Origin of the sequence: Phenylobacterium sp. LH3H17 (assembly GCF_024298925.1) — a bacterium.
Classification (GTDB): domain Bacteria; phylum Pseudomonadota; class Alphaproteobacteria; order Caulobacterales; family Caulobacteraceae; genus Phenylobacterium.
Genome location: NZ_CP101283.1, coordinates 1,717,604 through 1,937,221, shown reverse-complemented (window position 1 = coordinate 1,937,221; position 219,618 = coordinate 1,717,604). Strand labels below are relative to the sequence as shown.

The window sequence follows — 219,618 nt, the reverse complement described above, 5'->3', positions numbered from 1 at the left end:
TTTCTCCGCCCGGCCAGTCAAACCGCCGAACCTGGCCGACCTCGGCGTCGATCCCGCGAAGCCGTTGTTGCTGGTGGACGTCGACGAGGTGCTGGGCCTGTTCATGGAAGGCTTTGGCCGATTCCTGGAAGGACGCGGCCTGGAGTTCAGGGTCGATCGCTTCGCCCTGTTCCAGAACATCTTCCGACCTGGAGAGGCCGAGCATCTGCCCATCGCCGACGGCCGGAACCACTTCGACGATTTCTTTCGCTATGGCTGCGGCGACATGGAGCCCGCGCCCGGCGCGGTCGGCGCGCTGGAGGCGCTATCGCGCCAGGCGAGCGTGGTGATCTTCACCAACGCCCCCGGGCCCGCCCGGCTGGCTAGGGCCCGCTGGCTGGGCCGCCACCGGATGGACTATCCGCTGGTGCTCAACACCGGGCCCAAGGGCCCGCTGGCGGCGGGCATGGCCAACCAGGTTCGCGCGCCGGCCGTCTTTGTCGATGACCTGATGTCCAACCTCGACTCGGTGGCCGAGAGCGCGCCGCACGTCATCCGTTTCCAGATGGTGGCTGACAGGCGGCTGCAGCCGCTCGCCCCCTCCGCGCCGGATCGCCACACCCGGATCGACGACTGGGACGAACTGCGCGCGGCCATTGAGGCGGCGATCGGCTGAAGCGTCAGGTCTCGGGCGCTGGCGCTGGGGCCGCCGGAGCGGCGCCGGCGGTCGCCAGCAGGGCGCAGGCCCACAATGCATGTCTCATGGAAGCTAACCTTCGGGGGAGCCAGGACGGTGGGTTCGAGCAACACCTCAGGGTGGCGCTGCAAAGATGCCGGGCCACGCGCCATTGAACTTCCCGTCGAAACGGAACAAACCATGACCCTATGATCCGCATCGGGGTGGATTTCGGCGGCACCAAGATCGAGGCTGCGGCGCTCGACGCCGACGGCCGTTTCCTGGCGCGCGTACGCGGGGCATCGCCAAGAACCTATGAGGCCGGACTGGAGGCAGTGCGCGACCTGGTGACCGAGGCGGAACGCCAAGCGGGCGCGACCGCCTCCCGGATCGGGGTCTGTGGGCCGGGCTCGCCCTCCCCGGCCACCGGCCTGATGCGCAACGCCAACTCCACCGAGTTGAACGGCCACCCTTTCCCACAGGACCTGGCGCGGACGCTCGGGCGGCCGGTGCGCTACGCCAACGACGCCAACTGCCTGGCCCTCTCCGAGGCCGCTGACGGCGCCGGCGCGGGGGAGCGCACAGTGTTCGCCGCCATCCTCGGCACCGGCTGCGGCGCGGGCATCACCGTGGACGGTCAAGTCCTGGAGGGTCGCAACGCCTTCGCCGGCGAGTGGGGCCACATGCCCCTGCCCTGGCCCAACGACGACGAACATCCGGGCCCCGCCTGCTGGTGCGGACGGCGAAACTGCATGGAGCTCTGGGTTTCCGGGACCGGTTTCGCCCGGGACGCCGGGGCGGCCAGCAGCGAGGCCGTGGTGGCCGCCGCCCGCGCAGGGGACGCCCAGGCCGCCGCGGCCCTGGACCGCTATGTGGACCGGCTGGCCCGCGGCCTGGCGGTGGTCTGTGACGTGATCGACCCGGACGTGATCGTCCTGGGGGGCGGCATGTCGAACCTGGCAGAACTCTATGCCCGCCTGCCCGGCGCCATCGCGCCCAGGGTCTTCTCCGACGTCTTCACCACCCCGGTGCGCGCCGCGCTGCACGGCGATTCCTCAGGCGTGCGCGGAGCGGCCTGGCTGTGGCCCGCGCCATGAGCGCGCTTTGCCGCGACTGCTTCACCAAGGGCGACTTCCTCCGCCGCTGTCCCGCCTGCGGTTCGCCGCGCGTCGCCGCCCATCCCGAACTCGACCGCCTCTCCATCGCCCACATGGACTGCGACGCCTTCTACGCCTCGGTGGAGAAGCGCGACGACCCGTCCCTGCGCGACAAGCCCCTGATCGTCGGCGGGGGAAAGCGCGGGGTGGTCACCACCTGCTGCTACATCGCCCGCATCTCCGGCGTCCGTTCCGCCATGCCGATGTTCAAGGCCCGGCAGCTCTGCCCCCAGGCGGTGATCCTGAGCCCCGACTTCACCAAGTACCGCACCGAGAGCCGGCGGATCATGGAGATGGTCCGCGCGCTCACACCCCTGGTCCAGCCGCTTTCGCTGGACGAGGCCTGGATGGACCTCTCGGGCACCGAGCGCCTGCACAAGGCCACGCCCGCCGAGACCCTGGCGCGGCTGCAGGCCCGGATCGAGGCCGAGATCGGCATCACGGTCTCCATTGGCCTGGCGCCCAACAAGTTCCTGGCCAAGATCGCCTCGGACCTCGACAAGCCGCGCGGCTTCTCGGTGATCGGCGGGGCCGACGCGGAGAGCTTCCTCGCCCCGAGGCCCGTGGGGATCATGCCCGGCGTCGGCCCGGCCATGGTCAAGTCCATGGAAGCCGCGGGCTATCGCACCGTCGGCGACCTGGCCCGGGCCGACATCAGGGACCTGGCCGAACGGTTCGGCGCCTATGGTTTGAGGCTGGCCGACCTCTCCCGCGGTCGCGACAACCGGGCGGTAAATCCCAACGAGGAGCGCAAAAGCATCAGCGCCGAGACCACCTTCAACGACGATCTCCGCACGGTGGAGGATCTGGAGGCCATGCTGGCACCGCTGTGCGAGAAGGTCGGCCGCCACGCCCGCGCCTCCGGCCTGGCCGGCAGGGTGGTGACGCTGAAGCTGCGGAGCACCGACTTCAAGATCCTCACTCGGCGGCGCGCCATACCGGTGCCGACCCAGACCGCCAGGACCCTGTTCGCCGTCGGGCGCGAACTGCTGGCCAAGGAGGCCAGGGGCCAGGCCTGGCGGCTGATCGGCATCGGCATCGCCGAACTGACCCCGGCGCAGACGCTGGAGCACGATCTGTTCGCCGGCGACGAGCGCCGCGCCCTGCTCACCGAAACCACGATCGACACGCTGCGAGCCCGATTCGGACCCGGAGCGCTCGCCTCGGGGCGTGCGTTTCGCTCGAAATCCTCACCCGAGGATTGAGCCCGCCTCTCGCAGGCGCCTTTCGGCGCGGCAAAAAGGCGCTGTTGGCGCATTCGGTACGGTCCGTAACGATTTCAACCCTTCCATACGGCCATCTTTTCCATATCTAATCCGTAGATAGAGCGACCCCGTGGTCGCCAGGAGACCTGTTCCGATGGCCGGGCGAAAGCAAGGTGATCAAGAGACGGGCGTCAAGTCGGCGGTCATCACCCAGACCAAGCCGAAGACGCAGAAGCCGTCGATGTACCGGGTGCTGATCTTGAACGACGACTATACTCCAATGGAGTTCGTCGTTTACGTACTTGAGCAGTACTTCAACAAGTCGCGCGAAGATGCGACGCGTATCATGCTGCATGTCCACCAACACGGGGTGGGGGTTTGCGGCGTGTTCACCTACGAAGTGGCGGAAACAAAGGTGGCCCAGGTCGTTGATACCGCGCGGCGGCATCAACATCCGCTTCAGTGCACCATGGAAAAGGATTGAGGCCCAGATTGCCGTCATTCTCGCGCCATCTCGAAGAATCCCTCCACCGCGCCGTGGCGTTCGCCAATCAGCGAAAGCACGAGTATGCGACCCTCGAGCACTTGCTGCTCTCCCTCATCGACGATGAGGACGCCGCTGGCGTGATGCGCGCCTGCGACGTCGAACTCGGCGCTCTGAAGACAACTCTCACCAACTACGTGGACAACGAGCTCCGCTCCCTGGTGGTCGACGACGGGGAGGACGCCAAGCCGACCTCCTCCTTCCAGCGGGTGATCCAGCGGGCCGTGATCCACGTCCAGTCCTCGGGCCGCGAGGAGGTGACCGGCGCCAATGTGCTGGTGGCGATCTTCTCCGAGCGCGAGAGCCACGCCGCGTACTTCCTGCAAGAGCAGGACATGACCCGCTACGACGCCGTGAACTACATCGCCCACGGCATCGCCAAGAAGGCCGGCGCGGAAGCCGCCAAGCCGGTCAAGGGGTCCGAGGACGAGGACAAGCCCGCGGTCAAGACCGGCGGCGAGGCGCTCGAGGCCTATTGCGTCAATCTCAACGAGAAGGCCAAGCAGGGTAAGGTCGATCCGCTGATCGGCCGGGCCAACGAGGTCGAGCGCTGCATCCAGATCCTGTGCCGGCGCACCAAGAACAACCCGCTGCTGGTGGGCGACCCAGGCGTCGGCAAGACCGCCATCGCCGAGGGCCTGGCGCGCAAGATCATCAACAACCAGGTCCCCGAGGTCCTGGCCGGCGCGACCATCTTCTCGCTCGACATGGGCTCGCTGCTGGCTGGCACCCGCTATCGGGGCGACTTCGAAGAGCGCGTGAAGCAGGTGGTCAAGGAGCTGGAGAACCACCCCGACGCCATCCTGTTCATCGACGAGATCCACACGGTGATCGGCGCGGGCGCGACCAGCGGCGGGGCCATGGACGCCTCCAACCTGCTGAAGCCGGCGCTCGCTTCCGGCACCCTGCGGTGCATGGGCTCGACGACCTACAAGGAGTTCCGCCAGCACTTCGAGAAGGACCGGGCCCTGGTCCGCCGGTTCCAGAAGATCGACGTCAACGAGCCGACGATCGAGGACACCATCAAGATCCTCAAGGGCCTGAAGACCTACTACGAGGATTTCCACAAGCTCCGCTACACCAACGACGCCATCAAGGCGGCCGTGGAGCTGTCGGCCAAGTACATCACCGACCGCAAGCTGCCCGACAAGGCCATCGACATCATCGATGAGGCCGGGGCCGGCCAGATGCTGCTGCCCGAAGCCAAGCGGAAGAAGATCATCGGCCTGAAGGAAGTGGAGGCGGTGGTCGCCAAGATCGCCCGCATCCCGCCGAAGTCGGTGTCCAAGACCGACACTGAGGCGCTGAAGCAGCTCAACGACGATCTGAAACGCGCGGTCTACGGCCAGGACGAGGCCATCGCCCAGCTGTCGGCAGCCATGAAGATGGCGCGCGCCGGCCTGCGCGACGCCAACAAGCCGATCGGCTGCTACCTCTTCTCGGGTCCCACCGGCACCGGCAAGACGGAGACCGCCCGTCAGCTCGCCTCGACCATGGGCATCGAGCTTCTGCGCTTCGACATGAGCGAGTACATGGAGCGCCACACGGTCAGTCGCCTGATCGGCGCGCCTCCCGGCTATGTCGGGTTCGACCAGGGCGGCCTGCTCACCGACGCCGTCGACCAGCACCCGCACTCGGTGGTGTTGCTCGATGAAATTGAGAAGGCCCACCCGGACGTCTTCAACATCCTGCTGCAGGTCATGGACCACGGCGTCCTCACCGACGCCAACGGCAAGAAGGTCGACTTCCGAAACGTGGTCCTGATCATGACCACGAACGCCGGCGCCTCCGACGCGCAGCGCAACTCCATCGGCTTCGGCCGCGGCAAGCAGGACGACGAGGTCGACGAGGCCCTGAAGCGCCTGTTCACCCCGGAGTTCCGCAACCGCCTGGACGCCGTGGTGCCCTTCAAGTCGCTCACCCAGGACATCATCCGCCAAGTGGTGCAGAAGTTCGTCATGCAGCTCGAGGCCCAACTGGCCGACCGCCACGTGACGATCGAGACCACCGAGGAAGCGGCCGACTGGCTGGCCAAGAACGGTTTCGACGAGCTGTACGGCGCCCGGCCCCTGGCCCGGGTCATCCAGGAGCACATCAAGAAGCCCCTGGCCGACGAGATTCTGTTCGGCAAGCTGGTCAAGGGCGGCCACGTCAAGGTGGTGCTCAAGGACGCCAAGCTGGCCTTCGAGATCGAGGGCGACGACCGCGTCCCCGGGGCCCCTATCATCGAGGGCCCGGCCGAGGAGACCGCCGAGGCGCTGGCCGACTAAGGCTTCACCTCAAGTTCCGACGAGAACCCCAGGCATCGCCTGGGGTTTTTCGTTTGGGGGCCTAGGCGATCTGGGCCGCGATCTGCTCGGCCAGGGCCTTGAGTGCGGCGGGGTCGGCCATGCCGCCCTCCCCGTGGCGGCCCAGCGCCACGCCTTCCCAGCGCGGGATGATGTGGAAGTGCAGGTGGAAGATGGTCTGGCCGGCCGGGGCGCCGTTGAACTGGCTGACCATGATCCCATCCGGATTGAGCGCGGCGCGCACCGCGCGCGTCACCCGCTGAACGCCCAGGATCAGGGGCTGCAGCACCTGCGGCTCCTCGTCCATCAGGTTGCGCGCCACGGAGTGCTTGGGGATCACCAGGGTGTGGCCCCGGCTCTGTGGGAAAACGTCCATGAAGGCGAAGACCTCGCCGTCCTCGAACACCTTGGCGCAGGGCGCCTCCCCGCGCAGGATCTTCGCGAAGATGTTGCCGTCGTCGTAGGTCCCGTCCAGGCTCATGGTCCGCGCTCCGTGGTGCTTAGGCGAGCGTGGTAGCAAATTGCGCCGGGAGGCGGAACGATGGGAACGAGCGGAAAAGGAGCGGGAGCCACGACAACCGGCCTCACCGCACGGCAGCAGAAGTGGTTCGACTCCGTCCAGTCCAGCCTGGAACGTGACACCGGCAAGACCCTCGACGAGTGGGTGGCCATCGCCCGGACCTGTCCGGAGAGCAAACCAAGGGCCCGAGCCGACTGGCTGCGGATGCACCATGGGCTGGGGATCAACCGGGCGTTTCACGTGCTGGGCGTGGCCTTCCCGTCCGGCGAGGGCTGGGATCAGCCGGACAAGCTGCGCGCCGCGCTGTGGACCGATCCGGCCTCGCTGAGGCTCCTTGAGGCGGTGGAGACGGCGGTGAGCGCCCTGCCCGAGGTGGTCACCGGCCAGCGCAAGGGCTTCACGGCCTTCTCGCGCAAGGTGCAGTTCGCCGCCGTGCGGCCGCTGAAGGACGGACTGGCGGTTTTGGGCCTGGCGCTGACGCCGGACGCCGATCCGCGCCTGGACACTCCGAGAAACGAGAGCTGGTCCGAGCGGCTGAAGGCCAAGCTCGTGCTGGATCTTCCGGAGCAGGTGGACGGGCGGGTTCGGGCGCTGCTGAGACAGGCCTGGGAGCGGTCATGATATTCCGCCCATCCCGGCGTCACCCCTGCCGGAACGGCGAAAACTCCTCCGCCAGCCATTCCATCTCCCCGCCCACGGCCTCGCGCTCGCGGCGCACGAAGTCCTCCACCGGCCCGCGCAGCATGGGGTCGGCGATGTAGTGGGCGGAATAGACGGGGCTGGGCAGGTAGCCGCGGGCGATCTTGTGCTGGCCCTGGGCGCCGGCCTCGACGCGGGCGAGGCCGTGGTCGATGGCCCACTCGATGGCCTGGTAGTAGCAGAGCTCGAAATGCAGGAACGGCACGTCCTCGATGCAGCCCCAGTTGCGGCCATAGAGGCAGTCGCCGCCGATCAGGTTGAGCGCCCCGGCGATCCAGCGGCCGTTGCGCCTCGCCATCACCAGGAGCACCCGGTCGGCCATCCGCTCACCCAGCAGTGAGAAGAACAGCCGGTTGAGATAGGGCCGGCCCCATTTGCGCGAGCCAGTGTCCATATAGAAGGCGAAGAAGGCGTCCCAGTGATCCTCGGTGATCTCCGCGCCGGTGAGCGCCAGGATTTCCACCTCCGCCTGGGCGTCGCGCCGCTCGCGGCGGATGGTCTTGCGTCGGCCGGACGACAGGGCGCCCAGGAAGCCGTCGAAGTCCGCGTATCCGCGATTCTCCCAATGGTACTGCTGGCCCTGGCGCAGGGAGAGCCCCTGCCCCGCCAGCCACTCGCCCTCGGCCTTGGTGGGGAAGTTCACGTGCAGGGACGAGGCGTCATAGCGCTCGCACAGCGCCAGCGCGCCGCCCAGCAGGATCGGCCAGGCCAGCAGTGGATCCACGTCCGGCCGCACCAGCAGCCTGGGTCCGGTGGCCGGGGTGAACGGCGCGGCCGACACCAGCTTGGGATAGTAGCGCCCGCCGGCGCGCTCGTAGGCGTCGGCCCAGGCGTGGTCGAAGACGTATTCGCCCTGGCTGTGGGACTTCAGATAAAGCGGCATGACCGCGGCGACCTCGCCCGCCTCGTCCTCCACCGAAAGATGGTGCGGCCCCCAGCCGGCGCGCTCCAGGGCGCAGCCGGACTCCTCGGCGATGTCGAGGAAGTCGAAGGCCATGAAGGGATTGGCGGCGTAGGCCGGGTTCGCGGCGCAGGCCTGCCACGACTCGCGGCCGATCTCGGCGATCCGGCGGCTGACCTTCACCGCCGCCTTCAGGCTCACGCGGCGAAACCCTCGAAGATCAGGTTGTCGCAATGGGGCTTGAGGGCCTCCCATTGGACCGGATCGCGCACCGTCCAGGCCACGACCGGCATCCCCTTGTCGCGAAAGGCCTTGGCGCGGGGATCGCCGACCATGTCCACGCTGAGCGCCAGGAAGTGCGGCCGGGCGATGGCAACGTGCTCAAGCCGGGCGAAGGCCTCGCGTTGTTCCTCGGCCAGGTGCGGCGCACGCTTGTAGTTGTAGCTGTCCAGACCCCGCAGAACGCCCGGGAACCGGTCGGCGAACCAGGCGTGGGAATAGGGATTGAACCCGATCACGCAGACCGGGCCCGCATGGTCGATCAGGATGTCGTGCACCCGTTGCTCCAGCGGACCGACCTCGCCGAACGGGGTCTTCAGCTCCACATGCACCATGGCCCGTTGGCCGACGATGGCCAGGGTGTCCATCAGGGTCGGGATCGGCTCGTCGGTTTCCTTCAGCCGCAGCTCGGCCAGGTCGGCGGCGGTGCGATCACGCAGACGCCCGGTGGCCCCGGTCATCCGCTCCAGATCTTCATCGTGGAACACCATGGCCTCGCCGTCGGCCGAGAGCTGGACGTCCAGCTCGATGCCGTAGCCGGCCTTGCAGGCGGCCTGGAAGGCGCCCAGCGAGTTCTCCGGCGCGCCGTCCTTGGCCCAGAGGCCGCGATGGGCCACCGGCGGGTGGAACAGGAGGTCCCAGGCCTCGCCGAACTGGGTGTTCACGTGACCTCCACCACCGCGTCGACTTCGACGGCGAAGTTCATCGGCAGGCGATAGACCCCGACGGCCGAGCGGGCATGCTTGCCCGCGTCGCCGAACGCCGCGACCATCACGTCGGAACAGCCGTTCACCACCTGGGGGATTTCGAAGAAGCTCGGGCCGGCCTGGACGAAGCCGCCCAGCTTGACCACCCGCACCACCCGGTCGAGGTCGCCTTCGCAGGCGGCCTTCATCTGGGCCAGAAGGTTGATTCCGCAGAGCCGCGCGGCCGCCTTGGCGGTCTCGGCGTCCACGTCCTCGCCGACGATCCCGCGCACGCCGCCCGAAGCGTCGAACGAGACCTGGCCCGAGATGTGGACGATCGAACCGGTCCTCACGAACGGGACGTAGTTGGCGACCGGAGGATTGGGCTGCGGCAGGACGATGCCGGCGACGGCTAGGCGTGCTTCGACTTGAGACATGGATGCAGGTCTAGCGCCCGCCCCCGCCCCGGAAAAGTAAAAAGGCCCACGCCGTTTCCGGTGTGGGCCTCTTCAGGGTCAGCCGCGCAGGTACGCAGCGCGGCTGAGGGAGACTTTGGGTCTTAGCGGGCGGCCTGCAGGCGCTCGACGGCGGCGGTGACGCGCTCGTTCAGCGGCTTCATGCTGTCCTTCACCGAGGCCGAGACGATCTCGGACATCTTGCCCACTTCGGCCATGTAGGCTTCGAGGGCGGTCTTGGCGAAGGAGGTCTGCAGCTCGACCACTTCCTGGATCGACTTGGCGCCCGAAAGCGACTTGGCGGCGGCGACTTGGTCTTCCACGGCCTTCTTGGAGTAGGCCATGGCCTGGGCGCCCAGGGCTTCAGCGCCCTTGGTCGAAGCGGTCACCGAGGCGATGACGGCTTCCAGGTTCTTCTTGGAATGGGCGTTGACTTCGTTCAGCGAAGCCAGGGACTTCTCGACGGCGTCCTTGAAGGCGACGTTGCCGGCGGCGGTGAACTGCTCGACGGTGTTCTTGACGGTTTCGGCGGCGGCCATGGGATGTTCTCCTGAGGTCGGTTGTAGGGGCGGCGGACGCCGCAATGCAAACTGGGCAGGGCGGAACTGCTTTGAACTCGCAGCCTATTTCTCATGTTGCAGTGCAGCAGTCAAGGGCCTTTTGTGCAGTGCAACATCGCCTCCTACGCGAGCGATCACGGCAGTGTTGATCGGCGAAACCGCGACAAATGGGCTCGTTCAAGCCTTGTTTACCCTCGCGCAAGGTTAGTCCTGGCATGGTAGGGTTCTTGTAAGGCGGCCGGGGGGTCGCCCAACCCTTTGATTCGACGGACGAACCGCCCATGTTCGAGCGCGCCCGCCACCTGTTTGTCGCCCTTGGTCTCGCGGTCGCCACCGCGTTCGCGCCCTTGGCCACGACCGCTCAGGCTCAAATCCCCTATCTGTCGCTGTCCAGCCAGCCGAAGTACGCGGCGGTGGTCGTCGACGCCAAGACCGGGGAGGTATTGTACGCCAAACGCGCGGACAGCCCGCGCTATCCCGCCTCGATCACAAAGGTGATGACGCTCTATCTGGCCTTCGAGGCGCTCGCCTCGGGCCGGCTGAAGCTGGACGATCCCGTCATGATCTCGCCGCGCGCCGCGGCGCAGGCGCCGACCAAGCTCGGCCTCGCCGCCGGCCAGACCCTGACCGTCGAAGAAGCCATGTCGGCCATGGCCACCAAGTCGGCTAACGACATCGCCGTCGCCCTGGCCGAGAAGCTGGGCGGATCAGAAGCCCGCTTTGCCGCCATGATGACCCTGCGGGCCCAGGAGCTGGGCATGCAGAACACCCGCTTCGTCAACGCATCGGGCCTGCCCGACAGTCGCCAGATCTCCACCGCCCGCGACATCGCCATCCTGTCGCGCGCCGTGATGCGCGACTATCCGCAGTATTATGGGCTGTTCGGCACCCGGTCGTTCAGCTTCCGCGGCGTCTCGATGCGCAACCACAATGGCATGCTCAACACCATGCCCGGCGTGGACGGGATCAAGACCGGCTACACCAACGCCTCGGGCTTCAACATCGCGGTCTCGGCGGTGCGCAACAACCGCCGCCTGATCACCGTGGTCCTGGGCGCCCCCTCCACCGCCTGGCGGAACAACAACGCCACCCAACTGCTGACCACCGGCTTCGAGGTCATGGCCCGCCGCGACCGCGGCGAGAACATCACCGTGGCCCAGAACTATTTCGAGCCGCCGCCGCAGGGCCAGACCATGCAGCGCAGCATCGAACAGGGCGACAACGACACCGAGGGCGCGAAGATCATGCTCGCCTCGGCCGCGTCCGGCGCGTCGGCCTCCAAGGTCAAGATCGTCGAGCCGTCCAAGAGCTCCCTGCGCGACGGCAGGAAGGACGACGACAAGAAATCGTCGAAGAAGCCGGGCAAGTGGGCCGTCCAGGTCGGCGCCTTCAAGTCCAAGTCCGACGCCAAGGAACAGCTGACCTTCGTCAACAAGCGCTTCGGAAAGATCTTCGGTGACGCCGACGGCTCGGTGGACAAGGGCGGCGGCAAGTATCAGGCCCGCTTCACCGGCTTCAACGAATCGGCCGCCAAGGGCGCCTGCCAGGCCCTGAAGGCCAAGCGCCTGGCCTGCATGGTCGTCCGTCCGGCCTAGAGACTGTCTGCTCTAAGTGCTCCCCCTCTGGGGGAGCTGTCCGCCGAATGGCGGACTGAGGGGGACTTTGATTTTTGCTTTTAGGGCTTCAGCCCCCTCGGACACGTCGCCGAAGAGGGCGACGCGCCACCTCCCCCAGAAGGGGAGGATCTAGTAGATCTCACCTCTTCAGAAGCTTGTCCCGCGCGGCGTTGAGCTGCGCGGCAAGGCCGCTGGTGCCGCCCTTGTCCGGGTGGGCCATGCGCATCAGCCGCGTATAGGCCGCCTGGATCTGCTCGGCTGAGGCGTCCGGCGACACGCCCAGGATCGAGCGCGCCTCCGAATCGCTGAGCTTGCCCGAGAGCGACGGGACGCCAAGGCCCGTCCGGCGGGTGGAGACCGCGAGCCAAAGGCCCATGACCACCAGGACGATCGACTTGCCCCAGCCGCCGCGCACGCCGACATAGGCGGCCGCGGCGAAACAGGCGAGCGCCAGCACCCCGGCCAGGAACCGCCACTCACGCCGTTTCAGGATAGGTTTCCCCCGGCTGGCCCAGATGAACAGCGCCAGGGCCGCGCAGCCGATGGCGACATAGGTCATCCTATTGCGCGGCCAGAAGCTCGTCGCCCGAGGTCAGCCCCAGGCAGCCCATCAGCGCCCGCAGTTCCTGGCGCGCGGCCACATGCTGCAGCGACATGGCCACCGGACGGATGGTCGGCGACAGGTCGGCGACGGTCAGGCCGAATGGAAACAGCTCGCGATAGATCACCCGGTCGCGAAGGCCTGGGCCGACGCGGAATCCCACGCGGCGCGACAGGGCCTGGACCCGCTCGTCCAGCCGCTTGCGGTTGCGCGCCTCGGTGGGCGCCAGGCGGTTGCGCAGCACCACCCAGTCGATGGACTTGCCGCTGGCGGCGGCCTTGACCTTGCGGCTGTTCCACACGGTCTCGGAATAAAGGCTGGGGCGCTTCAGATCGAGGGTGACCGGATCGACGATGCCCAGCATGTCGAAGTCCACGAAGCTGTCGTTCATGGGCGTGACGATCAGATCCGCCAGGCCGTGGGCGGCGCGGCTGATCGCCGTGTCGCCGCCGGGCGTGTCGATCAGCACATAGTCGACCTGGTCCGACACCTTCTCGAAGGCGTCCTCGAAATGGGCCATGGCCTCGGCGTCGGGGGCGCGGGCGAGTTCCGCGGCCAGATGGTGTTCGACGGGCATCGGCGCGCTGACGCCGTTGGCCGCCAGCCAGGCGGCGCGGTGGGCGAAGAAGTGGCCCATGGACTGCTGGCGCAGGTCCAGGTCCAGGATCGCGACGCGGCCCCCGCCATGCAGCAGCCCCGTCGCGAGATGGATGGCGATGGTGGACTTGCCCGCCCCGCCCTTCTCGTTGCCGACGATGATCACCTTGGCCTGCGCCATCGAACCCCAGCTCCAGTTGATTCTAGAGGTTAACAGGAGCCTCAGGCCCGACGCGGCGTCAACGCGCTGTTGGTCGCGGGCTGTGGATGGAATGGACGTTCGCGGCCCGGCGCGCCATAAGCCGCCTCGCCCATCGCCCCTGGAGCCCCTCGCATGACCGCCATCGCCATCGTCCGCACCGTAGCCGACCTGCGCGCCGCCGTGGCCGCCTGGAAGAAGGCGGGTGAGCGGGTGGCCATGGTCCCCACCATGGGCGCCCTGCACGAGGGCCACCTGTCGCTGGTGGCCCTGGCCAGGACCAAGGCCGAGCGGGTGGTGGCCTCGATCTTCGTCAATCCCACGCAGTTCGGGCCCAACGAGGACTTCGACGCCTATCCGCGCGGCGAGGCGCGGGACGCCGAGCTGCTGGCCGGCGCCGGCTGCGACCTGTTGTTCGCCCCGACGGTGGCGCAGATGTACGCCCCGGGATTCTCCACCAGGATCGACGTGACCGGCGTCTCCGAGCCCCTGGACGGCGCGGCCCGGCCCGGCCATTTCGGGGGCGTCGCCCTCATCGTCGCCAAGCTGCTGATCCAGTGCGGCCCGGACGTGGCGGTGTTCGGCGAGAAGGACTACCAGCAGCTCCAGGTCATCAAGCGCCTGGTCGAAGACCTGGACATCCCTGTCGAGATAATCGGGGCCCCCACGGCCCGGGCCCCCGACGGCCTGGCCCTCTCCTCCCGCAACGCCTACCTGACCCCGGCCGAGCGCGAAATCGCCCCGGCCCTGGCCGCGGCGCTCACCGAGGCCGGCCGTCGCCTCCGCGCCGGCGAGAGCGTCGAACGGGTCGAGGCCACCGGCCTGGCCGCCCTGGAACGCGCCGGCTTCCAGAAGATCGACTATTTCGAGGTCCGTCACCCCGCCGACCTGTCGCGCCTGGGTCCCGGCCCCATCGAGGGCGAGGCCCGCATCCTGGCGGCCGCCCACCTGGGCAAGACCCGGTTGATCGACAACATGGCCGTCGGCTGACGGGAGTCGTTTTTCTCAGCACGGCCAAAAAGACGCGCTAACGTGGATATCTCACGGGAGCGACCGTCATGTCCGCCACGCCCTCCTCCGCCACCACGGTCGACGCCGTCGTCGTCGGCGCCGGCTTCTCCGGCCTCTATATGCTGCACCGACTGCGCGAACTGGGCCTGACGGCGCGGCTGTTCGAGGCGGCCAGCGGGGTCGGCGGCACCTGGTGGTGGAACCGCTATCCCGGCGCCCGGGTCGATATCGAGAGCATGGAATATTCCTACTCCTTCTCCGAGGAGCTGGAGGCCGCCTGGGAGTGGAGCGAGCGCTACGCCACACAGCCCGAGCTGCTGGCCTATCTCGACCACGTGGCCGAACGCTTCGACCTGAAGCGCGACATCCAGTTCGACACCCGCGTGACCGCCGCCACCTTCGACGAGACCGCCAACCGCTGGACGGTCGAGACCGATCGCGGCGACCGGGTCTCGGCCCGCTATTGCATCATGGCCACCGGCTGCCTGTCGGTGGCCAATGCCCCGGACTTCCCGGGCCTCGAGAGCTTCAAGGGCAAGACCTATCAGACCGGCCACTGGCCCCACGAAGGGGTCGATTTCACCGGCCAGCGAGTCGGCGTGATCGGCACCGGGTCCTCGGCCATCCAGTCGATCCCGCGGATCGCCGAGCAGGCGGCGCACCTGAACGTCTTCCAGCGGACGCCGAACTTCAGCGTGCCCGCCCACAACGGCCCCCTCGATCCCGCCTTCCTCGCCGACTGGAAGGCCAACCGCGCCCAGTATCGCCGGGAGGGCCGCGAGAACGGCTTCGGCATCCGGGCCCTGGACTCCTCCGAGCAACTGGCCGTCGAGACTCCGCCCGAGGAACGCAGGCGAATCTACGAGGAACGCTGGGCGAAGGGCGGCTTCAGCCTGGTGGGAGCCTTCGCCGACCTGATCTTCGATCCGGCCGCCAACGCCTCGGCCGCCGAGTTCGTGGGATCCAAGATTCGCGAGATCGTCGAGGATCCCCAGGTGGCCGAGACCCTCTTCCCGCGGTCCTATCCCATCGCCACCAAGCGCCTCTGCGTCGATACGGACTACTACGCCACCTTCAACCGCGACAACGTCACCCTGGTGGACGTCGCCACCGCGCCGATCGAGACCATCACGCCCAACGGCCTGCGGACCACCGAGGCCGAGTACGAACTCGACGCCATCGTGTTCGCCATCGGTTTCGACGCCATGACCGGGGCGCTCAACAGCATCGATATCCGCGGGCGCGGGGGCTTGGCGCTGAAGGACCGCTGGGCCGAAGGCCCCCGCACCTATCTGGGCCTGATGGTCGCCGGGTTCCCGAACCTGTTCATCGTCACGGGCCCCGGCAGCCCCTCGGTGCTGTGCAACATGGCCGTGGCCATCGAACAGCATGTCGGCTGGATCGCCGACTGCATCGGCCACCTGAGCGAACGCCAGCTCGCCGCCATCGAAGCCACGGCTGGCGCCCAGGACGCCTGGGTCGACCACGTCAACGAGGTGGCCGACATGACCCTCTATCCCCAGGCCAACTCCTGGTACATCGGGGCCAACGTCCCAGGAAAACCCCGGGTGTTCATGCCCTATATCGGCGGCTTCCCGGCCTATCGCGAGAAGTGCGAGCAGGTCGCCGCCGCGGGCTATGAGGGGTTCGCCCTGTCGTCGGCGGCTAGTACTTTAGGGTGAAGGCCGCGCCGAAGGTCCGGGTGGCGCCCGGGAAGCGGACCACCACATTGGCGTTGCTGCTGACCGCGCTCCAGTAATACTCGTCGGTCAGGTTGCGGCCCCAGAGCGAGACCTCCCAGCGGTCGTCCAGCCTGTGGAGGCCGATACTGGCGTTCAGCGTGCCGTAGTCGGGCACGGCGAACAGCGGATTGCCCTCCAGGTCCGAGCGGGACTTGGACTGGTAGCGGCCGTTGATCGCCGCCTGCAGACCCAGGCCCGCGGTAAGGTCGCGCTTGTAGATAAGAGTCAGGCTGCCCTGGAACTTGGGGCTGTAGAGGAAGGGCGCGCCGTCAAAGTCCTGCGGCTTGCCGGCTGAGTTGATCCCCACATAGTCCTGCACCTCGGTGTGCAGCCAGGTTCCAGAGGCCATGGCCGTCAGCTCCGGCGTCACCCGCCAGGTCACGTCGCCATCCAGGCCGTAGGCCTTGGACTTCGGCACGTTGGCGAGCCTGGCCAGGGCCGTGTAGATCGGATCGGCGAAATAGACGCTGAGCTGCTTGTCCTCGTAGTCGTAGTAGAAGACCGAGGCGTTGGCCTGGACGCGCCGCTCGAACAGCGCCGCCTTGACGCCGGCCTCGTAGGCCAACAGCAGTTCCTGCCGGGCCGGGGCGTTCTGGGTCGAGATGTTGGCGGCGTTGACCGGGGTCGCGCCGGCCTTGGCCCCGCGCGAGACCGAGACATAGGTCAGGACTTCAGGCGTCGGCTTCCAGTCCAGCCCCACCCGCCAGGCCAGGTTGTCCTCATCCAGCACCGAGGTCACCAGGCCGAAGCTGTGCGTGGTGGGATTGAAGGTGTTGCACTGGCCTTGCGAGATCGGCGCGACCAGGCCGTGGACCGCCGAGAACAGGAATCGGTTGGTGATGTTCACATTGGGCAGCATGTTGCCGTTGAAGTCGCGCGAGCAGCCTGCGTAGTCCTGCTTGTCCTTGGTGTAGCGCAGGCCGGTCGTCAGCTTCAGGGCCTCGGTCAGCCGCCAGTCGGCATTGGCGAAGACGCTCTTAGTGGTGGTTTCGATGTCGCCCTGGTCGCGATAGGTGCGGAAGGCCTGACTGGCTTGCAGGGCGGTGTAGCCGCCGCTGTTGAACGGAGTGGCCAAGAGCTGGTTCGTGTAGAACCGGATCGTCCCGACATTGGCGTTCTGACCCAGCAGCGTGCGGTTGGAATCGAGGATCTCGTCGCGGCCGTAATAGACGCCGACCAGCCAGTTCGCGCGCTCGGTCTCACCCTCGAAGTGCAGCTCCTCGGCGAAGGATTCGATCTCTCCCACCGCGTGCTGCACCAGGACCTCGTAGGGCGCGCCGCTCCAGTCGAACACCGCGTCGCGCTCGAGCTTGTTGAAGCTGGTCAGCGACACCAGGCGCACGCCGTTGGCGAAGTCGTAGTCCACCCGCAGCTTACCGGCGTGGAAGGTGTTGCCCTCCCGCAGCGGCCCGCTGATCCCCAGGCCCGTGCCCACGTCGGTGGCGCGCGTCGCGTAGGGCGCCCAGTCGCCCTGGCTGGCCTGGGTCGGCGGGTTGGCGGCGATATAGTTCACCAATCCCGGCGCGTTGAAGGGGCTGGCCGCTGTCGCCGGCGTGAAGCCAATTCCTTGGGCCGCCACCGTGTCGGAGCGGTTGAGCCACCCGGAATAGGAAACGTCGATGCTCAGCGCTTCTGTCGGCTGGAAAGCCAGGGCCGCGCGGATGCCCCGGCGATGCACCTCCCCCTGCCGCTCGCCCCGGGTGTTGGAGATCTGCCATCCCTTGTCGCTGTCGTCGGTCCGGAAGGAGATGCGTCCCTGGACTTTCTCGCCCAGCGGGCCGCTCACATAGCCTTCGAGATTATGCGTGCCGTAGTTGCCGAATTCGGCGGTGAACGAGGTCTGGAAATCCTCGGTCGGCTTGTTGGTGACGAAGTCGATCAGGCCCGCGGTGGTGTTGCGACCGTAGAGCGTGCCCTGTGGCCCTTTCAGCACTTCCACCCGCTCCAGGTCGAAGATCGGGCCGGTGTTCATCATCGGGTAGGCGTAGGCGACCTCGTCCACATAGGTCCCGACCGTGGAGGTCGCCGACATGTTGATCGTGTTGAAGCCGATGCCCCGCAGCGTATAGGTCGGCACGCCCTGATAGCTCTGCGAGACCGAGAAGCTCGGCACGATGCTGGCCAGGTCCTTGACGTTGGTCACGTGCAGGTCGGCGAGCTGTTCGCCGCGGAACGCCTGGATGGCCATTCCCACCGTATTGGCGCTCTCTTCTCGCCGTTGGGCCGTGACCACGATGGTCTCGACCATGGTGTCGGAGCTCTCCGCCGGAGCGGTCTGGGCCCAGGCCGTGTCCAGGCTCAGCAGGGCCATGGTCGAGACGCCAAGCGCCAGTATGGCGCGCCGCGTGTGCGTCATGTTCATTCGATTCCGCTCCCCAACTAGGTTCGGCCGCCTTCATCGGGCGGCCGCAATCTTGGGATCCAGGCTCGCCAAGTCGGGGGTCGGGCACAAGCTATCGAAGCTGATAGGTATCCCTACGGCGCCCGCTCTCAGAGCCCCAGGACGAGGCGCGCCATGATGTCCCGCTGGATCTCGTTGGAGCCCCCATAGATCGAGGCGGCGCGGTCATTGAGGTATCTGGCCGTGACCACCAGGCCGTGCTCAGGCCCGACAATTGGGAGGTTGGAGCCCGGCTCGCGGGCGGCCTTCTGATCGACCGCCGCGTAGCAACCCAGTCCTTCCAGCGCGATCTCGTCCAGTTGCTGCATGGCCTCCGTCGATTGGGTCTTGAGCATCGACGCGGCAGGGCCCGGGGACTTGCCGGCGGCGAGCGCGGCCAGGACGCGATGCTCGGTCATCTCGATGGCCTCGATCGCGACGCCCAGCCCCGCGATCTTGGCCCTGAACGCCGGTTCGTCGATCAGCCGAGCGCCCGTATCGGAGGCTTCCTCGCGGGCGAGGTGCGTCAGGCGCTCGAGCCCGACCTTCAGTCCCGCCGCCCCGCCGCCGCCGCGCTCGAACTCCAGCAGGTACTTGGCGACCGTCCAGCCGCTGTTCTCGTCTCCCACCCGACCGGCGACCGGGACCCGGACATTGTCGAAGAAAACCTCGTTCACCTCATGCTCGCCCGCCAAAGTCACGATCGGCCGCACGGATATGCCTGGGGTGTCCATGTCGAGCAGGAGGAACGTGATCCCCGCCTGGGGCTTACCCTCGGCCAGGGTGCGCACGAGGCAGAACATGCGGTTGGCCCAGTGGGCGTGGGTCGTCCACAGCTTCGAGCCGGAGAGTACATAGTGGTCGCCGTCGCGCCGGGCGGCCAGCTTGAGGGCCGCCAGATCGGACCCGGCCCCAGGCTCGGAATAGCCCTGGCACCAGTAGTCCTCGCCCGAGAGGATGCGCGGTAGGTAGTGGGCCTTCTGTTCGGCCGTGCCGTAGCCCATGATCACGGGCCCCACCATTCGGAGGCCCATGGGCGCCAGGCTGGGCGCGCCGGCCCGCGCGCATTCGGCCGCGAAGATGGACTTCTGCATCTCGTTCCAACCCGGCCCGCCGAATTGCACCGGCCAGCTCGGGGCCGCCCAGCCGCGGGCGTGCAGGATCCTCTGCCAGGCCAGGCTGTAGTCTCGGTGCATGAAGACGCTGGTGGCTCGCCGGCCGGCCTTGCGCAGCTCCGGGGTTAGAGAGGCCGCCAGGAAAGCCCGCACCTCGTCGCGGAACGCGGCCTCCTCGGGCGTAAGGTCCAGGTCCATCTGCGAGATCCTCTTCGGACGCTGAAACGGCGCCGACCCTCGCTTGTGACCAAGGCGGGCTCGCAATCAAGCTATCGGGAATGATAGCTTCCGACATCCGCCAGGCGCCGACAGGGAGGGCCCAATGGACGACAAGGAGCCTGACCTCCCGGACCTCGTCAGCGTATATGCCGCCGAGATCGCCGACCTGGGCCGCGAAATGGGCCTTCCCTTCATCGCCGTCAGCGGAGACCTGTCGAGTCCCGAACCGATGGTGGATCGCGGCGGACGGCCCTTCGCCGAGACGGTCTTCCGTTGGCTCGATCCCGAGCTGGAATACTGGAAGGATCGGGGTTTCGCCCTGAAGTCACCGTTCGTCCAGGCGGCGCGCTACATGGCCGAACCCTTCTACTATGCCGACGGCAAGCTCGCGACCTGGCGACCGACCCGGGGACTGGACGCCATCGCCGCCGACCGCGCCAGCCGCGACCATGGCGTGGCCCGCGCCATTATCGCCCCGGCCTATCTGCCTGGCGGGGTGATCGCCGCAGTGGTCTGGGCCAGTCCCGACCCGGCCGTGGAGGTCGCGGAGATCTTCGCCGCCCAGGCGCCGCGGCTCCACGCCGCGGCCCTGCGGTTCATGGGCGCCTATCACGACTCCCGGGGCAAATTGCCCTCGGCCCGCGGCGCCATGCTGACCCGCCGAGAGATCCAGTGCCTGAAGTGGGCGGCGGCCGGCAAGACCGACGCCGTGATCGGCGAGCTGGTGCGCATCTCCGCCCCGACCGTCCGCTTCCACCTGAAGAACGCCGCCGAGAAGCTGCATGTGGTGGGCCGCTCGCAGGCGGTCCGCGAGGCCGCGGCGCTCGGCTACATAGGACTCAACTTCAACCCGGCCCGCCAGGTCCCGGCCGAATAGCCACTATCGGTTCCGATAGCTTGCCTGGCGCGGCGTCAGGTGGCGCAATCCTTCGCAAACCCGGAAGCAATCCGGGACGCGTGGAGGGCCCCCGGATGATCGCTGAACAGGACCGCGAGGAGGCTGTCGACTTCGACGCCATGCCGACCCTCGGCGACGTGGCCCGCTATCACGCCCTCCACCGGCCGGAGGCGACGGCCCTGGTCTTCGAGGGGCGGGAAACCAGCTACTCGGCGTTCAACGCCCACGTGAACCAGGTCGCCCAGGCCCTGCTGGCGGCCGGCCTGAGCCGCGGCGACCGGATCGCCTATCTGGGCAAGAACAGCGACCACTATTTCGAACTGCTGTTCGGGGCGCTGAAGGTCGGGGTGGTCATGGCCCCGATTGGCTGGCGCCTCGCCGCGCCCGAGATCGCCTATGTGCTGGAGGACGCCGGCGCCAGGATGCTGTTCTTCGGTCCCGAGGTCGCCGAGCTGGCGCGCCAGGCCGCCGCGGACCTGGCCGACCTGACCCTCGTACCGATGGAGCCGGGCTTCGAGGCCTGGCGCGACGCCCAGCCCCCCACCGACCCGCAGATGCCGATCGACGAGACCGAGGTCGCCGTCCAGCTCTACACCTCCGGAACAACCGGTCGGCCCAAGGGTGCGATGCTGAGCCACCGCAACATCCTGGGCGGCCGGCGCAAGGCCGCCGAGGCCCAGCTGGCCTGGAACCGCTGGAGCGCCAGCGACATCAGCCTGGTGGCCATGCCCGTCGGCCATATAGGCGGCACCGGCTGGGGGATCGTGGGGCTCGTGAATGGCGCCAAGGGCGTAGTGGCCCGGGAATTCGACCCGTTCAAGGTGCTGGACTACATCGAGAACGACCACATCTCGAAGATGTTCATGGTCCCGGCGGCCTTGCAGATCGTGGTTCGCCAGCCCCGTGCGCGGGAGGTCGACTACAGCCGCCTCAAGTACATCCTCTACGGCGCTTCACCGATCCCGCTGGACCTGCTCCGCGAGTGCATGGAGGTGTTCGGCTGCGGCTTCGTCCAGCAGTACGGCATGACCGAGACCTGTGGCACCATCGTCTATCTGCCGCCCGAGGACCACGATCCGGCCGGAACGCCGCGGATGCGCGCCGCGGGCCTGCCCATGCCGGGGGTGGAGCTGAAGATCGTCGACGAGGCCGGCGCCAGCCTGCCGGTCCATACGGTCGGCGAGGTCGCGGTGCGGTCGATCTCCAACATGGCGGGTTACTGGGGGCTGCCTGAAGCGACGGCGTCCACGGTCGGGGCGGATGGCTGGCTGCGGACCGGCGACGCCGGCTATCTCGACGAGGACGGCTATCTCTTCATCCACGACCGCGTGAAGGACATGATCATCTCCGGGGCGGAGAACATCTATCCGGCCGAGGTGGAGAGCGCCGTCTACGGTCATCCGGACGTGCTCGAGGTCGCGGTGATCGGAGTCCCCGACGACCAGTGGGGCGAGGCGGTGAAGGCCATCGTCGTCCCCAAGCCGGGGACCGCGCCGACGCCGGACGACATCATCGCCTTCGCTCGCGGCCGGATCGCCGGCTTCAAGGCGCCGAAGAGCGTGGACTTCATCGCCGCCCTGCCCCGCAACGCGTCGGGCAAGATCCTGCGCCGGGAGCTACGCGAGCCCTATTGGGCCGGACGGTCGCGTAGGGTGAACTGACGCGCGCCTACCAGGCGCCGGCCTCGCGCAGACGACGGGCCAGGTCGGTGGGGATGTCGCCGTCAGCGGCGTTGGCCAGGTCAGGCGGGGCGTCCTTGGGTTCCAGATAGCGCCAGCCCTGGAAGGCGCGGCGCGGGGTCGGCGCCACGCGGACCAGGTTCGGATCGACCGTCACCTCGCAGCGGGCCGTGACCCCCTCGCCCACCGTGGTCACCGCCAGGATCGGCTGGCGGCAGAGGATCACGCCTCGGAACACCCGATAGAGCGAGCCGCCGTCCAGCAGGTCGGCGGCCCGCTTGGGCGTCTGGCGCGTGCGCATGATCCAGGGCTCGCTCGGGTCCTTATGCCAGTCGAGCAGGTCCTGGATCGTGTCGCAGCCGACCACCAGCTTGATCAGATGCAGGCTCACCGGGTCTCAGACCGCCCAGTTGGGCTTGCGCTTGGCCAGGAACGCCCGGACGCCCTCCTGCCCCTCCTCGCCCACCCGGGCGCGGGCGATGCGCTTGGCGGTCTCCTCCATCACGTCTTCGACGGGACGATGGGCGACATCATCCACCAGTTTCTTCGAGGCTTCGACCGCGCCGGGGGCGCAGGCCATCATCTCGGCCGCGATACGGTCGCGCGCGGCGTCGAGCGCGGCGGTGTCGGCCACCACCTCGGTGACCAGGCCGATCTTGTCGGCATAGGCGGCGTCGAACACCCGGCCGGTGGCGAACAGGCCCCGGGCCTGCCGCGGGCCGATGGCCTCCACCACATAGGGGCTGATGGTCGCCGCGATCAGGCCCAGGCGGACCTCCGAAAAGCTGAACTTGGCGTCGGCCGTGCTGACCGCGAGGTCGCAGGCCGCCGCCAGGCCGGCCCCGCCCCCGAACGCGCCGCCCTCGACCAGGGCCACCGTCAGGGCCGGCATGTCGCGCAGGCTCTTCAGCATCACGGCCATGGCGAGCGCGTCCTCGCGGTTATCGGCCTCGGACCGCTCGATGGCGTCGCGCATCCATTCCAGGTCGGCGCCGGCGCTGAACGTGCCGCCGGCTCCGCGCAGAAACACCACCCGCACGCCCTCGGCGCCCTGCAGGGTCTCGAAGGCCTCGTGCAGGGCGGCGATCAGGTGGTCGTCGAAGGCGTTGCGGCGCGCGGCGCGGTTCAGGGTCACGGTGGCGACGCCCTCCGGGGTGGCCTCGATCAGGACCAGCCCGGAAGCTGCGTCGGTGTCGGGGACCTCGACCAGGGGGTCGGCGATGGGGTTGGTCATGCGGCGCACTCCTATGGCGCTGTTAGAACGCCGAACTGGGCGTGGAGATCAGGCCAAGCCATAGCGGGCGACGGCGACGCAAGCTAGGCTCCCCGCGTGGCCACCCTGCCCGACATCCCGTCCGACTCGGCGCTGGCGCGCCTCTTCAACGAAGAGCGCGCCCAGGGCGACGCCACGTGGTTTTCCCTGCCGGGCGGGGCGACCCTCTACAAGGCCGGGGAACCGGCCGATCACCTCTATCTGGTGCGCGCCGGGCGTCTGGGCGCCTTCCGGCGCGAGGAGGGTGGCGAGACCCAGTTCCTCGGCGTGATCCGGCCCGGCGAGCCGGCCGGGGAGATGTCGCTGATCGCCGGAGCGCCGCACTCGGCCCAGGTGGTGGCCCTGCGCGACTCCGAGATATACGCCTTGCCCCGGGACGTCTTCTTCGAGGCCTGCGACACCGACGGCTCGGTGATGATCGAGTTGGCCAAGCTGATGATCCTGCGGTCGCGCCAGGCCGCCACCAAGGCCTCGGTGGGCGTACCCTCGGTGTTCGGCTTCGTCTGCCTCGGCGAGCCCACGCCGCTGCGGGCCGTCGTGGACAAGATCGCCCGCGAAATTGGCCGGCTCGGCTATACGGTCACCGTGGTCGGCGCCGAGGCCCAGAACGCACCCACCGAATGGTTCTCGGGGGTGGAGCGCGACTATGAGGTGGTGCTCTATGTGGCGGAGGCCGGTGACCAGGGCTGGCGGCAGGTGGTGGGCCGCCAGGTCGATCGGTTGTTCCGGGTCGGCAAGGGCGACACCGCGCCGCCGAAGGACGGCGTCGCCACCGAGCCCCTGCAGGCTCAGCACCTGGTCGACCTGATCCTGATCCAGAAGAAGACCACCCAGACGCCCAGGGGCTCCGAGGCCTGGGTCGCCGCGGCAAAGCCCGCCCGCCTGTTCCACCTGCGGCGCGACAATAGCGAGGACATCAAGCGCATCGCCCGGGTGCTCACCGGCCAATCGGTGGGCCTGGTGCTCTCGGGCGGCGGCGCGCGGGCTTACGCCCACGTGGGTGCGATCAACGCCCTGCGCGAGCGTGGGGTGCCGATCGACTTCGTCGGCGGCTCGTCCATGGGGGCGATCATCGGGGCGGGCCTCGCGCTCGGCTGGCAGAGCGAGGAGATGGACCTCCGCATCCGCGACGCCTTCGTCAACACAAGTCCCCTCGACGACATCGCCCTGCCCCTGTTGGCCATGACCCATGGTGGCAAGGTCAAGGAGCGCCTAGCCCAGCATTTCGGCGACACCCATATCGCCGACCTGTGGCTGCCGTTCTTCTGCGTCTCCTCGGACCTCACCACCGGCACCTATCACCTCCACAAGAGCGGGCTGCTGCGCGACGCCTTGCGCGCCTCGATCGCCCTGCCGGGGGTGATGCCGCCGGCCACGACCGAGGACGACCACGTCCTGGTCGACGGCGCGGTGATGAAGAATTTCCCGGCCGACGTCATGCGCATCTCCCAGATCGGCCCAATCGTCGGCGTCGATGTGAGCCGCGGCCGCTCTATCATGGCCGACGACGTGGCCCGCCCGGCCTCGGTCTGGCGCTGGCTCTGGTCGGGCGACTGGCGAAAGGGGCCGCCGATCGTTTCCTTGCTGATGCGCGCCGCGACGGTTTCCACCGGACGCGACCTGGCCGCGGCGCGGGAGGCCACCGACGTTCTGATCACCCCGGACGTGACCGGGGTCGAGATCCGCGACTGGTCCGCCTACGATCCCGCCGTCGCCGCTGGCTACAAGGCGACCCTGGAAGCGCTGGACAAGCTGACCCTTCCCGTCACGGAGCTGCGTCAACGCGCAAGTGATCGTAACTTTCGCAAGTGACGCAGCCAGGGTTTGCGACTCGGGAATTCCACCCCCATATTAGGGGTCCTGTTCAATCAGCTGAAAGGAGGTGACCAGTGTCTCATTGTCTTCATCCGCAAGTGGAAACCGCGACCTGGGCTTCCGCTTACGAGGTCTCCAAGTAAGCGACTGGGTTTCGGGACCGCGACGCGGTCCGACAATGGAAGGGCCGGCCCCGACAATGGGCCGGCCCTTCGCATGTCTGGAGCCTATTTCCAGCCGGCCTTGCGGGCGGCGACTTCCTGGGGCCGGTCCAGGGGCTCGCCGGCGATCATGGCGTCAACGGTTTCCAGCACTGCCGGCGGGGTCGCCGGGGCGGCCATCCGATAGTCGCCGCTCCCGCCGGCGGGCGCGGCGGGCGCGCCGGTCGCCATCCGCACGCTCCAGCCTCTCTCGCGCCGGCAGGCGACGCCGGCCGTCCGGTCGATCTGGAAGGTCCTGCAGACCTGGCCGCCGCCGTCACGGAAGCTGAGGCCGACCTGCACCAGGCCCGCCTCGCCCGAGAGCTTGCGGTCCAAGGCCACGGTCAGGGCCGCGGACGCGGGCTGGCCCGCCCGGGGCGCGGTTTCGAAGGGCTTGGTCGTGATCATGCCGAAGGCCTGGGCCACAAGCATCCCCACCACCAGGCACGCCGCCGCCGCGGCCCAGGCCGGCAATCGCGAGGGCTTGGGGGCCGCGGGCGCGACGGGTCCGCCTCGCGGCTTCTTGAAGTCGAGCTTGATGATCTCGGCGCTGCGGGCGCTGGCTTCCACGGCCTGGCGCATCCGCTCGGGAACCGGCTCGGTGAGCACGTCGCCCAGGGCCCGGGCCGCGACGGCGCGCAGGTGGCTCTCGCGCACGATCCTGGCGCCCAGGGCTGGGTCGGCCGCCACGGCCGCGTCAACGGCGGCCACGCCTACCGCGTCCAGTTCGCCATCCACATAGCGGGCGATCATCTCGTCGGTGATCCGGCTCATGCCGCGCTCCCCTCGCCGCCCAGGCGGGCCAATATCGCATTACGTTCCCAGACCCGGCAGCTGGTCAGGGCGCCTTTCGGCGTCCCCAACACCGAAGCGGCCTCTCGATAGGATAGTCCCTCGATCAGCACCAGGGCCACAGCGAGGCGTTGGTCTTCCGTCAAGCACATCAGTCGCCGACCGATCGCTGAGGATTGCGGAGCCCTGGAGAGGCTCGCAAGTGCGCGCGACACGGCCCTACTGTGGAGAGGCCGCCGGGGGGGGCGCCCTCGGCGGCCTCTCGCTTGCCCATTACCTGCGAGGTCATGGAGCCTGGAAGCCGGCCTCGGTATGGTCCCGGCATGAGCATGTCATCTGCAGCCGCGGTGGGCGACCACCTCCGGGAGTGGCGCCAGCGCCGCCGGTTGAGCCAACTCGACCTGGCCCTCGACGCCGAGATCTCCACGCGCCACCTGAGCTTCCTCGAGACCGGCCGGGCCCAGCCGAGCCGCGACATGGTCCTGCGCCTGGCCGACCAGCTCGAAATCCCGCTCCGGGAGCGCAATGTGATCCTGGTCGCCGCCGGTTTCGCGCCGGTCTTCCCGCAGCGGGCCCTGGACGACCCGGCGCTGGCCGCCGCTCGCCGGGCTGTGGACATTATCCTGAAGGGCCACGAACCCTTCCCGGCCCTCGCTGTCGACCGCGGCTGGAACCTGGTCAGCGCCAACCGTATGATTCCGATGCTGCTGGACGGGGTCGATCCCGAGTTGCTGGCCGCGCCGACCAACGTCCTGCGCCTGACACTGCACCCCAGGGGCCTCGCGGCGCGGGTGGCCAACCTTCATGAGTGGCGCGCCCATCTGCTGGACCGCCTGCGCCGGGAGGTCGAGCTGACCGCCGATGCGCGCCTGGGCCAGCTGCTGACCGAGCTCCGGGCCTATCCCATCCCCGGCGGCCAGCCGCCGCGCAAGGCCTCGGACGAGTATGGCGGGGTGGCGATCCCCTTCCAGCTCAACACTCCGGCCGGGGTGTTGTCGTTCTTCAGCACCACCACGGTGTTCGGCACGCCTGTGGACGTGACCCTGCAGGAACTGACGCTGGAGACCTTCTTCCCGGCCGACACCGCCACGGCCGAGGCCCTGCGGACCATGGCCGGAGGGTTGGACTAGAACGCCACGCAGGCCGGCTGGGTGACCAGCATCACCGAGTCCTGGTGGAACTTGCGGACATAGGCCCGGCGCGCGGCGTCCAGCTTGTCGCCGGAATCACCCCGCAGGGGCAGGACCAGGACGACCACCTTCGACGCCTCGCGGATCATCTTGTTCTCGTCGCCCTTCCATTGGCCGCCGCCGTCCAGGACGGTGAGGCCTTCCGGGAAGCGCGGGGTCAGCTCCTGGTCGACGAACGCGCGGAAGTCGGCCTCCGACACCCCGGGCTTGTGGCCGATGTTGCGGCCGAAGAAGAGCTGGGCGGTGCGCATGGGCTCCTGGCCCACGGGACAGGCCGGACCGCTCAGGCTCGCGCAGCCGCCGAGCGCCAGCAGGGCCAAACAGCAGGACAGAGGGAGGACTCGCGCCATGGGCGAAGCCCTAGCATGATGCGGCGCCGGTGCGGAACCGGCCCGCTGCTATTGGTCGCGGTCGTCTTCCGCAGCGTCAATTTCGTCGTCGGTTTCGTACGCGAAGGCCTCGTCGGGCTCCACCTGTCCGAGACGGTCCAGCAGCTGATAGACCGCCACGGCGAAGAGGCCGATGCCGATCACGCCGGCGATCCAGGCCAGGGTGTTCATGTTGTTGACGCCGCTCAGGACGCCGCCGCTGAAGATGCCGATCCCGGCCACCGCCAGGACGGCGGGGACCAGCAGCGAAGGCTTGGCCCGCGCCGGCTCCCGCAGCAGAACCATGGGCTCGTCGGCCGCGGTCTCGGCGGTGGGAGCTTCCACCGCGGCCTCCGGCCCGGTGACGGGTTCAGGCTCGGGTTCCGATGCGGCAGGCGCCTCGACGAGATCGTTGGCGACCGTCAGCGGGGGATCGAACAGGCTCGGCTCGGGCTCGTTTGCCGGCTCGGGCGTCTCCGGCGCGACGCGGTTCAACGCCTCGCGGCTGAAGTCCTCCTCGGGCGGGGTGAGCACAAGGGCGTCTTGCGCCTCGGGCCCGGGCGGCTCGGCGGCCTGTGGCTCGGCGAAGATGGTCGACAGTCGCGAGGTGACCGCCTCAGCCGCGCTGAGCGCGGGGCTGGCCTCGCCCTCGTCCGGCTCGACCGGGGGCGGCAGGACTTCGTCGCGCTCGATGAAGGTATGCTCGCCGTCCAGGGGCACGGTCAGGGCGGTGGGAACCTGGCGGGGCACGACCCCTTGCGAATCCATGTCCACATTGGGCGGCAGGATCGGCGTCGGCGCGGGTACGAAGCCGCCCGGCGGGGTCAGGAACAGGGTCTTCTCGACAGACCTGCGACGCACCAGGGCGTCGACCACGATCCGCTCGCCGTCGAAATCAGCCTTGCGCCACAGCTCCATGGCGCAGGCGGCCTGCAGAAGTTGGCCTTCGTTCAGGCGGCGCAGGACCGAGGAACGCTGGAAGTTCTCGACGCCGATATTGAACGCGAAGGCGACCAGGGCATCGAACTGGTTCTGGGTCAGTGGGGCGAAGACGTGCTCATTCACCGCGTGGGCGACGGCGATCAGGTCGTAGAGCAGCAGGGCCTCGGCGTCGCTCTCCGAGACCTCGACGCCTTCGCGGGCCGTCAGGGTGTGGCCATAGCCGATCGTCCAGCCGCCGCCCGGAAGCTGGGCCGACTTGCGGCGGTATCCCTCGAACCGCTTGATCAGATCGATCGCGGCGCGGGATATCCGATGACGCGGTTTCATGGTCGACATGACCCATCCTGACACAGGCGCCGGGGCGCTACCCCCTCGGCCCGCAAGATAGGGGCCGATCAGATCAGGATCAGCGCCGCCAGGCCCAGGAAGGCGAAGAAACCTGTGAAGTCTGTCGCGAAGGTGACGAAGACCGACGACGAGACCGCCGGATCGCGCCCCATCTTCTCCAGGGCGAGCGGCGCCAGGACCCCGGCCAGGGAAGCCACGAACAGGTTGATGACCAGGGCCAGGCCGAAGGTGACGCTGAGCAGGACATTGCCGAACAGGGCGTAGACGACGCCGCCCGTGACCACCGCCAGGGCCGCGCCATTGGCCAGGCCGACCACCATCTCGCGAACGACGACGCGGTAGGCGTTGACGTCCGACAGCTCCTTGCTGGCGAGCGCGCGCACCGCGACCGCCAGGGCCTGGGTCCCGGCGTTGCCGCCCAGCGACGCCACGATGGGCATCAGCACCGCCAGGGTCACCAGCTTGCCGATTTCGCCCTCGAAGGCGCGGATCACGCCGGCGGCCAGGGCGGCGGTGACGGTGTTGACCATCAGCCAGGGCAGCCGGGCGCGGATGATGTCGAGGATGTCGGCGTTGCGGCCGGCGTCGGACACGCCGGCCAGGGCCAGGATGTCCTCTTCGCTCTCGTCCTGGATGACGCCGACGATGTCGTCGACGGTGATCTGGCCCACCAGCCGCCCGCCGGGCTCCACCACGGGGGCCGAGATCAGGTGGTACTTGTCGAAGATGTAGGCCACCTCCTCCTGGTCCATGCCGACCGGGATCTCGGTGACGGGCTCCATGATGCTGGCCAGCGGCGTGTCGCGGCGGGCGCGCAGCAGATGGCTGACCGGACAGGCGCCCACGGGCCGGTAGCTGGGATCGACCACATATACGTCGAAGAACAGCTCCGGCAGGTCGTCGGCCTCCTTGCGGAAGTGGTCGATGGTCTGGCCGACCGTCCAGAACTGCGGGGCCGCCACCACCTCGCGCTGCATCAGGCGCCCAGCGGTCTCGTCCTCGTAGCTGAGCGAGCTCTCGATGGCCGTCCGCTCGTTCTCGGGCATGGCCGCCAGGACCTGGGCGCGCTTGTCGTCCTCCAGGTCGTCGACCACGTCGGCCGCGTCGTCGGAATCGAGCTCCTCCAGCGCCTTGGCCAGCACCCCGGGCGAGACGGTCTCCAGGACCTCCTCGCGGATGTCTGTGTCGAGCTCGGAAAGGATCTCGGCCAGGGCTTCCGGCGCCAGGTGCGCCAAGATCTCCTCGCGGTAGTCGGCCGACAGGAAACCCATCAGATCGGCCACGTCGGCCGGGTGCAGGGCGCCCAGCAGCTCGCGCAGGCGCTCGGCGTCGCCGCGATCGGCGGCGTCCACCACCATCGCGACGAAGTCCGGATTTAGGGCGTAGTCCTCGCCTAACGCGAGGTCTTCCAGGTCTTCTTCCAGATCAGGAGCGATGTCGTCACGGGCTTCGGACAGGTCGGCCGTTTCGCGGCTCATGCGGACCTCCCTGGGCTTTCGGACTGACGGTTTGCTCTATGGCTGTTGAAGACCTTGATTCACTGGTGCGGTCGAGAAGACTCGAACTTCCACGGGTTGCCCCACAGCGACCTCAACGCTGCGCGTCTACCAATTCCGCCACGACCGCTCGTGGTGAGGCGCGGCAGGTAGCAAACCTCCAGCGCTTTGGAAAGCCCTACTGCCCGCCGGCCATGAAGTCGTACACATTGGCCGCACGGGTGACGGCGATCGAGATGCGATCGTCATTGATCTGGATCTCCCCGCGGGCGACGGGATGGTTGTTGGCCAGAATCCAGACTTCCTCGTTCACCCCGGCGTCGAGCGGGATCACCGCGCCGCGGCCCATGCGCAGGAGCTGCTGCATGGGAAGAGTCGAGCGGCCGAGCAGGACCGAGATCTCGACATTGACGGCGTTGACCTGACTCAAGACGGAAAACCTTTGAAACCCTAAGATACAGGGCAGGCTTTGAGTTGGGCCCACCTGCCCCCACATTGAGCCGACATGCTTGACCACGTGTTAAACCCCGCCCCGATTTTCGGACGCCCGGACGGGCTGGCCGCCGGCTGGGCGATCTCGCGCGGGCCGGTCGGCTATCTCGAGGCCGTGGCGGCCATGGAGGCTCGCGCCGCGGCCATCGCGGCCGGGGAAGCGCCGGAACTGATCTGGCTGCTGGAACACCCCCCGCTTTACACCGCCGGGGTCTCGTCGAAGGCCGGCGACCTGCTGGCGCCCGACCGTTTTCCGGTGTTCGAGAGCGGCCGCGGCGGCCAGTACACCTATCATGGGCCGGGCCAGCGGGTGGCCTATGTGATGCTGGACCTGACCAAGCGTGGCCGTGACGTGCGCGCCTTCGTCGCGAGCCTGGAGGCCTGGATCGTCGGCGCCCTCGGCCATTTCAACGTCGAGGGCGAGATTCGCGAGGGCCGGGTCGGGGTCTGGGTGGAGCGCCGGGCCCCCGGCCTTCCGACCCGAGAGGATAAGATCGCCGCCATCGGAGTGAAGCTGCGCCGCTGGGTCTCGTTCCACGGGATTTCGCTGAACGTCGAACCTGATCTCGGCCATTTCGACGGCATCGTGCCCTGTGGCCAGACCCAATACGGGGTGACCAGCCTGGTCGATCTGGGCCTGCCGGTGACCATGGATGAGGCCGACGCGGCCCTGAAGGCGAGTTTTATCGAGGTTTTCGGGCCGGTTACGCCCGCCGAGGCGCCGCTCTAGGCAGTCTTCTAACCCAAGATGCTCCCCTCCTGGGGGAGCTGTCGGCGAAGCCGACTGAGGGGGACTTTGACTCGCTCAATGCGCTTCAACCCCCTCCGTCTCTCCGCTTCGCTCCGAGCCACCTCCCCCAAACCGCGCTGCGCGCTGGGGGAGGATCTGGAAGGCGGTTACGCCCGCCGAGGCGCCGCTCTAGCCGCGGGTTTCGCTGCGGGGGCCGGACGCCGCGGGTTGGGGCCGTAGCGATTCGCCTCTGGATCGCCGGGGAAGACGCAGAGCGCGGCGAACAGCAGCGGCGCTCCGACTCCCGGCAGGAACACCAGCAGGGTCCACATGCCGCTCTGACCCATGTCGTGGAGGCGGCGACTCGAAAGCGCCAGGAAGGACGCGGTGGAACCGGCGAACAGCATCACCGCGGCGAAGCCCAGGATCGACCAGTGCAGGGCCCCGAGCGCCAGGCCTATCGTGGCCTGCGGCTCATGGATCATTCCGCTGAGGCTGCGCATCCACCATCCCGCGCCCATGGCGTAGGTCGACCAGACATAGGCGCCCAGGAACAGGTTCAGGATGCCGAAATAGACCAGGCCCGTCAGGCCATAGATCGCCCGCCGCAGACGGCCGTTCGGGTTAAACAAGAATCTGAACATGTCGTCCCCACGACGAGATCAGGCCAACGCGGCCCTCAACGGATTTGGCCCATAGCGGTTGGTTCCCGCCTCCCCAGCCATCACCCCGAGCTCCACAGCGGCCCAAACCAGCACGAGACCGAACAAAAAGTCAAAGAATCCCACCGGCTGCGGCCAGATGGCCACCGTGCCGAACAGGATCACCGCCGCCCACCAGCCCGAGCGGCCGCGGTCGTGCAGGCGTTTGGAGAGCACGCAGGCGCCGCAATAGAACAGGGCCGGATAGACGAACCAGCCGGTCACCCAGTGCAGGGTTACGGTTACCCCGATCACCGACTCATACAGCGCCGCCAGGCCCAGCAAGACGGCGGCGGCCACCAGGAACGGGGTGCGCGCGACGCGCCCCTGGGCATTGAAGAACAAGGCGCCCCAGTCGGTCTGGCCGTTCATGCCGCAAGGTTCCGTACGTCGAGGCGGTGAATATAGACCGGGCTCACGCGAACTCCACGAGGACTTCGTCGGCCGCCACGCTGGCTCCCGCCACAGCCCCGACAGTCTTGACGGTTCCGTCGCGCTCGGCGCGGATGATGTTCTGCATCTTCATGGCCTCGACGATGGCGACCTGCTCGCCGGTCTTGACCTCCTGGCCGACGGCGACGTCGAGGGAGACCACCAGGCCCGGCATGGGCGACAGGATCATCTTCGACGTGTCGGCGGCCTGTTTCGGCGGCAGCTTCTCGTGCAGCTCGGCCGAGCGGGGGGTGAGCACCAGGACATGGGCTGAGGCGGCGCGATGGCGGACGGCGAAGCCCTCGGCCAGCGGCTTGACCTGGGCGGTGAAGGCGGTTCCATCCAGCCGGCCGCGGAACACCGGCTGGCCGGGCGTCCAGGCGATCTCAGTCAGGGAGAGCCTGCGGTCCTCGCCCAGGAACTCGATCCGGAAGGCGTCGCCGCCATTGGCCAGCCGCACCAGGCGGCGCTCGCCGTTCTCGATCACCACCCACTCGTCGCGCACCAGCTGCGGGGCCGAGCGGGCGGTGAGCGTGGTGTGCATGGCGCAGGCGACGGCGGCCATCAGGTCACGCTGGAAGTCGGTGGGCGAGGTTCCGTGGAAACCCTGCGGGAACTCGTCCTTGATGTAGTTGGTCGACAGCCGGCCCGAGCGGAAGCGGTCCTGGTCCATCACCGCGGCCAGGAACGGGATGTTCTGGCCCGGGCCCTCGATGTGGAAGTCCTCCAGCGCCCGGCCCATGGCGTCGATGGCCGCCAGCCGGGTCGGCGCCCAGGTCGAGAGCTTGGAGATCATCGGGTCGTAGAACATCGAGATCTCGTCGCCCTCGCGCACCCCGGCGTCGTTGCGCACCACGATCTCGCCGAGCTTGCCCTCCTGGGGCGGGGCGTAGCGGACCAGCCGCCCGATCGAGGGCAGGAAGCCGCGATAGGGATCCTCGGCATAGATCCGGCTCTCGATCGCCCAGCCGTTGATCTTCAGGTCCGACTGCTGGAAGGCCAGCTTCTCGCCGTAGGCTACGCGGATCATCTGCTCGACCAGGTCCAGGCCCGTGATCAGCTCGGTGACCGGATGCTCCACCTGCAGCCGGGTGTTCATCTCCAGGAAGTAGAAGCTCTTGTCCTGACCGGCCACGAACTCCACCGTGCCGGCGCTGTCGTAGGCGACCGCCTTGGCCAGGGCCACGGCCTGGGCGCCCATGGCCGCCCGGGTCGCCTCGTCCAGCAGCGGGCTCGGCGCCTCCTCGATGACCTTCTGGTTGCGGCGCTGGATCGAGCACTCGCGCTCGAACAGGTGGACCACGTTCCCGTGCTTGTCGCCCAGCACCTGGATCTCGATGTGCCGGGGACTCTGGATGAACTTCTCGATGAAGATGCGGTCGTCGCCGAAGCTGGACTTGGCCTCCGAGCGCACCGCCGGAAAGCCCTCCTCGACATCCTGGCGGCTCCAGGCCACCCGGATGCCCTTGCCCCCGCCCCCGGCCGAGGCCTTGATCATCACCGGATAGCCGATCTCCTCGGCGATCCTGACCGCATGGTCCGTGTCGTCGATCTCGCCCACATGGCCCGGCACCACCGAGATCCCGGCCTTCACCGCAAACAGCTTGCTCTGGATCTTGTCGCCCATCGCCTCGATGGCGCCCGGGTTGGGACCGATGAACACGATCGCCTCATCGGCCAGCCGCCTGGCGAAGCCCGCGTTCTCGCTCAGGAACCCGAAGCCCGGATGCACCGCCTCGGCCCCGGTCTCGCGGCACGCCGCCACGATCTTGTCGGCCACCAGATAGCTCTCGCTGGCCGCCGCCCCGCCGATGAACACCGCCTCGTCGGCCAGCTCCACCGCCAGCGAATCCGCATCGGCCTCCGAATAGACCACCACCGTCGCGATCCCCAGCCGACGGCACGTCCCAATGATCCGAACCGCGATCTCGCCACGGTTGGCGATCAAAATCTTTGAAAACATAAGATCCTAGCGCAGCTTCACGGCGGTGCCGGCGGCGGTCACCATCAGCATGCCGTTGTCGACGCCGAGGGTCTCATAGTCCAGGTCCACGCCCACCACGGCGTCGGCGCCCAGGCGCTGGGCCTCCTCGCACATCTCTCGGATCGAGATGTCGCGGGCCTCGCGCAGGGCCTTCTCATAGCCCCCGGCCCGGCCGCCGATGATGTTGGTGATGCCGGCGAACAGGTCGCGAAAGATATGGGCGCCGATGATGGCCTCTCCACTGACCACGCCGAGCGTCTCGGCGACCTCGCGGTTGGCGATGGTGGGGGTCGTGCTGGTGATCATGGCTGCATCCTCCGGCGGCGCACTTTCGTATCGAAGCCGGGCAACTTAGATTGGGACCCATGAGCACACCAGCCGCCTCCTCACCCACCGGATTCGACCTCACCGCCCCCGATGCGGCGGAACGCCAGGCCCTCGAGGCCGGCCTCAGCCGCGAGGAGGCCGAGGTGCTGCTGCACCACGGCACGGAGGCCGCCTTCTGCGGCGGCCTGCTCGATAACAAGGAGAACGGGGTCTATTGCTGCCGGCTCTGCGGCCTGCCGCTATTCCAGGCCAAGACCAAGTTCGAGAGCGGCACCGGCTGGCCCAGCTTCTTCGCCCCCTATGACGAAGCCCACGTGGTGGGCGTGCGCGACGTCAGCTACGGCATGGTCCGCATCGAGACCCGCTGCGCCCGCTGCGACAGCCACCAGGGCCACGTGTTCCCGGACGGGCCGCCGCCGACCCGTCTGCGCTACTGCATCAACTCGGTGTCGCTGGAGTTCGTGCAGAACGGCAAGCCCCTGCGCGATCCGCTGGAGCGGGGCGACAACGCCCACCTGACCCCGGCCTGATCCCCCTTGGCGGACTGCGGGGAAACCGCGCTAGACTCCCGGAAAACAACGCCAGGGAGGCGACGCCGTGAAGGACTTTGCAGGTAAGACCGCCGTGATCACCGGCGGCGGCACGGGGATGGGCCGCGAACTGGCCCGCCAGCTGGTCGCCGAGGGCTGCAATGTCGCCATGTGCGACGTCTCGGCCAAGGCCATGGCCGAAACCGTGCGGCTGATCGAGGCTGACGGCCCGCCCCAGGGCACCAAGGTCACGACCCATATCGCCGACGTCTCGCTGGAGGCCGCCCTCATCGCCTTCCGCGAGGAGCTGAAGGAACAGCAGCAGACTGACCGCATCCACCTGCTGTTCAATAATGCGGGCATCGCCGGCGGCGGCAGCATGGTCACCGACAGCCGCGCCGCCTGGGAGAAGACCTTCAATGTCTGCTGGGGCGGGGTCTATCTGGGAGTCCGCACCTTCCTGCCGATGCTGATGGCCGCCGACGAGGGGCACATCATCAACACGTCCAGCGTCAACGGCTTCTGGGCCACCATCGGCCCCAACACATCCCACACCTCCTACGCGGCGGCGAAGTTCGCGGTGAAGGGCTTCACCGAGGCCCTGATCACCGACCTGCGGCTGACCGCCCCGCACATCAAGTGTTCGGTGGTGATGCCGGGCCACATCGGCACCTCCATCGTCGCCAATTCCCGCAAGGTGCAGGCGGGAGTCGATTCCGACGAGATGTCGGCCGAGGACATCGCGGCGGCCCGCGCTCGGGCCGCGGCGGCCGGCATGGACATGACCGAGGTCAGCGACGACGCCATCCGCGCCCTCAGCGTGGAGGCCGCCCGCCGCTTCCTGGAGGACGCTCCCATGACCGCCGCCGCCGCCGCCAAGGTGATCCTGGACGGCGTCAAGGCTGAGCGCTGGCGCATCCTGGTGGGCGACGACGCCCACAAGCTGGATGAATGGGTGCGGCGCGATCCCGAGGCCGCCTACGAACCGAAGTTCTACCAGGACTTCGCCGCGGAGGTCGGCTGGCGGCTGGGCGGCTAGAGGCCGAGCTCGGCGGCGGCGATCTCGGCGATGGACAGCGCGGCCATCGCCTCGTCGCGGCCCTTAGCGGCTTCCAGGGTCCAACTCGCCGACAGGCCGGCATAGGCCAGGATCCACTGCAGCAGCCGGCAGGGTTCCTGGCCGGTGGTTTCGACAACCACTTCCGCCTGTCGGCGCAGCCGCTCCGGCGCCGCGGCGACCAGGGGATCGGGGTTGCAGAAGATGTTGGCGTAGTCGAAGCCGCGCTCGCCGATCAAGCCCTTCGGATCGATGGCAAGCCAGCCCTTCGGCCCGAAATCGAGCACGTTCTCATGGTGGATATCGCCGTGCAGGACCGTAACGTCGCACGGCGCATCCAGCAGGGCCTGCGCCGTCGCGTGGGCCAGGGCGAGTACTCCGCCGTGCCGGTCCGTCCCTGGTCCGAGCGCCGCGAACCATCGGCGCAGAGGGACCAGGCTCGCCGGAGGACTGGCGGCGCGCGGCGCGTGAAGCGCCATGGCCGCGCGACACAGAATCCTGGTGGCGGCGCCATCGTCAGACTTGGCCATCTCGACCAGGGACGCCCGCCCGTGGCCCGCTCCAACAGCAGGGCCTCGCCCTGGCGGGCGAGCACCGGCGCCGCGCCCTGCCCGTCCCACCATTCCATGAGCGCGCCGCCGGCCAGCTCCTCGGGCGCCGTGGCGAGCTTCAGCATCGCCGGCGCGCCCTCGCGGCGCACCGGCAGCAGCCGGCTCCCCGTGTAGGGGGTCGAGAAGGCCTCGCCGTCGGGAACCAGTTCCCAGCGGTCGAGCCAGGGCTGGAAGGCGAACCCCGTCACGCCGCCAATCTAGGAGCGAAACGCGAAGGGGAAAGCGGTCAGTTCGTGCGCTTGGTCGACGCCTCGCCCATCTGGGCGGCGCTGGCGCTGTCGCCGAACCCGCGGCCCGCGTCGGTCAGGGGATTGGCCTTCTGGACCCGCAGATTGTTCTGCACATGGGTCACGCCGGCCAGGTTCTCCACGACCCGCTCGGCCCGGTGCTTGGCCTCGCGTTCCACGACCGTGCCCGACAGCGTCACCTCGCCGGCCGAAACACTGATCACGATGCCGCTGGCGTCGACCCAGGGGTCATCGGTCAGCAGGTCGTGGACCTCCTCGCTGATCCGCTCGTCGGAGCGCTTGTAGCCGGTGGGTCCGCGGCCGCGATGGGCGGCCCGATGGGCCTCCCGCTCGGAGGGCCGGCGATCGTCATCCATTTCGCCGAACCACGAGGCCACCCGCTCGGACGCCCGCTCCCAGAAATTGCGGTCCCTGCCATCGTCGCGCCGGTCGTCGCGGCGGCTGTCATAGCGACCCTCGTCGTCGGGATGACGATCGCCATAGGCGACGCGATAGGCATGTTCATCGTCGCGCGATGGCCGCCGCTCGACCCGTGCCTGGCCGTATCCGTAGAAGCCACCGTAGGGGTTTGCGCCAACGCGGGCTTCAGGGCGATAGACCCGCTCACGCCCATCGTCGCCGTGGACCCGCCCGCCGCGCTCGCGATCGTCCTGCCCGCTATAGCCGGAATAGCCACCGGCGCCGTAGCGGGGTCCGGTGTAGTCCGCCCCGGTCTGGCGCTCGCCGAACACCGGGCCGCGCGTCTGGTCATCGCGCGTGTAACCGGACGGTGTCTGCGAGCCCTCCCGGCCGTAGCCGGACTGCGGCTGGAAGCTGCGATCGCCATAGTCCTGGGATCCATAGTCCTGGGCCCCGTACTCCCCGCGCCGGTATCGTTGCGCTCGTTCCTGCCGTTCGCGCCAGTCCAACGGTTCACGTTCGTCCGTCCAACGGTCCGCCATGGATCATTCTCCCTGTTCTGAAGGCTTGGTGAACCGACAACACCGGGCGCAACGGCCTGTTCCATAACGTTTTCGCGACGCTCGGCGTCTGAGCGCACAAGAAAAACCCCTCCGGAGGGACCGGAGGGGTGACGTGTGCGTGGTTGTCGGCCTGCCTAGCAGGCGTACTCGCGGCGAACGGTCATCCGGCGACCGGAATACGGGTCGTAGACCCGCTCGCGGGTGGTGCAGACGCGATAGCGCGGCTGGGCGTAGGCGTAGGGCTGTGCGTAGCCGTAAGGCTGGGCGTAGCCGTAGGAACTGCCGTACGAGTTGCCGTACCCATAGCCGTACTGGTTGCTGTAGCGGTTGTCATAGCGGTCGTAGCGCGACCTGTCGTTTCGGCTGGAGCTGCCCAGGGCGGCGCCCAGGGCAAGGCCGACGATGCCGGCGACGATGGCGGTCTCGGTCTTGTTGTTGTCGTTGTGACGGCGGTCGTATCGGTTGTCGTAGCGATAGGACTGCGCCTGGGCCGGAACCGCGGCGCCGGCGACAGCGCCGGCGACGGTGAGGGCCGCGACCGCGGCGGTAAGAGTCTTGTTCATCGTGACCTCCTTCCGGCGCGATCCAAAGGCGGGGGGCCGGGTTCAGGAGGCAGACTGGGCCCTGGCGGCTGAATGCAGCCTGAATGGGTTAACGGGCCTTGCGGTCATCCACCTCGCCGCTCAGAGCGGGATATTGTCGTGTTTTTTCCAGGGATTGGAGAGCTGCTTGCCGCGCAGGTTCTTGAGCGCGCGGGCGATGCGGCGTCGGGTGGCGTGGGGCATGATGACGTCGTCGATATAGCCGCGGGAGGCGGCGACGAAGGGGTTGGCGAAGCGGGCCTTGTAGTCGGCCTCGCGCAGCGCGATGGCCTCGGGGCTCTCGTTGCGGAAGATGATCTCCACGGCCCCCTTGGCCCCCATCACCGCGATCTCGGCGGTGGGCCAGGCATAGTTGACGTCGCCGCGGATGTGCTTGGAGCTCATCACGTCATAGGCCCCGCCATAAGCCTTGCGGGTGATCAGCGTGATCTTCGGCACCGTGGCCTCGGCATAGGCGAACAGCAGCTTGGCCCCATGGCGGATCAGCCCGCCCTGCTCCTGCCTGGTGCCCGGCATGAAGCCCGGCACGTCGACGAAGGTCACCAGCGGGACCTCGAAGGCGTCGCAGAACCGCACGAAGCGCGCGGCCTTGCGCGATGAATCGATGTCCAGCACCCCGGCCAGCACCTGCGGCTGGTTGGCGACCACGCCGACCGGCTGGCCGTCGATGCGCCCGAAGCCGCAGATGATGTTCTTGGCGAAGCCGTCGGCGATCTCGAAGAAGTCGGCCTCGTCCACCACCTTCAGGATCAGCTCCTTCATGTCGTAGGGCTTGTTGGGGTTGGCCGGGATCAGGGTGTCGAGGCTGGGCTCCTCGCGCAGCGGATCGTCGTAGCTCTGCCGCACCGGCGGCTTCTCACGGTTGGAGAGCGGCAGGAAGTCCACCAGCCGACGCACCTGGGTCAGGGCTTCCAGGTCGTTCTCGAAGGCCCCGTCGGCCACGCCGGACTTGATGGCGTGCACCCGGTAGCCGCCCAGCTCCTCGTGGGTCACCTCCTCGTGGGTCACGGTCCGGACCACGTCGGGGCCGGTGACGTACATGTAGCTGGTGTCCTTCACCATGAAGATGAAGTCGGTGATCGCCGGGGAATAGACGTCGCCGCCGGCGCAGGGACCCATGATCACGCTGATCTGCGGGATCACCCCTGAGGCCAGGGTGTTCTGCAGGAAGATGTCGGCATAGCCGGCCAGCCCGTCCACCCCTTCCTGGATCCGCGCCCCGCCAGCGTCGAACAGCCCGATGATCGGGGCGCCCACCTTCAGGGCCTGCTCCTGCACCTTGACGATCTTCTGGGCGTGGGCGTTCGACAACGACCCCCCGAACACCGTGAAGTCCTTGGAGAACACGAACACCAGCCGGCCGTTGATGTTGCCCCAGCCGGTCACCACCCCGTCGCCGGCCACCTTCTGCTCGGCCATCCCGAAGTCGCTCGCCCGGTGCTCGACGAACATGTCGAACTCCTCGAACGACCCTTCGTCCAGCAACAGGTCCAGCCGCTCGCGCGCCGTCAGCTTGCCCTTGGCGTGCTGCGACGCAATCCGACGCTCGCCGCCACCAAGACGCGCCTCGGCACGGCGGCGTTCGAGTTCTTCGAGGATCTGCTTCACGCCCGGCCTCCCGCAGTGGAGGCCAAGGGGTAGTCGGACGAATTGGCCGGCGCAACCATGTCGCGCGATCAGGGGCCAGGCCGGATCACCGCCAGGCCGCTCAAGGCCTCCACCGCATGATCCAGGAAGGCGCGGACCTTCCTCGAGACGTGGCGGCTGGGCGCCACCAGCTGCACCGGCAGGGGATCGGGCTCGAACCGCGGCAAGAGGCGCACCAAGGCCCCGGAGGCCAGATCCTCGGCCACCTGGTACGACAGCGGCCGGCCGATGCCGTGGCCGGCGCGCAGGGCGATCAGGGCGGCGTCGACCTCGTTGACGCTCAGCCGGGGCGTCAGCCGCACCGCCTGGTCACGGAACCGCCATTCCGTGCCGCCGGTCAGGACACCGGACAAGACGATCTCGTGATCGGTCAGATCGCTCGGCCTGGCCGGCGTCCCGCGCCGCGCCAGATAGGCCGGCGAGGCCACCAGGATGCGCCGCACCTCCCCCACCCTTCGCGCCACCAAGCCGGAATCTGCCAGGGCGCCGATCCGCAGGGCCAGGTCGATCTGGCCCTCGATCAGGTCGAGATTGCGGTCGTGCAGAACCAGGTCGACGCTGACCTGGGGGTGGAGGTCGAGGAAGCTCGCCACCACCGGCGTCAGGTGCCGGCGGCCGAACACCAGGGGCGCGGTGAGGGTGATCAGCCCCCGCAGCGGGCCGTCGTCCTCCGGGGCCAGCGCCTCCTCATAGGCCGCCAGCAGTCCGCGCGCCTTCTCCGCCAAGATGCGGCCTGCCTCGGTGGGGTTGAGCTTGCGGGTTGTGCGCTCGATCAGCCGCGCCCCGGCGCGGGCCTCCAGACCGGCTACGATCCGGGTCACGGCCGGGGGCGAGCGCCGCAGCTTGCGGGCGGCCGCAGCGAATCCGCCTGTTTCCAGCACGGCCACGAACACCGCGAGTTCATCCAGGCGATCCATCGCATCATTCCGAAAATTGGAATAGTCAATTGCCAATTAGCACCATTCACCCGGAATTCCGCAATGCCTAACCTGTCCGTCGCCATCCCACGGAGACGTCCATGTCCAAGATCCGCCTGCACGGAACACCGCTGTCCGGCCACGCCCATCGCGTAGAGCTCATGCTTCACATCCTCGGTCTCGATTTCGAGTTCCGGGAGGCCTCCGCCGCCGTTCGCGCCACGCCCGAATACGGCAAGCTCAATCCCCTGCGGCAGATTCCCGTGCTGGAGGATGGCGACCTGGTCCTGGCCGACTCCAACGCCATCCTGGTCTATCTCGCCAAGCGCTACGATCCGGACGGCTCCTGGCTGCTGAACGATCCGGTCGGAGCGGCGCGGATGCAGCGATGGCTTTCCATCGCCGCCGGCGAGGTCATGTACGGCCCGGCCACCGCGCGCATGGCCCTGCAATGGAACATGCCGGGCGACCCGGTCCGCGCCAAGGCGATCGCCGAACGGCTGCTGGCCTTCACGGACCAGCACCTGAAGGGCGCGACCTATCTCGCCGCCGACCACCCGACGATCGCTGACCTCGCCTGCTATTCCTACGTGGCCCATGCTCCGGAGGGCGCGATCCCCCTCGAGCCCTACTCCGCCGTCCGCGCCTGGCTGGCCCGTGTCGAGGGTCAGCCCTGGTTCAAGCCGCTGCCGGCCTCGCCGATCCCGGAACCGGCCTGAGCCATGGCCCCCGCCCCGTTCCATGCTGGCGAGCGTGAGGCCCAGCGCCGCGCGGGCCTGGAGGCCCCGCCGATCGGCGCCGGCATCCGCGATTTCATGCCGGATCAGCATCGGACCTTCTTCGAGGGTCTTGCCTATGTGTTCGTGGGAACGGTCGAGGCCGGCGGCTGGCCGGCGGCCACCCTGCTAACCGGTGCGCCCGGCTTCATCACGAGCCCCGACCAGCGGACCCTGCGGCTCGCCGTCCGCCCCGACCCGCAGGACCCTGCCCAGGCCCTGCTCCGGCCGGGCGCACCGGTGGGCCTGCTGGGCCTTGACCTCTCCAACCGCCGCCGTAACCGCGCCAACGGACGCCTCACCACCGTCGACGACGGGATTGCCGTCCATCTGGCCCAGAGTTTCGGCAACTGCCCGCAGTACATCCAGACCCGCGGTGTCGAGGCTGCACCCCGCACGCCCGGCCCGCTGGAGCGCTTCGTGGGCCTGGATGCGGACGCCCGCGCAACGGTCGCGGCGGCCGACACCTTCTTCGTCGCCACCCGCGCCGACGGCGAGAACGGCGGAGCCGACATCTCCCATCGCGGTGGGCGGCCGGGCTTCGTTCGCATCGAGGGCGACGTCCTGACCATCCCCGATTTCCGGGGCAACCGGTTCTTCAACACCCTGGGCAACCTGCTGACCGAACCCCGCGCGGCCCTGCTGTTCCCCGACTTTGAGACCGGCGACCTGACGCAACTCCAGGGCCGCACCGAGGTGCTCTGGGACCAGCGTGCGGGCCTGGAGGGGGCAGAGCGCCTGTGGCGTTTCACCGTCGAGCGCGGCTGGCGCCGTCGCGCGGCCGTCCCGCTGCGCTGGACATTCTGCGACTATTCGCCGACGACCTTGGCCACGGGAACCTGGGGCTAGGCGACATGAACGTGCGGCTGGAACCAGTCCTGCCCGAGCAGGAGCCGGTGCTGCAGAACCTGATGCAGCTCTACATTCACGACTTCTCGGAATTCTGGGCCGGGACGTCGAAGGGCGACCTGCAGGCCGATGGCCGCTTCGACCCCTATCCGCTTGCGGCCTACTGGACCGATCGGACGCGCAGCGCCTGGTTCATCCTGCGGAACGATCTCCTGGCGGGGTTCGCCCTGGTCAACGACCACGCCCATTCCGGCCAGGCCATCGACAACAGCGTCGCGGAGTTCTTCGTCCTGCGGAAGCATCGCGGATCGGGCGTCGCAGCGGCGGCCGCCCATCTGGTCTTCGCCACGCGGTCCGGTCTCTGGGAAGTCGCCGTGGCCCGGAAGAACACCGCCGCCCTGCGGTTCTGGCGCAAGGCTGTCGCCACGACGCCCGGTGCGACCGACACCCGTGAGATCGACGTCAGGACCCCGGCTTGGGACGGCCCGATCATCCTGTTCCGGCGGGACGGCGCCTAGCCCAGCGCCCGGAACCAGCGATCCAGCATCTTGGCTTCCTCGAAGAGCCGCGCGGTGCGTTCGGCGGCCTCTTCGTCGATCCCCCACTTCTCCTGCTGATAGGCTTCGTCCAGGCGGGAAAGCTCGTAGGCCTGCTCGCCGTTGAGCCAACCGCGCTGCAGGGCGAAGGCCAGGACCGCCGAGCCGAACAGCGAGGTTCCGAAGGCCAGACCCGCCAGGGCGAAATCGTCCAGCTCCAGGGCCAGCGCCTTCACACGCTCCAGGGTCTCGCCTGGCTGCGCGCGATGGAGGATGCCCATGGTGCGCAGGAAAACCAGCTCCAGCTCGCGGTCGGCGCGGTCCAGCACCGGGCCCCAGTGCTCCAGCTGACGCGCCGCCAGGGCCTCGGGCTCCTCGGCGTGGTAGCAGAGCAGGTCGGAGCCGGCGAAGTCGGCCACCTGCTGGGCGACACCGTCACGGGCCGGCGGGATCGCCTCCAGGGCGGTGAAGGCCAGGCGGGTGACGTGCATCTCCGCCAGCTCGATCACGTCGATCTGGGCGGTCCATTCGGCGGCCACCAGATCAGCGAGCGCCTGGGTCGGCAGGACCAGCACCCCGCCCTTGGGCGAGCGGACATTGCGCCCATCCAGCCTGACCTGGAACCCACCGGGCTCAGCGACGACCGAGACGTCCTTGTAGAACCGCCTGGGCTTATCGCCGGGCTCGTGAAATCCTTTTTTCAAACGCGCCTCCAACCGCCCGCGACGGAATTCCGCGGGTCGCCCCGTGCAATGGAGACGGAAGTGGAAATGCGCAAGGAGCCAGTTGTGGCCGACCGCGATCTGAGCGCCGCCATCGCCGTCACCCGCTTTGGCCTGGGCGCCAGGCCTGGGGAGATCGCCGCGGCCCGAGGCGATCCGAAAGGCTTCCTCTCCGCCCAGATCCGCCCCTCCGGCGCCGACCAGCCGAGGACCAATGGTGAGACCTCCGCCCAGCGCATCGCCGGCTTCCGCGTCTACCAGCAGGACAAGCGCGGGATGATACGCGCGGCGGGTGACGACACGCCGGTCGCCGACGCCCGCGATCCCGTCAAGATCGCCCAAAAGATGCTGCGCGACGACGTCGGCACGGACTTTCTGGCCCGAGCCCAGCTCGGCGCGGAGACAGAGGCGGGGTTCCGCGAGCGCTGGACCCTGTTCTGGGCCAACCATTTCACCGTCTCGGCCAACAAGCTCGTGACCGCCACCGTGGTCGGGCCGTTCGAGAACGAGGCCATCCGGCCGCACGTGTTCGGCCGCTTCGCCGACCTGCTGTCCACGGCGACCACCCATCCGGCCATGCTGCTCTATCTGGATCAGGCCCAGTCGATCGGGCCGGGCAGTCCGGCGGCGCAATACCTGTCGCGGCCCCGGCGCGGCGCGGGCGCCGGGTCGCCGTCGGCCGGGCGCAAGCCGGCGGGCCTGAACGAGAACCTCGCGCGGGAAATCCTCGAACTGCACACCGTCGGCGTCGACGGCGGTTACAGCCAGGCCGACGTCACCGAATTCGCCCGCGCCATGACCGGCCTCTCCGTCGGCGGTTTCCGCGAAGACCCTGAAATGCTGGGCCGTCCGGTGTTCCGCGCCGTCGCCCACGAGCCCGGCGCCCGCATGGTGATGGGCGTGCGATACGCCCCCGGCGGCAAGGAACAGGCCGGCGCGATCCTGACCGACCTCGCGCGCCACCCTGCCACCGCGCGCTTCATCTGCGCCAAGATCGCCCGGCACTTCGTGGCCGACGATCCGCCGCCGGCCCTGTTGCGTCGGCTGGAATACGCCTGGGCCGAGAGTAGCGGCGAACTCGACCACGTGGCGCGCGCGCTGATCGGCGCGCCCGAGTCCTGGGCGCCGCAGCCGGCCAAGTTCAAGACACCCTATGAGTTCATGATCTCCAGCTGGCGCGCGACAGGCGGCGCGCCTCGCGACATCGGCCGCCTGGCGCCGGTGCTGAACGCCATGGGCCAGAAGGCTTTTTCCGCGCCCTCCCCCAAGGGCTGGCCCGAGGAGACCGCCGCCTGGGCGACCCCCGCGGCGCTGGTCCAGCGGATGAGCTGGGCCCAGGCCTTCTCCGAGGCCATGGTGCGCGATCGTGACCCCAAGTCGCTGGCCGTCGAGGCCCTGGGGGCGCGGCTCTCGCCCGCCACGGCGACCGCAGTCGCCCGCGCCGAGTCCCGTGCCGAAGGCCTCGCCCTGCTGCTGATGAGCCCGGAGTTCCAACGCCGATGACCGCTCACCTCTCCCGCCGCCGGGCGATGCTGGCCGCCGCCGGACTCGGGCTCTCGGTCGACCTCCTGGCGCGCCCGGCCTTGGCGGCCACGGGCGACCTCGCCAACCGCAAGCTGGTGGTGGTGATCTGCCGGGGCGGACTGGACGGCCTCTCCCTCGCCCCACCGGTGGGCGATCCCGACTATCAGGCCCTGCGCGGGAGCCTGGCGCTCGGGGACGACGCCCTGGCCCTGGACGGCGCCTTCGCCCTGCATCCGGCGCTCAAATCGGTCCACGGCCTCGCCAAGGCCGGCCAGGCGCGGATCGCCCCGGCGGTCGCCACCCCGGACCGCGCCCGCTCGCATTTCGAGGCCCAGGACGTGCTGGAGACGGGGGCTGCGGTGGTCTACGGGACCTCCTCCGGCTGGCTGAACCGCGCCGTGGGCAGCCTGAACGCGCGGCGCAAGGTCGAGGCCCTGTCGGTGGGACCAACCGCCCCGCTGATCCTGCGCGGCCCGGCCCCGGCTTCCTCCTGGTCCCCTGGTCGCGGGATTGACGCCCAGGCGCGGCTGCCGAGCCTGCTTCAGGACCTCTACAAGGATGATCCGGTGCTAGGTCCGGCCCTGGCCCGCGGCCTGGCCACCGAGACCATGGCCCAGGCGGCGATAAGCGGTCCGGCCGGAGCTGGCGGAACGTCCGGCATGATGGCGTCAGCCCAGCCCGGCAGCATCGAAGGCTATCTTCGCCAGGGCCAAGAGGCGGCGCGCAAGCTGGGCGGGACCTTGGCCGGCTTCATGCGCGAGCCCGGCGGCCCGCAGATCGCCGCGCTCAGCCTCGACGGCTTCGACACCCACGCCAACCAGGGCGCGGCCAACGGCCAGCTGGCCAATCGCCTGGGCTATCTGGACGCGGTGCTGGACGGCCTCTACACGGGCCTCGGCTCCGAATGGAGCAACACCGTGGTGGTGGTCGCCACCGAATTCGGCCGCACGGCGCGGGTCAACGGCACAGGCGGCACCGACCACGGCACCGCCTCGACGGCGCTCATTCTCGGCGGCTCGCTGAAGCCCGGCGGGATCGTCGGTGACTGGCCCGGGCTGAAGACCGCCGCCCTCTACGAGAACCGCGACCTGGCCCCCTCCCTGGACATGCGCGCCCTGTTCAAGGGCGTGCTGGCCGACCACCTGGGCCTGGACCGCCGGGCGCTGGAGACCACGGTCTTCCCCGACAGCGCCGGCGCGCCGCCGGTGGCGGGGCTGGTCTAGGCCGCGGGCCTCGGCGATCCTTCGCCCATGGCCGACGAGATTCTGACCCCGCGCGACCTCAACCGCATCCTGCCGGCTCGCCAGATGCTGTTCGCGCGGGAGGCGATCTCGCCGGCGGCGGCGATCTCGCGGCTGTTCGCCATTCAGGCCCAGCTGCCGAGGGCTTCATTCATCGGCCTGTGGGCGCGGCCCACCTGGCGCAGGGAGGCCGAAGCGGCGGTGACGTTCGAGACGGCCTGAGCCCCTACTTCCGCCGTTTCTTGAACGGCTCCGGGTTCGCCTCGTGCTCGTCGAAGCCGAAGCGCTTGAAGCCGGCCTTCAGCTCCTTGCCGATGGGCGCCTCGAGGATCAGCGTGCCCCGCGACGGATGCGGCAGGGTCAGGCGTCGGGCGTGGAGCTGCAGCTTCAGGTCTCCCGACAGCTCGCGGGCCGCGTCGTTGGTGTATTTCGGATCGCCCAGGATCGGGTGGCCCATGGCCAGCATATGGGCGCGCAATTGGTGGGTCCGCCCGGTGTGGGGCCGCAGCGCCATCCAGGTCACCCGGTGCGCCGCGCGGCTGATGGTCACGAACTCGGTCTCGGCGGGATCGCCGTTAGGGTCCTTGGGATCGGTCGGCACCACCATCTCGCGGTCGCCGACCCCCTTCTTGACCAGGTGCAGCTCCATCACCCCCTCGGCGGGCTTCGGCGCGCCATGGACCAGGGCCCAGTAGGTCTTTTCCGCCCGGCGCCGGGCGAAGGAGCCCGCGAGCTTGGCCGCCGCCCCGGGGGTCTTGCCCAGCACCAGGACGCCGGAGGTGTCGCGGTCCAGGCGGTGGACCAGGCGTGGCCGTTCCAGACCCTCGCCCCAGGCGCTGAGCAGGCGGTCGATGTGCTTGAGCGTCTTGGTGCCGCCCTGGACGGCGAGGCCGGCGGGCTTGTTCAGCACCAACACCTCCTCGTCCTCGTAGAGCACCAGGGACTTGGCGAAGACCTTCTCCTTGGCGTCGAGGCCAGGCCCCTTGTCGCCGGGCTTGGGGGCGTCGGGCAGCGGCGGGACACGCACGGTCTCGCCGGCGGCCAAGCGCTGGTCGGGCTTGGCGCGGCCGCCATCGACGCGGATCTGACCCGAGCGGGCGAGCTTCTGGACCTGGATCTGGGAGACGTGCGGCCAGCGACGCCGGAACCAGCGGTCCAGCCGCACCCCGTCCTCGCCCGGATCGACCTGGATGTTGCGGACCTCCCTCACGCGAACACCCGTCGCGCCAGCAGGAGGCCCAGGAACAGGGCCGAGATCGACAGCAGCACCGAGGCGGTGGTGTAGGCGAAGGCCTGGCCGTAGAGGCGCTTCCCGATCATCAGCGCCGCCTCCAGCGAGAAGGCCGAGAACGTCGTGAAGCCGCCCAGCACCCCGACCCCGAGCAGCACGCGCAGCCGCTCCTGGTCCGCACCGCCGCGGTGGGCCAGGTAGCCCGCCAGCACGCCCATCAGCAGGCCGCCCAGGACATTGGCCGCGAAGGTCCCGAAGGGCCAGCCGGAGCCCCACAGCCGCAGGGCCTGCACCCCCAGGCCGTAGCGCGCCACCGCGCCCACCGCGCCGCCGGCGGCCACCAGAAGAACCTTTTCCATTCCGCCCTTATGCGACGTGATGTCGCTTCGGAGAAGCCCCCGCCCGCCATTCAACGCCTGGTTAAGCCACGGGCGTCATCATGCGGATCAGGTTCAGCTTTCCAGGTTCGGGGATGGTCGGGAATAACGCCTCTGCGCAAGAAGCGCCGCCCGAGCCCGTGCTCGCCGGTGGCTTTGCCACCTTCGTCACCGCCGAGAAGCAGACCCTTGGGATCGACTTCCTGGTCGAGGACCTCGTGCACTTGCGTCATCAGGCCGTCGCCGCGCGCCGGCTGGAGCCGGTGGTCACCCATCTGAAGAGCGGCGTGGTCATCCCCGCCCGCGCCTTTGCCAGGCTCTCCGACGACGACGTGGAGACCATCGACAAGGCCACTACCGAGTTCGCCGCCACCCTGGTCGGGCCCGACGGCGCTTCGGCCCTGCCGGTGATCCTGCCCTTCTCGTTCCGCACGGCTTCGGGCCGCAGGGGCCGCAGCCATCTGGCGAACGCCACCGAGGGCTCGGCCGCGGCCTTGAAAAAGCGCGTCATCGTCGAGTTGATCGACATCGACCGGGGCACGCCAACCGGTCGCCTGACCGAGGTGGCGGGCCTCCTGAACGCTGTGTGCCGTAGCGTCTTCGCCCGGCTTCAGCCCAGCCGGGACGTGGTCTTTCCGGTGCGCGACGCCCGTTTGCAAGGCGTCACCCTGGACGGTTCGGACCTGGCGACCTCAGACGGCGAGGCCGCCGGCCAGTTGCTGGAGTTCGCCGAACAGGCGCGCGGCCTCTCCCCCCTGCTGGTGGCGCAAGGGCTCCCCGACGAGGGCTATCTGTCGGTGGCCGAGGTGGCGGGTTTCACCCACGGGGCCCTGCGGGTTCCGGCCTAGGTCCGGGCTCCGAGATTTCGGCGAATCTCGCGGGCGTCATAGGCGTCACGATCGTTCGGACGCGGCCCCTTGCCCATCAACACCTCGATGGTCTGGGCCACCGACGGTCCGCCGCCGAGATTGAAGCTGGTGCCGAGCCCGATCCCGACGCCGCTGCGGTGATAGCCGCCGCTGCCGCCGCCAGCCCCGATGGAGACCCGCGGGCCGCTGTCGGATCCGGCCTGCATGGTCACGCGATCGGCGACGCGGAACCAGTCAAAGCCCTCGGCGATGGCCAGGTCGGCGGCGCGCAGCAGGGCGTAGTCGGACACCTGTGCGATCGGCGCGCCCGGTCCGCCGCGGAAGGTGATGCGGTAGCGGCCGGGCTCGATGCGGTACTCCGAGAAGCCGATTGCGTTCGGACCCGAGGCCGGCGCGTAGACCGTAGGAGCCGTGGCGCAGCCGCCCAGAAGGGCGCAGGCGGCCAGCAGGACAAGGGCTCGTTTCATCTCGGGGATCCTCCGCAAGCTATTGGACTTGCAAACCTTGTCGGAAGAACGGCCCAGCTCGGACGGGCGTTCCGTCTAGAGGCCCAGCGCGGCGATCAGGCCGGCCATGTCGGCCGGGACGTCCGCCTCGATCTGTTTGGTCCCGCCCTCGGGATGGGGGAAAGCGAGCGTCTTGGCGTGCAGCATCAGCCGCGGGACCGGCAGGCCCGCCACGGCCAGCGCCCCGCCATAGCGCGCATCCCCGGCGATGGGGCGTCCGATGGAGGCCAGGTGCACCCGGATCTGGTGCATGCGGCCGGTCTCCGGCGCCAGTTCCAGCAACGCCGCCGCCGGGCCCTTCGATACGGTCCGAAAGCGGGTGCGCGCCGTCTCGGCGTCGGGATGGTCGGCCTCGCAGACCCGCATATAGGCCTCGCGGCCTTGCTCGTCGCGGCGCAGCGGAGCCTCGATCGACCCCTGCGCCGGCTCGGGCGCTCCGGGCGTGACAATGGCCCGATAGGTTTTCGAAAAACGCCGTCCCATCATATGCTTGCCGAGGAAACCTGCGGCGGGTTTGGTCTTGGCGGTGAGGATCACGCCGGAGGTGTCGCGGTCCAGGCGGTGGATCAGCCGGGGCCGCGCCTTGCCAGGCTTGGCGAAGGCCCAGAGCATCTCATCCAGGGTATGGACCTGGCCGCGCCCACCCTGGCTGGAGAGGCCCGACGGCTTGTTCAGCGCCAGGATCTGGGCGTCCTCATAGATCACCAGGCCGCGGACAAAGGCGATCTCCTCGGCGCTGAGCGAGACCGGGGTGTCGCCGGGCCTGGGCTTGGGTTGCAGGCGCGGCCTCACCCCTTGCGGTTCCGCTGCTCGGCCCAGCGCTCCAGTCGCTCCTTGATCCGCGCCTCGTTCCCGTCGCCCTTGGGCTGGTAGAAGGTCTGCCGCGCCATGCCGTCCGGGAAGTAGTTCTGGCCCGAGAAACCGCCCTCGACGTCGTGGTCGTAGGCGTAGCCCTTGCCGTAGCCCAGGTCCTTCATCAGCTTGGTGGGCGCGTTGCGGATATGGGCCGGGGGCATCAGCGAGCCGGTCTCCTTGGCCGCGCGCTGGGCGGCCTTGAAGGCCGTGTAGACCGCGTTGGACTTGGGCGCAGCCGCCAGGTGGATCACCAGCTGGGCCAGCGCGATCTCCCCCTCCGGCGAGCCCAGGAAGTCGTAGGTGTCCTTCGCCGCGTTGGCGAGCACCAGGGACATGGGATCGGCCTCGCCGATGTCCTCGGCCGCCGCGCGGATCAGCCGCCGGGCCACGAACAGCGGGTCCTCCCCGCCGGCCAACATCCGCGCCAGCCAATAGAGCGCCGCGTCGGGGTCTGAGCCTCGGATGGACTTATGCAGGGCCGAGATGAGGTTGTAGTGCTCTTCGCGGTCCTTGTCGTAGGCCGGGCTGCGCTTCTGCAGCACTTCGCCCAGCTGTTTGGTCGACAATGGCTTGGCCGAGCCGATGTTGAGCAGGGTCTCGGCCAGGGTCAGCAGGTAGCGCCCGTCGCCGTCGGCGAGCGCGATCAGGGCGTGGCGCGCCTCGTCCTCCAGCGGCAGCTTGCGGCCCTCATGGACCTCGGCCTTGTCCAGCAGCAGGGCCAGGGCCTCGTCGTCCAGGCGCTTCAGCACATAGACCTGGGCGCGGCTGAGAAGCGCCCCGTTCAGCTCAAAGGACGGGTTCTCGGTGGTGGCCCCCACCAGGGTGACGATCCCCTCCTCCACGAAGGGCAGGAAGCCGTCCTGCTGGGCGCGGTTGAAGCGGTGGATTTCATCGACGAACAGCAGGGTGGCCTGGCCGGCCGAACGGCGCATCTTGGCCTGCTCGAAGGCCTTCTTCAGGTCGGCGACCCCGGAGAACACCGCCGAGAGTTGCTGGAACTCGTACCCCGCCTCCTTGGCCAGCAGTCGGGCGATGGTGGTCTTGCCGGTGCCCGGCGGGCCCCAGAGGATCATCGAGGCCAGTCGCTTGGCCTCCGCCATGCGGCGGATCGGACCCTCGGGACCCAGCAGGTGGTCCTGCCCCACCACCTCGTCCAGCCGCTGCGGCCGCAGACGGTCGGCGAGCGGGGATGGGGCGTGGGGCGTCATCCCCGCGGCTTCGAAGAGATCGGCCATGAGGCTGTTCTAGCAAAAGCCGCCGCCGGCCGTGAACGCATTCCGACCGACGCAGCCGTTCAAGTTGCTCCCCCTCTGGGGGAGCTGTCAGCGAAGCTGACTGAGGGGGACTTTGACTCTTGCTTGCGGGCTTCAGCCCCCTCCGTCACGTCGCGAAGAGGCGACGCGCCACCTCCCCCATACGCGCTACGCGCTGGGGGAGGATCTGGGGCGCCTAGGTCCGGAAATTGCCCGTGATCTCCTGGCCGCCGCGCTCGATGGTCACCTGCCACTGGTTGCCCGCGCCGGTGTTGAGGACGCCCATCATCTCGCGCACGGTGCCCACCTCGCGCCCATTGATCTTCTTGACCAGGTCGCCAGGTCGCAGGCCGGCGTTCATCGCAAAGCCACGGCTGATATTGGTCACCAGCACGCCGCGACCCAGGAACGGATCGAGGCCCAGCTCGCCGGCCACCGCCGGCGACAGGTTCACCACCGTGGCGCCGTCGAACGGATTGCGGCCGGAGATCAGCTGCTGGTCCTTGGCGGGGGTGGCGGGCGGCGCCTCGGCCCGCAGTGTCAGGATTTCCTCCCGTGCTCCCCGCCGCACGCCGAGTTTCAGGCTGTCGCCGGGACGGCGCGACGACACCGCGTAGGACACCGCCGCGGCGTCCACCGCCGGGCGGCCGTCCACCGAGACGATCACATCACCCTGGCGCAGGCCGGCGCGGGCCGCGGGTCCGTTCGGCCAGATGTCGGCCACCAGCGCGCCCTGGGGCGTGGAAAGCCCCATGCTGCGGGCGATTTCGCCGGTCACGGTCTGGGTGCGCGCGCCCAGCCAGGGGCGGATCACCGCCACACCGCCGCCGGCCGCGGTCTCAACCACCCGGCGCACGATGGCCGCCGGCACGGCGAAGCCAACGCCGGACGAGGTGCCGGAGCGTGAGAGGATGAAGCTGTTCACCCCGATCAGGTCGCCGTCCATGTCGACCAGGGCGCCGCCGGAATTGCCCGGATTGATCGCCGCGTCGGTCTGGATATAGGCGTTGGCCGTGTCGCCATTGGGATCGGTGGTGCGATTGAGCGCCGAGATGATGCCGTTGGTCACGGTCTGGCCGACGCCGAAGGGATCGCCGATGGCCAGCACCAGGTCGCCGACCTGGGCCTCGCCGCTGTCGTCGATGGCCAGGACGGGCAGACGCTCATTGCCTACGTCGATCTTCAGGATGGCCAGGTCGGTGCGCGGGTCGGCCAGCAGCACCCGGGCGGTGAATTCCCGGCGGTCGGCCAGCGCCACGGTGATCTCCTGGCCGCCTTCCACCACATGGTTGTTGGTGACGATCACGCCGTCGGCGCGGACGATGACGCCCGAACCCAGCGAACCTTGGATACGTTCGCGCGGCGCGCCCATGCCGAACATCTCCCAGAACGGGTCGGCTCGTTGGCGGACCAGCCGCTTGGACGAGATGTTCACCACGGCGGGCGCGGCGCGCTTCACCACGGGAGCGAAGGACGACTTCATGGTCAGGGCGTCGCCCGGCGCCGCGCGGGTCGGCTGGGCCAGGGGTGGAACCTGGGCGGTCGACTTGGCCACGGGGTCCGAGCAGGCCGCGAGGAGGGCCAGGACGGGGATCAGGACGCGGTAGGCGCGCATGCGGTCTCCAGACAGTCTAGGTCGCCCGGCCTTGACGGAGTTTTCGGGCGCAATGATGGCCCGATGTAGGCGCGCGGCCGCCTTGAGGGAACCTCAGGCGCGATTCAGGCCCGCCTACGACGTGGCCGCGTCGGCGTCCGCCAGGAACCGCTCCAAGATTTGCGCGAAGCGATCCGGCTGGTCGATGAACACCGTGTGGGCGGCGTTCTCCACCACCTCGATCCGGCCATCCGGCAGGAGTTTGAGTCCGTCGCGCTGGGCCTGCAGCTCCGGCGATGAGGCCGAGGCGACGATCAGGGTCGGCCGGTCCAGCTTCTTGAGCGCCGGTGTCAGGTCGGCGCCGTAGAGGTCGGCGACCAGGGCGGCGGAGCCGATGGCGGTGGGGACGGCGGCGATATCGGCCGCCAGACGATCGGTCTGCGCCTTGTCGAGCGGGCGGCTGATGATCGCCCCCAACATGCCGCGGGCGTAGGCCTCCGGCTGGGCGGCGTAGATGCTGAGCAGGCGCAGCGTCCGGGCCGCCGTCTGGGGATCGCTCAGGACCGCCCCCGAGCCCGACGAGACCGCCGCATCCACCAGCACGGCGCCGGCCAGCTTCCGCGTGCCGAAGCCGTCCACATAGGCCGCCACGTCCTGCACCCCCTGAGACCAGCCCACCAGATAGACCTCTTCGAGGCCGAGCTGGGTCAGCAGCGCGTCCAGGTCACGGGCGCGCTGGCTGGGCGTCATGCCCTGGGCCGTGACGGTGGAACGGCCCTGGGAGCGCGGATCAAAGGAAACCACCCGCCGGGTCCTGGCCAAACGCTGCGCCTGGTCGCGCCAGATGTCGGCGGTGAAGCCCCAGCCGGTGATCAGCACCACAGGCGGCCTGGCGTTCCGCGGCCCCTCGTCGATGACCCGCAGGCTGACCTCGGGCGTCACCGGCAGCATGCGTTCGTCGGCCGCCGCGGCCGTGGTGAGCGTGCAGGACGCCGCCAAGGCCATGATCGCGCGGCCTAGGCCGCGGGGAAACTTCGACATGTCGCCATCTTCCGGTGGATGGCGTCGACCCTCTCAGCAGCCGGCCAGGACGCGCAAGCCCGTGGCGCAAATGTAGCTGCGGAGCAACCTCAGGCCGGGGCGCGGACGGTCTCGGGCGCCCGCCCCATCTTGAGCGCCAGAAGGAAGGCCAGGACCAGCAGACTGCTCGCCAGATAGATGGCCAGGCCCGGCTGATGCATCACCCCGGAGTGGCGGATCGACCAGGCGAAGGTCAGGCCGAACACGATGGGGCCTATCACCGAGGCGATCCCCTGCAGGCTCTGGTTGGCGCCCTGCAGCTGGCCCTGGGCCGAAGGCCCGACCCGCCGCGTCATCAGCCCCTGAAGGCCCGGCTGCAGGAAGTTCATCAGAGCGAAGACCGGGATCCCGGCGATGTAAACCCAGCCATTGGGCGCGAAACCGTAGATGGCGAAACCGATCGCGCCGGCCATGGCCCCCAGGAGCAGGGCTCCGCGCTCGCCGATCCTGGCCACCACGGGGCCGATCAGCAGCATCTGGACGAGGACGCCGGCCAGGCCGGTGCCCATCATGGTCAGGCCCATGAAGCCCGGGGTCCAGCCGTAGCGATAGCCCGTATAGAGCACGAAGATCGACGGCAGGACGGTGTGGGCGAGCTGGAACAGGAAGCCGATGCTGGCCAACCCCAGCAGGTCGCGGTGCGAACGCAGGAAGACCAGCGAGCCAACGGGATTGGCGCGCCGCCAGTCGAACTTGGCCACCCGGCGCTCGACCGGCAGCGACTCTGGCAGAACGAAGAAGCCGTACAGCCAGTTGATCGCCGTCAGCCCCGCGGCGACGAAGAACGGCAGGCGCAGATCGATATCGCCCAGGAATCCGCCAAGGGCCGGGCCGACCAAGAAGCCAAAGGAGAAGGCCGAACCCATCCAGCCGAAGGCCTTGGCCCGCTGGTCGGGCGGGGTGACGTCGGCCACATAGGCGTTGGCGGTGGAGAAGCTGGCCGCGGTAAGGCCGTTGATCACCCGGCCCACGAACAGCCAGGCCAGGGTCGGCGCGAGCGCCATAAACAGGAAGTCGATCGCCAGGCCGGCGAGCGAGATCAGCAGGATCGGCCGGCGTCCGAAACGGTCGGACAGCATGCCCAGGATCGGGCCGCAGAACAGCTGCATCAGGCCCCAGACCGTGGCGAAGACCACGTTCCACTCGGAGGCCGCGGCCGTGTCGCCGCCGGTGAATTCCTTGATCAGGTTCGGCAGAACCGGGATCATGATGCCGAACGACACGGCGTTGATAACCGCGGCGATGAAGATGAAGCGGAAGGCGTGCGTCCATTGACGGCCGGCGGGCTCTACGGGCTGGTCGGACATGGCTTCTCTCCCGGCGACACTCTGAAACAAAGCAAGAACTGACGCAACGTGGTTACGCCGACCTGTCGCGATAGGAGACGAGCAGAACCTGCCACCACTCGGCCAGCCGCATCAGCAGGGCCTCGTTGGGGAAGCCGTGGCGGGCCGCGCCCTCGGGCACCTGGTCGAAGCCGCGATGCTCGACGCAGACCCGCGTTTCCGCCCCGACCGCCTCAAAGCGCACCTCGACCTCTGTGTGAAGTTCCAGCGGGAAGTTCGCCTGCCGCCAGGTGAATTGCAGTCGTACGGGCGGCTCCCATGCCGTGATCCTGCCGATCTCGAACACCTTCCCACTTGCCAGGGTCTCGGTCAGCCGACCGCCCTGCCCCGGCTCGAAGGCCAGCAGGCCGGGCGCGCGCGGCGTGGTCTGGAACAGGCCGTTGGGCCGCCACCAGGCGCCGATCTCCTCGACGAAGGCGGCGAAGGCGCGTTCCGGCGTCGCCTTGACCCGAAGCGAGACGAAGACCTTCGATGTCACGCGTCACGCTCGACATGGGCCTTGAAGGCGGCGAGCTGCTCCGTCCACAGCCTTTCGCTCTCCTCCAGCCAGCGCAGCAGGTGGACCATGGGTTGCGGCCTCAGGGCATAGATGCGCACCCGCGCATCGAACTCGGGATGGCTTTCCTCGACCAGACCGCTCTCGCGCAGGGTGCGCAGATGACGGCTCATGGCCGGCGGCGCGAGGCCCAGCTCGCGAGCCAGCTCACCGGCCTGGCGCGGACGCCTGGCCAGCAGGTCGACCACCCGTCGGCGGTTGGGGTCGGCCAGCGCCGCCAGGGTCCGGTCCAGGTGAGCGGGGGCGGCGCTCATATCCAGCCGGTGATCTTCAGGCCGCTGGCGGCCTCGGCCTCTTCGCGGCTGACCACCGCGACGGTCTGGGAGACGCTCCAGATGTGGCCCTCGGGGTCGCGGCAACGATAGGTGCGATCGCCATAGAACTGGGTCGCGGGTTCGGCGTCGATCACCGCGCCCGCCGCCTTGGCGCGGGCGAAATGGGCCTCGATGTCGGTGTCGATCTGGATGCTGACGGTCTGGGTGTTCTTGCCGCCGACCGATCTGGGGCTCTTGTGGTCGTCGCTCCACTCCTGGCCGATCATCACGTAGTCGTCGCCAAAGGTCATCTGCGAGTGTGCGACATTGCCCTCGGCATCCTCCAGCAGCATGGAAAGCTCGAATCCGAAGGCCTCTTCCAACCACTTCAGGGCGGCCTTGGGATCCTGGTAGAACAGGGCGGACCGGAAGCCGGCCATGAGTCTCTCCTCTAGCTGGTGATCTGGTGGCCGGTGGCCTGGGACATTTCCTCAGGCGTCATGACCTTGAGCGTCTGGCCGAACGACCAGGGATGATCCTCGATGTCGCGGCAGGTGAACACCCGGTCGCCATAGGGCTGGTCGGCGGGCTCGCGTTCGACCTTGGCGCCCAGGCCTCGCGCGATCTCGCAGCGCTCGTCCAGCCCGTCCTGGAGCTGCACATGGACCGACTGGGTCGACCGGCCCCCGAAGGCCGCGGGGCTGACCGCGCTGCCCTTGGGCGGGCCAACCACCATGATATAGCCGTCGCCCAGGCGCAGCTCGGAGTGGATCACGCCGCCCTGTCCGTCATCGACGATCATCCGGGTCTCGAAGCCGAATGCCTGTTCCAGCCAGGCGATCGCCGCGCGCGGGTCGCGGTACCACAGCAGGGGCCCGATGGTGGGAACGTCCATGCTCATGCCTCCTTCAGGGAATTGCGCACCTTCAGGCCGGTGATCTGCGTCATGGTTTCGGCGGAGACTTCGCGCACCTCTTGGCGAAAGCACCAGACATGGCCCTCCGGATCCAGCGCGCGATAGGTCCGCGCGCCGTAGAACTGATCCTCGGGCGGCTGGATGATCCGCGCGCCGGCCTCCCGGGCGCGGGCGTGATGGTCGTCGAGGCCCTGGGGTAGCGCCACCCACATGAATTGAGTGCAGGCGCCCGCCGTCTGCGGGCTGCGCATCTTGATCCCGCCCGGCAGCTCCCACTCCCCGCCGATCCCGATGTTGCAGCCGCGGAAGCTCATCTCCGCGTGGCCGACCTGGCCGGCGTCGTCGGTGAGCAGCAGGACGGTCTCGAAACCGAAGGCCTGCTCCAGCCAATGCAGGGCCGCCATTGGGTCCTTGTAGAAGGCCGTGGCGGTGATCGCCGCTTTCTCAGCCATGACGTTATCCTTGCCGTTTCCGACAATATTTAACGCATACTGCAATTATATCGTCAAGCGCCTTGCCGAGATGGCCAGGGCCGCAAAGCAAAAGCCCCGGACGTCGCCGTCCGGGGCTTTCGAAATTCTCGAGACGAGCCTGGGACTATTCGTCGCCGAAGCCCAGCTCCTGGACCGGACCGGAGTCCTTGCCCTTTTCCGACGGATCGCGGTCGACGAACTCGATCACGGCCAGGGCCGCGTTGTCGCCGTAGCGGTAGCCGGCTTTCAGGACCCGGATGTAGCCGCCCTGACGTTCCTTGTAGCGCGGGCCCAGGGTGGCGAAGAGCTTGCCGACCTGTTCCACGTCACGGACGTGGCTGATGGCCTGACGGCGGGCGTGCAGGTCGCCGCGCTTGGCGAGCGTCACCAGCTTCTCGACGATGGGCCGAAGCTCCTTCGCCTTGGGAAGGGTGGTCACGATCTGCTCGTGCTTGATCAGGCTCGCCGCCATGTTGGCGAACATCGCGGTGCGGTGGGCGGTCGTACGACCCAGTTTGCGGTGGGACTTGCCGTGACGCATCTCATATCTCCTGGGCCGTTGGCCCGCCGGCGGCCCCGATCGGGAACGCGCCTTACCTGATCCAGTCCCAGCCCGCTCCCGCCTGGGTCAACACGAAGCGCCGGGGCCCTCCACCGCTGTTGCGGCTTGATCGGGCCCGGACCGCCGAAGCGGCCCGGAGTCGGCGCGAGGTCTTTTACATCTGGTCTTCGAACTTCTTGGCCAGCTCTTCGATGTTCTCGGGCGGCCAATTCGGCACGTCCATGCCGAGATGCAGGTTCATGCCCGCGAGCACTTCCTTGATCTCGTTCAGCGACTTGCGGCCGAAGTTCGGGGTGCGGAGCATCTCGGCTTCGGTCTTTTGGATCAGGTCGCCGATATAGACGATGTTGTCGTTCTTCAGGCAGTTGGCCGAACGGACCGAGAGCTCGAGCTCGTCGACCTTCTTCAGCAGCGCCGGGTTGAACGGCAGTTCCGGCTTGGCCTCGCCTTCGACCTTCTTCTTCGGCTCTTCGAAGGTGATGAAGATCTGCAGCTGGTCTTGCAGGATGCGCGCGGCGTAGGCCACCGCGTCCACCGGCGAGATGGCGCCGTTGGTTTCGACTTCCATGATCAGCTTGTCGTAGTCGAGGCTCTGGCCCTGGCGGGTGGGCTCGACGCGATAGGCGACGCGCTTGACCGGGGAATAGAGGCTGTCGACGGCGATCAGGCCGATCGGGGCGTCTTCCGGACGGTTCTGCTCGGCCGGGACATAGCCCTTGCCGTTGTTGACCGTGAACTCCATGCGCACGGTGGCGCCGTCGTCCAGGGTGCAGAGCACGTGGTCGGGGTTGAGGATCTCGATGTCCGCGGGGACTTCGATCTGGCCGGCGGTCACGGCGCCGGGGCCCGTGGCCTTCAGCGTCATGCGCTTGGGGCCTTCGGAGTGCATCCGCAGGGCCAGTTGCTTGATGTTGAGCACGATGTCGACGACGTCCTCGCGGACGCCTTCAAGCGAGGAGAATTCGTGCACCACGCCGTCGATCTGCACCGCGGTCACGGCCGCGCCTTGCAGCGAGGAAAGCAGAACCCGGCGGAGGCTGTTGCCCAGCGTCACGCCGAAGCCGCGCTCGAGGGGCTCGGCCACCAGACGCGCCTTGCGGTTGGCGTCGGTTCCGGTCTCGATCAACGGCTTCTCCGGACGGATGAGCTCGTTCCAGTTTCTTTCGATCACGTAGAGATGTCCCTCGAAACGCAGGATCGCCGGACGCGAAATCGCGGTCCGGCGCAGGGAGAGTGTCGTACTTAAGTACTCAGACGCGCCGGCGCTTGGGCGGCCGGCAGCCGTTGTGCGGAATGGGGGTCACGTCACGGATGGTGGTGATCGTCATGCCGACCGACTGCAGGGCGCGAAGCGCCGATTCACGGCCCGAACCCGGACCCGAAACGTTCACTTCCAGCGTCTTGACGCCGTGTTCGGCCGCCTTCTTGCCGGCGTCCTCGGCCGCCATCTGGGCGGCGTACGGGGTCGACTTCCGGGAGCCCTTGAAACCCATCATGCCGGCCGAGGACCACGAGATGGTGTTCCCCTGCGCGTCGGTGATGGTGATCATCGTGTTGTTGAACGAGGCGTTCACGTGGGCGACGCCCGAGGTGATGTTCTTGCGCTCGCGACGTTTGACGCGCGTCGGTTCCTTGGCCATCGACTAAGCTCTCTTACTTCTTCTTGCCGGCGATCGGCTTGGCCGGGCCCTTGCGGGTGCGAGCATTGGTGTGGGTGCGTTGGCCGCGGACCGGCAGGCCCTTGCGGTGACGCAGGCCGCGATAGCAGGCCAGGTCCATCAAGCGCTTGATGTTGACCGCGGTGTCGCGACGCAGATCGCCCTCGACCATATAGTCGCGGTCGATGGTCTCGCGGATTTGCAGGACTTCCGCATCGGTCAGCTGATTGACGCGGCGCGCGTCCTCGATGCCAACCTTGCTGACAATCTCGGCGGCTTTCGCCTGGCCGATGCCATGGATGTACTGCAGCGCGATAACGACGCGCTTGTTAGTCGGAATGTTGACGCCAGCGATACGGGCCACGCGTAGATTCTCCTGGTCACGCAGAGAAGCGCGAACGGCGCCCCGGCCCAGAATCCCAAGTGGGAAGGCCGGCACGTCTTTCGCGCCCTTTCGCGGAAGCGCACCGTTATAGGGAACGTTGCGTTTCCGTCAATGGCGCAATCGCGAGAATTTGAACCTTTTCAGGCGTCACGCGATTGCGAGGGCTTATTCTACCAGCGGGGGCCGTCGAGGGCCTTGTCGATGCCGGCGGATACGTCTTCGATCGAGCCCATGCCGTCCACTTCCACGAGTTTCCCGTGGTTTTGGTAGTAGGGCAGCAGCGGCGCGGTCTGGTCGTTATAGGCCGAGAGCCTCACCTTGAAGCTCTCGGGGTTGTCGTCGGGGCGGCCAGATTCGGCGAATCGGCCGGCCACCCGCTTCAGAAGCTGTTCGTCGTCGACCTTGAGGCGGATCACTAGGTCGATTCGGGCGCCGCGCTGCTCCAGCATGACGTCCAGGGCCTGGGCCTGGGCGATCGTGCGCGGGAAACCGTCGAAGATGGCCCCGCCCGCGGCCTCGGCTTCCGGCAGCCGCTCCTCGATCAGGGCGATGACGATCTCGTCGGTGACCAGCTCGCCGCGCTCCATGACGCCGGCCACCCGCTGGCCGAGCTCGGTGCCCGAGGCGATCGCCGCGCGCAGCATGTCGCCTGTAGAGAGCTGGACCATCTTGCGGCTGTCGACCAGGCGCTTGGCCTGGGTGCCCTTCCCCGCCGCCGGCGGGCCGAACAGGATCAAATTCATCGCTTAAATATCCCCTCCCCGCCGACCTTCCCCATTCGGGCCGGCTCTCAAATGCGAGCGCGTCTCTCTGCGAACTATCGAGCGCCGCGCCCCCCGCGCAGCTTCGACTTCTTGATCAGGCCTTCGTACTGGTGGGCCAGGAGATGCGACTGGATCTGGGTGACGGTGTCCATGGTGACGCTCACCACGATCAGGAGCGACGTGCCGCCCAGGTAGAACGGCGCCTTGTAGAAGCCGATCAGGGCCTCGGGCAGCAGGCAGACCAGGGTGATGTAGGCCGCCCCGATCACCGTCAGCCGGGTGAGCACGTAGTCCAGATACTCCGCCGTGCGCTTGCCAGGCCGGATGCCCGGCAGGAAGCCGCCGTACTTGCGGAGGTTCTCGGCGGTGTCCTCAGGATTGAACACCACCGAGGTGTAGAAGAAGCAGAAGAAGATGATCAGGGCGCCATAGAGCACCATGAAGGCCGGCTGGCCGTGCTGCAGGGCGCCGACAGCGGTCGGCAGCCACTGGGCCCAGGCCGGCAGCTCGGCGGTCGCCAGGAAGCCCATGGCGGTGGTCGGCAGCAGCAGAAGGGACGAGGCGAAGATCGGCGGGATGACGCCCGAGGTGTTGATCTTCAGCGGCAGGAAAGAGGTGTCGCCGCCAAACATCCGGTTTCCCTGCTGGCGCTTGGGATACTGGACCAGCAGGCGGCGCTGCGAGCGCTCCATGAACACGATGGCGAAGACCACGGCGATGGCCAGGACGATGATCGCCAGCATGGCGAAGCCCGACAGCGAGCCGGTCCGGGTCATGGAGAACATCTGCCACACGCCGCGCGGCAGGGCCGCGACGATGCCGGCGAAGATGATCAGCGAGACGCCGTTTCCGACGCCCCGGCTGGTGATCTGCTCGCCCATCCACATCAGCAGCAGGGTGCCGCCGGTGAGGGTGACGACCGTCGAGACCAGGAAGAACGGGCCGGGATCGATGACCAGGCCGGGGCTGGACTGCAGCCCCGTGGCGATGGCGAAGGACTGGAACAGGGCCAGGACGACGGTCAGGTAGCGGGTGTACTGGTTGAGCGTCTTGCGCCCCGCCTCCCCGCCTTCCTTGCGCAGCTTCTCCCACGGCGGATAGACCGTTCCGAGCAGCTGGACGATGATCGAGGCGGAGATGTAGGGCATCACGTTCAGCGAGAAGATCGCCATCCGTTCGACGGCGCCCCCCGAGAACATGTTGAACATGCCCAGGATGCCCTGCGACTGGCTCGAGAAGGCCTGGGCGAAGGCGACCGGGTCGATGCCCGGGATCGGGATATAGGTTCCCAGCCGGTAGGCGATCAGCGCCCCCAGGGTGAACAAGATACGCTTGTGAAGTTCCGTCGCCTTCTGGAAGGCGCCGAAGTTCATGTTTGCTGCGAGCTGCTCGGCGGCCGAAGCCATGTAGTTCCCCAGACGTTCAGGACCGGTCGTACATAGGGCGTCCGCCCCGTGCTGTCATCCGGTCCGCTGAAATCCCCCGTTCCCCGCCGAAACGGGGATCCAGACCGGGTCTGGCGAGGGATCGAGGCGCGCCGGAGATCGGCTTTCGTCCCCGCGCGGGCGGGAACGTCGGCGGTCGTCCTACTCGGCGGCTTCGGCGGCGACGGGGGCGGTCGTGGTGACCTTGCCGCCGGCCTTTTCGACCGCGGCCTTGGCGGCGGCGGAGGCGGAATAGACCACGATGTCGATCTTGGTCTTGATCTCGCCCTTGCCCAGCAGGCGCACGCCGTCCTTGGCGCGGCGCACGACGCCGGCGGCGATCAGCACGTCGACGTCGATGGCCTTCTTGGCGTCGAGCTTGCCGGCGGCGATCGCCTGCTCAAGGCGCCATAGGTTCACTTCCGCGAACTGCTTGGCGAAGGGATTGTTGAAGCCGCGCTTGGGCATGCGCATGTGCAGCGGCATCTGGCCGCCTTCGAAACCGGCGATGGCGACGCCGGAGCGGGCCTTCTGACCCTTGACGCCACGGCCGGCGGTCTTGCCCTTGCCCGAACCCGGGCCACGGCCGACGCGCATGCGGTTCTTGGTCGAACCGGGGGCGGGCGAAAGTTCGTTGAGCTTGGTCATGTGACGCCTCTCCTTGGAGATCTGTCGCCCGGGCGGCGCCCGGACTCGGCTGATGTTCAATGTGGCCGCCGAAACGGCCGAAGAGGCGACGCTTTTGGCGCCGCCTCCCCTAATCGTCCAGTCTCAGGCCTTAGCCTTCGACCACTTCCACCATGTGATGGACCTTGGCGATCATCCCGCGGATCGACGGGGTGTCCTCCAGGACCGACACGCGGCCGATCTTGTTCAGGCCCAGGCCCGCGAGAGTCGCGCGCTGGTCCTTCTTGCGGCGGATGGGGCTCGCCGTCTGACGAACGGTCACCTTGGCCATGATTTATTCTCCGTCGGCGGCGGCGACGGCCGACGCGCCGTCGGCGCGGCGGCCGAGGACGTCAGCGACCTTCTTGCCGCGCTTGGCGGCGACCTGGCGGGGCGAAGACTGAGCCTTCAGCGCCTCGAAGGTCGCGCGCACCATGTTGTAGGGATTGGACGAACCGACCGACTTGCCCACGACGTCCTGGATGCCCAGGGTCTCGAGGACCGCACGCATCGGGCCGCCGGCGATGACGCCGGTGCCGGGAGGCGCGGCGCGAACCATGACCTTGCCGGCGCCCCAACGGCCGTTGCCGTCGTGGTGCAGGGTGCGGCTCTCGCGGAGCGGCACGCGGATCATGGTCTTCTTGGCTTCCTCGGTCGCCTTGCGGATGGCTTCCGGCACTTCACGCGCCTTGCCGTGACCGAAGCCCACGCGGCCCTTCTGGTCGCCCACCACCATCAAGGCGGCGAACGAGAAGCGGCGGCCACCCTTCACGGTGGCGGCGACGCGATTGATGTGCACCAGCTTTTCGACGATGTCGCTGTCGGCGCGCTCGTCTTGCGGAGCGCCCCGGTTGCGGTCCCGGCGTTGACCGCCTTCACCGCGTTGTTCGTTGCCACGAGCCATCTGGGTACCCCTAGAAGTTCAAGCCGGCTTCGCGCGCGGCGTCGGCGAGGGCTTTCACCCGGCCGTGATAGATGTAGCCGCCACGATCGAAGACGACGTCCTTGACGCCCTTTTCCATGGCGCGTTGGGCCACCAGGGCGCCGACGCGGGCGGCGGCGTCCTTGTCCGAACCCTTGGCCTTCTTCTCACCCTCTTCGAGAGTGGAGGCGGCCGCCAGGGTCACGCCGCGCTCATCATCGATGACCTGGGCGTAGATGTTCTTGGACGAGCGGAAGACCGACAGACGCGGCCGGCCGTTCGCCACGGACCGCAGACGGATGCGGTTGCGCTCGGCGCGCCGCTTGGCGGTGTCACGGGGTTTAAGAGCCATGGCCTACTTCTTCTTGCCTTCTTTGCGGCGAACCTGCTCGCCGGCGTAGCGGACGCCCTTGCCCTTGTAGGGCTCCGGCGGACGCAGACGACGGATTTGCGAAGCGATTTCGCCAACGACCTGCTTGTCGATGCCCGAGATCTTGATCTCGGTCTGCTTCGGCACCGCGAAGGTGATCCCCGCCGGCGGCGGGACATCGACTTCATGGCTGAAGCCCAGCTGCATGGAGAGCGCATTGCCCTTCATCGCCGCGCGATAGCCGACGCCGACCAGTTCGAGGCTCTTCTCGAAGCCGTCGGTCACGCCCTGCACCATGTTGGCGATCAGGGTGCGCGACAAGCCCCACATGGCTTGCGCCCGGGTGGTGTCGACATGCTTCGTCAGGAGGAGCTCGGCGCCTTCCTGCTTGATCTCGATCTCTTCGGCCAGGGTCCAGGCGAGTTGGCCCTTGGGCCCCTTCACCGTCACCGTCTGGCCTTCGATGGTCACCGTCACCCCAGAGGGGACTGCGACCGCCTTCTTTCCGATCCGCGACATGTCAATAGACCCGGCAGAGCACTTCGCCGCCCACGTTCGCGTCACGCGCGGCCGTGTCCGACATGACGCCCTTCGGCGTCGACAGGATCGAGATCCCGAGGCCGTTCTTGATCGGCTTCAGGTCCTTGATCGACGAATAGACCCGGCGGCCCGGCTTCGACACGCGGCGGATCTCAACGATCACCGGCTGGCCGTCGAAGTACTTCAGCTCGATCTCGAATTCCGGGAAAGCGCCCGGCTTCTCGACCAAGTGATAGCCGCGGATGTAGCCTTCTTCGGCCAGGACATCGAGGACGCGCGCGCGCATCTTCGAAGCCGGCGTGGAAACCTTCGAACGGCCGCGGGTGGCGGCGTTCTTGATGCGGGCGATCATATCGCCAACGGGGTCGTTCACCATTGGACCCTCCTCACCAGCTCGACTTAACGAGGCCAGGAATCTGGCCCATGGAACCCAGGTCGCGCAGGGCGATCCGGCTCATCCGCAGCTTGCGGTAATAGGCGCGCGGACGGCCCGTGACTTCGCATCGGTTACGGATGCGGGTCTTGGACGAGTTGCGCGGCAGCTCGGCGAGCTTCAGCCGGGCTTCGAAGCGTTCTTCGAGCGGCAGGGACTCATCGTTGGCGATCGCCTTGAGGGCTTCCCGCTTGGCGGCGAATTGCTTCACCAGCTTGCGGACCATCTCGTTGCGATTGACGGCGCTTTTCTTGGCCATTTTCTCTTTCCTTCCCGCCGCTTACGCTTGAACGAACGGGAACTGGAATTCCTTGAGAAGCGCGCGCGCTTCGTCATCGGTCTTCGCGGTCGTGGTGACGATGATGTCCATGCCCCACATCTGATCGATCTGGTCGTAGTTGATCTCCGGGAACACGATGTGCTCCTTCAGACCCATGGCGTAGTTGCCACGACCGTCGAACGAGGTCGGCTTCAGGCCCCGGAAGTCCTTCACCCGCGGCAGCGCGATGGTGATCAGACGGTCCAGGAACTCGTACATGCGGTCCTTGCGAAGCGTCACCTTGGCGCCGATCACCATGCCTTCGCGCAGCTTGAAGCCGGCGATGGAGTTACGGGCCTTGGTCGGCACCGGCTTCTGGCCGGCGATCTTCGCCAGGTCGGCAATCGCGGCGTTGACCTTCTTGGAGTCGGACACCGCCTCGCCGATCCCCATGTTCAGGACGATCTTGTCCAGCTTGGGGATCTGCATTTCGTTGGTATAGCCGAACTGCTCCTTCATCACCGCGCGGATGCGCTGGCGATATTCGGACTTCAGCCGCGGCTCATAAGCTTGCTCAGCCATTGATCACCTCACCGGTCGTCTTGGCGACGCGGACCTTCTTGTCGCCTTCGACCCGGAAACCGACGCGGGTCGGCTTACCCTTGGAGTCCACGATGGCGACGTTCGAGACGTGCAGCGCGGCTTCCTTGTTCTTGATGCCGCCCTGGGGGTCGGATTGCGTCGGGCGGGTGTGGCGCTGAACCAGGTTCAGGCCTTCCACGACGACGCGCTCGTCCTTGGGCAGGACCTTCAGGACATTGCCTTGACGGCCCTTGTCCTTGCCGGTGAGGACCACGACGCGGTCCCCCTTCTTGATCTTCGCGGCCATTACAGCACCTCAGGCGCGAGCGAGATGATCTTCATGTGGTTCTTGGCGCGCAGTTCACGGGGAACCGGGCCGAAGATCCGCGTGCCGATCGGCTCGGATTGCTTGTTCACGATGACGGCGGCGTTCTTGTCGAAACGGATCACCGAGCCGTCCTTGCGCTTGATCGCCGAGGACGTGCGCACGACGATGGCTTGAAGGACGTCGCCCTTCTTCACCCGGCCGCGCGGAATGGCTTCCTTCACGGAGACGACGATCTTGTCGCCCACGCCGGCGTAACGACGGCCAGCGCCGCCGAGCACCTTGATGCACATCACACGACGCGCGCCGGAGTTGTCGGCGACTTCGAGGTTAGTCTGCATCTGGATCATAGAATCAGACCTTCCTTACGACGCGGCTTGAGAAGCGGCCTTGGGCAGGGCTTCCCAGGTTTTGGTTTTCGACTTGGGCGCGCATTCGATGATGCGGGCGACCTCGCCGGCCTTGTAGGCGTTGGCCTCGTCATGGGCGTGGTACTTCTTCGACCGACGGACGGTCTTCTTCAGCACCGGATGCAGGAAGGTCCGCTCGACCTTCACCACGATCGTCTTGTCACCCTTGTCGGAGACGACGACGCCTTCGAGAATTCGCTTGGGCATGTTCGTTGTCTCCTTAGGCCGCGGTCTGCTTGGAACGCAGGACGGTCTTGATCCGCGCGATGTCCTTGCGGACCTGGTCGACGCGGTGGGTCTTCTCAACCTGGCCCGTAGCCGCCTGGAAGCGCAGGTTGAACTGCTCTTTCTTCAGGTTCAGCAGGGTCTCGCCGAGTTGGTCGGGCGTCATGCCCCGGATATCGTCGATCTTCATCACGCGGCCTCCGCCACAGCGGCGTCGATACGGGTGACGATGCGGGTCTTCACCGGAAGCTTGGCCGCGCCGAGGCGCAGGGCTTCACGGGCCACATCGTCCGGCACGCCGTCGATTTCGAACATGATGCGGCCGGGGTGAACGCGGGCCGCCCAATATTCGACGGCGCCCTTCCCCTTGCCCATCCGGACTTCCGCAGGCTTGTCGGTGACCGGCACGTCCGGGAAGATCCGGATCCACACGCGGCCTTGGCGCTTCATCTGGCGGGTGATCGCCCGACGAGCGGCTTCGATCTGACGCGCGGTGATGCGTTCCGGTTCAACGGACTTGAGGCCGTAGGAGCCGAAGTTCAGCGAGAAGCCGCCCTTCGCCGTTCCATGGATCTTGCCCTTGAACTGCTTACGGTACTTGGTTTTCTTCGGAGACAGCATGGCTCTACCCTAGGCTCCAGCTTGCTCGCGGCGGTCACGGCGACCACGGTCGGGGCGATCGCCCGAACGGTCACGTCCGCCACCTTCGCCGGCCGGGCCGGATTCAGTCGCCAGGCGCTTGTCCAGCGCCATCGGATCGTGGTCGAGGACTTCGCCTTTGAAGACCCACACCTTCACGCCGATGATGCCGTAGGTCGTCTTGGCCTCGGTGAAGCCGTAGTCGACGTCGGCGCGCAGGGTGTGAAGCGGCACGCGGCCTTCGCGGTACCATTCCATCCGGGCGATTTCCGCGCCGCCGAGGCGGCCCGAGACATTGATCCGGACGCCCTTGGCGCCGAGGCGCATGGCCGATTGCATGGCGCGCTTCATGGCGCGACGGAAGGCGACCCGGCGTTCGAGCTGCTGGGCGATGTTCTCGGCCACCAGCTGGGCGTCGGTCTCCGGCTTGCGGATCTCGATGATGTTCAGGTGCACTTCGCCCTGGGTCATCGCCGCGATGTCCTTGCGGAGCTTCTCGATGTCCGCGCCCTTCTTGCCGATGATGACACCGGGGCGGGCGGCGTAGATCGTGATCCGGCACTTCTTGTGCGGACGCTCGATGATGATGCGCGAGACGCTGGCCTGGTAGAGGCGCTTCTTCAGATTCTTGCGAATCTTCAGGTCCTCGTGGAGCATCCGACCATAGTCCGCGCCATCGGCGAACCAGCGGCTGTCCCAGGTGCGGTTGATGCCGAGGCGAAGCCCGACCGGATTGATTTTCTGACCCATCAGGCGGCCTCACCCAATTCGCGGACCACGATGGTGATCTCGCTGAACGGCTTTTCGATACGCGAAGCACGACCGCGAGCGCGGGCGGCGAAGCGCTTCATCACCAGGTTCTTGCCCACGAAGGCCTCGGACACGACGAGATTGTCGATGTCGAGGTTGTGGTTGTTCTCGGCGTTGGAGATCGCCGAATAGAGCGCCTTGCGCACGTCGCGCGCGATGCGCTTGTGGCTGAACTCGAGCTCGTTCAGGGCCCGCTGGACCTTGAGGCCGCGGATCGACTGGGCGACCAGGTTCAGTTTGCGGGGGCTGGTGCGGAGAGTCGTCACCTTGGCCATCGCCTCGACGCCGGTGAGCCGGCGCGCTTTTGCTTGCTTAGCCATGGCTACTTCCTCTTGGCCTTCTTGTCGGCCGCGTGGCCCGGGAAGTACCGGGTGGGGGCGAATTCACCGAGTTTCATGCCGACCATGTCTTCGCTGACCAGGACGGGCACATGCTTTTGGCCGTTGTGCACGCCGAAGGTCAGGCCGACGAACTGCGGCATGATGGTGGAGCGACGCGACCAGGTCTTGATCACATCCTTGCGGCCGGAACCTTGGGCGGTTTCGGCCTTCTTGAGCAGGTATCCGTCGACGAACGGACCTTTCCAGACGGAACGGGTCATGGCTTAGCGAGCCTTCCGAGCGTGGCGCGAACGGATGATGTACTTATCCGTCGCCTTGTTAGAACGGGTCTTGGCGCCCTTGGTCGGCTTGCCCCACGGGGTCACCGGGTGGCGACCGCCCGAGGTGCGGCCTTCGCCGCCGCCGTGCGGGTGGTCGACCGGGTTCATGACGACGCCGCGGACGTGCGGGCGGAAGCCCATGTGGCGGACGCGGCCGGCCTTGCCGAGAACCTGGTTCATATGGTCCTGGTTCGACACGGCGCCGATCGTGGCCATGCAGGTGTCCTGCACCATGCGCAGCTCGCCCGAGTTCAGGCGGATCTGGGCATAGCCGCTATCACGGCCGACCAGCTGGGCGTAGGCGCCGGCCGAACGGGCGATCTGCCCGCCCTTGAGGGGCTTCAGCTCGACATTGTGGATGATCGTGCCGATCGGCATGCCGCGCAGCGGCATGGCGTTGCCCGGCTTCACGTCGGCCTTTTCGGCCGCGATTACGACATCGCCGGCCTTCAGGCGTTGCGGGGCCAGGATATAGGCCAGCTCACCGTCGTCGTACTTGATCAGCGCGATGAAGGCGGTGCGGTTCGGGTCGTACTCGAGACGCTGGACGGTCGCCGGGACGTCGAACTTGCGACGCTTGAAGTCGACCACGCGATAGAGGCGCTTGGCGCCGCCGCCGCGGAAGCGGACCGCGATACGGCCACCGCCGCCACGACCACCCGACTTGGTGAGGCCCTGGACGAGCGACTTTTCCGGCTTGCCCTTGTGGAGCTCGGAACGATCGACCAGCACCAGGCCGCGACGGCCGGGAGAGGTCGGATTGAATTGCTTCAAGGCCATCGGACTAGAGCCCCGTGGTGATGTCGATGGACTGGCCTTCGGCCAGCGTCACGACAGCTTTCTTGACGTCGTTGCGACGACCCGGACGGCCGCGGAAGCGCTTGGTCTTGCCCTTGACCACCAGGGTGTTGACCTTGGTGACATTGACCTTGAACAGCGCTTCGACAGCGGCGGCGATTTCATCCTTCGACGCATCGATGGCGACGCGGAAGACGACCTTGTTCTGCTCGGAGAGCAGGGTGGCCTTTTCCGTGATCACCGGCGACAGGATGGCGTCGTAGTGGCGGGCGACAGGGTCGGCCATTACGCGGCTTCCTTCTCGGCATAGCGCGCATTGATCGCCTCGACCGCGTCCTTGGTGAGGACGAGGGTGTGGCGACGCAGCACGTCATAGACGTTCAGGCCGGCGTTCGGCAGCACGTCCACGTTGGGGATGTTGCGGGCGGCGAGCTTGAAGTTCGCGTCCACTTCCGAGCCGGCGATGACCAGCGCGTTCTTCAGGCCCATCTTGGACAGCGTGGCGCGCAGCCCCGCGGTCTTCGGATCGGAGAGGGTCACGCTGTCGACGATGACCAGCGAGCCCGACTTGACCTTGGAGCTGAGCGCATGGCGCAGGCCAAGCGCGCGGAACTTCTTGGTCAGGTCGAAGGCGTGGCTGCGGACCACGGGACCGTGGGCCTTGGCGCCGCCGACGAACTGGGCCGCACGGCGCGAACCGTGACGGGCGCCGCCGGTGCCCTTCTGCTTGTACATCTTCTTGCCCGTACGAGAGACCTCGTTGCGGACCTGGATCTTGTGGGTGCCGGCGCGGCGCTTGGCGAGTTGCCAGGTCACCACGCGCTGCAGGATGTCCCCACGGATATCTTCGATGCCGAAGACGGCGTCGGACAGTTCGATCGAACCGCCCTTGGAGCCGTCGAGCTTGATGACGTCGAGTTTCATTATTGGTCTTCGCCCCCAGCTTCGGCCGGAGCCTCTTCAACAACCGGGGTCTCGGCGGCCGGAGCCGCCGCGGCTTGACCGGCCTTGCGGAACGCGCCCGGGAACGGGACGTCCGCCGGACGGGCCGACTTCACGGCGTCGCGGATCTTGACGTAGGAGCCTTCCGTGCCGGGCACGGCGCCCTTGAGCAGGATCAGGCCGCGGTCGGTGTCGACCTTCCAGACCGTGACGTTCAGGGTGGTGACGGTTTCCTGGCCGAGGTGGCCGGCCATCTTCTTGCCCTTGAAGGTCTTGCCCGGATCCTGGCGCTGACCAGTCGAGCCGTGAGCCCGGTGGGAGACGGACACCCCGTGGGTGGCCCGCATGCCGCCGAAGTTCCAGCGCTTCATGGCGCCCTGGAAGCCCTTGCCGACCGTGGTTCCCGTGACGTCGACCTTCTGGCCGGCGAGGAAGTGGTCGGCGGTGAACTCGGCGCCCACGTCGATCAGGTTGTCCTCGGTCACGCGGAACTCGGCGAGTTCGTGCTTCGGCTCGACTTCAGCCTTGGCGAAGTGGCCGCGCATGGCCTTGGAGGTGTTCTTCGGCTTCTTGGCGCCGGCCCCGAGTTGGAGCGCGACGTAGCCGTCCTTGTCCTGGGTCCGCTGTGCGGTGACCTGGCAGCCCTCGAGGCTGAGCACGGTCACCGGCACATGGGTTCCCGCTTCATCGAAGAAGCGCGCCATGCCCAGTTTCTTGGCGATCACACCGGTACGCATCGGCAGGACCCCTTACAGCTTGATCTCGACGTCCACGCCGGCGGACAGGTCGAGCTTCATGAGCGCGTCCACGGTCTGCGGGGTGGGGTCGACGATATCGAGCACGCGCTTGTGCGTGCGGATTTCGAACTGCTCGCGCGACTTCTTGTCGATGTGCGGCGAGCGGTTGACGGTGAATTTGTTGATGTGCGTCGGCAGCGGGATAGGCCCGCGGACGGTCGCGCCGGTGCGCTTGGCCGTATTGACGATCTCGCGTGTGGAATGGTCCAGCACGCGGTGATCGAAGGCCTTGAGCCGGATGCGGATGTTCTGACGATCCATATCGCTCTTCAGTTTCCCCTACAGACGGCGGCCCGTCCGCGTGACTTTGACCATTTCAAAGACCAACCCGAACGCCTCAGAAGAGACGCACGTACGCGTAAGTCCGCAAAAACGAGATAGGCCCGCGCGAACAACCGCGAGGGCCTTGCCCCGGAACCCCAGCATTTCTGCCGATTTCCGGGTCGTTCCGCAAACCGCGTCTGTGCTTCAAATCACTTCGAAGCACACAGCCGGTCCAACAGGAGGCGCGTCTATACGTGTGCGACTCGGAGTCGTCAAGGGCTCGGTCACCGCGGCGAGGACCGCTTTCGCCGCCTAGGGAATGATCCGATAGGCGGTGAGCGAGCCCGGCATCCAGTTGGGCACGATGAGCTGGTCACCGACCCGGATGAAGTCGTTCATGAACCGTCCGGCGGCCTTGGTATCGAGGGTGACGGCCAAGGCTCCGCCGGGCGCAACCTCGAACATCCGGCCCGGCCATTCGCTGACCAGGTAGCGGCCGTCGTCGAGCCGGGCGGCGCCGTCGCCGTCGCCGATCCCCTCGGCGAGGACGGTGATCGCCTTGGTCCTATAGTCCACGGCCAGGAGCTTGCCGGCCATGGTGGTGACCACCAGCCGGTCTTTTTCCGGCAGCAGGCCGTTAACGGCCCGCAGCTCTGGCGCCTGGACCCAGACCGTCACGTCGCCCTTGCCCTGCTTGGCGTAGATGCGGGCGTTGCCGGAGTCGGAGAACAGCAGGGTCCCGTCGGGCGCCACGGCCGTGTCGTTGAGGAAGCCGGCGCCGGCGACCTCATGGGTCTCGACGGCCTTGCCGGTGGTCAGGTCGAACCCGACCAGGCGGTTGATGTCGGTGACATAGAGCCTGCCGTGGGCGAGCACCGCGCCCTTGGGGGCATTCAGGCCGGTGGCCCATTCCTTCTGCAGCAGCTTGCCGTCGCGCGAGACCCGGCTGATGAAGCCTCGGCCGTCCTTGGCGTCGCCCTCCCCCACCACGTTGGCCACATAGAAGAAGGACCCGTCGGCACTGAGGGCCACGCTCTCGGGCGCTTCCAGGCCGTCCAGGGTCCAGAGCGGCTCAAGCCGCGCCGCGGCCTGGGCCGGCAGGCCCTGGCAGGCCGCGATCAGCAGACCCGCCAGAGCCGTGAGTGCGCCTTTCACGACGGCGCCCTAGCCGATGGTGACGCCGCCCGAGCCCACGATGGACTTGGACACCTCGCCCTTGACGGACTTCACGTGCACGTCGCCGGAGCCGGCGATGCGCGCCTTCAGCGACTGGGCCGCGCCGCCGAAGCTGACGTCGCCCGACCCGGCCACCGACACGGTCATGGCGTCGGCCTGGCCGCCGGCGACGGTCACGCCGCCCGAGCCGGCGATCTTGACGTCCAGGGGGCCGCTGACCGAGGCCGACCAGACGTCGCCCGAACCGGCGATGTCGATGTCCAGGGCGCCGCGGATGTCCTGGGTCTTGATGTCGCCGGAGCCGGCCACGCGGAGGGTCGCCTGGCCGGCCGAGCCGACCTTGGAGTCACCGGAGCCCGCCTGGTTGAGCTTCAGGCGGCCTTCGACATTGGCCACGGTCCAGTCGCCGCAGCCGGCGTTGGAAAGCTCCAGGCTGGCCGACTTGCCGACCGTGCCGAACACCGCGCCGCCGGCTTCGATCTCGGCGTCCTTGGGCGTGCGGATCACCACCTGAGGCATGTCTTCGTAGCGGATCGTGCCCACCCCGCCGACGCGGACCGAGACGTGGCCGCCTTCGCTGTTGCAGTTGCGGATCTTGCGGTCGAGGTCGCCGTCGATGATGGTCTTGCCGCCCATGGTGCGGACTTCCAGCGGCAGCTGGGGATTGGTGGTCAGGAACTCCACCTTGATGTCGGTGCGGGCCTCGGGGATCACCGTGACGCGGGCGACGGCGTCCTTGATCTCGACCTCGGCCGCCTGGGCCGCCCCCGCCGCCAGAGCCAGACCGAGACCTGCGATAATGACTTGAAGACGCATGGGTCTCCTCCGTTTCGTGTTGAACAACCCGAAGCGGACGGTAGGCGGCGCTCCCCTCGGGGTCAGCTTAATTCGAGGTCATGACCCAGACGTCATCTTGGCCTGGTCTCGAACAGCTTAAGCAACCGCTCGTGACGCCACTGTTCGCGCGCCTTGTCGCTGGCCGCCAGCAGGTCGGCGCAGGGCCCGGGACGCGGGACCGCCGCGCCGATCTGGCCGGCGCAGGCCTTGGCCGGACGCTTGTAAGCATTGGGGTCGCGCCACAGCCCCTCCCCCGCCAGGAAGGAGAATGCGAGCCCATTGCGGGCCGAGCGCTTCAGGTCGTCATAGGTCGCGCCCTGGTCGCGAACGGCGCGGGCATACTCCCCCGACAGGTCGATCCGCAGGATGCCGGCGTCGTCGGTGGAGAGGCTGACCGGAACGCCGCGCTGGCGCAGCCAGCCATAGGGATGCTCGGTCCCCGACAGCTCCAGGATCACATGGTTGGAGGTCAGGTTCACCTCCACCAGCACGCCCTTGGCGGCCATCTCCGCGGCCAGGGCCTCGGCCCCGTCCTCGTGCGGCAGATCCACGCCATGGCCGATACGTCGGGCGCCGGCGACCCGCACCGCCTCGGCGATGTGGAAGCGCAGGTCCTCCGGCGTGGCGTACTTCAGGGTGAGCTCGCCGGCGTGCAGGGCGACCGGGACCTTGCGGCCGCCATCGGTCAGGGCCTCGACCATCCTCATGTGCAGCCTGTAGTTGGCGATGGAGGCGGGATCGTCCTCCGGGGCGACCATCTGCAGCCCGACCCAGCGCCTGTCGGCGCCGACCAGGGCGACGCCCAGTTGCAGCTGGGCGAAGGTGACCTCGGGCGGCAGGACCCGGATCGTCTGCATCAGGTAGCGCACGGTGACCTGGCAGCCCTTGGCGGCCTGCGGCGCGCCGCATTTCAGGATCTCACGGGCGCGAGCCTCGGTGGCGTCGGTCTCGGCGATGGCGGCGGCGAGCAGCTTGTCGAGCCCGGCGGCCTGGGTGGCCGCCTGCTGGGCGGCGAGGTCCCCGCCCCTCCACCGGGCCCTCAGGCCCAGCCCGTAGGTCGCCGCGCCCTGGGGTGTGGTCATGGCTTCGAGATAGAAGGTGTCCTGCGCCGCCAGGCTCTCCATCACCGCGGCCAGGACGTCCCCGGAGCGCAGGTTGTTGGCGGCGCCGAACCGGTTGAACGAGCCGAAGAACTGGTCGTGGCCGGAGCGGTCGCGGAAGTCGGGGTGGCGGGTGGTGAAGCTGTCGATCAGGGCGACCCGCAGCTCCGGATCGGCCACCGCCGCGGCGGCCGGCTTGTAGCCCTCGGTCGCCGGACAGGCCTGACGGACCGCCAGCGCCTTCACGTCGACGCAGAGGCCGTCGGCCACCGCCCATTGCAGCAGGATCTCGGGAAAGACCGCGGCGCTGATGTGGTTGTGCAGTTCGCCGCCCTTGGGCAGGGCCTTGGTGAAGGCGATCAGCTCGCCACCGGTCATCGCGCCGACGTCCGGCGCCGCCTGGGCCGTCCCGCAGGCGAAGGCCAGCGCCAGGCCCACCGTCCAGTTCCTCAGCCCCATGCCCCGTCTCCTTTGCCGCAAGCGGCCCGAGTGGGGGAGTCGAGTCAAGACGCAGGCCGGCGGGCAAAGAAAAGGCCGCCCGGGTTTCCCCGGGCGGCCTCTTCGCTTCGGTGTGGCGCGATCGGCTATTCGACGATCTTGGCGACGACGCCGGCGCCGACGGTGCGGCCGCCTTCGCGGATGGCGAAGCGCAGGCCCTGGTCCATGGCGATCGGGGTGATCAGCTCCACGTCCAGCTCGGCGTTGTCGCCCGGCATGATCATCTCAACGCCTTCCTTCAGCTTGATGATCCCGGTCACGTCGGTGGTCCGGAAGTAGAACTGAGGACGGTAGTTGGTGAAGAACGGCGTGTGGCGGCCGCCCTCTTCCTTGGTGAGGATATAGGCCTCGGCCACGAACTTGGTGTGCGGGGTGATCGAGCCCGGCTTGCAGAGCACCTGGCCGCGCTCGACGTCTTCACGCTTGGTGCCGCGCAGCAGCACGCCGACATTGTCGCCGGCCTGGCCCTGGTCCAGCAGCTTGCGGAACATCTCCACCCCGGTGCAGGTGGTCTTCTGGACCGGACGGATGCCGACGATCTCGACTTCCTCGCCGACCTTGACGATGCCCTTCTCGATGCGCCCGGTCACCACCGTGCCGCGGCCCGAGATCGAGAACACGTCTTCCACCGGCATCAGGAACGGCAGGTCCACCGGACGGTCCGGCTGCGGGATATAGGCGTCGACCTGGGTCATCAGCTCCAGGATCGACTGCTCGCCGATGATCGGGTCGCCGCCGTCCAGCGCCACCTTGGCCGAACCCTTGACGATCGGAATGTCGTCGCCCGGGAACTGGTAGGACGAGAGCAGCTCGCGCACTTCCATCTCCACCAGCTCAAGCAGCTCGGCGTCGTCGACCAGGTCGACCTTGTTCATGTAGACCACCAGGGCCGGAACACCGACCTGGCGCGCCAGCAGGATGTGCTCGCGGGTCTGCGGCATCGGGCCGTCGGCCGCCGACACCACCAGGATCGCGCCGTCCATCTGCGCCGCGCCGGTGATCATGTTCTTCACATAGTCGGCGTGGCCCGGGCAGTCGACGTGGGCGTAGTGGCGGTTGGCGGTCTCGTACTCGACGTGCGCCGTGTTGATGGTGATCCCGCGCGCCTTCTCTTCCGGCGCGGCGTCGATGTCGGCATAGGCCATCGACTTGGCCCCACCGGTCTTCGCCAGGATGAAGGTGATCGCCGCCGTCAGCGTCGTCTTGCCATGGTCAACGTGACCAATCGTGCCGATGTTGCAATGCGGCTTGTTGCGTTCGAACTTTTCTTTAGCCATTTCAAGCTCCAGCCCTGTTTGGGCTTGTCCTCTAAACTAGGGTTGGGCCCGAACGATCTCCGAGGAGATCGCTCAAACTTTTAGTGGGCGTTCTTCCGAGGAAGAACGCTAGGCGTACTTCTTGATCACTTCATCGGCGACGTGTTGCGGCACCGGGTTGTAGTGGTCGTACTGCATGGTGAAGGCCGCGCGGCCCTGCGACATGCCGCGAAGCGTGTTCACATAGCCGAACATGTTAGCCAGCGGAACGAACGCGTTGACGACGATCGCGTTGCCGCGCGTGTCCTGGCCCTGGATCATGCCGCGGCGACCGTTCAGGTCGCCGATGACCGAACCCAGATACTCTTCCGGGGTCACTACCTCGACAGCCATGATCGGCTCGAGCAGCTTCGGGGCGCCCTTTTCACGGAGCTCCTTGAAGGCCGCGCGCGAGGCGATTTCGAAGGCCAGCACGCTGGAGTCGACGTCGTGGTACTTGCCGTCCGTCAGGGTCGCCTTGAAGTCGATCAGCGGGAACCCGGCCAGCAGGCCATTGTCCTTCACCGAAGCCAGGCCCTTTTCGACACCGGGGATGTATTCCTTCGGAATCGCGCCGCCGACGATGGCGCTTTCGAACACAAAGCCCGAACCCGGCTCGCCCGGCTCGAAGGTGATCATCACCCGCGCGAACTGGCCCGTACCGCCGGTCTGCTTCTTGTGCGTGTAGTCGATGTCGACCTTGCGACCCAGGCTCTCGCGATAGGCCACCTGCGGCGCGCCGATGTTGGCCTCGACCTTGTAGGTGCGCTTCAGGATGTCGATCTTGATGTCCAGGTGCAGCTCGCCCATGCCCTTCAGGATCGTCTGGCCCGACTCGAAGTCGGTGGAGACGGTGAAGGAGGGATCCTCGGCGGCCAGCTTCTGCAGGGCCACGCCCAGCTTCTCCTGGTCGGCCTTCGACTTCGGCTCCACCGCGATCTCGATGACCGGCGCGGGGAATTCCATCTTCTCCAGGATCACCGGCGACTTGATGGGGTCGCACAGGGTGTCGCCGGTGCGGGTGTCCTTCAGGCCGGCCAAGGCGACGATGTCACCCGCATAGGCTTCCTTGATGTCCTCGCGGTTGTTGGAGTGCATCAGCAGCATGCGGCCGACGCGTTCCTTCTTGTCGCGGGTGGCGTTCAGCAGGCCCATGCCGGTTTCGAGCTTGCCCGAATAGATGCGGCAGAAGGTCAGCGAACCCACGAACGGGTCGTCCATGATCTTGAAGGCCAGCACGGCCAGCGGCTCATCGTCCGACGCCTTGCGGACGATCGGCTCTTCGGTGCGGAAGTCGATGCCGACGGTCGGGGGGATATCCACCGGCGAGGGCAGATAGTCGATGACCGCGTCGAGCAGGGGCTGGACGCCCTTGTTCTTGAAGGCAGAGCCGCAGAGGATCGGATAGAAGGCGCCAGTCAGCACGGCCTTGCGGATGCACTTCTTGATGACGGCTTCCGAGGGCACTTCGCCGCCCAGATAGGCTTCCATCGCCTCGTCGTCGAGCTCGACGGCGTTCTCGATCAGGTAGTGGCGGGCCTCTTCGGCCTTGGCCAGCAGGTCGGCCGGAATCTCTTCGTCGTGGAAGTTGGCGCCCAGGCCGTCATTTTCCCAGACCACGGCCTTCATGCGGACGATGTCCACGAGGCCGCGCAGGTTCGATTCCGAGCCGATCGGGAATTGGATCGGCACGGCCTTGGCGCCCAGGCGGTCGCGGATCGACTCGACCGACTTGTCGAAGTCGGCGCCGATCTTGTCCATCTTGTTGACGAACACGATCCGCGGAACCTTGTACTTGTCGGCTTGGCGCCAGACGGTCTCGGTCTGCGGCTCGACGCCGGCATTGCCGTCCAGCACGGTCACCGCGCCGTCGAGGACGCGCAGGCTGCGCTCCACTTCGATGGTGAAGTCCACGTGGCCGGGGGTGTCGATGATGTTGAGGCGCTTGCCTTCCCAGAAGGCGGTCGTCGCGGCCGACGTGATCGTGATGCCGCGTTCCTGCTCCTGGTCCATCCAGTCCATGGTGGCCGCGCCGTCGTGGACTTCACCGATCTTGTGGCTCTTGCCGGTGTAATAGAGGATCCGCTCCGTCGTCGTCGTCTTGCCCGCGTCGATGTGGGCCATGATTCCGAAATTGCGGTAGTCTTCGATTTTGTGCGCGCGGGGCATAGCGGAAGCTCTGCTGGTAAAGGCGTTCGGGGATGTCAGAACGAACGGCGCGGGCGGTTTAACTCAAACCGCCCGCGCCGGAAAGCGATGGTTGCCGGGTCTTACCAGCGGTAGTGCGAGAACGCCCGGTTGGCCTCGGCCATCTTGTGGGTGTCTTCGCGCTTCTTCACGGCCGAACCACGGTTCGAGGAGGCGTCCAGCAGTTCGCCGGCCAGCTTCTCGGTCATGGTGTTCTCGCCGCGCTTGCGCGCAGCCGTGACGAGCCAGCGGATCGCCAGCGCCTTGCGGCGGTCCGGACGGACTTCGACGGGCACCTGGTAGGTGGCGCCGCCGACCCGGCGGGAGCGGACTTCGATGCCGGGCGCGACATTTTCCAGAGCCGCGTGGAAGGTCTCCAGCGGGCCCTGTTCCTTGCGCTTGGCTTCGAGGATCTCGAAGGCGCCATACAGGATGTTTTCAGCGACGGCTTTTTTGCCTTCGTACATCACGTAGTTCATGAACTTGGTGACGGTGAGGTCCCCGAACTTCGGGTCCGGCAGAACTTCACGTTTCTCGGCGCGACGGCGGCGGGACATTCTTCTTCTTCCTTACTTAGGACGCTTGGCGCCGTAGTGCGAACGACGCTGCTTGCGGTCCTTGACCCCTTGGGTGTCGAGCACGCCGCGCAGGATGTGATAGCGGACGCCCGGAAGGTCCTTCACCCGGCCGCCGCGGATGAGCACGACGGAGTGCTCCTGCAGATTGTGGCCTTCGCCGGGGATGTAGCACACCGCTTCGATGCCGGTGGTCAGACGCACCTTGGCGACCTTACGAAGCGCCGAGTTCGGCTTCTTCGGGGTGGTCGTATAGACGCGGGTGCAAACGCCGCGACGTTGGGGGCAGCCCTTCAGGGCCGGCACCTTGTTACGCGACGGCTTGTCCTGCCGAGGCTTGCGGATGAGCTGGTTGACTGTAGGCATCTAATCTCTGCTCTGGAGGCGTGTGCCGTTTGGCCGTGGCGCCTCGAAAAAGGGTTCGGTTTGTCTCAGGTCTCGAAACCACCCGCTGAACGCAAAAACTCGCCGGCGCGCGATCTCTAGCGTTCCGGCGGGCCTGACCGTCCGTCTCGGGATGGCCGTTCATCGGGACAGGAGAAAGAATCCCCGGCCTCGAAAGGAGCGCGGTTCATACTCGCGAAGGGTCTTCTCGTCAACGCTTGCGAACGCAAGGCCGCCCCGCCCCGCCCCGCGCCGTCCTTGCGCCACGAAAACGCCGCGCGCCGCCCCCACCTTACGGTGAAGTTTGCAACGCTCGGGCGCTGAATGACCACGACGGATCGCCGGACGCTGCCGACCGTAGTGGCCGTCTCCGGCCTCGCCCATCTGGCCGTGCTGGCCCTGCTGGCCATCACCCACCCCACCTTGCGCCAAGCCGACGCCCCGCCGGTCTTCGAGGTGCAGGTCGTGCCGCTCTTCGTCCCCTCGCCGCGCAGCGAGCAGCCTAAGCCCAAGCGCCTGGTCGACCAGCCGATCCGTCCGCGCCGGGCCCTGCGGCTGCAAGAGGACCCCAGCGTGGCGCCGCTGGTCACGCCGTTCGCGCCGGACCGCACGACCGCGCCGCCGGCGCCCGCGGTCGCCCTGCCCGCCCCCGCCGCGCCGGCCGGCCCGGCGACGGGCGCGGCCCTGCGGCTGAGCCCGGTGGGCTGCGCCAATCCCCAGCTGCTCTCAAAGGCCGAGCGCGACCGCTGCCTGGAGCGGCTAGGCGCCGGGGCCAGGGACGCGCCCTACTACGAACCGCCGATGTCGCGCGACAAGCGCAAGGCCTTCGACGAGGCGGCGGCCCGCAAGCAGGCCTATCGCAAGTACAAGGAAGCCAATCTCCCGAACGGCGTCAGCCCCGGCGGCCTGGAGATGAAGCCCCTGCCCGAGGTCTGGACGCCGCACAATTGAGGCTCAGCCTCAGTCGAAGATGTCGAAGATGTCGAAGCCGCGCTTCTTCTTGCGATGGTGATAGTCGTCGTCTTCATAGCGGTGGCGCTTGGCGTCGCTGTCATAGGGATGGCTGCGCTTCCAGCTTTCCGGGTCGCGGTGGAAGGTGTCGATCTCGCGGTCGAAACGCTCGCGGGCCTGGACGTCGGCCTGCCGCACCTCGCGCCCGCCCTCCAGGATCTTCTCGAGCTCGCCGCGGTCCAGCCAGACCCCGCGGCAGGTCGGGCACATGTCCAGTTCGACGCCGGAGCGGGCGACGTTCTGCATGGAGACGTTGCAGTTGGGGCAAAGCAGCAGCGGCACGTGGGGATCCTCCGGTTGTGACCTGGCTGATCTAGGGCGTAGTGGGCGCAGAACAATGGCGGCCACGCCATTATCCGCCCCCTTGGCGACCCTAGAGCCTCAGAGCCATGAAGATGGTCCCCGGCGGGGTCGGCGCGTAATAGGGCTCGATCTCGGCGAAGCCCAGCTGGCGGTAGAGGCCGATGGCCGAGGTCATGGTGGCCAGGGTGTCCAGGCGCAGCTCGCCATAGCCGATGTCGCGCGCCGTCTGGATGATCGCCTCGGCCAAGGCCCGGCCGAGGCCCGTCCCGCGCGCTTCCGGGGCGAGGTAGAGGCGCTTCATCTCGCAGCGGCCGGCCGCCGGCAGCGGCCTCAGGCTGACGCACCCCAGGGCGCCGCCGGCTGCGTCGCGGGCCAACAGGAGCTCGCCGCGCGGCGGGGCGTACTTGCCCGGCAGGGACGCCAGCTCCGCGCCGAAATCCTGATAGCCCAGATCTACCGGGAGCGACCTGGCGTAGGCCTCGAACAGGGCCGCCGTCGCCCGGAGGTCATCGGGTGTTCGGACGGGATCGATCCTCACGGGAGGCGGCTCCCTGACACACGCTCGATCCGGATCGCGTCGAGATCGACGTCGTCCAGGCACCGTACATTGATGGCCCAGAGATGAGGCGCGGTCCGGGGGCGCCGGAACGGCAGGATTCCGCAGTCGGGACAGAAATAGTCCGTGGCCTGGCGGGTGTTGAATTTGTAGGTCACGAGCTCGTCCAGCGGGGAGAGCAGTTCGAACTGGGCCTCCTCGACCCTGTGGATCAAGGCGCCGCGGCGTCGGCAGATCGAGCAGTCGCAAACCCGGACGTGGTCGATCTCGGCGTCGACCGCGAACCGGACCTTGCCGCAGTGGCAGCTCCCCAAATACCTCGGCAACCTGGCGGCCTCGACGCTGGTGATCTGACGCCAAGCTTAGCCCGCGCCCCCCCAAAGGAAAACGGCCCGGGATCGCTCCCGGGCCGCTTCTTACGCACACAGACTGAGCTTGTTAGACGTCGACCTTCTCGGCCTCCGCCTCGACGGCGATGACGTCCGGCAGGGGCTCCATGGCCTCCTCGCGGCTGGCCGACAGGGCTTCGTCGCGCTTGGCGGCGATACGCTGCAGGTTGCGCAGGTAGGACCCGGTGCCCGCCGGGATCAGGCGGCCGACGATCACGTTTTCCTTCAGGCCTTCCAGGGTGTCGCTCTTGCCCTGGACCGAAGCCTCGGTGAGGACGCGGGTGGTTTCCTGGAACGAGGCGGCCGAGATGAAGCTGCGGGTCTGCAGCGACGCCTTGGTGATGCCGAGCAGGACCGGCTGGGTGATGGCCGGACGGCCGCCACGGGACTCGGTCTTGGCGTTCTCCTCGTTGATCTCCGACATGTCCAGGTGATCGCCCTTGAGCAGGCCGGTGTCGCCCGGCTCGAGGATTTCGCCCTTTTGCAGCATCTGACGAACGATCGTCTCGATGTGCTTGTCGTTGATCGGCACGCCTTGGAGCCGGTAGACCTCCTGGATCTCGTCGACCAGGAACTCGGCCAGAGCCTCAATGCCCAGGATGCGCAGGATGTCGTGCGGATCCGGGTTGCCGTCGATCAGATACTCGCCCTTGCGGATCACGTCGCCGTCGTGGACGGCGATGTGCTTGCCCTTGGGGATCAGGAACTCGACCGCCTCGCCACCATCTTCCGGGGTGATCTTGATGCGGCGCTTGTTCTTGTAGTCGCGGCCGAATTCGACGCGGCCGTCCATCTCGGCGATGACCGCGCAGTCCTTCGGACGGCGGGCTTCGAAGAGTTCGGCGACGCGCGGCAGACCACCGGTGATGTCCCGGGTCTTGGCGCTTTCGGTCGACATACGGGCCAGGACCTCGCCGGGCTTGATCTCATCGCCGTCGCCGACGGAGAGAATGGCGCCCACCGGCAGGAGGTAACGCGCCTCCCCGCCGTTCGAGATGCGCATATAGGCGCCCTCGGCGTCGATCACGGCCATGGCCGGACGCAGGTCCGAACCCTTGGTCGAGGCGCGCCAGTCGATGACCACGCGGTTGGAGATGCCGGTGGCTTCGTCGGCTTCCTCGCGGACCGAGAAGTTCTCGACCAGGTCTTCGAAGCGGACCTTGCCGCCCACTTCGGAGATGATCGGGGTCGAGTACGGGTCCCATTCGGCCAGGCGCTGGCCGCGCTTGACCTTGTCGCCGTCCTTGACCTTCAGGCGCGCGCCGTAAGGCGGCTTGTAGGACTCGCGGTCCTTGCCATCGACCTGGACGATGATCATCAGGTTGCGGCTCATGGCCACGACGCCGCCATCGGGCGCCACGACCGTGTTGCCGCCGACCAGGCGGGCCACGCCCTCATTGCCGCTCTCGAAGAACGACTGCTCGGCGACCTGGGCGGTGCCGCCGATGTGGAAGGTCCGCATCGTCAGCTGGGTGCCCGGCTCGCCGATCGACTGGGCGGCGATGACGCCCACGGCTTCACCGATGTTCACCGGCGTGCCGCGCGCGAGGTCGCGGCCGTAGCAGGCGCCGCAGACGCCGATCTTGGCCTCGCAGGTGAGGACCGAACGGACCTTCACCGACTGGACCGTGGCGGCCTCGACGATGTCGATCATGTTCTCGTCGAAATAGGTGTCGGCCGGAGCGATGACCTCACCGGTGTTCGGGTCCTTCACGTCCTCGGCGGCGAAGCGGCCCAGGATGCGCAGCCCCAGCGAGACCAGGACGTCGCCGCCCTCGACCACGGCGCGAAGGGTGATGCCCCGCGTGGTGCCGCAGTCTTCCTCGTTGATGATGCAGTCCTGCGCCACGTCGACCAGACGACGGGTCAGATAGCCGGAGTTGGCGGTCTTCAGCGCGGTGTCGGCCAGGCCCTTACGGGCGCCGTGGGTGGAGTTGAAGTACTCCTGGACCGACAGGCCTTCCTTGAAGTTCGAGATGATCGGGGTTTCGATGATCTCGCCGGAGGGCTTGGCCATGAGGCCTCGCATCCCGCCGAGCTGCTTCATCTGGGCCTGCGAACCGCGGGCGCCGGAGTTGGCCATCATGAAGATCGAGTTGATCTCCTTTTCGCGGCCGTTCTCGTCGGACTCGGCGGTCGAGATCTCCAGCATCATCTCGTCGGCGACCCGGTCGGTGGCCTTGGCCCAGGCGTCGACGACCTTGTTGTACTTCTCACCCTTGGTGATCAGGCCGTCGGCGTACTGCTGCTCGTACTCTTCAACCAGCTTGCGGGTCTGGGCCACGATGGGCTTCTTCCGCTCGGGGATGATGATGTCGTCCTTGCCGAAGGAGATGCCGGCCTTGGCCGCCTCGCGGAAGCCCAGACCCATGATCTGGTCGGCGAAGATCACCGTCGCCTTCTGACCGCAGTGGCGGTAGACGGCGTCGATAAGGTTGCCGATCTCCTTCTTGGTCAGGTTCTTTTCCAGCAGCCGGTGGCCGATGGCCGGGTGATGCGGGAACAGGGCCGCGATCTTCATCCGCCCGGGCGTGGTGTCGATCAGCTTGCGGACCAGGACGCCGTCGGCGTCCATCTCGGAGTGGCGGGCCTTGATCTTGGTGTGCAGGGTCACGACCCCGGCGTCGAGCGCCGCGTCGATCTCGCACATCTCGCCGAACATCTTGCCTTGGCCCGGCTCGTTGGGCTTGGCCAGCGACAGGTAGTAGAGGCCGAGCACGATATCCTGCGACGGCACGATGATCGGACGGCCGTTGGCGGGCGACAGGATGTTGTTGGTCGACATCATCAGCACGCGGGCTTCAAGCTGGGCTTCCAGCGAGAGCGGCACGTGGACGGCCATCTGGTCGCCGTCGAAGTCGGCGTTGAAGGCCGCGCAGACCAGCGGGTGAAGCTGGATGGCCTTGCCCTCGATCAGCTTGGGTTCGAAGGCCTGGATGCCGAGACGGTGCAGGGTCGGCGCGCGGTTCAGCAGAACCGGGTGCTCGCGGATCACCTCGTCGAGGATGTCCCAGACGGCCGGCTGCTCGCGCTCCACCATCCGCTTGGACTGCTTGACGGTCCCCGAGAGTCCCTTGGCGTCCAGGCGGGCGTAGATGAACGGCTTGAACAGCTCGAGCGCCATCTTCTTCGGCAGGCCGCACTCGTGCAGCTTCAGCTCGGGACCGACCACGATGACCGAACGGCCCGAATAGTCGACGCGCTTGCCGAGCAGGTTCTGGCGGAACCGGCCCTGCTTGCCCTTCAGCATGTCGGCGAGCGACTTCAGCGGGCGCTTGTTGGCGCCGGTGATGACGCGGCCGCGACGGCCGTTGTCGAACAGGGCGTCGACGGCTTCCTGCAGCATCCGCTTTTCGTTGCGGATGATGATGTCCGGGGCGCGCAGCTCGATCAGGCGCTTCAGGCGGTTGTTGCGGTTGATCACCCGGCGGTAGAGGTCGTTCAGGTCGGAGGTCGCGAAGCGGCCGCCGTCCAGCGGCACCAGCGGGCGCAGCTCGGGCGGAATCACCGGGACCACCGAGAGGATCATCCACTCGGCCTTGTTGCCGCTCTCGATGAAGCTCTCGATGAGCTTCAGACGCTTGGACGTCTTCTTGAGCTTCATTTCCGAGGTGATGGTGAGGAGGTCCTCACGCAGCCGGTCGGCTTCCTTCGGCAGGTCGATGGCCTTCAGCAGGCCCTGGACGGCTTCGGCGCCGATCTCGGCGGTGAAGCTGTCGTCCCCGAACTCCTCCTGGTAGCGCATGTACTCGTCTTCCGAGAGCAACTGGTGCTGCTTCAGCGGGGTCAGGCCCGGCTCGGTGACGATGTAGTATTCGAAGTAGAGGACCCGCTCGATGTCCTTCAGGGCCATGTCCAGCATCATCGAGATGCGGCTGGGCAGGGACTTCAGGAACCAGATATGGGCGACCGGCGAAGCCAGTTCGATGTGGCCCATCCGCTCGCGGCGAACGCGCGCGAGGGTGACCTCGACGCCGCACTTCTCGCAGATGATGCCCTTGTACTTCATGCGCTTGTACTTGCCGCACAGGCACTCGTAGTCCTTGGTCGGACCGAAGATGCGCGCGCAGAACAGGCCATCGCGCTCCGGCTTGAAGGTCCGGTAGTTGATGGTCTCGGGCTTCTTGATCTCGCCGAAGGACCACGAGCGGATCTTTTCGGGCGAGGCCAGGGCGATACGGATGCGGTCGAAGGTCGGAGCGGCCTGGACCGGATTGAAGATATTCAGGACTTCCTGGTTCATCGATTTTCCAGTTCGTCAGTATTTCCAGAGGCGGTGGGGAGGAGCTGACGGCCCCTCCCCTCGCACATTCGGTAGAAGTCGGAGCCGGCCCTAGCCGTTCTCCAGCTCCACATTCAGGCCCAGCGAGCGCATTTCCTTGACGAGCACGTTGAAGCTCTCGGGAATGCCGGCTTCGAAGGTGTCGTCGCCGCGCACGATGCTTTCGTAGACCTTGGTCCGGCCGGCCACGTCGTCGGACTTCACCGTCAGCATCTCCTGCAGGGTGTAGGCGGCGCCGTAGGCTTCCAGAGCCCAGACCTCCATCTCCCCGAAGCGCTGTCCGCCGAACTGCGCCTTGCCGCCCAGCGGTTGCTGGGTGACGAGCGAGTACGGTCCGATGGAGCGGGCGTGGATCTTGTCGTCGACCAGGTGGTGCAGCTTCAGCATGTAGATGTAGCCGACCGTGACCGGGCGCTTGAACTTGTCGCCGGTCTGGCCGTCATAGAGCTGCACCTGGCCGGAGCGGGCGAGACCCGCCTTCTCCAGCAGGTTCTCGATGTCGTCGATGTGGGCGCCGTCGAACACCGGCGTGGCGAAGGGCACGCCCTTCGACAGGTTCCGGGCCAGCTCGACCAGCTCTTCGTCGCTGTCGGGCAGTTCCTGATCCTTGCCGTAGATGTCCTGCAGCCACTCGATCAGGGCCTTGCGCTGGCCGCCGTTCTGCCAGGCTTCCAGGAGACCGGCGATCTGCTTGCCGAGGCCCGCGGCCGCCCAGCCGAGGTGGGTTTCGAAGATCTGGCCGACGTTCATCCGCGAGGGCACGCCCAGCGGGTTCAGGACGATGTCGACATTGGTGCCGTCTTCCAGGTGCGGCATGTCCTCGATCGGCAGGATCTTGGAGATGACGCCCTTGTTGCCGTGGCGGCCGGCCATCTTGTCGCCGGGCTGAAGCTTGCGCTTCACGGCCACGAAGACCTTGACCATCTTCATCACGCCGGGGGGCAGTTCGTCGCCGCGCTGCAGCTTGTCGACCTTGTCCTCGAAGCGGCGATCCAGGCGCTTGCGCGCTTCGTCGAACTGGCGGCGCATGGCCTCCAGCTCGCCCATGATCTTCTCGTCGTCGAGGGCGATCTGCCACCACAGGCCGGGCGCGATCTCTTCCAGCTTCTCGGCGGTGATCTCGCCGCGGCCCAGGCCCTTGGGGCCGGAGACGGCGGTCTTGCCGGTGAGCAGGACGCGAAGGCGCGAAGTCATGTTGCGGTTCAGGATCGCGAACTCGTCGTCGCGGTCCTTGCCCAGGCGGTCGATCTCGGCGCGTTCGATGGCCATGGCGCGCTCGTCCTTGTCGACGCCGTGACGGTTGAACACGCGGACTTCCACGATGGTCCCGGCGACGCCCGGAGGCAGGCGCAGGGAGGTGTCGCGGACGTCGGAGGCCTTTTCGCCGAAGATGGCGCGCAGGAGCTTTTCTTCCGGCGTCATCGGGCTTTCGCCCTTCGGCGTGACCTTGCCGACCAGGATGTCGCCCGGCAGGACCTCGGCGCCGATCGCCACGATGCCGGCCTCGTCGAGGTTGCGCAGGGCTTCCTCGCCGACGTTCGGGATGTCGCGGGTGATCTCTTCCGGACCCAGCTTGGTGTCGCGGGCCATGACCTCGAACTCCTCGATGTGGATCGAGGTGAAGACGTCGTCGCGCACGATGCGCTCGGAGATCAGGATCGAGTCTTCGAAGTTGTAGCCGTTCCAGGGCATGAAGGCGACGAGGGTGTTCCGGCCCAGGGCCAGTTCGCCCAGGTCGGTCGACGGGCCGTCGGCGATCACGTCGCCGGTGGCGATCAGGTCGCCGACCCGCACCAGCGGACGCTGGTTGATGCAGGTCGAGGTATTGGAACGCTGGAACTTCTGCAGGCGGTAGATGTCGACGCCGGCCTTGGTCGGGTCGTTCTCTTCCGTCGCGCGGACCACGATGCGGGTGCCGTCGATCTGCTCGACCACGCCGGTGCGGCGGGCGACCACGACGGCGCCGGAATCGACGGCCACGACGCTTTCCATGCCGGTGCCGACCAGGGGCGCATCCGACTGGATGAGCGGCACGGCCTGCTTCTGCATGTTCGAGCCCATCAGGGCGCGGTTGGCGTCATCGTTTTCCAGGAACGGGATCAGCGAGGCGGCCACGGAGACCACCTGCTTGGGCGACACGTCCATCAGGTCGACGTCGGCCTTGGGCAGCAGGCCCGGTTCGCCGTTGATCCGGCCCTGGACCAGGTCCTCGACGATCTCGCCGTTCTTCAGCTTGATGCTGGCCTGGGCGATGACGTGCTTGGCCTCTTCCATGGCCGACATGTAGACGACCTCGTCGGTCGTCTTGCCGTCCTTGATCCGCCGGTACGGGCTTTCGATGAAGCCGTACTTGTTGACCACCGCGTGGGTGGCCAGGGAGTTGATCAGGCCGATGTTCGGGCCTTCCGGCGTCTCGATGGGGCAGATCCGGCCGTAGTGGGTCGGGTGCACGTCGCGGACTTCGAAGCCGGCGCGCTCGCGGGTCAGACCGCCCGGGCCAAGGGCCGAGAGACGGCGCTTGTGGGTGATCTCCGAGAGCGGGTTGGTCTGGTCCATGAACTGCGAGAGCTGCGAGGAGCCGAAGAACTCCCGCACGGCCGCGGCCGCGGGCTTCGCATTGATCAGGTCGTGCGGCATGACCGTGTCGATATCGACGCTGCTCATGCGCTCCTTGATGGCGCGCTCCATGCGCAGCAGGCCGACGCGGTACTGGTTCTCCAGCAGCTCGCCCACCGAACGCACCCGGCGGTTGCCCAGGTTGTCGATGTCGTCGATCTCGCCGCGGCCGTCGCGCAGGCCGACCAGGGTGCGGAGCACCGCCAGCACGTCGTCCTTGCGCAGGACCCGCACGTCGTCGGGGCAGTCGAGCTCCAGACGCATGTTCATCTTCACGCGGCCGACCGAGGAGAGGTCGTAGCGCTCGCCGTCGAAGAACAGCGACTTGAACATGGCCTCGGCCGCCTCAACGGTCGGCGGCTCGCCGGGACGCATGACGCGGTAGATGTCGAACAGCGCGTCTTCGCGGGCGTTGTTCTTATCGATGCGCAGGGTGTTGCGCATGTAGGCGCCCATGGTGACGTCGTCGACGTCGAGCACGTCGAGCTTGTCGTAGCCCTGCTCTTCCAGGGCGGCCAGGACGGTGGGGTCCAGCTCGTCGCCGGCCTCGGCGTAGATCTCGCCGGTGTTCGGGTTGACCAGGTCGCGGGCCAGGTAGCGGCCGGTGAGGGCCTCCGGCGCCAGCAGCAGGGTCTTGAGGCCCGCGTCGGCGAACTTCTTGGCGTTACGCGCCGAGATCTTCTGGCCGGCGGGAGCGATTTCTTCGCCGGTCTCGGCGTCGATCAGCGCGAAGTCCGGCTTGGCCCCGCGCCAGCGCTCGGGCTTGTAGGGCACGGTCCAGCCGGCGACGCCCTTCTTGGAGTCCTCGCGCTTCTCGCAGGTGACGATCTCATAGAAGGTGGAGAGGATCTCCTCCCCGTCCATCCCGAGCGCCATCAGGAAGGTGGTGGCCGGCAGCTTGCGGCGGCGGTCGATGCGGACGAAGACGATGTCCTTGGCGTCGAACTCGAAGTCCAGCCACGAGCCGCGATAAGGGATCACCCGGGCGGCGAACAGCAGCTTGCCCGACGAGTGGGTCTTGCCCTTGTCGTGGTCGAAGAACACGCCCGGCGAACGGTGCATCTGCGAGACGATGACCCGCTGCGTGCCGTTGACGATGAAGGTGCCCTTCTCGGTCATGAGCGGGATGTCGCCCATGTAGACGTCCTGCTCCTTGATGTCCTTCACGGAGCGGGCGCCGGTCTCTTCGTCGGTCTCGAACACGATGAGGCGCAGCTTGACCTTCAGCGGCGCCGCATAGGTCATGTCGCGCTGGACGCATTCCTCGACGTCGTACTTGGGCTCTTCGAACTCGTACGACACGTATTCCAGGACGGCGCGTTCGTTGAAGTCCTTGATCGGGAAGACCGACCTGAAGACCGCCTCGACCCCCTCCTCGCGGCGATCGACCGCGCGAGTTTCGCGTTGCAGGAACTGTTCGTAGGAGGAGCGTTGAACCTCAATGAGGTTCGGCATCTGCACGGCTTCAGGGATGCGGCCGAAAGACTTACGGATCCGCTTCTTACCGGTGAAGGATTGCGCCATTTTATTCCCTTGAGCGACGCGCGGAACGGTTTCCGAGCGTCAGGTCGCTAGTGTCCTGCGTCCACCCTCGACGCCCTTGCGGGCGCCGGACGCTGGAAGCCCCTGTATCGTCAGGGGCGCTCCCTCGCATGGCCTGAGGGCGGCGGGCCATGCCTCGGAGCGTACGCGCGCGAAGAATCGCGTCTGAGACGAATCGTAAATTTCGCGAAGCACGCGATTTAGGAGTTTTGTGTGGATAAGGGAAGCCCCTTTCGCACGAAAAGTGGGGCGGCGCGGCCGGCCGCCGCGTCGCTCCACCTTTGGGTCAGCCTGGGCGCTCCCAGGTCATTTCGTCTCGCCTCTTACATGCAGACGAGAAACCAGCATCCCTGATCGAAGGTTCCAAGGCGGCGAGATTTAGCAGCACTCGCCTCGAACGAGCGCCAAGTTCTTGAAAGATTTGTGAAACTTCTCAGGCGCAAGCTTCAGCTCACCTAGGGCTCGCCAGTGAGTCGGCGGGCTCCATCCTTGGACTTGGGGGTGTGAGATGGCGCTGGACGCCGACTTTCGCAGACAACTCGAAGGCTACGGCCTGACCACGGCCGAAATCCTCTACCGGCTGCCCGATCATCCGATCCTGCTGCAGAGCTATCTCTGGCAGGAATACGACGTGGCCCCGGACTTCCCGAACCTGCGGAAGTTCCTCGACTTCTGGAGTCACAAACTGGACGGGGTGCTCGACACCATCCGGGTGGCCCACCAGGGCCTGATCCGGCCGGCCGAGTTCAAGGCGGTGGACGGAATGTTCCGCCTGCACTGAGCGGCCAAACAAAAAGGCCGGGGATTTCTCCCCGGCCCTTCCGTAACGCGTCGACGCGGCGAGCGCGCCGTTCAGTCCTACTTGATCGAGACCGAAGCGCCGGCTTCTTCCAGCTTCTTCTTCACTTCTTCGGCGACCTGCTTGGAGACGTTCTCGACGACGTTGGCCGGAGCGGCTTCCACGAGGTCCTTGGCTTCCTTCAGGCCGAGGTCCGGACGCACGCCACGGACTTCCTTGATCACGTTGATCTTCTTGTCGCCACCGGCGGTCAGGACAACGGTGAACTCGGTTTGCTCTTCGACAGCTTCGGCCGGAGCAGCGGCGCCGCCGCCAGCGGCGGCCACGGCCACCGGAGCGGCGGCGGAGACGCCCCACTTTTCTTCCAGCAGCTTGGACAGCTCAGAGGCTTCCAGCACGGTCAGGGCGGACAGGTCTTCGACGATCTTTTCGAGCTTCGACATGGGATGGTTTTCCTAGGGAATTGGAGGTGTGGGTTTCTTCGAAAATGACGATCAGGCGGCGTCTTTGGCGGCGTAAGCCCCCACGACGCGGGCGAGCTGACCGGCCGGGGCCTGCAGGACGCCGGCGATCTTGGTCGCCGGGGCTTGCAGAAGGCCGATGATCTTGCCGCGAAGCTGGTCGAGCGAAGGCAGGGTCGCGAGCGCAGCCACCTTCGACTTGTCCAGGATCTCTTGGCCCATGAAGCCGCCGATGATGGCGAACTTCTCGTTCTCCTTGGCGAACTGGGTCGAGATCTTGGCGGCGGAGACAGGGTCCGGCGCATAGGCGATGGCGACCGGGCCGGTGAACAGGGCGTCGCCCGCTTCACCGATCGAGCCGTTCAGAGCCTTCTGGGCCAGGGTGTTCTTCACCACCGTCAGCTTGGCGCCTTCTTTACGAAGGCGGCCACGCAGATCCGTCATTTCCGCAACAGTCAGACCCAGGTTGTGGGTCACGACCACGGCGCCGGCGTCGGCGAAGACGCCCTTGAGCGTCTCGATCGTCACCTGCTTTTGAGCGCGGTCCATTGCGGTCTCCATACTCAGCTTGGCCGCCGGACGATTCCGGCGACCGAGACGCTCCAGGCGCGGGCGAGCCCACGCGCGGATCGACAAGCCTGTCCTTTGAGAGAAGCCGCAGGCCCAGCGCCCATCGCATGCGATGGCCGTCGAAACCTCGTATTCCCGTCTCCCTGTGCTTGAGGAAGGGCTCTTCCTCGCGTCACGGATCCGAGCGGCCCCCGGATCCCCACAGTTCTTGGACAGGATGGCGGGCGAACCCGCCGTCCACGCCCCGTCTTGCGACGAGGCGAAACTCTTGAAGGCGCGGCGTTTACACGAACCGTGGCGCTATGACAACCGCCGGCTCAGTCCCGCGGTCGTGTCGCGATCACGGCGGTCATCAGCATCACCGCGTAACACCAGAGCACGAAGGCGCCGAACAGCGGCGCGTGGCCCGGCGGGAAGTTCGGCAGGACCTGGACGAAGGCCACCGTCACTCCGGCGTCGAGCAGCATCTGCGGGGCGACGAACGACGCCAGGGCCGCCAGACGGTGGCGTTCCTCGATCTTGCGCAGGAACAGCAGCGTGGCGACCACCAGGCCGGCGCCGGAGATCGCACCCGAGACCAGCAAGGTCCAGGCCGGGCGGTCCACCCAGGCGCTGGGCAGCAGGCGCAGGATCCCGGTCGAGACGGCCCAGACGAAGCTCCCGCGCAGCAGGAACCAGGCGTAGAGGTGCAGCGCGCCCTTGCTTTGCGCCTCGGCTGCGTCTTCGGTGGCTAACCCTGCCAATTGGCTTTCCTCTTGCCGGTCCAGGCCTTCACGCCCTCCTTATAGTCGGGCTCGGTGATCATGGCCTCAAGCAGGGCCTCGGCGGCCCTGACCGAGGCCGCGGCGTCGCGGTGCAGGTCGCGGTAGATTTGGCGCTTGGTCTCCCGCGCCGAGCCGGGGGCGACGCTGTCGGCGAGATTGCGCGCGTAGGCCATGACCGCCGGCATCAGCGCTTCGGGCGCGACCAGGCGGTTCAGGAAGCCCATGGCCAGGGCCTCCTCGGCGGTGAACACCCGGCTCGACAGCAGGATGTCGTTGGCGTGGGTCAGGCCCACAATGCGCGGCAGCACCCAGGAGAGGCCGAACTCGGCCGGGAAGTTGAAGCGGCCGTGGGCGGCGGTGAACTTGGCGCCATCGACGGCGAACCTCAGGTCGGCGAAGGCGGCCAGCACCAGGCCGACGCCAGCCGCGGCCCCGTTGATCGCGGCGATGACCGGCTTGCCGATCCCGAAATGGTAGGCGAACGCCGCGTCGAAGTGTTCGTCCACCCCAAAGCCCGGCATGGGGATGCTGTCGTCGGTGCCGGGATCGTAGCGGCCCTTCTCGGAGTGGCCCTCCAGAGCCCCCAGGTCGGCGCCAGCGCAGAAGGCCTGGCCCTCCGGGTCGCCGGTCACGACGATCACCCGCACCGCCCGGTCCCCGTCGGCCTCGCGCAGGCACCAGCGGTATTCGGTATGCATCCGCCCGGTCCAGGCGTTGCGGCGCTGAGGCCGCGCCAGGGTCACCACGGCGATCCCGTCCTGGACCTCGTAGCGGGTGGTCTTCAGTTCCATGGCCGGCCCCTCCCCTGCGCACGCCATATGAACCCGGTTCGCGCGCAAAGAAAAAGGGAGCGGCCCGCAAGCCGCTCCCTTCGATCTCCTACAGGTCAGTCGGCGATCAGCTGCCGAGCGAGCCCGCGTCGATCTTGAAGCCCGGCCCCATGGTCGAGGAGAGGCTGATCTTCTTGATGTAGGTGCCCTTGGCGCCCGACGGCTTGGCCTTGTTCAGCGCGTCGACGAGAGCCCGGACGTTGGCCAGGATCGCGTCTTCGCTGAAGCTCGCCTTGCCGATGCCGGCGTGGATGATGCCGGTCTTCTCGGTGCGGAACTCGATGGCGCCGCCCTTGGCGTCCTTCACCGCTTGCGCGACGTTGGGCGTCACGGTGCCGACCCGCGGGTTCGGCATCAGGCCGCGCGGGCCCAGCACCTTACCCAGACGGCCGACCAGGGCCATCATGTCCGGCGTGGCGATCACGCGGTCGAACTCCATGAAACCGCCCTGGATGCGCTCGACCAGCTCCTCGGCGCCGACGATGTCGGCTCCGGCGGCGGTGGCTTCGGCGGCCTTGGCGTCCTTGGCGATGACGGCGACGCGGACGTCGCGGCCGGTGCCGGAGGGCAGCGAGACCACACCGCGGACCTGCTGGTCGGCGTGGCGGGGGTCGACGCCCAGATTGACGGCGATCTCGATGCTTTCGTCGAACTTGGCGGTGGCGTTGGCCTTCACCAGCTTGACGGCGGCTTCGACGGCGTGGGCGGCCTGACGGTCGCCGGTCCAGGCCTGGATGCGCTTGGGTTGCTTAGCCATCTGATCAGGCCTCCACGATTTCGAGACCCATCGAGCGCGCGGAGCCCTCGATGATCTTGGCGGCGGCTTCAACGTCGTTGGCGTTGAGGTCCTTCATCTTCTTCTCGGCGATGTCGCGCAGCTGGCTGCGCGAGATCTTGCCCGCGACGGCGCGGCCCGGCTCTTTCGAGCCCGACTTCAGGCCGAGCGCTTCCTTGATGAAGTGGGTCGCCGGCGGGGTCTTGGTGATGAAGGTGAAGGACTTGTCCTGATAGACGGTGATCACCGTCGGCAGGGGCGTGCCCTTGGTTTCCTTCTCGGTGCGGGCGTTGAACTCCTTGCAGAAGCCCATGATGTTGACGCCGCGCTGACCCAGCGCCGGCCCGATGGGCGGCGAAGGCGTTGCGGAGCCTGCGGGCACCTGCAGCTTGATATAGCCCAGAATTTTCTTGGCCATTTTTCTCCTCGTGACCGGCATCCGGTCGGTTGAGCCGTGGTGCGGCCTTGGCTAGGCCTCCCACGGGTTTGAACGGTCGGGTTAGGAGGTCTTCTCCACCTGGCCGTATTCGAGCTCGACCGGCGTGGCGCGTCCGAAGATGGACACGGTCACGCGCAGGCGGGCGCGTTCTTCGTCGACCTGTTCGACCGAGCCGTTGAAGCTCGCGAACGGACCGTCGGTGACTCGAACCTGTTCGCCGATCTCGAACTGGATGGTCGGCTTCGGCCGCTCCACGCCCTCTTCGATGGCGCCGATGATCCGGGCGACTTCCTTCTCGGAGACCGGCATGGGCTTGTTGCCCGAACCGAGGAAGCCCGTGACCTTCGGGGTGTTCTTGATGAGGTGGTAGGCCTCGTCGGTGAGCTCCATCTTCACCAGGACGTAACCCGGGAAGAACTTGCGCTCGGCGTTGACCTTCCGGCCGCGGCGGATCTCGACCACGTCCTCGGTCGGCACCAGGATGTCGGAGAAATTATCCTCCAGTCCCTGGCTCTTGGCCTGCTCGCGGATCGACTCGGCCACCTTCTTCTCGAAATTCGAGTAGGCGTGGACGATGTACCACTTGTGGCGGGGATTGGCGGCGACGGTGGGGGCTTCGGCGTTCATGATGTCTCTCATCCCCCGTTGGCGAACTTCAGGAGCAGGTTCACCCCGGCGCCAAGACCCAGGTCGACCACGAAGAAGAAGCTCGCGGCCATGACCACCATGATCCCGACCATCACCGAGGTGATCCAGGTCTCCTTGCGGGTGGTCCAGGTGATCTTGCGGGCCTCGGCGCGCACTTCACGAATGAACTGCGCGGGGTTGGTCTTCTTCTTGTTCACCGGCGCCGAGGCGGCCAGCGCTGACGCAGGCGCGATCGCCGCGGCCGTCTTGGCGGCGCGGGCCTTCATCGCTTGCGGGGAGGAACCCGGTTTCCTGGCCATCAGGCTCTTATGACTCTCTCATATTGGGCGGCGGACCTCCGCGCCCGGGCAGACTTATATAGGGTGGCAGGAGTGGAGGGATTCGAACCCCCGGCCCTCGGTTTTGGAGACCGATGCTCTACCAGCTGAGCTACACTCCTTCGACCCTGCCCTTTTGGGGCCTGGCCTCCAAACAATGAACAGCGCGCCGGAGGGCGGCTAGGCCCGCCGACGCGCGCGGCTCATCGCCGGAGCCGGGTCGTTTAGCAGCGGCGTTCCTTCCGGGCAAGGCCGCGTGGGGTCCGAGACAGGGGCAAATCGCCCTCCCTGCATCGAACAGCCAAGCCCATGCGTTCCACCCCCAGGAGCCGCCACCGTAGGAACGCCCATGACCGACCCCGTCCAGAACCCCGAAGACGCCGCCAAGACCCGCGACGAAGACCAGCAGCCTGGTCGCCCCCCGCGCCCGGCCACCGAACCGGCCGGATCGGAGGGATCGAGCCGCAACCCCAAGACCGCCACCGATCCGGCCACCGGCGAGCCCAGCCGGGGACCACCGAGCCCGAACTAGCGCCGCCATGGCCACATTTCCGCCCCAAGCCTGAACCTCGCCTGACAGGGCGCTCAAGTCATGTTCAGGCGCGGACGGTCAGTATAACCGGCTGAATGCGCCTTCCCGGGCGCGCCGAGACGAGGACGTCGCATGTCGATTCGACCGAGGACCCTCCGCTCCAGTCTGGTGCTGTCGAGCGCGCTGTTGCTGACCCTGGCCGCCTGCAAGCCCGAGAACGGCCCGCAGGCCGCCGCCGAGCCGCTGTTCGTGCCCGCCGATTCCGCCGCCTATGAGATGAGCGTCGCGCCGGGCTGGTCGGACCTTCCCGCCTACCAGGCCGAGGTGGGCCGACCCCGCGACGACGGCTATGGATACGCCGAGCGCGCCTATGCGGTGGATCGCGCCTTCTACCAGTCGCCACCGGACTACGCCTTCGCCTATGACGACGCCCGACCGTGGGTCTGGGAGACCCAGGACGACTGGCTGATGTATGTCGAGCCGCTCGCGGTGGGCTACCGCTACTATTACTACGAGCCCGGCGAGGACTACCCCTACTTCGTCCGCGATCCGGACTACGGCTACGGCTACGATGAGGGCGGCCTGCTGGTGGTAGTCTATGACAGCCGCGGTTACCTGCTGCCGACGACCTATGTGACCCGCTATGCCGACCGTGGCGGCCGCTATCTGGGCCGGGCCCGCGCCCTGCGCGACGCGTCCGTCCACGCCCACCGCGTGTCCATTCCCGAGGAGCGCTGGGTCGACCGCCGGTCGGCCTTCGTCGGCGACCAGGCCAACTGGTTTGAGGCGGCGCAGCGTCAACCGGACTGGACGCGCTACCGGGCCAAGCACGAGGCCAAGGACCTTCGCCGCTTCGAGCGCGAGCGCGAGCGCCGCGCCGACGCCGTTGCGCGGCTGGACCGGGTCGAGGCGCGCCAGGGCGGACGCGGCCACGACGCGCGACGTGTGACCACCCTCGACAGCCCGCCCCGCGTGCTGGTCGAGCGAGACCGCCGGGACGAACGGCGCACCGCCGACACCGGGCCGCGGATCGACAGGCCCGATCGCGACGCCTCCGAGCGAGTCGCCAAGGTCCGCACCGAACGCCGGGATGATAACGGTCGCGATCGTAGCGCCCGGATCGGCGCCGAACGGCCGGAACGCGCTGAACGCCGGGCCGAGCCCGCGCGACCGCAGCAGGCCGTCGCCCCGCCGCAGGCCCGGCTCGAACGCCAGGTGCGGCTCGACGACCGCAAGCCTGAACGCCGTGCCGAAGAACGGCGCGACAGCAGCGAGCGACCCGTTGTCGCCGAACGCTCCCGCAAGGCTACACCGCCCCCTGCGCGGGTCGAACGCCAGGCGCGCCGCGAGGATCGGAACGGGCCGGCCGCGGACGCTCGACAAGGGGTTGAGCGCAAGACCCCGCCGCAGGCAGCCTCGGCCGTGATCCGAGTGGAGCGGCAGGCGCGCCGCGAAGACCGTGGCGCGGAACCTCACGCTCAGGCCCCGCGTCCGGAACGCCAGGCCAGGGTCGAACCCGGCAAGCCCGCGACAGGGGCGCGTGAGGCGGCCGGGGCCGGGCGCGACGCTGCCGCTCGCGAACACGGCGGCAAGGGCCGCAACAAGGAGTAGCGGCGCAGCCTGCGCTTGCCTCGGGGATCGAGGCATCTAAGCTCGTCGTCAACTGGGAGGCTTGGACATGAAACTCACGATTGCCTTGGTTGCCGCGGTCGCCGCGCTCGGCGCCGGTTCCGCGTTTGCGCAAGCCGACATACGCGGGGCCTCCCCGCCGGCCGGCGACTATTGGCGCACCTGCCAGAACGTCAGCACCTACGGCTTCGGCCGCGACGCAGTTGTCACCGCCCAGTGCCGTGACAACCGTGGGCGGGTGCAATCGACCAGCCTGCGCTTCGACGGGTGCGGGGAGATCGACAATCGTGACGGGCGTCTGGTCTGCATCCAGTACAACGACGACGGCGGCCGACCGCCCTGGGGCGGCGGTGACGACGGCGGACGCCCACCTTGGGGCGGCGGCGGAGGCCGCAGTTCGATCACGCTCTTCGGGGCTCCCGAGTTCCGCGCCCAGATCCTCGACAGCCGGCGTGAGATCACCAACCTGCCGCGTCAGTACAACGACCGCGCCATGAGCCTGCGCATCCGCGGGCGCGGGGCCTGGGAGGTCTGCAGCGACAAGGACTTCCGTGGCCGCTGCCAGATTTTCGACCGCGACGTCGCAGACCTGCGCCGCTACGGCCTGGGCGAGGCGGTGACCTCCATGCGTCCAGTGGATCGCGACTACGACCGCCCCTACGACAGGCCTTACGACAGGCCTTACTGATCCAAACAAAAAGGCCGCCGGATCGCTCCGGCGGCCTCTTCGCTTCGGTGTGGCGCGATCGGCTATTCGACGATCTTGGCGACGACGCCGGCGCCGACGGTGCGGCCGCCTTCGCGGATGGCGAAGCGCAGGCCCTGGTCCATGGCGATCGGGGTGATCAGCTCCACGTCCAGCTCGGCGTTGTCGCCCGGCATGATCATCTCAACGCCTTCCTTCAGCTTGATGATCCCGGTCACGTCGGTGGTCCGGAAGTAGAACTGAGGACGGTAGTTGGTGAAGAACGGCGTGTGGCGGCCGCCCTCTTCCTTGGTGAGGATATAGGCCTCGGCCACGAACTTGGTGTGCGGGGTGATCGAGCCCGGCTTGCAGAGCACCTGGCCGCGCTCGACGTCTTCACGCTTGGTGCCGCGCAGCAGCACGCCGACATTGTCGCCGGCCTGGCCCTGGTCCAGCAGCTTGCGGAACATCTCCACCCCGGTGCAGGTGGTCTTCTGGACCGGACGGATGCCGACGATCTCGACTTCCTCGCCGACCTTGACGATGCCCTTCTCGATGCGCCCGGTCACCACCGTGCCGCGGCCCGAGATCGAGAACACGTCTTCCACCGGCATCAGGAACGGCAGGTCCACCGGACGGTCCGGCTGCGGGATATAGGCGTCGACCTGGGTCATCAGCTCCAGGATCGACTGCTCGCCGATGATCGGGTCGCCGCCGTCCAGCGCCACCTTGGCCGAACCCTTGACGATCGGAATGTCGTCGCCCGGGAACTGGTAGGACGAGAGCAGCTCGCGCACTTCCATCTCCACCAGCTCAAGCAGCTCGGCGTCGTCGACCAGGTCGACCTTGTTCATGTAGACCACCAGGGCCGGAACACCGACCTGGCGCGCCAGCAGGATGTGCTCGCGGGTCTGCGGCATCGGGCCGTCGGCCGCCGACACCACCAGGATCGCGCCGTCCATCTGCGCCGCGCCGGTGATCATGTTCTTCACATAGTCGGCGTGGCCCGGGCAGTCGACGTGGGCGTAGTGGCGGTTGGCGGTCTCGTACTCGACGTGCGCCGTGTTGATGGTGATCCCGCGCGCCTTCTCTTCCGGCGCGGCGTCGATGTCGGCATAGGCCATCGACTTGGCCCCACCGGTCTTCGCCAGGATGAAGGTGATCGCCGCCGTCAGCGTCGTCTTGCCATGGTCAACGTGACCAATCGTGCCGATGTTGCAATGCGGCTTGTTGCGTTCGAACTTTTCCTTGGCCATCGGGGTCCTGCGGGCGTTTGAGGTTAGTTGGAGCGGGTAGCGGGAATCGAACCCGCATATTCAGCTTGGAAGGCTGCTGCACTACCATTGTGCTATACCCGCCGAAGATGCGCGGCGTCGCGCCAGTCTCCTTGAACAGATCGCTCCGAGGCGTGGTGGGGGAAGTAGGACTCGAACCTACGAAGGCGTACGCCAGGGGATTTACAGTCCCCCCCCTTTGCCACTCGGGACATTCCCCCAGCGCGCTCGGAACCACATCGAAAGCCTGGACAAATGTTCCGTCGCGTGAGCGAAGGAACCGTCCGGCCCCCAATTTGGAGCGCGTCTTATAGTGTCCTCATCCCGCGAACGCAACGCGCCCTGGAAGGCCGGCAAAAAGGGCGGGCCCAGACCCTTCAACCGCAAGCCCGATAACGTCTCCGACGACTGGCTGTGGGGCTGGCATGCGGTAAGCGCGGCCCTGGCCAACACCGCCCGCGAGCATCCGATGCGCCTTCTGGCCACCGCCGAGCGGGCCAAGGAGATCGAGCAGAGATTCGGTCGCCAGAAGATTCTGGAGACCCTCGACCCCCAGGCGATCGGCGCCAACCTGCCCGCCGGGGCGGTCCACCAGGGGGTGGCGCTGCGCATCCCGCACCTGCAGGCCTGGGGCCTGGACGCCTTCGAACCCAAGCCCGGCGCCGTGCTGCTGATGCTGGACCAGGTGACCGATCCGCAGAACGTCGGCGCCATCCTGCGCTCGGCCGCGGCCTTCGGGGCCAGCGGCGTGATCCTGCAGGACCGCCACGCCCCCAAGCTGGCCGGGGCGCTCGCCAAGGCCGCCGCCGGCGCCGTGGACATGATTCCCTCGGCGCGGGTGATCAATCTGTCCCGGGCCCTGGAAGAGCTGGCCGAAATGGGCTGGCGGGCCGTGGGCCTGGACGGCGGGGCGGAGAAGACCCTGGAACAGGCGCTCGACGGAACCCCCACCGTGCTGGTGCTGGGCTCCGAGGGCGAAGGCCTGCGGCGGCTCGTGGCGGAGCACTGCGACGAGCTGGCCCGGATCGACATGCCGGGCGGCTTCGAGAGCCTCAATGTGTCGGCCGCGGCGGCGGTCGCGCTCTATGAGGCGACACGTACCCGAGGCTAGGGCGGTAATTTTCGCCGATCCACGACCATAGGCGGTTGCGGAGGCCGGCCGGCTGTCGCATTCAGGGCGCGATGTTGGAAACCCTGTTTGCACCCGGCGCCTTCGCGGCCCTGCTCTCCGTCCTCATGATCGACCTGGTCCTGGCCGGGGACAACGCCGTGGCCGTCGGCCTGGCCGCCGCCGGCCTGCCGCCGGAGCAGCGGAAGAAGGCGATCCTGTGGGGTCTGGCCGCGGCCGTGACCATGCGGATCGGCTTCGCCCTGATCACCGCCCAGCTGCTTGGCATCGTCGGCCTGCTGCTCGCCGGCGGGCTGCTGCTGCTCTGGGTGTGCTGGAAGATGTGGCGCGAACTGCGCGAGCAGGCCGAGCCAGAGGAGGCCGCCGCCGAGGCGGCCATGGACGACGACCCGACCACCGAACCCTCTAGCGCCGTGGCGTCCAAGCAGCCGAAGACCTTCAAGGCGGCCTTCACCCAGATCCTGATCGCCGACCTGTCCATGTCGCTGGACAACGTGCTGGCGGTGGCGGGCGCGGCGCGCGAGCACCCGGCCATCCTGGTGTTCGGCCTTCTGCTCTCCATCGCCCTGATGGGCGTGGCCGCGACCTATATCGCCCGCCTTCTGCACCGCTATCGCTGGATCGGCTATATCGGCCTTGCGATCGTGCTGTACGTGGCCCTTCACATGATGTGGCAAGGCCACCAGGACATCGTCAGCGACCTGGGCCACACGGCGGCCTACAACGCCTTCATGCCCGACTTCCTCGACATCAAGCCCGAAGCCCCCGCCGCCCACTAGGTCGGCGGGCCGGGCGGCTTGCCCTCGCCCCCCGAATTCCACGACAATGGGCTGGTGACAAAGCTCATCATCGATTGCGACCCGGGCGTCGACGACGCGGTCGCCCTCCTCCTGGCCTTCGGCTCGCGGGACCTCGAGATCCTCGCGGTGACCACCGTGGGGGGGAATGTCGGCGCGGACCTGACCGCCCGGAACGCCCGGATCATCCGACAGATCGCCGGCCGCGAGGATGTGCCCGTCCATGCCGGCTCCGCCCGGCCCCTCTTCCGCCCGCCGGTCGATGCCGACCATTTCCACGGCGAATCCGGACTGGGCGACCTGACGGTGTTCGAACCGGCCGCGCCGCTCGCGCCGGGCCACGCCGCCGACGTCATCATCGAGACCGTGATGGGAGAGCCCGCCGGCAGCGTCACCCTGGCCGTCACCGGGCCGATGACCAATGTGGCGCTGGCCTTCATCCGCGAGCCGGCGATCGTCGGCCGGCTGGCCCAGGTGGTGGTGATGGGCGGCGCCAGGACCGAGGGCGGCAACATCACGGCCTCGGCCGAGTACAACATCTATGCCGACCCGCACGCGGCCCAGGTGGTGTTCGCCTCGGGCTGCCGCTGCGTGGTCCTGGGCCTTGACGCCACCCACCAGGCGCGCGCCACCGCCGAACGGGTGGCCGCCATCCGCGCCCTGGGCACGCCGGCGGCGCGGGCCGCCGCCGAGGTGATCGACTTCTCCAACGGCATCGAGCGCGACATCGTGGGGGGCAGGAGCGCGCCGCTGCACGACCCCTGCGTCATCGCCTACATCCTGGCGCCGAAGCTGTTCACCGCCCGGCCCTGCAAGCTGGAGGTCGAAACCGGCTCGGCCCTGACGCTTGGCCACACCGCCGTGGAGTTCCGCCTGGCCGATCCTGGCGCGGCCACCATCCAGTGGGTGACCGAGGTCGACGCCGACGGCGTCTTCGCCCTGCTGAACGAACGGCTCGGCGGCCAATGACCGGCCCGGCCATCACCGTTGTCGGTTCGGTCAACCTGGACCTGGTGGCCACCGGCAAGACCCTGCCCGCGCCGGGCGAGACGGTGACCGGCGCGGTGCTCGCCCGCCATCCCGGCGGCAAGGGCGCCAACCAGGCGCTGGCGGCCCAGCGGCTGGGCGCTTCGGTTACCCTCATCGCCCGGGTCGGCGACGACGCCATGGCCGACGAGGCCCTGGCCCTGCTGACCGCCGCCGGCGTCGACCTGTCGGGTGTCGCGCGCGACCCTGGCGCGCCGACGGGCGTCGCCCTGATCGCGGTCTCGGAAACCGGCGAGAACCAGATCGTGGTGGCGTCCGGCGCGAACGCGGCCTTCACCCCCGAGCGTCTGGGCGTCCTGCCTGCCGGCGCCCTGATCTGCCAACTGGAGATCCCGCTGGCCACCGTGGTGAAGGCGGTAGCCCAGGCTGAGGGCTTCGTCTGCCTGAACCTCGCCCCCGCAGCAGCCATCCCGGACGCCCTGTTCCAGCGCGCCGACCTGATCGTGGTGAACGAGACCGAGGCGGCCTTCTACGGCGAACAGATCCATCGAGCCCGCGGCCTGGTGGCCGTGACCCTCGGCGCGCGCGGCGCGGAGTTGCGGCGCGGCGGCGAGCTGCTGGCCTCGGCGAGCCCGCCCAAGGTCGAGGTTGTCGACACCACCGGCGCGGGCGACACCTTCGTCGGCGCCCTGACCCTGGCCTTGCTGGAGGAGCGCCCGCTGGGCGAGGCGCTCGCCTTCGCCTGCGCGGCCGGCGCGCTCGCCGCGACCCGGGCCGGCGCCCAGCCCTCCCTGCCCCTTCGGTCCGAGGTCGAGGCTCTGCTATGACCCGACAGGTTCCCGAACTTAGCCTGAAATCCTTCACGCAGGGCGGCGACGCCGAGCGCGCGCGGTTCTCCGACGCGCTGATGGCCGGCCTGCAGGACTACGGCTTCATCATCCTGAAGGACCACAACGTCCCGGTGGGGCTGCTGAATCGGGCCTATGGCCTGGCCGAACAGGTCTTCGCCCAGCCGGAGGCGCAGAAGCGCCGCCACGCCAAGGGCCTGCGCGGCTACACTCCGTTCGGGGTCGAGCACGCCAAGGACAATCCGCACGCCGACCTCAAGGAGTTCTGGCAGATCGGCCGCGAGCCGCGCCCGGACCTGGCCGAGGACCTGCCGCCCAATGTCTGGCCCGATGGCGCGCCGGAGTTCAAGGCGACCTTCTCGGCCCTGTTCGCCGGCCTGGACGAGACGGGCCGCCTGCTGCTGCGCGCGCTCGCCCCCAGGCTCGGCCTGGAGGAGGACTATTTCGATCCGCTGGTGGCCGACGGAACCTCGATCCTGCGGGTGCTGCACTATCCGCCGATCCCTGGCGACGCCGACCCCGAATGCGTGCGCTCGGCGGCGCACGAGGACATCAACTTCATCACCATCCTGGTGGCCGCCAAGGGGGCGGGCCTGCAGCTGCTGGACCGCGACGGGACCTGGCTGCCGGTGGAGACCGCCCAGAGCAACCTGATCGTCGATAGCGGCGACATGCTGCAGCGCCTGACCAACGGGGTGATCCCATCCACGACCCACCGGGTGGTCAATCCCGAGGGCCCGAACGTCAGCCGCTATTCGATGCCGTTCTTCCTGCACCCGACCTCGGCCACCTCGCTGGAGGTCCTGCCCTCCTGCGTCGGGCAAGGCGCGAAGTTCCCGCCGATCACCGCCGGTGAGTTCCTCGACGAGCGGCTGAAGGCCATCGGCCTGACCAAATGAGCGAAGCCCCAAGTGAGCGTGACTACGAGGTCCAGGCCCGCGCCGAACTCGCCGCCTGGAAGCGCAAGATCCTGAAGAAGCCGGGAGTCGTGGGCCAGGCCGCCCGCGCGGTGCAGGGCCGCATCAACCGCGCCATCCCCGAGAAGGTCCACCTGGCGATCACCGGGGTCATCGAGCAGATGACCCGGGGCATCATGACGGGCGCCGGCATCACCACGCCCGAACCGATGCTGGGGATAAGCCTCGCCGAACGCGAGGCCCTGGTCCGCGAGAAGATCGCCTTCTACCGGACCACCGCGGCGGCCGAGGGCGGGGTCGCGGGCGCGGGCGGCTTCCTGCTGGCGGCCGCCGACTTCCCGGCGCTGATCGGGCTGAAGATCAAGCTGCTGTTCGACATCGCCGCCCTTTACGGCCACTACGGCGACCGGCCCGCGGAACGGCTCTACATCCTGCAGATCTTCCAGCTGGCCTTCTCCAGCCCCGGCCATCGCCACGCCATCTACGAGGCTATGACCCGGACAGGCTCGACCCCGGTGTCGCTCGAGGACTTCGACTGGCGCAAGTTCCAGCAGGAGTACCGCGACCATATCGACCTGGCCAAGCTCGCCCAGCTGATCCCGGTGATCGGCGCGCCCGTCGGCGCCATCGTCAACTACGCCCTGGTCGACAAGCTGGGCGAGACGGCGATGAACGCCTATCGGATGCGGATCTTCGGCTAGGCGTCCTGCGTCTCCTGCACGACGAAGCCCTTCCAGGTGTTCATGTAGTCGAGGAAGGCCGGGCCCAGGCCCTCGGCGCGCAGGTGCTCGCGGGTGACCGGCAGGGGCAAGGGGTGGAAGCCCGGATCGGCCGCCCGCTTCGGGAAGTCGTGGTGCAGGATGGCCGCGCGGCCGATGAGCACGAAGTCCGCGCCGGCCTCCAGGCAGTCGGCGGCGTCCTGCGACGTCATCACCTTGCCGGCCACGCCCAGGCGAACATTCCCGCGCGGAAGCTCGGTGAAATAGGACATCAGGCTGCGGCCCTGGAACGCCTCTTCCACGGGCTCCTTGCGGTAGTCCCACAGGGACATGTCGAGGTAGTCGATCTTGCCCTGCGCCATCAGCTCGCGGGCCAGGTCGACGATGTCGGCGAGCTGCAGGCCGAACCGTTCCGGCGACAGGCGCAGGCCGAGGTTGAAGTCCGGCCGGCAACGGGCGCGCACCCCATCGATGATCTCGTGGATGATCCGGGCCCGGTTCTCCGCCGAGCCGCCGTAGCGGTCGGTGCGCTTGTTGATCTCCGGCGAAAGGAACTGGCAGAGCACATAGCCGTGGGCGCCGTGCAGCTCGACGCCGTCGAAACCCGCCTTCTCCGAGCGCACCGCCGCGGCGATGAAGTCCTCGATGAGTTGCGCCACCTCGGCCTCGGTGAGCGCCCGGGCGCCGAACTCCGCCTCGTCGGACGGACAGACCGGAGCCTCGCCGATCAGGTCCTTCGGCGAGCGCATGCCGGCGTGATGGAGCTGGATCACCGCGACGCTGCCGGCCGCCTTGATGGCGCTCGCCAGCCGGGTCAGGCCCTCAAGATGCTCGTCGCCGAACACCCCGAGCTGGCCCGGGAAGCCCTGGCCGATCCGCTGGACATGGGCCGCGCAGGTCATGGTCAGGCCGAAGCCGCCCTGGGCCCGCATGGTCAGCCACTTGAACTCGTCGTCCGACAGCCGGCCGTCCGGATGGCTCTGCAGGTTGGTCAGGGGCGCCAGCATGAAGCGGTTCTTCATGGCCGGGCCACGGGCGAAGGTCATCGGTTGGAAAAGGTCGGACAAGGCGGTCTCCTGGGAGAAATTCAGACGGCGGCCTCGATGGCCTTGGTCACTTCGGCGATGCGGGCGTCGTTGCGGCGGTAGAACGTCCATTGCTTGATCTTGGTCGGCGTGACCAGGCCCGCCTGGATCAGGACGCGCATGTGTTCGCTGAGCGTCGGGTGGCTGATGCCAAGCTTCTCGGCCAGCCAGACGCCGCACACCCCGTCGGCGATCAGGTCGCCGTGCATCTGCGGCGGGAAGTTCCCGACCGGGTCCTTCAGCCACTCCAGGATCTGCAGCCGCCGCTCGTTGGCGAGCGCGCGGAAGATGTCGGCCAACTCCATTTTGGGACTTTGCCAATCGACGAAGTTATGTCAAGCCTTACCGCCTCCCAGCGACGGAATGTCCTATGCCCGCCTCTCCCTTCGTCACCCTCGACGTGTTCACCGACACCCGGTTCGGCGGCAATCCGCTGGCCGTCTTCACCGACGCCCGCGGCCTGAGCGACGCCCAGATGCTGTCTCTGGCCGCCGAGATGAACCTGTCGGAGACCACCTTCGTCCTGCCTGCCGAAGACCCGGCCAACACGGCGCGAGTGCGGATCTTCAACCGCACCGCCGAGATGCCCTTCGCGGGGCACCCCACCATCGGCACCGGCTGGGTGCTCTCCCAGATGGGCCGGGGAAGCGACCTGCGCCTGGAGGTTCCGGCCGGCATCGTCGGGGTGACGGTGACGGAGCGCGGCGCCACCATCGCCGCGCCACGGCCGCTTTCCCTGGGCGCCGAGCTTCCGGTGGACGTCGCCGCGGCCTGCGCCGGGATCGCGCCCGGCGACATCCTGGTCGCCAACCACCGGCCGGTCGAGGCCACCGTGGGCGTGAACTTCATCTTCGCCGAGGTGACCGGCGAGGCCCTGACCCGCGCTGCGCCGGACCTGGCCGCCTTCCGCCGGGCCGGCGACGGCGATCCGGACTTCGGCGACCGGCTCTCGCTGCACCTCTACGCCCGCGACGGCCAGGCTGTTCGCGCGCGGATGTTCGCGCCCAATTCCGGCACCGTGGAGGACCCGGCCACCGGCAGCGCCAACGCCACCCTTGCGGCCCTGCTGCTGTCGCTCTCCGGCGAGGAAAGCGGCGCCTGGGACATCGTCCAGGGCGTCGAGATGGGCCGCCCCTCGCGCCTGCGCGCCACCGCCCACCGCGCGGCGGACGGCGTCAGGGCCACGGTCGGCGGCGGCTGCGTCCCGGTCCTGCGCGGCGAGGCGACCCTCTAGCGGCAGGGTGGCGGGGTCGGCGCTACTGCCCCTCGGCCCCGCCGAAGCGCGCGATCCAGTCGGCGACCTGCTCGTTCTCGACCTTCTTGAACAGCACCTCCGGCGCGGCGACCTTGCGGCCGGCGGGCAGGATATCGAGGGCTGTGCTCCCCGTCGGCCAGACACCCGGGAACGGCTCGCCGACCGCCAGGGCGATCTTCTCCGCGGCGAAGGGGATGAAGGGCTCCGAGACCTTGGCGAACAGGGCGACCAGGTTGAGGCCGGTGCGCACGGCGGTGGCCGCCCGCTCCGGATCGGTCTTGATCGCGGTCCAGGGCGCGGCCTCGGTAAGGTACTGGTTGCCCAGCACCCATAGCTGACGCAGCGACTGGCAGGCCTTCCGCATCTCCATGGCGTCGAGGTTCTCGGTCAGCTCGGCCAGCTTGGCGGCCACGTCGGCCTGCAGCTTGAGCTCCAGGTCGCCCGGCGCGCCGCCCTCGGGGACCACCCCTTCGAAACGGGTCTCGGTGAACTTCAGGATACGATTGACGAAGTTTCCCAGCACGTCGGCCAGGTCGGCGTTCACCTGGGCCTGGAACTGCTCCCAGGTAAAGGTGGCGTCGGAGGTTTCGGGCGTGTTGGCCGTGACCCACCAGCGCCAGTAGTCGGGGGGCAGCAACTCCAGGGCATGGTCCATGAAGACCCCGCGCTGTTGGGACGTGGAGAACTTGCCGCCGTAGTAGTCGAGCCAGTTGAAGCCCTTCAACCGGTCGACCAGCTTCCAGGGCGCGTTGTTGGCCGGCCGCCAGGAGCCGTCCGCCTCCAGCCGCTCGTTAGAGCCGATCAGGGTGCAGGGGAAGCCCACGGTATGGAAGGGCACGTTGTCCTTGCCCATGAACTCCACATAGGTGACGTCGGCCGCGGCGGGACCCCTCCACCAGCGTTCCCACTCCGCATCCGGCGCCGGACCCCTGCCCGCCTCGGCGGCCTGGGCGTCGGCCCATTCCCAGGTGGCGGCGATATATTCGATGGGGGCGTCGAACCAGACATAGAAGACCTTGCCGGCCAGGCCCTCGATATCGGGCAGCTCGCCCTTGGGATTGGAACCCCACTCGAAGGCGTTGACCGGCACGCCCCATTCCAGGTCGCGGGTGATGCCACGGTCCTGCAGGCCCTCGTCCAGCCATTTCAGCGCGATGGAGGTGACCAGCAGCGGCCAGTCGCCCTTCTTGCCGTCGATCCAGGCGCGCAGCTTGTCGGAGAACAGGCTCTGGCGCAGGAACAGGTGCTTGGAATCGCGGATCTCGATGTCTTCCGAGCCCGAGATCGCCGAGCGCGGATTGATCAGGTCGGCGGGGTCCAGCACCCGGGTGCAGTTCTCGCACTGGTCGCCGCGGGCCGCGCCATAGCCGCAGTGCGGGCAGGTCCCGATCACATAGCGGTCGGGCAGGAAGCGCTTGTCGAACTTGGAATAGACCTGCTGGGTGACCCGCTCCTCGATGAAGCCGGCCTCCCACAGCCCCTGGGCGAAGCGCTGGGTCAACCGGTGGTTCTGCGGCGAGGACGAGCGGCCGAAGTGGTCCCAGGACAGGCCGAACCTGCGTCCCAGGTCGTGCTGCACCTGATGCTGCTCGGCGCAGAAGCTGGCGGGGTCCTGGCCGGCCTCGGCGGCGGCCAGTTCGGTGGGGGTGCCGTGCTCGTCGGTGGCGCAGATATAGAGGGTCTCATTGCCCCGCGAGCGCTGGAACCGCGCATAGACGTCGGCCGGCAGCATGGAGCCCGCCAGAGTCCCCAGATGCTTGATCCCGTTGATGTAGGGCAAGGCCGAGGTGATCAGGATGCGGGACATGAGGTCTCTCGAAATGGGGAGGAGCGGCGGCTTATAGGGCGCCCCATCCGGTTCGCCAAAGCGCTCGCCGCAAGGTCGGTCGCAATCCCTGCTGGCTTTTTGAATGGTTAAGCTTCAATCTGCCCCTACGGAAGGCGGCGCTTCGCCAACGAAAACAACAGGCTGCCTCCGAGAAAAACGGGAGAGACGCATGTTGAAAGGTGTCAACTGGATCGCCGTCCTGGTGGCGGTGGTCCTGCTCGAGGCCCTCGGCTACCTCTGGTATGGGCCGCTGTTCGGGGAGCGTTGGATGGCGGCGTTGGGCAAGGAGCCCGACACGTCCAACCTGGCCGTGACCATGAGCCTGGGCGTGGTCAATACGATCATCATCGTGCTGGGCCTGTCCTGGCTGCTGCGCCGCCTTGGCGCGAACTCGCTCAATGCGGCCCTGATGGGCGCGCTGGCCGCCTGGTTCTTCTTCGACTTCACCACCATGGCCATCGACTACCTTTACGTCCGGCTCAGCGGTGAGCTGGTGCTGATCAACATGGGCTACCAGCTGGTCGCCTATCTGGTCGCCGGCGCCGTGATCGGTCTCATCAAGCCGAAGGCAGCCTAGCCAAGGGTCCCAGCGCCTTTCATTCGGCTGCGCGGCTCGCCTATAACGTCCCCTCCACCGGGGATGGGGAGAGCGCGATGCGGGGATGGGTGACGGCGCTGGGGCTCAGCGCGATGCTGGTCCTGGCCGGTTGCGGCCAGCGCGACGAGGCCAAGCGCCCGCAGACCCTGAGGATCTACAACTGGTCGGACTATATCGACCCGGCGATCCTGGCCGACTTCACCCAGGAGACCGGGATCCGGGTCATCTACGACACCTTTGATTCCAACGAGATCCTCGAGACCAAGGTGCTCCAGGGCCAGACCGGCTATGACATCGTCACGCCCTCCAACCACAATGTGCCCCGCTACATCGCCGCCAAGGCCATCGCGCCGCTGGACAGGGCCAAGCTACCCAACGCCAAGAACCTGTGGCCCGACGTCATGGCCCACATGGAGCCCTTCGATCCGGGGGCGAAGTACGCGGTCCCATACATGTGGGGCACCATCGGCCTCGGCTACAATGTCGACGCGGTCGCCAGGCGCCTGCCGGGCGTGAAGATCGACAGTTGGGCGGTGGTGTTCGACCCCAAGAACCTCGCCAAGCTCAAGGACTGCGGCGTCTACTATCTGGACGCCTCAGAGGACATGTACGCGGTGGCGCTCAACTACATGGGCAAGGACCCCAATTCCAAGGACCTGGCCGACTACCAGGCCGCCACCGACCTGATGGTCAAGGCGCGACCCTATGTCCGTAAGTTCCACTCCTCGGAATATATCGAGGCCCTGGCCAACGGCGATATCTGCGTGGCGGTCGGCTATTCCGGCGACGTGCTGCAGGCCAGGGACCGCGCCGAGGAGGCCAAGAACGGGGTGAAGCTCGCCTATGTCATCCCCAGGGAGGGCAGTCAGGTCTGGTTCGACGTCTTCACCATCCCGATCGACGCGCCGAACCCTGACGCCGCCTACAGGTTCCTCGACTACATGCTGCGGCCCGAAGTGATCGCCAAGGCCTCGAACTTCACCCAGTACGCCAACGCCAACGCGGCGGCGACCACGCTGGTGGACGCCGAGGTGCGCGACAATCCCAATGTCTATCCCACCCCCGAGGTGTTCAAGCGGCTGTTCGTCACCAAGGACAAGGACCAGGTCCTGCTGCGTGAGGTGACGCGACTGTGGACCAGGGTGCAGACCGGCCAATGACACGGCGGCCCCGCCCGCGCCTGAACATCGGCGCGGTCCGCTCGACCTTCGCGCCCTGGGCCGATCCGGCGGCCACGCCGTTGGTGCGGTTCGAGAATGTCGTGAAGCGCTTCGACGGCGAGACCGCCGTGGCCGGGGTCTCGCTCGACATCTACGAGGGCGAGTTCTTCGCCCTGCTGGGGCCGTCCGGCTGCGGCAAAACCACCCTGATGCGGCTGCTGGCCGGGTTCGAGGATCCCGACGAGGGCCGCGTGACCCTGGCCGGCGAAGACCTGGCCGGACGCCCGCCGCACCGGCGGCCTGTCAACATGATGTTCCAGTCCTACGCGCTCTTCCCGCACCTCAGCGTTGAGAAGAACATCGCCTTTGGTTTGCGCCGGCAGGGGATGGCCAAGGACGAGGTCGCCGCCCGGACAGCGGAAATGCTGGCCCTGGTGCGGCTGGACGGCCTGGCGCGGCGCAAGCCCCACCAGCTCTCCGGCGGGCAGCGGCAGCGGGTCGCCCTGGCGCGCGCCATCGCGCCCCGGCCCAGGATGCTGCTGCTGGACGAACCACTCGCGGCGCTCGACAAGAAGCTGCGTGAGGAGACCCAGTGGGAGCTGATGGCCCTGCAGCAGAGCCTTGGCATGACCTTCCTGATCGTCACCCACGACCAGGAGGAGGCCATGATCACCGCCGACCGGATCGCCGTCATGCGCGAGGGCAAGATCGTCCAGATCGGCCGCCCGGCGGAGGTCTATGAGGCGCCCAACTCCCGCTACGTGGCCGACTTCATCGGCGACGTGAACCTCTTCGAGGGCAAGGTCGAACGCGCCGACGGGCACTCGGTGCGCCTCGCCAGCGAGGAGGCGGAGGGCGGCTTCGAGGCCCTTGAGGACGACCGTCCGCCGCTGTTGTCCACGGCCTGGCTGGCCGTGCGGCCGGAGAAGATCCAGGTGCATCTGGAGCCGCCGCCGCCCGGCCCCAATCGCCTGGGGGGCAAGGTGGCCGACATCGGCTATCTCGGCGACTGGACCACATATCTGGTCGAACTGCCCAACGGCCGGACCCTGCGCGCCGCCCGGGCCAACGCAGCGCGATTCGTGGAACGGCCGGTGGATTGGAACGACCAGGTCTGGCTGACCTTCGCCGCGGACGCCGGCGTGGTGCTGACCCGATGAGCGCTCGCCGCGACCGGGCGGGCCTGGCCGCGCTGGCCCCGTTCCTCTGGCTCGGGCTCTTCTTCCTGTTTCCCTTCCTGCTGGTGGCCAAGCTCTCGTTCTCGGACGCCGCCCTGGCCATGCCGCCCTATGCGCCGCGGATGGACTGGGCCCAGGGTTTGGGGGGGCTGCGGCGCTTCCTGGACGGCCTGGACCTCGAAACCTACGCCCGGCTGACCTCCGACCACCTCTATGTCGCGAGCTATCTTTCCAGCCTGAAGTTCGCGGCCGTCGCCACCGCCATCCTGCTGCTGCTGGGCTATCCCATGGCCTACGCCATGGCGCGCTGCTCGCCGGCGGCGCGGCAGGCCCTGCTGATGGCGGTGATCCTGCCGTTCTGGACCAGCTTCCTGATCCGGGTCTATGCGCTGATCGGCATCCTCAAGCCCGAGGGCCTGCTCAACACCGCCCTGGCCGCCGTCGGCCTGGGGCCGGTCGCCCTGCTGAACACCGACGCCGCCATCTATATCGGCCTAGTCTACGCCTACCTGCCCTTCATGGTCCTGCCGCTCTACGCGGTGTTGGAGCGCCAGCACCAAGACCTCCTGGAGGCCGCCGCCGACCTCGGCTGCACGCCTTCGCAGGCCTTCTGGCGAGTGACCTTCCCCCTGTCCCTGCCCGGCGTCGGGGCGGGCGCCCTGCTCTGCTTCATCCCCATGGTCGGCGAGTTCGTAATCCCCGACCTGCTCGGCGGCACGGGCACCCTGATGCTGGGCAAGACTATCTGGACGGAGTTCTTCGCCAATCGCGACTGGCCCGCCGCCTCCGCCGTGGCCATCGCCCTGCTGGCCACCCTGGTCATCCCCATCGCCCTCTACCAGCGCCAGCAGGTCCGCCTGATGGGGGTGGCGAAGTGAAGCCACGGCTCAACAGATCCTCCCCCAGCGCGCATCGCGGTTTGGGGGAGGTGGATCGTCGCCCCTTCGCGACGAGACGGAGGGGGTTTCATCCACGGCGGCACGAGTCAAAGTCCCCCTCAGTCGGCTTCGCCGACAGCTCCCCCACAAGGGGAGCATCTTCGAGATGATGCGCGGCCTGACGCTCTTCAACCGCGTCTCGCTGTTGGTCGGTTTCGGCTTCCTCTACCTGCCGATCGTCCTGCTGGTGGCTTATTCGTTCAACGCCAGCCGGCTGGTGACGGTTTGGGGCGGGTTCTCCACCCGCTGGTACGCCTCGCTGTTCGGCAACGAGCAGCTGCTGGACGCGGCCTGGGTGACCTTCCGTGTGGGACTGGTCTCGGCGACCCTGGCGACGGTCCTCGGGACCTTCGCGGCGGTGGCCCTGGTCCGCGCTGGGCGGTTCAAGGGCCGGACCCTGTTCTCCGGCATGGTCTACGCGCCCCTGGTCATGCCCGAGGTGGTGCTGGGCCTGTCCCTGTTGCTGCTGTTCGTGGCTTTCGGCCTGCCGCGCGGCTTCTGGACGGTGGTGATCGGCCACGCCACGGTGACCCTCTGCTACGCCACGGTGGTGATCCAGGCCCGGCTCGCGGCCTTCGACCGCCAGCTGGAGGAAGCCGCCCAGGACCTGGGCTGCCCGCCGTTCAAGGCCTTCTTCCTGGTCACCCTGCCCAATATCGCCCCCGCGGTGGCGGCTGCCTGGATGCTGGCCTTCACCCTGTCCCTGGACGACCTGGTGATCGCCAGCTTCACCTCCGGACCGGGAGCCACCACCCTGCCCATGCGGATCTACAGCCAGGTGCGGCTGGGGGTGAATCCCGAGATCAACGCGGTCTCCACCCTGCTGATCGGCCTGGTGGCCACCGGGGTGATCGCCGCCTACCTCGTCCAGACGCGCCGGCGCCGCGACGCCTAGAGCGGCGCGACGCGGTCGAACCAGGGCCGCGCCTGCTCCAACTGCCCGGCCAGGCGGAACAGCCCCGCCTCCTCCCCCATCCGCCCGACGAACTGGAGGCCGATGGGCAGGCCGCCCCGGCTCCAGGCCAGGGGCACGGACATGGCCGGCTGGCCCGTGTTGTTGAAGGCCTGGGTGTTGGGCATGAAGGCGAACAGCCGCGGGGTGTACTGGCGGAGGTCCTCGGTGAGGTAGCCGACCGGGATCGCCGGGCTGCCCAGGGTGGACAGCAGCAGCACGTCATAGCGTTCGAACAGCCCCGCCACCGCCCGGCCATAGGCGTGGATCGCCGCCAGGCCGCGCACATAGGTGGAGCCCGCCACGCCCTTGCCGCGCTGGTACATGGCCCAGGTCAGGAGCTCGACCTCGTCCTCACCGACAGGCCGGCCGCGCCGGTCTCCCTCGGCCTCCAGGGTGGCGGCGATGCTGGCGCCGATCACGTCGCCGGCCGCTTGCTGCATGGCCGCCAGGTTGCCTGGTACGGTCACCTCCTCGACCACGTGGCCAAGGCTCTCGCAGAGCCGGGCGGCGTCCAGAACGGCCGCCTTGCACTCCGGGTCCAGGGCCTCGGAGGCCAGGGCCGCGGTGGTGAAGCCGATGGCGAGCTTGCCTGGCTCGCGCCCGACCTCACCGGCGAAGGGCCGTTCCGGGGGCGCGAGGAAGTAGGGATCGCCCGGCTGCGGGCGGCACACCGCGTCCAGCAGGACGGCGGAATCGCGCACCGAGCGGGTCACCGCATGCTGGATCGAGGCCCCGCCCCAGCCCTCGCCCGTGGGCGCGAAGGAGACACGGCCGCGCGAGGGCTTCATGCCGAACAGGCCGCAGGCCGAGGCCGGGGTGCGGATCGAGCCGCCGCCATCGCTGGCGTGGGCCGCCGGCACGATCCCCGCCGCCACCGCCGACGCCGCCCCGCCCGAGGAGCCGCCTGGGGTGCGTGAGACGTCCCAGGGATTGCGGCAGGGCCCCAGCAGGGCCGGCTCGGTCACCGGCATCAGCCCGAACTCCGGGGTGTTGGTCTTGCCGAAGATCACCAGTCCCGCCTGCTTGTAGGACGTGACGATGGCGCTGTCGGCGGCGGCCACCTGGTCCTTGAACACCGCCGAGCCGGAGCTGGTGGCCGAACCCGCCAGCTGAGCGCCGAGGTCCTTCAGCAGGAAGGGCACGCCGGCCAGCGGTCCGGGGGTCGGCTCGCGCTTCACCTCCGCCCTGCCCCATTCGGTGAGGTCCATGGTGACGGCGTTGACCGCTGGATTGACCTGCGCCATCCGCGTCACGGCGGTCTCCAACAGTTCGGAGGCGCTTACCTCCCCCTTGGCGACCAGCCCGGCCAGCCCCACGGCGTCATGTCGGCGATAGTCCTCGAACTTCATGCTGGTCCTCCCGGCGTTTGCGCCAAGGGAACACAGCCGGCGCGCGCGGCCAACGGAGACCTTGCGTCACCCCAAGCCTTCGCTTCATAAGCGGGCCGTCCAAGTGCCGGATTAGCTCAGCTGGTAGAGCAGCGGTTTTGTAAACCGAAGGTCGCGGGTTCGAGTCCTGCATCCGGCACCACCATGGGCAGTAATCCCTCGACGCCGGAAGCCTGCCGACTAGATTGCAGGCTGGGCAGGCGACGCGTTCAGGGGTGAGTCGGAGTTGGAACGACCGCAGATCCAGGAACAGGCGATCGAGGAGGGGCGCGACACCACGTCCCGGCGGCTGGTCGACGGCCTGGACGAGGCGCTCGAGGCGCTCATCGCCGAGGGCTATTCGATCCGCTGCATCTTCACCTCGCCCGAGGGCGCGGCGCGGCTGTTCCTGGAAGCCGGCGAGGACGCCATCAACCTGGACAGCGATCCGGAGCAGGACCGCGCCTGGTACGGCCCCTTCGAGTTGAGCCCCACCACTGACGGCGAGACCTTGATCCTCTACTGCCTCGGCGAGGAATGCTGGTTCAAGACCCTCGAGGGTCACTGAGCCGCACGACGGCGGCGATTGTCGCCAAATCTCCAGAACGCGAGCACCCGCAAGACCCCGCGCAACCCCGGGTTGGCACGCCCATTGCGAAGCTCGCTCGTGAATCTAGATCACATCCCGTTTGGAGACTCCAAGATGAACCAACTCAGAAAGGCCCTGCTGGGAGCCGCGTTCGTGGCCGCGACTAGCTTGGCCGCCGCCTCGGCGAACGCCGCGGTTATCGTTTCGTCCACCAATGGCCCAGACAGCCTGCCGCTCCCGGCCGGTCAATCTGTCCTGCTGGACTTCGAAGACGCCGGTCAGAACGCCAGTGTCCTGTCTGGTGACTACAGCATCGTCGGCGGCAGCGTGCCGGACCAGTATGCCGCTCCTTGGCTGGATAGAACGAGCTATATCGTCGTCCCGGCCGACGCGGCCGTGGCTCCGCAATCGGCCTTCATCAACGTCGCGGCGCTGATGAGCGGTCCCGTTCATACCTTCAGCTTCTATTGGGGTTCGAACGACACTTATAACGAGGTCCGTCTGCACACCGCCGGCGGCGTCACGACGATCGCCGGAACGGGCAACGGTGCGCAAGCCCTGCCGCTCACCAACCAGCGCTTCACGTTCACCCTGAGCGGCCTCGACACCGACCTGCAGTCGATCGAACTCTACTCGAACGGCAAGGCCTTCGAGGCCGACGACTTCGCGTTCAAGTCGGGCGTTCCCGAGCCCGCCACCTGGGCGATGATGATCATGGGCTTCGGCGCCGTCGGCGGCATGGCGCGCAGCGCCCGTCGCCGTCAGGCCGCGGTCTTCGCCTAAGTCTTAGTGCCAGTAGCGTACCCGTAAGCGTAACAGTAAGCGTAAGCGTGGATAGCGCCGTCGGCCTCCTGGGCCGGCGGCGTTTTTCGTTGAGGCCGGCGGCCGTCGCGGGCATGAGGAAGGCCCGCCGCAGACCCGGAGTTCCCGTGGCCGACAAACCCATCGAGGTCTTCATCGACGCTGACGCCTGCCCGGTGAAGGACGAGGTCTACAAGGTCGCCGCCCGTTACGGGCTGAAGACCTGGGTAGTCTCCAACGCCTTCATGATGATCCCCCAATCGCCGATGATCGCCCGGGTGATCGTCGACGCGGGGCCAGACGTAGCGGACGACTGGATCGCCGAGCATGTGGCGCCGGGCGACGTGGCGGTGACCAACGACATTCCCCTGGCCGAGCGGGTGCTGAACGCCGGCGGCCACGCCGTCGCGCCCAACGGCAAGCCATTCACGGAGAACTCGATCGGCGCGGCCATCGCGCAGCGCGCCCTGATGGAGCAGCTGCGCTCCACCGGCGACATCCTGGGCGGCCCCAAACCGTTCGACCGCAACGACCGCTCGCGGCTCCTGCAGGCGCTGGACGAGATCATCCAGAAGGAACGGCGCAAGCGCGCCTTGCAACGGCGCGATCCTTGACTAGCTTCCCATCAAATTCATCCCAGAGGTTTGGCTCATGATGCGCGCGGCGACGATGTTGATGGGGGCTTGCGCCCTGCTGGCCGGCTGCGGCCAGAAGACCGACGCGCCGCCCGCCGCGGCTCCGCAGGAAGCGACTGCCGAACAGAAGGCCGCCGTCCTGGCCTCCCTGCCCGCCCCCTACAACACCGCCGACCTGGCGAACGGCAAGGCCAAGTTCGGCCTCTGCAGATCGTGCCACACCATCGCGCCCGGCGGGGCCAACATGACAGGCCCCAACCTGCACGGGGTGTTCGGCCGCAAGGCCGGCTCGGTTGAGGACTATGAGTACTCCGAGGCCGTCGAGCACGCGGGCTTCGTCTGGGACGCCGAGCACCTGGACAAGTGGCTGGCCGAGCCGCGCACCTTCCTGCCGGGCACCAAGATGAGCTTCGCCGGCCTCAAGGACGCCAAGGACCGTGTCGACCTGATCGCCTATGTGAAGGTCGAGTCCGGCTATAAGGCGCCTTAAGGGGAGCAGCCTTGTCCCCCGGATGCTCCCCTCTGGGGAAGCTGTCAGCGAAGCTGACTGAGCGGGACCTTGACCCTATCCGCCGTGGATGAAGCCCCCTCCGTCTCGTCGCAAGAAGGCGACGATCCACCTCCCCCAGATCGCGCTGCGCGCTAGGGGAGGATCGGCAAACCGCCTACTCCGCGGCGTTGGCGGCGCGGGTCTGTTCGGCGTCCTCGAAGGCTTCGATGCGCCGGGCTGTGGCCTGGGGCGACTTCGTGAAGCGGGCCAGCATGTTGTAGAACACCGGCACGATGAACAGGGTCAGCAGCGTCGCGAAGATGGCCCCGAAGAAGATCACCACGCCGATGGTCTTGCGGCTCTCGCCCCCTGCCCCGCCCCAGACGATCAGCGGGATCGAACCCGCCGCCGCCGAGATCGAGGTCATGATGATCGGACGCAGGCGCAGGGAGGCGCTCTCGATTACCGCCTCGCGGATGGTCAGGCCGTCGTCGCGCAACTGGTTGGCGAACTCCACGATCAGGATGCCGTTCTTGGCGGCGATCCCCACCAGGATGATCAGTCCGATCTGGCTGTAGGTGTTGATGGTCGAGCCGGCGATCAGCAGGCCGAACAGACCGCCGAGAGCGGCCACCGGCACGGTGAGCATGATGACCGCCGGATGGATCCAACTCTCGAACTGGGCCGCCAGCACCAGGAAGACCAGGATCAGGGCCATGCCGAAGGCCAGGCCGACGGCGCCGCCGGCCTCAAGGAAGTCGCGCGCAGCCCCGCCCCACTTGATCTGGAAACCAGGCGGCTGCTTGGCCACCTCGGCTTCGAAGAACTTCACCGCCTCCCCCACCGGATAGCCGGGGTTGAGCTGGGCGGAGAGCGAGATCGCCCGCAGGCGGTCGACGCGGGCCCGATCAGGCGTATCGCCGCGCACCTTGGTGGTCACCACCGAGGCGAGGGGCACCTGGGCGCCGGATGCGGTCCGGACATAGAGGTTCTCCAGGTCCGATTCCGTCTGCCGCTTGGCGCGATCGGTCTGCAGGATGACGTCGTACTCCTGGCCATCCTTGATGTAGGTCGTCACGCGCCGCGAACCGAACATGGTCTCCAGGGCCCGTCCGACCGCCTGGGCAGAGACCCCGAGGCTGGCGGCCTTCTCCCGGTCGATCTCCACCAGCACACGCGGACTGGTCGGCTCGTAGTCCAGGCGAGCGCGGGCCAGGCCCGGATTGGTCTGGGCCGCGGCCAGGATCGGTTGGAGCCAGCGTTCGATGTCGGCGTACTCGTTGCCGACCACGATCAGGTCGACGCCGCCGCCGCCCCCACCGCCGCCACCCCCGCCGCGCTGCAGTCCGCCACGCACCGAGGCGATGGCCCGGACCGAGGTGATGGAGGAGAACTCGCGGTTGAGCTGGGCGGCCAGCTCGTTGGAGGTGATCCCGGCGTCCTCCGCCAGGGCCGCATTGCCGCCGGCGGTGTTGAAGGAGTTGTTGCCGAAGCGCGGCGCCGAGAGGATGTAGCGCTGGATGACGCCTTCCTCCAGCAGCTCCAGCAGGCGGGTCTCCACCTGCTTGGCGGCGACCTGGACATAGTCGTAGCCCGCGCCCTCCGGCCCGTTGATGCTCAGCTCGACGCGCCCCCGATCCTCGTCCGGCACCAGCTCCCGCGGCAGGACCGTGAAGAGTCCCAAGGCGCCCAGGGCCAGGGCCAGCACTAGCCCGCCGGCGGCGAACGACGCGGCGCGGCGGCCCAGGAGGGCGTCCAGCGAGGCATGGTACGAGTTGCGGAGCTGGTGCATGGCCGCATCCACGCGCCGGGCGATGAACCCCTGACCGTGGGCGGGCCTCAGCAGCTTCGAGGCCAGCATCGGCGACAGGCTGAGCGCCAGGACGGCCGAGAAGGCCACGGCCGCGGCGATGGCCACCGCGAGCTCCACGAACAGCTTGCCGATATAGCCGGGCAGGAACATCAGCGGCGCGAAGACCGAGATCAGCACGATGGTGGTGGCCACCACGGCGAAGAACACTTGGCGCGCCCCGCGCTGGGCCGCGACGATCGGCGGCTCGCCCTCGTCGATCCGGCGCTGGATGTTCTCGACCACCACAATGGCGTCGTCCACCACGAGGCCGATGGCCAGCACCAGGGCGAGCAGGGTCAGCAGGTTCAGCGAGAAGCCCAGCGGCGCCAGGACGATGAAGGTCGAGAGGATGCAGATGGGCGCGACCACCGACGGGATCAGGGCCGCGCGCCAGGTGCCGAGGAAGATGTAGTTCACCAGGGCCACCAGGGCGAGCGAGATGCCCATGGTGATCCAGACTTCCTCGATGGCGTGCTTGGTGAAGACCGTGAAGTCCACCGCCACTTCCAGCTTGGTGCCCTTGGGCAGCGACTTGTTGATCTCGGGCAGCTCGGCCCGAACGCCTTCCGAGATCTCCAGGTCGTTGGCCTGGGACTGGCGGGTGATGGCGATGCCGACCTGTTCGCGTCCGTTCGAACGGAACATCCGACGCCGCTCGTCCGGCCCCTCCTCGATCCGGGCGACGTCGCCCAGCCGGGTGACATAGTCGGCGCCCGGCGCCGGTGTGACGGCGGCGTTGGCGGTGGCCCCGGCCGAGGCGGCCGCCGTGGCGCGCGACCCGGACGAGACCACCGGCAGGTTGGCGAACTGCTCCGGGGTGGTGTAGCCCCGCGCCACGCGGATGGTGAAGTCCTTGGACGGCGCTTCCAGGGAGCCGGCCGGCAGCTCCAGGTTCTGGGCGTTCAGCGAGGTCTCGACATCGTCGACGGTGATCCCGCGCGCCGCCATGGCGTCGGCGTCGAGCCAGATGCGCATCGAATAGAGCTGGCTGCCCCCGACCCCGACATTGGCCACGCCCGGAATGGTGGAGAACCGCTCCACCAGGTAGCGGTTGGCGTAGTCGGAGAGCTGCAGCCGGTTCAGCGTCGTGGAATTGAAGCTGATGAAGATGATCGGCTGGGCGTCGGCGTTCGCCTTGGCGATCTGAGGCGGATCGGCCTGCAATGGCAGGTTGGCCGAGACCCGGCTGACGGCGTCGCGCACGTCGTTGGCCGCGTCGTCCAGGTCGCGGTCCAGCCGGAAGGAGATGTTGATCCGCGACTGGCCGTCCCGCGACGAGGAGTTGACGCGGTCGATCCCCTGGATGCCGGAGACTTGGCGCTCAATCACCTCGGTGATCCGCTCCTCGACGACCTCGGCCGAGGCGCCGCGATAGGTGGTGGAGATCGAGACCACGGGCGGGTCGACGCTGGGCAGCTCGCGCACGGTGAGCGAGGCGAACGAAGCCAGGCCGATCACGCACAGGATGATCGCGGCCACCGCCGCGAACACGGGCCGACGGACGGAGATGTCCGACAGCATCATGGGGCGGGCCGCGCGCCCGGCGGGCGCGCTCCGGCCGGGCCGGCGGCCTGGACCGGCCGAACCGGCTGGCCGGGCTGCAGCTTGTTCAGCCCGTCGGCCACCAGGCGATCGCCTGCCTGGACGCCGTCTAGGATCTCGACGAAGCCGTCCTGCCGCGCGCCGGTCCGAACGGGCCGCTGCTCGGCCGTGGTGCGGTCGCCCTGGCGGTTGATGACATAGACGAAGGCGCTGTCCCCCTGCACGGACAGGGCGGCCTCAGGGATCGCCAGTCCCTGGCGCTGGCCGCGCGCGATGGCCACCCGCACCATCATGCCGGGCTTCAGCCTGCGGCCGGGATTGGGAAACTCGGCCCGGGCGGTGATCGCGCGCGTGCGCTCGTCGATGCGGGTGTCCAGCTTGGCGATCCGGCCCTGGATCGTCTCCCCGGGATAGGCGTCGGCCTTGGCGTGGATCGGCTGGCCCTCGCGGAGCGAGGCCAGGTAGCGATCCGGAATCTCGAAGTCGACCCGCACGCTGCTCATGTCGTCCAGGGTGACGATAGCCGATCCCGGATTGATCAGCGCCCCCGGCGCGATGTCGGACAGGCCGACCACACCGGCGAACGGCGCACGGATGGTGCGGTCGGCCTGGCGGGCCTGGGCCGCCTGCACGTCGGCGCGGGCGGAGAGATAGGCCGCTTCGCGCTGGTCGAGCGCGGTCTTGGAGGCGTAGCCCTGGGCCGCCAGGGTCTTCCAACGGTCAAAGTCGCGCTGCGACTGCACCAGGCGCGCCTGGGCCTGGGCCAGCCCCGCGTTCTGCTCGGTGTCCTTCAGCTCGACCAGCACCGCGCCCTTGGCGACCGCCTGACCATCCGTGAAGCGCACACGGTCGACCAGCTGGGTCGCCGCCGCGGTCAGGGTGACGGACTGGCGGCCCTTGGCCACCCCGATCACGTCGATGGAATCGATGAACACCTTGGATTGAACGGTGGTGACGCTGACAGGCGCCGGACCGCCCATACCGCCGCCGGGGCCGCCGCCGGGGCCGCCCTTGCCCTTAGGCGCCCCGCCGCCCTTCTGGGCCGTCATCGCCGCGCCGGGCGGACCGCCAGGCCCCTCCTTCTTGCCGAGCGTCAGCTTCCAGGCTCCGGCCACGACCATGAGAGCGAGGACCAGGATGGCGCCGACGAGGAAGAAGTGGCGTCTGATCAAGCGACTGGAACTCCGGGAGCGTCGAAACGACGGCGATAAATATGACAATCTCCGCCGGTCTTATGGCGACCACATAGGCGCCGTCCAGTGACAGAACGATGGCTCTGCGTGTCTGCGTTGAAATAGAAGGCCAAGTAGCCGGCAAGTCCGCAGCCGGACCGCCTGCCGATGCCTGAAGATGCTGGCGACGCAAAGAAAATGGGCGCCCCGAGGGGCGCCCATATCGCCGATAGACTTGATTTCGACTCAGGCGTCGTAGCCCGGGAGCGCCCTATCTAGCTGGCGCAGGGCGCCGGGCCAGGCGAGGCCGCCGCCCAGGCCGCGCGACATCTGCTTCGCCACCTCTCCCTGGGCGTGCTCGGGCGCGAAAAGCACGTTCTCGCGACCGGCCGACAGCGCCATGACCTGCTGCTTGCAGGCGCGCTCCAGGTAGAACATGCGGATCCAGCAGTCGGCGGCGCTGGCGCCCACGGCCAAGGTGCCGTGATTGCGCAGCAGCATGACGTGCTTGTCGCCGATGTCGGCCACCAGGCGCTCGCGTTCGTCGAGGTTGAGCGCGATGCCCTCATAGTCGTGATAGGCCAGCATGGTCCGCACGATCAGCGCGTGCTGGGCGAGCGGCAGCAGGCCCTCCGACTGGGCCGAGACCGCCACACCCTGGTCGGTGTGAAGGTGCATGACGAAATGGGCGTCTTCCCGCGCGGCGTGGATGGCCGAGTGGATCGTGAAGCCCGCCGGATTGATGAAGTACGGGGTCTCCTGGAGGATATTCCCGTCCAGGTCGATCTTCACCAGCGACGAGGCGGTGATCTCCCCGAAGTACATGCCATAGGGATTGATCAGGAAGTGATGCTCGGGTCCCGGGATGCGGGCCGAGATGTGGGTGTAGATCGCATCGTCCCAGCCGTGCAGGGCGACCAGCCGGTAAAGGGCGGCGAGATCCACCCGCGCCTGCCACTCCTCCGCGCTGACCTTGCCCTTGAGCGAGCTCACGCCCGCGAGCGAACCATCGGCCATGGCGGCCTCCCTGTCTGAACCTTGGGCGCCAGGGTCGCGCCGCGCGATCGTAGCGTCAAGGCTGAACCTCAAACGCCTGTTCGAAACCAGGCGGCGGTCCTTCACGGAAAAGTTCGTAAGACCGAACCGGTTTTCTGCAAGTATGCGGGTAGCCTGTAAGTAGTGCGCGACAGCAGAGCTTGTTCGTGTTCTTCTGCCAGATAGTTTCAACACTTCTAAACCCACCTCGGACACGCACCCGTTTCAATCGAACTGGAGGCCCACATGTCTCGTAACTTGCTCTTGGCGACCGCCGCGGCGGCGATCCTCTTTGCAGGCCAAGCGAATGCGACCGCCTTCGTGTTTGAGACTGTCCTCTTGGGAGCCAACGAGGTTCCCTTCGCCGCCACTCCCGGGACAGGCACGGGTCGCGTGACCTTCGACGATGTCTGGAACACCATGCGGGTCGAGACCAGCTTTTCGGGGCTGTTGGGCACGACCACGGTGTCCCACATCCACTGCTGTCAGCCGGCCGGCATAAACGCAGGCGTCGCGACCACGACTCCGACCTTCACCGGCTTTCCAGCCGGGGCGACCAGCGGGAGCTATGATCACACCTTCGATATGACGCTCGCCAACAGCTACAACGCGGCTTTCGTCACCGCCAATGGCGGAACAATGGCCAGCGCGTTCGCCGCCTTGCTCAACGGGGCCAAGGCCGGCAATGCCTATCTGAACATCCACACCACGAGCTTCGCCGGCGGCGAGATCCGCGGACAACTTAGCCTGGTGCCGGAACCTCAAACCTGGGCCTTGATGATCGCGGGCTTCGGCATGGCGGGCGCGGCGCTTCGCCGTCGGAAGGCCGCGCCGCTGGCCGCCTGAGCTTCTACTCCGCGCCCTTGGCCCCGGTCTCGCGGCGAGCGCGCTCGAGTTCCTCGCCCTCGGGACCGTCAAGCGCCTGTTCGGCCTCCTTGGCCTTCTGCTCGACCGGACCGGTCTTGGCGAAGGCTTCCTGTTCCTTGCGGTAGCGGCGGGCGGCGTCGTAGTTCCCTTCGCCCTGGATCTGGTTGTTGTCGGCCATGATCGCCTCCTGGTTTGTCTGCCAGAAGAAAGCGACAGGCGGCGGAGACGGTTCCCGACCTCAGCCTGTCCGCACCCGCGCCACGGCGTCCAGCCAGCGGGCATAGGCCTGCTCGCGACCATGACCGTCCAGCCTGGGCTCGAAGCGCTCGGTCTTGGCGCGGGCGGCGGTCGCCTCCTCTGCGTTGGCGTAGATCCCGGCCCCGATGCCCGCGAACAGCGCCGCGCCCAGGGCGGTCATCTCCTGGAAGTTGACCCGCCCAACCGCCACGCCCGTAAGATCGGCCAGGCGCTGGCTGAACCACTTGCTGCGCGCCATGCCGCCGTCGATCCGCAGTTCCACCTGGGCGCCGAAAGCGCCGGGCGCGTCGGCCCGCATGGCCTCGATCAGGTCGCGGGTCTGCAGGGCGCAGGCGTCGAAGGCGGCCTCGGCGATCTCCGCGAGCCCCGAGTCCCGGGTCAGGCCGAAGATCGCGCCCCGCGCCCCCGCGTCCCACCAGGGCGCGCCAAGCCCGGTGAAGGCCGGGACCAGGACCACGCCATGGTCCTCCTTGGCGGTCTGGGCCAGGGCCTCGACGCCAGAGCCACCGCCGGCGACGCCCAGGCCCTCGTTGACCCACTGCAGGGCCGCGCCGGCGATGAAGATGGAGCCCTCCAGGGCGTAGGTCGGTTGGCCGTTCAGGCGCGCGGCCACGGTGGTCAGCAGCCGCGAGCGCGACGGCGCCAGGTGCTCGCCTGTGTTGACCAGCATGAAGCAGCCGGTGCCATAGGTGGCCTTCATCTCGCCGGCCCGGATGCAGCCCTGCCCCATCAGCGCGGCCTGCTGGTCGCCGGCCACCCCGCGGATCGGGACGGCGGCGCCCAGCAGGTCGGCCTGGGTGGTCCCATAGTCGTCGGCGCAGTCCAGCACCTTGGGCAGGAGGGCCGCAGGCACGTCCAGCATGTCCAGCATCTCGGTCGACCAGGCCTGGGCCCTGATGTCGAACAGCAGGGTGCGCGAGGCGTTGGTGGCGTCGGTGGCGTGAACCGCCCCGCCGGTCAGCTTCCAGATCACCCAGGCGTCCATGGTGCCGACCAGCAGTTCGCCGGCCTGGGCGCGGGCCCGGGCGCCGGGGACGGCCCCCAGCAGCCAGGCGATCTTGGTGCCCGAGAAATACGGGTCCAGCAGCAGGCCGGTGATGCTGGTGACCTTCGGCTCCAGCCCCGCGGCGCGCAGCCGCTCGCAGGTGGGAGCCGTACGGCGATCCTGCCAGACGATGGCCTTGTGGATCGGCTTGCCGGTGACCTTGTCCCAGATCACCACCGTCTCGCGCTGGTTGGTGACGCCGATGGCCGTGACCTCGGACATCGACCGCCCGGCCTTCGCCACCGCCTCGCGCAGCACCTCCACGCAGGTCTCGAATATCTGCTCAGCGTCGTGCTCGACCCAGCCGTCCTCGGGATAGAATTGCTCCAGCGGGCGCCCGGCGTCGGCCAGCGGCGCGCCCTGGGCGTCGAACAGTATGGCGCGGGTCGAGGTCGTGCCCTGGTCCAGGGCCAAGATCAGCGGATCGGCCATCCTCGTATCGCTCCCTTGCGTGCCCGCGGCCCTTAAGGGCCTTTCATGGTCAGAGCCTTCTAACCATGTTTTCATTCAGCCTCAGCAGATTCGCCAGCTTGGGCGCCGGGAGTTCCGAGTTTGAGCGTGGCCGCGAAAGCCGACGAGATTCTAGGGCTCGCCAAGAGCAAGGCGCCCGCGGACCGTGAACGCCTGCTGCTGGCCATCGTCGATCTGTGCGACGCGGGAGAAGGCGCCCAGGCGGTGATGAAGGCGCCGCCGATCCAGGCCCTGCTCAATTCCATCTTCATGAGCCTGGTGGTCGAGGCCGAGCGCGACATCCGCGCCCGCCTTGCCGACAAGCTGGCCGGCGCCGACTGGGCGCCCGCGGCCTTGATCAACGTCCTGGCGCTGGACGACATCGAGATCGCCCGCCCGATCATCGCCGGCAGCCCGGTGCTCAAGGATCACGACCTGGTCCGGCTGCTGGTCGAGGCCACGATCGAGCATCAGATCGAGGTGGCGCGGCGGCCCAATCTGGGCCCGCCGGTGGTCGCCGCCATCCTGCAGCAACAGGAGCCGGCGGTGCTGACCGCCCTGGCCGGCAATTTCACCGCCCAGGTCAACGCCCACGACATGGGCCGGCTGGTCGCCGCCTCGGAGCGGATCGTCGCCCTACGCGCGCCCCTCTCGCATCACCCGGCCCTCACCGACGACCTGGCCCGGCAGCTCTATCTCTGGGTCGGTCAGTCCATGCGCCAGGGCCTGGTCGCGCGCTTCCGCCTGGACGGCGCGGCCCTGGACGCGGCGCTTGGGGCCGCGGTCCGCGAGGCCCACGGCGGCCTGGCGCCGGCGTCCGGCGAACTCGTGGTCCGTCGCGAGGGCGAACGCGAGGAGATGGAGGAACAGCTCCTGGCCAAGCTCAACACAGCCGGCCAGTTGCGTCCCGGCTACCTGCTGCGCGCCCTGCAGGAAGGCAAGCTGTCGCTGTTCGTCGGCGGCCTGGCGACCCTGGGCCGTTTCGACCCCGCCCAGGTGCGTCGGGCGCTCAACTCCGACCGGCCCGAACTGCTGGCCCTGGCCTGCGCCTCCGTCGACATCGACCGCAGCGTCTTCCCGACCATCCTGGAGCTGGTCCGCAAGCTGAACGGCGGACGGCCTGGCGGCGGGGACGAGGCCGCGCGCCGGGCCGGGGGCGCCTTCGGCCCCCTGGGCGCCGACATCGCCGGCGCCGCCTTCCGTCAGGCTGTCACGCCGCGGTGACGCGCCAGGTTTAAGAGCCTGGTTGACGGATTGGGCGATGCAGGAGCTTCTGACCGCCGATGTTCAAACCCGAGCCCTTCGTCACCCGCCTGCACTTCACCGCCAGCGACCGGCCCGAGGCCCAGGAGGCGCGCGAGACGCTGATCGCCCGCTATGGCCAGGCGTCGCTCGCCGAAGCCCAGGTGATCGTGGCGCTGGGCGGCGACGGCTTCATGCTGGAGACCCTGCACGAGAACCTGTCTGGCGGCCTGCCGATCTACGGCATGAACCGCGGTTCGGTCGGGTTCCTGATGAACGAGTACAGCGAAGACGCGCTTCTGGAGCGGATCAACGCCGCCGAGAGCGCCGTCATCCATCCCCTTCAGATGGTGGCCATCGACACCGACCGTCGCGAGCACCGGGCCGTGGCGATCAATGAGGTCAGCCTGCTGCGCCAGACCCGCCAGACCGCCAAGCTGCGCATCTCCATCGACGACAAGGTGCGGCTGGGGGAACTCTCCTGCGACGGCGCCCTGGTGGCCACCCCGGCCGGCTCGACCGCCTACAACCTCTCGGCCCACGGCCCGATCATCCCCCTCGACGCCCGCGTCCTGGCGCTGACGCCGATCAGCGCCTTTCGCCCCCGCCGCTGGCGCGGCGCGCTGCTGGGCCACACCGCGCGGGTCAAGTTCGAGATCATGGAAGCCGATAAGCGCCCGGTGAGCGCCGTGGCCGACAATTTCGAGGTACGCGATGTCCTGGAGGTCCATATCGCGGAGGATCGCGACGTGGCCTTGCATATGCTGTTCGACGCCGGGCGTAGCCTGGAGGAGCGAGTGCTGGCTGAGCAATTTTCCGTTTGAAATCAATTGGATTCACACTCCATTCGTTGTTAACGGATGAGCCGTAGTCTGTTGACGACTGTTTAGGAGGCGTCTCGTGAGCCAGCAGAATCCGGGCCAGGTCATTCCCGCCCCCACCAGCCTTCGACTCAAGGTTGGCGGCCGCTTCGGCGCAATCGATCCCAGCGCCATCGCCAAGGCGGAAGCCGCGCTCAAGAGCCTGTCGGGAAATTTCTCGCAGTGGCTCGCCGATGAAGTCGTGAAGCTGGACGCCGCCCGCCAGACCGTGCGCGCCCAGGGCGTCTCGCCCGAGACCATGGAAACGCTCTATCTCCGCGCCCACGACCTCAAGGGCCTGGGAACCACCTACGAGTTCCCGCTGATCACCCGGATCGGGGCTTCGCTCTGCCGGCTGATCGACGACAAGGACAAGCGCCTGACCGTCTCCATGCCCCTGGTCGACGCCCACATCGACGCGATCAAGGCCGCCGTTCGCGACGACATCAAGACCGACGAGCACCCCGTGGGGAAGATCCTCATCGAGGAACTGGAACGCAGGGTCATCGAGACCGGCGCCTGACGCGCCCGGCGCGACCGCCTTACATCACATTGGCGAGCGGCTCGGCCACATCGCCGTAGCCGGCGTCCGGCGGCAGGACCAGCACCTTGCCGCCCGGCCCGTCCTGAATTTGTGGCTCGACGGTGACCAGGGTGCGGCCGACCGCCCGGGCGATGCAGTCACTGGCGCTGCTGGCCTCGGCCAGCAGCTGGACGTTCATCCGGGTCGGAAAGATCACCTTGCGTTCCCCGGCCGCGGCCAAGCGCAGCACCTCCTTGGGCTCGATCCACTCGGCGTCGACGGTTTCGTGTCCGTCGCAGGCGGCGAGCTGGTCGTCCGGCGCATCCGCCACATAGAACCAGGTATCGAAACGCTTGGGGGTGAGCGGCGGGGTGATCCAGCGGGCAAAGACGGTCAAGGCGTTGAGGTCGAGACGAACCCCAAGATCCTTCACCACGTCCAGGAAGGCGGTCTCGCCCTTATCGACCGCGCGGCGGACTTCCATCGGACAAGCCTCGCCGCCGATGGGTTCGCCGTTCAGCCGTTCCCCGAACAGGATGCCGGCTTCCTCGAACACCTCGCGGATCGCGGCGATCCGCAGGCCCCGCTGCTCGGCGTCGAAGTCGTTCCAGCCCAGGACATGGTTCGCCCAGGCCGGGTCATGGTCACCCGCGTGGCTCTTGCCGCCCGGGAACACCAGGGCGCCGGACGCGAAGTCGATCTGGTGGTGGCGCTTGACCATCAGCACTTCGAAGGTCGGATCGTCGCGCAGCAGCAGGATGGTGGCGGCGGGCTTGATGTCCTGGGTCATGGCGCCAGCTTGAAAGCCTCGGCGCCCGCACGCAAGTCTGACCCTAGGTCAGGCGCTCTGTTCGGCGCGGAACGACTTGCGGGTCTCGATTGAGATCCGGTCCATCTTCTCCAGGAGGTAGTCGACATCCTCGCGCGAGGCGGCGGTCGGCTGGGTGAGGAACCGCTGCAGCATCTTCTCCTGGAAGCGCTCGCGGTCGCGGGCCCCGCCGTCGAACTCCATGGAGTGGAAGGTGTCCACGCCCGAGCGGAAGGCCGGATAGAGCCGCGCCGGCAAGCCGGCCCGCTCATAGATCGCCCGCAGGCCAAGCGGGCCGGCGTCATGGATCATCAACCAGGTGCGATGGTGCGGCACCCCCGCCAGCTCGGCCAGGCCCCATTCGAGGAAGGTCATGTGGCCGTGCGCCATGCCCCGCAGAAGCAGGGATGCCGAAAGGCGCTGGTTCTTGTTCAGGTGCGCGACGAAGGCCCTCACGTCGCTGGTGCGGCCGGCCTGGTCGACCAGGTCGATGGTCGCGCGCTCCTTGGCGCCCATGGCGATCTGCAGCGCCAGTTCCGGCGAGACGGCGTGGTGGTTCAGGAGGTGGTCGCGCACGGCGTCGCCGACCATGTCGATCAGCCGCTCGGTCACCGAGACCGGCAGGGCGTCGCGGTAGGCGACCGCGGCGAGAACCCGTTCGGACTGTTCGAAGCGCTCGATCACGCGCTGGAGGGTCGCCTCGGCGAAATCGGCGTTGTCGTTGGCGCAGGCCGCCTCGACCGCGCGCTCCACCCCATGCTCGGCGATGGCGGCGGTGACGACCTGCGACACCCGCGGGCGCTTGGCGATCACAACCTGGCGCACCGGCCCGCCCAGCCGGACGATCTCGGCCAGGTCCTCGTCGGTGAAGGCCGGCGAAGCGCCCAGGATCGGCAGGGCGACGCTCTCCACGTCGCGGGCCAGGGTCAGGGCCACGTCGCGCGGCACTACCGAGGAGTTCTTGAGGGTCACGGCCACGGCCCGGCGCACCAGTTCGGCGGCGTCGACGGCCATTACCCGCAGGATTTCGTGGGCCTGTGCGCGCTCCTCCTCGGAGAGCGTGGCGGTCTCGATGGAGCGGCACAGCCGGTGCGCGGCGACGGCGCGCTCGTCGGGCGTCGCGCCCTTAACGAGCGTGCGTATATCGTCGTCCGTCAGCGCCGCGCGCGTGGTCGCCATTTCTCCGCCTCACCCCAGCCCGGAACCGAAGGCTCCGAGGGCGATAATGGCTGGTTAGGCTTAATGATCGGTTGCCCTGGAAGGTGTGGATTAGCGGGCCTCGTAAACCCCTCGCAAACCCTGCGGCGACTAGACTTGCGGTTCGTCACCGAGGAGCTCGATTTGATGATTGACCAGACCGAGCGGACCCCCGAGCAAACCCGTGACCGCGGCGGGCTTTCGGTCACCCAGCAGGCGCTGGACGCCCAGACCGCGCTGCTCCCCTACGCCCTGGCCGTCTTTTCGGTCAGCCTGCCAGCCTATGTCTGGGCCGGATCTCACGCCGAGAACGCGGTCTGGATGAGCGGGACCTTCGCCATTTTCGCCGCGGCCTGGGGCGCCTTCTACGCCGTGGTGAACTGGCTGAAGCGGCCCGAGGCCCGAACCGACCTGGCCATGCGCGGGCGCATCCAGATCTTCAGCGGCCTGCTCTGGGCCGCCGCCGTCGCCCAGATGTCGGCCTTCGCCGACGGGGCAGGTCTGGCGCGAGAGCCCCTGCTGCTGATGTCCCTGGCCGCGGCGATCGTGGTCATCTTCTTCGCCGCCTCCTGGCTGCCCAGCCTGTTGATCCTGGGATCGGCCGCGGTGGCCGGTCCGCTGTTCTTCCTGTTCTCCAGGCCCGAGACGCGTGAACTCGCCAACATCGCCTGGGGCGCTGTGGCGCTGGCCCTGGCGCTCGCCCTCATCGTCAATCGCATCCTGCGCAGCCAGTTCGCCCTGGCCGTCGAGCGCGAAGTGCTGATCGCCGACCGCGCCGGAATGGTGGACGCCGCCAACAAGCTGGCCCGGTCCAAGTCCGACCTGGTGGCCACGCTCAGCCACGAGATCCGCAACGGCTTGACGGGGGTCGCCCACGTGCTCTCGGCGGCCGTCGGCCACAACGGGCGTTCGGCGCCCTCGCGCGAACAGCTCGCCGCGGCGCTGGACGCCGCCAACGACCTGATCTCGGTGCTGAACACCACGCTCGATTCCGAGACCGCCGAGGCCGGGCGGCTGTCGGTGGACACACGCCCCTTCGATCCGGTCGCCCTGATCCGCGACCTGGTGCTGCTCAACCGGCCCAACGCCTCGGCCAAGGCGCTGGAGATTAACCTGCACGTATCTCCCGAACTCGCCATGGCCGACCGCGGCGCGGCGATCGCCGACGTGCACCGGGCTCGCCAGATCCTCGCCAACCTGCTGGGCAACGCGCTCAAGTTCACTGTTCGCGGCCGGGTCGAGGCGCGGATAGAACTGGCAGGCTCCGGACGCCTGGCCATCGAGATCGCCGATACCGGTCCGGGCCTGGCCACCGACGAGCTGGATCGGGCCTTCGAACCCTTCCACCGCATCGAGCGGACAAGCGCCGGCACCTCCGGCGCGGGCCTGGGCCTGTCCCTCTCGCGCCAGCTCGCGCGGCTCATGGGCGGCGAACTCACCGGCCACAGCGCGGTCGGCGTGGGCTCGTGCTTCCGGCTCGAACTGCCCTATGACATCAACGCCCTGCCCGACCGTGACGGCCAGGCGGCCGAAGCCGCCGCCCCGATCGCCGTGGAGCGCCGCGCCCTGCGGGTGCTGATCGCCGAGGACGACGCGCTCAACGCCGCCATGCTGCGCGCCGTGATCGAGCAACTGGGCCATCAGGTGGTGCACGCCATCGATGGCCGCCGGGCCGTGGACCTCTCCAAAGTCTGTGAGTTCGACCTGCTGATGATCGACGGGCGCATGCCCAACATGGACGGGCCGGCCACCATCGCCGCCATCCGCGCCCTGGACGGCTCGATGCGCCGCGTGCCGATCGTCGCGGTGATCGGCGGCGACGCGACCGAGGCCATGGAATGCACCCAGGCAGGCGCCGACGCGGTGTTGCGCAAGCCGGTCAGCGTCGCGGCCGTGGCCCGCGCCGTCGCCGACGCCATCGCCGTGGAACGCGACGAACCGCAGATACGCGTCGTCGCCTAGGCTCGGACATGCCGCGCGCCCTTGAGGCGCCATCCCCCAGCGGTCACTATGGCCGAAAAGTTCGGGAGGGATGTGCGTGGTTCTCAAGGGTCTGAAGGTCGTCGAGTTCGCTTCCTATATCGCCGCGCCCGGCGCCGCCGGGGTCATGGCCGACTGGGGGGCGGAGGTGATCAAGGTCGAACGGCCGCAGGGCGACCCGATGCGCCACGTCTTCGCCGACGCCAAGAGCGAGATCTCGATCAACCCGACCTTCGACCTGGACAACCGGGGTAAGCGCGCGGTGGTCCTGGACATCTCCAAGCCGGAGGGCCGTGACGCCCTGGCCAGGCTGGCCGCCGAGGCCGATGTCTTCCTGACCAATGTGCGGCCCGCGTCGCTGAAGCGCGCGGGGCTGGACGATGTGACGCTGCGCGCGGCCAATCCGCGCCTGGTCTATGCGGTGGTCACCGGCTACGGCCTGGAGGGGCCGGACGCCCACCTGCCCGGCTTCGACGTCACCGCGTTCTGGTCGCGGGCCGGGGTGGCGCGGATGCATGCGCCCAAGGGCCAGGACCCGCACATCCTGCGCACCGGGGTCGGCGACCACATGACCTCGCTGGCCACCGTCTCGGCGATACTGGCCGCGCTCTACGAGCGTGAACGGACGGGCGAAGGCCGGCTGGTGCAGACCTCGCTGCTGGCCACCGGGGTCTATGCGGTGAGTTCCGACCTGGCGGTGCAGCTGGCCATGGGCAAGCTCGCCTCCAACCGCCCGCGTAGCGACCCCTTCGATCCCGTGGCCAATTTCTACAAGAGCCGCGACGAGCGCTGGTTCGTGCTCAATCCGCGCGGCGCGTCCAAGGACTTCGCCCTGATCACGGAGGCCTGCGGACGACCGGAGCTGGCCACGGACGAGCGCTTCGTCTCGGGCAAGCTGCGGCGGGTCAACAACCGGGCCCTGGTCGCCGAGTTCGACGCGGCCTTCGGGGCCCTGGACTTCGAGGAGATCGCCAGGCGGCTCAACGCGGCCGACCTGGTCTGGGCGCCAGTCCAGACCCCGGCCGAGGTCGCCGCCGACCCGCAGGTCCAGGCCGCCGGGGCCATCGTCGAGGTGGAGGACGGACACGGCGGAACCTTCCGCTCGCCCGCCGCGCCCGCCCGCTTCCCGGGCGCCGACTCCGATCGGCGTCCCGCCTCGCCGCGCCTTGGCCAGCACACCCACGAAGTCCTCGCCGAGCTCGGCTATTCCGCCGCGCAGATCGAGGCGATGGTGGCGGCCGGAGCGGCGGTCTAGCTCGCCTTGTCGCGGGCCTCGGCCAGGACGCGGAGCATCTCGCTGGAGAACATGGAGCCGCCCAGCCGCGAGCTGACGCTGGCGGCGGCGTCGTCGCGGGTTTGGGAGCCGCGCAGGATGATCTCGACCAAGGCGTCCTGGTCGCGCTGGGCCGCGCCCTGGCGCGCCGAGGCGTATTGGATGAAGCCGCCCTGCGGCTCCGGCGTGGCGGGCCTGTCGGCGGTCGCCCGGGCCGAGCCCCCGGTCTTGGTCAGGTTGGCGTAGACCTCGGCCACGGTGGCGGCGCGGCCGTCGCGGTAGAAGATCGAGCGGTTGGCGCCCGCCGCGTCGGGGAAGATGCTGGCGGCGCTGGCGCCTGGCCGGGTGCGCATGGCCTCGATCAGCCGCGCCGAGCCTTGCGGGCCCAGGAAGTGAGCGGCGTAGAGTTCGCCCGCCGTCGGGGTGCGGCCGGTGCGGCCCTTGAGGTAGGAGGCGTGGTCCGAGGTGAGTTCGCCCGCCATCAGCGAGGCCGCGTGCGGGTCCATCCGCAGGTCCATCACCGCCTTGCGCGCCTCGGCGCCGTTGACCCGGTAGCGGCCGTCCGAGCCCTTCTGGATCAGCTCGGCGTAGCGTGCGTAGCCGTATTTGGCGCCGTGCTGCTTGAGGGTGGAGAGCCAGGTCTGCTCCACGAACTGGAACAGGCCGGCGGCCGAGGAGGTCGACGCCTTGGCCTTTGGATTGTAGCCGCTCTCACGGGCGGCCGTGCCCATGAGAAAGCTGAAATCCACGCCCGTCGCATTCGACGCGCGCTGGATCGCGGCTTCGACGACGCCCCGGATTCCATGGATGGCCATGATCCCTGGTTTGCGCCGACATGGTTAACGGCGCGCTAACCAAGACGCGACCGGAGCGCGCACCATTCCGACGTGAAAGCGTCACCATTCGGCTTGCCAACGAAGGCTTCGGCCGGGCCCCCTGAAGTCCGCCCACTGTTTCCTCGACTGACGGCGCCGGATCCCTAATAGCTCTTGGGCAGGCCCAGCACCCGCTCGGCGATGTAGTTCAGCACCATCTCGCGGCTGATCGGCGCGATGCGGGCGATCATGGCCTCGCGGAAGTAGCGCTCGACGTCGAACTCCTTGGCGTAGCCCATGCCGCCATGAGCCAGGACCGCGGCCTCGCAGGCGTTGAACCCCGCCTCCCCGCCCAGATACTTGGCCGCGTTGGCCTCGGCCCCGCAGTCGCGGCCGGCGTCGTGGAGGGCCGCGGCCTTGAAGGCCATCAGGTTGGCGGCCTCCAGTTCCACCCAGGCCTTGGCCAGGGGATGGGCGACGCCCTGGTTCTGGCCGATCGGCCGGCCGAAAACGATCCGCTCCTTGGCGTAGGTCGCCGCGCGCGCCAGGGCCGCGCGGCCCAGGCCCACGGCCTCGGCGCCGAACAGCACCCGCTCGGGGTTCAGCCCCTCCAGCAGGTAGTAGAATCCCCTGCCCTCCTCGCCGATCAGGCTGTCGGCGGGGATCTCCAGGTTGTCGATGAAGACCTGGTTCGATTCGACCGCCCTGCGGCCCATCTTGGGGATCGGCTTGGCCTCGATCTTGGTGCGGTCGAAGTCGATATAGAACAGGCTGAGCCCCTGGGTCGACTTTGTCACCTGGTCGCGCGGAGTGGTGCGCGCGATGATCAGCATCTTGTTGGCGCGCTGGGCCGAGGTCGTCCAGGTCTTGCGGCCCTGCAGGACGTAGCCGTCGTTGGTCCGGGTGGCCTTGGTGGTCAGGCTGGTGGTGTCGAGGCCGGCGTCGGGTTCGGTGATGCCGATGCACATCTTGTCTTCGCCGGCGATCAGCCGTGGGATGTGGCGGCGCTTCTGCTCGTCGCTGCCGAACTTCACGATGGGCATGGGGCCGAAGATGTTGAGGTGCAGGGCGCTGGCGCCGGAGAACCCGGCCCCGGACTGGGCGACCGCCTGCATCATCACCGCCGCCTCGGTAAGGCCCAGGCCCGAGCCTCCCAGTTCGATCGGCATGGCCGCGCCCAGCCAGCCGGCCTCGACCATGGCCGCGACGAAGGCCTCGGGGAACTCACCGGTCTCGTCGGTCCGGCGCCAGTAGTCGGCGTCGAACCGGGCGCACAGGCGCGCGACGCTCTCGCCGATGGCCTCCTGCTCCTGCGTCAGCCAGAATCCGGTCATTTCGCCTCCCCAGACACGCTGAACCGCGCGGGGTCCAGCCGCTGGGCATAGGGCGCGGCTTCCCCTTCCGTCACGCAAGCCGCGATGATCCGGCCCACCAGGGGCGCCAGCAGCCAGCCGTTGCGCCGCGCGCCCACCGCCAGCAGGACCCCATGATGGCGGCCGCGCCCGACCATGGGCAAGCCATCGGCGGTGGCCGCGCGCACGCCCGCGGCGGCGCTGAACGCCGCCCCCGAGACCTGCGGGAACAGCCGCGCCCCGGCCGCCAGCAGGGGCGAGACCTCCGCCGGATCGACCTCGCGGTCGCCGCACCCGGGCTGCATGGTGGCCCCAATGGTCATGGCGCCAGGGGCGGCGGTGACATAGGCGCCCTCGCCGCGCACCACGATCCCGTCATAGGCGCAGGCCTGGCTGCGCAGGATGTGGCCCTTGATCGGACTGAGCGCCGAAATCTCGGGCGCGACCACGGCCAGGTCACGGGCGGCGCCGGTGGCGATCACCAGCCACGTTCCGCCCTCGAAGCCGCGGGCCGCTTCCCTGCGAAACACCACCCCCGCCGCCTCGCAGGCCGCGCGCAGGGCGGTCAGGGCGACGCCCGCCTCGATCCGCCAGTCTTCGCGGATCAGCACACCGCGGCCCCAGGCCGGGGCGAGGCCCGGCGCGAGGTCTTCCAGCGCCTGGCGGGGAAGATCGGTGGGATGCAGGCCCAGCGAGCGCAGCCCCGCCTCGGTGCGGGCCAGGAAGTCGGCCTCGCCCACCGCCACGGCGCCGGCCCGGTCGACCACGATGCCGATCCGCGCCTCCAGGGCCGGCCACAGGTTCCGAGCGGCCAACATCAGGTCGAACTGCGGCGCGGCGGCGGGGTCCAGCACGCTTTCGAAGGCCGGCGCCAACATGCCGGCGGCCACGCCCGAGGCGTTGTCCAGAGGGTCCGCCGGATCGAACACCGTCACCTCGGCCCCAGAGTCGGCCAGGGCGAGGGCCGTGGTCAGCCCCAGGGCTCCGGCGCCCGCCACCGTGATCTTCACCCGCTTGGCCATGCGCCTAACCAGCCGTCTTCGAGCGCGAAATCAAGCTCGCAACGAAAGGCGCCCGCCGTTCGCACGGCGGGCGCCAGGTCGTCAGAGCGCAGGCAGCGCCTATTCCGCGGCGATGGAAATCGCGCGGCCGCGGTCCTTGAAGTTGATCTCCTGGAGGTACTTGATCCCCTCCTCGGCGATGTCGTCGCCGACCATCTTGTCGCCCTCGGCCTTGAGTTCCTCCATGTCGACATAGGTCGCGTAGAAGGAACGGGTCCGATCGGTGATCAGGCCGGCGTTGAGCAGGGTCTTGATGAGCACCCGGAAGATATTGGTCTGGCTCTTCAGCCGCTCGCGACGGCGATCGTCGTTCTGGATCAGGACGACCAACTCGGCGCGGACCCGGTCGGGATCGAGCCCGAAGTCGGCGTAGACGCCGGCCTGCTGGTTGGGCGAGCCCATGTTGAACAGCAGCGACTGGAAGCAGTGCGCGGCCCAGTCCTCGACCATCTCGCGCTCGTCCTGGGTCATCCTGGGGATGGTGCGGTCCGCCCAGATCTTCCCGAACTTGTGGTGGAAGGCCTCGTCGGTCATCACCAGCTGGAACAGCTTCTTGGCCAGCGGGTCGCGGTTGAACTGGAAGCCCGCGGCGAAAGCCCCCATGGCCAGGCCTTCCACCAGCATCTGCATACCGATGATCTTCTTATAGACTTCCGGCGCCTCGATGATGTCGACCAGGAGCTGCTTCAGCACCGCGCCACATGGCCGCGGCCGGCCCCAGCGGGCCTTGATATACTTGGCGAAGGCCGTGACGTGTCGGGCTTCCTCGCGAGTCTGATTGGCGGCGTACTCCTGGGCCCCCTGATCCTTCAGCACATGGCAGAGGCTGGCCGACAGGTTCAGAGCGCCCTGCTCGCCATGCAGGATCGAGGAGAAGTTCCACAGCGCCATCTCGTTGATGAACTTGGCCTTCTGGCCGGTCTTCTCGAGGTGGTCCAAGACATAGGGCACGCCCAGCGACATGATCTGGTCGTCGGGCAGCAGGGCCTCGTTCTCCATGTCCCAGGGGGCGGTGAAGTCGATGTACTTCGGGTCAAGAGGATCCCAGAAGTGATCGTGCGTGGCCGAGATGATCTTGTCGAACGCCGTCGAGCGAGCGTTGTAGCGATCGAGTTCCAGCATGGACTCGAAGTCGTTCGGAGCCACCGCGTCATACATGACGTCTTTGGTGATGTTGCCGTCGGCCATTCTTTTCCTCCCGGTACAGCAACCTGGAGGAGATTCCGGTGAACGACGTTTGGATAGCGCGCCGTCAGTCCCGCCGGAACAGCACTTCCAGGCCCTGGATGACGTCTTCCATCAGCGGGGTCTGAGCCCCCTCCCCGCCCGCGAGCGTCATCGAGGCCGCACCATGACCGCAGGCCCAGACCGCCAGGGCGACCTTGTACACCTGCTCCTCGGTGCGGTCCTGCTGGCTGGCGGCGTGGCCGATGACCTGTTTCAGCACCTCGAAGGCGCGGTCGCGGGCGGCGCTGACCTCGGGCTCGGCCAGGATCTGCGGATCGAACATCAGGCCGTAGACCCCGGGCTGGCTGCGCGCGAAGCCGAAATAGGCGAGCGCCGAGGCGCGGATCGGCGTGCCCTCCGGCGAGGTCGCCGCATGGCTGAGCGCCGCCTCCAGCTCGCCGAAGCCCTCGGCCGCCAGGCCCGCCAGCAGCGCGTTCTTGCTGGCGTAGTGGTGATAGACCGACCCCGCCGCGATACCGGCCCGCGCCGCCAGGGCCCGAAGGTTCAGCTTGGCGATCCCGCCCTCACGCAGCAGGGTCCGCGCCTCGTCCAGCAGCTGGATGCGCAGGTTGCCCACATGATAGCCGCGCCGGCGGCCGGAATCGGCGTCAGCCCAGGGCATCAGGCGATCTCCCGGCTCGGGCGGGGTTGGGGCTCATGGTCCAGGCTCCGGCCAATGACATGACGCATTGTCCCCCGCGTTGCGTGCCAATGTCGAGACCCGCCCGCGTCAGAGTTACCGCCGATTACCTAGAACCGCGCGCCAGGCTGCCCTCGCAACCTGCCGGTCCAGTTCCGGCTGGACACCTAGGCCGCCTCCGCCGCATCCCGGGCTTCCAGCACCGCCTGCAGGGCGTCGAATAGCCGCCCGACCTCGATGGGTTTGGCGACGAAGCCGTCCATGCCGGCCGCGGCGTACTCGGCCACCTGGTGGGCCATGGCGTTGGCGGTGAGCGCGATGATCGGCGTCCGTGGGCGGTCCCCGGCCGCCTCGCGGCCGCGGATGATCCCCGTGGCGGTCGGACCGTCCATCTCGGGCATCTGGACGTCCATCAGGATGGCGTCCCAGGGCTCACGGTTCCAGGCCTCCACGGCCTCAGCCCCGTTGTTGACGATGACCGGATCTATGCCGACCTGTTGCAGCAGGGTCTTCAGCACCAGCTGGTTGACCGCGTTGTCCTCGGCCGCCAGCACCCGGAGCGGCCGGGTCGCCATCTCGCCGTTCCCGGGTCCGCTCTCGGCGGGTGACGGCGGCGGAGCGGGCAGCGGCACGCTGTCGCCGATCCTCGCCAGCGGCAGGCTGACCACGAAGGTGGTGCCCGCGCCCGGGGCGCTGGAAGCGTCGACGACCCCGCCCATCAGGCTGGCGAGTTCACGGCAGATGGCCAGGCCCAGGCCCGTGCCGCCATAACGGCGGGTGGTCGAAGCGTCGGCCTGCTCGAACTTCTGGAACAGGGTGGCGAGGCGCTCGGCCGGGATGCCGATCCCGGTGTCGGCCACGGTCAGTCGGAGGGCCTCGTCAACGCGGTCCACAGTGACGCGCACCTCGCCCGTCTCTGTGAACTTGAGCGCGTTGGAGACCAGGTTGTAGAGGATCTGCCGCACGCGAGTGGAGTCCCCGCGATAGACTCCCTGAGCGGCGGTGGCGATCGCCAGGTCGAAGGCCAGCCCCTTCTTGCTCGCGATGGCGCTGAAAGCCGCATGCGCCCCGCGGGCCAGCTCGGCGACGTCGAACAGCGCCTCCTCCAGCTCGAGCTTGCCTGCCTCGATCTTCGACAGGTCCAGCACATCGTTCAGAATGGCCAGCAAGGTCTCGCCAGACTGGCGGATCACGTCCAGCCGGTCGCGCTGACGCGCGGTCAGGCCATCCATGGCCATGGCCTGGGCCATGCCCAGCACCCCGTTCAGCGGCGTGCGGATTTCGTGGCTCATGGTGGCGAGGAAGGTGGACTTGGCGCGATTGGCGGTCTCGGCGTCCTCCTTGGCCTGCAGGAGCGCCCGCTCGGCGGCCTTGCGTTCGGTGATGTTCTGAAGCGCGCCGATCAGCCGGTGCGGCTGGCCCCTCTCGTCAAGGATCAGCCGGCAGGCGCCTTGCACCCAGACCTCCTTGGCGTCGTTGCGCGCGACCCGGTACTCCGGGCGATAAGGGACACCCTCATTCAGGTGTCGGTCCCAATCCTGCATGACCTTGGCGCGGTCGCGCGGGTCTATGGTGCCGAAGATGTCGGCATGAAGCTCCTTGTAGGTCTTCGGTTCGGAAAAGAAGGTGTCTTCGCTTCCCGTCTTGATCAATTCGCGACGGGCCCAATCGACCTCGTAGACATGCAGCTCGGCGATCTCCATGGCCAGGGTAAGCCGCTCCTCGGAGCGCCTGGTCTCGTCCAGGGCCTCGACCATGTTGGTGATGTCCAGGCTGACCGCCACCATGCCGCCGACCTCGCCGCGCGCATTCCACCAGGGCGCGAGTTCGATCTGGGTCCAGACGGCGCGGCCGTCGGCCGCGGCGCCTGGAAAACGCTCGTGGCGTACGGTTTCGCCGGCAAGACAGCGCGCGTAGCTGTCGCGGTGGCCTTCGGCCCAGGGCGACACCTCATAGAGCGAGCGTCCGATCACCTGACTGACCTCGTAGCCGATCCGTCGGGCCCAAGCAGGGTTGCAGCAGATCACCCTCAGATCATGGTCGGTCAGCACTACCGTCCCGGGCAAGGCGCCGAAGATCGCCCCCATGGTCGCTGACAGCTCGGCGTTCTCGCGCTGAGCAGCCTCGCGCGCCCGGGTCGCCTGGGCGCGGTCCCACTCGTCGGCGACGAAGTCCGCGAGATCGGCCAGGCGGTTGGCCAAGCTTTGGTTGAAGGCCCGCGGCTCCAAGCCGGTGACGCCCACGACACCGGCGCAGGACCCGTCCGCCAGCAGGATCGGCGCGCCGGCGCAGAACCGGACATACGGCGGACCGGCCACCGCGGGTGAGTGACTGAAGCGTGGGTCGAGCCGGGCGTCGGAGACCCAGAGCAGCTCCCCGCTCTCCAGTATGATGTCGATGGCCGGGGGCCGGCTCTCGACAGTCTTCCCTTGCGAGTCGCGATTGCTCCAGAATGCGTCGCCGTTGACCAGGACGATGCGGGCATCCACGGCGCCGAACAGGGTCTTGGCCAGGCGCGTGGCACGATCACAGACCGCCTGGGATATCTCCAGGCCGAACGGACGCACGTCTGGAGTCGCCGCCCCCTCGCCCGACATCCGAACTCCCCATGTTCTTGTTTTCGCTTACGGAGGCTGAAGCGTGGTCGAACAAGGTTAAGGTCGGATTGAGCCCGCGCCGGGCAATCCGCGGCCTAGCGGCGCACCCCGGCCGTGGCGGCCGGCCAGGACCATCCGGCGAATTCGGAGGGATGAACGAACTCCGGCCGGAACCAGGGTCGCTCGCGCGCATCGAAGATCGAGACCAGCCAATCGGCCACCCGCGCCACCCGCGCCGACTTCATCGCCTCGCGGTGATGGCACAGCCACAAGGTGGCCGAGGCCAGCGGCGGGATGTCCAGCATGACGAGGTCGGGTTCCAGGCTGCTGATCGCCGTCGGGATGGCGCCGATCCCGGCTCCCCGCTGGATGGCGTGCAGCATGGCGGTCGAGGAATTGAGGACGAGGGCGGGGCCGGCGAGCTCCATGAAGGCCGTGGTCTTCGCCCCCCAGTCACCCCGTTCGCGGACCTGGGCGGAGTGATGGACGAACCTGTGGCCCGCGGCCGCCTCCAACCGCGTGGGGGCCCCATACGTGTCCAGGTAGTCCTGGCTGGCGAACAGGGCGTAGTGCAGGGTCGCCAGCGGCGTCGCGGCCATCTCGGGCGCCGATGAGGCGTCGGTGAGCTGAATCGACAGGTCGACATGGGCATCCACCGGATTCTCCGGATAGAAGCCGCAGTCGATGCCCAGCCTGATACCCGGGTTTTCCTTCATGAATTCCGCGATTTCCGGACCAACGACAAAGCCGCCGATCCCCTCGGGCGCGGCGATCGTCACGTCACCGGCTTCGGGCCGTTCCCCGTCCAGCGCCAGGCGCTCGATCTCGACGGACGCCCGCTGCATGGTCAGGGCGCGGTCGTAGACCTGCTCCCCCGCACGGGTGAGCGTCACCCCCCGCAGGCCGCGGTCGAATAGGCGGGTCCCCAGCCGTGTCTCCAGATCGTCGATGCGGCGGGTGACCGTTGGCTGGGTCGTGCGCAGGCGTCGCGCCGCCGCGCCGAAACTGCCGGCCTGGGCCGCGGCGACGAAGGTCTTGATGTCGTCCCAGTCGGCGCGCGCGCCGTCTCGCGTATCCATCCAGATCCCCATCAGAACCGTGGCGCCCCCATTCGAAGTTCGAGGGCGCCCAGTCCGCTGCAGACGCTCTACCAAATAGGCGCTTCGCACAAGAAGGCCGCCGCGATGACAGTTATCCGGGATTTCGCTGAACGAACGGTTCGAGGCCTCGCCGAATTGGGCATGACCCTCGCCGACGAGACCCAGATCATCGCCGGCCGGGACCTGGCCGCACGGACCGTCGGCCCCCACATCGCCAGCGTCGAAACCCTTTGTCTGCTGCAGGCCTGGACCGGGTGCTCGTCCTTCGCGCTCACGAGCGCTGACGGCGAGCTGGCCGGCGTGATCGCGGTCTTCCCATTGAAACCGGCGGCGCGGGCGACCCTGGCGGCGGGCGTGCTGAACGGAATCCAGCCGGACCTCGAGCTCGTCGCCCGGCCCGGGGATCCGGTCGAAGCCTGGTACGGTTGGGGCATGGCCGGCGCCACCTGGCGCGGTCGCGCGACCGTCATGACCGGCGCGATCCGGCTGCATCGCGAGATCCACCCTGAGCTTCCGCTCTACGGACGCGCCGCAACCCCCGGCGGCGAACGCACCCTGCTCAAGCGCATAGGCGCCCATCCGGTCCCCGGACCGGGCGGGCTCGTCATGGCGCCGGCCTGGCGCAGACAGAGGAAGGCCGCCTGATGAACGCCAATGTCCGCCTGCCGCTGGAGGCGCGCGCCGCCACCGAGATCGACGAGGCCGAACTGGTGGTCACCGTCTGCCGAACCCTGGACGACGTGATGCAGGCCATGGCGGTGCGGGCCCTGGTCTATATGGGCGAGCAGGCCTGCCCGTATCACGAGGAATACGACGGCAACGATTTCGCCGGGTCCACTCACCTGGTGCTGCGCCGCGACGGCGAGCCGATCGGGACCCTGCGCGTTCGCTGGTTCGCCGACTTCGCCAAGGTCGAGCGGGTGGCGGTGCGGCGCGAATACCGGCGCGGCCGGGCGACGCTGATGCTGATCCTCGCCGCCAAGCGGCTGGCCGAGAAGAAGAACTACCGTCAGATCCTCGGCTACGGCCAGGTGCGCCTGATCCCCTTCTGGGAACAGTATTTCAACGCCAGGGTCCGCGAGGATCGCCGCAGCTTCGTGGTGTCCGACCACGACTATGTGGAGATGATCGTCGAAGGCGCGCCGCCGCCCGACGCCCTGACCCTCGACAGCCCCGCCCTGGAGCTCCTGCGACCGGAGGGAGCCTGGGACCAGGCCGGCGTGCTGGACCGCTCCACTGCGCGGCCGGCGGCCAATTTCGGAGCAGTCGCCCCATGAGGTGCGGCCCCTCCGTCCTGGTCTGCCTGGATCTCCAGCGCGGCCGCGTGGCCGCCGGAGCCGGTTGCGAGAGCGCCGAGCGCGCCATCAAGGCCTGCCGCCGCGTCCTGGACCAAGCGCGCCGCCGGCGCTGGCCGGTGCTGCATGTTCATCGCCGCGAGGCGACGCTAGAAGCCGGCCGGCCCATTGCGGGCCTGGAACCCCTGCCCAGCGAGCCGGTCTATCTGCGCAACGGCCCGTCGGCCTTCTCGCACCGCGGGTTCAGTCAGACGGCGAGCGCCTATGGCGGTCCGTTGGCCCTGATCGGCTTTTCTCTGTGCGACAGCGTGCTGGCCACCGCCTTCGCCGCCGTCGACCGGGACCTGTCGATCGAGGTGGTGCGCGACGCCGTGGCGCTGGGCGCCCGCGACGAGCTGCCCCTGCGCCAGGCCATGGCCGCGCCGCTCGTATCCCTGTCGCCGATGGTCCGCATCATCGATTCCCATGAGCTGTTTACAGAGGACGCCGGGGCGCTCGCCGCGGCCAACGCCCCATGACCCTAAAGACTCCCTCAGAGATTCGCGGCCGTCCCATCCTGTCGCAGGCGCTTGGCGGCGACGCCATACCGCGGTCCGATGAGACCGAACAGTTGTTGCAGATGGCCAGCCTGCTGGGCCCCCGGGACCTGGCGGCCCTGTCATGCATCATTCAGCGGGCCGGCGAGATATGCGAGAGTCATGGCGAGGAAACAGCCCTGGCGGTCCTCGACCAGATTGACGCCATCCTTCAGGATCGCGGCCCGAACGGTTGAATTCTCTCAATAGGCGCATATTAACTCTGCGCTGCGGCGCAACGTCCACTTCACCATAAAGATGTGGCGGCCTAGCTTGGCGCCGTGTCAAATAACGACGTGCGCAGAGTGCAGCGCCGCGATGAGGACGTTTCGGTGAACGAGAACGGCGAAGACCAAGGCCCAGACCCGATCGATGTGGCGGTAGGCCACCGCATTCGGGTTCGACGCAAGTGGCTGGGCATCTCGCAGTCGACCCTGGCCGACCATCTTGGGGTCAGTTTCCAGCAGGTGCAGAAGTACGAGCGCGGCGCGAACCGCGTCTCGGCCTCGATGTTGGTGAAGATCGCCCAGAAGCTGGACACGTCGGTCGGCGAACTGGTCGGCGAGACGGCCAGTCCGCAGGGTGACGAGAGCCTGTTCGAGAAACTGGCCGTGCCTGGCGCGGTGCAATTGCTCGAGGCCTTCGCCAGCGTCCAGCAGCCCGCCCTGCGCACCGCCATCCTGAACCTGACCCGCTCGCTGATCGAGGAAACCGACGACGGCGCGGCCACGGTCCGCCGCGCCCGCTAGCCCTCGCCCGAAGCGGGGGCCGCGAAGGCCAGGTGGTGCAGAACCACGCCCGCCGTCACCGCGACGTTCAGGCTGTCGAAGCCGTCCGCCATGGGGATCCGAACGGTCCTGGCCCGCGCCAGGAGCGCCTCCGACAGTCCAGCGCCCTCCGCCCCCAGCACCACCGCGACCCGAGGAGGGCGTGAAAGTTCGGCCAAGGTCGCCGCCCCGCGCGGGCTGAGCGCCACGGCCTCGAACCCCTGCCCTTCCAGCAGCCCCAGCAGGTCCGCCCCCGGCGCCAGCCGCGCAAATGGCTTGGTCAGGGCCGCGCCCACTGACACCCGGATAGCCTTGCGGTAGAGCGGATCGCAGCAGTCGGCGTCCAGCAGCACGGCGTCTGCGCCGAAGGCGGCGGCGTTGCGGAACAGCCCGCCCATATTGTCGTGGTTGGCGATGGCGCTCAGCACCAGGACCAGGGCGCGCGCCGGCAGGCCGCCCAGCAGCTCGGCCGGATCTGGCTCTGCGACGCGGGTCCCGAGCGCCAGGATGCCTCGATGGATCGGGAAGCCGACGACCGCGTCCATCACCGCCTGGCCGGCGGCGTAGATCGGCACGTCGTCTGGGATGGCGGCCAGGGTCTCCGACAGGCCCGCCATCCGCTTCTGCGCGATCAGCAGCGAAACGGGCCGGTGCAGTCGCGAGCTCGCCAGCACGCGAAGCACCACTTCGCCCTCGGCCACGAACAGCCCCTGGCGCCCCACAAGGTCGCGCTCGCGCACGTCGCGATAGGCGGCGACCCGCGGGTCGTCCGGATCATCGATGGGGACGATCCGGGCTACCAGATCTTCACCCGATCGGCCGGCGCCAGATAGAGGCCCTGATCCGCCTTGACGTCGAAGGCGCCGTACCACGGATCCTGGTTGCGTACGGTCTGGGCGCGGTACATGCCCGGCGAATGGACGCCGGTGAGCACCGCCCGCCGCAGGGCGGCTTCCCGGTACTTGGACCGGTAGTTCTGCGCCCAACCGAAATAGAATCGCTGGTCGGCGGTGAAGCCGTCGATCACCGGGGCCGCCGCACCCCTCAGCGACAGGTGATAGGCGTCATAGGCCGTGGCCAGGCCGGCAAGGTCGGCGATGTTCTCGCCCAGCACCTGTTCACCGTTGAGATGCAGGCCGGGCAGCGGCTCATAGGTGCTGTACTGCCGGGCGAGCGCGGCGCCGCGCGCCTTGAACTGGGCCATGTCGGCCGGCGTCCACCAGTTCCTCAAATTGCCCTTGGGGTCGAACAGGGCGCCGATATCGTCGAAGCCGTGCACGATCTCGTGGCCGATCACTCCGCCGATGGCGCCGTAGTTCACCGCGGCGTCCGCGTTTGGATCGAAGAAAGTCGGCTCCAGGATCGCGGCAGGGAAGATGATCATGTTCTGCATCGGCATGTTCAGCGCGTTGACGTCCTGCGGCAGCAGGTACCACTCGTCGCGGTCGACCGGCCTGCCCAGCTTGGCCACGTTGCGCCGGTACTCGAACAGGCTTCCCCGTTCCCAGTTGCCGTAGGCGTCGCCGCGCACGATCCGCAGGGCCGAATAGTCCCGCCACTTGTCAGGATATCCGACGCCCACCCTGAAATTGGCCAGCTTCTCCTTGGCTCTGGCCTTGGTCTGCGGGCTCATCCAGTCCAGCCGATCGACGCGCGCGTCGAAGGCGACGAGCAGGTTTTTCACCATGCCCTGCACCTGCGCCTTGGCGTCCGGCGAGAAGTGCCGTTCGGCGTAGATCTTCCCCACGGCCTCGCCCAAGGCCAGGCTGGTGTTGTCCACGCCTCGCTTCCAGCGCTCGCGCTGCTGGGGCGTGCCCGAGAGCGCCGTGCCGTTGAATGCGAAGTGTTCGTCGACCAGGGCCTGGCCCATGTACGGGGCGCCCCGTTCCACCGCGTGGAAGGCCAGGTAGTCTTTCCAGGCGGTGATCGGCTGGTCGCCGACGAGCTTGGCGAGCCCCGATATGGCGCTCGCCTGCCAGGCGCCGAAGCGGGGCTGGTCGGCCAGGCCGGCGGCGGTCAGATAGGCGGTCCAGTCGAGGCCCGGGGCTCTCGTGGCGAGTTCGGCCCGCGTCCAGACGGTATTGGCCTTGGCCACGTCCGAGGTGGCGTCCACGCTCCAGTGCGCCTTTGCCATGGCGGTCTCCAGGGCCAGGACCCGCGCCGCGCGCCTGGACGCGTCGTCGTAACCTGCCAGGGTCAGCATCTTGGCGATGTGGTCCTGGTACTTGGCCCGCAGGTCCTTGAAGCGCGGCGTGTCGCCCAGATAGTACTCGCGGTCGGGCATCCAGAGGCCGCCCTGCATCAGATAGGGCCGGTACGTCGAGGTGTCGTTCATGTCCTCGGCGACCCACAGGCCGAACAGCCGGTCGGTCTGGAAGTCGGTGGCGTTCAGCGCATCGACGTCGGCCCGCAGGCCCTCGCCCAGCTCGCGCGACAGGTCGGCGCGGGTTTTGATGGCGGCGATCCGGTCAAGCTCCGGCTTCAGCGGCTGGAGCCCCGCGGCCTCGATGGCCGCCTGGTCCATGAAGCTCGCATAGTAGTCTCCGATCTTGCGTGCATCGGAGCCCTCGGGCGCCTGGGCCTTGGCGGTGTCCTCGATGATCGCCCGGGTCCGTACGCCGGCAGCCTCGATGAGCGCCGTGAAGGTGGTGGCGTTGCCCCGGTCGGCGGGGATCTCGGTGGTCTTGACCCATTCGCCATTGGCATGGGCGAAGAAGTCGTCACCGGGCGCGACGGCGGTGTCCATGCCGGCCACATCGAAGCCGAAGGTCCCGAATTTCGGCTTGGGCTTGGGCGCCTCGACCGCGGGCGGCGGGGCGACTTGCGGCGCGGCCGGCGGCGGCGCGGGGACGGTGGCGCAGGCGGCGAGCAGAATCGGGGCGCAGGCCCCCAGCAGGATGGACTTCCAAGAATTCATTGCGGGCTCCCAGGCGCGGCGCTCCAGGGCGCCGGCGGCGTTTGGGGCCTTCATACACCGCTGATCAGCGGTGGCGCGGGGTGGCGGATTAAACTTCTGTCATATCACCGCCGAACGTCGAGGCTGTCGCTGGCGACCAGGGCCTCGACCTCGGCGCGGCTGGCCAGGTTGAAGTCGCCGGGGGTGGCGTGCTTCAGGGCCGCGGCCGCGATGGCGAACTCCAGCCCCGCCCCCTCCTCAAGCCCAGCCAGCAGGCCGTGCAGGACCCCGGCGGCGAAGGCGTCGCCGCCGCCGATCCGGTCGATGATGGGATTGAGCGGCCGGCTCTCGGTGCGCCAGGTCCGCTCGCGGGTGAAGACCAGCCCTGAAATGTCGTGGTGGTTGACGGTGTGCTGCGCCCGGTCGGTGCAGGCCATCCGCTGCAGTTTCGGGAAGGCCTCGAAGGCCGCCGTGGCCGCCCGGCGGCGCAGGTCGCCGGTGCTCTCGCCGGGCTGGGCGGCCGGAAACCGGGCGCCCAGCACCAGGGCGATGTCCCGGTGGTCGCCAAACACCAGGTCGGCGTGGCTCAGCATCTCGCCCAGGATGGCCGGCGCGTCGCCGTTCCAGGCGTGCCACAGGCTTGCCCGGTAGTTGCAGTCCATGGAGACCTTGATCCCCATCCGGTGGGCGACCCGCACCGCGGCGACGGCCGCGTCCGCCGTATGCTGTCCGATGGCCGCGGTGACGCCCGAGATGTGCAGCCACTCGGCCCCGGCGAGGGCCAGGTCGCAGTCGAGGCTTCCCGCGCCCAGGGCGAAGGCTGAGCCGGCGCGGTCGTAGAGCACGTGCGAGGCGCGCTGGGCGGCGCCCGGCGTCAGGAAATAGAGGCCCTGGCGACCTGGCGTCACCGCCACCCGCGAGACGTCGACCCCGTAGCGACGGAGCTCGTCGATCCCGGCGCGGCCCAGGGCGTTGTCGGGGGCGACCGAGAGCATGGCCGCCTCATGCCCCAGCCTGGCCAGGGACACGGCCACATTGGTCTCGGCCCCGCCAAAGCAGACCTTCAGACTGGGCGACTGCAGCAGCAGCTCGGCCTCCGGGGCCGAAAGCCGGATGAGGATTTCTCCGAAACAGACGACGCGGCCCACCTTGGCGGTCTCCTTCAACAAGGCGGCGCGCCGGTCGTCCCGGCGCGCCGATACAGTGGTCTTCGGGGAGAAGGCGCCTAGTAGGTGTAACGGACCCCGACCAGGAACTCACGGCCGGTGTGGTGGTAGAACGACAGCCGGTCGGTCTGGTCGTTGAACTGGTCCTGGAACTCGTCGGTGAGGTTCACCCCCTCGACGGTGAATTTCAGATTGTCGTTCCAGGTGTAGGTGAACGAGGCGTCGACGTTGAAGGTCTCGTTGGTCCCGTCGAAGGTCGTGCCGGCTTCGGCGCCCGGCACGCGGGTCAGGTAGCGGCTGCGATAGCTGGCCGAGACCCGGGCGCTGACCTTCTCGTCCTCGTAGTAGAGCGTGGCGTTGTAGGCCTTGCGCGACAGGCCGGTGATGTCGTTGGTCGCCACCACCGCGCCCGCGGCGTTCAGGTAGTCGATGGACGATTTCACATAGGTGTAGTTGGCCAGGACGCCGAGGTTGGCCAGCGGTCCCGGCAGGAAGCTCAGCGGCTGCTGGAAGCTGATCTCATAGCCCTCAAGGTCGCCGCCGGGGGTGTTGCGCGGAGTCGAGAACTGCCAGAGCGCGGCGGGACTGCAGCCCGGCGTGGAACCGCAGGCGGCGGTCGCCACGCTGTCGGGGATGCCGAAAGGATTGCCGGTGAAAGGAATTCCGGTCGACAGCGTCTGGACGAAGCTGTCGACCTTCTTCTTGAACAGGGCGACGCTGATCAGCGCTTCGGGGTGGTAGTACCACTCGAACGACAGGTCGTAGGCGTCGGCGCGGAACGGATCGAGATTGGGATTGCCGGCGGTGACCGAGCGGGTGGTGCCCGAGACGCTGACCGTCGCGCCCGGCGTCAGGTTGCCGAGATCCGGCCGCGACATGGTCTGGGCCGCGCCGAACCGGATCAGCAGGTTCTCCATCGGCTCCAGCACCGCGTTCAGCGACGGCAGGGTGTCCTCATAGGTGCGGTCGACGGTGATCGGCACTGCCGCGCCCGACAGGAATGTGTAGCCCGAGGCGCTCTGCTGGGTCTGCACATGGCGCACCCCGATATTGCCGCGGAACGGCATGCCGGCGATCTCGGTCGACCAGTCGACCTGGACGAAGCCGCCCTTGTCCTCTTCCGAGACCCCGCGGTTGTTGCCCAGCGCCGGTTCGCGGCCCAGCCGCCAGGCGCCGCCGAAGGCGGTGGGGTCGGCGAGGTTGAAGGCGGTCGCCGCGGCGAAATAGCTGGGCGACACCCAGGAGGTCACGGTGCCGGCCGGCGCGCCCAACCCGCTGGTCGGCAGGTTGACGGTCTTGGCGTAGCTGGAGAGCGCGATGGCCGCCACGCCCGCCGGGATCACCGGCTCCTGGTTGGCGCTGGTTCCATTGGAGCGGCGCAGTTCGGTGCTTTCGAACTCGTAGCTCTTCCAGTTCAGGCCCGCTGAGAACTTGAAGATCTCGTTCGGCTCGAACTCCACCTCGGCCTGGACGGTGTCGTAGACATTGCTGGCCGTCTGCGGCCGCATGCGAACCTGGGTGAGCGTCCAGGCGTTGGCGTCGGTCAGATTGGCGGCGCCATAGGTCAGTAGCGGCGCCCGGCCCTGGCTGTAGTCGTAGCGATAGCCGTCGACGTTGAACTGATCCCAGATGATGGTGGTCTGGACTGGGTTGTCGTGGTCGGACTTGGAGTGCCCGGCCAGGGCGTGGATGCGCAGGCTGTCCGAGAACTCATGCCGGAAATCGAGCGAGTACTGGGTGAAGGTGGTGGTCAACTCGTCGTAGCGGTCCTCGACCCGCAGATCGACGTCGTTGAACGTGCCCGCCACCAGGGTGTTGTCGGCGTCGATGGTCGAGGCGGTGACATTGGTGTCGGCGATGCCGCAACTCGTCGCCACATTGGCCGCCGTGCAGGCGCCGTTGACGCTGAACGATGGCACTTCCAGGAACTGCTCCTCCCGGTTCCCGTCCAGCTTGGCGTACAGCAGGTCGAAGGTGAGTTCGGTCTGATCGCTCGGCTTCCATTGCAGGGCGAGCGTCGCGCCCAGCCGGTCCTGCTCCTGGTCGTATCTGTCGTAACGCGGAATCCGCGGGTGGTAGGCCGCATTCACCGCCGCGGCCGCCGGGTTGGCGGTGGTCGGCAGGCCCGCGGCGTTCGGCAGGGCGTCGAAGCCCGGCGCGACGTTGGTTCCGCGCGCCCAGCGCACCGTGGATGTGCCGACGTCCAGCAGGGTGCGCTTGTTGTAGGCCACCGACAGCAAGGCGCCGAGGGTGTTGTCGGCCCAGGTGTTGGAGATCATCGCGGCCATGCGCGGCGAGGTCTTCTCCGACAGGCCGTTGTAGGAGGCCTGGGCGGAGGCTGCGAACTTGAAGCCGTCATAGTCCAGCGGCCGGGCCGTACGAAGGTCAACGGTGGCGCCCAGCGACCCCTCCTCGGTCTGGGCCGAGGCGGTCTTCTGCACCGTGATCGAGCTGAACAGGTCCGAGGCGAAGATGTTGAAGTCGAAGCTGCGGCCGCGGTTGGTGCCGCCCGAGGCGTCGGTGCCGCCGGCGGTGGTCAGGGCCTCCATGCCGTTGATGCGCACACGGGTGAACTGCGGGCTCAGGCCGCGCACGGTGATCTGGCGGCCCTCCCCGGCGTCGCGCGCGAGCGCCACCCCGGAAATCCGCTGAATGGACTCCGACAGGTTCAGGTCAGGGAACTTGCCGATGTCCTCGGCCAGGATGGTGTCGGCGGCGACGGAAGAGTCGCGCTTGAGGCTCAGCGCCTGTTGCAGGCTGCCGCGAAAGCCGGTGACCACGACCTCCTCGACGTCCGAGGTCGCGTCCTGCGCCGCGGCGGGCGTGGCCAGGCTGAGCGCCGTCAGCGACGCGCCGGCCAGCAGCCAGCGCGACATCGTCCAAGTTCGACCCATGGCATCCTCCCTCGAAGGACCGCCGACCTCGCAGCCTTGCAGCATGTCGGATCGACGTGTCCCAACCGTTATAAGTCATGACACCGGTGTCATTGCGGAATACAGCATCTGACACCGGTATCATCAGAGCATAGCCATGATTTTGTAGCTCTAGCAATACCGCTCGCCTGCCAGTTGGGCAGCGAGGGGCCCAATCCATGATCAAGGCGCCGCAGTCGAACTTTGAACCCGGGCACCCCGCTGCTAAGCTTACCCGGTGACGGGCCCGGCGATCATCCTGTTGAACGGATCTTCCAGCGCCGGGAAAAGCGCCCTCGCCCGCTCGCTGCAGAAGCGCCTGGCGCCGCAGCCGGTGATCATGAGCCTGGACGCCTTTGTCTTCGGGCAGATGCCGCCCACCTGGCACAACACGCCCCACGGGACGTTTTTCACGCACGAGCCCGACGGGACGACGCCCCTCCACCTGGGCCCCGGCGCCCAGGCCATGGTCCGGGCCTTCCACAGATCGGTCGCGGCCATGGCTGACTGCGGCCTCTCGGTGATTGTCGACGACGTACTGTTCGAGCCGTGGCTGCTGCCGGACTGGCTGGAGGCGACCCGGGACCGCGAAGTGTTCTTCGTCGGGGTCCGCTGCGATCTGGCCGAGGCCGAACGGCGCGAGATCGCGCGCGGCGACCGCCAGGCCGGCCAGGTGCGGAGCCAGTTCGGCCTGGTCCACAGGCATGGCGACTACGACTTCAGCGTCGACACCACGAACACCATACCCGGCGCCTGCGCCGACCAGGTCGTGGCGGCCTTAGCGGCCCGCCGTCGCCCCTCGGCCTTCGAGCGGCTCGCATCTAAATCCTCCCCCGCTGGGGGAGGTGGATCGTCGCCTCTTCGCGACGAGACGGAGGGGGTTGAAGCCCCCTAGAGAGAGTCAAAGCCCCCCCTCACCCGGCCATGCGGCCGGGAGCTCCCCCAGAGGGGGAGCACCTTGGATGCTTCAGCGAGGCCTTCGGCGCTAGCGGGCCAGCCAGCCGCCGTCGACCGGGACGATCGCCCCGTGCATGTAGTCGGCGGCGCTTGAGGCCAGGAACACGGCCGCTCCGCCCAGGTCTTCCGGCCGACCCCAGCGCCCGGCCGGGATGCGGGCCAGGATATCGCGGCTACGGCCCTCGTCGGCGCGCAGGGCCTCGGTATTGTTGGTGGCGAAGTAGCCGGGCGCGATGGCGTTCACATTGATGCCCTTGGCCGCCCACTCGTTGGCCAGCAGCTTGGTGAGCCCGGCGATGCCGCTCTTGCTGGCGGTGTAGGAGGCCACCCGGATCCCGCCCTGGAAGGACAACATCGAGGCGACGTTGACGATCTTGCCGCCTCGCCCCTGTTCGACCATCCGCCGCCCGACCGCCTGGGTCAGGAAGAAGGTGGTCTTCAGGTTGACGTCCATCACCGCGTCCCAATCGTCCTCGGTGAACTCCAGCGCATCGTTGCGGCGGATGATCCCGGCGTTGTTGACCAGGATGTCGACCCCGCCGAGGTGCTCGACGGTCTCGGCCACGATGCGCTCGATCGGCTCCAGGCTCCCCAGGTCGGCGGTGATGTCGTGGAAGCGCCGGCCCTTGGCCTCGACGGCGAAGCGGGTGTCCACGGGGGGCGTGCGGCCTACCGCGGCGATGTCGGCGCCTGCGCCGGCCAGGGCCTCGGCTATGGCCTGACCCAGGCCGGTATTGGCCCCGGTGACGATGGCGGATTTTCCGGAAAGATCGAACATTCGCAATGACATGGGACGCCTACTTCAACTGACAGATGTCGAGGACGTGCATGTCGGTATAGTCGAGGTTCTCCCCGCCCATGGCCCAGATGAACCCGTAGTTTGATGTCCCGGCCCCCATGTGGATCGACCAGGGCGGGCTGATCACCGCCTCGTCCGCGCCGACCACGATATGGCGCATGGCCTCGGGCTCGCCCATGAAGTGGAAGACCTTATTGTCCCCCTCCAGGTCGAAGTAGAAATAGACCTCCGAGCGCCGGTCGTGCAGGTGCGGCGGCATGGTGTTCCAGACGCTGCCCGGCTTCAGGAAAGTCACCCCCAGCAGCAGCTGGGCGGTCTCGCAGACGCCGGGAATAAAGTACTGGAAGATGGTCCGCTCGTTGGACTGCTCGCTGGAGCCGCGCTCCAGGGGATTGGCCTGGGAGATGGCGATCTTGGTGATCGGGCAGGCCTTATGGGCAGGTGTGGAGGCCAGGTAGAACTTGGCCGGGTTGGCCGGATCGGCGCTCTCGAAGACCACGTCCTTGGAGCCCATCGGCACATAGAGGCCGTCGCGGGGGGCCATGTCGAAGGCCTGGCCATCGACGGTGATCCTGCCCGCCCCGCCCACATTGACCACGCCGAGCTCCCGACGCTCCAGGAATGGATGGCCCGCGGCGCTGGCCGGCTCGGTCTGGTCGGGCAGCTTCACGGCGCCGGAGACGGGCGCCGCCCCGCCGATCACGAAGCGCTCGTTGTGGCTGTAGTTCAGGCTGACGGTGTCGGCCGAAAACAGGTCCTGGACCAGGTAGCGGTCGCGCAGGGCCTCGTTGTCGGCGGCCTTCATCATGTCCGGATGGGTGGCGTGGTAGGTTTTCTTGAACATGATCGGGTCCTTAGGGTGTCAGGCGCTGAGCGCCATCGGGGCGCCGGTCTCGGAGAACCAGGTCGGGGCGGTGTGACCGTGCGGCCTGATGATCGGCAGGCCGCGAACCTCGGCATGGAGCGCCCGGGCGATGGCCCTGGTCGCCAGCTCGACCGGCAACAGCCGATCGTCGTTCAGCTTCAGGGACCTGGCCATCAGCGGCCTCTTTTCGGCGTTTCCGGGGCGCGAGCCTGACGCTCGCCCGAGATCAAGGTAACCGGTGTCATTAGCGTGAGCAATGAACTTTCGCGGCAACACGACGTCTGGGTGGAAATCGTCGGCGTGCCCGGGGGAGCGTGACAGATCTTGTCGTGGCAAAAGGGAACCTGTGGAGCGTTCTGTGGGCGCTTTGCAGAAGGCCGCCGCCGTCAACGGGTCGTGCTTGTCCACAGCCTGGGGTCTTTCCTGTTAGCGGACGGCGAACGGCCTATGCGCCGCAGTGCAAGGCCACATCGAATGGGTGCAACCTGTGCCCATGACCCTACCGTCCCAATACGCCAGGGCGACCGAGCTGGTGCTGTCGGCCATCGACGGTGCCGAAGGCAATGACGGCAGCCGTATGGCCTACATGATCGCCCGAGCAGCGCTGGTGCATGTCCAGTCTACTCGTGGTGCGCGGCCAGCGTCGGAGATGGCCTATAGGCTCAGGGACGAGTTCGCGACGGTAGACTCTGCCGATGACTGGTGAACTCAGCGGACAGTGGCCCACTACCGTCGCGCTGGCTTGTGCCAAGCCCTGGACTGCGCCCTACCCCACTCGTGCGCTTGAGGCGCGGACGATCAGCTCCGGCTGGATGTCCGGCTGGACCTTGGGCTTGTCGCGCATGGGGTTGGGCACCAGCATCTCGCCGGCGATGCGGCCCATGTCGCGCAAAGGCAAGCGCACCGAACTCATCGGCGGCCACAGCCGGCTGGCGATGGACGAGTCGTCGAAGCCCACCACCGAGACGTCTTCGGGAATGCGCAAGCCGGCCTCGCGGGCGGCGGTGTAGACCCCCGTGGCCATTTCATCGTTGAGGCAGAACACGGCCGTCGGCCGGGCCTTCAACGCCAGCAGTTCCTTCGCCGCGTTCACCCCGGACTCGTAGGTGTAGCCGCCGACCTTGACCAGCGCCGGGTCCAGCGACAGGCCGCGTTCGGCCAGGCCGGACTCGAAGCCCTTCCGCCGCTCCACCGACGACCGGAAGGTCGAAGGGCCCGAGATCAGCGCGATGCGGGTGTGGCCCAGGTCGGCGAGGTGGCGGGCGGCCTCGGCCGCGCCCTTGCCGTCGTGGCTGACCAGCATGCGGCCGGGTTCGTCCAGGGCGACCGAGCCGATACGCACATAGCGGACGTCCAGCTCCCGCAGCAGGGCGGCCAGCCGTTCGTCCTCGGAGACCGGCGAGGGCAGCACCACGCCGAACAGCTTCTGGCGCTCGATGAACACGCGCATCTCATCCAGCAGGCGCGGGCTGGTCCGGTCCACGGGGCGGACCACCAGCTCGAAGCCTGAACCGGCCATGGCGTCCAGCAGGCCCTGCTGGTGGCTGACCGTGTGCTGGGGATTGGGGTTGTCGTAGATCAGTCCGACCAGGAACGAGCGGCGGAAGGCCAGGCCACGGGCCTGGGGATCGGGGGCGTAGCCGGTCTCGCGAATGATCGTCTGGACGGCCTTGCGGGTGTCTTCCTTGACGAAGGGGCTCTCGTTGATGACCCGCGAGACGGTCTTCTTGGAGACCCCAGCCATCCGGGCCACGTCATTGATGGTCGGGCGACGGGAGGAGCCCTCCATCCCCGCCGGCTTCGGTTTCGTCCCTGCCTCGCGCGCCGCCACCGATGTCTTCTTCCGCAATGTGCCTGGGATGTTCATAGCCTGCGCGCCGTGGCCGCAACAAGTAAGGCTTGCGCATGCCATGACACCGGTAGCAGACAAGCCCGCGGGCGTCGCCGGGGGTCAGCGCGATCTCGCTGAAGAGTCTTGGTTTCCGCGGCGCTGGTCCGCAGGACGGGATCGTCTTTCAGACGACTGGAGGATGCCGAGCGTTGTGGGCCGGCTCAAGTGCCCTTCGCCTTCGCCCCGGAATCCAACACCTCCGGCCGCTTGGGGGTCATGTCGTCCAGGTTCCAGTCGGCGTCCACGAACGGCCGCCGCGTCTCCTTGGGATGCGGATAGCCATGCAGCTCCTGCTCGGAGTCGATAATTTCACCGCGCCCCTCGGCGACGTCGGCCAACAGGCGCACGTCGTCGGCGTCGCGGTCCCAGGGCCGGGCTCCGGCATTGGCCAGGACCGCCTGCTGGACGTCGACGGCGGCCATGGGCGTGAAGCCCTGCGGCCAGAGCGGCGGCGTCCTCACCTGGATGATCCTGGCCGGGGCGGTGGTGTATCGACCGAACATCGGCAGGGGGACGCCGAAGCGGTCCACGGCGATGTTGTCCTTGCCGTAGAACTGCACGTCGCCATAGCCGCCCAGCTGGAAGAACGGCAGGCCCGCCGGAGTGTCGAGGCCGCCGCGCAGGACGTTGCCCACCGCCACCACCTGTCCGACCTGCCATTCGGCGTCGCCCCACTCGGCGGCCATCAGGTTGTAGTGGATCGCCCGCTGGCCCGGATTGAAGATCAGGTTGTTGGCGATCACCCCGCGCACCCCGCCCTTGAACAGCGGATTGCGCTCGTAATTGTGGGCGTAGAGGTTCCCGACGATCAGGATGTCGGTGACGTTGTCGTGGATCAGCGAGCCCTTGGAGTGCTCGATCTTGGCGTGGGTCGAATAGGCCAGGCTCTCGGCGATGATGTTGTTGGAGAAGGTGATGGCGCGGCTGGCGCCCGCCCGCCAATCGTCCGGCGTCTTGCCCACGAACCGGGGCCCGGAGGCCGAGAGGTTCTCGTCGGTGCCCCAGGTCAGGCTGTTGTGGTCGATCAGGATGTTGAACGACACGCCCTGGGTGGAGATCGAATCGAAGTCCTTGCCGCTCTTCTTCGCCTCGCCCGCCTCGCCGGGCCGCACGCGAAGGTGCTGAACCACCACGTCATGCGTAGCGATGTCGAGGCCGCCGCGGATCAGGGTCACCCCCGGGGAGGGCGCGGTCTGGCCGGCGATAGTCAGGAACGGCTCGCGGACGGTCAGCGTCTTCACGCCCAGGTCGATCACCCCGCCCACCTCGAAGACGATGATCCGCGGGCCCCTGGCCTCGACCGCCGCCCGCAACGAGCCCGGACCCTCGGCCGCCAGGGTGGTGACCCGCAGGATCTGGCCGCCCCGGCCGCCGGGCGTGGCCGCGGCCCAGCCTAGCGCCTCGGGAAACGCCTTGGGCGGGGATGGGGCCGTCACCCCCGGCGAACTCATGCACAGAGCGGCCATCGCCGCCAAGGCCAACATCCTGATCATCGTCTCGCTCCACGCCCGATGCGGTCATTAGCAAAATCGCGCCGATTTGGGCTTGATTTGAAAATGACACCGGTTTCCTTTAGAGACAACAGGGCCGTTCGGGGCGGGATTTCGGGAGGGTTTTTGCGCGTGAGCGTCCCAGCGGCGGATTCGGCCGAAGGCTATCCGGTGGCTTCCGTCGCCGAGCGGTTCGTCCGCGCGCGCCGGGCCGCGAGCCCCCTGCCGGAGTTCCCGGGCCCTCTGCCGACCGATCTAGCCACCGCCTACCGCGTGCAGGACGCGGCCCTCGACCTCTGGCCCGACGAGGTGGTCGGCTGGAAGGTGGGCCGGGTGCCGCCCGAGCATGAGCCCCGCCTGCGGGCCAACCGGATCTTCGGACCGGTCTTCGCCAAGGCGCTGTGGCGCGTGAAGCCCGGCGACGTGACGGAATTCCCAGTGTTCGTGGGCGGGTTCGCCGCCGTCGAGGCGGAGTACGTCCTGCGCCTGGCCCACGACGCCCCGGCCGACAAGCTCACCTGGACACCGGAGGAAGCCGCCGAGCTGATCGAGTCCATGCACATCGGCATGGAGCCCGCCGGCAGTCCCCTGGCCACCATCAACATCGTGGGGCCCACCGCGGTGGTCTCCGACTTCGGGAACAACGCCGGCCTGATGGTCGGCGAAGCCATCGAGAACTGGCGGTCCATCCCCCTGGAAAGGCTTCGCTGCGAGACCATCATCGCCGGCGAGCGGGTCGGCGAAGGTGGCGCCTTCGTCCTGCCGGGCGGACCCATCCAGTCCCTGCGCCTGCTGGCCGAGAACCTCGCCGCGCGCGGCCGGCCGCTGCGCAAGGGCATGTACGTCTGCACCGGCGCCGCGGCGGGCATCCATGACATCGTGGCGGGCCAGGATGGGGCCGTGCGGTTCGCCGGCTTCGGAGAGATCGCCTGTCGCGCCTATCCGGCGAGGCCGGCCGAGACCTGAGACCAGGCCCCGCGTCGGGCGACAGCGCGGGACCATCAGAACATGTCGCCGCGGGTGGAAACGCATTTGGGGGCGCGAGCCATGACCACCGTCGAAACCGCCGCCTTCGAAGAGGGCAAGATGACCCGTCGCCGGTGGGTGATCTGCGGCCTGCTCTTCACGGCCGTGGTCATCAACTATGTCGACCGCCAGATGCTGGGCGTGCTGAAGCCCTTCATGTCCGATGAGATGGGCTGGAGCGAGACCGACTACGCCGACATCGTCTTCTATTTCCAGGCGGCCTACGCGGTCTCCTACCTGTTGTTCGGCGCCTTCGTGGACAAGGTGGGCGCCAAGATCGGCTACGCGACGGCCTTCGTGATCTGGCAGCTCGCTCACCTCGCCCATGCCGGCGCCAGCAGCCTGAACCAGTTCTTCCTGGTCCGGGTCCTGCTGGGGATCGGCGAGGGCGGCAACTTCCCGGGCGGGGTCAAGGCCGTCACCGAGTGGTTCCCCAAGAAGGAGCGCGCGCTCGCCACCGGCATCTTCAACGCCGGGGCCAATATCGGGGCGGTGATCACCCCGATCGCGGCGCCGATGATCATGCTGGCCTACGGCTGGCGGATGGCCTTCATCATCACCGGCGTGATCGGCATGCTGTGGATCGTGGCCTGGCTGATCATGTACCGCGCGCCCGAGCAGGAGAAGAAGGTCAACGCCGCCGAACTCGCCCACATCCGTTCCGACCCGGAAGACAGCGACCGCAAGATCGGCTGGTTCACCGTCCTGGGCAAACGCGAGACCTGGGCCTACGCCGCCGGCAAGTTCCTGATCGACCCGGTCTGGTGGATGCTGCTGTTCTGGCTGCCGGACTTCTTCAAGAAGACCTTCGAGCTGGACGTGCCGACCTTCGCCGCGGTGCTGGCGGCGGTCTATCTGATCTCCGACGTGGGGAGCGTCGCGGGCGGCTGGCTGTCCTCGCGCCTCATGAAGAACGGCCACAGCCTCAACTTCGCGCGCAAGATCACCATGCTGATCTGCGCCGTCGCCACCCTGCCCTACTTCTTCATCATGCAGATCGACAACCTGTGGCTGGCCACGATCGTCGTGGGTCTCGTCGCGGCCGCCCACCAGGCCTTCTCGGCCAATCTCTACACCCTGCCCGGCGACGTCTTCCCGCGCAGCGCGGTCGGCTCGGTGATCGGCATCGGCGGCATGCTGGGCGGCGTCGGCGGCATGGTCATGGCCAAGTCGGTCGGCCAGGTGCTGGAAGCCGCCGGCGGCTATGCGCCGATCTTCGCCGTCTGCGGCTGCATCTACCTGCTGGCGGTCCTGGTCATCCACCTGCTGACGCCGAAGATGGCGCCGGCCAGGTTCGCCGAGGGCTAGGGGCGTATCCACCCCAAATTCGTTCTGAAGGAATTCGGGGCGGCGCCGCACCCCCATGCTGCGCCGCCCCGTCCAGGGCGGAAAGTGCGCCCTGCGCCGACCCTGGCCGAGAAGCCCAAGAGCCGACCCTACTGAATCCCGTGATCTCGGCGTTCGCCAACCCCATTGCCGACCCCAGGTCGGGTCGGCTTCAATGGTGTGGTCCGGCCGCCTCGATACGCGCCGCGACGCAGGTCGCGGACAAACAGGAGGCTGGCGCCGAAAGGCGCTTTGACCGACGACTTCGACCTGATGATTGACCGATGATTCGATGATGACTGCGGAGTGTCGATGACGGAGCAGCCGCAGGTGGACCTGGCCCACACCCCGCCATTTCGGCTGGGCGCCGTCGAGGTCCGGCCCGCGACCCGGGAGCTGGTCGGCCCATCGGGCCGCGAGCGGCTCGAGCCGCGGGTGATGCAGGTTCTGGTCGCCCTGGCCAAGGCCGGCGGCGAGATCGTCTCCCGTGACGACCTGATCGAGAGCTGCTGGGAGGGCCGCATCGTCGGCCAGGACGCGGTCAACCGGGTCATCTCCAAGATCCGCGCCCTGGCCGAAACCATGGGCGCCGGTAGCTTCGGCGTCGAGACGATCACCAAGGTCGGCTATCGCCTGATCGTCGCGGCGACCCCGTTCGCGCCCCCGCCGGCTCCGGCCGTCCAGGCCGCCCCGCCGGCTCCGGCCGGCCCGGCTCGCGGGGCCATCGACCGTCGCCTGTTGATCGGAGGCGCCGCGGCGACCGCGGCGGCCGGTGGGGCCGCCTGGTGGTTCTACAAGGGCCGCAAGCCCGACGTGCCCGAGGCGGCGCTGATGCTGCACGCCAAGGGCATGGAGGCCTCCCGCATCGGCACGGTGGAGGCCACCGCCCAGGCGACCGGCTTCCTGCAGCAGGCTGTCGCCCTGGCGCCGGAGTATGCCGAGGGATGGGGCGCGCTCGCCCTGGCCTATCAGAACGGGCTCTACTTCCTCGCCGACGACGCCGCGCGCCAGGCGGCGCAGCGCGCCAAGGCCGCCGCGCGCCGGGCGATCGAGCTCGACCCCCGCAACGCCAGCGCCCATGCCGCCCTGGCCCTCGACATCCCCAGCTACGGCAACTGGCTGGGCGCCGAGCAGGCGCTGCGGAAGGTCCTGGAGCTCGATCCGGCCCAGTTCGAAGCCTGTTCGGCGCTGTCGCGGATCCTCGCCAGCGTCGGACGCAGTCGCGACGCCATCTCCGCCCTGGAGCCGATCGCCCGGCAGACCAAGCTGGAGCCGACCATTCAGTTCCGCCTGGCCTATCTGCTTTGGGTCGTCGGACGACTGGACGAGAGCGACCGGATCATCGACGAAGCCATGGACCTCTGGCCGCGCAGCTACCAGATCTGGTTCACGCGGTTCTGGCTGTTCGTCCACACCGGCCGATCCACCGAGGCGATCGCCATGTCCCGCGATCAGGTGCGCCGCCCGCCCGGCATTCCCGACTGGAACTTCAAGCTGATCGAGGACACCGCGCACGCCCTGCTCACGCGAGCACCGGCCGATGTCGAGAATGCGGTCCAGGCCAACCTGGAAGCCGCCCGCAAGGGCGCGGGGTTCGCCGAGAACGCCGTCGAGGTGATTTCCGAACTGGGCCGCGTCGATCAGGCCTATGCGGTGATCGACGCCTACTATTTCGGCCGCGGCTTCACCATCGGCTCTGTCCGGTATTCAACCCAACAGGGCTCGTACACGCCGCCGTCGCGGCTGCAGACAGGGTTCCTGTTCACCCCGCCCAGCACAGCCCTGCGCGCCGTGCCGCGGTTTGGACAACTGGCCCAGGCCCTCGGCCTCACCGACTACTGGCGCAAGAGCGGCAAGACCGCCGACGTCCTGGCCGACCGCGAGCAGGGCTAGGGGTCCCCTAGGCCGCCGCCGATCCCAGTTTCAGCCCTCTTAGGATCGCCTGGGCCACATCGGCGGCCTGGGTGCGGATGTCGGGGACCGAGGTGATCTCCCAGAAGGCGCCGCGGGTGAGCGGCCCCACGGCGTAGAGCCCGGCCTGGGCCCCGCCGCCGGTCCCGATCAGCCGCGAGCCGGCGTCCACATCGGCGCCCAGCCGGCTGGGGTCCGGGCGGATCAGGCCGCGCGACAGCAGGTGGCGCAGCAGCGGTTCGCTCGTCTGGTCCAGATCGCCAAGCAGGCCCGCGCAATTGACCACCGCCCCCACCCACAGCCTTCGGGTGAGTTTGGCCCCGCGCGGCCGCCACAGGACCTCGACGCCTTCGCGGCCCGGCGTCAGGGAGGTCACCTCTCCGGCCCGCACGACCAGCTCCCGGCCGCGCATCAGCATGGCCACGCGGCGGGCCACGCTGGGCGCCAGGCGATGGCGGTGAACGTCCCACCAGGGCCGCAGGTGGCGCAGGAAGGAGGCGCGCTCTGCGCCGCTCCAACCCTGCCAGACGGTCCGCACGTGGGGGCGCAGGTCGTCGATCGCATCGCGCCAGCGGCCGTCGGGCGAGGCGCGGCGGATGTTTCGGAGGATCGAGATCGGCGAGCCGCGCGGCGCCTCGATCTCCGGACGCGAACCAACGGGCGCATGAGGGCGCGGCACTAGCCCCCGCCGCGAGAGCGCCCAGAACCGGCGCCCCGGCCGCCAGAGGCTGACGGCCGCATCGATCATGGTCAGGCCCGTGCCCAGCAGCAGCACCTCTTCGACATCTTCGTCGAACACGGCCTTGGGGCTCCACGGATCGGCCACATAGCGCGGTGAGGCCAGAACGTAGGGCCCCGCGACGGCCGGCGGGGCGGGCCGCAGGACGCCCAGCGCCAGGACCACGGCGGCCGACTCGATTTCGCGCCCCATCCCCAGCCGGACCTTCCAGGTCGCTCCAGCGCGGGAGACATCGACCACCTCGTCGCCCTCCAGCAAGAGCCGGCCAGCGGCGGAACGCTCCACGGCGTCCTTCAAGAGGTCCTGCAGGTAGTCGCCATAGACCCCGCGGGTCACGAACCCCCCGTGGGCGCTCCAGCCCTCGTGGCGGGCCAGCCAGCGGGTGAAGTGCTCCGGGTCGTCGGGAAAGGCGCTCATATTGGCGACGCGCACATTGAGCAGGTGGTCGGGATTGGCCGTGGCGTAGGCCGCGCCCCGTCCGAATGAGCCCGACCGCTCGATCAGCCGGACAATAGGCCCCTCCGGGTCCGCCGTCAGGTGCAGGGCGGTCAGCAGGCCCGAGAACCCCGCGCCGATAATCGCCACCGTCGGCCGAATGGACATGCCCGCCTGCTCCGCAAAGTGCTTCGACTAATTCCTATCAGTTTAATGGGAGTTAAAAATGAGAGAAAATCTGTGACTGAACGCAGATCAGTTGGAGACGGGTAACCCATTTCAGGCTAAAAAATTGACGGTAGCGTCATCTTTGGTGGAAGCCTGGAGACGCCCACAAGGGACCGAGGACACCATGAGCGACGGCAATATCGATCTGAGCAAGGACGCCCGAGCGCAGGCCTACGCAACCCCGCTGGACCAGCTGAACCCGGCCCAGCCCGCCCTCTTCCAGTCCGACCAGATGTGGTGGAACTTCGAGCGGCTCCGCAAGGAAGACCCGGTCCACTATACGGCTGAGAGCGACTACGGCCCGTACTGGTCGATCACCAAGTACAACGACATCATGACCGTGGACACCAACCACGGCGCCTTCTCCTCGGAAGGCGGCATCACCATCGCGACCCAGGACGGTGACAAGGGTCCCCTGCCCATGTTCATCGCCATGGACCCGCCCAAGCACGACGTGCAGCGCAAGACCGTCAGCCCCGTGGTCTCGCCCATGAACCTGCAGATCCTCGAGCCCCTGATCCGCGAGCGCGCGGCCAAGATCCTGGACTCCCTCCCGATCGGCGAGGAGTTCGACTGGGTCGACAAGGTGTCGATGGAACTGACGGCGATGACGCTCGCCACCCTGTTCGACATGCCGCAGGAAGACCGCCGCAAGCTGACCTACTGGTCGGACGTGGTCACCGCGGTTCCCGGCCAGGGCCTGATAGACACCCTCGAACAGAAGATGCAGATCTTCATCGAGTACCACGCCTATTTCACCAACCTTTGGAACGAGCGGGTCAACGCCCCGCCGGCCGGCGACCTGATCTCCATGCTGGCCCATGGCGAGGCCACCCGGAACATGGAGCCGCGCGAGTACTTCGGGAACATCGTGTTGCTCACCGTCGGCGGCAACGACACCACGCGGAACACCATCTCGGGCTCGATCCTGGCGCTGAACCGCAATCCTGATCAGTACAGGAAGCTGCGCGAGAACCCCGCCCTGATCCCGTCGATGGTCTCCGAGACCATCCGCTGGCAGACCCCGCTGGCCCACATGCGCCGCATCGCCACCCAGGACTTCGAACTGGGCGGCAAGACCATCAAGAAGGGCGACAAGGTCGTCATGTGGTACGTCTCGGGCAACCGCGACGACGAGGTCATCGAGCGGCCCAACGACTACATCATCAACCGCGAGCGGCCCCGCAACCACATCTCCTTTGGCTTCGGCATCCACCGCTGCGTGGGCAACCGCCTGGCCGAGCTGCAACTCAAGATCATCTGGGAAGAGATCCTCAAGCGCTTCCCGGAGGTCGTGCTCCTGGAGGAGCCCAAGCGGGTCTATTCGACCTTCGTGAAGGGCTACGAGTCCATGAAGGTGATCATCCCCTCGCGGAACTAGGCCACCCGAACGCTGGTCATCCTCCGGTCGTGCATGCTTAGTTTTGCGCGAGCAAAACGGAGGCGACCATGGATATGACGCCCGCGACCTTCGACCTCGATGCCCACGTCGAGCGGCTGACCCACGACGGCTACACAATCATTCCGGACTTCGCCGATGCGGACCAGCTGGCCCAGGCGCGGGCGGCGCTGGCCCCGCACATGGGGACCCACCACGGCCGCAACGACTTCGAGGGCCTGGACACCGAGCGGGTCTACACCCTGGTCGCGCGCGGCAAGGTGTTCGAGGAGCTGACCGCCGAACCGCGGCTGCTCGCCCTGCTCGACCGGTTCCTGCAGCCGAGCTATCTGCTGACCGCCAGCCAGGCGATCTGCATCCATCCCGGCGAGAAGGCCCAGGCCGTCCACTTCGACGACGGCTTCTATCGCCAGCCGCGACCGCGTCCCGCGATCAGCCTGTCGATTGTCGGAGCGATCGACGAATTCACCGAAACCAACGGCGCCACCGACATCATTCCCGGCAGTCACACCTGGAGCAGCGCCGAAGTCGCCGCCCTGGACCCACGCGACGCCCAGGCCATGCTGGTCCCCGCCGTCATGCCGGCCGGCGGCGCCATCGTCTTCCAGGGAACCCTGCTCCACCGCGGCGGAGCCAACCGCAGTTCGGCCCCGCGCCTGGCCTTCACCAACCAGTATTGCGAGCCCTGGGCCCGCACGCAGGAGAACTTCTATCTCGGCGTTCCCCGTCGGCGCGTGAAGGCCATGTCGTCGCGCCTGCAGGATCTGCTGGGCTACAACATCTGGCCGCCCTTCATGGGTCAGGTGACCGGCTCGCACCCGCTGAAGAGCCTGGACGACGACTGGGTGGCGCCGGTGGATCGGGTCTAGGGGCGCGGCTCCGGGCGAGGTCGCCCCAGGCGGGGCTCTGTCCCAGCCAGTAGGCGCTGAATGTTGGCGCGATGGCGCGCAATCACGTAGATGCCGCCGGCAATCACCAGCAACCGATAGGCTAACGGTTGTTCCAGGCTGCAGATGAGGGCGATCGCGGTCAACGCCCCCAGCATCGAGCTAAGCGAGACAATCCGGGAAACAGCCAGCGCAAGGCCGACAACCATCGCGGCGCCCAAGCCGACTGGCCAGGACATCGCCAGCAACACGCCCAGCCCCGCCGCGGCCGATTTTCCGCCCGTGAAGTTCAGCCAGATCGAACGGCCATGCCCCAGCAACACGGCGAGGCCGGCCAGGCAAACGGCCCACGGCATCCAAGCCTGCAGATCAGGCGCGGTCGGGGGCGTGACGGACGAGAAAGTATAGAGCCAGGGAAAATACCAGCGGACAAAGGCGATCGCCGCCCCGCCCTTCAGCAAATCCACCAGGAGCACCACCAACCCAGGCCATTTCCCCAGGGTTCGCAATACGTTGGTCGCCCCCGTGGATCCGGAGCCGTGCTCGCGGATATCTATCCCCTTGAGCAGTCTCCCCGCCAGATAACCCGTGGGCGTGGAACCCAGGAGGTAGGCGATCGCCAGTCCAGCCGCGCTCGCGATCCAGAAGACCATGACTTCACTCAGCTCGCGTCAATGAGATCATGGCTTTCCCGCCAACCCGTCCGCGCGCTAACCCAGCCGGCGACGGAACAGGGCGTTGAGCCGCTCCCAGTGGCGTTCGGCGGCGGTCTTGTCGTAGGCGGCGCGGTTGGGGAAGGCGAAGCCGTGCTCGACGCCGGGATAGAACTCGACCTCGGCCTCGATCTCGTCCGATTTCAGCGATGTCTCCAGGGCCTGGACCATTTCCAACGGCGCCCAGCGGTCGATCTCGGCGCAGGCGAAGTAGAGTTCGCCCTTGGCCTTGCGGGCCGCGACATGCGGGCTGTCGGGTTTGTCGGTGACCAGGAAGGTGCCGTAGATCGAGGCCGCCGCCTTGACCCGGTCGGGATGGCGCGCCGCGGCATTGATCGAGAACTGACCGCTCATGCAGTAGCCGACGCAGCCCACGGTCTTGGCGTCGGCGGCGGCCTGGCCGTCGGCATAGGCCAGCAGGGCGTCGGTGTCCTCCATCACCAGCGGGATGGTCAGCGAGTACATCAGCCCGAACATCTTCTTCCGCTCGGGGTCGGCCCAGTCCTCGGCCGTTAGTTCCAGCACGCCGGAGCGGTAGTAGAGGTTGGGCAGCATCACGTAATAGCCGGCGCTGGCGAACCGGCGGGCCATGTCGCGCAGCTCTTCGCGGATCGCCGGGGCGTCCATGAAGAACAGGATCACCGGATGCGGCCCATCCCGTTCCGGATGGACGATGAAGGTGGTCGTGGCCCCGTCCTTGGTCGGGACCTCCACGGTCTGCTCGATCATCCCAGGCTCCTCGGATTGGGGCCGCTAGGCCCGCGGAATGACCAGGCAGCTGCGGGCCAGGGAAACACGCGTCAGTTCGCGGCGGCGCAGGAAGACCTGCATGGCCTCGGATGTCGGATCGCGGGAGACCTGCCACTCGCCAAGGTCTCGATAATTGGTCATCAGCAACAGTCGGCGCGCGCCTTCAGCCCGGTCCGCCTCGGTTTCCGCGGCCAGGAACAGGCCGTAGATTTTGGTTTCGAACCGGCTCTCGAAGGCGGGCCAGGCCTCACCGGACAGCCGCACGAACTCGTCGACCGCGCCGCCGTCGATGGTGAACCAGTTGTGGACATAGACCCCCTTCGGCTCCGGCGGGACGTCCGACGTGGGGCGCAGGGTCGGGGTCAGCCGATCGACGGCCTGGGCCGGAAAGCCAAGCTCCGCCCCGGCCCTGGCCAGGACCAGGGCCTCGTTGGAGGCGAAGCCCAGCAGCGGCGAGAACACGGCCACCACCTCGGGTATGGGATACAGCCGCTCGGCCAGCGTCTTGTGAGCCGTCCGCTCGCGGCCGAGCTTGAGCTGGAAGTAGTCGTAATCCAATGTCTTGGCCCTAGAAGTTCACGCGCGACGAGATGGCGCCGTCGACCAGCATATTGATGCCGGTGGTGAAGCTGGAGCGCGGACTGGCCAGGAAGACGGCGGCGGCGGCCACCTCTTCCGGCGTCGCCATCCGGCCGGTGGGGTTGCGCTTGATCATCTGGTCGAAGAACTGCGGCATGCCGGCCTTCACATTGCCCCAGACCCCGCCCTCGAAGAACACGGTGCCCGGCGAGATGACATTGGCGCGGATGTGCTTGGCGGCGTTCTCGCGGGCCAGGCCCTTGGCGTAGTGGATCTGGGCCGCCTTCATGGCGCCGTAGGACGAGGCGGCGGTCGCCTCGGCCGCCGAAACCGACGAGGTGATGATGAAGGCCGCGTCGCCCTTGGCCGCGCCGGCCTTCTCCAGGAACGGCTTGGCCGCCTCGAAGGAACGGACCGCGCCCATGACGTCGATGTCGAACATCGCCTTCCACTCGTCCTCGCCGGCCCCCTGGACCAGGGCGCTGGCGTTGGAGACCAGGATGTCGATGCCGCCCAGCTCATTGCCCGCCTGGGTGACGAAGGCCTTCAGCGCCGGGCCGTCTGCGATGTCCACCGCCTGGCCGAAGGCCTTTACGCCCTTGGCCTGCAGCGCGGCGACGGCCTCGGCCACCTGGCCGGCGTTGCGCGCGCAGATCGCCACGTCGCAGCCTTCGTCGGCCAGCAGGTCGGCTATGGCCCGGCCGATGCCGCGCGATCCGCCGGTCACCACCGCGGCCTTGCCCTTCAAGCCCAGATCCATGGTTCTCTCCCGTTCCCTATCGTTGATAACCTTGTAGCGCGCCGCGTGGTTGACGCTAGAGCGCCCGTACGCCCAAGGTCCGGCCTGATGCTCGACCATTTCGACGCCCGACTCGATGCGGACTTCCCGGTGCTTTCGGCCCAGCGGCTGGGCGCGGCCCTGCGCGCGGTGCTGCCCGCCGATGCGATCCTGACCGAGGTCGAGGCCCTGCGGCCCTATGAGAGCGACGGCCTGGCGGCCTACCGTTCCCTGCCCGGCGCGGTGGTCATGCCGACCACCGTGGCCCAGGTGGCCGGCGTGATGAAGACCTGCCGCGACCTCGGCGTGCCGGTCGTGGCGCGTGGGGCCGGCACCGGCCTCTCGGGCGGCGCCCTGCCCTTCCCCGGCTGCGTCCTGCTCAGCATGGCCAAGTTCTCCAAGATCCTGGCGATCGATCTCGACGCCCGGATCGCCCGGGTCCAGCCCGGGGTCCGCAACCTGGCGATCTCGGAAGCCGTCGCCCACCTGGGCCTGTTCTACGCCCCGGATCCCTCGTCCCAGATCGCCTGCAGCATCGGCGGCAATGTCGCCGAGAACGCCGGCGGGGTGCATTGCCTGAAGTACGGCCTGACGGTGCACAACATCCTCAAGCTGGAGGTGGTGACCCTCGACGGCGAGGTCCTGACCCTCGGCTCCGAGGCCCTGGACGCGGCGGGCTTCGACCTCATGGCCCTGATGACCGGCTCGGAGGGGCTGCTGGGGGTGGTGACCGAGGTCGTGGTCAAGCTGCTGCCCCTGCCCGAGGAGGCGCGCGTCCTGCTGGCCGCCTTCGACGACGTGGAGAGGGCCGCCCAGGCGGTGGCCGACATCATCGCCGCGGGGGTCACGCCCGGCGGCCTGGAGATGATGGACGGCCTGGCCCTGCGCGCCGCCGAGGACTTCGCCCATGCGGGCTATCCCAAGGCCGCCGAGGCCATACTGCTGTGCGAGCTGGACGGTGTGGCCGCCGATGTCGCCGAGGAGGTGGAACGCGTCACCGCCCTGATGTTCGCAGCCGGCGCCGTGGAGGTCCGCGCCGCCCGCGACGAGGCCGAGCGCCAGCGCTTCTGGGCCGGCCGCAAGAACGCCTTCCCGGCGGTGAGCCGCATCGCGCCCGACTATTACTGCATGGACGGCACCATCCCACGCCGCGCCCTGCCCAAGGTGCTCTCCGAGATCACCCGTCTGTCGGACGCCTGCGGCCTGCAGGTGGCCAATGTGTTCCACGCCGGAGACGGCAACCTGCACCCGCTGATCCTCTATGACAGCCACAGGCAGGGCGACCTGGAAAAGGCCGAGGTGCTGGGTGGGGCGATCCTGGAGCTGTGCGTCGCGGTCGGCGGGACGATCACCGGCGAGCACGGGGTGGGCCGCGAGAAGATCAACCAGATGTGCGTCCAGTTCGACGCCGCCGAGATCGAGGCCTTCTTCGCGCTCAAGGCCGCCTTCGATCCCCTGGGCCTGCTCAATCCCGGCAAGGCGATCCCGACGCTCAACCGCTGCGCCGAGTTCGGGGGCATGCACGTCCATCACGGGGAGCTGCCGTTTGCCGACCTCCCCCGGTTCTGACGCCGACCAGACCGAGCGCCTTGCCCATGTGGTGAGCGCCGGGCGGTCCGAGGGCCTGAAGTTCCGCATCATCGGCGGCGACACCCGCGCCTTCTACGGCCGCAGGATCGAGGCCGAGCCGCTGACCCTGGGCGCCCACCGCGGCGTGGTGGCCTATGACCCCAGCGAGCTGGTGATCACCGCCCGGGCCGGCACGCCCATGGCCGAGATCGAGGCCCTGCTGGCGGCCAACGGCCAGATGCTGGCCTTCGAGCCGCCGGTGTTCGGCGAGGCCAGCACGCTCGGCGGCACGGTGGCGGCCGGGCTCTCGGGATCGCGGCGGCCGTTCTCCGGCGCCCTGCGCGACTACGTCCTGGGGGCAAAGGTGCTGGACGGGCGCGGCGAGGTGCTGAACTTCGGCGGCACGGTGTTCAAGAACGTGGCCGGCTTCGACGCCTTCCGGCTGATGGCCGGGGGCCTGGGCTGCCTGGGCGTGATCCTGGAGGCGTCGATCCGCGTCACGCCCCGGCCGCGCGCCGAGACGGCCCTGGCCTTCGAGCTCGCCAGCGAGGCCGCCCGGCGCCGCGTCATCGAACTGATGCGCCGGCCCCTGCCGATGTCGGGCGCCTTCCACGACGGCGAGCGGCTGCACCTGCGGCTGTCCGGCGGCGAGGCGGCGGTGGTGCAGACCGCACGCGAACTGGGCGGCGAGACCGAGACCGGCGAGATCTGGGCGGCCTTGCGCGACCTGAGCCATCCGGCCTTCGACGGCCCGGCCCTGTGGCGGCTCTCCCTGCCCCAGACCGCGCAACTACCCAGCCTGGACGGCCACCTGGCCTGGGACTGGGGCGGCTCGCAGCGCTGGCTGGCCGCCGACAGCGTCGACACCACGATCTGGGACGTGGCCGCCGCGGTCGGCGGCCACGCCACCCTGTTCCGCGGCGGGGTCGACCAGGTGTTCCAGCCCCTGCCCGCCCCCCTCCTGGCCCTGCACAAACGGGTCAAGGCGGCGCTCGACCCCCATGGCCTGTTCAATCCCGGACGCATGTATGAGGGCCTCTAGATGCGCACGGTGATCTCAGGCCCGATCGCCGGGACCATCGCTGGCGGGGTGGTCGAGCGGGCCCTGCGGGCCTGCGTCCACTGCGGCTTCTGCAACGCCACCTGCCCTACCTATCAGCTCACCGGCGACGAGCTGGACGGCCCGCGCGGCCGCATCTACCTGATGAAGCAGGCCCTTGAGGGCCAGCCGGTCAGCGCGCTCAGCCTCAAGCACCTGGACCGCTGCCTCTCCTGCCGCGCCTGCGAGACCACCTGCCCGTCCGGCGTCCAGTACCACCGGCTCTACGACATCGGCCGGGAAGCCGTGCGCGCCGCCGCCCCGCGTCCCTGGCCCGCGCGCCTGGCCCGCCAGGCCATCCGCCGGCTCACCACGTCCGCGATTCTGTTCGGCCTCGCCCTGACCTTGGGCCGTCTCACGCGCCCCCTGCTGCCGGGCTTCCTCAAGGCCAAGGTCCCGCCCGCCGTGGCTCCAGGCGCCTGGCCCAAGGCAGCCCACGCCCGCCACATGCTGCTGCTGAAGGGATGCGTCCAGTCCGCCGCCGCGCCGCACTTCAACGCCGCTACCGCCCGCGTGTTCGACAAGGCCGGCATCGCGCTCACCGAGGCGCCCCGCGCGGGCTGTTGCGGGGCCGTGGACTTCCACCTGGACGCCCCGGAGGCCGGCCGCGCCGCCGCCCGGCGCAACATCGACGCCTGGACCCCCGCCATCGAGGCCGGCGCCTCGGCCATCGTGGTCAATTCCAGCGGCTGCGCGGCCTTCATCCGAGACTATCCCGACGTGCTGCGCGACGACCCGGCCTATCTGGAAAAGGCCCGCGCCGTGGCCGGCCTGGTGCGCGACCCCATCGAGGTCCTGGCCAACAGCGACCTCACAGCCCGTCGAGCGCCCGCGAAGCCGCGCATCGCCGTCCACGAGCCCTGCACCCTGCAGCACGGCCTGAAGCTGACCGGTCGGATCGGAACCCTGCTGACCCGCCTGGGCTACGAGCCCCAGCCGGTGGCCGACAACCACCTCTGCTGCGGCTCGGCCGGCGCCTATTCGCTGCTCCAACCGAAGATGGCGGGCAAGCTCAAGACCGCCAAGCTGGCCGCGCTCAACGCCGCGTCCCCAGCGGCGATCTACACGGCGAACATCGGCTGCTGGATGCACCTGGCCGATGGCGGAGCGGCGCCGGTCAGGCACTGGATCGAGGCGGTGGACGAGGTGGTCTAGGCTTGGGATCTGGCCGATCCGCCTCTACAAGCCTCACCTTGGCGGGAATCCATCCCTAGCTCATCAGGAGGTCGCCCGTGGCGGTCAGTCTTTTCACCTACGTCGAACAGTACGCCCACGCCCTGGAGACCGCCTCGCACATCCTGGCCAAGGGCGCGGAACACGCCGCCGCCAACGGCGTCAGCGAGGCGCAGATGCTGGACTGGCGGCTGATCGAGGACATGTCGCCCCTGCGCTTCCAGCTGATGGTGGTCTGCAACTTCGCCCGCCAGTGGCCGGCGCGAGCCGCGGGCCTGCCGGTCCCGGCCGACATCACCGACGACCTCGACGTGGCCGGGTTCCAGGCCGCGATCGCGCAGGCCAAGCAGTACCTGGCGAGCCTGAAGCCCGAAGAGTTCGCGGGCCGCGACGATGTTCCCCTGACCATCGCCATCGGGACGGGGATGGAGCCAACCCTGCCCGCCGGCCGGTGGCTGACGATCTTCGCCACCACCAACCTCTATTTCCACCTCTCGACCGCCTATGGGATCCTGCGGTCCCGAGGCGTGCCGATCGGCAAGGTGGACCTGTTCGCCGGCGGCCTCTGACGCCCGGCGTCATCCTTGGCAAGATGCTCCCCTCCTGGGGGAGCTGTCAGCGAAGCTGACTGAGGGGGACTTTGACTCGCTTCAGCGGGCTTCAACCCCCTCCGTCTCGTCGCCCAAGTGGGCGACGATCCACCTCCCCCAAACCGCGCTGCGCGCTGGGGGAGGATCTAATCCTGTGCTTCGCGGCTCCTCACCGGAACGCCAGGCCCTCGAACTCGCCTGAGCTGCGCCAGCCGTCGATGTACTTGAAGAAGGCCGTCGCCCCGGCCGGATAGCCGACATTGAGCCGCGCCGCCGGGCCCGGGTCCTGCCCTTCGTTGTTGTAGTAGCCGGGGGTGCAGTCGGGGGCGCCCAGCATGCGGCCCATGCCGGTGAGCAGCAGCTCGACCCATTTCCCTTGGGCCTCCTCAGTGACCTCGACCTGGCTGTAGCCATGATCCAGGGCGTGCTTGACGGTCATGGCGATGGTCTTGCCCGATTCCGTCAGGTTGTGCGGCACGTTGGAGATCAGGTTCGCGCCCTGGGTCGGCTGTACGAAGAAGGCGTTCGGGAAGCCATGCACATGGATCCCGTGCTTGGAGCGCATGCCCTCACCCCAGGCGTCCGAGAGCTTCAGGCCGTCGCGGCCGGTCAGGTCGAAACCGGCGCGGCGCTTGTACTCGGTGCCGACCTCGAAGCCCGAGGCGTAGATGATGCAGTCGACCTCGTACTCGACCCCCGCGACCACGAAACCCTTTTCGGTGATCGCCTCCACGCCCTTGCCGTCGGTGTCGATGAGGCGCGTGCCTGGCGTGTTGAAGGCCTGCAGATAGGCGTCGTGGAAGCAGGGCCGCTTGCAGAGCTGGCGGTACCAGGCCTTGAGGCTCTGGGCGGTCTCGCGGTCGGCGACGATGGAATCCACCCGCGCGCGGATCTCCTCCATCTTCTCGAAGTCGCTGTCCTCATAGGCGGCCAGCATCTTCATCGGCACACGATCTTCCGGCGGAAGTTGCATGATCTTGCTGCGGATCCGCCGCGACAGGTCGGTCCAGCCGTCCATGACCAGATCGACCTCGGCATTGCCGCCCGCCTGGTTGGCGGTGAAGTTCTCCAGCCAGCGGGTCTGCCAGCCGGGGGTGGCGATCTGCGCGAACCATTCCGGATCGATCGGCTGGTTGGCGCGCACGTCGATGGACGAGGGCGTGCGCTGGACGACCAGCAGTTCCTTGCAGGCCCGCGCCAGGTGCGGGACCGCCTGGACCGAGGTCGCGCCCGTGCCGATGATCGCCACCCGCTTGTCGGCCAGCTTCTCCATGGGCGCGCCCTTGGGATCGCCGCCGGTATAGTCATAGTCCCAGCGGCTGGTGTGGAACGAGTGGCCCTTGAAGCTCTCGATGCCCGGAATGCCCGGCAGCTTGGGCACGTGCAGGGGCCCGGTGCCCAGGCCGATGTAGCTGGCCGTGAAACGGTCGCCGCGATTGGTGGAGATCACCCAGCGTGAGTTGGCGTCGTCCCAGCTCAGGTCCTCGACCTCGGTGTGGAACAGGGCGTTCTCATAGAGGCCGTACTGCTTGCCGATGCGCTGGCACTGTTCCAGGATTTCCGGGGCGTGCGCGTACTTCTCGGTCGGCATATGCCCGGTCTCTTCGAGCAGCGGCATGTAGATCATCGAAGCGGTGTCGCACTGGGCGCCGGGATAGCGGTTCCAGTACCAGGTGCCGCCGAAGTCCCCGCCCTTCTCCACGATCCGCACGTCGGTGACCCCGGCCTCGACCAGCCGCGCGCCGGTCACCAGGCCGGCGAACCCCCCGCCCACGAAGGCGAAGGTCACGTGGTCGGTCTTGGCCGGCCGCTCGACGCGCGGGGTGTAGGGATCGTCGAGGTAGTGGGCGAGACGTCCCTTGACCTCCAGGTACTGGGCGTTCCCATCGGCGCGGAGTCGCTTGTCGCGCTCTTCGATGTACTTCGTCAGCAGCGCCTGCTTGTCGATCCGCGGCTTGGCCGCCGCATCCGTCGTCATCGTCATGCAATAGGTTCCAATCGAAATCCGGGCCGAAAATCCCTTGCCGCCCGAGGCCTTTGCGCGACGATGATCGCCGGCGCGCCGCGCCTCGGCGGCTGCAATGCCTTCGAAGATAGAGTATGGCGTGAAGCCGCGCCATATCCCCGCGACCGCTTTCTGAGGAGGCCCCATGATCCGCACGGACCTGCCCAAACTGGCCCGGCCGGCGCAACGGGCCCTGGCGGGCGTGGGCGTCACCTGTCTCGAAGACCTGGCCGAGCACACCGAGATCGAGATCGCCGCGCTGCACGGCCTGGGCCCCAATGCGCTTGGCTGCCTCAAGGAGGCCCTGGCCGCCATGGGATTGGACTTCAAGGTCGCCTGAACGCAACGCCCTTCCCGCCGCGCCGGCCCGGGAGAAAGCGAGCCGCTTGACTCGCGCGCCCTGAACCCCGACGTGTGAGCGCATGCTCACAGACACCCTCAGCACCAAGGACCGGCTGCTGCGCGCGGCGCTGAAGATCGTCGCCCGCGACGGGATGGGCGCGGCCACCACCGCGGCCATCGCCGCCGAGACGGGCGTCGCCGAGGGCACGCTCTACCGCCACTTCCCCAGCAAGGACGACCTGCTGATCGAGGCCTATCGCCGGCTGAAGGGCGAAGTGTTCACGGCCATCTCCGAGGCCGGCGACGGCGACGGACCGCCGAGCGAACGCCTGAAGCGCCTGTGGCTGACCCTGCTCAACGCCTACCGCTCCGACACCGAGGCCTTCACCTACGGACAGCGTTTCGCCGAGTCCGCCCTCTCGGAGCGCGAAGGCGGGGCGGCGCACGAACGCATCCAGGCCGCCCTCACCCGCCTGCGCGACGCAGGCGTGGCGCAAGGCGTGTTCAAGAACCTGCCGACCGACATCCTGTCGAACCTGTTCTTCGGGCCCGTCGTTTACATGGTCAAAAGCGAGATCAAGGGCCGCGCCTGGAGCGAGGCCGATCTCGACATGGCAGCCGATGCGGTGGTGGACGCCTGGCGGGCGTAACATCGGTATTGCCGATTGACGTCCTCAGGAAGTGGGGCCTATAAGCTCATGTGAGTGAACGCTCACACACCCCGCCATATCCCATCTCGACAGAACGGAGCTCCCCATGATCCGTCGTGAAATCGGCCGTACCGGCCGACAAGTAAACGCCATCGGCCTCGGCTGCATGGGCATGTCCATCGCCTATGGCGCACCCATGGACAAGGCCGACGCGGTCAAGCTGCTGCACGCCGCCCTGGACCGCGGCGTCGACCACTTCGACACCGCCGAGCTCTACGGCTTCGGCGCCAATGAAGAACTGCTGGGCGAGGCGTTCCACGACCGCCGCGACAAGGCCTTCATCGCCACCAAGTTCGGCCCGGTGGGCGATCTCGCCACCCGTACCGTGACCGGAGTCGACGGCTCGGAGGCCAACATGCGCCGCGCCATCGAGCAGTCCCTGCGCCTGCTGAAGACCGACCATGTCGACCTCTATTACCTGCACCGCAAGGATCCGGCCCGGCCGATCGAGGAGACGGTCGGGGCCATGGCCAAGCTGGTGGCCGAGGGCAAGATCGGCGCGATCGGCCTCTCCGAGGTCAATGCCGAGACCCTGCGCCGCGCCCAGGCGGTGGCTCCCATCGCCGCCGTGCAGTGGGAGTATTCGATCTTCACCCGCGACATCGAACGCGAGGTCCTGCCCCACTGCTGCGAGACCGGGGTGAGCGTGGTGGCCTATTCCCCACTCGGACGGGGGATGCTGACCGGCGCCTTCAGCCGCGAGGTCCGCCCGGAGGGCCAGGACTACCGCGCGGTGGTCTCGCCCCGCTTCCAGGGCGACGCCTACGGCGCCAACCTCGCCCTGGTCGAGGAGATCGAACGGCTGGCCACGGCGCGGGGCGCAACGCCCTCGCAGATCGCCCTGGCCTGGGTGCTGGCCACCAAGCCCAACGTGGTGGTGATCCCCGGCACGACGAAACTCGCCAACCTGGAGAGTAACCTCAAGGCCGCCGAGCTGCAGCTCACTGCCGCCGAGACCGCCAGCCTCGACGGCCTGGCCGACAAGGTCCAGGGGACCCGCTACGACGAGCGCGGCATGACCCTGGTCGACGCGTAGCTCCACAGCGACGCGTATCTTTTTCCGCGTCCGTTGATGCGCGGCGCTGAGCGGCATTATGGTCAAGCTTCCAAGAGGGACAGCATGGCCACGATGGACAGCTCGGCGCCGCACACCGACTCCCGCCACCGCCAGGCGATCCTCTGGGCCTGGCTGGCGGCCGGGACCCTCGACATCGCCGACGCCGCCCTCTGGTCGATCTACAAGGGCGGCTCGCCGATGGACATGCTGCGCTACGTGGCCAGCGGCCCGTTCGGCGATGGCGCCCAGCAGGGCGGGACCGGCATGGCCCTGGCGGGACTCGGCGTCCATTTCGCCATCATGCTGGTCATGGTCACCACCTATGTCCTGGCGGCCGCGCGACAGCCCCTGCTTATCACCCGGCCCTGGCTCTTCGGACCGCTCTACGGCCTGGCGCTCTACGGCGTGATGTTCCTGATCGTGCGCCCCCTGCGCTTCGGGACCTGGCCCAACCTGGCGGCCGACAGCCTGACCAATCAACTGGTGGCCCACATCGTCTTCGTCGGCCTCTCGATCGGACTGATCACCGCCCATTTCCTGCGCAAGCCCGCCGATTGATTGCCCTCGCCAACTGAACGGCGACAACCTAGCCTGCGGACTCAAGGGGCGCGCCAGACGCCGCTGGGAGGACGCCATGAGATCGCTCGCCATCACCCTCGCCGCTGTCCTTGCGGCCGGCTCGGCGCAAGCCAAGACCCTCGCCGTGACGCCCGGGGCGAACGCCCAGGAGCGCGTCCAGACCGCCCTGCTCGACGCCAAGCCCGGCGACGTGATCGAGCTGGGCGCCGGCCGCTACGACTTCACCGACGGCCTGTCGCTCGACGTCGATGGGGTCACCGTCAAGGGCGCGGGCCCTGGCCAGACCATCCTCTCCTTCGCCGGCCAGAAGGGCGCGGGCGAGGGTCTGTTGGTCACCTCCGACCGCGTGGTCATGCGTGACTTCTCGATGCAGGACACCAAGGGCGATGGCATCAAGGCCAAGGGCTCCGACCAGATCAGCTTCGTCAACCTGGTGGTCGAGTGGACCGGCGGGCCGAAGGAGACCAACGGCGCCTATGGGGTCTATCCGGTCTCGTCGACCAATGTGCTTGTCGACAAGGTCACGGTGCGCGGGGCCTCGGACGCCGGCATCTATGTGGGCCAGTCGAGGAACATCGTGGTCCGCAACTCGACTGCGGAATTCAACGTCGCCGGGATCGAGATCGAGAACTCGATGAACGCCGACGTCTACGACAATGTGGCCACCCGCAACGCCGGCGGCATCCTGGTGTTCGACCTGCCGAACCTGCCGCAGATGGGCGGCCACTCGACCCGAATATTCCGCAACAGGGTGGTCGACAACGACACGCCCAACTTCGCGCCCAAGGGCAATATCGTCGCCAATGTGCCGACCGGCACCGGCGTCATGCTGATGGCCAACAAGAACGTCCACGTGTTCGACAACGAGATCGACGGCAACGCCAGCGCCGCGGTGATCCTGATCGCCTACAGCCAGACCTTCGACGACAAGACCTACAATCCCCTGCCCCGCGACATCGTGGTGCGGAACAACAGGCTGGGCCGCAACGCCTGGGCGCCGGCCTTCCCCGGCGGGGCGGTCCTGGCCAAGGCCCTGGGTGGGACGGTGCCGCCGGTGATCTGGGATGGTGTCGTGACCTGGCCGGGCAGCGAGGCGGTCCGCGTTCGCCTGAGCGACGGGCCGGTGGTCAATCTCAACCTGCCCAAGCCCGGCGCCATGATGGAGGCCAATCCCCAGATCTCGCCCACCCTCGGCGACGCGGCGATCGAAGAGCCCAAGCCCGTCGTGCTGCCGGCCGACCAGGACAAGCTGATCCCTTGAAACGGCTGGCCGCCATCCTCGCGGCGGCCGCGCTGCTGGGCGCCGCGCCCCAGGCCCCGCCTGTCGCCCTGGACGCTCTGCTGGCCGAGACGCCCGCGCCGACCCTGGACGCCTATCGGCTGTTCACCGACGCGGGCGGCCGCTCGCCCAACGCTCGGGTGACGCCCTATGGCCTGAACACCCCGCTGTTCAGTGACTATGCCGAGAAGGTCCGCTTCGTCTTCCTGCCGCCCGGCCAGGCCGCCGCCTATACCGCGGCCGGAGCCCTGGACTTCCCGGTCGGCACGACCCTGGTCAAGACGTTCGCCTATCCCGCCGACTTCCGCCGCCCGGGCGAAAAGGTGCGCTTGCTGGAGACCCGGCTGCTGATCCGCAAGGCCGAGGGCTGGACGGCGCTCGCCTATGTCTGGAACGAGGAACAGACCCTCGCCAGGCTGAAGCGCGCCGGAACCCGACTGGACGTCGGCTTCATCGACGCGGCGGGCCGGCCGTGGCAAGTCGACTACGCCGTGCCCAATGTGAACCAGTGCAAGGAATGCCACTCGGTCGCCGGCCAGATTGCGCCGCTCGGCCCCAAGGCGCGGAATCTCAACGGCGCCTTCCCCTATGCCTCTGGACCGGAGAACCAGCTCGCCCATTGGACCCGCGCGGGTATGCTGACCGGCGCGCCGGCGCTCGCCAAGGCGCCGCGCACCGCGGTCTGGGACGACGTCGCCGAGCCGCTGGCCGCGCGCGCCGAGGCCTATCTCGACGCCAACTGCGCCCACTGCCACAACGCCCGGGGCATGGCCTCCAATTCGGGCCTGTTCCTCGACGTGGATGAGACCCGCCCCGCCGCCCGGGGGATCGGCAAGCGGCCGGTGGCGGCCGGCCGCGGGTCAGGCGGGCTGGAAGTCTCCATCGCCCCCGGCGACCCAGCTGCGTCGATCCTGCTGCATCGGATGAGGTCGGCCGAGCCCGGCGTCATGATGCCCGAACTCGGCCGCTCGCTGGTCCACGAGGAAGGCGTCGCCCTGGTCGCCCAGTATATCGCCGGCCTACAACCCCCACATTGACAGCCTCGAGGGCCAGTATCGTACTCAAGGCGCCGGCCCCTGCCGGCTAGCGGATTCAACGGAGACCATATGGAAGTCGCACAGGTTCTAGGCGTCAACGCCATGGTGGTCGCCGTGTGCTTCCTGTTTCTTTGGCTGCTCTCGATCCGATTGAAGGATCCCAGCTTCGTCGACAGCTGGTGGGCGCTGGGCATGGTGGTGATCGCCTGGACCGCCTTCCTGTTCACCGGCGGTCGCGGACCCCACGCCCTGGCCCTGACGGCGCTCTGCACGGTTTGGGGCCTGAGGCTCGGTCTCTACCTGCTCTGGCGCTGGCGCAAGGACGGGCCGGACCGGCGCTATGTCACCATGATGGGCAAGGCGCAGGCCGAGCGCGGCTGGAGCTTCGCCAAGTCCTCCCTGCTGCTGGTCTTCGCCCTGCAGGCGCCGCTGCAGTTCCTGGTCTGCCTGCCGGTGCAGCTTGGCCAGATCGCGCCGACCTTGGCGCTAGGGCCGTTGGCCCTGGCCGGCGTGGCGCTGGCGGTGTTCGGCATCGCCTTCGAAAGTCTCGGCGACGCCCAACTCGTCGCGTTCAAGGCCAAGCCGGAGAACAAGGGGCAGGTGCTGGACACCGGCCTGTGGCGCTACACTCGCCACCCCAACTATTTCGGCGACGCCTGCGTCTGGTGGGGGCTCTACCTGATCGCCGCCGAAACCAGCTGGATCGGGGCCCTGGCCCTCCCCGGCCCGATCCTGCTCACCTTCCTGCTGACCAAGTGGAGCGGCGTCCCCACCGTCGAGGGACGGATGCGCCGCAAGCGGCCGGACTACGAGGCCTATGTCCAGCGGACCTCCAGCTTCATCCCCATGCCGCCGAGAAAGGCCTGACGCCGATCGCGTTTCAGGATTGCGCCGGAGCGCGGCGCAGGTGCGCTGACCTCGCGGGAGGGTGGACTATTCGGCTCGCGCATATAGGGCCCAGGCGGTCGCAAGATCCTGCACGACGTGCCCGAGGGACTTGTAGGCGGTGATCTCGTCCGGCGATCGCCGACCCTGGATCCTGCCCGACAGAACCTCGCCGATCTCGGCGACGATGTGGTCGTCGCCGATCAGGCCGGCCTGCTTGGCGCGAAGAAACTCGGCGCCCTGGCGCAAGACGCCTTCACGGCTGTCGGCGATGAAGCGGGCGGCGACCACCAGGTCACTGTCGACCTCCACGGGACCCGCATAGCTGGAACCCACCAAATTAAGGTGGGTCCCCGGCGCGACCCAAGCGCCCTTCAGGATCGGCTCGGCAGACGGCGTCAGGGTGCAGATCATGTCCGCCCCGGCGACGGCGGGCTCGACCTCGGCATGGGCCGTGACCGGCAGGCCGAGCTCGGCGCCGAGCTTGGCGGCGAAGGCCTCGCAGCGGCCGGCGTCGCGGCCCCAGACATCGATCGACGTCAGCTTGCGAACCCTGGCGATCGCGCGGGCATGGGTCGCGGCCTGCTCCCCATAGCCCAGCAGGGCCAGGCGCGAGGCCTCCCGGCGCGCCAGGACCTCGGTGGCCACAGCGCTGGCCGCGGCGGTGCGGATGGCTGTGATCTCCCCGGCATGGACCACGCAGACCGGGGCGCCGCTGTCCGGATCGAACAGCACCACCACGCCCTGGTGGGACTGGATCCCCTTGGCGAAGTTGTCGGGAAAGACGCTGATCAGCTTGGCGCCGAAGGGCGCGGTCTCCCCCAAGGCCCCCGGCATGATCCCGAACATCCGCCCCTCGGCGAGCGGGATGATCGAGCGCAGGTGCTGGCGGGTAGTCCCGGCCGAAAGCGCGATCATCGCCTCGCGGACAATGGGGATGGCGAGGTCATAGGTGAGCCGGGCGGCCACCTCCTCGCGGTCGATCAGGCGCATCAGGCGAAGGTCTCGGCGTAGGTGTCGCGCAGCAGGTTCTTCTGCACCTTGCCCATGGCGTTGCGGGGCAGTTCGTCGACGAAGAACACCCGCTTGGGGGTCTTGAAGGCGGCGAGCTTCTCCCGGGCCCTGGCGATCATCGCGGCCTCGTCGCCCTGCCCAATGACCACGGCCACCACCGCCTCGCCGAAGTCCGGATGGGGCACGCCCACCACCGCGCTCTCGGTGACGCCCGGCAACTCGTCGAGGATCAATTCGATCTCCTTGGGATAGACGTTGAAGCCGCCGGATATGATCAGGTCCTTGGCCCGGCCGGAGATCCAGACCCGCCCGTCGGGATCCTGACGGCCCACGTCGCCGGTTATGAAATAGCCGTCCGCGGTGAACTCCTCGGCGGTCTTCTCCGGCATCCGCCAATAGGCGGCGAAGACGCTGGGGCCCTTGATCTCGATGACGCCGGTGGCCTCGCCGCCGCCGATGCGCAGATCCACACCCGGCAGGGGATAGCCGACGCTGCCGGCGATGCGGTCACCGTGCAGCGGGTTGGAGGTTATGATCACCGCCTCGCTCATGCCGTAGCGTTCAAGGATGCGCATTCCGGTGCGGTCCTCGAACTCGGCGAAGGTCGATTCCAGCAGGGGCGCCGAGCCGCAGATGAACAGGCGCATGTGCCGGGCGGCCTCGCGGGTGAAGCCCGGATTGGCCAGCAGCCGGGTGTAGAAGGTCGGCACCCCCATCATCACGGTGGACCGCGCCAGCCCGGCCAGCACCTGGCCGTCGTCGAACTTCGGTAGCCATACCATCGGCGCGCCCGACAGGAAGGCGCAGTGCAGGGCCACGAACAGGCCGTGGACATGAAAGATCGGCAGGGCGTGCAGCAGGACGTCGTCGGGGCTGAATCCCCAGGCCTCGTGCAGCGCAAGCGCATTGGCCGCCAGGTTCCCGTGGCTGAGCATGGCGCCCTTGGAACGGCCGGTGGTGCCCGAGGTGTAGATGATCGAGGCCAGGTCGTCGTCGTCACGCGGCGTGGTCTGGAGACGGGGTTTGCGCGTCCGCGCGTCGGCGACGAAGGCCTCGGCGTCCTCGACGAACAGCACCGGCTCGGCATCCTCCAGGAAGTAGTCGACCTCGGCCTCGGTATAGGCGGTGTTGAGCGGCAGGAAGACCGCCCCCACCTTGAGCGTCGCCAGATAGACCGCCACCGCCGCGACGCTCTTCTCCGACTGGAGCGCGATGCGGTCGCCGGGCTCGACCTCGTGCTCGATCAGAAGGGCGGCGGTGCGGGCCACGTCGTCCTCGAACTGGCCGTAGGATACGGCGGTTCCGTCGGCCAGCAGGAAGGCGGGCCTGGTCCGGTCGGCGGGAAATCGGGCGGCGAGCAGGTCGTAGAGGTTCATCGTTCCTCAGAGCGGCAGGGCGGTGGTGAACTTGATCTGCTCCATGGCGAAGGCGGAGGAGACGTCGTTCAGCGGCGCGGTGGCGATCAGGCGCTTGTAGAAGCGGTCATAGGCGGCGATGTCGGAGACCACCACCTTCAGCAGATAGTCGGTTTCACCGGCCATGCGGTAGAACTCCACCACCTCGGGCAGGGCCGCGGCGGCCTGAGCGAAGGCGGATATCCATACCTCGTCGTGATGGCTGGTCTTGATCGAGACGAAAACGACGAGACCGAGGTCCAGCTTCTCGCGCGCCAGCAAGGCGACCCGGCGTTCGATGACCCCCTCGTCGGTCAGCCTCTTGACCCGTTTCCAGCAGGGCGTCTGGGATAGGCCCACCCGTTCGGCCAGCTCCGCCACGGGGATGGTGCAGTCGGCCTGGAGTTCGCGGAGTATTCGCCGATCTATCGGGTCTAGGAGAACATTTGACACGTCATGGACCGTAGTTTGAGAATCGGGTTCTCCATTCTGCCGACTGGGCGACGAATGAGACAATGCCTTTCTCGCCGCCCGGCGGCAATCTTGGGCCGTGACTTTCCAGGAGGGCGAGATGCTGGACGCGTTCAATCGGCACCCGAGCGAGGTGGGGGAGACCTATGTCGAGCACCTGGGTCACGCCGGCGGCTTTGGAGTCGAGATGGTCGCGGGCGGGCTGGCGTGCCTGATCCATGCCGTGTTTCCCTTCTGGTTCGAGAAGACTGCGAGCCAGTGCATCCAGCGCCTGCACGCCCAGATGACCGCGCGCCGCCGCATCACGCCTCCGGACGACGTTCTCGGCCGGGCCGAGACCTGGTCGTATTCGATCTAGGCGCCGATGGCCTGCTCGAGCGCGGCGTGAGCGGCGCGGGCCTGATCCCATAGGGCGGGGTCGGTCAGGTCGCCGGGCGCGATGGCTTCGGGCCAATGGGCTTCCACCGTCCGGGTCAGCCGATCCCAGCGGGCCTCGTCCAAGATGAAACGCGGATCGATGCCGGCCTTGGCGGCGTCGTCCACCGGAACCCGCAACCGCAGACAGGCGGGGCCGCCGCCGTTGCGCATGCTCTCGCGGACGTCGACCACCACCGCCTGGGAGATGGGATTGTTGGCGGCGACGATGCGTTCGACCTCGGCCCAGACCCGCGCGTTCTCACGCGCCTCGACGGGCAGGATCAGCGCCATGGCGCCGTCCGGCAGGGTCACGAGCTGGGAGTTGAACAGATAGGAGGCGATGGCGTCGGCGAGGCTGACCCCCTGGGTCTCGACGACGTGCAGGTTGGGGAGCCGGCCATGCAGGGCGGCGTAGAGACCCTGGGCGTCCTCGAACGCCTCCGGATGAGTCAGCAGCACGTTCTCGTTGGCGACGGCGACCACGTCATTGTGGAAGGCTCCGGCCTGGACGGCCTTGGCGTTCTGCAGGGCGTAGAGCGGATCGGTCAGGCCCGCGAGCCGCGCCACCGCCTCGCTGGCGCGACGGCTCTGACGTTCGGGGAAGGCCCCGCCCCTGAGTTCGCCATGGGCGAAGACATTGGTCCCCGCCGCGCCGTGGCGGTGCGCGAGCCGCATGTGGTTGGCGGCGCCCTCGTCGCCGAAATGGCGGGCGGAGGGTAGCGGCCCGTGGACGGCGAAGCGGGTCTCGTCGCGAAACACCCGGCGCAGGAGGTCGTGGGTCTCCGGGCCCTCAAAGCTCCGATGCAGCATGCCGGCGAGGTTGGCGGTCACCAGGTGAACCCGGCCGTCGGCGGTGTCGGGGGCGGCCAGAACGGTCGCCGCATTGGCCCGCCACATGCTTGAGGCCGAACAGACCGCGCGGAAAAGCGCGAGGTCCTCAGAGGCGGCCCGAGCCAGGACCTCGTTGTTGGAGCCCCCGAAGCCGAAAGGCCGCAGCGCGCCGGCCGCGGGACGCATCGGGGGCGGCAGGAAGCCCTGGGTCAGGCCCAGGTCCATGACAGCGCGCATCTTGGCCAGGCCCTGCAGGGCCGCGGCGCGGGGGTAGGCGGTCTCGCCGAAATTGGCCTGGGAAGCGACATTGCCGACCGAGAGGCCCGCATAGTTGTGGGTCGGCCCGACCAGGCCGTCGAAATTGATCTCGACCGCGGTCACGCGGCGAGGCCCGTACTGACCCTGAACTGGGCGGAGTCCGACTCCAGGCTGGCCACGGGATAGGCGCAGTAATCGGCGGCGTAGTAGGCGCTGGGCCGGTGGTTGCCCGACAGGCCCGGCCCGCCGAACGGCGCGGTGGCCGCCGCTCCGGTGGTGGGACGGTTCCAGTTGACGATGCCGGCCCGGGCCTCGTTCCAGAACCGGCGATAGAGCGCCTCGTCGTCGCTGAGCAGGCCCGCGCCGAGGCCAAAGCGAGTGGCGTTGGCCGTGGCCATGGCTGTGTCGAAGTCCGGTGCGCGAATGAGCTGCAGCAGCGGGCCGAAATTCTCGCTGTCGGGAACCTCGAGGCCCGTGACGTCAACCAGGCCGGGGGTCAGGTAAGGCCGGTCCGGCGTGGTCGGCCGGAGTTCTCGGATCGCTACGCCGCCCAGTCGCTGCTGGGCCAGCAGCAGGCTCTTGGCCGAGGCTAGGTCGATCACCGGGCCCATGAAGGGCTGCGGTTCGTCGAAGGGCGCGCCGACCTTGATGCGGTCGATGAGGGCGGTGAGCGCCTCGACGATCGTGTCGCCCGCCGCGCCCTGCGGCACGATCAGGCGTCGGGCGCAGGAACAGCGCTGACCGGCGGAGACATAGGCCGACTGGACGATCAGGTGGGCCGCGCTCTCGGCGTCGGCCACGTCCCAGGCGACCAACGGATTGTTGCCGCCCAGCTCGAGGGCGACGATCTTCTGCGGCTGGTTGGCTAGGGCCATGTGGATCGCCTTGCCGGCGCTCACACCGCCGGTGAACAGCACCCCGTCGACGCCTTCGTGGGCGACCAGGGCCTTGGCGGTGTCTGCCCCGCCGGTCATCACCTGCAGGACGTCGGCGGGGACGCCCGCCTCGCGCCACAGCTTGACCAGCAGGACGCCGCTGGCGGGGGTCTTCTCGCTGGGCTTGAACACCACGGCGTTGCCGGCCAGCAGAGCCGGCGCCATGTGGCCGTTGGGCAGATGCATGGGGAAGTTGAACGGCCCGATCACCGCCAGGACCCCGTGCGGCCGGTGGGCCAGGCGGGCGCGGGCGCCGGCCGCCTCCCCGCTCCGCTCGCCGGCGCGCTCGGCCTGGGCGCGGATCGAGACCTCGACCTTGGCCGATACCGTGTCGGCCTCGGTCAGCGTCTCCCAGAACGGTTTGCCGGTTTCACGGCTGATCAGGGTGGCGATTTCCTCGCGCCGATTGCGGACCAGATCGGCGAACACCCGGGCGATCCGGCAGCGCTCTTCCAGAGGCGTGGCCGACCAGAGGGCGAAGCCCTTGCGGGCCCGCGCCACGGCGGCGTCCACCTCGGCGGCAGAGGCGGCCGGGCCGCGCCAGACCTCCTCCCCGGTGCAGGGATCAGTGGAGACGATCTCAGAATTCGACATGGCGCACGCGGTCTCCGACTTGAACATTCAGCGCCCGGGCCAGGTCGGGCGGCACGGTGACGCCGTGTTCTCCCGTCCAGATCCGGCCGCGCGAGGCGCGGAACCCGGCGGCGTGTCCGGTCGCCACCAGCACCTCGGGCCCATCCTCGCAGGGGGCGATGGCGCCCACGGTGGAGACCCGGCTTTCGCGCACGGCCTTCAGGCTGTCGATGTCGGCCACCATGGTCGGACCGGCGTCGAAGATGTCGACGCAGCCCTCGAAGCGGAAGCCTTCCTCCATCAGCAGGGCCTGGGCGCGTAGGCCGTCCGGATGGCACTGGCCGACGCTGGCCGCGGCCTCCGGCGACAGCAGGTTGAGATAGATCGGGTATTTCGGCCCCAGGTCGGCGATCACCTGCTTGCCCGAGCCCACGCTGATCTTGTCGGCCTCCGAGAACTCCAGGCCGTAGAAGCGCTTGCCCACCGCTTCCCAGAACGGCGAAGTCCCATCCTCGTCCTGATAGCCGCGCAGCTCGGAGACCACCCGGTCGCCGAACCAGTCGCGATGCTCGGCCATGAACAGATAGCGGCTGCGGGCCATCAGCCGCCCGCCGGCCACCCCGCGCAGACCGGGGCGCACGAACAGGCCGCCGACCTCGGCCGAGCCGTCATAGTCGTTGACCGGGGTCAGCAGGGTGTTGTCGACGCTCTTGCCGAGCGCCTGGGAGCTCTGGCGGATGCGGCCGATGCGGTAGGAGTAGAATGGCCACTCCCCGCCGACGCTCGGGAAGATGCAGCCGGTGCCGACCACCTCATCGCCGATCTCCAGCACCAGCAGCAGCTGGCTGTGGCCGCGCGCGCCGGCGAAGGCCGCGGCGCTGCCGGCCAGCAGGGCGGCCAGCTTGTCGCGACAGGACGGCAGGTTGGTCATGCCCAGGCCCGCGGTCTTGGCCAGCGCGTGCAGGGCGTCCAAGTCGTCGGCTCCCGCGGCTCGGATGACGACGCCGGTGGCGATCATGAAATCCTCCGCAGAATGATCGAAGCTCAAGCGGCTTATTGTGATAGGGTTTGCGCGAAATGGGCGGCGGAAGACCGGGGGTCAGGCCGCAGATCATGCGGCGGAACGGGATCTTGGACGGATATTCTGCGCTCGACCGGCTGGACCTGAGGATCCTGGCGATTCTCCAGGCCGAGGGCCGCATCACCAACCAGGCCCTGGCCGAGCAGGTGGGGTTGTCGGCCAGCGCCTGCCTGGCCCGGGTGCGGCGGCTGGAGGCCGACGGCCTGATCCAGGGCTATCACGCCCGCCTGGACATCGAACGCATCCGGCCCACCGTGACGGTGTTCGGCGAGGTGACCTTGAAGAGCCACCGCCCCGCCGACCTGCTGGCCTTCGAGGCGGTGCTGGCGGAAATCCCCGAGGTGGTGGAGGCGGCCCAGGTCTCGGGCTCCTTCGACTACCTGATCAAGGTGGTGGCGCCCGACGTTCGGGCTTGGGGAGAGCTTGCCGACCGCCTGCTGCAGGAGGGCCTGGGCGTCGACAAGATCGCCAGCCACATCCTGATGAAGGACGCCAAGCCCTATCGCGGGACGCCAGTGACGACGGGCGGTAGGGCCTAAGAGCTCCCGCTCTGGGGGATCATCTCGAAGTCTTCGCTAGCCCTGCCCCATCGCGGCCTTGATCCTGGCCGCCGGAATGTCGCCGGTGGCGAGCTTGGCGAGGATCAGGGCCGAGAGCTGGGCGCGTTCGACGAAGCTCTCGGGCCAGGCGTGCTCGGCCTCGCTGTGGATGTCGCCGCCGCGGACCCCAAGGGTGTCGACATTGGGCAGGCCGGCGGCGAACAGATTGTTGCCCTCGCAGACCCCGCCGGACGAGGCCCAGGTGATCTCCTGGCCGAGCAGGGCCCCGGCCTCCTTCACCGCCCCGAACAGCTGCTGCTGGGCCGCGTTGAACGGCTTGGCGGGACGGGTGAAGCCGCCGTGCAGTTCGGCCTCGATGCCTTCGGCGGCGGTGGCGGCCACGGCCTCCTGTACGAACTTCAGGGCCCACTCCCCGGCCTCGCGGTCGGGCAGGCGGATGTTGAACCGCACCACGGCACGGTCAGGCACCATGTTCAGCGGCCCGCCGCCGTCGATGCGGGCCACATTGAGGGTCACGCCTTCGCGCTGGCCATTGGCGGCGACCAGGCGCGTGGCGAGGTCGGCGGCCGCGGCGATGGCGTTGCGGCCCTTGTCGAAGTCGCGGCCAGCATGGGCCGCGCGGCCCCGCACCACCACGTGGAAGTTGCCGGAGCCCTTGCGCTGGGCGGCCAGCGCACCGCCGGCCATGGCCGGCTCGTAGGTCAGGCCCACATGCCCGCCGCGGGCGAGTTCGGCCAGGTGCGGCGCGGAGGCCAGGGAGCCGATCTCCTCGTCAGGCGAGAGCAGAACCCGGTATCCGAGGCTGTCGCGGGCCGGGTGATGCTCGAAGGCGGCGAGGGCCGCCAGCATCACGCTGATGCCACCCTTCATGTCGGCGATGCCGGGACCATTCAGCGCCCCATCGGCGCGGGTCACCACCTTGGTGAAGCCGCTCTCGGCCGGATAGACCGTGTCGTAGTGGCCGGTGAGCACCACCTGGACCGGGGCGTCGGGGCGCACGGTCAGGCGCAGGGCCGGCGTATGGCGCTGGGCCTTGAGCTCGCCGTCGGCGGCCACCTCGTGACTATCGGCCAGGGGCAAGGCCTCGACCTGGCCCGGCAGGTCGCCGAGCACGCCCTGGAAGACGGCGCACTGGGCCTCGAGGCCCGGCAGATTGCGGCTGCCCGAGCCGATGGCGCACCAGTCGATGGCGCGGCCGACCAGTTCGGTTTCCTGGCTGGCGAGGCGGTCGAGGATGGCGGAGTCGGAGGAATCCAGTTTCATGCGCGCGAGCCTCGCGCCGAACGGCGTCTCCGCGCAAGGCCCGGAGGATTGAATGACCATCCCGTTCCTGTCGCGCCTCGACCTCGAGGCCACCGAGCTGTGGCGCGGCCTGCTGGAGCGTGCGCTGGGCGAGCCCGTGACCCTGGGCTTGCCGGACGATCGCGGCGCGGTCGAGATCGCGGTGGTCGCCAATCCGCCGCCGGGCGAGCTCGCGGCCCTGCCGAACCTGAAGTTCATCCAGTCGGCATGGGCCGGCATCGACGGCCTGATGGACGATCCCGTCCTGCCCCGCCATGTCGCCCTCGCCCGGCTGATCGACCCGACCCTGGCCGCCCAGATGGCCGAGGCCGTCGCGGCCCACGTCCTGGCCCTGCACCGCCAGGCGCCGGCCTATGCCGCCCAGCAGACGCAGGGTCTTTGGCGCAAACTCCCGCAGCCCCCGACCACCGAGCGCGCGGTCGGGTTGCTGGGTTACGGTGAGATGGGAAAAGCCTGCGGCAACACACTGGTTGCGCTTGGTTTTCAAGTCTCGCACTGGACGCGGACGAGTGGCGATCTGGACAACCTCCTGGCCCACAGCGAGATCGTGGTGAACCTGCTGCCCCTGACGCCGCAGACGCGGGGAATCCTCGGCCAGGCGACCTTCGCGCGCATGCGACCCGGCGCGGCGATCATCAATGTGGGGCGTGGCGGACACCTGGTGGAGGCCGACCTCGTCCCAGCGCTGGACTCGGGCCAGCTCGGCCATGCCGTCCTCGACGTGTTCGAAATCGAGCCCCTGCCCGCCGGTCACCCGTTCTGGCGCCACCCGAAGATCACCATCACCCCACATGCCGCGGCGATCACCGACCCGGCCAGCGGCGCCCTGCGGGCTGCCGAGAACATCGCCCGTTTTCGCGCCGGCCAGCCTGTGACGGGGTTGGTGTCGTTCGAGACCGGATACTGAGCTCAGACCGGCAGTTCGGTCACCGACTTGACCTCTTCCAGCACGGCGTAGGTCCGGGTCTCGCGCACGCCCGGCATGCGCACGAGAACATCGCCCAGGAAGCTGCGATAGGCCTCCATGTCGCGCACCCGGGCCTTGATCAGATAGTCGAAACCGCCGGCCACCATATGGCATTCAAGGATTTCGGGACTACGCTGCGCGGCCTGGGCGAATTCGGTGAAGGTGTCGCCAGTGGTCCGGTCGAGCTGGACCTCCACGAAGATCAGTAGGGCCCGGTCGACGGCCTTGGGGTCCAGCAGGGCCGAGTATCGCAGGATCACTCCGCGGTCCTTCAGGCGGCGGACCCGGTCCGAACAGGCCGAGGGAGAGAGGTGGCATTGCTGGGCCAGGTCGAGGTTGCTGATCCGCCCGTCTCGCTGCAGGACGCGCAGCAAGCGGCGGTCGATCTCGTCCAATTGCACAGCGTTCGGCATCAGTGACCCATTCCGTGGTTTCATTCGGCCAATTGGCCTTATCTCCGCAGGACATTCGATAGCAGAAACGATACGCCGGATCATAGAAGCTCCGCTCCCTCAAGGCTGCGCCATGACCTCCTGGACCGCTCTCGACGACCTTTCCGCCAAGTATCGCGACGAGACCGATGCGGTCACCGCCCTGCTGGCCGCCCAGCCCCTGTCGACCCAGCAGCGAGCCGCCGTACGGGCCGAGGCCGAGGACCTGGTGCGCGCCGCTCGCAAGTCGGCCAGGCGCCAGGGCGTGGTCGAGGGCTTCCTGCAGGAGTTCAGCCTGGGCACCCGTGAGGGCCTGGCCCTGATGTGCCTGGCCGAAGCCTTGCTCCGCACCCCCGACCAGGACACCCGCGACCGGCTGATCGCCGAGAAGATCGGCAACGCCGACTGGGCCAGCCATCTGGGCCAGTCCGACAGCCTGTTCGTCAACGCGTCCACCTGGGGCCTGATGCTCACCGGCAAGTTGGTGGAAGTGGACGACGAGGCCCGCAACGATCTGCCGGGCTTCCTCAAACGGCTGGCGGAGCGGATCGGCGAACCCGTGGTGCGCAAGGCTGTGGCCCAGGCCATCGGCATCATGGGCGAGCAGTTCGTCCTGGGCCGCAGCATCGAGGCGGCCCTGAAGCGGGCCGGCAAGGAGGGCCAGATCTGTTCCTTCGACATGCTGGGCGAAGGCGCCCGCACCGCCTCCGACGCGGCCCGCTACGAGCAGGCCTATGCCGACGCGCTGGAGGCCGTGGGCAAGGCGTCGAAAGGTGCGGGTCCGGAAGCCGGGCATGGGGTTTCCGTGAAACTCTCGGCCCTGTCGCCGCGCTATGAGGCGACCCATGAGGACCGGGTCTGGAGCGAGCTCTATCCGCGCACCAAGCGGTTGGCGCTGATCGCGGCCCGGCACGACATGAACTTCACCATAGACGCCGAGGAAGCCGACCGGCTGACCCTGTCGCTGAAGCTGCTGGACCGTCTGGCCCGCGAGCCGGAGCTGGGCGAGTGGCAAGGCCTCGGCCTCGCCGTCCAGGCCTATCAGAAGCGCGCGCGGCTGGCCGTCGAACGAGTGGCCGAGATCGCCCGGTCCAGCGGCCGGCGGCTGATGGTTCGGCTGGTGAAGGGCGCCTATTGGGACAGCGAGATCAAGCGCGCCCAGGTGGGCGGGCGGCCCGACTATCCAGTGTTCACCACCAAGGCGGCGACGGACCTCTCCTATCTAGTGTGCGCCCGGGCGCTCATCGCCGCCGCGCCGAACCTCTACGCCCAGTTCGCCACCCACAATGCCCACACCCTGGCAGCCGTCCACGCCATGGCCAGCGAGGCCGGGGTGAAGATCGAGTTCCAGCGCCTGCACGGCATGGGAGAGGCGCTCTACCAGGCCGCGGACGACCTGCACGGCGGCGGCGTGGTGCGCACCTACGCGCCGGTCGGCGGGCATGAGGACCTGCTGCCCTACCTGGTGCGCCGCCTGCTGGAGAACGGCGCCAACACCTCCTTCGTCCACGCCCTGCTGGATGAGCGGGTGCCGGCCCAGGACGTGGTGGTCGATCCGATCGCCGCGGTGGAGAAGGCCGGCATCGGGCCGCACCCGAAGATCCCCCGTCCCGTCGACATCTATGGGGCGGAGCGGAAGAACTCGCTGGGCGTCGATCTCTCCATCCCGGAGGAAGCCGCGCGCCTCACCGCCGCCGCTCGCGCCCTGGAACCCCTGTCGTCGGGGCCGCTGATCGGCGGCAATCTCCGCGCCGGAGCGGAGTCCCAGCCCATGCGAAGCCCGTCCGCCAGCGCCCTGGTGGTCGGGAAGGCCAGCGAGGCTTCCGCCCTCGACATCGACGCAGCCTTCGCCGCGGCCAGGGCCGCCCAGCCGGCCTGGGACAGGCTCGGCGGTTTCCGCCGCGCCGAGATCCTGCGGGCCATGGGGGACACGCTGGAGGCCAATCGCGACCGTCTGGTCGCCATCTGCGCCCGTGAGGCCGGCAAGACCTTGGCCGACGGCGTGGCCGAGGTGCGCGAGGCCGCGGACTTCTGCCGCTACTACGCCCACCTGGCCCTGACCAGGTTCGGCGGTCCCGAAACGCTGAAGGGGCCGGTCGGCGAGACCAATACCCTGGAGCTGCACGGCCGAGGGGTCTTCGTCTGCATCAGCCCCTGGAACTTTCCGCTTGCCATCTTCACTGGCCAGGTCGCCGCGGCCCTGGCCGCCGGCAACGCCGTTGTGGCCAAGCCGGCCGAGCAGACCCCGCTCATCGCCTCCGAGGCGGTGAAGCTGTTCCATGCGGCCGGCCTGCCGCCTGGCCTGCTGGCCCTGACCCCCGGCCGCGGCGAGACGGTGGGCGCGGCGCTCACCGCCCATCCGGGCTGCGACGGCGTGGCCTTCACCGGCGGCACCGACACGGCGCGGCGGATCAACCAGTCCCTGGCCGGCCGCGAAGGCCCGATCGTGCCGTTCATCGCCGAGACCGGCGGCCTGAACGGCATGTTCGTCGACACCACGGCTCTCAAGGAACAGGTGGTCGACGACGTGATCGCTTCGGCCTTCGGCTCGGCCGGGCAGCGGTGCTCGGCCCTGCGCATCCTGTTCCTGCCCACCGACACCGCCGACATGCTGATCGACGGGATTAAGGGCGCCATGGACGCCTTGGTCCTGGGCGACCCGGCCGACGCTGTCACCGATATCGGCCCGGTGATCGACGCCGAGGCCCATGGGACTCTCTGCGCGCATCTGGAGCGGCTGGAGCGCGAGGCCAAGGTCCTGCACCAGCTCAAGGCCCCAGAGGGCGGGACCTTCTTCGGGCCGGTCCTGGCGGAGATCCCGTCAGCGAACTTCCTGGAGCGCGAGGTGTTCGGGCCCGTGCTGCACGTGGTCCGCTATCGGCCGGCCGACCTGGCCAGAGTCGCTGGCGAACTGGCGGCCTCGCGATACGGCCTGACGCTGGGCGTCCACTCGCGGATCGACGCCTTCGCCATCCAGGTCCGCGAGCTGGTCCCCGCCGGCAACGTCTATGTGAACCGCTCGATCATTGGAGCCGTGGTGGGTGTCCAACCCTTCGGCGGCGAGGGTCTGTCCGGGACCGGTCCCAAGGCCGGCGGGCCCAATTCGCTAACCCGCTACGCCATCGAGCGCGCGGTCAGCGTCAACATCACCGCCCAGGGCGGCGACCCGGCGCTGCTAAATCTGAGCCTGTAGCAGACGTGGACGAACTCCCGCCCAGACGCCGCCGGCCGCAAGGACGGCGGCGTTTTCATGCATGGCGGGGGGGCGAGCTCCGGCTTCCGGAGCTGCGCGATGGTACCACCTCTCGGGCTCGAACCGAGGACCTCTAGATCCACAATCTAGCGCTCTAACCAGCTGAGCTAAGGCGGCGTATCGCGAGGCGTTCTTCTAGTCGCGCGGGACCGTTCGATCAAGCGCCCAGCGTCCATGGGGCGGGACCGGCCAAGAAAAAACCCCGGAGGCTCGCGCCGCCGAGGTTTGATCGTTGGTCTTTGGTCGAAGTCAGCCCTTGGGCAGCGTCCAACGGAGCGGGATCCGCACCGTTCCCCCTTCGACAGGGGCGCCGTCCTGGGTCTTCGGTCGCATCTTGAACAGCTTGCTCGCCCGAAGGGTCGCAGTACCGAAGTCCTGATCGGCCGGATCTTCGGAAACGATGGAGCAACCCTCCAACGTCCCCTTGGACGTGACCGTGCAGCTGATCGTCGCCCGGCCTTCGACGCCCATCCGCTGAGCCCGTTCCGGGTAGTACCGGGACAGAGCTTCGGCATCGGGACGACGCGACCAGTCGGGGTTCGTGATGACCGACGGACGCGGCGGGGTCGGGGGCGCAGCCCGAGGGGGCTCCGGAACCTCGATCCGCTTTTCGACCGGCGGAACCGGCAGAGGCGGGATCGTCGGCAGATCGGCCGGCACGTTCACCGGAGGCCGCGGTTGCAGCTTCGGCGGCGGAGGCGGCGGCGTGTTCGGAGGCGGAGGCGGAGGCGGCGGAGGCGGCGGCGGGGCGGGCTTGATGATCGCCACGTCCGTCACATCATCCGAGTACTCCTTGTACTTCGGCTCGAACTTCGACTTGTAGAGGTAGGCGATGAGGCCGGCGTGCACGATGATCGAGAGCACGATGGCGACGGTGACGCCCGTGTTCCGTTTCTTAACCGGCTCATCGAAGACGCTGCGGTGATGGGTCGAGTCTGTGGTTTCAGCCATTCGTCACCCCCCTCACTCTTCGAGGCCAATAAGGGCCACGCTGTAGAACCCGTTGTCCTGAAGCATGTTCATCACGCCCATGAAGTCTCCGTAGAGAACATTCTTGTCGGCGCGGATGAAGATGCGTTCCTTCTCCGGATTGCGCTTTCCGATATTGGTCCGCAGGTCGTCGCCCAGGTCGGCAAGGTCGGTCTTGCTGTCGCCCAGGTAGATGCTGCCGCCCGGCTGGATACTGATATAGACCGGCTTCGGTGGATTGGTCGAAGGCTTGGCGGTAGCCGGTGGAAGGGCCACCTCCACGGTCACGGCGGCCATAGGCGCCGCGACCATGAAGATAATCAGGAGCACCAACATGACGTCCACGAAGGGCGTCACGTTGATTTCGCTCATCGCCTCTACCGAGTCGCGCCCACCCCCAGAACCTGAGAGTTTGGCTCCCATGGCGGTTAGGCTCCCTTGTCGAGCTGCCGGGAAATGGCGTTCATCAGTTCGGCGACAAATCCGTCAGTCCGCGAGCCGTAAGCGGAAATCCGGGTCTGGAAGTAGTTGTAGAAGATAACCGCCGGGATGGCGGCGAACAGACCGATACCCGTGGCGAGAAGCGCTTCGGCGATGCCGGGCGCGACGACGGCCAGGTTGGTGGTGTTGGTGTTCGCGATGCCGATGAACGAGTTCATGATCCCGTAGACGGTGCCGAACAGACCGATGAACGGACCGGACGAACCGACGGAGGCCAGGAACTGCATGCCGCTGGACAGGCGCTTGGCGAGGTTGGATTGAACCGCGCCAACCGCGGCTTCCGCCCGGTGGATGGTGGTTTCACGGTGCGCGCCGGTGACGGCGAGACCCGCTTGACGCGACAGTTCGACTTCTTGGGCGGCCGCGGCGGCCATGTCGGCCATCGGGTTGCCTTCGAATTCTTCGGACATCGCGATACGGCCCATGTCGTTGATCGACTTGGCGCCGCGGAAGGCCTCGACGAAGCGGTCAGAGGCTTTGTTCAGCGAGCTGAACTCGATCATCTTCGTGACCAGCAGGGTCCAGGAGAGGATGGAGGCCAGGATCAGGCCGATCATCACGACCTTCACGACGGGTTGAGCGTCGAGGAACATCTGCACGACGGTAAGGGAACCGGCATGCTCGATGGTCGGGGGGGCGACGTCGGCTGCGGGAGCCGCAGCATCCGCGGCTGGGGCCGCGGCGGCATCAGCGGCCGGAGCCGCGGCGGCGTCGGCGGCGGCGGGAGCGGCCGGAGCGGCGGCTTCCTGCGCGAACGCCGGCACGCTCGCCATCAGCGCGACCGCGCCGATGAGAGCGATGAAAGGGGTCAGTCGTTTGTTGTCGAGCATCTGTCGCCAGTTCCTGATTGGTCTAGCACGTTTGGACCGAGGGTCGTCGCGCGAGAGCGTCTCCACCCTAGTTAAAGCCCGCCGCTCGTCCGGTAACCGCCGGACAAAACGCCAGAGCCGCTTTCGCTGCGCCCGACCCGTTACGCCAACGCTTCAACGAACTCGTGAAGCGTAACGTTCCGAAGGCGGGAGCGACCTCGGTTTCCCCAAAGGGAAGCTAAGGTCTTAACCGCCATGTTAGACGTGCGGCAGGGGTCCTTTGGCAACCCCTATTAAGGGCGTCAAGGGGTGTTACTCCGAGGGTCGACCCCGAGTAAGTGGCGCGACCTGCAACATTGCTGCAATGCACAATGAGGCCTGTAAGTAATCTGCCGGGATTTTCGACTAATAGATGAAAATATATGTTGCGCCGCAGCATGGCTGACGGAACGCCGGTCTCGAAATAACCCGGCTCGCGATCCGAATTTTCGGCAGGGCGCCCGAAATTCGGTCGCGTCCCAGCCTTGGCGGGCAAATGGGAGCCGGAGGGGTCCGCGTCAACCCGCGCGCGCCGACTCGCGGGCCGTCGGCGCGGGAGAGCGTCTCGTCGGACATGCCGGCGAGGCACGAGCCCCCGTCCCTCTGGAACGTCACTCAAGCCATACGGAACAAGCTCTACCGGTCGTTCGGCCCGCGGGTGGTCATGGCCGCCTCCGGGTCGGGCGGCGGGGCGACGACCACGGGCGCGGCGGGCGGCGTGATGACGACGGGCGGCGGCGCGACCTCCGGCGGCGGGACCACCAGCGACTGTGGGACGATCTCGGCGGGGTCCGGGCGAACGGCCTCTCCAGGTCGGGCGACGGGCGCAGCCGCGCGCACCTGGCGCCTCGGCGCGGGCGCGGGGGCAGGCTGGGCGACGGCGGCCGGCTCCGGTGGCGTGGCGACCGGCGGCGGGGCCTGGACCGTCTGGACCGGCAAGGCGCGGGGGGCGGCGCGGTCGGCGGCGACCCTGCCCTGACGCGCGGCGAGCGCCACCACGGCGACCACGGCGATCACGGCCAGGGCGCCGGCGCCCACGACCAGCGGCAGGCGCCGGCTCGGGGCGCGTCGCGGGGCGGCGCGCGGCGATAAAGGGGCGAAGACCGGCCCCTCCTCAATCGTCGGGGGGGGCGGCCGCGGAGGCTCGGCGGCGGGTGGCGGCCTGGCGACAGCGGGAGCGACGGCGGCCGCGGTCGGCGTAGGTGCGGGCGCAGGGGCCGTGGGAATGAGCGAGCCCGTCAGGATGCTCGGCCGTGGCGGCGGCACCGCCGGTTGGGGCGCCACATAGGCGAGGGAGGGCCTCGACGGCGGCGGCGGCTTCCCGGCCTTGGGAAGCGGACCGATGCGGAACACCGGGCGCGGCTGACCTCCCCAGGCGGAATTGGTCGCGAACGGACTGGGCGGATCGTTCTTCGGCGGCGGCATGCGCGTCTCCACGACCGTTCCCGGCCGCGCACAGGTGAGCCCCCGCCCGCCTGGAACCTCGCCGCAGACTTGGTCGGTTCTGTGACGCCGCCCGTGGACAGGCGCCGCCGAGCGACCCACACTCGCCGACCTGGGGCGGGCGCGTCGAGGTCGAGGGACAGTCATGAGTTACAGGCAAATCCTGTCCGCGGGGCTGTGCGCCGCGGCCCTGCTGGGCGGCGTGGCGCGGGCCCAGACCCCGCCGCCGGCCAATCTGGCCCTGGCCCGCGAAATCCTGGCGGAGCTCATCGCCATCAACACCGTGCACGATCAAGGCACCCTCCCCGCCGCCGAGGCGATCCGGAAACGGATGCTGGCGGCCGGATTCGCCCCGGCCGACGTCACCATGCTGGTGATTCCCGGACATCCGACCCAGGGCCAGCTCCTCGTACGGCTGCGGGCCAAGGCTGCGAAGGCCAAGCCGGTGCTGTGGATCAGCCACCTCGACGTGGTGGAGGCCCGGCGCGAGGACTGGACGGTCGAGCCCTTCGTCCTCACCGAGAAGCACGGCTGGCTCTATGGTCGCGGCGTGCAGGACATGAAGGGCGAGATCGCCGCCCTGCTGGCGGCCCTGGTCCGGGCCAGGCAGGAGGGGTTCGTGCCCGACCGCGACATGATCTTCGCCTTCACAAGCGACGAGGAGAGCGGGGACGCCAACGGGGTGGACTGGCTGATCGAGACCCAGAGGCCGCTGGTGGACGCCGCCCTGGTGATGAACAGCGACGGCGGCGGCGGGTCCATGCGCGGCGACCAGCGTCTCTCCTACGGGGTCCAGACCAGCGAGAAGGTCTATGTCACCTTCCAGCTGGAGGCGACCAACAAGGGCGGTCACTCTTCTATCCCGGAGCCCGACAACGCGATCTACCGCCTGGCCAGGGGGCTTTCGCGCGTCGAGGCGTTCAAGTTCCCCGTGGCGACCACCCCCACCACGCGCGGCTACTTCGCCAAGGCTGCGGCGCTGGAAAGCGGTCAGGTCGCCGCCGACATGCTGGCGGTCTCAAAGGAGCCCGCCGACCTGGCGGCCGCCGAGCGGCTGAGCGCCACGCCCGCGCGCAACGCCCGCCTGCGTACGACCTGCGTGCCGACGGGGCTGTCGGGCGGGCATGCGGAAAACGCCCTGCCCCAGCGCGCCCGCGCCGTCATCCAGTGCCGCATGATGCCCACCGACAGCGAGGCGGCGGTGCGCGCCAAGCTGGTGGAGGTGGTCGCCGATCCCGGTGTCGAGGTCAGCGTCGTCTGGCCCGCCGCGCCCGCGCCGGATTCGCCCTACGATCCGGCCTTGTTCGCACGGCTGACCAAGGTCGTGCAGGGCATGTGGCCCGGCGTACCCGTGCAGCCGCACATGGACCTCGGCGCCTCAGACAGCGTCTATACGCGCGCAGCCGGCATGCCGAGCTACGCGGTCGGCGCCATCTGGAGCGACGTGAACGACAACCGCGCCCACGGGCGGGATGAGCGGATCAGCACCAAGGGCTTCGCCGAGGCCGCGGAGTTCGACTATCGGCTCATCAAGAGCGTGGCGTCGGCGCGCTAGAGCGAAGCGACGATCATCCAGACGCAGAACGCCGCGGCCGCGAAGCCGATGACGCGGGCGGCCCATCGGCGCGCCGGGGTCTCTATTCCCGACGCGAAGCGGACGAGCGCCAGGGCGCAAAGGATGTAGACGGCCAGGATCAGCAGGACCGAGGCGTTGATCAACGCGTTGAACTGCTTGGTCAGGGTCGGCGACAGGGTGGCCAGGGCCGCCAGGGACATGAGCACGGCCACCAGCAGGATGTCGCGGACCGGGGTGGCGTGGACGGCCTGGGTGGAGAGCGCCTTCGGGAGATAGCCGCTGGCGGCGCCCACACGGCCGGCCTCGGCGGCGACCAGCACCCAGCCGCCCAGTGTGCCCAGGGTCTTGGCGAGCGCGCAGGCGGCCACCACCGCGCCCGCGATGGGACCCGCGGCGAGGGCGACCATGTCGGCGAAGGGGGCGGTGGAGGCGGCCAGCCGCTCGGCGGGGATCACGCCCATCACCGCGGCGGTGGCGGTGGTGTAGACGAGCGAGGCCAGGGCCACGCCGCCCAGGGCCGCGATCGGCAGGTTGCGGCGGGGATTGTCCACCGCGGCGGCGGCCACGCTGGCGCTCTCCAGCCCCATGAACGCCCAGAAGATCATCACCAGCGACCCGGGCACCACCTTGCTCAGAGGCTGGCCGCTGACGTTCCAGGAACCCCAGAAAATGTCAGGATCGAAGTGCAGAATCCCCAGGCCGATGGCGGCGAGGATGGGGATCAGCCCGATCACAAGGGTCGAGGCCGCCAGCCAGACCACCACCCGCGGCCCCCAGAGATTGGCCGCCGTCATCAGCCAGATGATGATCAGGGTTGTCGCCAGGGTCGCGACCGGCCCGATCAGCCCGGGCAGGAAGACCGCCAGATAGCCGACGGCGGCGATGGCGATCGCGACATTGCCGACCCAGGAGGCCACCCAATAGGCGCTCCAGGACAGGAAGCCGAAGGCCGGATGCAGGGCGTCGGCGGGATAGCGGACCAGGCCATTGACGTCCGGCCGCATGATCCCCAGCAGGGCGAAGACCAGGGCCAGGACCAGGCCGCCCACCGAGGCGACCGCCCAGCCGATGACACTGGCGCTGCCGATCGCCGCCAGGGAGGCCGGCAGCAGGAAGACCCCGGAGCCGATCATGTTGCCGGCCACCAGGATGGTCGCCGCGAAGGGGCCAAGGCCACGCGCCGCGCCCGGCTCGGAGGGGGCGTCGGCCGCCACGGCGTCCGCCCTCTGGCTCAAGCGGTTCCGAGCCGTCCGCGACGGGCGTCCCTGACGATCTCGCGCGCAGCGTTGTGGCCTGGCGCGCCGGTAACGCCGCCGCCGGGATGAGTGCCCGCCCCGCACTGGTAGAGACCGGCGATCGGGGTGCGATAGTCGCCCGCGCCCAGAACCGGGCGCGCCGAGAACATCTGATCCAGGCTGAGATTGCCGTGCATGATGTCGCCCCCGCTCAAGCCGAAAGTGCGCTCAAGATCGAGCGGCGACAAGACCTGGCGGCCGACCACCGAGGCGGCGAAGCCGGGGGCCTGAGCCTCCACCGTGGCGATCATCAAGTCGGCGACCTCCTCGCGGTGGTCGTCCCAGGAGCGACCGCCGGAGAGGGTCGGCGCCACGTGCTGGCAGAACAGGCTGGCGACGTGCTGGCCGGCCGGCGCCAGGCTGTCGTCCAGGGTGGACGGGATCAGCATCTCGACGATGGGAGCCTTGGACCAGCCGTGGGCCCGGGCGTCGGCATAGGCCTGTTCCATATAGGCCAGGCTGGGGGCGATGATGATGCCGGCGGTCAGGTGGTCGCCCGGTCCGGGCAGGCAGGTGAAGTCCGGCAGTCTGGAGAGCGCCACGTTCATGCGGAAGGTGCCCGAGCCGCTGCGATAGCGGTCGATGCGCTCGGCGAAATCCGCAGGCTGGTACGAACGGTCCACCAGCTTGCCGAACAGCAGCTTGGGATTGAGGTTGGAGACCACGGCGCGGCCGCGGATGGTCTCGCCCTTCTCGGTGACCACCCCCACGGCCCGACCCTTCTCCACCAGGATCTCGGCGATGGGGACATCGGTGCGGATCTCCACGCCGCGCTCGCGACAGCAGGCGGCCATGGCCTGGGTGATGGCGCCCATGCCGCCGATGGCGTGACCCCAGGCGCCCTTCTTGCCGTTCACCTCGCCGAACACATGGTGCAGCAGGACATAGGCCGAGCCCGGCGTGTAGGGGCTGGCATAGTTCCCCACCACCCCGTCGAAGCCGTAGACGGCCTTGATCGGATCGCTCTCGAACCAGCCGTCCAGCCAGTCGCCGGCGGACTGGGCGAACAGGGCCAGCAGGTCGCGCTTGGCGGTCATGTCCAGGTGGCCGAGCTTCCGGCCAAGGCTGGCGCTCTTCAGCAGCTCGGGAATGGCCTGGGCCAGCCCCCCCTCCACCAGGTTGGGCGGCGTCTGCAGGACCAGGTCGCGCAGGACGTCGGCGATGGCCTCCAGACGGTCGCCATAGGCGTCGAGGCGATCGGCGTCCTTTTGCGAGAACTTGGCGACCTCGGACTTGGTGCGGCCGTCGCCGGTGGCCAGATAGCCGCCGGGCACGGGCAGGAAGTTCGACACCTTGCGTTCGACGATCTTCAGGCCGTGGCGATGCAGGTCGAGGTCGGCGATGACCTTGGGATTGAGGAGGGAGACGGTGTAGCTGGCCACCGAGTTGCGGAAGCCGGGATGGAATTCCTCGGTCACCGCGGCGCCGCCGACCACGCTCCGGCGCTCCAGCACCGTTACCTTGAGGCCCGCCGCGGCGAGATAGGCCGCGCAGACCAGGCCGTTATGGCCGCCGCCGACGATCAGGATGTCGCGCTCGCTCGCCATGTCAGGCCGCCTTCGCCGGAGGGTGCGGCAAGGCCGCCTCGGGGATGTCCGCCTTCAGCCGGCGGGCGAAGCTCGCCAGGCAGACTTCGCCGGGCGACAGGGGTCCGCTGACATAGGACGAGGAGCCCATGCCGTCCTGGACCCGCTGGATCAGCACCGTGTCCTCGGCGTTGACCTGGCGGTTGATGCGCCAGTTGAGGTAGCGCGCGGCGCGGGCCTCCCGGCGGCTGTCGGGCCGGACGTAGGAGATTTCCCGGATCAGGGTCTCCTTCGGCGAGACAGGGATGAACTGCATGAAGTCGACCTGATCCGGATAGACGTCGAAGGCGAGGTTCGGCCAGAGCTTGTAGTAGCTCCAGCGGCGGCGCTGTTCCGGCGGCAGGTGGTCGAAGACCGGCATGAGGGCCTGGTAGCCCCGCTCAGACCAATTGGACGACGGCGTCTCGGTGACCTCGCCCCACAGCTTGTCGACCCAGGGCTGGACTTCCATGGCGTAGCTGGGGCCGAACAGCCGAGTGAGGCCGGGATGGGCCACGGGGATGTGCAGGCCGTCGGCATAGTTGTCGGCGACGTTCTTCCAATTGACCGGGCGGGGTCGCAGGGTGACCCGGCCCTGGGGGACCAGGGTCTCGAAGCCGTGGGGCGCCAGTTCGTCCAGATAGGGCGCCATCATCTCGGCCACGCTAGGCGAGCCCGGCGCGAAGCGGACGAAGACGAAGCCCAGGAAGATCTCCTGCTCCACCGGAGCCAGGCCGTGCTGGCTGAGATCGAGGTCGCCGAAGCCCTGCCAGGGCGGGGGGCGCAGCAGGGCGCCGTCCAAGCCGTAGCTCCAGGCGTGATAGGGGCAGACCAGCCGGTGGCCGCAATTGCCATGCGAGCCGTCGACCAACCGCGCGGCCCGGTGGCGGCAGGCGTTGTGGAAGCTGCGCACCACGCCGTCGGCGCCGCGCAGGACCAGGACCTTTTCCCCCAGGAAGTCGAGTGTCTGGTAGTCGCCCGCGTTCGGCACGTCGTTGACGTGGCAAACCACCTGCCAGGCGGTGCGGAAGACGCCTTCCCGCTCGCGCTCGAAGAAGCCGGGATCGCTGTAGATCCAGGCCGGCAGGCTGCGTTCGATCTCAGGATTCATCGCGGCGACCCCACATCGTCGTTACTATACAGTCGTATAGCAAGGCGGTGACAGCAAGGGCTAGACCGCCTCTCCGCCCTGGAGGAAGCGCGCGGTCCAGTCGGCGGCGAGCCGGGTGGCCTCGTCGGGGGTGAAGGTGGCGGGGTCCAGGCAGAGTTCGAGCCAGAGCCCGTCCAGCATGGCGGAGAGGCCGAGCGCGCCGGCGCGCACGTCGACCGCCCTGCCACGCGCCAGCGCGGCGGCGGCCAGCAAGGCCTCAATCCGTCCGCGATAGGCGCCGTAGGTCTCGGCGTGCAGGCGCGCGGCCTCGGGATCGGTGCGGACCAGGCCCCAGAAGCCCAGCCAGGCCGAAAGCAGGTCGCGGTCGACGATGGTCGGCGAGAAGCTGGCCGCGATAAAAGCCGCCAGCCGGCGGTCGGGATCCCCACCCGCGCCCGCCATCGTGGCGTCGATATGGTCGTCCACCCGCTGGACCACATGTCGGTAGGCCTCAACCAGCAAGGCCCCGAAACTACCGAAATGGTGGCGCACCAGGCCCGGCGAGACGCCGGCGCGGACGGCGACGTCGCGCACCGACACCGCGCCGAGACCTCGGGCGGCGAGGCTCGCGAGCGTCGCCTCGATCAGCGCCTGACGGCGGATCGGGGCGAGCTCGCGAGAGAACCGTCCGCTCAGAACGACTGCCCGAACCTGAAGCCGATGGTCCGAGGCCGGATCGGGATCGTGTAGACACGGCTACAGACCGACGAAGTGCACTGGACGAACTTATTCAGTGCGCCGTCCTCGTCGAACAGGTTCTTCACATAGGCCTCGACGCGCCACGAGCCTCGTTCGAGACCCGTCGTCAGGTCGACGGTCGTATAGGACGAAATCTTCCCCACCACCGCGCGGTCGTCGATGGTCAGGTCCGGATAGTTCGACCCGGTGTAGGCCAGGGCGCCCTGAACGTGAGCGTCCATTTCGCCGATCGGCCATTCGTAGCGGGCCACGAGGTTGGCCTTGAACTTGGGCGTGATCGGGAGGGATGTCCCTTTCAGCGCCTCCGGCGGCGCGCTGGGGTCGGGAATATAGTCCTCGTCCAGTTCCGCCTTGGTGTAGGCGGCCGAGCCTGTGAGGGTCAGTCCCTCGGTCACCAGCCAGTTGATGTCGGATTCGACGCCGCGCATCTTGGCCTTGCCGGCGTTGCGGATCTCGGTCAGGCCGTTGGCGCCCAGGAACGAGAACTGGAAGTCGTCCCACTTCTCGGAATAAACGGCGCCGTTCCAGCGCAACATGCCGTTCAACCAGGTCGTCTTCCAGCCGGCCTCCAGGTTCTTCAGGAAGTCGGACTTGTACGGCGGAAGCGTGCCGCGCCGGTTGATGCCGCCCGGCCGGAATCCGGTGGAGTAGGTCGCGTAGACCATCTTGTCTTCGTCGATCTTGTACTGGGCGTTCACCCGATAGGTTTCGCCGGTCTCCTTCACCGACTTGTCGACGTTGGTGCAGGGCCCGCCCTCGACGATCGCCGGGCCGAAGCAGGCGGCGACGCCGGTTCCGGAAGAATAGCCGGTTCCGAAGCCGAAGAAGCCCTCAAGGGAATTGTGCGACTTGAAGAAGCGGACGCCGCCGGTGACCGACAATTGGTCGGTGACATCGAAGGTGCCGTCGACGAAGGCCGCATAGTCGCGGTCGGTGCGGACTTGCTTGGTCAGCCACAGGGTGTCGGGCCAGCCGGGAACCTCGGTGGCGGTCGCGAGCCAATCGACCCGATAGCGCTGTTGAATGTTGTGAGACTGCTTCTGGTAGAACAGACCCGCCACCCCGTGCAGCCGATAGTCGGTGGGCGTCGCCAGCCGGAGTTCGTGGCTCTGCTTGGTGTAGTAATCCTTGGCCTGGATGTACTGCGTCGTGTCGATGAAGTTGCCGCCATCGTCGGTCAGATTGGCGCCGGATCCAAACAGGGTGTCGTAGAAATAGGAGTAGTCCGAATAGTCGGACTCGCTATCCACCCAGCGTTTCATGTAGGCGCCGGCATAGGTGAGATCGAGGCTGGAAATCTTGCCCTCGACGGTCAGCGAGGCCTGGAACCACTTGTCGTCCGACTGTTCGGGACGGAAGCGGCTGGTCTTGAACTTGCCGAGCGCGGGGTTGACGGCGAAACCGCCATCGGCCTGGGTCCGCTGCCCCATCAGGGTGGGGGTGACGGTCCAGGTCTCGTTCAGGTCGATCTTCAGCGCCGCCCGGGCGCCGGCCGTATCAACCTCGTTGTAGTTGCCTTCCACGAACGGGCCGTTGTTCACGGTGATATTGCCGCTTGGGTAAGTGAACGATGCGGGGACGTTGTCGATATAGCCACCATCGTGCACCGCCCAGCCGACGAGGCGCACAGCCGCGCGGTCGCCCAGCGGCTGGTTGACGAAGCCTTCGGCCGAGCCGCCATAGGCCCCGTGGCTCAGATGGTTGACCTCCAGGTCGTACCCGGCCTCAAAGCCAGCGACGGACGGCTTGTTGGTGATGATGCGGATGGTGCCGGCCTGGGAGCTGGCGCCGTAGAGGGTGCCCTGGGGGCCGGCCAGGACCTCGACGCGGGCGATGTCGTAGACGTGGATGTCGAGCGGCCCGGTGATGGTCGTCACCGGCTGTTCGTCGAGATAGACGCCGACGCTGGGTAGGGGCCCGGAGTGGTTGTTGTTCTCACCCGAGGCCACACCACGCATGTAGACGGTGCTGAAGCCGGGGCCGGCGGACTTGATGGTCACGCTGGGCAGGAACTTCACGTAGTCCGCGAAGTCTGAGACCTGCAGCTCATCCAGCTTCTCGGTTCCGAGCGCCTGGATACTGATCGGAACGTCCTGGAGGTTCTCGGACCGCTTCTGCGCGGTGACGACGACCTCCTCCAGGGCCGTCTGCGCGAACGCCGGGGCCGCCAGGCCGGTGAGCATGGTCGAAGCCAGCAGTACTGCCGGCAACGTCCTCGGCGATGTTCTTAGTTTCATAGTCACCCCTCAATTACCCCGCGCCTCATGGCGCGCGTGGATAGGTCTTCAGCACAGGTCCCAGTTCGGCCTTGAGCGGGCCGAGCCAGGGCTCGTAGTTCCGCCAATGGTCGGTGGCTTCGGCGAAGATTGGCCGGCGGACCTGCTCCGAGCTGGCCGTCCGCACCGCGCGATCGTTTTCGTAGAAGCGCAGGCAGCCCTCCTCGAACGGCAGGCCGCAATGGTCGAGCAGGCGGCGGACCTCGCGTTCGGGGTCGGCGACCATTTCCTCATAGATGACCCGATGGACGCGGCCCGGAAGGACGGCGTCGAAATGGGCCATCAGCTCCACATAGTCGGCGTAGTAGCGGCCGATGTCGGAGAGGCTGTAGGTGAAGCCCTGGCCGCGGGCGAAGTGCTGCTTGAAGCCGGAGAAGCAGCAGCCCAGCGGATGGCGTCGCGCGTCGATGATCTTCGCGGTCGGCAGGATCAGGGCGATTAGGCCGGCATGGGCCCAGTTGTTGGGCATCTTGTCGATGAAGAATGGCCGCCCGAGCTTGCGGTGAACCTGGGTGCGGGCCAGGAACTCGTCGCCCAGGGCCTGGACCTGAACCGCATCCAGGCGCGCCAAGCCTTCAGGGTAGTCGGACGCCTTGCCCTCCTGGGGCTTGCCGCCTAGCCGTCGAGCCATGGCGATGAGGTCGGGTAGTTCCTGGGTGCCCTCGACCTGTGAGTGGCTGGCCAGAATCTGCTCGATGAGGGTGGAGCCGGCCCGCGGCAGGCCGACGATGAAGATCGGATCGCCTGCCTGGGCCCCCTGCCCCGCCCGCTCGGCGAAGAATTCGGGTGTGAACACCGCCTTGGAGCGGGCCACATGGCGCGAGGTCTCGTCGGGTTCGTAGTCGAGGCCGGCCCGGCGCAGGGCCGCGCCCTTGTCGTAATGAGCAAAGGACGCCTCGAAGCGACCCGCGTCCTCCAGCGCCTTGCCCAGGGCAAAATGGAGATGAAAGCGGTCGTCGTCGCAGAGGTCGGGCCGGGCGAGTTGCTCTTCCATGGCGGCCACGTCGGCGTCGGTGAATTTCACGGTCTTGAGGTTGGCCAGGCTCCAATAAGCCTCGCCTAGGCTGGGCTGGATAGCCAAGCTCCGACGGTAGGCTTCGACAGCCTCGGCCTGGCGACCGACGGTCTTCAGGGCGTGGCCGTAGCTCATCCAGATCTTGGGCTGGCCCGGGACGTCGGCCAGGACACCGGCGAAGCACTCGATGGCAGCGTCGTACTCGCCGATCCGCCCAAGGGCGGCGGCCTTCAGATTGCGATGTCCGGGATTGCGTGGATCGTCGACCAGCAGCCGGTCGACCTCGGCGATGGCCTGGGCGGACTTGTTCTGGCGATAGAGCACCGTGGCGTAGTTCTGCCGAGCGGCCGTGAAGCTGGGCGCCAGTTCCAGGGCGCGGGCCAGCAGCGCCTCGGCGTCGTCGTAGCGGCCAAGCCGCATTCCGGTCTCGGCCAGCATTCGGATGGCGGCCACGTCGGTGGGGTGGGCCTTCAGGAAGTCGCGCAGCAGCCGCTCGGCCACGGCGAGCTTGTTCTCACAGAGCGCCGTGGCCGCCTCGATCAGCCTCGGGTCGCGGGTGGAGGCCTTGATGTGACGGGCATAGGCCGCGTCGGCCTCGTCGAAACGGTCGGCCAGGGTGAGTTGGTCGCCCAAGGCCCGCCAGGCCTGCGCGTGGTCGGGGGCAATCGCCACGACACGCTCGAGGGCGGTGATCGCGCCCGGACCATCGCCGAGCGACATCCGCGCCAGGGCGGTTTCAAACTGGAGTTGGGCGAGGTCGGGCCGGGCTTCGGTCGCCGGGCCCAGGACCTCGAGCGCGGCGGTGGAGCGGCCCTGGCGGCGCAGGGCGGCCGCCAGCAGTGTCACGGCGTCCGGATGCTCCGGCGCGACCTTCAGGATTTCGCGCGACTGCGCCTCGGCCAGATCGGGATTTGATGGCAGTAGACGCGCGGCGTGGGCCAGGGCGGTGGCCAATGTTCCGACAGGCTCTGCGGGGCGGCTCGTCACCAGAATCCCATTCCTGACGGGTCAAGCCGCGATGAAAGGGTGCGCCGAACAGCGTTGTCAATCAGCTGTGACAGTCTTGTTGCACGACCGTATCAGAACGGCCACAGGTTGAGCGTTCGCGGCGCCGCGAAGGCAATCAATTGATCAGCCATGCGACAATGTCGCACCGCCGGCCACGAGATCAAATTGTGCGAGGAGGAGTGGTGCCTGGGGGCGGATTCGAACCACCGACACGCGGATTTTCAATCCGCTGCTCTACCAACTGAGCTACCCAGGCCTAGGTCCCGCCAACGCGGGAGCCGCGTCTATAGAAGAGGCTTTCGCGGCTGTCCAGCGAGGTCGCTAGTCTTCCGCGTCTCCGTCGGCCGGGTGTTCGTCCTCGTCGCTGACGGGGATGGCGTAGCTGCCCTTCAGCCAGCGATGCAGGTCCACGTCGGCGCAGCGTTTCGAGCAGAACGGGCGGTACTCCGGCTGGACCGGCTTGCCGCAGACGGGACAGGCGCTCATCGGCCGCTCACATCGAAGCGCTCGCGCGGAGCGGCTGGATCGGAGCGAATTTCGAAGCGCGCGCCGATCCTGCCGGCCAGCCCCGCCGCGAACGGCTGGGCGGCGGTGGCGATCTCCGGGGCGCAGACGGCGGTCAGCCGGGCTCCCGGCTGGGCCGCGCCCTCGGTCTCGATGGCGCGGATCAGGCGCAGGGCCAGGGTCAGGTCGGTGAGCCGGCCCTTGGCGTCACACAGCAGCTCGGCCACCGGCGGCGCCCTGCGCGGCACGGTCAGCTCCATGGTGCCGAAGCGGCCCACCGGGCCGATGGCGACGCCAGGATTGTCGGGGGCGAAGGCGGCGCGGGCGGCGGTCATCAGGGCGTTTCCATCGTGGCCACGGCCAACGAGGTCGATGACCACGATGCCGCCGAGGCTCTTCAGGCGCAACAGCCGACCGGCGACCGCCAGGGCGGTGAGATTGGCCTGGCGGGTGACGCGCTTGGCGTCCTGGCCCTTGCGCTCGCCGATATCCACGTCAATGGCGACCAGGGCGCGGGTGGGTTCGATGGCCAGGGTCCCGCCGCCGGGCAGCGGATGGACAATCTCCAGGGCGTCGGCCTCGGCCTCGTCGGCCGCGCGGCGCGCTTCGCGGCCCTCGATCAGCTGCACATTGCGCGCGAAGCCGGCGAGTTGCTCGGCGATGCCCGGCGCGGCGGTGAGCAGGCGCGGCGGGCCCTCGGCCGGCCCGATGGCGCGCACGGTGGCGAGCTTTCCAGCCCGCGCCTCGGTGCGGATCTCGACTTCCAGGGATTGGCCTTCGACGGGCCGGGCTTCGGGCCTGTAGGACAAAAGGGCCTCGACCCCACCCAGATCGACGAAGGCAGAGGCGAAGGCTGGCTCCACCTTGCGGATGCGGCCGACCAGACGCGCCCCGAGCCTGGCGGTCGCCGACTCACCGTCGCGGGCGATCAGCAGCCGCTCGGGCCGCCCGTCGAGCGTCACCACGCCTCGGGTCTCGCCGACGCCGCGATCCAGATAGAGACGCCGCTCGCTCATGGCCTGGAGAACCCGAGGCCGCTCAGCAGGTTCATGGTCTCATAGAGCGGCAGGCCGACCACGGCGGGATAGGAGCCCTGGATCGCCATGACGAAGGCGCCCGCCCGGCCCTGGATGGCGTAGCCGCCGGCCTTGCCGACCCCCTCTCCACCCTGGAGATAGGCCTCGATCTCGGCGGGCAGCAGGCGCTTGAAATGCAGGCGGCTCTCCACGAGACGGCTGGCCATTCGCCCACCCGGGGCCTGGACCGCGACGCCGGTCAGGACGCGGTGCGCGCGGCCCGACAGCAGCTCCAGGCACTTGCGGCCCTCGGCCTGCGTCTCGACCTTGGGCAGGATTCGGCTGCCCACCGCCACCACAGTGTCGGCCGCCAGCACGAAAGCGTCGGGCTGCTTGGCCGCCACGGCCGCGGCCTTGGCGCAGGCCAGGCGCAGCGCAGTCTGCCGCGGCGTCTCGGACTTGAGGGGGGTCTCGTCGATCTCGGCGGCGTCCACCGCGTCGGGCGTCAGGCCGATCTGACGCAGGAGATCAAGCCGCCTGGGACTTGCGGAGGCGAGCACCAGGCGATGCGAAATCATGTGCTGCAATCGCCGTCTTAGCGGACGCGGAACGTTATGCGGCCTTTGGTGAGATCGTATGGCGTCATTTCAATCAGGACCTTGTCGCCGGCCGAGACCCGGATGCGGTTCTTACGCATCTTGCCGGCGGTGTGGGCGATAATCTCGTGGTCGTTCTCAAGTTTGACTCGGAACGTGGCGTTGGGGAGGACCTCACTCACCGTGCCCGGAAACTCCAAAAGTTCTTCCTTCGCCATGCAGGCTCCCAAACTGACCGACGACCAAGACGAGCGGTTCGCACGATGAGTCGGGCGAGCCGTAGCGCCAATTATATCGCAGAGCGCTTTACGCGCTCGTCGGATCGATGGCTAGCGCCAGTTCGGAGGGTTTCTTAGCGACCGAATCGCTCAGCGATCCGGAGCGCGAGTGCGTCGCGAACCTCGCGGTAGGCGGCCATGCGGGCCTCTCGCGAACCGTCCGTCAGGGTTGGATCGAAGGTTGGCCAGTATTCGATCTCGGCCGCCCGTCCACGGGTCAGTTCGACGGCCCGGTGCTGGGCTTCGGGTGTGAGCGAGACGACCAGGTCAAAGCTATCGTCTTCAAGATCGTCGAAGGTCTTGGGACTATGCGCCGCCACGTCGCAGGAGATCTCGGCCATCACCGCGGCGACGAAGGGATCCACGCTCTCGCCGGCGTCTGTCGTGTCGCGACGCAGGCCGCAACTGTCCACATAGATCCGGTCGCCCAGCGCGCGCTTCAGCAGCGCCTCGGCCATCGGCGAACGGACGCGGTTGAAATTGCAGGCGAACAGCACGGCCCCGGGCAGAGGCGCGCGCACGGCGTCATCGACCATGCGCCCTAGCCCCGCCAGTGCAGGGCGCAGATCAGGGTGAAGAGCCGCCGGGCGGTGTCCAGGTCGGTCTCGATCTTGCCCAGCAGGCGGGTGCGCAAGAGTTCGGACGCCTCGTTGTGCAACCCGCGCCGCCCCATGTCCAAGGCCTCGATCTGCTGCGGCGTCGAATTGCGGATCGCCTGATAGTAGCTCTCGCAGATCATAAAGTAGTCCTTGATCAGACTACGGAACGGCGAAAGCGACAGGATGTGGCGCTTTTCGTAGCCAGGCCCCGTCACGTCGAGGACCAGGCGGTTTTCGACCAGGCCCATGCGCAGGTCATAGGGCCCTCCCTCGGCGCCCTCGGGATGGAAGTAGTTCTCCTCCAGCAGGTCGAAGATCGCGATCTGGCGTTCCTGCTCCTGGTCACGCGAGACGGCGGCGAGGGATTCCTCGTCGATCTCTACGGACTGCAGGCGCTGAATGTTGCGATCGTCGGCGGCCATGGGCTCGGTTTGGGGAAGGCTTGCGTCGACGTTTATTGCAAACCAACCCCTAACGTCATCCTGCTCCGTGCGAACTTCGGTCTTCGGACCAAGAAAAAAGCCCCCGGCGCGTATGCGCCGGGGGCTGATGGTAGCCGAAACCGTGTCGTGAAAGCCTAGTAGCCGTAGCTCGCCTGCTGGTAGCCGGCGGGCTGGACATAGGCGCCGTGGACATAACCCACCCCGACGCCACCGCGACCCACCAGGATCCATTCGCTGCCGCGCACCCGCGCCATGGCCTGGAAGCTTTCACCGGCCCGCAAGCTGCCGACCCGAGCCGACGAGGTGGTCGGAGCCGCCCGCAGGTTCAGGGTTGAGGTGGCGACGAAGCCGCCCCCGTCGCGGACGAGTTTGGCCGGAGCCAGATTGCCGTTCAGCCGATAGCCGTTCTGAACATAGGTCGCCGGCTGGGCGTAGGCGTGGCCATTGGAAGGGCCGTAGGCGGTCTGGGCCTGGCGGTCGCGCTGCATCTTGCAGCCCACATAGGAGCCGGTCGCAGCCCCGGCCACGGCGCCGATCGCCGTCCCCGTGCCGCGGTCGTTCTTGGCCAGGTTCGAGCCGGCCACCGCACCCAGGAGGGCGCCGATCACCGCACCGCCGGCCTGTTTGCCGCCGGGGGCGTCGCAACTGACGATGGAGCCGACGCCGCCGCCGGTCGGCGCGCGATATTGCTGGGCGTTGGCGCTCGAGAACGCGCCGGCCGCCAGGACGCCGGCGAGGCCGGCCACGGTCACGCCGCGCATCAGTTTCGAGGTGGTGGAATTAAGCATGGCTTGGTCTCCGTCCAGTTCGATCTGTCTCTTTCGAGGACCTGCCCCGATGAAAGACACACTAGACGAGCCTTCCTGAACGGCCTCTGCGACGCCGTTGACAGGAACCGTTCAGCTTCCCGGCTCAGCCACGCCCCAGGCGAATCGCCGCCGAGCGGGCGTGGGCTGGCAGGCCCTCGGCGTCGGCCAGGGCCACGGTCGCGGGACCCAGGGCGGCGAAGGCCGCCTCGTCGCACTTCACGATCGAGGTGCGCTTGATGAAATCGTAGAGCGACAAGCCCGATGAGAATCGCGCCGCGCGGCTGGTCGGCAGCACGTGGTTGGAGCCGGCCACATAGTCGCCGATGGCCTCGGGCGCGTGGCGGCCCAGGAATATCGCGCCGGCGTGGCGAACCCGGTCGGCCAGGCGCTCGGGCTCATCCATAGCGAACTCGACGTGTTCGGGGGCGATGAGGTCGACCAGCCGCGGCGCCTCGTCCAGCGGAGCGATCACCACCGCCCCGTGGTCGCGCCAGGAGGCCGCGGCGTCCGCGCCGGTCGCCAGGCTGGTGAGCTGCCGTTCGACGGCGGCGGCGACCTTGTCGGCGAAGGCTTCGTCGTCGCTGATCAGGATCGCCTGGGCGGCCGGATCATGCTCGGCCTGGGAGAGCAGATCCGCCGCGATCCATTCGGGATTGTTCGCGCCGTCGGCCACGACGACGATCTCTGACGGACCGGCCAGCGCATCAATGCCCACCGTGCCGTAGACTCGGCGCTTGGCCGCGGTGACGTAGGCGTTGCCCGGGCCGACGATCTTGTCCACCGGACGGATCGGCCCAGCGCCATAGGCGAGGGCCGCCACCGCCTGGGCCCCGCCGACGCGCCAGATCTCAGTGACGCCGGCCTCCTTGGCCGCCGCCAGCACGGCGGGTTGCAGGCGGCCGGGCGGCGTGACCATCGCGATGCGGTCGACGCCGGCGACCGAGGCCGGGACCGCGTTCATCAGCACGGTGGACGGATAGGCCGCGCGGCCGCCAGGGACATAGATTCCCACCGCCTCGATGGGCGTCCAGCGCCAGCCGAGCTGCACACCGGCCTCGTCCGTGAACCAGGCGTCCGCCGGGCGCTGGCGCTCGTGATAGCTTCGGATCCGGCCGGCGGCGAAGGCGATGGCCTCGCGCACCTCCTGCGCACATTGGGCGGCGCCGGCTTCGATCTCCTCGATCGTGACGCGGATGTTGGTCTCATCGACTTCGGCGCGGTCAAACAGCTTCCCGTAGCGCAGGACAGCGGCCAGGCCCTCGGCGCGCACGGCCGTCAGCACGTCCCGAACGGCGACATCCACGTCCTCGGGCGTCTCGCGGCGCTCTTCGACGAAGGCGGCGAAGGCGGCCTCGAAGCCGGGATCTGAGAAATTGAAACGACGCATGGCGCGCTCTCTTAGCGGCACTGTCGCTGCAAGGCTATGGCCTGTCAGGCCTCATGCGTCGGGGTGCGGGGCGTCGGCCAGGGCGCGGAGACATCGGCCAGGACGGCATCGACGCACTCGACCGTGGCGCGAAGGTCCCCGTCGCCCGCGAAGGTCAAGGTCAGGATCCCGCCGGGCGCCTCGCCGGGCTCGAACGAAACGGTGAGGAGTTCCACCACCGCAGATTTGGCGGTCCGCCGCAGGTTCCGCGTCTGGACCTTGAGCACCGAGCCGATCTGCAGACCGCTTCGCACGCGTTCCCCGCCCGGCCCTTCCCAGCGATAGCGATTGAACCCCAGCGTCAGCCGCCGTGCGTTCGGCTCATAGGCAATGTCGCCGATCTTGCCGACGGCGTCCTGCAGGGCCGCGGCGATCACCCTCAGGTCGTCGGCGTCTTGCGCGAGCAGCCGTAGGCGCGGGACTTCAGAGGTGGTCATCGTCAGTCCTCCGACTCGCTGTCGCCGGCGACGCGACGGATCTGAGCGCCACAGGCGCCAAGCTTCTCTTCCAGGCGCTCGAAGCCGCGGTCCAGATGGTAGACACGGTTGACCAAGGTCTCGCCGCGGGCCGCCAGGGCGGCGATCACCAGGCTGACCGACGCGCGCAGGTCCGTGGCCATCACCGGCGCGCCCTCGAGAGCCTCGACGCCGCGAACCCGGGCCTCCCCGCCGGACACGGAGATGTCGGCGCCCAGCCGCGCAAGCTCGGGCGCATGCATGAACCTGTTCTCGAAGATGGTCTCCCGGATGACGCTCTCGCCGTCGGCGAGGGTCATGAGCGCCATGAACTGGGCCTGCAGGTCGGTGGCGAAACCGGGATAGGGATCGGTTTCGATCTCCACAGCCTGCAGCCGACCGCCGTTGCGCCTGATGGTCACGCCGTCCTCGTGGCGGGTTACGCCGACCCCGGCCTCTTCCATCTTGTCCAGAAGGGTGTCGATAAAGTCGCTGCGCGTGCGGGTCAGACGGACCTCACCCCCGGCCATAGCCGCGGCCAGGGCGAAGGTGCCGGTCTCGATACGGTCGGGGATCACCGCGTGGGTCGCCCCGCCGAGGCGCGCGACGCCCTCGATGCGGATTGTCGGGGTCCCCGCCCCGGTGACCTTTGCCCCCATCTTGTTGAGGCAGTCGGCGAGGTCAGCGAGTTCCGGCTCGCACGCGGCGTTCGTCAGCACCGTCTCGCCGTGCGCCAGCACCGCGGCCAGCATGGCGTGCTCCGTGGCGCCGACCGAGACGAAGGGAAAGACGATCTCCGCTCCAATCAGCCCGCGCGGCGCCTGGGCGTAGACGTAGCCCTCATGCAGATCGATGGTCGCGCCCAGGGTTCGCAGAGCCTCCAGGTGAAGGTCCACGGGCCGTGCGCCGATCGTGCAACCACCGGGCAGCGACACCTTGGCCTGTCCCGTGCGCGCGATCAGGGGGCCCAGCACGTTGAACGAAGCTCGCATCTGGCGGACGAGATCGTAGGGCGCGATGCCGCTGACGATCTCGCGGGTGTGCAGCAGCGTCTCGGCCCCGTTTTCGCCCTCGCGCTCCTCGACTTCAGTCCCAAGCCGCTGGAGCAGACGCCCCAGGAACCGGGTGTCAGCGAGGCGCGGCATGTTGGTGAGCCGCAGCGGTTCGTCGGTGAGCAGGCTGGCGGCCATCAGCTTGATGGCGGAGTTCTTGGCGCCGCTGATGGGGATTACGCCCTCCAGCCGCGCGCCGCCGATGATGGCGATGCGATCCAAATTCGTCCCTCGAAGGTGGCCGGCGCGCCGCGCGCGCCATGGCCCTTTTCCGCTATCTAGCCTGCGCGGCGACCGGCGCAAAGTCGGCCCCGGTCACGAGGGGGTCTCGGGATCCGGGGGCCTGGCGGGCGGCGCGACTCGCCCGGCGCTCTTGCGGCGCCTAAGGTTGGCGCGCAGCGCCGCGGCGAGTTTGGCCTCACGCTCCTCGGCGGCTGTTTTTTCCGATTTTTCCATGCCCGCCCGGGGTGCGGCGAGACGGCGACCACGTCAAGACGCCTTTCGGCGCTTTTGGGCTTCACGCGGGCCCAGGCTTTGGCTATAGCCCCGCCCTCGCCTTTTCGCCGCCGTAGCTCAGTGGTAGAGCGCATCCTTGGTAAGGCTGAGGTCGGCAGTTCAATCCTGCCCGGCGGCACCATGGTCCTCTAAGTGTTTCAAGCACTTAGAGGACCACCAGCGAACCTCTAAACCGGCAATTCCCGCTCCAGTAAGCACCCAGTAAGCGGCAGAGCCATCTTACAATTGCGGAATCGTGAGCCACGCCGGACCTCCAGCGCGGGAAATACGGTGCGCAAAGCACCCAAAACTGGAGGAAAGCGCGCGGCGGCGGCATGCGGCCTGCCGCCGCGCAGAGAATGTTCGCGCCCATTGAAGGACCGCGAGTGACCGGGGTCGCGGTCTCGCGACGTCGTGCATGGGGGTGATCCGCACAAACCCCTGAAGTTGCTCAGACTGACCTGAGACTCCGGCCAACACCCCGAGGCTTGGCCGCGGACACGCAGTCTCCGGTCAGCTCGCTTGTGGATGCGCGTCTGCCGCGTTCGGCCCAGGCCTGGAGATCCGAGATCGCGTAGACGACACGTCCTCCGATCTTCCGATAGACGGGACCGGTACCGTAGGTCCGATGCTTCTCCAGAGTCCGTCCGGAAAGACCCAGCAGCCTTCCGGCTTCCGGGGTCCGGAGGAATCG

Annotated in this window: 225 protein-coding genes, 8 tRNA genes and 3 pseudogenes (2 of these 236 only partly in view); 80 read left to right on the top strand and 156 right to left on the bottom strand. The window is 68.3% G+C overall.

The genetic code is table 11. The features are described 5' to 3' along the window. The 5 genes from M9M90_RS09565 to clpA all read left to right on the top strand — a co-directional run. Nucleotides 1-655 carry the 3' portion of a hypothetical protein gene (locus M9M90_RS09565; RefSeq protein ID WP_254836924.1) on the top strand. The gene continues 29 nt to the left of window position 1, outside the view, so the window shows 655 of its 684 coding nt (coding positions 30-684); its start codon lies beyond the left edge, outside the window; it ends in the stop codon at nt 653-655. 209 nt (nt 656-864) lie between these two features. After that, nucleotides 865-1,752 carry an ROK family protein gene (locus M9M90_RS09560; RefSeq protein ID WP_254836923.1) on the top strand — a complete coding sequence of 296 codons (888 nt, stop codon included), beginning with the start codon at nt 865-867 and terminating at the stop codon, nt 1,750-1,752. Beyond that, entirely contained in the window at nt 1,749-3,017 is a 1,269-nt protein-coding gene (locus M9M90_RS09555; protein WP_254836922.1) for a DNA polymerase IV, read from the top strand. The genes M9M90_RS09560 and M9M90_RS09555 overlap by 4 nt, the downstream gene beginning before the upstream one ends. 154 nt (nt 3,018-3,171) lie before the next feature. After that, on the top strand, nt 3,172-3,501 hold the full coding sequence (clpS, locus tag M9M90_RS09550) for an ATP-dependent Clp protease adapter ClpS (protein ID WP_254836921.1): 330 nt from the start codon (nt 3,172-3,174) through the stop codon (nt 3,499-3,501). Nucleotides 3,502-3,509: 8 nt separating this feature from the next. Then, nucleotides 3,510-5,831: an ATP-dependent Clp protease ATP-binding subunit ClpA gene (gene clpA, locus M9M90_RS09545; RefSeq protein ID WP_254836920.1), complete on the top strand. Its 2,322-nt coding sequence runs from the start codon at nt 3,510-3,512 to the stop codon at nt 5,829-5,831. Nucleotides 5,832-5,892: 61 nt separating this feature from the next. On the opposite strand, the gene M9M90_RS09540 is transcribed toward clpA, so the two are convergent. Continuing rightward, the gene (locus M9M90_RS09540; RefSeq protein WP_254836919.1) at nt 5,893-6,330 is read right to left on the bottom strand and encodes an HIT family protein; all 438 of its coding nucleotides are present in this window, start codon (nt 6,328-6,330) and stop codon (nt 5,893-5,895) included. Between the two features lie 60 nt (nt 6,331-6,390). Between M9M90_RS09540 and M9M90_RS09535 the strand changes: the two genes are divergently transcribed. Next, a complete protein-coding gene (locus M9M90_RS09535) occupies nt 6,391-6,990 on the top strand; it encodes a DUF4287 domain-containing protein (protein WP_254836918.1) in 600 nt (199 codons plus the stop codon). Between the two features lie 19 nt (nt 6,991-7,009). Here the strand turns inward: M9M90_RS09535 and M9M90_RS09530 are convergent, their stop codons facing one another. From M9M90_RS09530 to M9M90_RS09515, 4 genes are all read right to left on the bottom strand, one after another. Continuing rightward, entirely contained in the window at nt 7,010-8,170 is a 1,161-nt protein-coding gene (locus M9M90_RS09530; protein WP_254836917.1) for a GNAT family N-acetyltransferase, read from the bottom strand. Beyond that, nucleotides 8,167-8,913, bottom strand: a complete 747-nt coding sequence (locus tag M9M90_RS09525) for a glycerophosphodiester phosphodiesterase family protein (protein WP_254836916.1) — start codon at nt 8,911-8,913, stop codon at nt 8,167-8,169. Before M9M90_RS09525 ends, M9M90_RS09530 begins: the two co-directional genes overlap by 4 nt. Then, nucleotides 8,910-9,371: a RidA family protein gene (locus M9M90_RS09520; protein WP_254836915.1), complete on the bottom strand. Its 462-nt coding sequence runs from the start codon at nt 9,369-9,371 to the stop codon at nt 8,910-8,912. Before M9M90_RS09520 ends, M9M90_RS09525 begins: the two co-directional genes overlap by 4 nt. A gap of 122 nt (nt 9,372-9,493) precedes the next feature. After that, complete coding sequence (locus tag M9M90_RS09515; RefSeq protein WP_254836913.1) at nt 9,494-9,928, bottom strand: phasin family protein; 435 nt, start codon at nt 9,926-9,928, stop codon at nt 9,494-9,496. Nucleotides 9,929-10,230: 302 nt separating this feature from the next. Between M9M90_RS09515 and M9M90_RS09510 the strand changes: the two genes are divergently transcribed. Then, the gene (locus tag M9M90_RS09510; protein WP_254836912.1) at nt 10,231-11,544 is read left to right on the top strand and encodes a D-alanyl-D-alanine carboxypeptidase; all 1,314 of its coding nucleotides are present in this window, start codon (nt 10,231-10,233) and stop codon (nt 11,542-11,544) included. 160 nt (nt 11,545-11,704) lie between these two features. On the opposite strand, the gene M9M90_RS09505 is transcribed toward M9M90_RS09510, so the two are convergent. Continuing rightward, nucleotides 11,705-12,124 carry a DnaJ domain-containing protein gene (locus M9M90_RS09505; protein ID WP_254836911.1) on the bottom strand — a complete coding sequence of 140 codons (420 nt, stop codon included), beginning with the start codon at nt 12,122-12,124 and terminating at the stop codon, nt 11,705-11,707. A gap of 1 nt (nt 12,125) precedes the next feature. Then, nucleotides 12,126-12,944: a division plane positioning ATPase MipZ gene (locus tag M9M90_RS09500; protein ID WP_254836910.1), complete on the bottom strand. Its 819-nt coding sequence runs from the start codon at nt 12,942-12,944 to the stop codon at nt 12,126-12,128. Nucleotides 12,945-13,097: 153 nt separating this feature from the next. Between M9M90_RS09500 and panC the strand changes: the two genes are divergently transcribed. Together panC and M9M90_RS09490 are read left to right on the top strand one after the other, a co-directional pair. Continuing rightward, nucleotides 13,098-13,952: a pantoate--beta-alanine ligase gene (panC, locus tag M9M90_RS09495; RefSeq protein WP_254836909.1), complete on the top strand. Its 855-nt coding sequence runs from the start codon at nt 13,098-13,100 to the stop codon at nt 13,950-13,952. 68 nt (nt 13,953-14,020) lie between these two features. Further along, nucleotides 14,021-15,655 carry an NAD(P)/FAD-dependent oxidoreductase gene (locus tag M9M90_RS09490; RefSeq protein ID WP_254836908.1) on the top strand — a complete coding sequence of 545 codons (1,635 nt, stop codon included), beginning with the start codon at nt 14,021-14,023 and terminating at the stop codon, nt 15,653-15,655. On the opposite strand, the gene M9M90_RS09485 is transcribed toward M9M90_RS09490, so the two are convergent. Next, nucleotides 15,639-18,077, bottom strand: coding sequence for a TonB-dependent receptor (locus tag M9M90_RS09485; protein WP_305885142.1), 2,439 nt, complete (start codon nt 18,075-18,077; stop codon nt 15,639-15,641). The genes M9M90_RS09490 and M9M90_RS09485 overlap by 17 nt on opposite strands. A 128-nt stretch (nt 18,078-18,205) precedes the next feature. Continuing rightward, nucleotides 18,206-19,408 carry an acyl-CoA dehydrogenase family protein gene (locus tag M9M90_RS09470; RefSeq protein ID WP_254836907.1) on the bottom strand — a complete coding sequence of 401 codons (1,203 nt, stop codon included), beginning with the start codon at nt 19,406-19,408 and terminating at the stop codon, nt 18,206-18,208. A gap of 124 nt (nt 19,409-19,532) precedes the next feature. Between M9M90_RS09470 and M9M90_RS09465 the strand changes: the two genes are divergently transcribed. Together M9M90_RS09465 and M9M90_RS09460 are read left to right on the top strand one after the other, a co-directional pair. Further along, nucleotides 19,533-20,306 carry a LuxR family transcriptional regulator gene (locus M9M90_RS09465; protein WP_254836906.1) on the top strand — a complete coding sequence of 258 codons (774 nt, stop codon included), beginning with the start codon at nt 19,533-19,535 and terminating at the stop codon, nt 20,304-20,306. Between the two features lie 95 nt (nt 20,307-20,401). Beyond that, nucleotides 20,402-21,988, top strand: coding sequence for a fatty acid--CoA ligase (locus M9M90_RS09460; protein WP_254836905.1), 1,587 nt, complete (start codon nt 20,402-20,404; stop codon nt 21,986-21,988). 7 nt (nt 21,989-21,995) lie between these two features. Here the strand turns inward: M9M90_RS09460 and M9M90_RS09455 are convergent, their stop codons facing one another. After that, entirely contained in the window at nt 21,996-22,397 is a 402-nt protein-coding gene (locus tag M9M90_RS09455) for a DUF1489 domain-containing protein (RefSeq protein ID WP_254836904.1), read from the bottom strand. Between the two features lie 6 nt (nt 22,398-22,403). Then, nucleotides 22,404-23,240, bottom strand: coding sequence for an enoyl-CoA hydratase-related protein (locus M9M90_RS09450; protein WP_254836903.1), 837 nt, complete (start codon nt 23,238-23,240; stop codon nt 22,404-22,406). A gap of 96 nt (nt 23,241-23,336) precedes the next feature. On the opposite strand from M9M90_RS09450, the gene M9M90_RS09445 reads away from it, so the two are divergent. Further along, the gene (locus tag M9M90_RS09445; protein WP_254836902.1) at nt 23,337-25,091 is read left to right on the top strand and encodes a patatin-like phospholipase family protein; all 1,755 of its coding nucleotides are present in this window, start codon (nt 23,337-23,339) and stop codon (nt 25,089-25,091) included. Nucleotides 25,092-25,321: 230 nt separating this feature from the next. Here the strand turns inward: M9M90_RS09445 and M9M90_RS09440 are convergent, their stop codons facing one another. Then, entirely contained in the window at nt 25,322-26,068 is a 747-nt protein-coding gene (locus M9M90_RS09440; RefSeq protein ID WP_254836901.1) for an anti-sigma factor, read from the bottom strand. Beyond that, the gene (locus tag M9M90_RS09435; RefSeq protein WP_256549244.1) at nt 26,065-26,301 is read right to left on the bottom strand and encodes a sigma factor-like helix-turn-helix DNA-binding protein; all 237 of its coding nucleotides are present in this window, start codon (nt 26,299-26,301) and stop codon (nt 26,065-26,067) included. The genes M9M90_RS09440 and M9M90_RS09435 overlap by 4 nt, the downstream gene beginning before the upstream one ends. Before the next feature lie 114 nt (nt 26,302-26,415). Between M9M90_RS09435 and M9M90_RS09430 the strand changes: the two genes are divergently transcribed. Continuing rightward, nucleotides 26,416-27,216 carry a helix-turn-helix domain-containing protein gene (locus M9M90_RS09430; RefSeq protein ID WP_254836899.1) on the top strand — a complete coding sequence of 267 codons (801 nt, stop codon included), beginning with the start codon at nt 26,416-26,418 and terminating at the stop codon, nt 27,214-27,216. Here the strand turns inward: M9M90_RS09430 and M9M90_RS09425 are convergent. The 5 genes from M9M90_RS09425 to M9M90_RS09405 form a co-directional block, all read right to left on the bottom strand. Then, nucleotides 27,213-27,626, bottom strand: a complete 414-nt coding sequence (locus M9M90_RS09425) for a DUF3574 domain-containing protein (RefSeq protein WP_254836898.1) — start codon at nt 27,624-27,626, stop codon at nt 27,213-27,215. The two genes, M9M90_RS09430 and M9M90_RS09425, sit on opposite strands and share 4 nt — an antisense overlap. 48 nt (nt 27,627-27,674) lie before the next feature. Then, nucleotides 27,675-28,922, bottom strand: coding sequence for a glycoside hydrolase family protein (locus tag M9M90_RS09420; RefSeq protein WP_371876915.1), 1,248 nt, complete (start codon nt 28,920-28,922; stop codon nt 27,675-27,677). A gap of 59 nt (nt 28,923-28,981) precedes the next feature. Then, a complete protein-coding gene (mgtE, locus tag M9M90_RS09415) occupies nt 28,982-30,412 on the bottom strand; it encodes a magnesium transporter (protein WP_254836897.1) in 1,431 nt (476 codons plus the stop codon). Between the two features lie 63 nt (nt 30,413-30,475). Further along, nucleotides 30,476-30,560: transfer RNA gene (locus M9M90_RS09410), tRNA-Leu, on the bottom strand. A 48-nt stretch (nt 30,561-30,608) separates the two neighbouring features. Further along, nucleotides 30,609-30,860, bottom strand: a complete 252-nt coding sequence (locus M9M90_RS09405) for a FliM/FliN family flagellar motor switch protein (protein WP_254836896.1) — start codon at nt 30,858-30,860, stop codon at nt 30,609-30,611. Nucleotides 30,861-30,935: 75 nt separating this feature from the next. Between M9M90_RS09405 and lipB the strand changes: the two genes are divergently transcribed. Beyond that, a complete protein-coding gene (gene lipB / locus M9M90_RS09400) occupies nt 30,936-31,652 on the top strand; it encodes a lipoyl(octanoyl) transferase LipB (protein WP_254836895.1) in 717 nt (238 codons plus the stop codon). 167 nt (nt 31,653-31,819) lie between these two features. Here the strand turns inward: lipB and M9M90_RS09395 are convergent, their stop codons facing one another. The 4 genes from M9M90_RS09395 to M9M90_RS09380 are packed head-to-tail and all read right to left on the bottom strand — an operon-like array spanning nt 31,820 to nt 35,075. After that, a complete protein-coding gene (locus M9M90_RS09395) occupies nt 31,820-32,296 on the bottom strand; it encodes a DUF805 domain-containing protein (RefSeq protein ID WP_254836894.1) in 477 nt (158 codons plus the stop codon). 18 nt (nt 32,297-32,314) lie between these two features. After that, a complete protein-coding gene (locus M9M90_RS09390) occupies nt 32,315-32,725 on the bottom strand; it encodes a DUF805 domain-containing protein (protein ID WP_254836893.1) in 411 nt (136 codons plus the stop codon). Between the two features lie 43 nt (nt 32,726-32,768). Next, nucleotides 32,769-34,748: an acetyl/propionyl/methylcrotonyl-CoA carboxylase subunit alpha gene (locus tag M9M90_RS09385; protein WP_254836892.1), complete on the bottom strand. Its 1,980-nt coding sequence runs from the start codon at nt 34,746-34,748 to the stop codon at nt 32,769-32,771. Between the two features lie 6 nt (nt 34,749-34,754). Next, nucleotides 34,755-35,075 (bottom strand): heavy metal-binding domain-containing protein, encoded by a 321-nt coding sequence (locus M9M90_RS09380; protein ID WP_254836891.1) that lies wholly within the window; start codon nt 35,073-35,075, stop codon nt 34,755-34,757. A 59-nt stretch (nt 35,076-35,134) separates the two neighbouring features. Between M9M90_RS09380 and msrB the strand changes: the two genes are divergently transcribed. Together msrB and M9M90_RS09370 are read left to right on the top strand one after the other, a co-directional pair. Further along, complete coding sequence (msrB, locus tag M9M90_RS09375; protein WP_254836890.1) at nt 35,135-35,626, top strand: peptide-methionine (R)-S-oxide reductase MsrB; 492 nt, start codon at nt 35,135-35,137, stop codon at nt 35,624-35,626. 67 nt (nt 35,627-35,693) lie between these two features. Continuing rightward, a complete protein-coding gene (locus M9M90_RS09370) occupies nt 35,694-36,665 on the top strand; it encodes an SDR family oxidoreductase (RefSeq protein WP_254836889.1) in 972 nt (323 codons plus the stop codon). Here M9M90_RS09370 and M9M90_RS09365 read toward each other — a convergent pair. The 5 genes and pseudogenes from M9M90_RS09365 to M9M90_RS09345 all read right to left on the bottom strand — a co-directional run bounded on the left by M9M90_RS09365 (nt 36,662) and on the right by M9M90_RS09345 (nt 41,670). Continuing rightward, nucleotides 36,662-37,482, bottom strand: a pseudogene (locus tag M9M90_RS09365) (aminoglycoside phosphotransferase family protein). The gene M9M90_RS09370 and the pseudogene M9M90_RS09365 sit on opposite strands and share 4 nt — an antisense overlap. A 38-nt stretch (nt 37,483-37,520) precedes the next feature. Continuing rightward, the gene (locus tag M9M90_RS09360) at nt 37,521-38,483 is read right to left on the bottom strand and encodes a BON domain-containing protein (protein WP_254836888.1); all 963 of its coding nucleotides are present in this window, start codon (nt 38,481-38,483) and stop codon (nt 37,521-37,523) included. A 155-nt stretch (nt 38,484-38,638) separates the two neighbouring features. Continuing rightward, nucleotides 38,639-39,067 (bottom strand): hypothetical protein, encoded by a 429-nt coding sequence (locus M9M90_RS09355; RefSeq protein ID WP_254836887.1) that lies wholly within the window; start codon nt 39,065-39,067, stop codon nt 38,639-38,641. Between the two features lie 120 nt (nt 39,068-39,187). Beyond that, nucleotides 39,188-40,714: an acyl-CoA carboxylase subunit beta gene (locus M9M90_RS09350; protein WP_254836886.1), complete on the bottom strand. Its 1,527-nt coding sequence runs from the start codon at nt 40,712-40,714 to the stop codon at nt 39,188-39,190. A 68-nt stretch (nt 40,715-40,782) separates the two neighbouring features. Next, nucleotides 40,783-41,670, bottom strand: coding sequence for a LysR family transcriptional regulator (locus tag M9M90_RS09345; protein WP_254836885.1), 888 nt, complete (start codon nt 41,668-41,670; stop codon nt 40,783-40,785). A gap of 101 nt (nt 41,671-41,771) precedes the next feature. Here M9M90_RS09345 and M9M90_RS09340 point away from each other — a divergent pair, with 101 nt between their 5' ends. From M9M90_RS09340 to M9M90_RS09330, 3 genes are read left to right on the top strand one after another with little or no spacing between them, the layout of a single operon-like run. Then, complete coding sequence (locus tag M9M90_RS09340) at nt 41,772-42,389, top strand: glutathione S-transferase (RefSeq protein WP_254836884.1); 618 nt, start codon at nt 41,772-41,774, stop codon at nt 42,387-42,389. A gap of 3 nt (nt 42,390-42,392) precedes the next feature. Beyond that, nucleotides 42,393-43,295 (top strand): pyridoxamine 5'-phosphate oxidase family protein, encoded by a 903-nt coding sequence (locus M9M90_RS09335; protein WP_254836883.1) that lies wholly within the window; start codon nt 42,393-42,395, stop codon nt 43,293-43,295. Between the two features lie 5 nt (nt 43,296-43,300). Then, nucleotides 43,301-43,813 carry a GNAT family N-acetyltransferase gene (locus M9M90_RS09330; protein ID WP_254836882.1) on the top strand — a complete coding sequence of 171 codons (513 nt, stop codon included), beginning with the start codon at nt 43,301-43,303 and terminating at the stop codon, nt 43,811-43,813. Here M9M90_RS09330 and M9M90_RS09325 read toward each other — a convergent pair. Continuing rightward, nucleotides 43,810-44,535, bottom strand: a complete 726-nt coding sequence (locus M9M90_RS09325) for an ATP12 family chaperone protein (protein WP_254836881.1) — start codon at nt 44,533-44,535, stop codon at nt 43,810-43,812. The genes M9M90_RS09330 and M9M90_RS09325 overlap by 4 nt on opposite strands. 66 nt (nt 44,536-44,601) lie before the next feature. Between M9M90_RS09325 and M9M90_RS09320 the strand changes: the two genes are divergently transcribed. The 3 genes from M9M90_RS09320 to M9M90_RS09310 are packed head-to-tail and all read left to right on the top strand — an operon-like array spanning nt 44,602 to nt 47,540. Further along, nucleotides 44,602-46,056 (top strand): DUF1800 family protein, encoded by a 1,455-nt coding sequence (locus tag M9M90_RS09320; RefSeq protein ID WP_254836880.1) that lies wholly within the window; start codon nt 44,602-44,604, stop codon nt 46,054-46,056. Beyond that, nucleotides 46,053-47,300: a DUF1501 domain-containing protein gene (locus tag M9M90_RS09315; protein ID WP_254836879.1), complete on the top strand. Its 1,248-nt coding sequence runs from the start codon at nt 46,053-46,055 to the stop codon at nt 47,298-47,300. The genes M9M90_RS09320 and M9M90_RS09315 overlap by 4 nt, the downstream gene beginning before the upstream one ends. Before the next feature lie 27 nt (nt 47,301-47,327). After that, nucleotides 47,328-47,540 carry a hypothetical protein gene (locus M9M90_RS09310; RefSeq protein WP_254836878.1) on the top strand — a complete coding sequence of 71 codons (213 nt, stop codon included), beginning with the start codon at nt 47,328-47,330 and terminating at the stop codon, nt 47,538-47,540. A gap of 4 nt (nt 47,541-47,544) precedes the next feature. Here the strand turns inward: M9M90_RS09310 and M9M90_RS09305 are convergent, their stop codons facing one another. Together M9M90_RS09305 and crcB are read right to left on the bottom strand one after the other, a co-directional pair. Further along, a complete protein-coding gene (locus M9M90_RS09305) occupies nt 47,545-48,528 on the bottom strand; it encodes an RluA family pseudouridine synthase (RefSeq protein WP_254836877.1) in 984 nt (327 codons plus the stop codon). Next, nucleotides 48,525-48,908 carry a fluoride efflux transporter CrcB gene (gene crcB / locus M9M90_RS09300; RefSeq protein WP_254836876.1) on the bottom strand — a complete coding sequence of 128 codons (384 nt, stop codon included), beginning with the start codon at nt 48,906-48,908 and terminating at the stop codon, nt 48,525-48,527. Before crcB ends, M9M90_RS09305 begins: the two co-directional genes overlap by 4 nt. Nucleotides 48,909-48,988: 80 nt before the next feature. On the opposite strand from crcB, the gene M9M90_RS09295 reads away from it, so the two are divergent. Beyond that, nucleotides 48,989-49,774, top strand: coding sequence for a hypothetical protein (locus M9M90_RS09295; RefSeq protein WP_254836875.1), 786 nt, complete (start codon nt 48,989-48,991; stop codon nt 49,772-49,774). On the opposite strand, the gene M9M90_RS09290 is transcribed toward M9M90_RS09295, so the two are convergent. From M9M90_RS09290 to rpsL, 45 genes are all read right to left on the bottom strand, one after another. After that, nucleotides 49,771-50,262, bottom strand: coding sequence for a hypothetical protein (locus tag M9M90_RS09290; RefSeq protein ID WP_254836874.1), 492 nt, complete (start codon nt 50,260-50,262; stop codon nt 49,771-49,773). The two genes, M9M90_RS09295 and M9M90_RS09290, sit on opposite strands and share 4 nt — an antisense overlap. Nucleotides 50,263-50,337: 75 nt before the next feature. After that, nucleotides 50,338-51,093, bottom strand: a complete 756-nt coding sequence (locus tag M9M90_RS09285) for an RluA family pseudouridine synthase (RefSeq protein ID WP_254836873.1) — start codon at nt 51,091-51,093, stop codon at nt 50,338-50,340. After that, nucleotides 51,090-52,391: a replication-associated recombination protein A gene (locus M9M90_RS09280; RefSeq protein WP_254836872.1), complete on the bottom strand. Its 1,302-nt coding sequence runs from the start codon at nt 52,389-52,391 to the stop codon at nt 51,090-51,092. The genes M9M90_RS09285 and M9M90_RS09280 overlap by 4 nt, the downstream gene beginning before the upstream one ends. A 214-nt stretch (nt 52,392-52,605) precedes the next feature. Further along, nucleotides 52,606-54,024: a Do family serine endopeptidase gene (locus tag M9M90_RS09275; protein WP_254836871.1), complete on the bottom strand. Its 1,419-nt coding sequence runs from the start codon at nt 54,022-54,024 to the stop codon at nt 52,606-52,608. A 114-nt stretch (nt 54,025-54,138) separates the two neighbouring features. Further along, nucleotides 54,139-55,044, bottom strand: coding sequence for an alpha/beta fold hydrolase (locus M9M90_RS09270; RefSeq protein ID WP_254836870.1), 906 nt, complete (start codon nt 55,042-55,044; stop codon nt 54,139-54,141). Nucleotides 55,045-55,133: 89 nt separating this feature from the next. Beyond that, nucleotides 55,134-56,390, bottom strand: coding sequence for a TCR/Tet family MFS transporter (locus M9M90_RS09265; protein ID WP_254836869.1), 1,257 nt, complete (start codon nt 56,388-56,390; stop codon nt 55,134-55,136). A 52-nt stretch (nt 56,391-56,442) separates the two neighbouring features. Further along, the gene (locus tag M9M90_RS09260) at nt 56,443-56,907 is read right to left on the bottom strand and encodes an SRPBCC family protein (RefSeq protein ID WP_254836868.1); all 465 of its coding nucleotides are present in this window, start codon (nt 56,905-56,907) and stop codon (nt 56,443-56,445) included. Then, nucleotides 56,904-57,239: a helix-turn-helix transcriptional regulator gene (locus M9M90_RS09255; RefSeq protein WP_254836867.1), complete on the bottom strand. Its 336-nt coding sequence runs from the start codon at nt 57,237-57,239 to the stop codon at nt 56,904-56,906. Before M9M90_RS09255 ends, M9M90_RS09260 begins: the two co-directional genes overlap by 4 nt. Then, nucleotides 57,236-57,679 carry a VOC family protein gene (locus M9M90_RS09250; RefSeq protein ID WP_254836866.1) on the bottom strand — a complete coding sequence of 148 codons (444 nt, stop codon included), beginning with the start codon at nt 57,677-57,679 and terminating at the stop codon, nt 57,236-57,238. Before M9M90_RS09250 ends, M9M90_RS09255 begins: the two co-directional genes overlap by 4 nt. A gap of 11 nt (nt 57,680-57,690) precedes the next feature. Then, the gene (locus M9M90_RS09245; RefSeq protein ID WP_254836865.1) at nt 57,691-58,134 is read right to left on the bottom strand and encodes a VOC family protein; all 444 of its coding nucleotides are present in this window, start codon (nt 58,132-58,134) and stop codon (nt 57,691-57,693) included. A gap of 2 nt (nt 58,135-58,136) precedes the next feature. After that, on the bottom strand, nt 58,137-58,607 hold the full coding sequence (locus tag M9M90_RS09240) for a glyoxalase/bleomycin resistance/extradiol dioxygenase family protein (protein ID WP_254836864.1): 471 nt from the start codon (nt 58,605-58,607) through the stop codon (nt 58,137-58,139). Nucleotides 58,608-58,752: 145 nt separating this feature from the next. Beyond that, on the bottom strand, nt 58,753-59,169 hold the full coding sequence (gene rplQ / locus M9M90_RS09235; protein WP_254836863.1) for a 50S ribosomal protein L17: 417 nt from the start codon (nt 59,167-59,169) through the stop codon (nt 58,753-58,755). A 175-nt stretch (nt 59,170-59,344) separates the two neighbouring features. Beyond that, on the bottom strand, nt 59,345-60,361 hold the full coding sequence (locus M9M90_RS09230; RefSeq protein ID WP_254836862.1) for a DNA-directed RNA polymerase subunit alpha: 1,017 nt from the start codon (nt 60,359-60,361) through the stop codon (nt 59,345-59,347). 79 nt (nt 60,362-60,440) lie between these two features. Continuing rightward, complete coding sequence (gene rpsK / locus M9M90_RS09225; protein ID WP_254836861.1) at nt 60,441-60,830, bottom strand: 30S ribosomal protein S11; 390 nt, start codon at nt 60,828-60,830, stop codon at nt 60,441-60,443. A gap of 13 nt (nt 60,831-60,843) precedes the next feature. Next, nucleotides 60,844-61,212: a 30S ribosomal protein S13 gene (gene rpsM / locus M9M90_RS09220; protein ID WP_254836860.1), complete on the bottom strand. Its 369-nt coding sequence runs from the start codon at nt 61,210-61,212 to the stop codon at nt 60,844-60,846. 191 nt (nt 61,213-61,403) lie between these two features. Then, entirely contained in the window at nt 61,404-61,976 is a 573-nt protein-coding gene (locus M9M90_RS09215; protein ID WP_254836859.1) for an adenylate kinase, read from the bottom strand. Nucleotides 61,977-62,050: 74 nt separating this feature from the next. After that, nucleotides 62,051-63,403: a preprotein translocase subunit SecY gene (secY, locus tag M9M90_RS09210; protein ID WP_254836858.1), complete on the bottom strand. Its 1,353-nt coding sequence runs from the start codon at nt 63,401-63,403 to the stop codon at nt 62,051-62,053. 180 nt (nt 63,404-63,583) lie between these two features. Beyond that, nucleotides 63,584-64,069 (bottom strand): 50S ribosomal protein L15, encoded by a 486-nt coding sequence (gene rplO / locus M9M90_RS09205; protein ID WP_254836857.1) that lies wholly within the window; start codon nt 64,067-64,069, stop codon nt 63,584-63,586. 130 nt (nt 64,070-64,199) lie between these two features. Then, nucleotides 64,200-64,379 carry a 50S ribosomal protein L30 gene (gene rpmD, locus M9M90_RS09200; RefSeq protein ID WP_254836856.1) on the bottom strand — a complete coding sequence of 60 codons (180 nt, stop codon included), beginning with the start codon at nt 64,377-64,379 and terminating at the stop codon, nt 64,200-64,202. A gap of 3 nt (nt 64,380-64,382) precedes the next feature. Beyond that, nucleotides 64,383-64,991, bottom strand: coding sequence for a 30S ribosomal protein S5 (gene rpsE, locus M9M90_RS09195; protein WP_254836855.1), 609 nt, complete (start codon nt 64,989-64,991; stop codon nt 64,383-64,385). Between the two features lie 10 nt (nt 64,992-65,001). Beyond that, nucleotides 65,002-65,361 (bottom strand): 50S ribosomal protein L18, encoded by a 360-nt coding sequence (gene rplR, locus M9M90_RS09190; RefSeq protein WP_254836854.1) that lies wholly within the window; start codon nt 65,359-65,361, stop codon nt 65,002-65,004. A 3-nt stretch (nt 65,362-65,364) separates the two neighbouring features. After that, the gene (gene rplF, locus M9M90_RS09185; protein WP_254836853.1) at nt 65,365-65,898 is read right to left on the bottom strand and encodes a 50S ribosomal protein L6; all 534 of its coding nucleotides are present in this window, start codon (nt 65,896-65,898) and stop codon (nt 65,365-65,367) included. Nucleotide 65,899: 1 nt separating this feature from the next. Continuing rightward, nucleotides 65,900-66,295, bottom strand: a complete 396-nt coding sequence (gene rpsH, locus M9M90_RS09180) for a 30S ribosomal protein S8 (RefSeq protein WP_254836852.1) — start codon at nt 66,293-66,295, stop codon at nt 65,900-65,902. Nucleotides 66,296-66,305: 10 nt separating this feature from the next. Then, nucleotides 66,306-66,611 carry a 30S ribosomal protein S14 gene (gene rpsN / locus M9M90_RS09175; protein ID WP_254836851.1) on the bottom strand — a complete coding sequence of 102 codons (306 nt, stop codon included), beginning with the start codon at nt 66,609-66,611 and terminating at the stop codon, nt 66,306-66,308. Nucleotides 66,612-66,632: 21 nt separating this feature from the next. Then, the gene (gene rplE, locus M9M90_RS09170) at nt 66,633-67,193 is read right to left on the bottom strand and encodes a 50S ribosomal protein L5 (protein WP_254836850.1); all 561 of its coding nucleotides are present in this window, start codon (nt 67,191-67,193) and stop codon (nt 66,633-66,635) included. Beyond that, a complete protein-coding gene (rplX, locus tag M9M90_RS09165; protein WP_254836849.1) occupies nt 67,186-67,500 on the bottom strand; it encodes a 50S ribosomal protein L24 in 315 nt (104 codons plus the stop codon). The genes rplE and rplX overlap by 8 nt, the downstream gene beginning before the upstream one ends. Further along, nucleotides 67,500-67,868 (bottom strand): 50S ribosomal protein L14, encoded by a 369-nt coding sequence (gene rplN / locus M9M90_RS09160; protein WP_056018090.1) that lies wholly within the window; start codon nt 67,866-67,868, stop codon nt 67,500-67,502. Before rplN ends, rplX begins: the two co-directional genes overlap by 1 nt. 15 nt (nt 67,869-67,883) lie before the next feature. Then, nucleotides 67,884-68,135 carry a 30S ribosomal protein S17 gene (gene rpsQ, locus M9M90_RS09155; RefSeq protein WP_254836848.1) on the bottom strand — a complete coding sequence of 84 codons (252 nt, stop codon included), beginning with the start codon at nt 68,133-68,135 and terminating at the stop codon, nt 67,884-67,886. A 13-nt stretch (nt 68,136-68,148) separates the two neighbouring features. Continuing rightward, nucleotides 68,149-68,343, bottom strand: a complete 195-nt coding sequence (gene rpmC / locus M9M90_RS09150) for a 50S ribosomal protein L29 (RefSeq protein WP_254836847.1) — start codon at nt 68,341-68,343, stop codon at nt 68,149-68,151. Continuing rightward, a complete protein-coding gene (gene rplP, locus M9M90_RS09145; protein ID WP_254836846.1) occupies nt 68,343-68,774 on the bottom strand; it encodes a 50S ribosomal protein L16 in 432 nt (143 codons plus the stop codon). The genes rpmC and rplP overlap by 1 nt, the downstream gene beginning before the upstream one ends. 9 nt (nt 68,775-68,783) lie before the next feature. After that, nucleotides 68,784-69,542, bottom strand: coding sequence for a 30S ribosomal protein S3 (gene rpsC / locus M9M90_RS09140; protein WP_254836845.1), 759 nt, complete (start codon nt 69,540-69,542; stop codon nt 68,784-68,786). Continuing rightward, nucleotides 69,542-69,922 (bottom strand): 50S ribosomal protein L22, encoded by a 381-nt coding sequence (gene rplV, locus M9M90_RS09135; protein WP_254836844.1) that lies wholly within the window; start codon nt 69,920-69,922, stop codon nt 69,542-69,544. The genes rpsC and rplV overlap by 1 nt, the downstream gene beginning before the upstream one ends. A 2-nt stretch (nt 69,923-69,924) precedes the next feature. After that, nucleotides 69,925-70,203 (bottom strand): 30S ribosomal protein S19, encoded by a 279-nt coding sequence (gene rpsS, locus M9M90_RS09130; protein ID WP_056730050.1) that lies wholly within the window; start codon nt 70,201-70,203, stop codon nt 69,925-69,927. A 3-nt stretch (nt 70,204-70,206) separates the two neighbouring features. Next, on the bottom strand, nt 70,207-71,043 hold the full coding sequence (rplB, locus tag M9M90_RS09125) for a 50S ribosomal protein L2 (protein WP_254836843.1): 837 nt from the start codon (nt 71,041-71,043) through the stop codon (nt 70,207-70,209). 4 nt (nt 71,044-71,047) lie between these two features. Continuing rightward, complete coding sequence (locus M9M90_RS09120; protein ID WP_254836842.1) at nt 71,048-71,347, bottom strand: 50S ribosomal protein L23; 300 nt, start codon at nt 71,345-71,347, stop codon at nt 71,048-71,050. Further along, nucleotides 71,347-71,985 (bottom strand): 50S ribosomal protein L4, encoded by a 639-nt coding sequence (gene rplD, locus M9M90_RS09115; protein WP_254836841.1) that lies wholly within the window; start codon nt 71,983-71,985, stop codon nt 71,347-71,349. Before rplD ends, M9M90_RS09120 begins: the two co-directional genes overlap by 1 nt. After that, entirely contained in the window at nt 71,985-72,740 is a 756-nt protein-coding gene (gene rplC / locus M9M90_RS09110; RefSeq protein WP_254836840.1) for a 50S ribosomal protein L3, read from the bottom strand. Before rplC ends, rplD begins: the two co-directional genes overlap by 1 nt. A 12-nt stretch (nt 72,741-72,752) precedes the next feature. Next, nucleotides 72,753-73,061, bottom strand: coding sequence for a 30S ribosomal protein S10 (rpsJ, locus tag M9M90_RS09105; RefSeq protein ID WP_254836839.1), 309 nt, complete (start codon nt 73,059-73,061; stop codon nt 72,753-72,755). A gap of 315 nt (nt 73,062-73,376) precedes the next feature. Beyond that, entirely contained in the window at nt 73,377-74,219 is an 843-nt protein-coding gene (locus tag M9M90_RS09100; protein WP_254836838.1) for an SMP-30/gluconolactonase/LRE family protein, read from the bottom strand. A 9-nt stretch (nt 74,220-74,228) separates the two neighbouring features. Beyond that, complete coding sequence (locus M9M90_RS09095) at nt 74,229-75,056, bottom strand: GIN domain-containing protein (protein ID WP_254836837.1); 828 nt, start codon at nt 75,054-75,056, stop codon at nt 74,229-74,231. A 92-nt stretch (nt 75,057-75,148) separates the two neighbouring features. Further along, complete coding sequence (locus tag M9M90_RS09090) at nt 75,149-76,636, bottom strand: adenosine deaminase (protein ID WP_254836836.1); 1,488 nt, start codon at nt 76,634-76,636, stop codon at nt 75,149-75,151. 125 nt (nt 76,637-76,761) lie between these two features. Beyond that, nucleotides 76,762-77,952, bottom strand: a complete 1,191-nt coding sequence (gene tuf, locus M9M90_RS09085; RefSeq protein ID WP_254836814.1) for an elongation factor Tu — start codon at nt 77,950-77,952, stop codon at nt 76,762-76,764. A 108-nt stretch (nt 77,953-78,060) separates the two neighbouring features. Next, nucleotides 78,061-80,139 (bottom strand): elongation factor G, encoded by a 2,079-nt coding sequence (gene fusA, locus M9M90_RS09080; RefSeq protein ID WP_254836835.1) that lies wholly within the window; start codon nt 80,137-80,139, stop codon nt 78,061-78,063. A gap of 101 nt (nt 80,140-80,240) precedes the next feature. Beyond that, entirely contained in the window at nt 80,241-80,714 is a 474-nt protein-coding gene (gene rpsG, locus M9M90_RS09075) for a 30S ribosomal protein S7 (RefSeq protein ID WP_254836834.1), read from the bottom strand. A gap of 12 nt (nt 80,715-80,726) precedes the next feature. Next, on the bottom strand, nt 80,727-81,098 hold the full coding sequence (gene rpsL / locus M9M90_RS09070; RefSeq protein ID WP_254836833.1) for a 30S ribosomal protein S12: 372 nt from the start codon (nt 81,096-81,098) through the stop codon (nt 80,727-80,729). 342 nt (nt 81,099-81,440) lie between these two features. Here rpsL and M9M90_RS09065 point away from each other — a divergent pair, with 342 nt between their 5' ends. Next, complete coding sequence (locus M9M90_RS09065) at nt 81,441-82,067, top strand: hypothetical protein (protein WP_254836832.1); 627 nt, start codon at nt 81,441-81,443, stop codon at nt 82,065-82,067. Nucleotides 82,068-82,076: 9 nt separating this feature from the next. On the opposite strand, the gene M9M90_RS09060 is transcribed toward M9M90_RS09065, so the two are convergent. From M9M90_RS09060 to rpoB, 5 genes are all read right to left on the bottom strand, one after another. Next, the gene (locus M9M90_RS09060) at nt 82,077-82,409 is read right to left on the bottom strand and encodes a zf-TFIIB domain-containing protein (protein WP_254836831.1); all 333 of its coding nucleotides are present in this window, start codon (nt 82,407-82,409) and stop codon (nt 82,077-82,079) included. A 91-nt stretch (nt 82,410-82,500) separates the two neighbouring features. Further along, nucleotides 82,501-82,968, bottom strand: coding sequence for a GNAT family N-acetyltransferase (locus tag M9M90_RS09055; RefSeq protein WP_254836830.1), 468 nt, complete (start codon nt 82,966-82,968; stop codon nt 82,501-82,503). Then, nucleotides 82,965-83,312 (bottom strand): GFA family protein, encoded by a 348-nt coding sequence (locus M9M90_RS09050; RefSeq protein WP_254836829.1) that lies wholly within the window; start codon nt 83,310-83,312, stop codon nt 82,965-82,967. The genes M9M90_RS09055 and M9M90_RS09050 overlap by 4 nt, the downstream gene beginning before the upstream one ends. Before the next feature lie 112 nt (nt 83,313-83,424). Then, complete coding sequence (gene rpoC / locus M9M90_RS09045) at nt 83,425-87,618, bottom strand: DNA-directed RNA polymerase subunit beta' (RefSeq protein ID WP_254836828.1); 4,194 nt, start codon at nt 87,616-87,618, stop codon at nt 83,425-83,427. 90 nt (nt 87,619-87,708) lie between these two features. Beyond that, complete coding sequence (gene rpoB, locus M9M90_RS09040; RefSeq protein WP_254836827.1) at nt 87,709-91,797, bottom strand: DNA-directed RNA polymerase subunit beta; 4,089 nt, start codon at nt 91,795-91,797, stop codon at nt 87,709-87,711. A 526-nt stretch (nt 91,798-92,323) separates the two neighbouring features. On the opposite strand from rpoB, the gene M9M90_RS09035 reads away from it, so the two are divergent. Beyond that, a complete protein-coding gene (locus tag M9M90_RS09035; RefSeq protein WP_254836826.1) occupies nt 92,324-92,596 on the top strand; it encodes an usg protein in 273 nt (90 codons plus the stop codon). 77 nt (nt 92,597-92,673) lie between these two features. Here the strand turns inward: M9M90_RS09035 and rplL are convergent, their stop codons facing one another. The 9 genes from rplL to M9M90_RS08990 form a co-directional block, all read right to left on the bottom strand. Continuing rightward, the gene (gene rplL / locus M9M90_RS09030; RefSeq protein ID WP_254836825.1) at nt 92,674-93,057 is read right to left on the bottom strand and encodes a 50S ribosomal protein L7/L12; all 384 of its coding nucleotides are present in this window, start codon (nt 93,055-93,057) and stop codon (nt 92,674-92,676) included. Nucleotides 93,058-93,108: 51 nt separating this feature from the next. Then, complete coding sequence (rplJ, locus tag M9M90_RS09025; protein WP_254836824.1) at nt 93,109-93,624, bottom strand: 50S ribosomal protein L10; 516 nt, start codon at nt 93,622-93,624, stop codon at nt 93,109-93,111. Nucleotides 93,625-93,962: 338 nt separating this feature from the next. After that, nucleotides 93,963-94,388: a DUF5367 family protein gene (locus tag M9M90_RS09020; RefSeq protein ID WP_254836823.1), complete on the bottom strand. Its 426-nt coding sequence runs from the start codon at nt 94,386-94,388 to the stop codon at nt 93,963-93,965. Next, nucleotides 94,376-95,200 carry an enoyl-CoA hydratase-related protein gene (locus tag M9M90_RS09015; RefSeq protein WP_254836822.1) on the bottom strand — a complete coding sequence of 275 codons (825 nt, stop codon included), beginning with the start codon at nt 95,198-95,200 and terminating at the stop codon, nt 94,376-94,378. The genes M9M90_RS09020 and M9M90_RS09015 overlap by 13 nt, the downstream gene beginning before the upstream one ends. Before the next feature lie 106 nt (nt 95,201-95,306). After that, a complete protein-coding gene (gene rplA / locus M9M90_RS09010) occupies nt 95,307-95,996 on the bottom strand; it encodes a 50S ribosomal protein L1 (RefSeq protein WP_254836821.1) in 690 nt (229 codons plus the stop codon). Between the two features lie 4 nt (nt 95,997-96,000). Beyond that, nucleotides 96,001-96,432, bottom strand: coding sequence for a 50S ribosomal protein L11 (gene rplK, locus M9M90_RS09005; protein WP_254836820.1), 432 nt, complete (start codon nt 96,430-96,432; stop codon nt 96,001-96,003). An 81-nt stretch (nt 96,433-96,513) separates the two neighbouring features. Further along, nucleotides 96,514-97,080 carry a transcription termination/antitermination protein NusG gene (gene nusG / locus M9M90_RS09000; RefSeq protein WP_254836819.1) on the bottom strand — a complete coding sequence of 189 codons (567 nt, stop codon included), beginning with the start codon at nt 97,078-97,080 and terminating at the stop codon, nt 96,514-96,516. An 8-nt stretch (nt 97,081-97,088) separates the two neighbouring features. Continuing rightward, nucleotides 97,089-97,400 carry a preprotein translocase subunit SecE gene (gene secE, locus M9M90_RS08995; RefSeq protein ID WP_254836818.1) on the bottom strand — a complete coding sequence of 104 codons (312 nt, stop codon included), beginning with the start codon at nt 97,398-97,400 and terminating at the stop codon, nt 97,089-97,091. 64 nt (nt 97,401-97,464) lie between these two features. Then, nucleotides 97,465-97,540: transfer RNA gene (locus M9M90_RS08990), tRNA-Trp, on the bottom strand. A 227-nt stretch (nt 97,541-97,767) separates the two neighbouring features. On the opposite strand from M9M90_RS08990, the gene M9M90_RS08985 reads away from it, so the two are divergent. From M9M90_RS08985 to M9M90_RS08975, 3 genes are all read left to right on the top strand, one after another. Next, nucleotides 97,768-97,950: a hypothetical protein gene (locus M9M90_RS08985; RefSeq protein WP_254836817.1), complete on the top strand. Its 183-nt coding sequence runs from the start codon at nt 97,768-97,770 to the stop codon at nt 97,948-97,950. 132 nt (nt 97,951-98,082) lie between these two features. Beyond that, the gene (locus M9M90_RS08980; RefSeq protein ID WP_254836816.1) at nt 98,083-99,561 is read left to right on the top strand and encodes a hypothetical protein; all 1,479 of its coding nucleotides are present in this window, start codon (nt 98,083-98,085) and stop codon (nt 99,559-99,561) included. Between the two features lie 67 nt (nt 99,562-99,628). Further along, nucleotides 99,629-100,267: a beta/gamma crystallin-related protein gene (locus tag M9M90_RS08975; protein ID WP_254836815.1), complete on the top strand. Its 639-nt coding sequence runs from the start codon at nt 99,629-99,631 to the stop codon at nt 100,265-100,267. Nucleotides 100,268-100,329: 62 nt separating this feature from the next. Here the strand turns inward: M9M90_RS08975 and tuf (M9M90_RS08970) are convergent, their stop codons facing one another. The 3 genes from tuf (M9M90_RS08970) to M9M90_RS08960 all read right to left on the bottom strand — a co-directional run bounded on the left by tuf (M9M90_RS08970) (nt 100,330) and on the right by M9M90_RS08960 (nt 101,759). Continuing rightward, nucleotides 100,330-101,520, bottom strand: a complete 1,191-nt coding sequence (tuf, locus tag M9M90_RS08970) for an elongation factor Tu (RefSeq protein ID WP_254836814.1) — start codon at nt 101,518-101,520, stop codon at nt 100,330-100,332. Between the two features lie 28 nt (nt 101,521-101,548). Further along, nucleotides 101,549-101,622: transfer RNA gene (locus M9M90_RS08965), tRNA-Gly, on the bottom strand. A gap of 51 nt (nt 101,623-101,673) precedes the next feature. After that, nucleotides 101,674-101,759 (bottom strand) — tRNA-Tyr (locus M9M90_RS08960). A gap of 92 nt (nt 101,760-101,851) precedes the next feature. Here M9M90_RS08960 and rlmB point away from each other — a divergent pair. The 6 genes from rlmB to M9M90_RS08930 all read left to right on the top strand — a co-directional run bounded on the left by rlmB (nt 101,852) and on the right by M9M90_RS08930 (nt 106,917). Next, nucleotides 101,852-102,649: a 23S rRNA (guanosine(2251)-2'-O)-methyltransferase RlmB gene (rlmB, locus tag M9M90_RS08955; protein ID WP_254836813.1), complete on the top strand. Its 798-nt coding sequence runs from the start codon at nt 101,852-101,854 to the stop codon at nt 102,647-102,649. 71 nt (nt 102,650-102,720) lie between these two features. Continuing rightward, nucleotides 102,721-103,446 (top strand): TerC family protein, encoded by a 726-nt coding sequence (locus M9M90_RS08950; RefSeq protein WP_254836812.1) that lies wholly within the window; start codon nt 102,721-102,723, stop codon nt 103,444-103,446. A 54-nt stretch (nt 103,447-103,500) separates the two neighbouring features. Then, nucleotides 103,501-104,433 (top strand): nucleoside hydrolase, encoded by a 933-nt coding sequence (locus tag M9M90_RS08945; protein WP_254836811.1) that lies wholly within the window; start codon nt 103,501-103,503, stop codon nt 104,431-104,433. Further along, complete coding sequence (locus M9M90_RS08940; protein ID WP_254836810.1) at nt 104,430-105,278, top strand: ribokinase; 849 nt, start codon at nt 104,430-104,432, stop codon at nt 105,276-105,278. Before M9M90_RS08945 ends, M9M90_RS08940 begins: the two co-directional genes overlap by 4 nt. Further along, nucleotides 105,275-106,198, top strand: coding sequence for an isopenicillin N synthase family oxygenase (locus tag M9M90_RS08935; protein WP_254836809.1), 924 nt, complete (start codon nt 105,275-105,277; stop codon nt 106,196-106,198). The genes M9M90_RS08940 and M9M90_RS08935 overlap by 4 nt, the downstream gene beginning before the upstream one ends. Next, nucleotides 106,195-106,917 carry an EcsC family protein gene (locus tag M9M90_RS08930; protein WP_254836808.1) on the top strand — a complete coding sequence of 241 codons (723 nt, stop codon included), beginning with the start codon at nt 106,195-106,197 and terminating at the stop codon, nt 106,915-106,917. Before M9M90_RS08935 ends, M9M90_RS08930 begins: the two co-directional genes overlap by 4 nt. On the opposite strand, the gene M9M90_RS08925 is transcribed toward M9M90_RS08930, so the two are convergent. Continuing rightward, nucleotides 106,914-108,002: an NADH:flavin oxidoreductase gene (locus tag M9M90_RS08925; RefSeq protein WP_254836807.1), complete on the bottom strand. Its 1,089-nt coding sequence runs from the start codon at nt 108,000-108,002 to the stop codon at nt 106,914-106,916. The two genes, M9M90_RS08930 and M9M90_RS08925, sit on opposite strands and share 4 nt — an antisense overlap. A 20-nt stretch (nt 108,003-108,022) precedes the next feature. After that, entirely contained in the window at nt 108,023-108,325 is a 303-nt protein-coding gene (locus M9M90_RS08920) for a helix-turn-helix transcriptional regulator (RefSeq protein WP_254836806.1), read from the bottom strand. Between the two features lie 65 nt (nt 108,326-108,390). Between M9M90_RS08920 and M9M90_RS08915 the strand changes: the two genes are divergently transcribed. Beyond that, complete coding sequence (locus M9M90_RS08915) at nt 108,391-109,254, top strand: PhzF family phenazine biosynthesis protein (protein WP_254836805.1); 864 nt, start codon at nt 108,391-108,393, stop codon at nt 109,252-109,254. Between the two features lie 22 nt (nt 109,255-109,276). Here M9M90_RS08915 and metG read toward each other — a convergent pair whose 3' ends face one another. After that, on the bottom strand, nt 109,277-111,082 hold the full coding sequence (gene metG / locus M9M90_RS08910; RefSeq protein WP_254836804.1) for a methionine--tRNA ligase: 1,806 nt from the start codon (nt 111,080-111,082) through the stop codon (nt 109,277-109,279). A 190-nt stretch (nt 111,083-111,272) separates the two neighbouring features. Here metG and M9M90_RS08905 point away from each other — a divergent pair, with 190 nt between their 5' ends. The 5 genes from M9M90_RS08905 to M9M90_RS08885 all read left to right on the top strand — a co-directional run bounded on the left by M9M90_RS08905 (nt 111,273) and on the right by M9M90_RS08885 (nt 115,872). Next, nucleotides 111,273-111,680 carry a DUF1761 domain-containing protein gene (locus M9M90_RS08905; protein ID WP_254836803.1) on the top strand — a complete coding sequence of 136 codons (408 nt, stop codon included), beginning with the start codon at nt 111,273-111,275 and terminating at the stop codon, nt 111,678-111,680. A 77-nt stretch (nt 111,681-111,757) separates the two neighbouring features. Continuing rightward, complete coding sequence (locus M9M90_RS08900) at nt 111,758-112,861, top strand: polyamine ABC transporter substrate-binding protein (protein WP_254836802.1); 1,104 nt, start codon at nt 111,758-111,760, stop codon at nt 112,859-112,861. Beyond that, nucleotides 112,858-114,021 carry an ABC transporter ATP-binding protein gene (locus M9M90_RS08895; protein WP_254836801.1) on the top strand — a complete coding sequence of 388 codons (1,164 nt, stop codon included), beginning with the start codon at nt 112,858-112,860 and terminating at the stop codon, nt 114,019-114,021. The genes M9M90_RS08900 and M9M90_RS08895 overlap by 4 nt, the downstream gene beginning before the upstream one ends. After that, complete coding sequence (locus tag M9M90_RS08890; RefSeq protein ID WP_254836800.1) at nt 114,018-114,917, top strand: ABC transporter permease; 900 nt, start codon at nt 114,018-114,020, stop codon at nt 114,915-114,917. The genes M9M90_RS08895 and M9M90_RS08890 overlap by 4 nt, the downstream gene beginning before the upstream one ends. A 166-nt stretch (nt 114,918-115,083) precedes the next feature. Beyond that, nucleotides 115,084-115,872, top strand: coding sequence for an ABC transporter permease (locus M9M90_RS08885; RefSeq protein ID WP_254836799.1), 789 nt, complete (start codon nt 115,084-115,086; stop codon nt 115,870-115,872). Here M9M90_RS08885 and M9M90_RS08880 read toward each other — a convergent pair. After that, on the bottom strand, nt 115,869-117,281 hold the full coding sequence (locus tag M9M90_RS08880) for an amidase (protein ID WP_254836798.1): 1,413 nt from the start codon (nt 117,279-117,281) through the stop codon (nt 115,869-115,871). The genes M9M90_RS08885 and M9M90_RS08880 overlap by 4 nt on opposite strands. Before the next feature lie 105 nt (nt 117,282-117,386). Here M9M90_RS08880 and M9M90_RS08875 point away from each other — a divergent pair. The 5 genes from M9M90_RS08875 to M9M90_RS08855 all read left to right on the top strand — a co-directional run bounded on the left by M9M90_RS08875 (nt 117,387) and on the right by M9M90_RS08855 (nt 119,814). After that, nucleotides 117,387-117,462, top strand: a tRNA-Thr gene (locus tag M9M90_RS08875). Nucleotides 117,463-117,546: 84 nt separating this feature from the next. Then, a complete protein-coding gene (locus tag M9M90_RS08870; protein ID WP_254836797.1) occupies nt 117,547-117,867 on the top strand; it encodes a hypothetical protein in 321 nt (106 codons plus the stop codon). 135 nt (nt 117,868-118,002) lie between these two features. Continuing rightward, the gene (locus M9M90_RS08865) at nt 118,003-118,671 is read left to right on the top strand and encodes a PEPxxWA-CTERM sorting domain-containing protein (RefSeq protein ID WP_254836796.1); all 669 of its coding nucleotides are present in this window, start codon (nt 118,003-118,005) and stop codon (nt 118,669-118,671) included. A gap of 146 nt (nt 118,672-118,817) precedes the next feature. Then, nucleotides 118,818-119,303 carry a YaiI/YqxD family protein gene (locus M9M90_RS08860; protein ID WP_254836795.1) on the top strand — a complete coding sequence of 162 codons (486 nt, stop codon included), beginning with the start codon at nt 118,818-118,820 and terminating at the stop codon, nt 119,301-119,303. Between the two features lie 40 nt (nt 119,304-119,343). Further along, a complete protein-coding gene (locus M9M90_RS08855; RefSeq protein ID WP_371876930.1) occupies nt 119,344-119,814 on the top strand; it encodes a cytochrome c family protein in 471 nt (156 codons plus the stop codon). A gap of 175 nt (nt 119,815-119,989) precedes the next feature. On the opposite strand, the gene M9M90_RS08850 is transcribed toward M9M90_RS08855, so the two are convergent. From M9M90_RS08850 to M9M90_RS08840, 3 genes are all read right to left on the bottom strand, one after another. Then, entirely contained in the window at nt 119,990-123,187 is a 3,198-nt protein-coding gene (locus M9M90_RS08850; RefSeq protein WP_254837096.1) for an efflux RND transporter permease subunit, read from the bottom strand. After that, nucleotides 123,187-124,380 (bottom strand): efflux RND transporter periplasmic adaptor subunit, encoded by a 1,194-nt coding sequence (locus M9M90_RS08845; RefSeq protein WP_254836794.1) that lies wholly within the window; start codon nt 124,378-124,380, stop codon nt 123,187-123,189. The genes M9M90_RS08850 and M9M90_RS08845 overlap by 1 nt, the downstream gene beginning before the upstream one ends. A gap of 246 nt (nt 124,381-124,626) precedes the next feature. After that, nucleotides 124,627-125,397: a class II aldolase/adducin family protein gene (locus tag M9M90_RS08840; protein ID WP_254836793.1), complete on the bottom strand. Its 771-nt coding sequence runs from the start codon at nt 125,395-125,397 to the stop codon at nt 124,627-124,629. 264 nt (nt 125,398-125,661) lie between these two features. On the opposite strand from M9M90_RS08840, the pseudogene M9M90_RS08835 reads away from it, so the two are divergent. Both M9M90_RS08835 and M9M90_RS21285 read left to right on the top strand, forming a co-directional pair. Further along, a pseudogene (locus tag M9M90_RS08835) lies at nt 125,662-126,147 on the top strand (CHRD domain-containing protein); the annotation flags it as partial. Nucleotides 126,148-126,159: 12 nt separating this feature from the next. After that, nucleotides 126,160-126,261 (top strand): annotated as a pseudogene (locus M9M90_RS21285) (PEPxxWA-CTERM sorting domain-containing protein); the annotation flags it as partial. Between the two features lie 4 nt (nt 126,262-126,265). Here the strand turns inward: M9M90_RS21285 and M9M90_RS08830 are convergent. Beyond that, entirely contained in the window at nt 126,266-126,460 is a 195-nt protein-coding gene (locus tag M9M90_RS08830; RefSeq protein WP_254836791.1) for a hypothetical protein, read from the bottom strand. 60 nt (nt 126,461-126,520) lie between these two features. Next, the gene (gene glpK, locus M9M90_RS08825) at nt 126,521-128,017 is read right to left on the bottom strand and encodes a glycerol kinase GlpK (RefSeq protein WP_254836790.1); all 1,497 of its coding nucleotides are present in this window, start codon (nt 128,015-128,017) and stop codon (nt 126,521-126,523) included. A gap of 126 nt (nt 128,018-128,143) precedes the next feature. On the opposite strand from glpK, the gene M9M90_RS08820 reads away from it, so the two are divergent. From M9M90_RS08820 to M9M90_RS08810, 3 genes are all read left to right on the top strand, one after another. Beyond that, complete coding sequence (locus M9M90_RS08820; protein WP_371876913.1) at nt 128,144-129,259, top strand: DUF2336 domain-containing protein; 1,116 nt, start codon at nt 128,144-128,146, stop codon at nt 129,257-129,259. 59 nt (nt 129,260-129,318) lie between these two features. Beyond that, nucleotides 129,319-130,101: an NAD kinase gene (locus M9M90_RS08815; RefSeq protein WP_254836788.1), complete on the top strand. Its 783-nt coding sequence runs from the start codon at nt 129,319-129,321 to the stop codon at nt 130,099-130,101. A gap of 76 nt (nt 130,102-130,177) precedes the next feature. After that, a complete protein-coding gene (locus M9M90_RS08810) occupies nt 130,178-130,660 on the top strand; it encodes an Hpt domain-containing protein (RefSeq protein ID WP_254836787.1) in 483 nt (160 codons plus the stop codon). Nucleotides 130,661-130,679: 19 nt separating this feature from the next. Here M9M90_RS08810 and M9M90_RS08805 read toward each other — a convergent pair whose 3' ends face one another. Further along, nucleotides 130,680-131,450: an NUDIX hydrolase gene (locus tag M9M90_RS08805; RefSeq protein WP_254836786.1), complete on the bottom strand. Its 771-nt coding sequence runs from the start codon at nt 131,448-131,450 to the stop codon at nt 130,680-130,682. A 48-nt stretch (nt 131,451-131,498) separates the two neighbouring features. Continuing rightward, the gene (locus M9M90_RS08800) at nt 131,499-132,647 is read right to left on the bottom strand and encodes a DUF2336 domain-containing protein (RefSeq protein ID WP_254836785.1); all 1,149 of its coding nucleotides are present in this window, start codon (nt 132,645-132,647) and stop codon (nt 131,499-131,501) included. Between the two features lie 165 nt (nt 132,648-132,812). Here M9M90_RS08800 and M9M90_RS08795 point away from each other — a divergent pair, with 165 nt between their 5' ends. Both M9M90_RS08795 and M9M90_RS08790 read left to right on the top strand, forming a co-directional pair. Beyond that, a complete protein-coding gene (locus M9M90_RS08795; protein ID WP_254836784.1) occupies nt 132,813-134,627 on the top strand; it encodes an ATP-binding protein in 1,815 nt (604 codons plus the stop codon). Between the two features lie 76 nt (nt 134,628-134,703). After that, nucleotides 134,704-135,900, top strand: a complete 1,197-nt coding sequence (locus M9M90_RS08790) for a CaiB/BaiF CoA-transferase family protein (protein WP_254836783.1) — start codon at nt 134,704-134,706, stop codon at nt 135,898-135,900. Here the strand turns inward: M9M90_RS08790 and M9M90_RS08785 are convergent. From M9M90_RS08785 to M9M90_RS08755, 7 genes are all read right to left on the bottom strand, one after another. Beyond that, nucleotides 135,897-136,736 carry a transglycosylase SLT domain-containing protein gene (locus tag M9M90_RS08785; RefSeq protein ID WP_371876929.1) on the bottom strand — a complete coding sequence of 280 codons (840 nt, stop codon included), beginning with the start codon at nt 136,734-136,736 and terminating at the stop codon, nt 135,897-135,899. The genes M9M90_RS08790 and M9M90_RS08785 overlap by 4 nt on opposite strands. Nucleotides 136,737-136,897: 161 nt before the next feature. Continuing rightward, complete coding sequence (locus M9M90_RS08780) at nt 136,898-138,067, bottom strand: acyl-CoA dehydrogenase family protein (protein WP_254836781.1); 1,170 nt, start codon at nt 138,065-138,067, stop codon at nt 136,898-136,900. Next, nucleotides 138,064-139,107: an FAD-binding oxidoreductase gene (locus M9M90_RS08775; RefSeq protein WP_254836780.1), complete on the bottom strand. Its 1,044-nt coding sequence runs from the start codon at nt 139,105-139,107 to the stop codon at nt 138,064-138,066. The genes M9M90_RS08780 and M9M90_RS08775 overlap by 4 nt, the downstream gene beginning before the upstream one ends. Nucleotides 139,108-139,206: 99 nt before the next feature. After that, nucleotides 139,207-140,334 carry a ferritin-like domain-containing protein gene (locus M9M90_RS08770; protein WP_254836779.1) on the bottom strand — a complete coding sequence of 376 codons (1,128 nt, stop codon included), beginning with the start codon at nt 140,332-140,334 and terminating at the stop codon, nt 139,207-139,209. Between the two features lie 64 nt (nt 140,335-140,398). Continuing rightward, nucleotides 140,399-140,995 (bottom strand): TetR-like C-terminal domain-containing protein, encoded by a 597-nt coding sequence (locus tag M9M90_RS08765; protein ID WP_254836778.1) that lies wholly within the window; start codon nt 140,993-140,995, stop codon nt 140,399-140,401. Between the two features lie 185 nt (nt 140,996-141,180). Next, nucleotides 141,181-143,610 carry an ATP-binding protein gene (locus M9M90_RS08760; protein ID WP_254836777.1) on the bottom strand — a complete coding sequence of 810 codons (2,430 nt, stop codon included), beginning with the start codon at nt 143,608-143,610 and terminating at the stop codon, nt 141,181-141,183. Nucleotides 143,611-143,705: 95 nt separating this feature from the next. After that, a complete protein-coding gene (locus M9M90_RS08755; RefSeq protein ID WP_254836776.1) occupies nt 143,706-144,689 on the bottom strand; it encodes a LysR family transcriptional regulator in 984 nt (327 codons plus the stop codon). Between the two features lie 162 nt (nt 144,690-144,851). Here M9M90_RS08755 and M9M90_RS08750 point away from each other — a divergent pair, with 162 nt between their 5' ends. From M9M90_RS08750 to M9M90_RS08730, 5 genes are all read left to right on the top strand, one after another. After that, entirely contained in the window at nt 144,852-145,355 is a 504-nt protein-coding gene (locus M9M90_RS08750; RefSeq protein ID WP_254836775.1) for a hypothetical protein, read from the top strand. Then, nucleotides 145,355-145,987, top strand: a complete 633-nt coding sequence (locus M9M90_RS08745; RefSeq protein WP_254836774.1) for a GNAT family N-acetyltransferase — start codon at nt 145,355-145,357, stop codon at nt 145,985-145,987. The genes M9M90_RS08750 and M9M90_RS08745 overlap by 1 nt, the downstream gene beginning before the upstream one ends. After that, complete coding sequence (locus tag M9M90_RS08740) at nt 145,984-146,523, top strand: isochorismatase family protein (protein WP_254836773.1); 540 nt, start codon at nt 145,984-145,986, stop codon at nt 146,521-146,523. The genes M9M90_RS08745 and M9M90_RS08740 overlap by 4 nt, the downstream gene beginning before the upstream one ends. Continuing rightward, complete coding sequence (locus M9M90_RS08735; RefSeq protein WP_254836772.1) at nt 146,520-146,777, top strand: hypothetical protein; 258 nt, start codon at nt 146,520-146,522, stop codon at nt 146,775-146,777. Before M9M90_RS08740 ends, M9M90_RS08735 begins: the two co-directional genes overlap by 4 nt. Before the next feature lie 99 nt (nt 146,778-146,876). Further along, nucleotides 146,877-147,329 carry a helix-turn-helix domain-containing protein gene (locus tag M9M90_RS08730; protein WP_254836771.1) on the top strand — a complete coding sequence of 151 codons (453 nt, stop codon included), beginning with the start codon at nt 146,877-146,879 and terminating at the stop codon, nt 147,327-147,329. Here the strand turns inward: M9M90_RS08730 and M9M90_RS08725 are convergent. The 4 genes from M9M90_RS08725 to M9M90_RS08710 form a co-directional block, all read right to left on the bottom strand. After that, nucleotides 147,326-148,150, bottom strand: a complete 825-nt coding sequence (locus M9M90_RS08725) for a TrmH family RNA methyltransferase (protein WP_371876928.1) — start codon at nt 148,148-148,150, stop codon at nt 147,326-147,328. The genes M9M90_RS08730 and M9M90_RS08725 overlap by 4 nt on opposite strands. Then, on the bottom strand, nt 148,144-150,264 hold the full coding sequence (locus tag M9M90_RS08720) for a M13 family metallopeptidase (protein ID WP_254836770.1): 2,121 nt from the start codon (nt 150,262-150,264) through the stop codon (nt 148,144-148,146). The genes M9M90_RS08725 and M9M90_RS08720 overlap by 7 nt, the downstream gene beginning before the upstream one ends. Nucleotides 150,265-150,368: 104 nt before the next feature. Beyond that, nucleotides 150,369-151,412 (bottom strand): sugar kinase, encoded by a 1,044-nt coding sequence (locus M9M90_RS08715; protein ID WP_254836769.1) that lies wholly within the window; start codon nt 151,410-151,412, stop codon nt 150,369-150,371. 56 nt (nt 151,413-151,468) lie between these two features. Beyond that, nucleotides 151,469-154,303: a TonB-dependent receptor gene (locus M9M90_RS08710; protein ID WP_254836768.1), complete on the bottom strand. Its 2,835-nt coding sequence runs from the start codon at nt 154,301-154,303 to the stop codon at nt 151,469-151,471. Nucleotides 154,304-154,583: 280 nt separating this feature from the next. On the opposite strand from M9M90_RS08710, the gene M9M90_RS08705 reads away from it, so the two are divergent. After that, on the top strand, nt 154,584-155,216 hold the full coding sequence (locus M9M90_RS08705; RefSeq protein WP_254836767.1) for a chloramphenicol phosphotransferase CPT family protein: 633 nt from the start codon (nt 154,584-154,586) through the stop codon (nt 155,214-155,216). Between the two features lie 90 nt (nt 155,217-155,306). On the opposite strand, the gene kduD is transcribed toward M9M90_RS08705, so the two are convergent. The 5 genes from kduD to M9M90_RS08680 all read right to left on the bottom strand — a co-directional run bounded on the left by kduD (nt 155,307) and on the right by M9M90_RS08680 (nt 160,326). Continuing rightward, complete coding sequence (gene kduD, locus M9M90_RS08700; protein WP_254836766.1) at nt 155,307-156,068, bottom strand: 2-dehydro-3-deoxy-D-gluconate 5-dehydrogenase KduD; 762 nt, start codon at nt 156,066-156,068, stop codon at nt 155,307-155,309. A 7-nt stretch (nt 156,069-156,075) separates the two neighbouring features. Next, nucleotides 156,076-156,921 carry a 5-dehydro-4-deoxy-D-glucuronate isomerase gene (gene kduI / locus M9M90_RS08695; RefSeq protein ID WP_254836765.1) on the bottom strand — a complete coding sequence of 282 codons (846 nt, stop codon included), beginning with the start codon at nt 156,919-156,921 and terminating at the stop codon, nt 156,076-156,078. An 18-nt stretch (nt 156,922-156,939) separates the two neighbouring features. After that, complete coding sequence (locus tag M9M90_RS08690; protein WP_254836764.1) at nt 156,940-157,116, bottom strand: hypothetical protein; 177 nt, start codon at nt 157,114-157,116, stop codon at nt 156,940-156,942. A gap of 592 nt (nt 157,117-157,708) precedes the next feature. After that, complete coding sequence (locus M9M90_RS08685; RefSeq protein ID WP_254836763.1) at nt 157,709-158,731, bottom strand: LacI family DNA-binding transcriptional regulator; 1,023 nt, start codon at nt 158,729-158,731, stop codon at nt 157,709-157,711. Between the two features lie 263 nt (nt 158,732-158,994). Beyond that, nucleotides 158,995-160,326 (bottom strand): polysaccharide lyase family 1 protein, encoded by a 1,332-nt coding sequence (locus M9M90_RS08680; RefSeq protein WP_254836762.1) that lies wholly within the window; start codon nt 160,324-160,326, stop codon nt 158,995-158,997. Between the two features lie 129 nt (nt 160,327-160,455). Here M9M90_RS08680 and M9M90_RS08675 point away from each other — a divergent pair, with 129 nt between their 5' ends. From M9M90_RS08675 to M9M90_RS08665, 3 genes are all read left to right on the top strand, one after another. Further along, nucleotides 160,456-161,289, top strand: coding sequence for a 2-keto-4-pentenoate hydratase (locus tag M9M90_RS08675; RefSeq protein ID WP_254836761.1), 834 nt, complete (start codon nt 160,456-160,458; stop codon nt 161,287-161,289). An 81-nt stretch (nt 161,290-161,370) separates the two neighbouring features. Further along, complete coding sequence (locus M9M90_RS08670) at nt 161,371-162,657, top strand: MFS transporter (protein ID WP_254836760.1); 1,287 nt, start codon at nt 161,371-161,373, stop codon at nt 162,655-162,657. Nucleotides 162,658-162,987: 330 nt separating this feature from the next. Further along, complete coding sequence (locus tag M9M90_RS08665) at nt 162,988-164,568, top strand: winged helix-turn-helix domain-containing protein (RefSeq protein WP_254836759.1); 1,581 nt, start codon at nt 162,988-162,990, stop codon at nt 164,566-164,568. 7 nt (nt 164,569-164,575) lie between these two features. Here M9M90_RS08665 and M9M90_RS08660 read toward each other — a convergent pair whose 3' ends face one another. After that, entirely contained in the window at nt 164,576-165,928 is a 1,353-nt protein-coding gene (locus M9M90_RS08660; RefSeq protein ID WP_254836758.1) for an FAD/NAD(P)-binding protein, read from the bottom strand. A gap of 184 nt (nt 165,929-166,112) precedes the next feature. Here M9M90_RS08660 and M9M90_RS08655 point away from each other — a divergent pair, with 184 nt between their 5' ends. Then, the gene (locus M9M90_RS08655; protein WP_254836757.1) at nt 166,113-167,369 is read left to right on the top strand and encodes a cytochrome P450; all 1,257 of its coding nucleotides are present in this window, start codon (nt 166,113-166,115) and stop codon (nt 167,367-167,369) included. Between the two features lie 68 nt (nt 167,370-167,437). Further along, nucleotides 167,438-168,256 (top strand): phytanoyl-CoA dioxygenase family protein, encoded by an 819-nt coding sequence (locus M9M90_RS08650; protein WP_254836756.1) that lies wholly within the window; start codon nt 167,438-167,440, stop codon nt 168,254-168,256. On the opposite strand, the gene plsY is transcribed toward M9M90_RS08650, so the two are convergent. Genes plsY through M9M90_RS08630 form a run of 4 tightly spaced genes read right to left on the bottom strand, consistent with a single transcriptional unit; the run spans nt 168,253 to nt 171,076 of the window. Continuing rightward, nucleotides 168,253-168,927, bottom strand: coding sequence for a glycerol-3-phosphate 1-O-acyltransferase PlsY (gene plsY, locus M9M90_RS08645; protein WP_254836755.1), 675 nt, complete (start codon nt 168,925-168,927; stop codon nt 168,253-168,255). The two genes, M9M90_RS08650 and plsY, sit on opposite strands and share 4 nt — an antisense overlap. Before the next feature lie 57 nt (nt 168,928-168,984). After that, nucleotides 168,985-169,716 (bottom strand): dienelactone hydrolase family protein, encoded by a 732-nt coding sequence (locus M9M90_RS08640; protein WP_254836754.1) that lies wholly within the window; start codon nt 169,714-169,716, stop codon nt 168,985-168,987. Nucleotides 169,717-169,740: 24 nt separating this feature from the next. Next, on the bottom strand, nt 169,741-170,295 hold the full coding sequence (locus M9M90_RS08635) for a hypothetical protein (RefSeq protein WP_254836753.1): 555 nt from the start codon (nt 170,293-170,295) through the stop codon (nt 169,741-169,743). Between the two features lie 10 nt (nt 170,296-170,305). After that, nucleotides 170,306-171,076, bottom strand: coding sequence for an SDR family NAD(P)-dependent oxidoreductase (locus M9M90_RS08630; RefSeq protein ID WP_254836752.1), 771 nt, complete (start codon nt 171,074-171,076; stop codon nt 170,306-170,308). 87 nt (nt 171,077-171,163) lie between these two features. Here M9M90_RS08630 and M9M90_RS08625 point away from each other — a divergent pair, with 87 nt between their 5' ends. From M9M90_RS08625 to M9M90_RS08610, 4 genes are all read left to right on the top strand, one after another. After that, nucleotides 171,164-172,663 carry an FAD-linked oxidase C-terminal domain-containing protein gene (locus tag M9M90_RS08625; protein WP_254836751.1) on the top strand — a complete coding sequence of 500 codons (1,500 nt, stop codon included), beginning with the start codon at nt 171,164-171,166 and terminating at the stop codon, nt 172,661-172,663. After that, nucleotides 172,641-173,705, top strand: coding sequence for a glycolate oxidase subunit GlcE (gene glcE / locus M9M90_RS08620; RefSeq protein ID WP_254836750.1), 1,065 nt, complete (start codon nt 172,641-172,643; stop codon nt 173,703-173,705). The genes M9M90_RS08625 and glcE overlap by 23 nt, the downstream gene beginning before the upstream one ends. Then, entirely contained in the window at nt 173,706-174,917 is a 1,212-nt protein-coding gene (gene glcF, locus M9M90_RS08615) for a glycolate oxidase subunit GlcF (protein ID WP_254836749.1), read from the top strand. Nucleotides 174,918-174,994: 77 nt separating this feature from the next. Next, nucleotides 174,995-175,504, top strand: coding sequence for a DUF1993 domain-containing protein (locus M9M90_RS08610; protein ID WP_254836748.1), 510 nt, complete (start codon nt 174,995-174,997; stop codon nt 175,502-175,504). Between the two features lie 190 nt (nt 175,505-175,694). On the opposite strand, the gene M9M90_RS08605 is transcribed toward M9M90_RS08610, so the two are convergent. Next, complete coding sequence (locus M9M90_RS08605; protein WP_254836747.1) at nt 175,695-177,509, bottom strand: NAD(P)/FAD-dependent oxidoreductase; 1,815 nt, start codon at nt 177,507-177,509, stop codon at nt 175,695-175,697. A gap of 166 nt (nt 177,510-177,675) precedes the next feature. Between M9M90_RS08605 and M9M90_RS08600 the strand changes: the two genes are divergently transcribed. The 7 genes from M9M90_RS08600 (at nt 177,676) to M9M90_RS08570 (ending at nt 183,401) form a co-directional block, all read left to right on the top strand. After that, nucleotides 177,676-177,870: a hypothetical protein gene (locus M9M90_RS08600; RefSeq protein WP_254836746.1), complete on the top strand. Its 195-nt coding sequence runs from the start codon at nt 177,676-177,678 to the stop codon at nt 177,868-177,870. 82 nt (nt 177,871-177,952) lie between these two features. Then, a complete protein-coding gene (locus M9M90_RS08595; protein ID WP_254836745.1) occupies nt 177,953-178,522 on the top strand; it encodes a TetR/AcrR family transcriptional regulator in 570 nt (189 codons plus the stop codon). A 106-nt stretch (nt 178,523-178,628) separates the two neighbouring features. Continuing rightward, the gene (locus tag M9M90_RS08590) at nt 178,629-179,618 is read left to right on the top strand and encodes an aldo/keto reductase (RefSeq protein ID WP_254836744.1); all 990 of its coding nucleotides are present in this window, start codon (nt 178,629-178,631) and stop codon (nt 179,616-179,618) included. Between the two features lie 84 nt (nt 179,619-179,702). Further along, entirely contained in the window at nt 179,703-180,197 is a 495-nt protein-coding gene (locus M9M90_RS08585) for a hypothetical protein (protein WP_254836743.1), read from the top strand. Between the two features lie 76 nt (nt 180,198-180,273). Then, nucleotides 180,274-181,479 (top strand): parallel beta-helix domain-containing protein, encoded by a 1,206-nt coding sequence (locus M9M90_RS08580; RefSeq protein WP_254836742.1) that lies wholly within the window; start codon nt 180,274-180,276, stop codon nt 181,477-181,479. Next, nucleotides 181,476-182,534 carry an SO2930 family diheme c-type cytochrome gene (locus M9M90_RS08575; protein WP_254836741.1) on the top strand — a complete coding sequence of 353 codons (1,059 nt, stop codon included), beginning with the start codon at nt 181,476-181,478 and terminating at the stop codon, nt 182,532-182,534. The genes M9M90_RS08580 and M9M90_RS08575 overlap by 4 nt, the downstream gene beginning before the upstream one ends. Before the next feature lie 69 nt (nt 182,535-182,603). Continuing rightward, on the top strand, nt 182,604-183,401 hold the full coding sequence (locus tag M9M90_RS08570; RefSeq protein ID WP_254836740.1) for a DUF1295 domain-containing protein: 798 nt from the start codon (nt 182,604-182,606) through the stop codon (nt 183,399-183,401). A gap of 66 nt (nt 183,402-183,467) precedes the next feature. Here M9M90_RS08570 and M9M90_RS08565 read toward each other — a convergent pair whose 3' ends face one another. From M9M90_RS08565 to M9M90_RS08555, 3 genes are read right to left on the bottom strand one after another with little or no spacing between them, the layout of a single operon-like run. Next, nucleotides 183,468-184,412, bottom strand: coding sequence for an ornithine cyclodeaminase family protein (locus tag M9M90_RS08565; protein WP_254836739.1), 945 nt, complete (start codon nt 184,410-184,412; stop codon nt 183,468-183,470). Beyond that, nucleotides 184,412-185,809: an AMP-binding protein gene (locus tag M9M90_RS08560; RefSeq protein ID WP_254836738.1), complete on the bottom strand. Its 1,398-nt coding sequence runs from the start codon at nt 185,807-185,809 to the stop codon at nt 184,412-184,414. The genes M9M90_RS08565 and M9M90_RS08560 overlap by 1 nt, the downstream gene beginning before the upstream one ends. Nucleotides 185,810-185,815: 6 nt before the next feature. Continuing rightward, nucleotides 185,816-186,280, bottom strand: coding sequence for an Lrp/AsnC family transcriptional regulator (locus M9M90_RS08555; protein ID WP_254836737.1), 465 nt, complete (start codon nt 186,278-186,280; stop codon nt 185,816-185,818). Nucleotides 186,281-186,398: 118 nt separating this feature from the next. On the opposite strand from M9M90_RS08555, the gene M9M90_RS08550 reads away from it, so the two are divergent. Then, a complete protein-coding gene (locus M9M90_RS08550) occupies nt 186,399-186,656 on the top strand; it encodes a DUF6356 family protein (protein ID WP_254836736.1) in 258 nt (85 codons plus the stop codon). On the opposite strand, the gene M9M90_RS08545 is transcribed toward M9M90_RS08550, so the two are convergent. From M9M90_RS08545 to M9M90_RS08535, 3 genes are read right to left on the bottom strand one after another with little or no spacing between them, the layout of a single operon-like run. Further along, a complete protein-coding gene (locus M9M90_RS08545; protein WP_254836735.1) occupies nt 186,653-187,927 on the bottom strand; it encodes an N-succinylarginine dihydrolase in 1,275 nt (424 codons plus the stop codon). The two genes, M9M90_RS08550 and M9M90_RS08545, sit on opposite strands and share 4 nt — an antisense overlap. Further along, a complete protein-coding gene (gene astD / locus M9M90_RS08540) occupies nt 187,924-189,333 on the bottom strand; it encodes a succinylglutamate-semialdehyde dehydrogenase (RefSeq protein WP_254836734.1) in 1,410 nt (469 codons plus the stop codon). Before astD ends, M9M90_RS08545 begins: the two co-directional genes overlap by 4 nt. Continuing rightward, nucleotides 189,320-190,330 (bottom strand): arginine N-succinyltransferase, encoded by a 1,011-nt coding sequence (locus M9M90_RS08535; protein ID WP_254836733.1) that lies wholly within the window; start codon nt 190,328-190,330, stop codon nt 189,320-189,322. The genes astD and M9M90_RS08535 overlap by 14 nt, the downstream gene beginning before the upstream one ends. A 113-nt stretch (nt 190,331-190,443) precedes the next feature. On the opposite strand from M9M90_RS08535, the gene M9M90_RS08530 reads away from it, so the two are divergent. Then, nucleotides 190,444-190,932 (top strand): Lrp/AsnC family transcriptional regulator, encoded by a 489-nt coding sequence (locus M9M90_RS08530; protein WP_254836732.1) that lies wholly within the window; start codon nt 190,444-190,446, stop codon nt 190,930-190,932. A 36-nt stretch (nt 190,933-190,968) separates the two neighbouring features. Here the strand turns inward: M9M90_RS08530 and M9M90_RS08525 are convergent, their stop codons facing one another. Further along, nucleotides 190,969-192,216, bottom strand: a complete 1,248-nt coding sequence (locus tag M9M90_RS08525; RefSeq protein ID WP_254836731.1) for a hydrolase — start codon at nt 192,214-192,216, stop codon at nt 190,969-190,971. A gap of 52 nt (nt 192,217-192,268) precedes the next feature. Between M9M90_RS08525 and M9M90_RS08520 the strand changes: the two genes are divergently transcribed. After that, nucleotides 192,269-193,162: a glyoxylate/hydroxypyruvate reductase A gene (locus M9M90_RS08520; RefSeq protein WP_254836730.1), complete on the top strand. Its 894-nt coding sequence runs from the start codon at nt 192,269-192,271 to the stop codon at nt 193,160-193,162. 2 nt (nt 193,163-193,164) lie between these two features. Here the strand turns inward: M9M90_RS08520 and M9M90_RS08515 are convergent, their stop codons facing one another. Continuing rightward, nucleotides 193,165-193,635, bottom strand: a complete 471-nt coding sequence (locus tag M9M90_RS08515; protein ID WP_254836729.1) for an Lrp/AsnC ligand binding domain-containing protein — start codon at nt 193,633-193,635, stop codon at nt 193,165-193,167. A 112-nt stretch (nt 193,636-193,747) separates the two neighbouring features. On the opposite strand from M9M90_RS08515, the gene putA reads away from it, so the two are divergent. Further along, on the top strand, nt 193,748-196,846 hold the full coding sequence (gene putA / locus M9M90_RS08510; protein ID WP_254836728.1) for a bifunctional proline dehydrogenase/L-glutamate gamma-semialdehyde dehydrogenase PutA: 3,099 nt from the start codon (nt 193,748-193,750) through the stop codon (nt 196,844-196,846). Between the two features lie 100 nt (nt 196,847-196,946). Here putA and M9M90_RS08505 read toward each other — a convergent pair. The 5 genes from M9M90_RS08505 to M9M90_RS08485 form a co-directional block, all read right to left on the bottom strand. Then, a tRNA-His gene (locus M9M90_RS08505) sits at nt 196,947-197,023 on the bottom strand. A gap of 132 nt (nt 197,024-197,155) precedes the next feature. Beyond that, complete coding sequence (locus M9M90_RS21190) at nt 197,156-197,857, bottom strand: energy transducer TonB (RefSeq protein WP_305885141.1); 702 nt, start codon at nt 197,855-197,857, stop codon at nt 197,156-197,158. 12 nt (nt 197,858-197,869) lie between these two features. After that, nucleotides 197,870-198,298, bottom strand: a complete 429-nt coding sequence (locus tag M9M90_RS08495; protein ID WP_254836726.1) for a biopolymer transporter ExbD — start codon at nt 198,296-198,298, stop codon at nt 197,870-197,872. 5 nt (nt 198,299-198,303) lie between these two features. After that, a complete protein-coding gene (locus M9M90_RS08490; RefSeq protein WP_254836725.1) occupies nt 198,304-199,206 on the bottom strand; it encodes a MotA/TolQ/ExbB proton channel family protein in 903 nt (300 codons plus the stop codon). Nucleotides 199,207-199,860: 654 nt separating this feature from the next. After that, nucleotides 199,861-200,649 carry a hypothetical protein gene (locus M9M90_RS08485; protein WP_254836724.1) on the bottom strand — a complete coding sequence of 263 codons (789 nt, stop codon included), beginning with the start codon at nt 200,647-200,649 and terminating at the stop codon, nt 199,861-199,863. A gap of 163 nt (nt 200,650-200,812) precedes the next feature. On the opposite strand from M9M90_RS08485, the gene M9M90_RS08480 reads away from it, so the two are divergent. Further along, entirely contained in the window at nt 200,813-202,222 is a 1,410-nt protein-coding gene (locus tag M9M90_RS08480; RefSeq protein ID WP_254836723.1) for a M20/M25/M40 family metallo-hydrolase, read from the top strand. Here the strand turns inward: M9M90_RS08480 and M9M90_RS08475 are convergent. From M9M90_RS08475 to murA, 17 genes are all read right to left on the bottom strand, one after another. Further along, nucleotides 202,219-203,478: an amino acid permease gene (locus M9M90_RS08475; RefSeq protein ID WP_254836722.1), complete on the bottom strand. Its 1,260-nt coding sequence runs from the start codon at nt 203,476-203,478 to the stop codon at nt 202,219-202,221. The genes M9M90_RS08480 and M9M90_RS08475 overlap by 4 nt on opposite strands. After that, nucleotides 203,475-205,085 (bottom strand): NAD(P)/FAD-dependent oxidoreductase, encoded by a 1,611-nt coding sequence (locus M9M90_RS08470; protein ID WP_254836721.1) that lies wholly within the window; start codon nt 205,083-205,085, stop codon nt 203,475-203,477. Before M9M90_RS08470 ends, M9M90_RS08475 begins: the two co-directional genes overlap by 4 nt. 1 nt (nt 205,086) lies before the next feature. After that, on the bottom strand, nt 205,087-206,214 hold the full coding sequence (locus tag M9M90_RS08465) for an aromatic ring-hydroxylating dioxygenase subunit alpha (protein WP_254836720.1): 1,128 nt from the start codon (nt 206,212-206,214) through the stop codon (nt 205,087-205,089). Between the two features lie 60 nt (nt 206,215-206,274). Further along, complete coding sequence (locus M9M90_RS08460; RefSeq protein WP_371876927.1) at nt 206,275-206,856, bottom strand: TetR family transcriptional regulator C-terminal domain-containing protein; 582 nt, start codon at nt 206,854-206,856, stop codon at nt 206,275-206,277. A gap of 29 nt (nt 206,857-206,885) precedes the next feature. Beyond that, the gene (locus M9M90_RS08455; RefSeq protein WP_254836719.1) at nt 206,886-209,189 is read right to left on the bottom strand and encodes a TonB-dependent receptor; all 2,304 of its coding nucleotides are present in this window, start codon (nt 209,187-209,189) and stop codon (nt 206,886-206,888) included. A gap of 25 nt (nt 209,190-209,214) precedes the next feature. After that, nucleotides 209,215-211,230 (bottom strand): tetratricopeptide repeat-containing sulfotransferase family protein, encoded by a 2,016-nt coding sequence (locus tag M9M90_RS08450; protein WP_254836718.1) that lies wholly within the window; start codon nt 211,228-211,230, stop codon nt 209,215-209,217. Between the two features lie 201 nt (nt 211,231-211,431). Beyond that, nucleotides 211,432-211,507, bottom strand: a tRNA-Phe gene (locus tag M9M90_RS08445). 65 nt (nt 211,508-211,572) lie between these two features. Further along, the gene (yacG, locus tag M9M90_RS08440) at nt 211,573-211,737 is read right to left on the bottom strand and encodes a DNA gyrase inhibitor YacG (RefSeq protein ID WP_254836717.1); all 165 of its coding nucleotides are present in this window, start codon (nt 211,735-211,737) and stop codon (nt 211,573-211,575) included. Beyond that, on the bottom strand, nt 211,734-212,771 hold the full coding sequence (locus M9M90_RS08435) for a ribonuclease E/G (RefSeq protein WP_254836716.1): 1,038 nt from the start codon (nt 212,769-212,771) through the stop codon (nt 211,734-211,736). Before M9M90_RS08435 ends, yacG begins: the two co-directional genes overlap by 4 nt. Next, entirely contained in the window at nt 212,768-213,349 is a 582-nt protein-coding gene (locus M9M90_RS08430) for a nucleoside triphosphate pyrophosphatase (RefSeq protein ID WP_254836715.1), read from the bottom strand. Before M9M90_RS08430 ends, M9M90_RS08435 begins: the two co-directional genes overlap by 4 nt. Before the next feature lie 17 nt (nt 213,350-213,366). Continuing rightward, nucleotides 213,367-213,585, bottom strand: a complete 219-nt coding sequence (infA, locus tag M9M90_RS08425; protein ID WP_254836714.1) for a translation initiation factor IF-1 — start codon at nt 213,583-213,585, stop codon at nt 213,367-213,369. A 134-nt stretch (nt 213,586-213,719) separates the two neighbouring features. Then, a complete protein-coding gene (locus M9M90_RS08420; RefSeq protein ID WP_254836713.1) occupies nt 213,720-214,181 on the bottom strand; it encodes a low molecular weight phosphatase family protein in 462 nt (153 codons plus the stop codon). Nucleotides 214,182-214,186: 5 nt separating this feature from the next. Beyond that, complete coding sequence (locus M9M90_RS08415) at nt 214,187-214,666, bottom strand: UPF0262 family protein (RefSeq protein WP_254836712.1); 480 nt, start codon at nt 214,664-214,666, stop codon at nt 214,187-214,189. Nucleotides 214,667-214,821: 155 nt separating this feature from the next. Then, nucleotides 214,822-215,475: an SH3 domain-containing protein gene (locus tag M9M90_RS08410; RefSeq protein WP_254836711.1), complete on the bottom strand. Its 654-nt coding sequence runs from the start codon at nt 215,473-215,475 to the stop codon at nt 214,822-214,824. 124 nt (nt 215,476-215,599) lie between these two features. Continuing rightward, a complete protein-coding gene (gene hisD / locus M9M90_RS08405; protein WP_254836710.1) occupies nt 215,600-216,883 on the bottom strand; it encodes a histidinol dehydrogenase in 1,284 nt (427 codons plus the stop codon). A 44-nt stretch (nt 216,884-216,927) separates the two neighbouring features. After that, nucleotides 216,928-217,359 (bottom strand): DUF2948 family protein, encoded by a 432-nt coding sequence (locus M9M90_RS08400; protein WP_254836709.1) that lies wholly within the window; start codon nt 217,357-217,359, stop codon nt 216,928-216,930. A 2-nt stretch (nt 217,360-217,361) separates the two neighbouring features. Next, nucleotides 217,362-218,651 carry a UDP-N-acetylglucosamine 1-carboxyvinyltransferase gene (gene murA / locus M9M90_RS08395; protein ID WP_254836708.1) on the bottom strand — a complete coding sequence of 430 codons (1,290 nt, stop codon included), beginning with the start codon at nt 218,649-218,651 and terminating at the stop codon, nt 217,362-217,364. Between the two features lie 340 nt (nt 218,652-218,991). On the opposite strand from murA, the gene M9M90_RS08390 reads away from it, so the two are divergent. After that, nucleotides 218,992-219,066 (top strand) — tRNA-Thr (locus M9M90_RS08390). Between the two features lie 309 nt (nt 219,067-219,375). On the opposite strand, the gene M9M90_RS08385 is transcribed toward M9M90_RS08390, so the two are convergent. Then, nucleotides 219,376-219,618 carry the 3' portion of an AlpA family transcriptional regulator gene (locus tag M9M90_RS08385; RefSeq protein WP_254836707.1) on the bottom strand. Its footprint extends 30 nt past the window's final position, so 243 of the gene's 273 nt are visible here — the last part of the coding sequence; the start codon falls outside the window, past its right edge; its stop codon occupies nt 219,376-219,378.

What these genes read in the sequence shown, in the direction of transcription:
- rpsK (WP_254836861.1), bottom strand. Translation starts at nt 60,830, where the DNA reads ATGGCCAAGGAACCGACGCGCGTCAAACGTCGCGAGCGCAAGAACATC.
- M9M90_RS08490 (WP_254836725.1), bottom strand. Translation starts at nt 199,206, where the DNA reads ATGCTCGACAACAAACGACTGACCCCTTTCATCGCTCTCATCGGCGCG.
- M9M90_RS09430 (WP_254836899.1), top strand. Translation starts at nt 26,416, where the DNA reads ATGTCATCTGCAGCCGCGGTGGGCGACCACCTCCGGGAGTGGCGCCAG.
- M9M90_RS09035 (WP_254836826.1), top strand. Translation starts at nt 92,324, where the DNA reads ATGGCGCTGGACGCCGACTTTCGCAGACAACTCGAAGGCTACGGCCTG.
- M9M90_RS08515 (WP_254836729.1), bottom strand. Translation starts at nt 193,635, where the DNA reads ATGCCGAACGCTGTGCAATTGGACGAGATCGACCGCCGCTTGCTGCGC.
- M9M90_RS08670 (WP_254836760.1), top strand. Translation starts at nt 161,371, where the DNA reads ATGACCACCGTCGAAACCGCCGCCTTCGAAGAGGGCAAGATGACCCGT.
- rpmC (WP_254836847.1), bottom strand. Translation starts at nt 68,343, where the DNA reads ATGAAGATCGACGATATCCGGGGCATGACGCCCGACCAACTCGGCGAG.
- M9M90_RS08550 (WP_254836736.1), top strand. Translation starts at nt 186,399, where the DNA reads ATGCTGGACGCGTTCAATCGGCACCCGAGCGAGGTGGGGGAGACCTAT.
- M9M90_RS08885 (WP_254836799.1), top strand. Translation starts at nt 115,084, where the DNA reads ATGATGCGCGGCCTGACGCTCTTCAACCGCGTCTCGCTGTTGGTCGGT.
- M9M90_RS08410 (WP_254836711.1), bottom strand. Translation starts at nt 215,475, where the DNA reads ATGCTTAATTCCACCACCTCGAAACTGATGCGCGGCGTGACCGTGGCC.
- M9M90_RS08600 (WP_254836746.1), top strand. Translation starts at nt 177,676, where the DNA reads ATGATCCGCACGGACCTGCCCAAACTGGCCCGGCCGGCGCAACGGGCC.
- M9M90_RS08880 (WP_254836798.1), bottom strand. Translation starts at nt 117,281, where the DNA reads ATGAAGTTCGAGGACTATCGCCGACATGACGCCGTGGGGCTGGCCGGG.
- M9M90_RS08625 (WP_254836751.1), top strand. Translation starts at nt 171,164, where the DNA reads ATGCTCGACCATTTCGACGCCCGACTCGATGCGGACTTCCCGGTGCTT.
- M9M90_RS09395 (WP_254836894.1), bottom strand. Translation starts at nt 32,296, where the DNA reads ATGTTCAGATTCTTGTTTAACCCGAACGGCCGTCTGCGGCGGGCGATC.
- tuf (WP_254836814.1), bottom strand. Translation starts at nt 101,520, where the DNA reads ATGGCCAAGGAAAAGTTCGAACGCAACAAGCCGCATTGCAACATCGGC.
- M9M90_RS09310 (WP_254836878.1), top strand. Translation starts at nt 47,328, where the DNA reads ATGGCCGACGAGATTCTGACCCCGCGCGACCTCAACCGCATCCTGCCG.
- M9M90_RS09090 (WP_254836836.1), bottom strand. Translation starts at nt 76,636, where the DNA reads ATGGGGCTGAGGAACTGGACGGTGGGCCTGGCGCTGGCCTTCGCCTGC.
- M9M90_RS08740 (WP_254836773.1), top strand. Translation starts at nt 145,984, where the DNA reads ATGAGGTGCGGCCCCTCCGTCCTGGTCTGCCTGGATCTCCAGCGCGGC.
- M9M90_RS09095 (WP_254836837.1), bottom strand. Translation starts at nt 75,056, where the DNA reads ATGCGTCTTCAAGTCATTATCGCAGGTCTCGGTCTGGCTCTGGCGGCG.
- M9M90_RS09255 (WP_254836867.1), bottom strand. Translation starts at nt 57,239, where the DNA reads ATGAGCGCCGCCCCCGCTCACCTGGACCGGACCCTGGCGGCGCTGGCC.
- M9M90_RS08655 (WP_254836757.1), top strand. Translation starts at nt 166,113, where the DNA reads ATGAGCGACGGCAATATCGATCTGAGCAAGGACGCCCGAGCGCAGGCC.
- M9M90_RS08755 (WP_254836776.1), bottom strand. Translation starts at nt 144,689, where the DNA reads ATGGATACGCGAGACGGCGCGCGCGCCGACTGGGACGACATCAAGACC.
- kduD (WP_254836766.1), bottom strand. Translation starts at nt 156,068, where the DNA reads ATGTCATTGCGAATGTTCGATCTTTCCGGAAAATCCGCCATCGTCACC.
- rpsS (WP_056730050.1), bottom strand. Translation starts at nt 70,203, where the DNA reads ATGACCCGTTCCGTCTGGAAAGGTCCGTTCGTCGACGGATACCTGCTC.
- rplO (WP_254836857.1), bottom strand. Translation starts at nt 64,069, where the DNA reads ATGACCAAGCTCAACGAACTTTCGCCCGCCCCCGGTTCGACCAAGAAC.
- rpsN (WP_254836851.1), bottom strand. Translation starts at nt 66,611, where the DNA reads ATGGCCAAGAAAAGCGCCGTCAATCGCAACGAGATGGTCCGCAAGCTG.
- M9M90_RS09515 (WP_254836913.1), bottom strand. Translation starts at nt 9,928, where the DNA reads ATGGCCGCCGCCGAAACCGTCAAGAACACCGTCGAGCAGTTCACCGCC.
- rplX (WP_254836849.1), bottom strand. Translation starts at nt 67,500, where the DNA reads ATGGCCGCGAAGATCAAGAAGGGGGACCGCGTCGTGGTCCTCACCGGC.
- M9M90_RS09500 (WP_254836910.1), bottom strand. Translation starts at nt 12,944, where the DNA reads ATGGCGCAGGCCAAGGTGATCATCGTCGGCAACGAGAAGGGCGGGGCG.
- M9M90_RS09385 (WP_254836892.1), bottom strand. Translation starts at nt 34,748, where the DNA reads ATGTTTTCAAAGATTTTGATCGCCAACCGTGGCGAGATCGCGGTTCGG.
- M9M90_RS09015 (WP_254836822.1), bottom strand. Translation starts at nt 95,200, where the DNA reads ATGGAACTGAAGACCACCCGCTACGAGGTCCAGGACGGGATCGCCGTG.
- M9M90_RS08455 (WP_254836719.1), bottom strand. Translation starts at nt 209,189, where the DNA reads ATGAAACTAAGAACATCGCCGAGGACGTTGCCGGCAGTACTGCTGGCT.
- M9M90_RS08940 (WP_254836810.1), top strand. Translation starts at nt 104,430, where the DNA reads ATGACCGGCCCGGCCATCACCGTTGTCGGTTCGGTCAACCTGGACCTG.
- M9M90_RS09330 (WP_254836882.1), top strand. Translation starts at nt 43,301, where the DNA reads ATGAACGTGCGGCTGGAACCAGTCCTGCCCGAGCAGGAGCCGGTGCTG.
- plsY (WP_254836755.1), bottom strand. Translation starts at nt 168,927, where the DNA reads ATGGTCTTCTGGATCGCGAGCGCGGCTGGACTGGCGATCGCCTACCTC.
- rplF (WP_254836853.1), bottom strand. Translation starts at nt 65,898, where the DNA reads ATGTCGCGGATCGGAAAGAAGGCGGTCGCAGTCCCCTCTGGGGTGACG.
- M9M90_RS08815 (WP_254836788.1), top strand. Translation starts at nt 129,319, where the DNA reads ATGTTCAAACCCGAGCCCTTCGTCACCCGCCTGCACTTCACCGCCAGC.
- M9M90_RS08905 (WP_254836803.1), top strand. Translation starts at nt 111,273, where the DNA reads ATGTTGAAAGGTGTCAACTGGATCGCCGTCCTGGTGGCGGTGGTCCTG.
- rplP (WP_254836846.1), bottom strand. Translation starts at nt 68,774, where the DNA reads ATGCTGTCTCCGAAGAAAACCAAGTACCGTAAGCAGTTCAAGGGCAAG.
- M9M90_RS08760 (WP_254836777.1), bottom strand. Translation starts at nt 143,610, where the DNA reads ATGTCGGGCGAGGGGGCGGCGACTCCAGACGTGCGTCCGTTCGGCCTG.
- rplC (WP_254836840.1), bottom strand. Translation starts at nt 72,740, where the DNA reads ATGCGTACCGGTGTGATCGCCAAGAAACTGGGCATGGCGCGCTTCTTC.
- M9M90_RS09335 (WP_254836883.1), top strand. Translation starts at nt 42,393, where the DNA reads ATGGCCCCCGCCCCGTTCCATGCTGGCGAGCGTGAGGCCCAGCGCCGC.
- M9M90_RS08495 (WP_254836726.1), bottom strand. Translation starts at nt 198,298, where the DNA reads ATGGGAGCCAAACTCTCAGGTTCTGGGGGTGGGCGCGACTCGGTAGAG.
- M9M90_RS08650 (WP_254836756.1), top strand. Translation starts at nt 167,438, where the DNA reads ATGGATATGACGCCCGCGACCTTCGACCTCGATGCCCACGTCGAGCGG.
- M9M90_RS09460 (WP_254836905.1), top strand. Translation starts at nt 20,402, where the DNA reads ATGATCGCTGAACAGGACCGCGAGGAGGCTGTCGACTTCGACGCCATG.
- M9M90_RS09280 (WP_254836872.1), bottom strand. Translation starts at nt 52,391, where the DNA reads ATGGCCGATCTCTTCGAAGCCGCGGGGATGACGCCCCACGCCCCATCC.
- M9M90_RS08950 (WP_254836812.1), top strand. Translation starts at nt 102,721, where the DNA reads ATGTTGGAAACCCTGTTTGCACCCGGCGCCTTCGCGGCCCTGCTCTCC.
- M9M90_RS08565 (WP_254836739.1), bottom strand. Translation starts at nt 184,412, where the DNA reads ATGCGCCTGATCGACCGCGAGGAGGTGGCCGCCCGGCTCACCTATGAC.
- rpsC (WP_254836845.1), bottom strand. Translation starts at nt 69,542, where the DNA reads ATGGGTCAGAAAATCAATCCGGTCGGGCTTCGCCTCGGCATCAACCGC.
- M9M90_RS08685 (WP_254836763.1), bottom strand. Translation starts at nt 158,731, where the DNA reads ATGGAGGGCTCCTCCCGTCGCCCGACCATCAATGACGTGGCCCGGATG.
- rpsL (WP_254836833.1), bottom strand. Translation starts at nt 81,098, where the DNA reads ATGCCTACAGTCAACCAGCTCATCCGCAAGCCTCGGCAGGACAAGCCG.
- kduI (WP_254836765.1), bottom strand. Translation starts at nt 156,921, where the DNA reads ATGTTCAAGAAAACCTACCACGCCACCCATCCGGACATGATGAAGGCC.
- M9M90_RS09215 (WP_254836859.1), bottom strand. Translation starts at nt 61,976, where the DNA reads ATGAATTTGATCCTGTTCGGCCCGCCGGCGGCGGGGAAGGGCACCCAG.
- M9M90_RS08680 (WP_254836762.1), bottom strand. Translation starts at nt 160,326, where the DNA reads ATGATCAGGATGTTGGCCTTGGCGGCGATGGCCGCTCTGTGCATGAGT.
- M9M90_RS09425 (WP_254836898.1), bottom strand. Translation starts at nt 27,626, where the DNA reads ATGGCGCGAGTCCTCCCTCTGTCCTGCTGTTTGGCCCTGCTGGCGCTC.
- M9M90_RS09485 (WP_305885142.1), bottom strand. Translation starts at nt 18,077, where the DNA reads ATGAACATGACGCACACGCGGCGCGCCATACTGGCGCTTGGCGTCTCG.
- M9M90_RS08735 (WP_254836772.1), top strand. Translation starts at nt 146,520, where the DNA reads ATGACCCTAAAGACTCCCTCAGAGATTCGCGGCCGTCCCATCCTGTCG.
- astD (WP_254836734.1), bottom strand. Translation starts at nt 189,333, where the DNA reads ATGTCGAATTCTGAGATCGTCTCCACTGATCCCTGCACCGGGGAGGAG.
- M9M90_RS09250 (WP_254836866.1), bottom strand. Translation starts at nt 57,679, where the DNA reads ATGGCCGGCTTCCGGTCCGCCCTGTTCTACCAGGATCCCAAGGCCGCC.
- rpmD (WP_254836856.1), bottom strand. Translation starts at nt 64,379, where the DNA reads ATGGCCAAGGTGACCGTTCGTCAGACGGCGAGCCCCATCCGCCGCAAG.
- M9M90_RS09440 (WP_254836901.1), bottom strand. Translation starts at nt 26,068, where the DNA reads ATGAGCCGGATCACCGACGAGATGATCGCCCGCTATGTGGATGGCGAA.
- rplB (WP_254836843.1), bottom strand. Translation starts at nt 71,043, where the DNA reads ATGGCCTTGAAGCAATTCAATCCGACCTCTCCCGGCCGTCGCGGCCTG.
- rplA (WP_254836821.1), bottom strand. Translation starts at nt 95,996, where the DNA reads ATGGCTAAGCAACCCAAGCGCATCCAGGCCTGGACCGGCGACCGTCAG.
- M9M90_RS09540 (WP_254836919.1), bottom strand. Translation starts at nt 6,330, where the DNA reads ATGAGCCTGGACGGGACCTACGACGACGGCAACATCTTCGCGAAGATC.
- M9M90_RS08775 (WP_254836780.1), bottom strand. Translation starts at nt 139,107, where the DNA reads ATGGCCAAGCGGGTGAAGATCACGGTGGCGGGCGCCGGAGCCCTGGGG.
- M9M90_RS08745 (WP_254836774.1), top strand. Translation starts at nt 145,355, where the DNA reads ATGAACGCCAATGTCCGCCTGCCGCTGGAGGCGCGCGCCGCCACCGAG.
- rpsH (WP_254836852.1), bottom strand. Translation starts at nt 66,295, where the DNA reads ATGGTGAACGACCCCGTTGGCGATATGATCGCCCGCATCAAGAACGCC.
- M9M90_RS09360 (WP_254836888.1), bottom strand. Translation starts at nt 38,483, where the DNA reads ATGGCGGACCGTTGGACGGACGAACGTGAACCGTTGGACTGGCGCGAA.
- M9M90_RS08710 (WP_254836768.1), bottom strand. Translation starts at nt 154,303, where the DNA reads ATGGGTCGAACTTGGACGATGTCGCGCTGGCTGCTGGCCGGCGCGTCG.
- M9M90_RS08480 (WP_254836723.1), top strand. Translation starts at nt 200,813, where the DNA reads ATGAGTTACAGGCAAATCCTGTCCGCGGGGCTGTGCGCCGCGGCCCTG.
- M9M90_RS08890 (WP_254836800.1), top strand. Translation starts at nt 114,018, where the DNA reads ATGAGCGCTCGCCGCGACCGGGCGGGCCTGGCCGCGCTGGCCCCGTTC.
- M9M90_RS09505 (WP_254836911.1), bottom strand. Translation starts at nt 12,124, where the DNA reads ATGACCTATGTCGCCATCGGCTGCGCGGCCCTGGCGCTGTTCATCTGG.
- M9M90_RS09470 (WP_254836907.1), bottom strand. Translation starts at nt 19,408, where the DNA reads ATGGACCTGGACCTTACGCCCGAGGAGGCCGCGTTCCGCGACGAGGTG.
- M9M90_RS08930 (WP_254836808.1), top strand. Translation starts at nt 106,195, where the DNA reads ATGAGCGAAGCCCCAAGTGAGCGTGACTACGAGGTCCAGGCCCGCGCC.
- rpsQ (WP_254836848.1), bottom strand. Translation starts at nt 68,135, where the DNA reads ATGCCCAAGCGAATTCTCGAAGGCGTCGTCGTCTCCGACAAGGGTGAC.
- M9M90_RS08665 (WP_254836759.1), top strand. Translation starts at nt 162,988, where the DNA reads ATGACGGAGCAGCCGCAGGTGGACCTGGCCCACACCCCGCCATTTCGG.
- msrB (WP_254836890.1), top strand. Translation starts at nt 35,135, where the DNA reads ATGAGCACACCAGCCGCCTCCTCACCCACCGGATTCGACCTCACCGCC.
- nusG (WP_254836819.1), bottom strand. Translation starts at nt 97,080, where the DNA reads ATGAACGCCGAAGCCCCCACCGTCGCCGCCAATCCCCGCCACAAGTGG.
- M9M90_RS09265 (WP_254836869.1), bottom strand. Translation starts at nt 56,390, where the DNA reads ATGTCCGACCAGCCCGTAGAGCCCGCCGGCCGTCAATGGACGCACGCC.
- M9M90_RS08840 (WP_254836793.1), bottom strand. Translation starts at nt 125,397, where the DNA reads ATGGCCGATGGTTCGCTCGCGGGCGTGAGCTCGCTCAAGGGCAAGGTC.
- M9M90_RS09520 (WP_254836915.1), bottom strand. Translation starts at nt 9,371, where the DNA reads ATGTCTCAAGTCGAAGCACGCCTAGCCGTCGCCGGCATCGTCCTGCCG.
- rplQ (WP_254836863.1), bottom strand. Translation starts at nt 59,169, where the DNA reads ATGCGTCACGGCAAGTCCCACCGCAAACTGGGTCGTACGACCGCCCAC.
- M9M90_RS09560 (WP_254836923.1), top strand. Translation starts at nt 865, where the DNA reads ATGATCCGCATCGGGGTGGATTTCGGCGGCACCAAGATCGAGGCTGCG.
- M9M90_RS09555 (WP_254836922.1), top strand. Translation starts at nt 1,749, where the DNA reads ATGAGCGCGCTTTGCCGCGACTGCTTCACCAAGGGCGACTTCCTCCGC.
- rplL (WP_254836825.1), bottom strand. Translation starts at nt 93,057, where the DNA reads ATGTCGAAGCTCGAAAAGATCGTCGAAGACCTGTCCGCCCTGACCGTG.
- M9M90_RS09380 (WP_254836891.1), bottom strand. Translation starts at nt 35,075, where the DNA reads ATGATCACCAGCACGACCCCCACCATCGCCAACCGCGAGGTCGCCGAG.
- M9M90_RS08805 (WP_254836786.1), bottom strand. Translation starts at nt 131,450, where the DNA reads ATGACCCAGGACATCAAGCCCGCCGCCACCATCCTGCTGCTGCGCGAC.
- M9M90_RS08590 (WP_254836744.1), top strand. Translation starts at nt 178,629, where the DNA reads ATGATCCGTCGTGAAATCGGCCGTACCGGCCGACAAGTAAACGCCATC.
- M9M90_RS08865 (WP_254836796.1), top strand. Translation starts at nt 118,003, where the DNA reads ATGAACCAACTCAGAAAGGCCCTGCTGGGAGCCGCGTTCGTGGCCGCG.
- M9M90_RS09275 (WP_254836871.1), bottom strand. Translation starts at nt 54,024, where the DNA reads ATGCGCGCCTACCGCGTCCTGATCCCCGTCCTGGCCCTCCTCGCGGCC.
- rplJ (WP_254836824.1), bottom strand. Translation starts at nt 93,624, where the DNA reads ATGGACCGCGCTCAAAAGCAGGTGACGATCGAGACGCTCAAGGGCGTC.
- M9M90_RS08630 (WP_254836752.1), bottom strand. Translation starts at nt 171,076, where the DNA reads ATGGATCTGGGCTTGAAGGGCAAGGCCGCGGTGGTGACCGGCGGATCG.
- M9M90_RS08985 (WP_254836817.1), top strand. Translation starts at nt 97,768, where the DNA reads ATGACCGACCCCGTCCAGAACCCCGAAGACGCCGCCAAGACCCGCGAC.
- M9M90_RS09315 (WP_254836879.1), top strand. Translation starts at nt 46,053, where the DNA reads ATGACCGCTCACCTCTCCCGCCGCCGGGCGATGCTGGCCGCCGCCGGA.
- M9M90_RS09490 (WP_254836908.1), top strand. Translation starts at nt 14,021, where the DNA reads ATGTCCGCCACGCCCTCCTCCGCCACCACGGTCGACGCCGTCGTCGTC.
- M9M90_RS08800 (WP_254836785.1), bottom strand. Translation starts at nt 132,647, where the DNA reads ATGGCGACCACGCGCGCGGCGCTGACGGACGACGATATACGCACGCTC.
- M9M90_RS09390 (WP_254836893.1), bottom strand. Translation starts at nt 32,725, where the DNA reads ATGAACGGCCAGACCGACTGGGGCGCCTTGTTCTTCAATGCCCAGGGG.
- M9M90_RS08525 (WP_254836731.1), bottom strand. Translation starts at nt 192,216, where the DNA reads ATGAAACTGGATTCCTCCGACTCCGCCATCCTCGACCGCCTCGCCAGC.
- M9M90_RS08535 (WP_254836733.1), bottom strand. Translation starts at nt 190,330, where the DNA reads ATGATCGCCACCGGCGTCGTCATCCGAGCCGCGGGAGCCGACGACTTG.
- rplV (WP_254836844.1), bottom strand. Translation starts at nt 69,922, where the DNA reads ATGGCTAAGCAAGCAAAAGCGCGCCGGCTCACCGGCGTCGAGGCGATG.
- M9M90_RS08900 (WP_254836802.1), top strand. Translation starts at nt 111,758, where the DNA reads ATGCGGGGATGGGTGACGGCGCTGGGGCTCAGCGCGATGCTGGTCCTG.
- M9M90_RS09270 (WP_254836870.1), bottom strand. Translation starts at nt 55,044, where the DNA reads ATGTCGAAGTTTCCCCGCGGCCTAGGCCGCGCGATCATGGCCTTGGCG.
- rpsJ (WP_254836839.1), bottom strand. Translation starts at nt 73,061, where the DNA reads ATGGATCGTCAGAACATCCGCATCCGGCTCAAGGCCTTCGATCACCGC.
- metG (WP_254836804.1), bottom strand. Translation starts at nt 111,082, where the DNA reads ATGTCCCGCATCCTGATCACCTCGGCCTTGCCCTACATCAACGGGATC.
- rplD (WP_254836841.1), bottom strand. Translation starts at nt 71,985, where the DNA reads ATGAAACTCGACGTCATCAAGCTCGACGGCTCCAAGGGCGGTTCGATC.
- M9M90_RS09295 (WP_254836875.1), top strand. Translation starts at nt 48,989, where the DNA reads ATGCGGATCAGGTTCAGCTTTCCAGGTTCGGGGATGGTCGGGAATAAC.
- rpsE (WP_254836855.1), bottom strand. Translation starts at nt 64,991, where the DNA reads ATGGCTCGTGGCAACGAACAACGCGGTGAAGGCGGTCAACGCCGGGAC.
- M9M90_RS08580 (WP_254836742.1), top strand. Translation starts at nt 180,274, where the DNA reads ATGAGATCGCTCGCCATCACCCTCGCCGCTGTCCTTGCGGCCGGCTCG.
- clpS (WP_254836921.1), top strand. Translation starts at nt 3,172, where the DNA reads ATGGCCGGGCGAAAGCAAGGTGATCAAGAGACGGGCGTCAAGTCGGCG.
- M9M90_RS08935 (WP_254836809.1), top strand. Translation starts at nt 105,275, where the DNA reads ATGACCCGACAGGTTCCCGAACTTAGCCTGAAATCCTTCACGCAGGGC.
- rplN (WP_056018090.1), bottom strand. Translation starts at nt 67,868, where the DNA reads ATGATCCAGATGCAGACTAACCTCGAAGTCGCCGACAACTCCGGCGCG.
- M9M90_RS08420 (WP_254836713.1), bottom strand. Translation starts at nt 214,181, where the DNA reads ATGGTCGATGACGCCGTGCGCGCGCCTCTGCCCGGGGCCGTGCTGTTC.
- M9M90_RS08980 (WP_254836816.1), top strand. Translation starts at nt 98,083, where the DNA reads ATGTCGATTCGACCGAGGACCCTCCGCTCCAGTCTGGTGCTGTCGAGC.
- M9M90_RS08415 (WP_254836712.1), bottom strand. Translation starts at nt 214,666, where the DNA reads ATGGCCGCCGACGATCGCAACATTCAGCGCCTGCAGTCCGTAGAGATC.
- M9M90_RS08520 (WP_254836730.1), top strand. Translation starts at nt 192,269, where the DNA reads ATGACCATCCCGTTCCTGTCGCGCCTCGACCTCGAGGCCACCGAGCTG.
- M9M90_RS08975 (WP_254836815.1), top strand. Translation starts at nt 99,629, where the DNA reads ATGAAACTCACGATTGCCTTGGTTGCCGCGGTCGCCGCGCTCGGCGCC.
- M9M90_RS08570 (WP_254836740.1), top strand. Translation starts at nt 182,604, where the DNA reads ATGGAAGTCGCACAGGTTCTAGGCGTCAACGCCATGGTGGTCGCCGTG.
- secE (WP_254836818.1), bottom strand. Translation starts at nt 97,400, where the DNA reads ATGGCCAGGAAACCGGGTTCCTCCCCGCAAGCGATGAAGGCCCGCGCC.
- secY (WP_254836858.1), bottom strand. Translation starts at nt 63,403, where the DNA reads ATGGCTTCGGCCGCCGAGCAGCTCGCAGCAAACATGAACTTCGGCGCC.
- M9M90_RS08915 (WP_254836805.1), top strand. Translation starts at nt 108,391, where the DNA reads ATGCCCGCCTCTCCCTTCGTCACCCTCGACGTGTTCACCGACACCCGG.
- M9M90_RS08470 (WP_254836721.1), bottom strand. Translation starts at nt 205,085, where the DNA reads ATGGCGAGCGAGCGCGACATCCTGATCGTCGGCGGCGGCCATAACGGC.
- M9M90_RS09120 (WP_254836842.1), bottom strand. Translation starts at nt 71,347, where the DNA reads ATGGCCGACCCTGTCGCCCGCCACTACGACGCCATCCTGTCGCCGGTG.
- M9M90_RS09510 (WP_254836912.1), top strand. Translation starts at nt 10,231, where the DNA reads ATGTTCGAGCGCGCCCGCCACCTGTTTGTCGCCCTTGGTCTCGCGGTC.
- putA (WP_254836728.1), top strand. Translation starts at nt 193,748, where the DNA reads ATGACCTCCTGGACCGCTCTCGACGACCTTTCCGCCAAGTATCGCGAC.
- M9M90_RS09240 (WP_254836864.1), bottom strand. Translation starts at nt 58,607, where the DNA reads ATGGCTGAGAAAGCGGCGATCACCGCCACGGCCTTCTACAAGGACCCA.
- rpoC (WP_254836828.1), bottom strand. Translation starts at nt 87,618, where the DNA reads ATGAACCAGGAAGTCCTGAATATCTTCAATCCGGTCCAGGCCGCTCCG.
- M9M90_RS09535 (WP_254836918.1), top strand. Translation starts at nt 6,391, where the DNA reads ATGGGAACGAGCGGAAAAGGAGCGGGAGCCACGACAACCGGCCTCACC.
- M9M90_RS09420 (WP_371876915.1), bottom strand. Translation starts at nt 28,922, where the DNA reads ATGTCGACCATGAAACCGCGTCATCGGATATCCCGCGCCGCGATCGAT.
- rplE (WP_254836850.1), bottom strand. Translation starts at nt 67,193, where the DNA reads ATGGCTGAGCAAGCTTATGAGCCGCGGCTGAAGTCCGAATATCGCCAG.
- crcB (WP_254836876.1), bottom strand. Translation starts at nt 48,908, where the DNA reads ATGGAAAAGGTTCTTCTGGTGGCCGCCGGCGGCGCGGTGGGCGCGGTG.
- lipB (WP_254836895.1), top strand. Translation starts at nt 30,936, where the DNA reads ATGCTTGACCACGTGTTAAACCCCGCCCCGATTTTCGGACGCCCGGAC.
- M9M90_RS08920 (WP_254836806.1), bottom strand. Translation starts at nt 108,325, where the DNA reads ATGGAGTTGGCCGACATCTTCCGCGCGCTCGCCAACGAGCGGCGGCTG.
- M9M90_RS09245 (WP_254836865.1), bottom strand. Translation starts at nt 58,134, where the DNA reads ATGGACGTTCCCACCATCGGGCCCCTGCTGTGGTACCGCGACCCGCGC.
- tuf (WP_254836814.1), bottom strand. Translation starts at nt 77,952, where the DNA reads ATGGCTAAAGAAAAGTTCGAACGCAACAAGCCGCATTGCAACATCGGC.
- M9M90_RS08720 (WP_254836770.1), bottom strand. Translation starts at nt 150,264, where the DNA reads ATGAATTCTTGGAAGTCCATCCTGCTGGGGGCCTGCGCCCCGATTCTG.
- M9M90_RS08895 (WP_254836801.1), top strand. Translation starts at nt 112,858, where the DNA reads ATGACACGGCGGCCCCGCCCGCGCCTGAACATCGGCGCGGTCCGCTCG.
- M9M90_RS08605 (WP_254836747.1), bottom strand. Translation starts at nt 177,509, where the DNA reads ATGACGATGACGACGGATGCGGCGGCCAAGCCGCGGATCGACAAGCAG.
- fusA (WP_254836835.1), bottom strand. Translation starts at nt 80,139, where the DNA reads ATGCCCCGCGCGCACAAAATCGAAGACTACCGCAATTTCGGAATCATG.
- M9M90_RS08585 (WP_254836743.1), top strand. Translation starts at nt 179,703, where the DNA reads ATGGCCACGATGGACAGCTCGGCGCCGCACACCGACTCCCGCCACCGC.
- mgtE (WP_254836897.1), bottom strand. Translation starts at nt 30,412, where the DNA reads ATGAGCCGCGAAACGGCCGACCTGTCCGAAGCCCGTGACGACATCGCT.
- M9M90_RS08400 (WP_254836709.1), bottom strand. Translation starts at nt 217,359, where the DNA reads ATGACCACCTCTGAAGTCCCGCGCCTACGGCTGCTCGCGCAAGACGCC.
- M9M90_RS09065 (WP_254836832.1), top strand. Translation starts at nt 81,441, where the DNA reads ATGACCACGACGGATCGCCGGACGCTGCCGACCGTAGTGGCCGTCTCC.
- rpoB (WP_254836827.1), bottom strand. Translation starts at nt 91,797, where the DNA reads ATGGCGCAATCCTTCACCGGTAAGAAGCGGATCCGTAAGTCTTTCGGC.
- M9M90_RS09450 (WP_254836903.1), bottom strand. Translation starts at nt 23,240, where the DNA reads ATGACCAACCCCATCGCCGACCCCCTGGTCGAGGTCCCCGACACCGAC.
- M9M90_RS08640 (WP_254836754.1), bottom strand. Translation starts at nt 169,716, where the DNA reads ATGATCGAGCAGACCGTGGAGGTCCCGACCAAGGACGGGGCCACGACC.
- rplK (WP_254836820.1), bottom strand. Translation starts at nt 96,432, where the DNA reads ATGGCCAAGAAAATTCTGGGCTATATCAAGCTGCAGGTGCCCGCAGGC.
- M9M90_RS08750 (WP_254836775.1), top strand. Translation starts at nt 144,852, where the DNA reads ATGACCCTCGCCGACGAGACCCAGATCATCGCCGGCCGGGACCTGGCC.
- infA (WP_254836714.1), bottom strand. Translation starts at nt 213,585, where the DNA reads ATGGCGAAGGAAGAACTTTTGGAGTTTCCGGGCACGGTGAGTGAGGTC.
- M9M90_RS09340 (WP_254836884.1), top strand. Translation starts at nt 41,772, where the DNA reads ATGTCCAAGATCCGCCTGCACGGAACACCGCTGTCCGGCCACGCCCAT.
- glpK (WP_254836790.1), bottom strand. Translation starts at nt 128,017, where the DNA reads ATGGCCGATCCGCTGATCTTGGCCCTGGACCAGGGCACGACCTCGACC.
- M9M90_RS09320 (WP_254836880.1), top strand. Translation starts at nt 44,602, where the DNA reads ATGCGCAAGGAGCCAGTTGTGGCCGACCGCGATCTGAGCGCCGCCATC.
- rplR (WP_254836854.1), bottom strand. Translation starts at nt 65,361, where the DNA reads ATGGCTCTTAAACCCCGTGACACCGCCAAGCGGCGCGCCGAGCGCAAC.
- hisD (WP_254836710.1), bottom strand. Translation starts at nt 216,883, where the DNA reads ATGCGTCGTTTCAATTTCTCAGATCCCGGCTTCGAGGCCGCCTTCGCC.
- M9M90_RS08595 (WP_254836745.1), top strand. Translation starts at nt 177,953, where the DNA reads ATGCTCACAGACACCCTCAGCACCAAGGACCGGCTGCTGCGCGCGGCG.
- M9M90_RS08690 (WP_254836764.1), bottom strand. Translation starts at nt 157,116, where the DNA reads ATGGCCAGGTCCCTGAAGCTGAACGACGATCGGCTGTTGCCGGTCGAG.
- M9M90_RS08485 (WP_254836724.1), bottom strand. Translation starts at nt 200,649, where the DNA reads ATGCCGCCGCCGAAGAACGATCCGCCCAGTCCGTTCGCGACCAATTCC.
- M9M90_RS08780 (WP_254836781.1), bottom strand. Translation starts at nt 138,067, where the DNA reads ATGACCGGATTCTGGCTGACGCAGGAGCAGGAGGCCATCGGCGAGAGC.
- M9M90_RS08435 (WP_254836716.1), bottom strand. Translation starts at nt 212,771, where the DNA reads ATGAGCGAGCGGCGTCTCTATCTGGATCGCGGCGTCGGCGAGACCCGA.
- yacG (WP_254836717.1), bottom strand. Translation starts at nt 211,737, where the DNA reads ATGAGCGCCTGTCCCGTCTGCGGCAAGCCGGTCCAGCCGGAGTACCGC.
- M9M90_RS09465 (WP_254836906.1), top strand. Translation starts at nt 19,533, where the DNA reads ATGGACGACAAGGAGCCTGACCTCCCGGACCTCGTCAGCGTATATGCC.
- panC (WP_254836909.1), top strand. Translation starts at nt 13,098, where the DNA reads ATGACCGCCATCGCCATCGTCCGCACCGTAGCCGACCTGCGCGCCGCC.
- M9M90_RS21190 (WP_305885141.1), bottom strand. Translation starts at nt 197,857, where the DNA reads ATGGCTGAAACCACAGACTCGACCCATCACCGCAGCGTCTTCGATGAG.
- M9M90_RS08765 (WP_254836778.1), bottom strand. Translation starts at nt 140,995, where the DNA reads ATGCCCTGGGCTGACGCCGATTCCGGCCGCCGGCGCGGCTATCATGTG.
- M9M90_RS08850 (WP_254837096.1), bottom strand. Translation starts at nt 123,187, where the DNA reads ATGCTGTCGGACATCTCCGTCCGTCGGCCCGTGTTCGCGGCGGTGGCC.
- M9M90_RS09290 (WP_254836874.1), bottom strand. Translation starts at nt 50,262, where the DNA reads ATGAAACGAGCCCTTGTCCTGCTGGCCGCCTGCGCCCTTCTGGGCGGC.
- M9M90_RS08770 (WP_254836779.1), bottom strand. Translation starts at nt 140,334, where the DNA reads ATGGCCGACGGCAACATCACCAAAGACGTCATGTATGACGCGGTGGCT.
- M9M90_RS08465 (WP_254836720.1), bottom strand. Translation starts at nt 206,214, where the DNA reads ATGAATCCTGAGATCGAACGCAGCCTGCCGGCCTGGATCTACAGCGAT.
- M9M90_RS08830 (WP_254836791.1), bottom strand. Translation starts at nt 126,460, where the DNA reads ATGGCCGACAACAACCAGATCCAGGGCGAAGGGAACTACGACGCCGCC.
- M9M90_RS08795 (WP_254836784.1), top strand. Translation starts at nt 132,813, where the DNA reads ATGATTGACCAGACCGAGCGGACCCCCGAGCAAACCCGTGACCGCGGC.
- M9M90_RS08855 (WP_371876930.1), top strand. Translation starts at nt 119,344, where the DNA reads ATGCGCGCGGCGACGATGTTGATGGGGGCTTGCGCCCTGCTGGCCGGC.
- M9M90_RS08560 (WP_254836738.1), bottom strand. Translation starts at nt 185,809, where the DNA reads ATGAACCTCTACGACCTGCTCGCCGCCCGATTTCCCGCCGACCGGACC.
- M9M90_RS09355 (WP_254836887.1), bottom strand. Translation starts at nt 39,067, where the DNA reads ATGAACAAGACTCTTACCGCCGCGGTCGCGGCCCTCACCGTCGCCGGC.
- M9M90_RS08430 (WP_254836715.1), bottom strand. Translation starts at nt 213,349, where the DNA reads ATGATTTCGCATCGCCTGGTGCTCGCCTCCGCAAGTCCCAGGCGGCTT.
- glcF (WP_254836749.1), top strand. Translation starts at nt 173,706, where the DNA reads ATGCGCACGGTGATCTCAGGCCCGATCGCCGGGACCATCGCTGGCGGG.
- M9M90_RS09345 (WP_254836885.1), bottom strand. Translation starts at nt 41,670, where the DNA reads ATGGATCGCCTGGATGAACTCGCGGTGTTCGTGGCCGTGCTGGAAACA.
- M9M90_RS08660 (WP_254836758.1), bottom strand. Translation starts at nt 165,928, where the DNA reads ATGTCCATTCGGCCGACGGTGGCGATTATCGGCGCGGGGTTCTCGGGC.
- rpsG (WP_254836834.1), bottom strand. Translation starts at nt 80,714, where the DNA reads ATGTCCCGCCGCCGTCGCGCCGAGAAACGTGAAGTTCTGCCGGACCCG.